The 230686-nt window shown below is 69.9% G+C and carries 181 protein-coding genes, 3 pseudogenes, 3 CRISPR repeat arrays and 1 riboswitch (1 of these 188 cut by a window edge); of the genes and pseudogenes, 101 read left to right on the top strand and 83 right to left on the bottom strand.

Features of this window, described 5'->3' with window-relative positions; genetic code table 11:
- Both HH310_RS10495 and HH310_RS10490 read right to left on the bottom strand, forming a co-directional pair.
- Positions 1-1161: the 5' portion of a polysaccharide lyase family 1 protein gene (locus HH310_RS10495; RefSeq protein WP_248293871.1), read on the bottom strand. Its footprint begins 294 nt before the window's first position; 1161 of the gene's 1455 nt are visible here — the first part of the coding sequence; its start codon is at positions 1159-1161; the stop codon falls past the left edge of the window.
- Positions 1162-2883: 1722 nt separating this feature from the next.
- Positions 2884-3894, bottom strand: coding sequence for a LacI family DNA-binding transcriptional regulator (locus HH310_RS10490; protein WP_169175257.1), 1011 nt, complete (start codon positions 3892-3894; stop codon positions 2884-2886).
- A gap of 952 nt (positions 3895-4846) precedes the next feature.
- Here HH310_RS10490 and HH310_RS10485 point away from each other — a divergent pair.
- From HH310_RS10485 to HH310_RS10470, 4 genes are read left to right on the top strand one after another with little or no spacing between them, the layout of a single operon-like run.
- A complete protein-coding gene (locus HH310_RS10485; protein ID WP_169175256.1) occupies positions 4847-5998 on the top strand; it encodes a Gfo/Idh/MocA family protein in 1152 nt (383 codons plus the stop codon).
- Positions 5995-7089 carry a DUF993 family protein gene (locus HH310_RS10480; protein ID WP_169175255.1) on the top strand — a complete coding sequence of 365 codons (1095 nt, stop codon included), beginning with the start codon at positions 5995-5997 and terminating at the stop codon, positions 7087-7089. Before HH310_RS10485 ends, HH310_RS10480 begins: the two co-directional genes overlap by 4 nt.
- Positions 7086-7895, top strand: a complete 810-nt coding sequence (locus HH310_RS10475) for a sugar phosphate isomerase/epimerase (protein ID WP_169175254.1) — start codon at positions 7086-7088, stop codon at positions 7893-7895. Before HH310_RS10480 ends, HH310_RS10475 begins: the two co-directional genes overlap by 4 nt.
- Positions 7892-8746 carry a PmoA family protein gene (locus tag HH310_RS10470; protein WP_169175253.1) on the top strand — a complete coding sequence of 285 codons (855 nt, stop codon included), beginning with the start codon at positions 7892-7894 and terminating at the stop codon, positions 8744-8746. The genes HH310_RS10475 and HH310_RS10470 overlap by 4 nt, the downstream gene beginning before the upstream one ends.
- Here the strand turns inward: HH310_RS10470 and HH310_RS10465 are convergent.
- From HH310_RS10465 to HH310_RS10455, 3 genes are all read right to left on the bottom strand, one after another.
- Positions 8743-9678, bottom strand: a complete 936-nt coding sequence (locus HH310_RS10465) for an AraC family transcriptional regulator (RefSeq protein ID WP_169175252.1) — start codon at positions 9676-9678, stop codon at positions 8743-8745. The two genes, HH310_RS10470 and HH310_RS10465, sit on opposite strands and share 4 nt — an antisense overlap.
- Before the next feature lie 69 nt (positions 9679-9747).
- A complete protein-coding gene (locus HH310_RS45285; protein ID WP_169175251.1) occupies positions 9748-10695 on the bottom strand; it encodes a helix-turn-helix transcriptional regulator in 948 nt (315 codons plus the stop codon).
- Positions 10696-10752: 57 nt separating this feature from the next.
- The gene (locus HH310_RS10455; protein ID WP_169175250.1) at positions 10753-11295 is read right to left on the bottom strand and encodes a TetR/AcrR family transcriptional regulator; all 543 of its coding nucleotides are present in this window, start codon (positions 11293-11295) and stop codon (positions 10753-10755) included.
- A 71-nt stretch (positions 11296-11366) separates the two neighbouring features.
- On the opposite strand from HH310_RS10455, the gene HH310_RS10450 reads away from it, so the two are divergent.
- Both HH310_RS10450 and HH310_RS10445 read left to right on the top strand, forming a co-directional pair.
- Complete coding sequence (locus HH310_RS10450; protein WP_169175249.1) at positions 11367-12803, top strand: DHA2 family efflux MFS transporter permease subunit; 1437 nt, start codon at positions 11367-11369, stop codon at positions 12801-12803.
- 64 nt (positions 12804-12867) lie between these two features.
- Positions 12868-14508, top strand: a complete 1641-nt coding sequence (locus HH310_RS10445) for a discoidin domain-containing protein (protein ID WP_169175248.1) — start codon at positions 12868-12870, stop codon at positions 14506-14508.
- 186 nt (positions 14509-14694) lie between these two features.
- Here the strand turns inward: HH310_RS10445 and HH310_RS10440 are convergent, their stop codons facing one another.
- Positions 14695-15753: a GNAT family N-acetyltransferase gene (locus tag HH310_RS10440; protein ID WP_169175247.1), complete on the bottom strand. Its 1059-nt coding sequence runs from the start codon at positions 15751-15753 to the stop codon at positions 14695-14697.
- 159 nt (positions 15754-15912) lie between these two features.
- Here HH310_RS10440 and HH310_RS10435 point away from each other — a divergent pair, with 159 nt between their 5' ends.
- The 6 genes from HH310_RS10435 to HH310_RS10410 all read left to right on the top strand — a co-directional run bounded on the left by HH310_RS10435 (position 15913) and on the right by HH310_RS10410 (position 21741).
- Complete coding sequence (locus tag HH310_RS10435) at positions 15913-16374, top strand: MarR family winged helix-turn-helix transcriptional regulator (protein ID WP_169175346.1); 462 nt, start codon at positions 15913-15915, stop codon at positions 16372-16374.
- Between the two features lie 81 nt (positions 16375-16455).
- Entirely contained in the window at positions 16456-17079 is a 624-nt protein-coding gene (locus HH310_RS10430; RefSeq protein WP_169175246.1) for a maleylpyruvate isomerase family mycothiol-dependent enzyme, read from the top strand.
- Between the two features lie 40 nt (positions 17080-17119).
- Positions 17120-17440 (top strand): hypothetical protein, encoded by a 321-nt coding sequence (locus HH310_RS10425; RefSeq protein WP_169175245.1) that lies wholly within the window; start codon positions 17120-17122, stop codon positions 17438-17440.
- On the top strand, positions 17437-19617 hold the full coding sequence (locus HH310_RS10420) for a bifunctional polysaccharide deacetylase/glycosyltransferase family 2 protein (RefSeq protein ID WP_169175244.1): 2181 nt from the start codon (positions 17437-17439) through the stop codon (positions 19615-19617). The genes HH310_RS10425 and HH310_RS10420 overlap by 4 nt, the downstream gene beginning before the upstream one ends.
- Before the next feature lie 10 nt (positions 19618-19627).
- Positions 19628-21073 (top strand): serine/threonine-protein kinase, encoded by a 1446-nt coding sequence (locus HH310_RS10415; protein ID WP_169175243.1) that lies wholly within the window; start codon positions 19628-19630, stop codon positions 21071-21073.
- Positions 21074-21342: 269 nt separating this feature from the next.
- Positions 21343-21741, top strand: coding sequence for a hypothetical protein (locus tag HH310_RS10410; protein WP_169175242.1), 399 nt, complete (start codon positions 21343-21345; stop codon positions 21739-21741).
- Between the two features lie 729 nt (positions 21742-22470).
- Here the strand turns inward: HH310_RS10410 and HH310_RS10405 are convergent.
- Complete coding sequence (locus HH310_RS10405; RefSeq protein WP_248293870.1) at positions 22471-24159, bottom strand: DUF222 domain-containing protein; 1689 nt, start codon at positions 24157-24159, stop codon at positions 22471-22473.
- Positions 24160-24794: 635 nt separating this feature from the next.
- On the opposite strand from HH310_RS10405, the gene HH310_RS10400 reads away from it, so the two are divergent.
- Positions 24795-25637, top strand: coding sequence for an ADP-ribosylglycohydrolase family protein (locus HH310_RS10400; RefSeq protein ID WP_312033949.1), 843 nt, complete (start codon positions 24795-24797; stop codon positions 25635-25637).
- A gap of 199 nt (positions 25638-25836) precedes the next feature.
- Here HH310_RS10400 and HH310_RS10395 read toward each other — a convergent pair whose 3' ends face one another.
- Positions 25837-27150, bottom strand: coding sequence for an MFS transporter (locus tag HH310_RS10395; RefSeq protein WP_169175241.1), 1314 nt, complete (start codon positions 27148-27150; stop codon positions 25837-25839).
- Positions 27147-27713 (bottom strand): helix-turn-helix transcriptional regulator, encoded by a 567-nt coding sequence (locus HH310_RS10390; protein ID WP_169175240.1) that lies wholly within the window; start codon positions 27711-27713, stop codon positions 27147-27149. Before HH310_RS10390 ends, HH310_RS10395 begins: the two co-directional genes overlap by 4 nt.
- Before the next feature lie 79 nt (positions 27714-27792).
- Between HH310_RS10390 and HH310_RS10385 the strand changes: the two genes are divergently transcribed.
- The 3 genes and pseudogenes from HH310_RS10385 to HH310_RS43690 all read left to right on the top strand — a co-directional run bounded on the left by HH310_RS10385 (position 27793) and on the right by HH310_RS43690 (position 29940).
- Positions 27793-28455, top strand: coding sequence for a Type 1 glutamine amidotransferase-like domain-containing protein (locus tag HH310_RS10385; RefSeq protein WP_169175343.1), 663 nt, complete (start codon positions 27793-27795; stop codon positions 28453-28455).
- Positions 28456-28673: 218 nt separating this feature from the next.
- Positions 28674-28853, top strand: a pseudogene (locus HH310_RS43695) (transposase domain-containing protein); the annotation flags it as partial.
- A 352-nt stretch (positions 28854-29205) separates the two neighbouring features.
- Positions 29206-29940, top strand: a complete 735-nt coding sequence (locus HH310_RS43690; RefSeq protein WP_248293869.1) for a transposase — start codon at positions 29206-29208, stop codon at positions 29938-29940.
- Positions 29941-29976: 36 nt separating this feature from the next.
- Here the strand turns inward: HH310_RS43690 and HH310_RS10375 are convergent.
- Positions 29977-30768, bottom strand: a pseudogene (locus HH310_RS10375) (SAM-dependent methyltransferase).
- A gap of 11 nt (positions 30769-30779) precedes the next feature.
- The gene (gene folP, locus HH310_RS10370) at positions 30780-31649 is read right to left on the bottom strand and encodes a dihydropteroate synthase (RefSeq protein WP_312033948.1); all 870 of its coding nucleotides are present in this window, start codon (positions 31647-31649) and stop codon (positions 30780-30782) included.
- A gap of 95 nt (positions 31650-31744) precedes the next feature.
- Between folP and HH310_RS10365 the strand changes: the two genes are divergently transcribed.
- Complete coding sequence (locus HH310_RS10365; RefSeq protein ID WP_169175239.1) at positions 31745-32692, top strand: TIGR03557 family F420-dependent LLM class oxidoreductase; 948 nt, start codon at positions 31745-31747, stop codon at positions 32690-32692.
- Here HH310_RS10365 and HH310_RS10360 read toward each other — a convergent pair.
- Positions 32689-33315 (bottom strand): CG0192-related protein, encoded by a 627-nt coding sequence (locus HH310_RS10360; protein WP_169175238.1) that lies wholly within the window; start codon positions 33313-33315, stop codon positions 32689-32691. The two genes, HH310_RS10365 and HH310_RS10360, sit on opposite strands and share 4 nt — an antisense overlap.
- 52 nt (positions 33316-33367) lie before the next feature.
- Here HH310_RS10360 and HH310_RS10355 point away from each other — a divergent pair, with 52 nt between their 5' ends.
- The 4 genes from HH310_RS10355 to surE all read left to right on the top strand — a co-directional run bounded on the left by HH310_RS10355 (position 33368) and on the right by surE (position 37767).
- Positions 33368-33667, top strand: a complete 300-nt coding sequence (locus HH310_RS10355; RefSeq protein WP_169175237.1) for a hypothetical protein — start codon at positions 33368-33370, stop codon at positions 33665-33667.
- A 39-nt stretch (positions 33668-33706) separates the two neighbouring features.
- Positions 33707-35194 (top strand): CehA/McbA family metallohydrolase, encoded by a 1488-nt coding sequence (locus HH310_RS10350; protein WP_211191979.1) that lies wholly within the window; start codon positions 33707-33709, stop codon positions 35192-35194.
- A gap of 70 nt (positions 35195-35264) precedes the next feature.
- Positions 35265-36962, top strand: a complete 1698-nt coding sequence (locus HH310_RS10345) for an EAL domain-containing protein (protein ID WP_312033946.1) — start codon at positions 35265-35267, stop codon at positions 36960-36962.
- 28 nt (positions 36963-36990) lie between these two features.
- Complete coding sequence (gene surE, locus HH310_RS10340) at positions 36991-37767, top strand: 5'/3'-nucleotidase SurE (protein WP_169175235.1); 777 nt, start codon at positions 36991-36993, stop codon at positions 37765-37767.
- Between the two features lie 999 nt (positions 37768-38766).
- Here surE and HH310_RS10335 read toward each other — a convergent pair.
- The gene (locus tag HH310_RS10335) at positions 38767-39318 is read right to left on the bottom strand and encodes a TetR/AcrR family transcriptional regulator (RefSeq protein WP_169175234.1); all 552 of its coding nucleotides are present in this window, start codon (positions 39316-39318) and stop codon (positions 38767-38769) included.
- Positions 39319-39690: 372 nt separating this feature from the next.
- Between HH310_RS10335 and HH310_RS10330 the strand changes: the two genes are divergently transcribed.
- Both HH310_RS10330 and HH310_RS10325 read left to right on the top strand, forming a co-directional pair.
- Complete coding sequence (locus HH310_RS10330) at positions 39691-40857, top strand: acetyl-CoA C-acyltransferase (RefSeq protein ID WP_169175233.1); 1167 nt, start codon at positions 39691-39693, stop codon at positions 40855-40857.
- A 107-nt stretch (positions 40858-40964) separates the two neighbouring features.
- Positions 40965-41936, top strand: coding sequence for an aldo/keto reductase (locus HH310_RS10325; RefSeq protein WP_248293868.1), 972 nt, complete (start codon positions 40965-40967; stop codon positions 41934-41936).
- Here the strand turns inward: HH310_RS10325 and cydC are convergent.
- The 3 genes from cydC to HH310_RS10310 are packed head-to-tail and all read right to left on the bottom strand — an operon-like array spanning position 41929 to position 47883.
- On the bottom strand, positions 41929-45534 hold the full coding sequence (gene cydC, locus HH310_RS10320; RefSeq protein WP_169175231.1) for a thiol reductant ABC exporter subunit CydC: 3606 nt from the start codon (positions 45532-45534) through the stop codon (positions 41929-41931). The genes HH310_RS10325 and cydC overlap by 8 nt on opposite strands.
- Entirely contained in the window at positions 45531-46511 is a 981-nt protein-coding gene (cydB, locus tag HH310_RS10315; RefSeq protein ID WP_169175230.1) for a cytochrome d ubiquinol oxidase subunit II, read from the bottom strand. The genes cydC and cydB overlap by 4 nt, the downstream gene beginning before the upstream one ends.
- 10 nt (positions 46512-46521) lie before the next feature.
- Complete coding sequence (locus tag HH310_RS10310; RefSeq protein WP_169175229.1) at positions 46522-47883, bottom strand: cytochrome ubiquinol oxidase subunit I; 1362 nt, start codon at positions 47881-47883, stop codon at positions 46522-46524.
- Between the two features lie 78 nt (positions 47884-47961).
- On the opposite strand from HH310_RS10310, the gene HH310_RS10305 reads away from it, so the two are divergent.
- The 3 genes from HH310_RS10305 (at position 47962) to HH310_RS10295 (ending at position 50491) form a co-directional block, all read left to right on the top strand.
- Positions 47962-48312 (top strand): BlaI/MecI/CopY family transcriptional regulator, encoded by a 351-nt coding sequence (locus HH310_RS10305; RefSeq protein ID WP_169175228.1) that lies wholly within the window; start codon positions 47962-47964, stop codon positions 48310-48312.
- Positions 48309-49217 (top strand): M56 family metallopeptidase, encoded by a 909-nt coding sequence (locus tag HH310_RS10300; protein ID WP_169175227.1) that lies wholly within the window; start codon positions 48309-48311, stop codon positions 49215-49217. The genes HH310_RS10305 and HH310_RS10300 overlap by 4 nt, the downstream gene beginning before the upstream one ends.
- A 124-nt stretch (positions 49218-49341) precedes the next feature.
- Positions 49342-49481, top strand: a riboswitch (cyclic di-AMP (ydaO/yuaA leader).
- A gap of 14 nt (positions 49482-49495) precedes the next feature.
- The gene (locus HH310_RS10295; RefSeq protein WP_169175226.1) at positions 49496-50491 is read left to right on the top strand and encodes an NlpC/P60 family protein; all 996 of its coding nucleotides are present in this window, start codon (positions 49496-49498) and stop codon (positions 50489-50491) included.
- Here HH310_RS10295 and HH310_RS10290 read toward each other — a convergent pair.
- Positions 50453-50950 (bottom strand): MarR family transcriptional regulator, encoded by a 498-nt coding sequence (locus tag HH310_RS10290; RefSeq protein ID WP_169175225.1) that lies wholly within the window; start codon positions 50948-50950, stop codon positions 50453-50455. The two genes, HH310_RS10295 and HH310_RS10290, sit on opposite strands and share 39 nt — an antisense overlap.
- 53 nt (positions 50951-51003) lie before the next feature.
- On the opposite strand from HH310_RS10290, the gene HH310_RS10285 reads away from it, so the two are divergent.
- The 3 genes from HH310_RS10285 to HH310_RS10275 all read left to right on the top strand — a co-directional run bounded on the left by HH310_RS10285 (position 51004) and on the right by HH310_RS10275 (position 54639).
- Entirely contained in the window at positions 51004-52077 is a 1074-nt protein-coding gene (locus tag HH310_RS10285; RefSeq protein WP_169175224.1) for an epoxide hydrolase family protein, read from the top strand.
- A gap of 82 nt (positions 52078-52159) precedes the next feature.
- Entirely contained in the window at positions 52160-53515 is a 1356-nt protein-coding gene (locus HH310_RS10280) for an AAA family ATPase (RefSeq protein WP_169175223.1), read from the top strand.
- The gene (locus HH310_RS10275; RefSeq protein WP_169175222.1) at positions 53512-54639 is read left to right on the top strand and encodes a tetratricopeptide repeat protein; all 1128 of its coding nucleotides are present in this window, start codon (positions 53512-53514) and stop codon (positions 54637-54639) included. Before HH310_RS10280 ends, HH310_RS10275 begins: the two co-directional genes overlap by 4 nt.
- An 865-nt stretch (positions 54640-55504) precedes the next feature.
- Here the strand turns inward: HH310_RS10275 and HH310_RS10270 are convergent.
- Complete coding sequence (locus HH310_RS10270; protein ID WP_169175221.1) at positions 55505-55897, bottom strand: SCO5389 family protein; 393 nt, start codon at positions 55895-55897, stop codon at positions 55505-55507.
- Between HH310_RS10270 and HH310_RS10265 the strand changes: the two genes are divergently transcribed.
- Positions 55896-56252, top strand: a complete 357-nt coding sequence (locus HH310_RS10265; protein WP_169175220.1) for a hypothetical protein — start codon at positions 55896-55898, stop codon at positions 56250-56252. The genes HH310_RS10270 and HH310_RS10265 overlap by 2 nt on opposite strands.
- Positions 56253-56285: 33 nt before the next feature.
- On the opposite strand, the gene HH310_RS10260 is transcribed toward HH310_RS10265, so the two are convergent.
- The 5 genes from HH310_RS10260 to HH310_RS10240 all read right to left on the bottom strand — a co-directional run bounded on the left by HH310_RS10260 (position 56286) and on the right by HH310_RS10240 (position 61468).
- A complete protein-coding gene (locus HH310_RS10260; RefSeq protein ID WP_169175219.1) occupies positions 56286-57377 on the bottom strand; it encodes a HoxN/HupN/NixA family nickel/cobalt transporter in 1092 nt (363 codons plus the stop codon).
- Positions 57378-57627: 250 nt separating this feature from the next.
- Positions 57628-58380, bottom strand: coding sequence for a GntR family transcriptional regulator (locus tag HH310_RS10255; RefSeq protein WP_248293867.1), 753 nt, complete (start codon positions 58378-58380; stop codon positions 57628-57630).
- A complete protein-coding gene (gene trpA / locus HH310_RS10250) occupies positions 58316-59110 on the bottom strand; it encodes a tryptophan synthase subunit alpha (RefSeq protein WP_169175218.1) in 795 nt (264 codons plus the stop codon). The genes HH310_RS10255 and trpA overlap by 65 nt, the downstream gene beginning before the upstream one ends.
- On the bottom strand, positions 59107-60270 hold the full coding sequence (gene trpB / locus HH310_RS10245) for a tryptophan synthase subunit beta (protein ID WP_169175217.1): 1164 nt from the start codon (positions 60268-60270) through the stop codon (positions 59107-59109). The genes trpA and trpB overlap by 4 nt, the downstream gene beginning before the upstream one ends.
- A gap of 82 nt (positions 60271-60352) precedes the next feature.
- Entirely contained in the window at positions 60353-61468 is a 1116-nt protein-coding gene (locus HH310_RS10240) for a sigma-E factor regulatory protein RseB domain-containing protein (protein ID WP_169175216.1), read from the bottom strand.
- A gap of 101 nt (positions 61469-61569) precedes the next feature.
- Between HH310_RS10240 and HH310_RS10235 the strand changes: the two genes are divergently transcribed.
- The 4 genes from HH310_RS10235 (at position 61570) to HH310_RS10220 (ending at position 65388) form a co-directional block, all read left to right on the top strand.
- Positions 61570-62244, top strand: coding sequence for a response regulator transcription factor (locus tag HH310_RS10235; protein ID WP_169175215.1), 675 nt, complete (start codon positions 61570-61572; stop codon positions 62242-62244).
- Positions 62244-63644 (top strand): HAMP domain-containing sensor histidine kinase, encoded by a 1401-nt coding sequence (locus tag HH310_RS10230; RefSeq protein WP_248293865.1) that lies wholly within the window; start codon positions 62244-62246, stop codon positions 63642-63644. Before HH310_RS10235 ends, HH310_RS10230 begins: the two co-directional genes overlap by 1 nt.
- 147 nt (positions 63645-63791) lie before the next feature.
- Positions 63792-64538, top strand: coding sequence for a YcnI family protein (locus HH310_RS10225; RefSeq protein WP_169175214.1), 747 nt, complete (start codon positions 63792-63794; stop codon positions 64536-64538).
- A 346-nt stretch (positions 64539-64884) separates the two neighbouring features.
- Entirely contained in the window at positions 64885-65388 is a 504-nt protein-coding gene (locus tag HH310_RS10220; protein ID WP_169175213.1) for a hemerythrin domain-containing protein, read from the top strand.
- A 16-nt stretch (positions 65389-65404) separates the two neighbouring features.
- Here HH310_RS10220 and HH310_RS10215 read toward each other — a convergent pair whose 3' ends face one another.
- Positions 65405-65677: a DUF2277 domain-containing protein gene (locus tag HH310_RS10215; protein WP_169175212.1), complete on the bottom strand. Its 273-nt coding sequence runs from the start codon at positions 65675-65677 to the stop codon at positions 65405-65407.
- Positions 65678-65822: 145 nt separating this feature from the next.
- Here HH310_RS10215 and HH310_RS10210 point away from each other — a divergent pair, with 145 nt between their 5' ends.
- Complete coding sequence (locus HH310_RS10210) at positions 65823-66320, top strand: VOC family protein (RefSeq protein ID WP_169175211.1); 498 nt, start codon at positions 65823-65825, stop codon at positions 66318-66320.
- A gap of 113 nt (positions 66321-66433) precedes the next feature.
- The gene (locus HH310_RS10205; protein ID WP_169175210.1) at positions 66434-66823 is read left to right on the top strand and encodes a DUF1992 domain-containing protein; all 390 of its coding nucleotides are present in this window, start codon (positions 66434-66436) and stop codon (positions 66821-66823) included.
- Positions 66824-66940: 117 nt separating this feature from the next.
- On the opposite strand, the gene HH310_RS10200 is transcribed toward HH310_RS10205, so the two are convergent.
- The gene (locus tag HH310_RS10200; protein ID WP_396027503.1) at positions 66941-69589 is read right to left on the bottom strand and encodes an ATP-binding protein; all 2649 of its coding nucleotides are present in this window, start codon (positions 69587-69589) and stop codon (positions 66941-66943) included.
- Positions 69590-69679: 90 nt separating this feature from the next.
- Between HH310_RS10200 and HH310_RS10195 the strand changes: the two genes are divergently transcribed.
- On the top strand, positions 69680-71104 hold the full coding sequence (locus tag HH310_RS10195) for an FAD-binding oxidoreductase (protein WP_211191978.1): 1425 nt from the start codon (positions 69680-69682) through the stop codon (positions 71102-71104).
- Between the two features lie 2 nt (positions 71105-71106).
- Here the strand turns inward: HH310_RS10195 and HH310_RS10190 are convergent, their stop codons facing one another.
- Together HH310_RS10190 and HH310_RS10185 are read right to left on the bottom strand one after the other, a co-directional pair.
- Positions 71107-72774, bottom strand: coding sequence for a DUF6114 domain-containing protein (locus HH310_RS10190; protein ID WP_169175208.1), 1668 nt, complete (start codon positions 72772-72774; stop codon positions 71107-71109).
- A 67-nt stretch (positions 72775-72841) separates the two neighbouring features.
- A complete protein-coding gene (locus tag HH310_RS10185) occupies positions 72842-73642 on the bottom strand; it encodes a DUF6230 family protein (RefSeq protein ID WP_312033944.1) in 801 nt (266 codons plus the stop codon).
- 243 nt (positions 73643-73885) lie between these two features.
- Here HH310_RS10185 and HH310_RS10180 point away from each other — a divergent pair, with 243 nt between their 5' ends.
- Genes HH310_RS10180 through HH310_RS10170 form a run of 3 tightly spaced genes read left to right on the top strand, consistent with a single transcriptional unit; the run spans position 73886 to position 79184 of the window.
- Positions 73886-75982, top strand: a complete 2097-nt coding sequence (locus tag HH310_RS10180; protein WP_169175207.1) for a transglycosylase domain-containing protein — start codon at positions 73886-73888, stop codon at positions 75980-75982.
- 38 nt (positions 75983-76020) lie between these two features.
- Positions 76021-77301: an ATP-binding protein gene (locus tag HH310_RS10175; protein ID WP_169175206.1), complete on the top strand. Its 1281-nt coding sequence runs from the start codon at positions 76021-76023 to the stop codon at positions 77299-77301.
- Positions 77298-79184 (top strand): ATP-binding protein, encoded by a 1887-nt coding sequence (locus HH310_RS10170; protein ID WP_169175205.1) that lies wholly within the window; start codon positions 77298-77300, stop codon positions 79182-79184. The genes HH310_RS10175 and HH310_RS10170 overlap by 4 nt, the downstream gene beginning before the upstream one ends.
- Here HH310_RS10170 and HH310_RS43685 read toward each other — a convergent pair.
- From HH310_RS43685 to HH310_RS10125, 9 genes are all read right to left on the bottom strand, one after another.
- Positions 79150-82077, bottom strand: a complete 2928-nt coding sequence (locus HH310_RS43685) for a molybdopterin-dependent oxidoreductase (RefSeq protein ID WP_169175204.1) — start codon at positions 82075-82077, stop codon at positions 79150-79152. The genes HH310_RS10170 and HH310_RS43685 overlap by 35 nt on opposite strands.
- Positions 82074-82853, bottom strand: coding sequence for a xanthine dehydrogenase family protein subunit M (locus tag HH310_RS10160; RefSeq protein WP_169175203.1), 780 nt, complete (start codon positions 82851-82853; stop codon positions 82074-82076). Before HH310_RS10160 ends, HH310_RS43685 begins: the two co-directional genes overlap by 4 nt.
- Positions 82854-82873: 20 nt before the next feature.
- Positions 82874-84277, bottom strand: a complete 1404-nt coding sequence (locus HH310_RS10155) for a hypothetical protein (protein ID WP_169175202.1) — start codon at positions 84275-84277, stop codon at positions 82874-82876.
- Positions 84278-84317: 40 nt separating this feature from the next.
- The gene (locus tag HH310_RS10150) at positions 84318-84530 is read right to left on the bottom strand and encodes a DUF2007 domain-containing protein (RefSeq protein ID WP_169175201.1); all 213 of its coding nucleotides are present in this window, start codon (positions 84528-84530) and stop codon (positions 84318-84320) included.
- A gap of 12 nt (positions 84531-84542) precedes the next feature.
- On the bottom strand, positions 84543-85124 hold the full coding sequence (locus HH310_RS10145; RefSeq protein ID WP_248293864.1) for a VOC family protein: 582 nt from the start codon (positions 85122-85124) through the stop codon (positions 84543-84545).
- A 93-nt stretch (positions 85125-85217) separates the two neighbouring features.
- On the bottom strand, positions 85218-86219 hold the full coding sequence (locus tag HH310_RS10140) for an SGNH/GDSL hydrolase family protein (protein WP_169175200.1): 1002 nt from the start codon (positions 86217-86219) through the stop codon (positions 85218-85220).
- A 32-nt stretch (positions 86220-86251) separates the two neighbouring features.
- Positions 86252-86884 (bottom strand): 1-acyl-sn-glycerol-3-phosphate acyltransferase, encoded by a 633-nt coding sequence (locus HH310_RS10135; protein ID WP_248293863.1) that lies wholly within the window; start codon positions 86882-86884, stop codon positions 86252-86254.
- A 23-nt stretch (positions 86885-86907) separates the two neighbouring features.
- Positions 86908-87459, bottom strand: a complete 552-nt coding sequence (locus HH310_RS10130) for a TetR/AcrR family transcriptional regulator (protein ID WP_169175199.1) — start codon at positions 87457-87459, stop codon at positions 86908-86910.
- A gap of 88 nt (positions 87460-87547) precedes the next feature.
- Positions 87548-87931 (bottom strand): nuclear transport factor 2 family protein, encoded by a 384-nt coding sequence (locus HH310_RS10125; protein WP_169175198.1) that lies wholly within the window; start codon positions 87929-87931, stop codon positions 87548-87550.
- A gap of 606 nt (positions 87932-88537) precedes the next feature.
- Here HH310_RS10125 and HH310_RS10120 point away from each other — a divergent pair.
- The gene (locus HH310_RS10120) at positions 88538-90370 is read left to right on the top strand and encodes an immune inhibitor A domain-containing protein (RefSeq protein WP_312033942.1); all 1833 of its coding nucleotides are present in this window, start codon (positions 88538-88540) and stop codon (positions 90368-90370) included.
- Here the strand turns inward: HH310_RS10120 and HH310_RS10115 are convergent.
- Entirely contained in the window at positions 90346-91077 is a 732-nt protein-coding gene (locus HH310_RS10115; RefSeq protein WP_248293862.1) for a cyclase family protein, read from the bottom strand. The two genes, HH310_RS10120 and HH310_RS10115, sit on opposite strands and share 25 nt — an antisense overlap.
- 55 nt (positions 91078-91132) lie before the next feature.
- On the opposite strand from HH310_RS10115, the gene HH310_RS10110 reads away from it, so the two are divergent.
- The 4 genes from HH310_RS10110 to HH310_RS10095 all read left to right on the top strand — a co-directional run bounded on the left by HH310_RS10110 (position 91133) and on the right by HH310_RS10095 (position 96612).
- Positions 91133-91693: a MerR family transcriptional regulator gene (locus tag HH310_RS10110; RefSeq protein ID WP_169175333.1), complete on the top strand. Its 561-nt coding sequence runs from the start codon at positions 91133-91135 to the stop codon at positions 91691-91693.
- The gene (locus HH310_RS10105; protein WP_169175196.1) at positions 91690-94182 is read left to right on the top strand and encodes a VIT domain-containing protein; all 2493 of its coding nucleotides are present in this window, start codon (positions 91690-91692) and stop codon (positions 94180-94182) included. The genes HH310_RS10110 and HH310_RS10105 overlap by 4 nt, the downstream gene beginning before the upstream one ends.
- A 326-nt stretch (positions 94183-94508) precedes the next feature.
- Positions 94509-95447, top strand: coding sequence for an RICIN domain-containing protein (locus HH310_RS45280; RefSeq protein ID WP_169175195.1), 939 nt, complete (start codon positions 94509-94511; stop codon positions 95445-95447).
- Between the two features lie 211 nt (positions 95448-95658).
- Positions 95659-96612, top strand: coding sequence for a phosphotransferase (locus tag HH310_RS10095; protein ID WP_169175194.1), 954 nt, complete (start codon positions 95659-95661; stop codon positions 96610-96612).
- Here HH310_RS10095 and HH310_RS10090 read toward each other — a convergent pair.
- The 4 genes from HH310_RS10090 to HH310_RS10075 form a co-directional block, all read right to left on the bottom strand.
- Positions 96569-98239, bottom strand: coding sequence for an FAD-binding dehydrogenase (locus HH310_RS10090; protein WP_169175193.1), 1671 nt, complete (start codon positions 98237-98239; stop codon positions 96569-96571). The genes HH310_RS10095 and HH310_RS10090 overlap by 44 nt on opposite strands.
- A gap of 82 nt (positions 98240-98321) precedes the next feature.
- The gene (locus HH310_RS10085; protein ID WP_169175192.1) at positions 98322-100487 is read right to left on the bottom strand and encodes an RICIN domain-containing protein; all 2166 of its coding nucleotides are present in this window, start codon (positions 100485-100487) and stop codon (positions 98322-98324) included.
- A 187-nt stretch (positions 100488-100674) separates the two neighbouring features.
- A complete protein-coding gene (locus HH310_RS10080) occupies positions 100675-103203 on the bottom strand; it encodes a bifunctional diguanylate cyclase/phosphodiesterase (RefSeq protein WP_248293861.1) in 2529 nt (842 codons plus the stop codon).
- 121 nt (positions 103204-103324) lie between these two features.
- The gene (locus tag HH310_RS10075; protein ID WP_248293860.1) at positions 103325-104902 is read right to left on the bottom strand and encodes a DNRLRE domain-containing protein; all 1578 of its coding nucleotides are present in this window, start codon (positions 104900-104902) and stop codon (positions 103325-103327) included.
- Between the two features lie 181 nt (positions 104903-105083).
- On the opposite strand from HH310_RS10075, the gene HH310_RS10070 reads away from it, so the two are divergent.
- The 7 genes from HH310_RS10070 to HH310_RS10040 all read left to right on the top strand — a co-directional run bounded on the left by HH310_RS10070 (position 105084) and on the right by HH310_RS10040 (position 112684).
- On the top strand, positions 105084-106268 hold the full coding sequence (locus HH310_RS10070) for a dipeptidase (RefSeq protein ID WP_169175189.1): 1185 nt from the start codon (positions 105084-105086) through the stop codon (positions 106266-106268).
- A gap of 127 nt (positions 106269-106395) precedes the next feature.
- A complete protein-coding gene (locus HH310_RS10065) occupies positions 106396-107295 on the top strand; it encodes an ABC transporter ATP-binding protein (RefSeq protein ID WP_169175188.1) in 900 nt (299 codons plus the stop codon).
- Entirely contained in the window at positions 107292-108074 is a 783-nt protein-coding gene (locus HH310_RS10060; protein ID WP_169175187.1) for an ABC transporter permease, read from the top strand. The genes HH310_RS10065 and HH310_RS10060 overlap by 4 nt, the downstream gene beginning before the upstream one ends.
- A gap of 32 nt (positions 108075-108106) precedes the next feature.
- A complete protein-coding gene (locus tag HH310_RS10055) occupies positions 108107-108376 on the top strand; it encodes a hypothetical protein (RefSeq protein WP_169175186.1) in 270 nt (89 codons plus the stop codon).
- Positions 108377-108524: 148 nt separating this feature from the next.
- Positions 108525-110156: a glucose-6-phosphate isomerase gene (gene pgi / locus HH310_RS10050; RefSeq protein WP_169175185.1), complete on the top strand. Its 1632-nt coding sequence runs from the start codon at positions 108525-108527 to the stop codon at positions 110154-110156.
- 33 nt (positions 110157-110189) lie between these two features.
- Entirely contained in the window at positions 110190-111272 is a 1083-nt protein-coding gene (locus HH310_RS10045; protein WP_169175184.1) for a winged helix DNA-binding domain-containing protein, read from the top strand.
- 65 nt (positions 111273-111337) lie between these two features.
- Complete coding sequence (locus HH310_RS10040) at positions 111338-112684, top strand: carbohydrate-binding protein (protein WP_169175183.1); 1347 nt, start codon at positions 111338-111340, stop codon at positions 112682-112684.
- Between the two features lie 70 nt (positions 112685-112754).
- Here the strand turns inward: HH310_RS10040 and HH310_RS10035 are convergent, their stop codons facing one another.
- On the bottom strand, positions 112755-113726 hold the full coding sequence (locus HH310_RS10035; protein ID WP_169175182.1) for an FAD-dependent oxidoreductase: 972 nt from the start codon (positions 113724-113726) through the stop codon (positions 112755-112757).
- 278 nt (positions 113727-114004) lie between these two features.
- Between HH310_RS10035 and HH310_RS10030 the strand changes: the two genes are divergently transcribed.
- A complete protein-coding gene (locus HH310_RS10030; protein ID WP_169175181.1) occupies positions 114005-114937 on the top strand; it encodes an SCO2521 family protein in 933 nt (310 codons plus the stop codon).
- On the top strand, positions 114934-115938 hold the full coding sequence (locus tag HH310_RS10025) for a DUF6879 family protein (protein WP_169175180.1): 1005 nt from the start codon (positions 114934-114936) through the stop codon (positions 115936-115938). Before HH310_RS10030 ends, HH310_RS10025 begins: the two co-directional genes overlap by 4 nt.
- Here the strand turns inward: HH310_RS10025 and HH310_RS10020 are convergent.
- The 4 genes from HH310_RS10020 to HH310_RS10005 are packed head-to-tail and all read right to left on the bottom strand — an operon-like array spanning position 115923 to position 120441.
- Entirely contained in the window at positions 115923-116867 is a 945-nt protein-coding gene (locus HH310_RS10020) for an SCO2522 family protein (protein ID WP_169175179.1), read from the bottom strand. The genes HH310_RS10025 and HH310_RS10020 overlap by 16 nt on opposite strands.
- Positions 116864-117775: an SCO2523 family variant P-loop protein gene (locus HH310_RS10015; RefSeq protein WP_169175178.1), complete on the bottom strand. Its 912-nt coding sequence runs from the start codon at positions 117773-117775 to the stop codon at positions 116864-116866. Before HH310_RS10015 ends, HH310_RS10020 begins: the two co-directional genes overlap by 4 nt.
- A 1-nt stretch (position 117776) precedes the next feature.
- Positions 117777-119624, bottom strand: a complete 1848-nt coding sequence (locus HH310_RS10010) for an SCO2524 family protein (protein WP_169175177.1) — start codon at positions 119622-119624, stop codon at positions 117777-117779.
- A gap of 34 nt (positions 119625-119658) precedes the next feature.
- A complete protein-coding gene (locus HH310_RS10005) occupies positions 119659-120441 on the bottom strand; it encodes an SCO2525 family SAM-dependent methyltransferase (RefSeq protein ID WP_169175176.1) in 783 nt (260 codons plus the stop codon).
- Between the two features lie 201 nt (positions 120442-120642).
- On the opposite strand from HH310_RS10005, the gene HH310_RS10000 reads away from it, so the two are divergent.
- The 6 genes from HH310_RS10000 to HH310_RS09975 all read left to right on the top strand — a co-directional run bounded on the left by HH310_RS10000 (position 120643) and on the right by HH310_RS09975 (position 127391).
- The gene (locus HH310_RS10000; protein ID WP_169175175.1) at positions 120643-121686 is read left to right on the top strand and encodes an alpha/beta hydrolase family protein; all 1044 of its coding nucleotides are present in this window, start codon (positions 120643-120645) and stop codon (positions 121684-121686) included.
- A gap of 83 nt (positions 121687-121769) precedes the next feature.
- Positions 121770-122858, top strand: coding sequence for an LLM class flavin-dependent oxidoreductase (locus tag HH310_RS09995; RefSeq protein WP_169175174.1), 1089 nt, complete (start codon positions 121770-121772; stop codon positions 122856-122858).
- A complete protein-coding gene (locus HH310_RS09990; RefSeq protein WP_169175173.1) occupies positions 122855-123454 on the top strand; it encodes an FMN reductase in 600 nt (199 codons plus the stop codon). Before HH310_RS09995 ends, HH310_RS09990 begins: the two co-directional genes overlap by 4 nt.
- 210 nt (positions 123455-123664) lie before the next feature.
- A complete protein-coding gene (locus HH310_RS09985) occupies positions 123665-124228 on the top strand; it encodes a histidine phosphatase family protein (protein ID WP_169175172.1) in 564 nt (187 codons plus the stop codon).
- Positions 124229-124278: 50 nt separating this feature from the next.
- Positions 124279-126060 (top strand): LamG-like jellyroll fold domain-containing protein, encoded by a 1782-nt coding sequence (locus HH310_RS09980; protein ID WP_169175171.1) that lies wholly within the window; start codon positions 124279-124281, stop codon positions 126058-126060.
- 119 nt (positions 126061-126179) lie between these two features.
- Positions 126180-127391 (top strand): SpoIIE family protein phosphatase, encoded by a 1212-nt coding sequence (locus tag HH310_RS09975; protein ID WP_312033941.1) that lies wholly within the window; start codon positions 126180-126182, stop codon positions 127389-127391.
- On the opposite strand, the gene HH310_RS09970 is transcribed toward HH310_RS09975, so the two are convergent.
- On the bottom strand, positions 127388-129769 hold the full coding sequence (locus HH310_RS09970) for a beta-glucosidase (protein ID WP_169175170.1): 2382 nt from the start codon (positions 129767-129769) through the stop codon (positions 127388-127390). The two genes, HH310_RS09975 and HH310_RS09970, sit on opposite strands and share 4 nt — an antisense overlap.
- A gap of 85 nt (positions 129770-129854) precedes the next feature.
- On the opposite strand from HH310_RS09970, the gene HH310_RS43675 reads away from it, so the two are divergent.
- From HH310_RS43675 to HH310_RS09950, 3 genes are all read left to right on the top strand, one after another.
- Complete coding sequence (locus HH310_RS43675; protein WP_312033940.1) at positions 129855-131234, top strand: LacI family DNA-binding transcriptional regulator; 1380 nt, start codon at positions 129855-129857, stop codon at positions 131232-131234.
- Between the two features lie 101 nt (positions 131235-131335).
- A complete protein-coding gene (locus HH310_RS09955) occupies positions 131336-131800 on the top strand; it encodes a hypothetical protein (protein ID WP_248293859.1) in 465 nt (154 codons plus the stop codon).
- Positions 131801-131940: 140 nt separating this feature from the next.
- Positions 131941-132384 carry a GNAT family N-acetyltransferase gene (locus HH310_RS09950; protein ID WP_169175169.1) on the top strand — a complete coding sequence of 148 codons (444 nt, stop codon included), beginning with the start codon at positions 131941-131943 and terminating at the stop codon, positions 132382-132384.
- A 1375-nt stretch (positions 132385-133759) separates the two neighbouring features.
- Here HH310_RS09950 and HH310_RS09945 read toward each other — a convergent pair.
- Positions 133760-134353 carry a hypothetical protein gene (locus tag HH310_RS09945; protein WP_169175168.1) on the bottom strand — a complete coding sequence of 198 codons (594 nt, stop codon included), beginning with the start codon at positions 134351-134353 and terminating at the stop codon, positions 133760-133762.
- Positions 134354-134517: 164 nt separating this feature from the next.
- Between HH310_RS09945 and HH310_RS09940 the strand changes: the two genes are divergently transcribed.
- The 9 genes and pseudogenes from HH310_RS09940 to HH310_RS09900 all read left to right on the top strand — a co-directional run bounded on the left by HH310_RS09940 (position 134518) and on the right by HH310_RS09900 (position 145274).
- Positions 134518-135762, top strand: coding sequence for an efflux RND transporter periplasmic adaptor subunit (locus HH310_RS09940; protein WP_169175167.1), 1245 nt, complete (start codon positions 134518-134520; stop codon positions 135760-135762).
- Between the two features lie 63 nt (positions 135763-135825).
- A complete protein-coding gene (locus HH310_RS09935; protein ID WP_312033957.1) occupies positions 135826-136575 on the top strand; it encodes a response regulator transcription factor in 750 nt (249 codons plus the stop codon).
- A 13-nt stretch (positions 136576-136588) separates the two neighbouring features.
- Positions 136589-138126 (top strand): annotated as a pseudogene (locus tag HH310_RS09930) (sensor histidine kinase); the annotation flags it as partial.
- Between the two features lie 21 nt (positions 138127-138147).
- Positions 138148-139428, top strand: coding sequence for an efflux RND transporter periplasmic adaptor subunit (locus tag HH310_RS09925; protein WP_169175166.1), 1281 nt, complete (start codon positions 138148-138150; stop codon positions 139426-139428).
- Positions 139425-140141, top strand: coding sequence for an ABC transporter ATP-binding protein (locus HH310_RS09920; protein WP_169175165.1), 717 nt, complete (start codon positions 139425-139427; stop codon positions 140139-140141). Before HH310_RS09925 ends, HH310_RS09920 begins: the two co-directional genes overlap by 4 nt.
- Positions 140138-141343 carry an ABC transporter permease gene (locus HH310_RS09915; RefSeq protein ID WP_169175164.1) on the top strand — a complete coding sequence of 402 codons (1206 nt, stop codon included), beginning with the start codon at positions 140138-140140 and terminating at the stop codon, positions 141341-141343. The genes HH310_RS09920 and HH310_RS09915 overlap by 4 nt, the downstream gene beginning before the upstream one ends.
- Before the next feature lie 12 nt (positions 141344-141355).
- The gene (locus HH310_RS09910) at positions 141356-142015 is read left to right on the top strand and encodes a hypothetical protein (RefSeq protein ID WP_248293857.1); all 660 of its coding nucleotides are present in this window, start codon (positions 141356-141358) and stop codon (positions 142013-142015) included.
- Between the two features lie 62 nt (positions 142016-142077).
- Positions 142078-144846, top strand: a complete 2769-nt coding sequence (locus HH310_RS09905; RefSeq protein ID WP_169175326.1) for a helix-turn-helix transcriptional regulator — start codon at positions 142078-142080, stop codon at positions 144844-144846.
- A gap of 170 nt (positions 144847-145016) precedes the next feature.
- Positions 145017-145274, top strand: coding sequence for a hypothetical protein (locus tag HH310_RS09900; protein WP_169175163.1), 258 nt, complete (start codon positions 145017-145019; stop codon positions 145272-145274).
- Here HH310_RS09900 and HH310_RS09895 read toward each other — a convergent pair.
- The 3 genes from HH310_RS09895 to HH310_RS09885 form a co-directional block, all read right to left on the bottom strand.
- Entirely contained in the window at positions 145262-146287 is a 1026-nt protein-coding gene (locus tag HH310_RS09895; protein WP_169175162.1) for a TerC/Alx family metal homeostasis membrane protein, read from the bottom strand. The two genes, HH310_RS09900 and HH310_RS09895, sit on opposite strands and share 13 nt — an antisense overlap.
- 79 nt (positions 146288-146366) lie before the next feature.
- On the bottom strand, positions 146367-147137 hold the full coding sequence (locus HH310_RS09890) for a dioxygenase (protein ID WP_169175161.1): 771 nt from the start codon (positions 147135-147137) through the stop codon (positions 146367-146369).
- A gap of 75 nt (positions 147138-147212) precedes the next feature.
- Positions 147213-147524 (bottom strand): MazG-like family protein, encoded by a 312-nt coding sequence (locus HH310_RS09885; protein ID WP_169175160.1) that lies wholly within the window; start codon positions 147522-147524, stop codon positions 147213-147215.
- 608 nt (positions 147525-148132) lie between these two features.
- Here HH310_RS09885 and HH310_RS09880 point away from each other — a divergent pair.
- The 7 genes from HH310_RS09880 (at position 148133) to HH310_RS09850 (ending at position 155747) form a co-directional block, all read left to right on the top strand.
- On the top strand, positions 148133-148969 hold the full coding sequence (locus tag HH310_RS09880) for a nuclear transport factor 2 family protein (protein ID WP_169175159.1): 837 nt from the start codon (positions 148133-148135) through the stop codon (positions 148967-148969).
- Between the two features lie 14 nt (positions 148970-148983).
- Entirely contained in the window at positions 148984-149892 is a 909-nt protein-coding gene (locus HH310_RS09875) for an alpha/beta hydrolase (RefSeq protein WP_169175158.1), read from the top strand.
- Positions 149893-149951: 59 nt separating this feature from the next.
- Positions 149952-150557: a TetR/AcrR family transcriptional regulator gene (locus HH310_RS09870; protein WP_169175157.1), complete on the top strand. Its 606-nt coding sequence runs from the start codon at positions 149952-149954 to the stop codon at positions 150555-150557.
- A gap of 45 nt (positions 150558-150602) precedes the next feature.
- Positions 150603-151220, top strand: a complete 618-nt coding sequence (locus tag HH310_RS09865) for a type II toxin-antitoxin system Phd/YefM family antitoxin (RefSeq protein ID WP_169175156.1) — start codon at positions 150603-150605, stop codon at positions 151218-151220.
- Between the two features lie 1732 nt (positions 151221-152952).
- A complete protein-coding gene (locus HH310_RS09860; RefSeq protein WP_169175155.1) occupies positions 152953-153603 on the top strand; it encodes a GPP34 family phosphoprotein in 651 nt (216 codons plus the stop codon).
- A 30-nt stretch (positions 153604-153633) separates the two neighbouring features.
- Entirely contained in the window at positions 153634-155148 is a 1515-nt protein-coding gene (locus HH310_RS09855; protein ID WP_169175154.1) for an APC family permease, read from the top strand.
- Positions 155145-155747, top strand: a complete 603-nt coding sequence (locus tag HH310_RS09850) for a GNAT family N-acetyltransferase (protein ID WP_169175153.1) — start codon at positions 155145-155147, stop codon at positions 155745-155747. The genes HH310_RS09855 and HH310_RS09850 overlap by 4 nt, the downstream gene beginning before the upstream one ends.
- A gap of 55 nt (positions 155748-155802) precedes the next feature.
- Here the strand turns inward: HH310_RS09850 and HH310_RS09845 are convergent, their stop codons facing one another.
- Entirely contained in the window at positions 155803-157512 is a 1710-nt protein-coding gene (locus HH310_RS09845) for a serine/threonine-protein kinase (protein ID WP_169175152.1), read from the bottom strand.
- A 255-nt stretch (positions 157513-157767) separates the two neighbouring features.
- Between HH310_RS09845 and HH310_RS09840 the strand changes: the two genes are divergently transcribed.
- Complete coding sequence (locus HH310_RS09840; protein WP_169175151.1) at positions 157768-158709, top strand: AraC family transcriptional regulator; 942 nt, start codon at positions 157768-157770, stop codon at positions 158707-158709.
- Between the two features lie 116 nt (positions 158710-158825).
- On the opposite strand, the gene HH310_RS09835 is transcribed toward HH310_RS09840, so the two are convergent.
- Positions 158826-160199: a hypothetical protein gene (locus HH310_RS09835; RefSeq protein WP_211191976.1), complete on the bottom strand. Its 1374-nt coding sequence runs from the start codon at positions 160197-160199 to the stop codon at positions 158826-158828.
- A 155-nt stretch (positions 160200-160354) separates the two neighbouring features.
- On the opposite strand from HH310_RS09835, the gene HH310_RS09830 reads away from it, so the two are divergent.
- The gene (locus HH310_RS09830) at positions 160355-161563 is read left to right on the top strand and encodes an NAD(P)/FAD-dependent oxidoreductase (RefSeq protein WP_169175150.1); all 1209 of its coding nucleotides are present in this window, start codon (positions 160355-160357) and stop codon (positions 161561-161563) included.
- Between the two features lie 4 nt (positions 161564-161567).
- Here HH310_RS09830 and HH310_RS09825 read toward each other — a convergent pair whose 3' ends face one another.
- Positions 161568-162953 carry an FAD-binding oxidoreductase gene (locus HH310_RS09825; RefSeq protein ID WP_169175149.1) on the bottom strand — a complete coding sequence of 462 codons (1386 nt, stop codon included), beginning with the start codon at positions 162951-162953 and terminating at the stop codon, positions 161568-161570.
- A 131-nt stretch (positions 162954-163084) separates the two neighbouring features.
- Between HH310_RS09825 and HH310_RS09820 the strand changes: the two genes are divergently transcribed.
- Positions 163085-163750 (top strand): TetR/AcrR family transcriptional regulator, encoded by a 666-nt coding sequence (locus HH310_RS09820; RefSeq protein ID WP_169175148.1) that lies wholly within the window; start codon positions 163085-163087, stop codon positions 163748-163750.
- Between the two features lie 3 nt (positions 163751-163753).
- Here the strand turns inward: HH310_RS09820 and HH310_RS09815 are convergent, their stop codons facing one another.
- From HH310_RS09815 to HH310_RS09805, 3 genes are all read right to left on the bottom strand, one after another.
- A complete protein-coding gene (locus tag HH310_RS09815; protein WP_169175147.1) occupies positions 163754-164242 on the bottom strand; it encodes a MarR family winged helix-turn-helix transcriptional regulator in 489 nt (162 codons plus the stop codon).
- A gap of 75 nt (positions 164243-164317) precedes the next feature.
- Positions 164318-164704, bottom strand: coding sequence for a nuclear transport factor 2 family protein (locus tag HH310_RS09810; protein WP_169175146.1), 387 nt, complete (start codon positions 164702-164704; stop codon positions 164318-164320).
- A 56-nt stretch (positions 164705-164760) separates the two neighbouring features.
- Entirely contained in the window at positions 164761-165132 is a 372-nt protein-coding gene (locus HH310_RS09805) for a nuclear transport factor 2 family protein (protein ID WP_169175145.1), read from the bottom strand.
- A gap of 210 nt (positions 165133-165342) precedes the next feature.
- Between HH310_RS09805 and HH310_RS09800 the strand changes: the two genes are divergently transcribed.
- Entirely contained in the window at positions 165343-167340 is a 1998-nt protein-coding gene (locus HH310_RS09800) for a GAF domain-containing sensor histidine kinase (RefSeq protein ID WP_169175144.1), read from the top strand.
- Positions 167341-167349: 9 nt separating this feature from the next.
- Here the strand turns inward: HH310_RS09800 and HH310_RS09795 are convergent, their stop codons facing one another.
- Positions 167350-168282, bottom strand: a complete 933-nt coding sequence (locus HH310_RS09795; protein ID WP_169175143.1) for an amidohydrolase family protein — start codon at positions 168280-168282, stop codon at positions 167350-167352.
- 90 nt (positions 168283-168372) lie between these two features.
- Here HH310_RS09795 and HH310_RS09790 point away from each other — a divergent pair, with 90 nt between their 5' ends.
- A complete protein-coding gene (locus HH310_RS09790) occupies positions 168373-169077 on the top strand; it encodes a TetR/AcrR family transcriptional regulator (RefSeq protein ID WP_169175142.1) in 705 nt (234 codons plus the stop codon).
- On the opposite strand, the gene HH310_RS09785 is transcribed toward HH310_RS09790, so the two are convergent.
- Both HH310_RS09785 and HH310_RS09780 read right to left on the bottom strand, forming a co-directional pair.
- Positions 169052-170191 (bottom strand): Fic family protein, encoded by a 1140-nt coding sequence (locus HH310_RS09785; protein ID WP_169175141.1) that lies wholly within the window; start codon positions 170189-170191, stop codon positions 169052-169054. The genes HH310_RS09790 and HH310_RS09785 overlap by 26 nt on opposite strands.
- Positions 170192-170222: 31 nt before the next feature.
- Positions 170223-172121 (bottom strand): glycoside hydrolase family 15 protein, encoded by a 1899-nt coding sequence (locus HH310_RS09780; protein ID WP_169175140.1) that lies wholly within the window; start codon positions 172119-172121, stop codon positions 170223-170225.
- A gap of 229 nt (positions 172122-172350) precedes the next feature.
- Between HH310_RS09780 and HH310_RS09775 the strand changes: the two genes are divergently transcribed.
- The 4 genes from HH310_RS09775 to HH310_RS09760 are packed head-to-tail and all read left to right on the top strand — an operon-like array spanning position 172351 to position 176324.
- Entirely contained in the window at positions 172351-172548 is a 198-nt protein-coding gene (locus HH310_RS09775; RefSeq protein WP_169175139.1) for a hypothetical protein, read from the top strand.
- A 60-nt stretch (positions 172549-172608) separates the two neighbouring features.
- Entirely contained in the window at positions 172609-173538 is a 930-nt protein-coding gene (locus HH310_RS09770) for an RNA polymerase sigma factor (protein ID WP_169175138.1), read from the top strand.
- A 51-nt stretch (positions 173539-173589) separates the two neighbouring features.
- Positions 173590-174342, top strand: coding sequence for an N-acetyltransferase (locus HH310_RS45275; RefSeq protein WP_169175137.1), 753 nt, complete (start codon positions 173590-173592; stop codon positions 174340-174342).
- On the top strand, positions 174339-176324 hold the full coding sequence (locus HH310_RS09760) for an AfsR/SARP family transcriptional regulator (RefSeq protein WP_312033938.1): 1986 nt from the start codon (positions 174339-174341) through the stop codon (positions 176322-176324). The genes HH310_RS45275 and HH310_RS09760 overlap by 4 nt, the downstream gene beginning before the upstream one ends.
- A 72-nt stretch (positions 176325-176396) precedes the next feature.
- Here the strand turns inward: HH310_RS09760 and HH310_RS09755 are convergent, their stop codons facing one another.
- Positions 176397-177710: an FAD-dependent monooxygenase gene (locus HH310_RS09755; protein WP_169175136.1), complete on the bottom strand. Its 1314-nt coding sequence runs from the start codon at positions 177708-177710 to the stop codon at positions 176397-176399.
- Positions 177711-178273: 563 nt separating this feature from the next.
- On the opposite strand from HH310_RS09755, the gene tnpC reads away from it, so the two are divergent.
- A complete protein-coding gene (tnpC, locus tag HH310_RS09750; RefSeq protein WP_169175135.1) occupies positions 178274-179707 on the top strand; it encodes an IS66 family transposase in 1434 nt (477 codons plus the stop codon).
- A 740-nt stretch (positions 179708-180447) separates the two neighbouring features.
- Here the strand turns inward: tnpC and HH310_RS09745 are convergent.
- Positions 180448-183678 (bottom strand): S8 family serine peptidase, encoded by a 3231-nt coding sequence (locus tag HH310_RS09745; protein ID WP_169175134.1) that lies wholly within the window; start codon positions 183676-183678, stop codon positions 180448-180450.
- Between the two features lie 343 nt (positions 183679-184021).
- On the opposite strand from HH310_RS09745, the gene HH310_RS09740 reads away from it, so the two are divergent.
- On the top strand, positions 184022-185992 hold the full coding sequence (locus HH310_RS09740; RefSeq protein ID WP_169175133.1) for a protease pro-enzyme activation domain-containing protein: 1971 nt from the start codon (positions 184022-184024) through the stop codon (positions 185990-185992).
- A gap of 57 nt (positions 185993-186049) precedes the next feature.
- Here HH310_RS09740 and HH310_RS09735 read toward each other — a convergent pair whose 3' ends face one another.
- From HH310_RS09735 to HH310_RS09715, 5 genes are all read right to left on the bottom strand, one after another.
- The gene (locus HH310_RS09735) at positions 186050-186769 is read right to left on the bottom strand and encodes a YcnI family protein (RefSeq protein WP_169175132.1); all 720 of its coding nucleotides are present in this window, start codon (positions 186767-186769) and stop codon (positions 186050-186052) included.
- A 45-nt stretch (positions 186770-186814) separates the two neighbouring features.
- A complete protein-coding gene (locus HH310_RS09730) occupies positions 186815-187390 on the bottom strand; it encodes a copper resistance CopC family protein (RefSeq protein ID WP_248293856.1) in 576 nt (191 codons plus the stop codon).
- A gap of 29 nt (positions 187391-187419) precedes the next feature.
- On the bottom strand, positions 187420-187863 hold the full coding sequence (locus HH310_RS09725; protein ID WP_169175131.1) for a hypothetical protein: 444 nt from the start codon (positions 187861-187863) through the stop codon (positions 187420-187422).
- Between the two features lie 889 nt (positions 187864-188752).
- Positions 188753-190369, bottom strand: a complete 1617-nt coding sequence (locus HH310_RS09720) for a diguanylate cyclase domain-containing protein (protein ID WP_169175130.1) — start codon at positions 190367-190369, stop codon at positions 188753-188755.
- Between the two features lie 79 nt (positions 190370-190448).
- Positions 190449-194993, bottom strand: a complete 4545-nt coding sequence (locus tag HH310_RS09715) for an NPP1 family protein (protein WP_169175129.1) — start codon at positions 194991-194993, stop codon at positions 190449-190451.
- Between the two features lie 800 nt (positions 194994-195793).
- Positions 195794-196740: a CRISPR direct-repeat array (repeat unit 28 nt; unit sequence GGATCACCCCCGCGTGCGCGGGGAGCAG).
- A 568-nt stretch (positions 196741-197308) separates the two neighbouring features.
- Between HH310_RS09715 and HH310_RS09710 the strand changes: the two genes are divergently transcribed.
- Positions 197309-197569 (top strand): hypothetical protein, encoded by a 261-nt coding sequence (locus HH310_RS09710; RefSeq protein WP_169175128.1) that lies wholly within the window; start codon positions 197309-197311, stop codon positions 197567-197569.
- A gap of 63 nt (positions 197570-197632) precedes the next feature.
- Here the strand turns inward: HH310_RS09710 and HH310_RS09705 are convergent, their stop codons facing one another.
- The 4 genes from HH310_RS09705 to HH310_RS09685 form a co-directional block, all read right to left on the bottom strand.
- On the bottom strand, positions 197633-198436 hold the full coding sequence (locus HH310_RS09705; protein ID WP_169175127.1) for a methyltransferase domain-containing protein: 804 nt from the start codon (positions 198434-198436) through the stop codon (positions 197633-197635).
- Positions 198437-198551: 115 nt separating this feature from the next.
- The gene (locus HH310_RS09700; RefSeq protein ID WP_312033937.1) at positions 198552-202088 is read right to left on the bottom strand and encodes a S8 family peptidase; all 3537 of its coding nucleotides are present in this window, start codon (positions 202086-202088) and stop codon (positions 198552-198554) included.
- A 377-nt stretch (positions 202089-202465) separates the two neighbouring features.
- Positions 202466-204074: a CRISPR direct-repeat array (repeat unit 28 nt; unit sequence GGAACACCCCCGCGTGCGCGGGGAGCAG).
- A 173-nt stretch (positions 204075-204247) separates the two neighbouring features.
- Positions 204248-204619 carry a type II toxin-antitoxin system VapC family toxin gene (locus HH310_RS09695; RefSeq protein WP_169175125.1) on the bottom strand — a complete coding sequence of 124 codons (372 nt, stop codon included), beginning with the start codon at positions 204617-204619 and terminating at the stop codon, positions 204248-204250.
- Entirely contained in the window at positions 204616-205116 is a 501-nt protein-coding gene (locus HH310_RS09685; RefSeq protein WP_211192022.1) for a hypothetical protein, read from the bottom strand. Before HH310_RS09685 ends, HH310_RS09695 begins: the two co-directional genes overlap by 4 nt.
- A gap of 559 nt (positions 205117-205675) precedes the next feature.
- On the opposite strand from HH310_RS09685, the gene HH310_RS09680 reads away from it, so the two are divergent.
- Positions 205676-206257 (top strand): NUDIX domain-containing protein, encoded by a 582-nt coding sequence (locus HH310_RS09680; protein ID WP_211191974.1) that lies wholly within the window; start codon positions 205676-205678, stop codon positions 206255-206257.
- Between the two features lie 963 nt (positions 206258-207220).
- Positions 207221-207615: direct repeats of the CRISPR family, unit length 28 nt; unit sequence CTGCTCCCCGCGCACGCGGGGATGATCC.
- A 188-nt stretch (positions 207616-207803) separates the two neighbouring features.
- Here the strand turns inward: HH310_RS09680 and mqnC are convergent.
- The 4 genes from mqnC to HH310_RS09660 all read right to left on the bottom strand — a co-directional run bounded on the left by mqnC (position 207804) and on the right by HH310_RS09660 (position 211999).
- Positions 207804-209009: a cyclic dehypoxanthinyl futalosine synthase gene (gene mqnC, locus HH310_RS09675; protein ID WP_169175124.1), complete on the bottom strand. Its 1206-nt coding sequence runs from the start codon at positions 209007-209009 to the stop codon at positions 207804-207806.
- Positions 209010-209425: 416 nt separating this feature from the next.
- Positions 209426-210301: an alpha/beta fold hydrolase gene (locus HH310_RS09670; RefSeq protein ID WP_169175123.1), complete on the bottom strand. Its 876-nt coding sequence runs from the start codon at positions 210299-210301 to the stop codon at positions 209426-209428.
- 115 nt (positions 210302-210416) lie between these two features.
- Positions 210417-211427 carry a helix-turn-helix domain-containing protein gene (locus HH310_RS09665; protein ID WP_169175122.1) on the bottom strand — a complete coding sequence of 337 codons (1011 nt, stop codon included), beginning with the start codon at positions 211425-211427 and terminating at the stop codon, positions 210417-210419.
- Positions 211373-211999, bottom strand: coding sequence for a TetR family transcriptional regulator (locus HH310_RS09660; RefSeq protein ID WP_169175121.1), 627 nt, complete (start codon positions 211997-211999; stop codon positions 211373-211375). The genes HH310_RS09665 and HH310_RS09660 overlap by 55 nt, the downstream gene beginning before the upstream one ends.
- A gap of 60 nt (positions 212000-212059) precedes the next feature.
- Between HH310_RS09660 and HH310_RS09655 the strand changes: the two genes are divergently transcribed.
- Positions 212060-212869 (top strand): SDR family NAD(P)-dependent oxidoreductase, encoded by an 810-nt coding sequence (locus tag HH310_RS09655; RefSeq protein WP_169175120.1) that lies wholly within the window; start codon positions 212060-212062, stop codon positions 212867-212869.
- An 80-nt stretch (positions 212870-212949) separates the two neighbouring features.
- Complete coding sequence (locus HH310_RS09650) at positions 212950-213948, top strand: SDR family NAD(P)-dependent oxidoreductase (protein ID WP_211191973.1); 999 nt, start codon at positions 212950-212952, stop codon at positions 213946-213948.
- A gap of 81 nt (positions 213949-214029) precedes the next feature.
- Here HH310_RS09650 and HH310_RS09645 read toward each other — a convergent pair whose 3' ends face one another.
- The 7 genes from HH310_RS09645 to HH310_RS09615 all read right to left on the bottom strand — a co-directional run bounded on the left by HH310_RS09645 (position 214030) and on the right by HH310_RS09615 (position 223084).
- A complete protein-coding gene (locus HH310_RS09645; protein WP_169175119.1) occupies positions 214030-215301 on the bottom strand; it encodes a hypothetical protein in 1272 nt (423 codons plus the stop codon).
- A gap of 13 nt (positions 215302-215314) precedes the next feature.
- Complete coding sequence (locus tag HH310_RS09640; protein ID WP_169175118.1) at positions 215315-218686, bottom strand: hypothetical protein; 3372 nt, start codon at positions 218684-218686, stop codon at positions 215315-215317.
- 6 nt (positions 218687-218692) lie between these two features.
- Complete coding sequence (locus HH310_RS09635) at positions 218693-219847, bottom strand: patatin-like phospholipase family protein (protein ID WP_211191972.1); 1155 nt, start codon at positions 219845-219847, stop codon at positions 218693-218695.
- A 934-nt stretch (positions 219848-220781) separates the two neighbouring features.
- Positions 220782-221237, bottom strand: coding sequence for a hypothetical protein (locus tag HH310_RS09630; protein ID WP_169175117.1), 456 nt, complete (start codon positions 221235-221237; stop codon positions 220782-220784).
- A gap of 126 nt (positions 221238-221363) precedes the next feature.
- Positions 221364-221681, bottom strand: a complete 318-nt coding sequence (locus tag HH310_RS09625; protein ID WP_169175116.1) for a hypothetical protein — start codon at positions 221679-221681, stop codon at positions 221364-221366.
- 467 nt (positions 221682-222148) lie between these two features.
- The gene (locus HH310_RS09620; RefSeq protein ID WP_169175115.1) at positions 222149-222400 is read right to left on the bottom strand and encodes a hypothetical protein; all 252 of its coding nucleotides are present in this window, start codon (positions 222398-222400) and stop codon (positions 222149-222151) included.
- Positions 222401-222583: 183 nt separating this feature from the next.
- Positions 222584-223084, bottom strand: coding sequence for a hypothetical protein (locus HH310_RS09615; RefSeq protein ID WP_169175114.1), 501 nt, complete (start codon positions 223082-223084; stop codon positions 222584-222586).
- A 370-nt stretch (positions 223085-223454) separates the two neighbouring features.
- On the opposite strand from HH310_RS09615, the gene HH310_RS09610 reads away from it, so the two are divergent.
- The 5 genes from HH310_RS09610 to HH310_RS09590 all read left to right on the top strand — a co-directional run bounded on the left by HH310_RS09610 (position 223455) and on the right by HH310_RS09590 (position 228315).
- Positions 223455-223832: a hypothetical protein gene (locus HH310_RS09610; protein WP_169175113.1), complete on the top strand. Its 378-nt coding sequence runs from the start codon at positions 223455-223457 to the stop codon at positions 223830-223832.
- Positions 223833-224765: 933 nt separating this feature from the next.
- Positions 224766-224948, top strand: a complete 183-nt coding sequence (locus tag HH310_RS09605) for a hypothetical protein (RefSeq protein ID WP_169175112.1) — start codon at positions 224766-224768, stop codon at positions 224946-224948.
- A 147-nt stretch (positions 224949-225095) separates the two neighbouring features.
- Positions 225096-225707, top strand: a complete 612-nt coding sequence (locus HH310_RS09600; protein WP_169175111.1) for an RNA polymerase sigma factor — start codon at positions 225096-225098, stop codon at positions 225705-225707.
- Complete coding sequence (locus tag HH310_RS09595) at positions 225704-227581, top strand: hypothetical protein (protein ID WP_169175110.1); 1878 nt, start codon at positions 225704-225706, stop codon at positions 227579-227581. Before HH310_RS09600 ends, HH310_RS09595 begins: the two co-directional genes overlap by 4 nt.
- A 245-nt stretch (positions 227582-227826) precedes the next feature.
- Positions 227827-228315, top strand: coding sequence for a hypothetical protein (locus HH310_RS09590; protein WP_169175109.1), 489 nt, complete (start codon positions 227827-227829; stop codon positions 228313-228315).
- Between the two features lie 40 nt (positions 228316-228355).
- Here the strand turns inward: HH310_RS09590 and HH310_RS09585 are convergent, their stop codons facing one another.
- Positions 228356-229591 (bottom strand): helix-turn-helix domain-containing protein, encoded by a 1236-nt coding sequence (locus tag HH310_RS09585; RefSeq protein WP_169175108.1) that lies wholly within the window; start codon positions 229589-229591, stop codon positions 228356-228358.
- Positions 229592-229865: 274 nt separating this feature from the next.
- Between HH310_RS09585 and HH310_RS09580 the strand changes: the two genes are divergently transcribed.
- Positions 229866-230264, top strand: a complete 399-nt coding sequence (locus HH310_RS09580; RefSeq protein ID WP_169175107.1) for a hypothetical protein — start codon at positions 229866-229868, stop codon at positions 230262-230264.
- Entirely contained in the window at positions 230222-230680 is a 459-nt protein-coding gene (locus tag HH310_RS09575) for a hypothetical protein (protein WP_169175106.1), read from the top strand. The genes HH310_RS09580 and HH310_RS09575 overlap by 43 nt, the downstream gene beginning before the upstream one ends.
- Positions 230681-230686: the final 6 nt, after the last annotated feature.

Genomic DNA, 230686 nt, shown 5'->3' with positions numbered 1-230686 from the left:
GAGGGAGTACTGGTACGTGCGTACGTCGGTGGCGATGTAGAGGTTGTTGTACACGTCGACCTGGCCGAACCGGACTCGCGGCGCGCGCTGGACGACGTTGCCGAAACGGTTGTGGTGCACGGTGACGCGCAGCTTGCCCACGTCGGCGCCGGGGGTGTCGGTCGAGCCGATCAGCATGGTCTTGTCGTGGTCGTAGTAGTCGTTGTACGAGACGGTGATCAGGTCGGAGCCCCGGATGAAGTCGGTGGCGCCGTCGTGGACCTGGTACGGGCGGCCGAAGTACAAGGGCTGGTCCGCGTCGTGGTTGGTGCCGTCGCTGAAGGTGTTGTGGTTGATCCAGACGTTGCTGGCGCCGCTGAGCGAAACCAGGTCGTAGAGCGAGTTCCAGTTGCCGGTCTCGCCGTCGGTCGGATCCCAGGCGGGGAAGCAGTCGGCGGCGTCGGTGACCTCCAGGTTGCGCACGATCACGTTGCTGACGTTGGTGAGCACGAGGCTGCCGTGATCGAGGCGGCCCCCGTTGACGCCGACGATCGTGGTGTTGCTGCCGACATTGATTTTGATCTGCTCGCCTTGGAGCTTGGCGGACCGGACGCGCGCGTCTTCGATCGGGCCGGTGGGTTTGGAGGCTCGACCCCAAATTCCCGGGTCGTACGCCGTGCGGAATGCGTCGAGCGAGTAGCCCGGATCGGTGAAGTCCTGGCACGACTTGCCCTCGGCCAGGTCGATGCGGCCGCTGACGAGGACGATCTTCGGGGTGGCGTTCTGGCCGTTGGTGGCGGGGTCGCCGCCCAGGGCACTGATGAGTTCGGACCTGGTGTGGACGACGAAGACGTGGGCGGCGTCGGCGGCGGAGCCACCGGTGGTGCCGGAGCCGGAGGCGGCCCAGCCGTCGTTGGTAGGCAGGGTCTGGCGGGCTAGAAGAGGCGCGGCCGCGTTCGGGCCCGATTGGGCGCCGCCGGCCGAGTTTGTGGCTGCCCACGAGATGTCTGCGGAGTTTGTGGCGGCCCGCGAGATGTCTGCGGAGTTTGTGGCGGCGCCCGGAAGGCTGGCGAAGCTTGCGGCAGCTCGTGCAACACCGGCGGGGCTCGGCGCGGACGGTGTGACGCCGACCGGAAGGCTCAGCATCGCGGCTGCGAGGGCGATGGTTGTCGCTGCAGGCATGGCGCCTCCTTCGGGGAACGCCTTCATGCTGGAGGAAAGCGCTTGCCTGGCAACCGTCACACGGACGTGGATGTCAGTCAATGTCTGGGGCAACGCAGGTTATTTGCAGCCGGCCAGCCAGCCAGCCAGCCAGCCAGCCGGCCAGCCGGCCCGCCCGCCCGCCTGCCAGCCCGGCCCGCCGCCCGCCTGCCAGCCCGGCCCGCCCGCCAGCCCGGCCCCCAGCCCGCCAGCCTGCCAGCCCGCCTTGGGTAGCCGGCCGATCTCGGCACGAGCGCGGGCCGTGCCGGCCGGGGCGGGCCGATGCAGTCCGCGCCATGTGACTGACCTTTACGCGACTGACTTTTTACGCGACTTTTTACGAGACGAGCAAGTCCTAATCCGACTCGGCGGCCATAGGCGATCACTGCTCCGATCGCGCATCGTTCGATCTACCCCGCCCAGCCGCGCATATCCGACTTTTCCGGTGACCGAGAGCTCGGAGGGCGTGTGGCCCCGGATTGTCGCGGTGGTCGACGAGCTTCAGGGTCGACCGGTCGGGCAACTGCACCGCCGGGCTCAGCCCAGCCGACGCATGATCTGCCCTTTCAGCACACTGACCCGCGGCGCTTCCATTTCGTGGGATTCGCGGCCGCATACTGAGACCGGCGACCACATCCTGGACCCGGCATCCGCGATGTGAGACAACCGTCCATCGTGGAGTCACTTTTGCCCGGTAATGCGCCTTTTGCGTGGGCGGATTTGCCAGCCAGAAGTGAACCTTGGAGAGTTGTGGCTCGTATGTGGGCGCAACTCTCCAAGGTTCGCAAAAGTCCACGATGTGGAACTGTTCAGCTGGTTCTCGCGCCGCTCACCCTCCGATGCGGTGGCCTTCCGTGGCGGACCTGAGGGCCGTCGCTGTGGGGAGCGGGGACGTCCCGGCCGTGACGGTTCCCCACACCCGCTGTGGGTCGCCATGGTGTGGGGAACCGCAGCCTCCCCGGCGTCGTGACTGCCCACACGTGGGCGGGGGTGGCCGCGGTGTGGGGAGCCAGGGCCTTCCCGGCGTCGCGATTCCCCACACGTGGGTGGGGGTGGCCGCGGTGTGGGGAGCCACAGCCTCCCCGGCGTCGCTACTGCCCACACCAGGGTGGGGCGCCCATTGTGGGGAGCTGGGACCTGGCCGGGCCTGGCGGCGTCGCCTCGCACGGGGACTCCCGGCGACGGAACCAGCTGAACAGTTACACGATGTGGTTGCGATGTCCCACAAAGCAGGACCGCGCACTGCCGCACGAGATTGCCGCGCGACCATGACGGGTCCCCGTAGCCGCGGCGGTCTCACGTTGCCTATCGGGGCTGGCCGCTGCTGTCCCAGGTTTCCATCGTGGCTGGCCGGGGCGGTCTTATGTTGCCTATCGGGGCTGGCCGCTGCTGTCCCGGTTTTCCATCGTGGCTGGTCGCGGCTGTCTCAGGTTTCCATCGTGGCTGGCCGCAGCGGTCTCACGTTCTCCATCGCGGCAGGCCGCGGTGTCGCCCATGTCGCCCGTCGCGGCACGCCGCAGCCGTCCCAGGTTGCCCGTGGCGGGCGGCCGCAGCCGTCCCAGGTTGCCCAGCGGGTCGGCAGAAGCGCAACCGCATCACGACAGGGCTGCTGCAGGTCGGCGACCCGGCGGGCGCACGGATCGCGTTGCGGCTCGCGCCGAGCGGCGGCACGGCCTCCTCGACCGGCAAACGAGGGTTTATCCGTTAGGCGCCCGGGGTTGGAGGCCAGGTGCTCTCGCGGCGCACCAGCTCGGCGGCCACCTTCTCGACCCGAGGGCCGTCGCTGGGAGTGCCGAGTGCCAGCGACATCGCCCGCTCGCCCAGCTCGGTCAGCGGCAGGCGCACCGAGGTCAGGGCCGGCGTGACGTCGCGGGCGATCGGCATGTCGTCGAAGCCGATCACACTCAGGCGACGGCCCAGCACGCGCAGCGTCGCGAGCGTTCCGACGGCCATCGAGTCGTTCAGGGCGGCGATCGCGGTCAGCGACGGATCGTCGGCGAGCAGGGAGGCCGCGGCCTCGGCGCCGCCGTCGCGGGTGAAGTCGGCGTGCACGATGCGGGTCTTCGGGATTTTCCGGCCGAACTTGCGGGCCGCCCGGCGCAACCCGGCCAGACGGTCGGCCGTGGTGGTCAGGTGCGGCGGGCCGGCGATCACCGCGACCTCGGTGTGCCCGAGCTCGAACAGATGCGCCCCCGCCAGATAGCCGCCCTGCTCGTTGTCCGGCAGCACGGCGTCGCCGGGATGCTCGTGCCGGCCGATCACCGCGATCCGGCCGCCGGTCGACTCGAACGCGCGCAACCGATCGTCCATCCGCGAAGCCGTGTCCGCGTCAAGATATCCGGAACCGGCGATCACGATCGCGGCGACCTGGTGGGCGTGCAGCAGATCGATGTACGCCAGTTCGCGATCGGGCTCCCGGTAGCTGTTGCAGATGATGACGAGACGCCCGTCCGCGGTCGCGACCCGTTGCAGGCCGCGGGTGATCTCGGCGAAGTACGGGTCGGAGACGTCGTGCACGATCACGCCGACCGCGTTGCGATTCGAGCGGGCCAGCATCTGGGCGTGGGCGTTGGGCACGTACTTGAGCTCGTCGACCGCGGCCAGAACGCGCTGGCGCAGGGCGTCGGCCACCGGTTTCGCGCTGCCGTTGATGATCCGGGACGCGGTCGCGGTCGACACCCCGGCGTGCCGCGCGACGTCCGCCAAGGTGGCCATGCAGGGCAGACTACGTCTTCGGTCCCCGTTTGGGTGGCGGGCGCGGCGGTGAAAAATGGCCCCGGGCGGGGGTTACCGCCGATCGCCGGGCTCGGCGGGGCGAGGACGGAATGGTAGCCGAACGGGGTTGCAACCGATCGGCGTTCTCGGCCGAGGCATGGGCGAAAGAGTGGCGGGCGGGGGAGTTGCGTCCGAACGGCACTCTCGGCCGAGGCGAAGGCGGAGTGGTTGTCGGGCGCGGGTCGCGGCCGAAGTGTCTGGTCGGGGCGAGGGCGGCGTGGTTGCCTGGCGGGGGTTGCGGCCGATCAGTGTTCTCGGCCTGGGCGAGGGTGGAGTGGCGGCCGGTCGGGGTCGCGGCCGGTCGGCGGGCTGGGTCGGGGCGAGGGCGGAGTGGTTGTCGGGCGCGGGTCGCGGCCGAAGTGTCTGGTCGGGGCGAGGGTGGAGTGGCGGCCGGTCGGGGTCGCGGCCGGTCGGCGGGCTGGGTCGGGGCGAGGGCGGAGTGGCAGCCGGGCGAGGTTGCGGCCGGTCGGCGGGCTGGGCCGGGGCGAGGGCGAAGTGGCAGCCGGGCGAGGTTGCGGCCGATCGGCGCGCTGAGCCGGGGCGAGGGCGAAGTGGCAGCCGGGCGAGGTTGCGGCCGGTCGGCGGGCTGGGTCGGGGCGAGGGCGAAGTGGCAGCCGGGCGAGGTTGCGGCCGATCGGCGCGCTGAGCCGAGGATGGGGCGCAGTGGTGGCCGGGCGCGGGTCGCGGCCGGACGGCTGGCTCGGCCCCTGCGAGGACGGCGCGTATCCGGCTGACGCGTAACCGGCTGACCCGTAACCGGCCGTTTGTCGCGCAGGCGCATGGACCAGGCGGCTGCGGTTGGTCGGCGTTGGGCTATTGCTCGCTGGATGGCTGGGCCACTAAGGTCCAGGAAAGCGCTTACCTCGGCCCATTTCCCGGAGGATCTGTGACCATGGACCGGACCAGCATCGGCATCGTGCTCAATGGCGTCACCGGGCGGATGGGCCTGCGGCAGCATCTTGTCCGGTCGGTGCTCGCGATCCGCGCGGACGGTGGCCTGCCGCTCGCCGACGGGCGCGTTCTGTGGCCCGAGCCGGTCCTGGTCGGGCGCAGCGAGGCCAAGCTGCGCGCGATCGCCGAGCAGCACGGCCTCGACGACTACACGACCGACCTCGGCGAGGCGCTCGCCCGGCCGGACGTGCACGTCTACTTCGACACCCAGGTCACCTCCGCGCGGGTCAAGGCGCTGCGGCAGGCGATCGAGGCGGGCAAGCACGTCTACACCGAGAAGCCGGTTGCCGAGAGCCTCGACGAAGCGGTCGAGCTGGCCCGCCTCGCCGACGCCGCCGGGGTCAAGCACGGTGTCGTCCAGGACAAGATCTATCTGCCCGGGTTGCGCAAACTGGCGCGGCTCGTGCGCAGCGGATTCTTCGGCCGCATTCTTTCGGTACGCGGTGAGTTCGGTTACTGGGTTTTCGAGGGGGATTGGCAGGCGGCCCAGCGTCCCTCGTGGAACTACCGATCGGCGGACGGCGGGGGCATCACTCTCGACATGTTCCCGCATTGGCACTACGTGCTGGAGCAGATCTTCGGGCCGGTGCGCGCGGTGACGGCGCGGTCGGTGACGCATGTCGAGAAACGCTGGGACGAGGCCGGTGAGCCTTATGCGGCAACCGCGGACGATGCGGCGTACGGGATCTTCGAATTGGACGGGGGCGTGATCGCGCAGATCAATTCGTCCTGGGCGGTCCGCGTCAATCGCGACGAGCTGGTCGAGTTCCAGGTGGACGGCACGCACGGCAGCGCGGTCGCGGGGCTGCACCATTGCCGCATTCAGCCGCGCGCCGCGACGCCGAAACCGGTCTGGGATCCGGACGTCCCGACCACACAGCGCTTCCGGGAACAATGGCAGGAAGTGCCGGACAACCAGACGTTCGAAAACGGCTTCCGCGCGCAATGGGAACAATTTCTGCGGTACGTCTCGGAGGACACCCCGTACACCGGAGACCTCTGGGCTGGGGCCCGTGGCGTGCAGGTCGCCGAACTGGGGCTGCGGTCCTCGCGTGAGGGGCGCCGTTTCGAGGTGCCGGAGCTCGGCAGATGATCACGTTCAGCGGGCGCGGCGAGGCGTACACGAAAGGGCCTCGAGGGTTTTCGTCGCGCCTCGCCTATGCGGCGGCTCCGGTGGTCGCGGATCCGTTCGCGGAAAACGTTCCCGGGGCGCCCGCGGTGCTCGATTGGGAGGCCACGCTACGGTTCCGGCAACACCTTTGGTCGTACGGGTTCGGTGTCGCCGAAGCGATGGACACGGCGCAGCGCGGCGCCGGACTCGACTATGCGGCGACGCGGGAACTGATCCGGCGCAGTGCCGCGGAGGCGAGCGGTCCCATTGTCGCGGGCGTCGCGACGGACCAGCTTCCGGCCGGTTCCGCCACGGTGGACGAGATTGTCAAGGCGTACGGGGAACAACTGCTGGATGTGCAGGAAGCCGGCGCCCAACCGGTGTTGATGTGCAGCCGGCATCTCGCGGCGGCGGCGCGCGGGCCGGAGGATTACCGGCGCGTCTATAGCGAATTGTTGCGGCAGGCCGATGGGCCGGTGCTTTTGCATTGGCTGGGGGAGGCATTCGATCCGGCGCTCGCGGGTTATTGGGGTGGGGGAGCGGAGACCGTTCTCGATATCATTCACGCGCACGCGGACAAGGTCTCCGGGATCAAGATGTCGCTGCTGGACGCGTCGGCCGAGGTGGCGATGCGGCGGCAGCTGCCGGCCGGGGTGCGGATGTTCACCGGCGACGATTTTCACTATCCGGAACTGATCTTGGGTGACGCATCGGGATATTCGGATGCGTTGCTGGGCGTTTTCGCCGTGATTGCCCCACCTGCGGCCGCGGCGTTGCGGGCACTCGATTCGGGCGACGGCGCGACTTATACCGACATCATGGCAGCAACCCTGCCGCTCGCGAGGCACCTGTTCGCCGCCCCGACCTATCACTATAAAACGGGAATTATCTTTCTCAACTGGCTCGCCGGGCACCAAGATTCGCTCGTGATGGTCGGCGGCGCGCAGGTCGGACGATCTCCTCGCCATTTGCTTGAACTCATGCGCCTCGCGGATGACGCCGGCGTGCTTCCCGATGCTGAAATGGCTTCGCACCGGGCGCGGGCCTGGCTGACCACAGTGGGGGGATCATGACCGGCTTCTCGCTCAACCAGGCGACCACGAAGCATTGGCCGCTGCCCGATCTGGTGGCCGGCTGTGTGACGGCCGGGGTGCGGGCGGTCGGGCTCTGGCGGGAGGAGGTGCAGGCGTACGGGGTGGACAAGGCCTCGGGTTTGATGCGTGACGCGGGCTTGACCGTGTCCTCGCTGTGCCGTGGCGGGTTCTTTCACGACGCCGACTGGTATGACGACAATCGGCGCGCCATCGAGGAGGCGGCGGCGCTCGGCACCGACACGCTGATCCTGGTCAGTGGTGGGCTGCCCGGTTCGAGCCGGGACATCGACGGCGCCCGGCGACATGTGGGGGAGGCGATCGGGGCGCTGGTCCCGGACGCCCGCGCGGCCGGGGTGCGGCTCGCGATCGAGCCGTTGCATCCGATGTTCTGCGCGGACCGCTGCGTGGTGGCGACGCTGGGCCAGGCGCTCGAGCTGGCGGCGCCCTATCCGAGCGAGGTGGTCGGCGTCTGCGTCGACACGTACCACCTGTGGTGGGACGACCAGATATGGCCGACGATCGCCGAGGCGGGCGCCGCGGGCCGGATAGCCGCGTTCCAGCTGGCCGACTGGATAACGCCGTTGCCCGAGGGGGTCCTGCTGGGACGGGGCATGCCCGGCACGGGATGCATCGACCTGTGTCGTTTCGCGGGGGCGGTGCGCGCGGCGGGTTATGACGGGTGGACGGAGGTGGAGGTCTTCCACGAGCAGGTGTGGGCACGGCCGGGCGCGGCGGTGCTGGCCGAGGCCTACGAAGGCTACCGGGCCGCCACGGCGGACGTATGACCGAGCTGACCGTCGGGGGTGTCGCTGTCGCCACCTATGTCGTCGAGCCTGCTGTGGACATTCGGCTGGCGCCGCGGCCATACCTGCATCCGGTGCGGACGCTCGGCGGGGTCGTCGTCACGGACGAGTTGTGCTTCGACCATCCGTGGCATCTCGGGGCGTCGCTCACCGTGGCCGACGTCAACGGGGTCAATGTGTGGGGTGGGCGGACGTTTGTGCGCGGGTCGGGCTACGTCTGGCTGCCGGATCACGGGCGGATCCGGCACGACGGGTGGCTGACCCCGGCGGTCGGGCCTGGCACCGGCGATGTGGAACCCCATGGCTCGGCCGGCGGGTCTGGCGGCGGCGGCGCGGATCTGCGGACGTCGGGGCTGGCGGAAACGCTGAGCTGGCTCGACGGGGACGACCGCACGCTCCTGACCGAGCGCCGGGACATCGCCGCGACACCCGCGCCCGGGGGCTGGGAGCTTTCCTTCCGGTACGCGCTCACGGCCCCCGAAACACACCAGGTCGTGCTCGGGAGTCCGGCTACCCACGGGCGTACCGGAGGGGCTGGTTATGGGGGTTTCTTCTGGCGGCTTCCGGCCGGGTCCGCGGTGGCGCGTGCGTCCGACGGCGGCGAGGCGCACGGCAGCGACGCCTCGTGGGTTGCCGTGACGGTGGACGACGCGTACACGCTGGTCTTTGCAGGGTTGGCGGACAAGGATCGCTGGTTCGTGCGGACCGGCGAATACAACGGGGTCTGCGCGGCGCTGGCGTTCGAGACGCCGTTGACGATTCCGCCGGGTACGACGTTGAGACGCCACATTCGTGTCCGGATCGCGGACGGCGGGCGACCGGCACTCGGCTAATGCCCTACCGCGTGCCCCGGGCCGTGGACCGCCGCCCGGTGCAGGCTGCGGTAATGGCGCGGCGACACCCCGGCGGTCCGTGTGAAAGCGTGACTGAACGAGCTTTCCGAGGAATACCCGAACCGGGCCGCCAAGGTCGCTACGGTCGCGTCCGTCTCGCGCAGCGCGACCTCGGCCAAGCGGATGCGGAAATGGTGCAGATAGGTGAGCGGCGGCATTCCGGAAAGGACCCGGAAACGGGTCGCGAAGGCGCTGCGCGACATCGAGACGGCCTGCGCCAGATCCGCGAGGCGCCACGGGTATCCGGGCTGCTCGTGCATGAGGACGAGCGCCGGCCGTAACTCCGCATCGGCGAACACCCGCAGCCACCCCACGGCCGGATGGGCGTCGCGGGCCTCCAGAGCCACCCGCAGCACCTCGACGAGGATGATCTGCGCGTACTTCTCGCCGGCGAACGCCGATCCGGGCGCCGGACTCCCCAGTTCCCGCAGCACGCGGCCGAGCAGGTAACGCAGCGCGGCGGCGGCCGGGTCGGCGGCGCGGATGTGGGTGACGTGGCCGAGCGAGGCCAGGATCGGGTCGACGTCCATCTGGATGTGTCCGGCGATGCCGGCCACCTCGCTGCCGCCCAGCTGCACGATCGGGGCCGGGTCGAGCGCGAAGAGGTCGTCGGCGTCGGCCGGTGGCACCGCGCGGTCGCTGGCCAGGATCCACGGGGCGGTGCCGTGGCATAAGAGCACGTCGCCCTCGTCCAGGCAGATCGGGTCCCGGTCGCCGACGAGCACCCCGCAGTGGCCCCGCACGGCGACGTGCACGCTCAGGGTCTGCTGCCGCGGCGTGAAGCGGACCGCCCATCGGCCGCCCGCGGTGAAACCCCGGGACGTGACCCGGGGGCGGATGATGCCGAGAGCGTCGGAGAAAGGGTCGTACACGACTTCGATTCTGGCGACGGGCCCGGCCGAACCCCACCAATCCCGTGCCATCACGATGACAAATCCGGGTCAGGCGGGGTCGCGCTCCGGCGAGCGGGCGGCCCGGACGTATTCGCTCGGCGCGATCCCGAATTCGTCCTGGAACAGCTTCGCGAAATGGCCGCCGTTCGGGAAACCCCAGCGCACCGCCACATCCCCGATGCTGACCAGCCCGGCGGTGTCGAGCTCGAGGCGTACGCGTCGAAGCCGGGCCGTCCGGATATACGACGCGACGGTCTGATCCTCGTCGGCGAACGACCGATACAACGTACGCCTCGACACGTGCAACGCCGCCGCGACCGTGTCCGGGCTGAGCGCCGGGTCGTCCAAGTGGGAATCGATGAACGCCTTCGCCGTGGCCGGGAAACCGGGGGCGGGCAGAATGCTGTCCTCGAACGTCGCGGCGGCCATCCGGATAACGGATTCGCGCATGGTGACCAACGTGCGGGCGGACACCGCGGATCCGTTCTCGGCGCGCCGCGCGAACGACTCGAAGAGGTCGAAAAGCACGTCCGCGGGACTGCCCGGCGGAGTGGTCGCGTATTGCGGCCGCAACGCCGCCTCGGCCAGGCCCAGCCGTCTCAGGTGTGCGCGTGGCACCTTGATGATGCTGACGCTTTGATAGGCGACCGTATGGCAGGTGAAATCGTCCTCGAGCGTCGAGACGTAGACGTCGCCGGCCGCGATGGCCATGGTGCCGCTCGGCAGGTCGACGAACCCGCCGCCCTCGTTGACCCGCGTGATGGCGACGACGTCATCCGGAATGCCGCCCTGCCACACCGTGGACGAGGTCTCCCGCGCGTTCATGAATTGGATGTCGCCGACCTGGCACGCCAGCAATCCGAGCGTGAAATCCTTGGCCTCGAGCCAGTTGTGGCGGATCTCTCGCCAGCCGAGGACGGAACCCAGGGTCACGAGTTCTTCCGGACCCCGCAGGGCCTGGAAATCGCGACTGTAGGTGGATATGTCCGGGGACACAAAAACAAGCTAGCCCCAGCCTGGGCGCTACTCCAGCGGGAGTGACGCAGCGGACGCTCAGTCGAAAGTCCCCATCAACTCGGTGACCCAGTCGGCCGCGGGCGCCGGCGCGTCCGGTCCGACGGCTCGCATCGCGGCCAGCACGGTCAGCAGCATGCCCGCCGAGAAGAAGTCACGCGTCTCGACCGGGGTCGCCCCGGTCAGCTCCTGCACCAGCCGGTAGAGCCGGCCGAAGTTGCCGCGCACCTGCTCACCGATCACCGGGTCGGAGCCGGCGCTGAAGCCCTGCAGCAACACGGTGAACATGTCGGTCTCGGCGAAGAGCTCCCGGTACGCCCGTCCGAGGTTCGCCAGCGTCGGCTCCTCGGCGGCCGCGGCTCGCCACGCGTCCTCGATGCGGTCGGTCGCCCGCTGGCAGGCCGCGAGGAACAGCTCCTGCTTCGTCCGGAAGATGCGGATCACGTACGGCTGGGAGACCCCCGCCAGCCGGGCCACCTGATCGGTCGTCGTGCCGGCGTATCCGCCCTGGCTGAAGGCGGTGATGGCGGCCGCTACCAGTTGCTCCTGGCGCTCCTGCGCGGTGAGCCGTGTCCTAGGCATGGTTGACATGTTATCAGTCAATAACTACGTTCCTAGTTATCAGTCGATAACAACTGAGCGGGGAGACGAGAATGACCACCGCTGCGCTGGAGAAGCCGGCCACTCACAACAAAACGGGCAAACCGCTTGCGGCGATCCTCGCTGCGGTCGGGATCCCGATCTTCATGGTCACACTGGACAACCTGGTGGTGAGCACGGCGCTGCCGGTCATCCGCACCGACCTGAACGCCTCCATCCAGGACCTGCAATGGTTCGTCAACGCGTACACGCTGCCGTTCGCCGCCTTCCTGCTCACCGCGGCCGCGCTCGGCGACCGCATCGGCCGCCGCCGGATGTTCCTGATCGGGCTGGTCGTCTTCACGCTGGCCTCGGCCGCCGCCGCGCTCGCGACCGCGCCGTGGGAGCTCACCGCGGCGCGCGCGATTCAAGGACTCGGTGGTGCGGCCGTCGCGCCCCTCTCGCTCACGCTGCTGGCCCAGGCCGTGCCGGATCGCTTGCGTACGGCCGCGGTCGGCATCTGGGGCGGCATCAGCGGACTCGGCGTCGCGGTCGGGCCGGTCGTCGGGGGAGCGGTGGTCGACGGCATGGACTGGCACTGGATCTTCTGGCTCAACGTCCCGGTCGGCATCGTCGCGGTGATCCTGGCCGCCACCGTGCTGCGCGAGTCGCGCGGCGGCGCGCGGCGTCTCGACCCGTTCGGCCTGGTGCTGTCCGCGGCCGGCCTGCTGCTCGTGGTGTGGGGCGTGGTGGACGGTCCGGACCACGGCTGGTCCTCGGCCCGGATCGTGTCGATGCTGGCCGGCGGCGGGTTGCTGCTGCTCGCGTTCTTCGCCTGGCAGGCCCGCAACCGCACGCCGATGCTGCCGCTGTCGCTGTTCCGGTCGCGCGGCTTCAGCGTCGTCAACATCATGACGCTGACCTTCACCGTCGGCGCGTTCGGCTCGGTCTTCCTGCTCTCCCAGTTCTTCCAGGTGGTGTCGGGGCTCAGCCCGTTCGAGGCCGGCCTGCGGACGTTGCCGTGGACCGCGGCGCCGATGGTGGTGGCACCGCTGGCCGGGTTGTTCGGCGACCGCATCGGACAACGCAACCTGATCTTCGCGGGTCAGGTGCTGCTGGCGGCCGCACTCGCGTGGACCGCCGTGACCAGCACACCCGACTTGGCGTACGGGAACCTGGTCGTCGCCTTTGTGATGGCCGGCGTCGGGATGGGCCTGACCTTCGCGCCGATCAGCACGATGGCGCTCGGCAGCGTCACCGAGGGGGAGCGCGGCGTCGCCTCCGGCGCCAACAACACGATCCGCGAGGTGGGCGTGGCGGCCGGGGTGGCCACGCTGGCGTCGATCTTCAGCTCCTTCGGGGGGTACGCCTCCGGCCAGAACTTCGTCGACGGCCTGCGCCCGGCCGTGCTGGTCGGTGCCGCGGTGGTGGCCGTGGGTGCGATCATCGCGCTCTTGCTGCCGAAGCGTCCTGTTCTTTCATCGAGCAGTTCAACTATTGCATCTTCGTGACGGGTCTGTAACGATGACTGTCGATCCCGTCCCCCCTGGATCCTTGGATCGGCAGGAGTCCCCGATGTCCGTCTCACGACGAGCACTTCTGTCCACCGTGGCTGCCGGTGGTGCCGCGAGCTTGCTGCTCGACGGCGCCCCGGCTGCCGCTTCGTCTGCGCCCGGCGACGTCGTCGGCAAGGTGACCGTCGGTTATCAGGGCTGGTTCGCCTGCCCCGGCGACGGCGCCCCGATCGGCGGCTGGTGGCATTGGAGCCGCGACCGTTTCCAGCCGCCGTCGCCGTCGAATACCACGATCGTGTCCTGGCCGGACATGCGCGACTTCGCCCACGCCTACCCCACGGCGTACGGAAATCTGGGTAATGGTGCGGCCGCGACGCTCTTTTCCTCGTACGACCAGCAGACCGTCGACACGCATTTCCAATGGATGCGCACGTACGGCGTGGACACCGCGGCGTTACAGCGATTCAACCCGGTCGGCGACGAAGGGCCGACCCGCGACGCGATGGCTGCGAAGGTGCGCGGCGCTGCGGAAGCGACCGGCCGAAAGTTCTACATCATGTACGACGTGACCGGCTGGACGGCGATGCAGTCGCAGATCACGGCGGATTGGCAGAACAAGATGGCGGCGTTGACGGCGTCCCCGGCGTACGCGAAGCAGAACGGAAAACCGGTCGTCTGCATCTGGGGTTTCGGCTTCAACGACGACGGCCGGCCGTTCACCCCGGCCGCCTGCCTCGACGTGGTCAATTGGTTCAAGGCGCACGGATGCTATGTCATCGGCGGGGTGCCCACGTATTGGCGGCAGGGCATCAACGACAGCCGTCCCGGATTCGGCGACGTCTATCACGCGTTCCACATGATTTCGCCGTGGATGGTGGGGCGGACCGGGACGTTGGAAGGGCTCGACCAGTTTTACGCCGACGTCAATACGCCTGATCTGGCGGATTGTGTGGCGCACGGCATCGATTACCAGCCGTGCGTGCTGCCCGGTGACCTGTCGGTGGGAGCGCGCCGGCATGGTGACTACTACTGGCGCAGCCTCTACAACATGATTCGGCTGGGGGCTCAAGGGCTCTACGTGTCCATGTTCGACGAATTCAACGAAGGTAATCAGATCGCTAAGACGGCCGAGACCGCTGGGTCCGTTCCGGTGGGGTCGGGGGTTCGCGCGCTTGACGAGGATGGCACGTTCTGTTCGTCCGATTACTATCTGCGGATTACTGGTGACGGCGGGCGGATGCTCAAAGGGCAGATTCCGTTGACGGCGAGCCGGCCTACGCAGCCCTCGCTTGTGCCGGTGGTCAGCGATCTGGCGCGCGGGCGGGCGACCAGTGAGAGCAGCCATACGCAGGTCTACGCGTCGGGGAACGTCGCGGACGGTAATCAGGCCTCGTATTGGGAAAGTGCGAACAACAGCTTTCCGCAGTGGGTGCAGGTTGATCTGGGTGCGTCGGTGACGGTGGGGCGGGTGGTGCTGAAGCTGCCGCCGTCGTGGGAGGCGCGGCGGCAGACGCTTGCGCTTTCCGATGGCGGGTCGCGTACGCTTGTGCCGCCTGCTGCGTACACCTTCGATCCTGCCTCGGGTAATACGGTTGCGGTTTCGTTTGCGGGCACGCCTGTGCGGTTTCTGCGGGTGACCGTGATGGCGAATACCGGGTGGCCTGCTGGACAGGTGGCGTCGCTCGAGGCGTATGGGAATTGAGGCTTTTCTCCGGGGCCGACACGCGCGGCTCTCCGAGGCCGCCGTGCGCGGCTCTCCGAGGCCGCCGTGCGCGGCTCTCCGAGGCCGCCGTGCGCGGCTCTCCGAGGCCGCCATGCGCGGCTCGGCAAGGCCGCCGTGCGCGGCGTGTGATGCTCGATCGCGGGGGCGGGGCCGGAGCGCCGTCGGCTACGAGACCGAGACTGTCTCCTTGGCGAGCGACACCGTCCCCTCCGGGCTTCCACCCGCGAGCCGGACATACCCCTCGCTCTCGTACAGGGCCACATTGCGCGCGCTCTTGGCCCCGGTCACGAGCACCATCCGCGTGCTCTCCGCCGGCGCTCCCGCTCCGGCGGCCCGTAACAGCCAGCGCCCCAACCCCCGTCCACGCAGGTCAGGCACGACGGCGAGGCGACCCACGTGCCACTCCGACCCGACCAGGCGCGTCCGGACCATCCCCAGCAGCCGTCCGTCGAGCCACACCCCGGTGGCGTTCCACGACCCGAGCCACGCGCGCACGTCGTCGAGCGACTCGTGCAGCGCCGGAATGTCCAGGGTGTCGTTGACCAGCGCCTCCTCCACCCAGCAGCACCGCTGCAGCACCGCGACCTCGGCGGCGTCGTCCGGTGTGAGCGGGCGGACGTACGACCCCGCCAACGGGCCGGCCGGATGGGCAGCTTGCTCCCGCATGGGGCGCAACGCCTGCGCCACGCGCACCGCCTCGTCCAGAGGATGCACCGCGGCGGCGTCCCGGGCCGGCGACGGCCGTAATCGTCCATCTGCCACCGAATCGGCGATGCGGATCGCCACGGTCGCGCCCAGCGGCATCATCCGCAACGTCGTCACCACCTGTTTGCTGTGCTGGACGGATCGTGTGCCGGCCGACGTGTTCCCGTAGCTCACGAACCCGATGGGCTTCCACGCCCACTCGCGGCCCAGGTAGTCGAGCGCGTTCTTCAGCACCGCCGGCATTCCGTAGTTGTATTCCGGCGTCACCGCGATGAACCCGTCCGCGGCGGCGACCAGGGCGCTCCACTTGCGGGTGTGCGCGTTGCGGTAGACGCCCGACGACGGTTCCTCCTCCTCGTCCAGGAACGGCAGGCCGAGGTCGGCGAGCGACACCGGCACGAGTTCCACTGACAACTCGTCGGCGCGGCGCCCCAGCGCATCGAGCAGCCACCGCGTCACCACCGGGCCGAGCGCGTGGGGCCGCGTACTCACGGTCAGGACAAGCAATCTCGTTGACATGGAAACGAGGTTAGATGCTAAGTTGATTACATGTCAACGAAGCCGGAGGCGAAGCCTTCGACGATGCGGGAGGCGAAGCCGTCGACGATGCGGGAGACGAAGCCGTCGACGATGCCAGAGACGAAGCCAGTGGCGAAGCCGGAGACGAGGCCAGAGACGATGCGGGAGACACGGGCGGAGACGAACTGGCTCAGCCCGGACGAGGAGAGCGCCTGGCGCGCCTTCCGCCGCGTCCTGGTCGCCGTGGAAACGGGCACCGCCCGCGACCTGGCCGCGATCGGCCTCTCCGAAGCCGACTACGAAGTGCTCAGCACCCTCTCGGAACGCCCCGGCAACACCAGCACGCTGGGCGAGCAGGCCGACAAGATGGGCTGGTCGCGCAGCCGGCTCTCCCGGCACGCGACCCGGATGGAGGCGCGCGGCCTGCTCCGGCGCGCCCCGGACCCGGACGACGGCCGGGGCTGTTTTCTCACGCTCACCCGGCAGGGCCTGGACACCCTGGCGGACGCCGCACCGAAGCATCTCGAGTCGGTGCGCCGCCACTTCATCGATCTGCTGGGCGCCGAGGACCTCGCCGCGATCGAGCGGATCGCGTCCAAAGTGAGACCTGCGCCACAATAGGTCCATCAGATGGGACCCGGCCGATGAGTTCCGGCGATGTGGCTCGTATCACCTCCGACGCTCACCGCCGGAGGGAAAACCATGAACGACGACGTCATCCGTTCCGCCGTCATCGGCGAACGGGCCGACCTGGCCACGCTGCTCGCCGACCTGACCCCGGAGCAATGGGCGCAGCAATCACTGTGCGTGGGCTGGCGAACACGTGAAGTAGTAGCCCACATGACGATGCCGTTCCGCCTGCCCAAGGCGCGGTTCGTCAGCGGCATGATCCGGGCCCGCGGCGACTTCAACCGCTTCGCCGACCGGCAGGCCAAGCAAGACACCAAGACCATGTCCGACCAGGAACTTCTTGCTCAGATGCGGGACAACATCGAGCACCCGTGGCGGCCCCCGGGCGGCGGCAGCGCCGGCGCGCTCTCGCACGACGTCATCCACGGCATGGACATCACGGTCGCTCTCGGACTGCCGCGCGCGGTACCCACGGAACGGGTCTCGATCATTTTGAAAGAGACGCGCGGTCAGAACATCAAATATTTCGGAACGGATCTGTCGAATGTCCGACTGGAAGCGACGGACATCGATTGGACGTTCGGCGCCGGGAAAGCGCTTCACGGCCGAGGGCAGGACCTTCTTCTCGTCATAGCCGGGCGACGACTGCCGGAGGGCATGCTGGTCGGCGAGGCCGCTGGCAGATACACACAATGACCGAGTGCGCTTTCCTCCCGAATCTTTTAGCTTCGATGGTGTGGGAGATGAACCCCAGCACATGGGCCGCGCAACGGTCCGGCCGCCGTCGCGTGGCCGGGCCCGGGTGGGTCATGCCGTCGGCAAGGCGCCGCTGCCGGAGAACGCGGTAACAAATGTCATCCGTACCGACGCGCCGGCGAAGGCACCCGTCTTCGTGGACCCCAGCGGGCGGCGGCGACGGCGGGTGCGCCGGATCGCGTACGGGATCGGGGTTGCTCTGCTCTTGGTTCTGCTCGCGGTGTGGGTCAGTCAGCTCGGCGGCTCGGCGAAGCCGCCGGCGCCGCCGCCGACGCCGGCGAACAGCAGCGTGCCCCGATGACGATTTATCGCGCTACTCCGCCATCTATTCCGGATGATCCGGAATCGACCGGTCGGATTCCCTCGGTACGCCGGCGCCGCCGTGCCTATTGGGCGATGCTCGCGATCATCACGTTTGTCCTGCTCGGCACCGTGGTGATCGTCGAGGTCTACACCGACGCCGGCTTCAGCCCGGACGGCACCACCCCCAGGTCCGAGGTCGACGACGCGGTGCCGGAGCGGGTCAAGGACGGCGGCCCGGTGATCGACATGCGCGAGGGAGGCCAGCCCGAGTCGTACCGGATGCCGAAGAACACGATCGCGCTCACCTTCGACGACGGCCCGGACCCGAAATGGACGCCGAAGATCCTCGACATCCTGGCCAAATACCACGCTCCGTCGACGTTCTTCGTGGTCGGCACGCAGGTCGCGCGTAATCCCGAGCTGACCGAGCGCATCGTCCGCGAGGGACACGAGGTGGGCGCGCACACCTTCACCCACCCGGACCTCGCCCGGTTGCCGGAGTGGCGGCGCGACCTGGAGAACTCGCAGACCCAGCTGTCCATCGCGTACGCCACCGGGCGCTCGACGGTGATGCTCCGCCCGCCGTACTCGTCGTTTCCGGACGCTCTCACCGACGACGACTATTCCACCGTCGAGCAGGTCGGCCAGGAAGGCTACCTGACCGTGCTCGACGACATGGACAGCGAGGACTGGCAGCGCCCGGGTGTCAACCAGATCGTCAAGAACGCCACGCCCTCGAACGACGACGGCGAGATCATCCTGTTCCACGACGCCGGCGGTGACCGTCAGGAGTCGATCGACGCGCTGGACAAGCTGATCCCGCAGTTGCAGGCGCGCGGCTTCAAGTTCACCACCGTCGGCGGTGCGATGAACCTCGACGTCAACCCGCAGGCGAGCACGGCCGACGTGTGGCGCGGCACGGCGCTGGCGTGGACCGTGCGCGGCGCCGACGGCGTACTGCGAATTCTGTGGTGGTTGATGATCACCGCGGGGGCGCTGATCGCCGTGCGCACCCTCATCCTCTTCGTGTTCGCGTGGGCGCACGCCCGGCAGCGCCGCCGCACGCCGTGGGGACCGCCGATGAACGAGCCGGTCACCATCGTCGTGCCGGCCTACAACGAGGAGAAGAACATCGGCGCGGCGGTGAAATCGCTGGCGCGGTCCCGGCATGAGGGCGGCGTCGAGGTCGTGGTGGTCGACGACGGCTCGACCGACAAAACCGCGGAAATCATCAAAAATCTAGGACTTCCCAACGTACGCCTCATCGAGGTGCCCAACAGCGGCAAGGCGTCGGCGCTGAACACCGGCGTGGCCTTCGCGCGCACCGAGATGATCGTCATGGTGGACGCCGACACCGTGGTCGAGCCGGACTCGATCCACCGGCTCATCCAGCCGTTCGCCGACGAGACGGTCGGCGCCGTGGCCGGCAACGTCAAGGTCGCCAACCGGCGCGGCCTGATCGGCAAATGGCAGCACATCGAATACGTCATCGGCTTCAACCTGGACCGCCGCCTGTACGACACGATGGGGTGCATCCCGACCATCCCGGGCGCGCTCGGCGGCTTCCGGCGCACGGCCCTGTCGCAGGTCGGCGGTCTGAGCGAAGACACGCTGGCGGAGGACACCGACCTCACCATGGCGATCCACCGGGCCGGCTGGCGGGTTGTGTACGAGGAGTCCGCGCGCTCGTACACCGAGGCCCCGGCCACCCTGCGCATGCTGTGGAAGCAGCGCTACCGGTGGAGCTACGGAACGATGCAGGCGATGTGGAAACACCGCCACGCCGTACGGGAAAAGACTCGTTTCGGTCGTGGCGGCCTCCCCCTGATCGCCCTGTTCAGCGTGGCGTTACCGCTGCTCGCACCGCTGATCGACATCATGGCCGTGTATGGCTTCCTGTTCCTCGACCGGCTGGTCACGCTGATCGGCTGGGGCGCCATGATGGTGGTCCAGGTGATCACCGCGGTGCTCGCGTTCCGCCTGGACCGCGAACGCTTGCGCCCGTTGTGGACACTGCCTTTGCAACAGGTGGTGTATCGCCAGGTGATGTACGTGGTCCTGCTGCACTCGGCGTTCACCGCGCTGACCGGGCGCCGGCTGCACTGGCAGCGTGTGCACCGCACCGGCGAGCTGGCGTCCGCACCCGGGCGGATAGCGCGCGACGTCGTGGGGTAGAGAGGGCCGTATGCCAATCGCCGGTGAGCTGCTCGGAAACCGCTATCGACTCGACGACCGCATCGCGGCCGGCGGCATGGGCGAGGTGTGGAAGGCCACCGACACGGTGCTCGCCCGCGAGGTCGCGGTGAAGACGCTGCGGGCGGGCCGGGCCGGTGACCCCGGCTTCGAGGAGCGGTTCCGGCACGAGGCACGGGCGATGGCCGCACTGCATCATCCCGGCATCGCCGACGTGTACGACTTCGGCGAGGACGACTCCGACGCGTACATCGTGATGGAGTATGTGGAAGGCACCGCGCTCAACCAGCTCATCGCGGAGCGCGGCCGCCTCACCCCCGACGAGACGATGTCGATCGTCGCGCAGGCCGGCCGCGCCCTGGACACGGCCCACCAGGCCGGCATCGTGCACCGCGACGTCAAGCCCGGCAACCTGATCATCGAAGCCGACGGCACCGTGATGCTGGTCGACTTCGGCGTGGCCCGCTCGGCCGAGTCCGCGGCCCTGACCGGCGCGAAGGAGGTCGTCGGCACCGCCCTCTACATAGCGCCCGAGCAGGTGTCGAAGGAGGAGACCGGCCCGCTCGCCGACGTGTACGCGCTCGGCGCCGTCGCCTACCACTGCCTCGCCGGGCATCCGCCCTTCGAAGGCGAAAGCCCCATCGCCGTGGCGATCCAGCACGTGCAGGAGGAGCCACCGCCGCTGCCCCCCGACGTTCCCCAGCCGGTACGCGCGTTGGTCGCCCGCGCCATGGCCAAGAACCCGGCCGACCGCTTCCCGTCCGCTGCCGCGATGGCGGCCGCCGCGGCACAGCTGGCCTCGGGCGACGCGACGACGGTACTGCTCGCCGCGGTCTCCAGCACCGCCCGCACCCAGCCGGTCGCCGCGCCGGTCCCGGCAGATTCCCCCGGTACGCTTCCGGACCCGTCCGACCCGCACCACCACCGTCGCCGTACGCTGCTGGCCACCGCGGCCGCGGTGATCGGCTTAGGCGTGGCCGCGACGCTGCTGGTGTGGGCCAACCCCGGCGGGATCTTCCCCGGCGGCGACCCGTCGACGACCCCGACGGTGACGGTGAGCAACGCCCCCGCTTCACACGACAGCGGCACCGGCAAAGGCGGCGCCCCGACGACGACGGGCAGGCCGCGAACCTCACCGACGAAGGCCCCCGCGAACCCGGCCCCGACGACGAGGCCGTCGTCGACCCCAACGTCCTCACCGACCAGCCAGCCACCGTCGGAGCCGGACCAGGACCCGTCCCAGTCGGCGTCCGAGAAGCCGTCCGAGCCGGGAGACGACAACGGCGGCGACACCGGCGGCACCGGCGGCACCGGCGACGGTGGCGGTGGTGGCGGTGGTGGCGGTGGTGGCGGTGGTGGCGGTGGTGGTTACGACAACAGCGGCCCGGGTGGCGGTGGTGGCGGCGACGGCGCGGTCGGCGGCTCGGACCAGGGCTGACGCGGCGCGGAAGGCTCGACGCGGACACGGCAGGACGGCCGGTCCGCCTTCTTCTGCGGCCAGCCCGGCACCCCGCTGTCGCTGACCGAGACGCGAAAGCGCAGGCGGAACCGAGCGTCGCCGTGGCATCACCCGGTCCGGGCGGTAGCGCAGGTGAAGCATCCGGCCGCCCGGGCGTGCCCCTCTTACCCTCATCTGATCCGAGCCCGAGGGAGCGGATCACCGCAAGTCAATCACCCCAGCGTGACGGCGGGCGGTATGGTCCGGGCGTGGACGGCATTCAGGTAAGCCGCTGGTTCGCCGAATATCTGGACGCTTTCGCGGCCTGCGGCCGCGGCGAGAGCGACACCATCACCTTGCTCGATTTCTACGCCGTCCCGTTGCTGGTCACGACCGACGACGGGTCCTACGCCCTGACCACCGCCGATCGGGTGGTGGCGACGATCCAGCAGCAGGTCGACGAGATGCGCGCCACCTCGTACGGCCGCAGCGAGATCAAAGCCGAGAAGGTCACCGTGCTGAACGCGACCTCCGCGTTCTACGAGGCGACAATCGCGCGCCAGCGCGCCGACGGCCGCGAGATCGCCCGGCTCACCGCAACATACCTGGTGACCGACGGCAAGGACGGACGCCGCATCGCGTTGCTGGCAGTGCACGGCCGCCCCTGACACCCGTTTGGCATCCACCGACGTCGCGCCGGCATGTCGTGCACAGCGCTGACCGGAGTGGATCGCCCGAATCGCGGAGGCGCTGGTGCGCGCGGTCTCGGGTTTCGTCGAGGGCTGCCGGTTCGGCTGGTTGGGGAGGCGCTGGTGCGTGTGGTCTTGGGTTTCGTCGAGGGCTGCCGGTTTGGCTGGTTGGGGAGGCGCTGGTGCGTGTGGTTTCGGGTTTCGTCGAGGGCTGCCGGTTTGGCTGGTTGGGGAGGCGCTGGTGCGTGTGGTCTCGGGTTTCGTCGAAGGCTGCCGGTTCGGCTGATTGCTACGCGCGGTCTCCGGCTTGGTCGAAGGCTGCCAGCCCGTCTTGCGCCGGCGTCGACGCGTTGCCGCTGGCGCCGCGTCCGACCGGGCGTGACACGACGAACACCTCCCTGGCCGAGTCCTGGTGCTTGCGGGTGTCCACCTCAGAACACCGAGGCCGAGACGGACCAGCCACGTTGCTGCCTCCGAAGGCGTCGCGCGGCAGGGTATGCCGATGCTGACCCGTGCCGAAGTGGCTCGGCTACGGCGGGCGGGTGCTGCGTCCGCCCGCGGCAGCCCCGGAACGTGGACGCGCGGCAGCCAGACTGAACCGAAACGCGCCACCCACCCGGACCGCCCCACATGGACGGCGGTCCACTGGGCGTGGGGCGTTGGAGCCTCGAGCCTCGGTGTCCACTCAGGTGAACCGGAAACGCATCACTAGGAGTGCCCATCTGTCCGCGGCCTTGCGTTGCCCACTTCGGCCTCCCGGTCGGCGTGTCGATTGGCGGCGTGGCGACGCCTCGGGGGCGAGCCTGTCCCGGTTGGTGATCGGGGCCGGCCCGGAGGGGGTTGGTGGTGAAGTCGGGGCTGGTCCGGAGGCGGTTGATGGTGGGGCCGGTACAGGTTGCGGCGGGGGCGCCGGTGGGGGTCGAGGCTGCGCGGCGGAATGAAGTCAGGAAGCTGGTCGGCGCCGAGGCGGATCTGCCAGCCGGTGCCGGGGTCGTGGATGAGTCGGTGGTGGCGGCGGCACAGGAGCACCAAGTTGTGCAGACTCGTCTGGCCGCCGTCGGCCCACGCGGCGATGTGGTGGGCGTCGGTGAAACGGGGCGGACGGTCGCAGTCGGGGAACGCGCAGCCACGATCACGCAGGTGGAGCGCACGGCGCAGCGGGCCGGTGGCCAGCCGGCGGGCGCGGCCGGTGTCCAGGATCTGGCCGGCGCCGCCGAGCACGACCGGCAAGATCCGCGCATCGCAGGCCAGTCGCCGCGCCGTCGCCGCCGACAACCGCTGACCGGTGTCCGTGACGGCCGTGCCCAGCGTGCGGGCAAGCGGATCGTAGGCGATGGTGACCGCCAGCTGCGCCGGCTCGCCTCCGTCGTCGGGTAGCTCGGACGTGCGTAGCGCCAGCCGGCACACCTCGACCAGCGCGTCAGCGCGCCGCTGGGCGGGCGTGCGCTCATCATCCGGGCGTGGGTGGCACAGCGGGTGCAGGGCCGCGTGCACGGTGGCGGCGTCCTCGGCACCCAACGCACCGGAGACCCGCACGAGACCATCGACCGGCAGCGACAAGGTCAGACCGCGCCGGGGGTGGGCGCGGGCCTCCTCGCGGGCCAGGGCGGCTTCGTCGGCCCGCTCGGCCACCTCCGGCGCGACATGGGCGAGGATGCGTTCGCCCACGCGGCGTAGCTGGTAGGCGGGCAGCCGGTCAGCCATGGCGATCATCGTGCGCTCAGCCTCACCGACGATCCGCGAAAGGTCTCCCTCAGGAACGAGACCGCCCGCGTCGGCGCATTGGCCCGCGTTGGCGCGCCCGCCTGACTCCCCGCACTCGCCTGCGTCGGCGCACCTGCCCGACTCCCCGCACTCGCCTGCGTCGGCGCACCGGCCCGACTCCCCGCAACCGCCTGCGTCGGCGCACCGGCCCGACTCCCCGCAACCGCCTGCGTCGGCGCACCGGCCCGACTCCGCGCACCGGCCCGACTCCGCACCCTCGCACGGCCCTGCACACTCTTCCGGTTGGGCGAGCCCGGCGAGGTCGGTGGGGATGGCATCGAGGGCCGCGGCGATCACCGCAGCCTGGCGTGCGTTGATGTGGCCGTCGTGCATGGCCTGCTCGATGGCCGGGCGGCGCAGCGCGTCGGCCGTCTCGGTGAGCTCGCGGGCCGGCTGCGGATCCAGCATCAGCAGGGCGCGCAGCCACCGGACGGTGGAGCGATGACCCTGCTCGGCGGGCAGGCCGCGGCGGCTGGCCTCCGCCACCAGCCGCGCCTGCAAGACCACCGCGGTCTGCTGCAGCCGATGCGCGGCCCGGAGCAGGTCGATGAGCTCGGCATCGCCGACCGGCCACATCGGGGCGACGGCCAACGTCGCCGCGTCCTTACTTACCTGCTCCAGTTCCACCAGCATGTCGAGCATTTTGGAACACACGTACGACACTTTCGGCGGCCGGGAGATCGCCTAGAAGATCCACATCCACCATCTGAAACTTGCCCTCGAGGTTATGGGCCGTGGCGCCGGCTTCGTCAGGCGAGTCGTCGAGGTGCGAAGATCGAGCTAGCGATCGCCGACCGACGACGTTGTCGAACGCCGCGCCGGGCAGCGGCGACGGAGCGTCCTCGCCGGCAAGGAGCAAGCTGCGCCCTCGCCGGCAAGGAGCAAGCCGCGGCCTCGCCGGCAAAGGCCGGTCAACCCGATCTCAGTGCGGGTCCTGCATCGACACGTGAACGTGTCAGGATGGCTCCACCGGCGTGTCAGGTCGAGGAGGACCGCCGGCTGATTCGGCACGGGGTCGGTGGTCTCCCAATGGACCGTCGTCTCGTAGAGGCGCCAGCCGTGCCGATGGGTGTCTATCGGGGGTTCCAGCTCGTTGACGAAACCGTGACCGCGGTGTCCGGCGCCGCCCGGTCAACGGTTCCGCCGGCGTCGCCGATGCGGCCGTCCAGCTAGGTCAGTGCGGTACGGATCAGCCTGCACCTCGGAAGAACGCGGCGGGCTGGCAATTGGGTGGCCCCAAGCCTGGCGGGTCCGCGAGGATAGCTTGGGTGATCAACAAAGCGGCCGCGGACGCCGCGCTGCGAGGGCTCGCGATGGGGGACTGTTTCGGGGGCACCTGGTTTCGGCGCCGGTTCGTGCCTGGGGAGCTCAAGGTGGGGCCGTGGCGCCGGACGGACGACACGGCGATGGCGGTTGTGCTGCTAGGGATGCTTGAGGGGCGCGGCGAGGTCGACCAGGATGCGCTCGCCGTGGGCTTTGCCGAGGCTTATGCGCGTGACCCCTACCGGCAGTACGGGGCGGGCATGCACGACGTGCTTCCGGCCTTGGGCGACGGTGAGGCCTGGGCCGAGGTCACCGCGCGGCAGTTCGGCGGGCAAGGGTCGTGGGGCAACGGTGCGGCTATGCGGGTGGCGCCGCTCGGTGCGTGGTTCGCGGGCGATCTCAATCGGTGTGCCTACGAAGCTGCCCGTTCCGCTCAGGTGACCCACGCTCACCCGGAGGCCGCCGCGGGTGCGGTGGCGGTGGCTCTGGCCGCTGCGCTCAACGTGGAGTCGGCGTTGTCGCTGCACGCCATCGCCGAGCGGGTGACCGAGGGGGACATCGGCCGGCGGCTGCGCGTGGTCGCCGAGCTGGGGGCCGACGTCCGCCCGATCGAGGTGGTGGGCGAGGTCGGGTCGGGCCGGCGCATGTCGGCAGCCGACACCGTGCCGTTCGCGTTGTGGTGCGCGGCCCGGCATCCCGACGACCTGGAGGCCGCGTTGTGGGCCACCGCCAGTGGCCGCGGCGACGTCGACACCACGTGTGCGATCACTGGCGGTGTTGTCGGCGCCCGCACCGGCGTCGCCGGCCTACCCGCGTTCTGGTTGGCCGCCGCCGAGCCGGCGCGCTGACTGCGCGAGCCGGCGCTGACTGCGCGAGCCGGCGCTGACTGCGCGAGCCGGCGCTGATCGCGCAGGCCGGCGCGCTGACCGCGCGAGCCAGGCGCTGACCGCGCAGGCCGGTGCGTTGGCCACGCAGGCCGGTGCGCTAACCGCGCGAGCTGGCTCGCTGACCAAGCCAACCGGCGTGCTCAAGGGACAAGGCGGCGACTCAGGCCGTGGCCACTCCGGTCCCTTCGGGCACCGGCGATTCGGCGCTAGGCGGTTCGGTGGGGAGGCGGGTTCGGGCCAGCATCGCGGCGGCCACCAGCAGGCCTAGTGTTTCGCTGATCAGCACGACGCGGTAGTCGACGAAGGCGATGACGGCGGCGCCCAAGGCGAGGCCCGCGGTTTGCGGTCCGGTCGCGCAGACCTCGAACGCCGCGTACACCCGGCCCTGCAAGTGGGCCGCGGCCTGCCGCTGCAGCAGCGTGATGATGGCGATGACGATCCACGGCAGAGCCGCGCCGACGCCCAGCTTTCCGGCCAGGACCGTGGGCAGCCACGGTGTGGCCAGGCACAGCGCGGTAACGGCGAGGATCATCAGGCCGACGACCACGGTGCGAATCTCGCCGAGGCGGCGGATCGCCGGGGCCGCTGTCAGGCCGCCGAGGATCGCGCCGACGCCGTGGATCACCTGGGTGACGGCGATGAACTCGGGTGCCCGGTGCAGGCCTTGGCCGATGACCGCGTAGCTGGTCGCGTCCCCGGCGCCGACGAACAGGGTGGTGACGGCGCTCGCCAACGTGAGGCGCCGCAGCGCCGGAACATCGGCCAGGAAGCGGAAACCGGCCCCGATCTGCCCGGCGATCCGGCGCATCGGAGCAGTGCGCGATCCGGTAACCGGGCGCAACGGCGGCGAGGTGACCGGACGCGACGGCGGCGAGGTGACCCGGCGCAACCGCGACGGTCGCGGCTCGACGACCCGAATCCGGGCGGTCAAGGCGGCCGCCCCCACGAAACTCGCCATGTCCAGCGCCACCACGGCCTGCCCACCCACGAACGCGAACAAGCCCGCCCCCGCCAGCGGTGCCACAATCCGAATTCCCTCCTGTACGGTGCGCAGCGTGGCATTGGCGTCGGCCAGCAAATTCGCCGGCAGCAACACCGTCAGCAGGGCCGACTGCGCGGGCGCGATGCTCACGTTGAGCAGGCCGTACAGCGTCATCACCCCGTAGATCACCCAAACATCCCCGCGGTCGCGCACCAGCAGCAACGGCGCGAGGACGACGGCCCCGGCCAGGTTCGCCGCGATCAGCAGCGGGCGCCGGCGCACCCGGTCGGCGAGCAGGCCGGCCAGCGGCGCCAGCAACGCGGGCGCGGTGAAGAACAAGAAGGTCAACGCCGCCGCGGTGTCGCTGCCGGTCAGCGTCTTCACCCAGATTCCGCAGGCGAGCCAGAGCGCGCTGTCCCCGAGCAGCGACAACGTCTGGCCGGTCAAGTAGCTACGGGCATCCGGGTGTGCCCAGAGCGCGCGGGCGCTCATCGGTCGATCGGGTAGACGCCGACGAACACCTCGACCGGCAGCGTGCCCTCCGGCGGGTTCTCGTGGCGGGTCGCCCAGCGGTCCCGGAACCGGGTCGCGACCTCGCGGTAGGCCGCCGCCATCTCGGCCGCCTCGGCCGCGGTCACGTGCAGGAGCGAGGTGTGCCCGAGGGCGGCCGCCTGCCACTCGGCGGGGTAGGTGGGTGCGGCCTCGACATACCGGCGCATCCGGGCCACCAGCCGGTCGAGCAGCACCTGGTCGAGGGCCTGCACCGCGCGGGTGAACTCGGGATTGTCCGGTTGCGGGGGTGCGGTCCAGCCGGTGTGGGTGAGCCGCCAGGGGCGGGCCCGGCCGCGCCCGCCGCCGGCCTCCTCGACGAAGTCGTAGCGGGCCAGTTGCCGCAGGTGGAACGAGCACGTGGTCGCGGATTCGCCGATCACCTCGCCGGCCTCGGTGGCGGTCAGCGGTCCACTGAGGAGGGCTTCCAGCAGCGCCAGGCGCACCGGATGGCTGAGCGCGCGGAGGGTGCGCGCGTCAGAAAGAGTGCGTGAGTCGTCGGACATGGCATCGAGAGTATTCTCTCGATAGAAGAGTGTCGAGAGTAAACTCTTGAGAACCTGGCTGCTAGCCTCCGGAGCCGTGATGAAGCTTCTGCTCACCGATTCCGGTGTCCGCAACGCGAGTATCCGAGCGGCGCTGATCGATCTCCTGGGCAAGCCGATCGCCGAGGCGAACGCCCTCTGCATCCCCACCGCGGGGTACGGCGGGCCGTGGGGTGATCCGGGTGGGCCGTGGCGTTTCGTCGCCGGCAAGACGCCGAGCCCGATGACCGAGCTGGGCTGGAAATCGGTGGGCCTGCTGGAGCTGACCGCGTTGGACAGCATCGGCCGCGACGTCTGGCACGAGTGGGTCCACCAGGCGGACGTCCTGCTGGTGAACGGCGGCGACGCGTTATATCTGGCGCACTGGATGCGCGAGTCCGGGCTGGCCGACCTCTTCCCGTCCCTGCACGACAAGGTCTACGTCGGGCTCAGCGCCGGCAGCGTCGCGCTGACTCCCCGCGTCGGCGAGTACTTCGTCGGCTGGCGACCGCCCACCGGCGGCGACAGCGCGCTCGGAGTCGTCGATTTCTCGATATTCGCGCACCTCAACGGCCCGGACAATCCGGAGAGCACGATGGCCGAGGCGGAACGATGGGCCGCCGACATCAACGGCCCGGCGTACGCCATCGACGCTCAGACGGCCATCAAGGTGACCGGCGACGGGGTCGAGGTGATCTCCGAGGGCACCTGGAAGCGGTTCTAGACGCAACGCCGTTCAGTTAGGCGATGTAGGCGGGTGTCAAGCGTGTCGCGGAGACGAAGCAGCGGAGCTCCGGTATAGAGGGTGGTCACTCTAAGACTTCCCTGACACCTGGAGCTCCGCTGGCTGATCAGATTGCCATAACTCGCACGGTGAAGGTAGCCGCAGGGGTGTTCGCGCCGGGACATCTGGGTGAGCTGACCCGGCTCGTGCCGTTCGAGATGGTCGATGATGTCCTTGCCGCCACCGGCCGTGTGCAGTCACGGGTGCGGCTGCTCCCGGCCCGGGTGAGCGTGTATCTGCTGCTCGCGGGATGCCTGTTCGCCGAGTTGGGCTACCGGCAGGTGTGGCAGCGGCTGACCGCCGGGCTCGGCCCGTTGGCCTTGGCCACCCCGACGGTCAGCGCGTTGCGCCAAGCCCGGCAACGACTCGGGACAGCACCACTTCGGGCCCTGTTCGACCTGCTACGCGGGCCGGCCGCCACCAGCGCCGGTGGTGCGGTGCGCTGGCACGGCCTGCTCACCTGCGTGATCGACGGAACCCAGCTGAAGGTCGCGGACAGCCCGGCGAACCTAGGCCGCTACCGCAAAGCACGTGGTAACCACGGCGGATCCGGTTACCCGGTGCTGCGGCTGTCCGCTCTGCTGAGCTGCGGCACCCGCTCGGTGATCGACGCCGTGTTCGACGTTCGACCCCCAAGCCACCGGCGAACTCGACCAGGCCCGCCGGCTGGCCCGCAGCCTGCACACCGGAATGCTGCTACTGGCCGACCGCAACTACGCCGCCGCCGAACTGTTCAACACTCTCGCCGCGACCGGCGCCCACCTGCTGATCCGCTGCAAAGCCAACCGGAAACTCCCTTTGATCGGCCGTCACCACGACGGATCCTGGCAAACGATCATCGCCGGGCGGCCTATCCGGGTGATCGAGGCCCGCATCGCCGTCAAAACCAGCAACGGCGTCACCACCAGCGACTACCGGCTGCTGACCACCCTGCTCAACCCCCACACCCACCCCGCCGCACAGCTGATCACCCTCTACCACCAGCGCTGGGAAATCGAGACCGCCTACCTCGAACTCAAATCCAGCATCCTCGGCGGACGCGTCCTACGCGCCCGCACCCCACAAGGCATCGACCAGGAAATCCACGCCCTATTGGTGACCTACCAGCTGCTACGCACCGCGATGGTCGACGCCACCGACAGCCGGCCCGGCCTCGACCCCGACCGGGCCAGCTTCACCACCGCCCTGAACACCGCCCGCGATCAACTCATCCACGCCGCCGGGATCATCACCGACACCGCCATCGACCTGATCGGCACCATCGGCGCCAACATCCTGAACAACCTGCTACCCGAACGCCGGATCCGGATCAAAACCCGCATGATCAAACGCTCCAACAGCAAATACCAAGCCCGCGGCCCCAACATCGACCGGCGCAGCTACCAAGCCACCACCCGCATCGACATCATCAGCCCCGACCCTTGACAACCCCCACAGCGGCCTAACTGAACGGCGTTGGTTCTAGACGACGCGGGACACCGCCGCGTACATCGCGGTCTCCTCGGCGGCCGGGCGCGGCCTGGTCTCGGCCTCGTCGCGCCATTCGGACAGCGGCACCACGCCGGGCTCGACCAGCGACGTGCCGTCGAAGAAGCGCGCGAACTCGGCCCGCGTCCGCAGCCGGCCCTGGCCGTGCTTGCCGCCGTTCAGGTCGGCGACCACGGCCGGCGGCAGGTAGTCGCTGGTGGCGTGCGAGATCGCCAGGAAGCTGCCGGGCGGCAGGGCGGACACCAGGGCACGGACCACGGCGTACGGGTCGTCCTCCTCACCGACGAAGTGCAGCACCGCGATCAGCATCAACGCGACCGGCCGGGTGAGATCGAGCGTCGACACCAGCGCGGGATCGCGCAGGATCGCCGACGGGTCGCGCAGGTCCGCGGAGACGTACGCGGTGGCGCCCGACGGGTTGCCGGTCAGTAATGCCCGCGCGTGCACCAGCACCAGCGGGTCATTGTCCACATAGACCACCCGCGACGACGGGGCGATCCGCTGCGCCACCTCGTGCGTGTTGTCGGCGGTCGGCAGGCCGGTGCCGATGTCCAGGAACTGCCGTATCCCGGCGGTCCCGGCCAGATACGTGACGGCGCGTCGCAGAAAACGCCGGTTCTCCAGCACGGCCGTACGGATGGCGGGGAATTGCGCGGCGATGGCGTCGCCGGACTAACGGTCGGCGGCGAAGTTGTCCTTGCCGCCCAGCCAGTAGTCGTAACGCCGGGCGGGATGCGCGACCGACACATCGATGGGCAGGTCCATGGACCGAGACTCTATTCGATGTTGTGCCGGGTGTAGACCGGCTCCCGCCATCCCAGGATCGCCTCGGTCATCCGCACCGCGTCGACCACCGCGCGCACGTCGTGCACCCGGACGATGCGCGCGCCGTGCAGCACGCAATAGACCACCGTCGCGATCGTGCCGGCCAGCCGGTCGTGCTGGGCCGCGTTCAGGGTCTCGCCGATGAAGTCCTTGTTGCTCACCGCCGCGAGCATCGGGTAACCGACCGCGGCGATCTCGTCGAGCCGCCGCGTCACCTCGAGCGACTGGTACGTGTTCTTGTTCAGGTCGTGCCCGGGATCAATGATCAACTGCTCCGGCCGTACGCCTCGGGACAGCGCCACTTCGACGCGGGCGCGCAAAAAGCCGGCGACCTCGGCGGTCACGTCGTCGTACTGGGGGCGGGGCCAGGGCGTACGCGGGGGAGCAAGGCTGTGGGTGATGACGAGCTGGGCGTCGGTGCCCGCCACCGCGTCCGCCATCGCCGGGTCACGCAGCCCGGACGTGTCGTTGATGACCCCGGCGCCGGCCCGGATCACCTCGCGCGCGACCTCGGGGCGGAACGTGTCCACCGAGACCACGGCGTGCTGCTTCGCCGCGGTGACCACCGGCAGCACCCGGTCGAGCTCCTCGGCGGCGCTGACCTCCGGGCCCGGGGCGAACGGCACCCCGCCGACGTCGATCCAGTCGGCACCGGCGTCGACCGCCGCGGACACCGCGTCCAGGGCCTTCTCCAGGGCGAACGTGCTGCCGCGGTCGTGAAACGAGTCGGGCGTGCGGTTCACGATCGCCATCACCGCGACTTGCCGCGAGAAATCAAAGGTGCGGCCGCCGATGATCCGCCTGCCGTTCTGCTCGCCCACGGTCGGGAGAGTAACAGGACGCGGCGCGAGTCCAGGCCAGGTCTCGACCCCCCGGCCAGGGGTTTGTGCGGTCCGCGACCGGGAACGCAAGAGACATGAGAATCGGGTTCAAGCTGATGGCCGAGGCGTACGGCCCCAAGGAACTGATCCGGCAGGCGGTCAAGGCGGAGCAGGCCGGATTCGACTTCGTGGAGATCAGTGACCACTATCATCCGTGGCTGGATGTGCAGGGCCACTCACCGTTCGCCTGGAACGTGCTCAGCGCCATCGCGATGCGGACCGACACGCTCGGGCTCGCCACCGGCGTCACCTGCCCCACCGTGCGCTACCACCCCGCGATCATCGCGCAGGCGGCCGCGACCCTGGCGATCATCTCGGACGACCGGTTCACGCTGGGCATCGGCGCCGGGGAGCGGCTCAACGAACACGTGGTGGGCCAGGGCTTTCCCAGCGTGCGAGGCCGGCACGAACGCCTGGTCGAGGCCCTCGAAATCATCAGTCTGTTGTGGCAGGGCGGATACCAGTCGTACGAGGGCCGGCATCTGCAGCTCGAGGACGCCCGGGTGTTCGACCTGCCGGACAAGCTGCCGGTGATCGCGGTGGCGGCCGGCGGCGAGCGGGCGGCCACGCTGGCGGCGACCCACGGCAGCGGCCTGTTCGTGACCGAGCCGAACACGGAACTGGCTCAGGCGTACGCGAAGGCGGGCGGCACCGGGCCCCGCTACGCCGAGGTGGCGACCGCGTGGGCGCCCAGCGCCGAGACCGCGGTGCAGGCGGCGCTGCGCACCGCACGCTGGTCGGTGGCCGGCTGGAAGGTGATGTCGGAACTGCCCAACCCGGCGAACTTCGAAGCGGCGTCGACGACCGTGCGGGCCGAGGACATCCGGGACACCTTCGTGGTCGGGCCGGATCCACAGGCGTACGGGGAAGCCGTCGGTAAATACACCGCCGCGGGCTACGACCACATCGCGCTGATGAACGCCGGGCCCGACCAGGACGGCTTCCTCGACTTCTTCGCGAAGGAGTTAAGGCACCAGCTTTAGATCAGTGTCGCCAGGATGCGGGGCCGGTCCTGACCGTCCCAGGTGGCGGTCAGGGTCAGCTCCTCGTCGGCCGGGTGATGGGTGAGCACGCGGCGGATCGACAGCCGTACCCGGTCGGTCACCACCACGGCCGGGTCGCCGTCCTCCACCCGCACCAACGGGCCCACCGGTGTCCCGGCCTTCGCCTTGCCGCTGCCCTCCACCATCATCAGCGGGGTGCGCTTCTTCGGGCCGGACTCGGTCTCGACGAACTCCTCGGCCTCGCGCCCACCGGTGCGGATCGCCTCGACCAGGGTTTCGATGTAGACCGGGTCGCCGACGCCGTCGTACACGTAGCGGGTGCCCAGCACGGAATGCTCCAGCGTGCCGACCAGCCAGTGCTCGGCGTCCTCCATGGCCGCGCCGCGGTATGTCAGCGGAATGTGCACCAGCGGTCCGTCGTCGCCCTGGCGCACCACGAGCATCTCGACGCCGACGGCACCGGCCGGGTCGTCGAAGCGGCAGGCGGCCACCCGCTGCAGGTCCGCCGCGGAGTCCTCCGGGAACCAGGCGCGGCCGGGCAGCCACTGGGTGAGAAGTTCGAGCTTGGTCGGGGTCAGGGTGGCTTCGTGGATGATCGCCATGGCCGGATGGTAAGCGATGCGCGGATCGACGGCGGATGGAACCATCGAGGGTATGACGGTCATCGCAACCCTGCGGGTGGAACGGCCCGGCGCGACCGGGATCGACCGCGCCCGGGCGTACGAGATCATCGTCGATGGCGAACCCAAGGGCGTCGTCCGCTCCGGGCACGAGTTGTCGCTGGCCCTGCAGCCCGGCCGGCACGTGGTGCGGGCCCGGCTGGACTGGACCGGAAGCGCGGAGGTGCCGGTGCATCTCGGGCCGGGGGCGACCGTGCGGCTGGTGGTGCGGTCCCGGGGCGTACGCCATGTGATCGGCAAGCGCTACCTCTCGCTCACCCCGATCGACGACTGACGCAACGCTCCCTTCACGTGCATTGGTCAGCATATGGCGATGATCAATCGACGCAACCTTTTGATCGGCGCGGCCGTCGCCGGCGCCACCAGCGTCACGCTCGACCCGGTGAGCTTCGCCGAGGCGGCGCCCGGCGGCACCGAGACGCGCACGCTGAGCGGCACGATCAAGTACGGTGCCCCGGACTGGGTGTACATCCCGCTGCAGATCCCGCGCGGCGTGAACCGGGTGACCGTGGCCTACACCTATGACAAGCCGCCGGTCCCGGCCGGCACCAACGGCAACGCGCTGGACATCGGCTACTTCGACGAGAGCGGCATCGAGCTGGGCAACGACCGGGGTTTCCGGGGCTGGTCCGGCGGCGCCAAGACCTCGTTCACGCTGAGTAACTCGGACGCCTCGACGGGCTACCTACCCGGGCCGATCAAGGCGGGCACCCACCACATCATCGTCGGGCCTTACACGGTCGCGCCGCAGGGCCTGAACTGGAACGTCACGGTCACGCTGACGTACGGCGCGGACGGGCCGGCCTTCGTGCCGAACCACGCGCCGCGCCGGGCGACCGGGCGCGGCAAGGCCTGGTACCGCGGCGACATGCACCTGCACACCGTGCACTCGGACGGCAAGCGGCTGCCCTCGGAGGTCGCGGCCGGGGCGCGCGCGGCCGGACTGGACTACATCGTCTCCACCGAGCACAACACGTCCAGCGCTTCCGGCGTGTGGGGCGAGTTCGCCGGTCCGGACCTGCTGATCATCGACGGTGAGGAGGTCACCACCCGCAACGGCCACTACACGGTGCTCGGCCTGCCGGCCGGCACCTGGATCGACTGGCGATACCGCTCGATCGACCGGGAGCTGCCCAAGTTCGTCTCCGAGATCCACCAGACCGGGGCGCTCGCGGTGGCGGCACACCCCCAGGACACGTGCGTCGGCTGCGGCTGGAAGTTCGGGTACGCCGGGCTGGACGCGATCGAGGTCTGGAACTCGACGTGGAACGCCCAGGACGAGGCCGTGCTCGCCATGTGGGACGCGATGATCGCGGCCGGCCAGTTCGTGCCCGCGGTCGGCGACAGCGACGCGCACAGCGAGCCCGCGGTCATCGGCCTGCCGCACACCGTCGTGTACGCCGACGACCTCGAGAAGAAGTCGATCCTGGCGGCCGTGCGGGCGGGCCGGTCGTGGATCGCCGAGTCGGCCAAGGTGAACCTGACCTTCACGGCGTCGACCTTGCGTCGCCAAGCAGGTATCGGTGAGCGGCTCGACGCGGCGCCGGACGAGCAGCTGCGCGTCGACGTCACCGTCACCGGCGAGCCGGGTGCCACTGTGCGTTTGGTCACCGACGCCGGCATGCGGGTGAACGTGCCGCTGCCCGCCGACGGCAAGGTCACCTGGACCACTACACCCCAAAATGCCGCTTACGTACGCCTCGAGGTGCGCCGCCCGGTGGCCACCACGACCACCCCGGACACCATGGTCGCCTTCACCAACCCGATTTTCCTCGGCGCGACGAGGCACGGGGGCAAATGAATTCTTGGTACGGGAGTTCGTTGGCGGACGGGAGGCTGACGTAGGCTGGCCGCTCAGCTCGACTGATCACGTGGCGGCGGACAGGGAGGTGCTGATGCCGGACACCCGCGTCCTCGGCGACCTTGCCGTGGAAGTCGCGGTGGTCGGCGCAGCAACCGGCGTCGGCGACATCGAGGCGATGATCCGTGCCGACCCCGAGTCACCGGGCCTGATCGCCTCCGACGGCGACCACCTGTACGTGCTCGATCGCCCGTACCTGGAAATGATCCTCGCGGGCCGGCTCGGCTACGGCCGGGCCGTGCTCTCGCGCCGGCCGGCCAAGCAGATCCTGCGCGAGCCGGCGCTGGTCCTGCCCGCCGGCACCGCGTGGGACGACGCCGCCCGCGCCGGGCTGTCCCGCCCCGACGTCTGCCGCGGCGCGCCGATCGTGGTCACGCTCGGCGACGGCCGTCTCGGGCTGGCCCCGATCGGGCCGCTGGTCGAATACCTCAGCAGCGGGTACGAGACGCTCGCCTTCACCGACGGGCTCACCGGCCTGGGCAACCGCCGCAAGCTCACCGAGGTGGCCGAGTCGCTGCTCGACGCCGACAAGCAGGTGGCGCTGATCCTCATCGACCTGGACAGGTTCAAGGAGATCAACGACTCGCTCGGCCACGGGCGCGGCGACGAACTGCTGCGCCAGGTCGCCGCGGCGCTGTCCGGGCACACCGCGTTCCGCTTCGGCGGCGACGAGTTCGTGGTCCTGCTCGACGATCTCGGCGACGGCTCCGACGAGCACCTCGAGCAGGTCGCCCGCGATCTGCTGGACGCCATCCAGGGCCCGTTCACGATCGCCGGGGTGCCGATCACGGTGGAGGCGTCGGCCGGGGTCGCGCGCACCGCGGCCGGCCGTCGTTCGCTGACCGCGTTGCTCGCCCGCGCCGACACGGCGATGTACGTGGCGAAGCGGCACCGCACGGCGGTGGAGGTGTGGCGCACCGAGCTGGCCGCCGGGCAGGGCATCGACCTGCTGCTGCAGTCCGAGCTGCGCCCGGCCATCGAGCAGGGGCAGCTCGTGCTGCACTACCAGCCGCTGGTCGAGGCCGGCACCGGCCGGATCACCTCGGTGGAGGCGCTGGTCCGCTGGCAGCACCCGCGGCACGGCCTGCTGCCACCGGCCGCCTTCATCCCGGACGCGGAACGCTCCGACGTGATCGTGGCGCTGACCGACCGGGTGCTGACCGACGCGATCGCGCAGGCCGCGCACTGGCATCGCCGCGGTCTCCAGATCCCGGTCGCGGTGAACCTGCCGGCCCCGGTGCTCGCCCAGGACCGCATCGTCACGGTGATCGCCGGGCTGCTCGCCGAGCACGGCCTGCCGGCCGAGTCGCTGATCGTGGAGATCACCGAGAGCGCCGTGATGACCCGGCCCGACTACAGCGCCGAGCTGCTGCGTCAGGTCCGATCCTTGGGCGTACGCGTCGCGATGGACGATTTCGGCACCGGCAACACGTCGCTGGCGTTGCTGACCCGGCTGCCGCTGGACGAGCTGAAACTGGACCGCGCGTTCGTGCACCGCATCCACCACGTCCGCGAACGCACCATCGTCGAGGCGGTCGCCCGGATGGCCAAGGGCCTGCGGCTGACCCTGGTGGCCGAGGGCGTCGAGGACGAGTCGACGGCGGCCATCCTCACCGCGGCCGGCTTCGACGTGCTGCAGGGCTACCACTTCGGCCGCCCGGTCCCGCCGGACACGCTTCCGTTCTCGGAAGCCGCGGCGGTGGCCTGAACACGCTTTGACGGGTATCACTGGACCCATGACCCGGGTTCTGGTGACAAACGACGACGGGGTGGACGCGCCCGGTCTCGCAGCGCTGGCGTCGGCGGCCTCCGACGCCGGCTTCGATGTGGTGGTGGCGGCCCCGCGCGAGGAACAGAGCGGGATGAGCGCCTCGTTCACCGCGGTCACGGTGGACGGCCGCGTCGACGTCCAACGGCGAAAATCCGACAAATTTCCCGTGTACGCGGTCGCGGGGTCCCCGGCGTACATCGTTGTCCTGGGGGGTCTCGGGGTTTTCGGCCCGCCGCCCGCGCTGGTGCTCTCCGGCATCAACCGGGGCGCGAACGCCGGCAACGCGGTGCTGCACTCGGGCACCGTCGGGGCCGCGCTGACCGCCGCGTACCAGGGGCTACGGGCGCTCGCGGTGTCGCTGGACGTGCTCGCGGCCGACGGCAGTCTTACCGTGCCGGACGATTCGGTGCTGCACTGGGACGCCGCCGCGGAGCAGGCGGTCGCGCTGCTGGACTGGCTGGCCGCGGCGCCGCCCGCGACGGTGCTGAATCTGAACGTGCCGGACCGTCTGCCGGTGCGCGGGTTGCGGCAGGCGACGCTGGCCGAGTTCGGCCAGGCCCAGATGGCGGTGGCCGAGCAGGGTGAGGGCTTTGTCCGGATGACCGCCGAGCGGGTGGGCGAGCCGTTGATCCCTGGTACGGACCTGGCGCTGCTGGCCGAGGGCTATGCGACGGTGACGGCGCTGCGCCCGCCGGCCGAGGCGCCGTCCGTGCGGATTCCGGAGCAGCGCTCGCCGGCCTAGAGACGTTTCGGGCTCGCGCTTGGGGCCGGGGTCCGGCCGCGTCGTTGCCGTCGGCGAGGCAGGGCACGGTCGAGACTCGGATGCCGCGCGGGTCGAGCCCCCGCAGTCCGCAGCTTCGACGAGCAACACGCGATCCGCATCCGCGATCCGCAACACGCGATCTGCGATCCGCATCCTCGACCGCTGGCTCGGCGTTGGCGGTCGTTGGCTCCGCACGCTCGGCCGTTGACTCGGCATTGGCGACCCGCGGCCGGCGACCCGCCGACATCGGCTGCCGGGATGAGAAACGAGCCGTACACGTCTGCAGGTCGACGTGTGCCTCGTCCATCGGTCCCACTATGTGGCGATCCCGTCCACATTCTGGGTTTCTGGAGACCTTGGAGAGTTGCACCCACCGCCCATATGCGAGCCGTAATCTCCAAGGTCCACGAAACAGCGGGAAAAGCGTCGGAGCAAAAGCCGCAAAAGTGTAGGAAAGACGCTCCATTGTGGGCCCTCGTCTCACATTGCGGACCCCGTGACCACAATGTGGCCGCGAGTGCCGTACAGCGTAAGTGTTCAGCTGTTTCTCGCGCCGCTCACCCTGCGATGAGTCAGCCTTGCGCGGCGGACCTGCGCGGACCGTCGCTGTGGGGAGCCGGGACCTTCCGGTGCTGGCGGGTGCCCACGCCTGGGTGGGGGTGGCTGTGGTGTGGGGAACCGCGGCCTTCCCGGCGTCGCGAGTGCCCACGCCTGGGTGGGGGTGGCTGCGGTGTGGGGAACCGCGGCCTTCCCGGCGTCGCGAGTGCCCACGCCTGGGTGGGGGTGGCTGCGGTGTGGGGAACCGCGGCCTCCCCGGCGTCGCGACTCCCCACACCCGGGCAGGGCGGCCACTGTGGGGAGCTGGGACCTGTCCGGGTCTGGCGGCGTCGCCTCGCACGGGGACCTCCCGGCCGACCGAACCAGCTGAACAGTCATGGCGCCGGCGGCAAGTCGATCTGCGCCGTTGCCTCTGATTCATCAGGTCTCTGGGGCGCGGTCCGGCCGGCCGGCTAGCTCGCGGGCCCAGGCGACGGCGACCTGCGGGTCGGTGTGGGTCTTGCCGTAGAGGGCGTCGATCAGCAGCCAGATCCGGTCGGACAGCGGTGGGTCGGCCAGGGCGTCCACCTGGGCCCGGTTGTCGCGGATGAAGGTGCGGGCCACGCGAGCCGGGGCGTCGTCGTCGAGGGGGAACTCGGTCAAGTAGTTGCGGAAGGCGCAACCCCGGTAGTCGGCGTCGCTGACTCGGGCGGCCACCTCGGCGACCAGCGCCACCAGGCGGTCCTTCGGGTTGTCCGGGGCGGCCGCCAGCGCGGACGCGACTTCGCGCTCGCGGCGCTCGCGGGTGGCGGTCAGGTAGGCGGCGGCCAGGTCGGCCTTGCTGGGGAAGTGGCGGTACAGCATGTTCTTGCCGCAGCCCGCGGCCTCGATGATCTGCGCCATCCCGACGGCTCGGACGCCGTCGAGGTAGAAGAGGCGGCTCGCGGTGCGCAGGATGCGGTCGCGGCCGGAGATGTCGGGCGGGCGTGCCATGGGTGAGAAGTTTAACGGACCGAGCGGTCCGCCAGCCATTGACCGCGATGCCGTGCGGCAGGCAGTATCGGACCGAGCGGTCCGAAAGCGTCGGTACGCGGGTGTCACGTCAGATGCGACCACGGCATGCCCCGGTGTCGATCCCGGTCGCTCACGCGGCCCAGCCACACGGCCAGGACCAGGAACGGCAGCGGGCACAGTTCGGTCGCTCACGCGGCCCAGCCACACGGCCAGGACCAGGAACGGCAGCGCGCACAGTTCGGTCGCTCACGCGGCACAGTTCGGTCGCTCACGCGGCACAGTTCGGTCGCTCACGCGGCATATTTTCGGCGCGGCGAGAAGCGGACAAAACCCCCAGAAGGAGACATCACCATGCGGGACGCGGTCATCGTCGACGCCGTGCGTACGCCGGTCGCCAAGGGCAAGCCCAACGGCGCCTACCACGGGATCCACCCCGTCGACCTGCACGCACACGTGCTGCGTGCGCTGGCCGAGCGCACCGGGCTGGACCCGGCCGAGGTCGACGACGTCATCGGCGGGACCGTCACCGCGATCGGTGAGCAGAGCACCAACGCCACCCGGCTCGCCGTGCTGACCGCCGGCTTTCCCGAGGCGGTGCCCGGCACCACCGTGGACCGGCAGTGCGGTAGCAGCCAGCAGGCGATCAGCTTTGCCGCGCAGGGTGTCGTGGCCGGGGCGTACGAGATCGTGATCGCCTCCGGTGCCGAGTCGATGTCGCGCGTGCCGATCGGCAGTGCCCGGCAGGAGGCGTTCGTCGGCGGACCGGGGCTGGAGAACAGGTATCCGGGCGGGCTGATCCCGCAGGGTGTGGCGGCCGAGCTGATCGCCCGTAAGTGGGGGTTCAGCCGTGCCGAACTCGACGAATTCGCGGCGCACAGCCATGCGAAGGCGGCCGGGGCGTGGCGGCAGGGCTTCTTCGACGGGCAGATCACCCGGGTCACCGACCTGCGGACGGACGAGTCGATCCGGCCGGGGACCAGCGTCCAGGCCCTGTCCGGGTTACGTACCGCCTTCGAGGATCAGCGGTGGGACCTGCGCTTCGGTCTGATCGACTGGAAGATCACGGCGGGTAACTCCAGTCCGGTCAACGACGGCGCCGCGGCGGTGCTGATCACGACGAGCGAGACCGCCGCGCGGCACGGCTGGCGGCCGAGGGCTCGCATCCACACCGCCACCGCGGTCGGCGACGATCCGATCATGATGCTCACCGGCATCATTCCGGCGACCGCGAAAGTCCTGGCCCGGGCCGGTCTGTCCGTCGGCGACATCGACGCGTTCGAGGTGAACGAAGCCTTCGCCCCGGTCGTGCTGGCCTGGCAGGCGGAGACCGGCGCCGACCCGGCGAAGGTCAACGTGGACGGCGGCGCGCTCGCGATCGGGCACCCGCTGGGAGCGAGCGGGGCGCGGCTGGCCACGACGTTACTGTCCGTGCTCGAACGTACCGGCGGACGTTACGGTCTTCAGGTGATGTGTGAGGCAGGCGGCACCGCGAACGCCACCGTCATCGAAAGGCTCTGATACTGCAGCGAACCTCACATTACGAATGCCTCCAGGGCGGTTAGCTTGGCTAACGAGCGTCGGCGGGAGTCGACGATGATCTTGGGGGCTTTATGGAGTTTCGTTCGATGGGGGCCGACGGGCCGCGCGTGTCCGCGCTCGGCCTCGGACTGATGGGCATGGCCGACCTGTACGGGACGGCCGACGAGGCCGAGTCGGTTCTCACCGTGCAAGCCGCGGTCGACGCCGGGGTGACCCTGCTGGACACCGCCGACTTCTACAGCGCCGGCGGCAACGAGATGCTGGTCCGCGACGCGCTCCGCGGCCGGCACCGGGAGAACGTCGTCCTCGACGTGAAGTTCGGCAACGTGCGCGACGTGGACGGCGCGTGGATCGGCCACGACGCCCGGCCGGCCTCGGTCAAGAACTTCCTGGCCTACAGCCTGCGGCGGCTCGGCACCGACTACATCGACGTGTACCGGCCGTCCCGGCTCGATCCGCAGGTGCCGATCGAGGACACCGTGGGCGCGATGGCCGAGATGGTGAAGGCCGGCCACGTGCGGCACATCGGCCTGTCCGAAGTGGGGCCGGCCGTGCTGCGCCGGGCCCACGCGGTGCACCCGATCACCAACCTGCAGGTGGAGTATTCGCTGTTCACCCGCGACATCGAGGCGGAACTGCTGCCGCTGGCGCGCGAGCTGGGCATCGGTGTCACGGCGTACGCGGTGCTGGGCCGGGGTTTGCTGTCCGGGCAGTGGCAGGCGGACCGCCCGCTGGAGGCGGACGATATGCGCGCGCGCATCCCGCGGTTCCAGGGCGAGAACGTGCGCCACAACCTGGAGCTGGTCGAGGCGCTGCGGGTCGTCGCGGAAAAGCTGGGCGTCACGGTGGCGCAGGCCGCCATCGCCTGGGTCCTCAGCCGCGGCGACGACATCGTGCCGGTGGTCGGCGCCCGCCGCCGCGAGCTGCTCACCGAGGCGCTGGGCACGCTCCGCACCGAGCTGAGCGCCGAGGACCTGGCCGCCATCGAAGGCGCGGTGCCGGCCGGCTCGGTGCGCGGCGAGCGTTACCCGGCCGGGCGCGTCCCCGACATCAGCTGACACCCACCGCGTCGAGGGTCAGGATCCGGTCGACCCGGTCCAGGCCCTCGCTGCGGTGCGTCAGCATCAGCACCGTACGCCCGTCCGCGGCGTCGAGCAGGTCGGCCATCAGCGCCTCGGCCACGTCGGCGTCGAGTCCCTCGGTCGGCTCGTCCAGGATCAGCAGTCCCGGATCGGCGAGCAGGGCCCGGGCCACCGCGAAGCGGCGCGCCTGACCGCCGGACATGGTGGTGCCGCCACTGCCCAGCCACGTGTCCAGGCCGTGCGGGAGGGCGGTGAGCCAGGAGCCGAGGCGTACGCGGGAAAGGGTTTTGATCAGTTCCTCGTCGGTCGCGGTGGGGTGGGCGAGGCGCAGGTTCTCCCGGACGGTCGACGCGAAGATGTGGCCGGTGTCGTCGCCGACCAGGACGACGCGGCCGCGGATGGTGGCTTCCGGCAGCAGCGTGATGTCGGCGCCGTCGATCTCGACAGTGCCCTTGAGCGGGTCGAGGAGGCGGGCGGCGACGGCGGCCAGGGTGGACTTGCCCGAGCCGGAGCGGCCGGTGACGGCGACCTTGGAGCCTTTCGGAAGGTCGAGGTCGAAGCCGGTGAGCACCGGTCGGGCCCAGCCGGCGTCGAGGTCCTTGATGCGCAGGTCCACGCCGTTCGTCGGTGCGAGCCCGTACGTCGGGAACGTCGATGTGGGGCTGTCGACCGGGAACGTCGCGGACGGCGGGTCGGCGGTCAACGCGTCGATGCGGTTGTCGGCCCCGGCGGCGCGCTGCCTCGCCACGGCCGCGTCCGGCAGCGCCAGGATCGGCTCACCCAGCGCGACCACCGCCAGCAGCAGCACGGCCGCCCACTCCGGAGCCGGTCCGTGCAGCGCCAGCGCGGTCCCGGCCACCGCGACACCCCAGCCGAGATGCGCGAGCGCGATGGCCCGTCCGGCAGCCGAGGCGGCTTTCGCTTCGCGAGCCTCCAGGTCTTGGCTTCGCCTTGCCGGTACGCCGTCGGCCCGCCCCGCCAAATCCTCGAGCCCGTCGATAGTTTCCACCACGGCGTCGCGCAACCGGGCGCGGGCGGCACCGGTGGCTTCGTCCGCGCGGGCTGCTTGCCGGGCGGCGAGCGCGGGCGCGACGACCGCCGACAGCAGGAGCCCGACGGCAAGGGCGGGAGCGGCCGTGGGCGAGATCGCAAGGGCGGCGGCGGTGGCGACGATGACGGTGACGACGGTGGCGAGCCGTGGGAGGCGTCCCCGCAGCAGCCCGTCGACCTGGGCGTCCACGTCGTCCACCACGCGGGTCAGCAGGTCGCCGCGCCGGTGCAGCCGGGGGCCGGGGACGCGGGGGACGAGCGCGCTGTAGATCCGCGCCCGGCGGGCCCCGAGCTTGGCAAACGCGACGTCGTGCGAAATGAGGCGTTCGACGTAGCGCAGGAGCGGGCGGGCGACGGCACTGCCCCGCACCACGACGACCGCGATGGAGAGCGTGAGGACGGGCGGCATGGCGGAAGCGCGCACGAGGAGCCAGGCCGCCGCGCCGGTGAGGACGAGGCCCGCGAGAGACGAGGAGCTGCCGAGGGCGACGGCGGCCCAGGGGTGCGGGCGGTGTCCGGTCAGCCGAGACGTGGCGGCTGGTGTTTCGGTCAGCCGAGACGTGGCGGCTGGTGTTTCGGTCAGCCGAGACGTGGCGGCTGGTGCTTCGGTCAGCCGAGACGTGGCGGCCGGTTTGTCGAGCTCGGGTCCGCCGTTGAGCGGCCGGGTCTCATCCGGGCCGGGCGCCATAGTGATCCCTGCTTCCGGACCACCTCCCGGCGGGACAACCTGGACAATTCGGTCGGCGGCCTGGAGGAGGGCCGGCCGGTGAGCAACGACGAGGATCGCGCTGCCCGCCGTCGCGGCGGCCCGCAGGCGCTCGATGACGAGTTCCTCGGTGGCCGCGTCGAGGTGAGCGGTCGGTTCGTCGAGCAGGAGGGTCGTGGGCGCGTGCCCGGCCCGGTGCAGCAGAGCGGCGAGCGCCAGCCGGTGCCGCTGCCCGGCGGACACACCCGCGCCGTGCTCGCCGAGGGCGGTGCCGGCCGTGACGTCCGCCCCGGCGCGATCGGCTGTGGTTTCGGCCCTGGCGCGGCTGGCTGCGGTTCCGGCGCCGGAGAGCCCGACCGCCGTCAGCGCAGCGTCGATCTCGCTGTCGGGCGTCCCGGGTTCGAAGAGGTCGGCGACCTTCCGCGCGTGCGGCAGCGTGGGCTGCTGCGGCAGATAGAGAGGCGCCTCCACCGCGAAGGTGCCCTCGTCGGCGGGCTGGATCCCGGCGAGCACGCGAAGCGCCGTCGTCTTGCCCGCCCCCGACGGCCCACGCAGCGCCACGATCTCGCCACCACGCACCACGAGCTCGGAAAGCCGCAGCGCGTCGACGCCGGCGCCGGCGTAACGCACCCGAATCCCGGACGCCACGATCCCCGGCTGCGCCGGCCCGGCCAAGGTTCCACGCTGCAGGGCGGTGGCTTGGTCTCCGCGTTCGCCGCGAGCTGGCTGCCCAGGGGTTCCGCCCGACATTTCCGAAATGTCGGGCGGGTTGATCGGGGGTTGAGCCGGGCGCGAGGTGGGCTGTGGCCGGGCGGGCGGCTGTGACCAGGTGGGCGAGGCGGCGGGCGGCGCGGGCGGCTGGGGGGACGGCGCCGTAAGCGTGGCGACGCTTGCGGTGAGGATTTCGTCTACGTCGGCTATTACCGCGTTGGCGTTTGCCGAGGCGTGGTAGCGCGCCGCCATCTCGCGCAACGGCCGATACGCCTCCGGCGCCAGCAGGATCACCAGCAGCGCCGGGGCCAGCGCCAGGTGCCCGGCCGCCACCCTCAGACCCACCTCGACCGCGATCAAGCCGACCGAGAGCGTCCCCACCAGGTCCAGCGCCGTCGACGACAGGAAGGCCACGCGCAGGACGCGCAGGGTTGCCGAGCGGTGCTGGTCGGTCAGGTCGGCTATCACCTCGGTCTGGCGCGACGCGCGGCCGAACACGCGCAGCGTCGGGAGGCCGCGGACCACGTCGAGGAAGTGGCCCGCCAGCCGGGCGTCGGCCTGCCAGCGCTGGCGCGCCCGCGCCTGGGTGGCCCAGCCGATCAGCGCGCCCATCACCGGGATCAGCGGCAGCGTGATCAGGGCGATCAAACCGGAGCCGGGGTCGACCAGCGCGATCGCCACGATCACCAAGGGTGGCAGCGCGACCCCGAGGATGAGCGACGGCAGGAAGCTGCCGAACCACGGGCGCAGCGCGTCCAGCCCGGACGTCAGGGTCGCGGCGAGGCGTCCGGTGCCGTACGCGGAAGCCCATGCCGGGCCGCGCCGCAGCACCGCCCGGAGCATCTTGCCGCGCAGCTCCCCGGTGACCTTGGCAGCCGTGCGCTGGGCGACGACCTCGGAGGCCCAGGACAGCAAAGCCCGCACGACGAACGCACCACCGACCAGCGCGACCGCCCACCCGTGCCGCCCCACCACGATCGCGGTCAGCGCGACCGCCACGGCCAGCGTCGCCAGCGCCTGCCCGCCACCGAGGACCGCCAGCAACGCGATGCCGGGCCGGCTGCTGCGCGCGTGCCGGAGCAACCGGGGGTCGAGCGGACCCTTCACGACGACACCCGCTCACTGGCGACCCGGCGGCGGAAGACCCAGTAGGAGAAGACCTGGTACGCCACGACGCCGGGCAGCACGACCACCCCGACGGCGGTGATCAGGCCCAGCGACGAGGAGGACGCCGCCGCGCCGGACATCGTCAGGGACCAGGCCGGGTTCAGGGTGCTGGGCAGCACCACCGAGCCGTGGGCGGTGAAGACCGCGACCACCGAGCCGGCGACGCCGAGCCCGGTCAGCGCGAACGCCAGCCCCTCACGGCCGACCCGGGCGAGGGTGGCGACCACGAAGGCGACCAGGGCCGCGATCAGCGCGTACTTCGACAGCACGGCGACGCCGACGACCAGCAGGGCGATCGCGCCGACCGTTCCGGACCAGCGGGCCAGCGACCGCGCCCGGCGCCGGACCGGGCCGCTCGTGCGCAGCGACAGGAAAGTGGACCCGAGCAGCACCGCGGCGAGCAACGCCCCCAGCGCGCCGAGCAGCGAGGATGTCGTCCAGAGTGGGGAGAGGCTGCGGGAGAGCCCGTGTCCCATCACCGAGCCGGTCGAGTCCAGCGCCAGCCCGCGGACGAACACCGCGAGCAGTGCGCCCCACAACGCCACGATCCCGGCCGAGCTCACCGCGGTCGCCACCTCGGCGCCCCGCCGCCACCGCCGGCTGTCGCGCTTGCCGCGGAATTCGAGTGCTACGCCGCGTACGGCAAGCAGGAGAAGGAGGGCCGCGACCGGGAGGTAAAGGCCGGAGAGCAAGGCGGCGTACCAGGCGGGGAAGGCCGCGAAGGTGGCGCCGATCGCGGCGACCAGCCACACCTCGTTGCCGTCCCAGAACGGGCCGATCGTGGTGAGGGCGGCGCCGCGCTCGTGGTCGTCGCGGCCGAGCAGCGGGCCGAGGATGCCGACGCCGAAGTCGAAGCCCTCGAGGACGAAGAACAGCACCCAGGCGAGCACGACGATCGAGAACCAGAAGTTGATCATGAGCAACCCCTCAGTAGACCGGTACGGGTTCCGGCGCGGCGACCGGCGCTGCGGTGGGAGTCAGCGGCTGGTTCGACGTGTGGCGCACCAGCTTGAGCCAGAGGACGGCGAGCACCCCGTACACCACGGCGAACCCGATCAGCGACGCGATCACCTCGGCGCTGGTCAGCCCGGGGGAGATGCCGTCCGCGGTCTTGACCAGGCCGAACGCGAGCCACGGCTGGCGCGCGGTCTCGGTGAAGACCCAGCCGAACGTGTTCGCGGCGGCGGGCAGCAGCGGGATCAGCGGCAGCCACCGGGTCAGCCAGCGCGGGGCGGTGCGGCCCTTGCGCGTACGCCAGAGATAGAGGACGGCGACCAGGGCCGCCAGCGTGCCGATGCCGATCATCAGGCGGAAGGTCCAGAAGGCGACCGGGACCATCGGGATGTACGAGCCGGGACCGTACGTCGCCGCGTACTGCTGCTGGAGATTGTCGATGCCCTGGACCGTGGCGGTGGGCGAGCCGGTGGCCAGGAAGGACAGCAGCCACGGGATCTTGATCGCGAACGACGGTAGCGGCGGGCCACTGGCGACGATCGAGAACGGCGCGCTCGCGGTGGTGTGGTAGAGCGCCTCGGCCGCGGCGATCTTCATCGGGTTGACCTCGGTGATGGTCTTGCCGAGCGTGTCGCCGGTGATCGCGACGGCCGCGCCGCCCACCGCGGTGATCCAGGCGCCGAGGCGGGCGAGCACGCGGAACCCGTCGTCGGCCCGCAGCCGCCACACGCCGATGCCCATCAGCAGCGCCCCGCCGACCATCGCGGCCCCGGCGAGCGTGTGCGGGAACGCGGCCATGTTCACCTTGTTCAGCAGCAGATCGGTGAACGACGTGAGCCGGGCGCGGCCGGTCGACGGATCCATGGCGTACGCGACCGGGTTTTGCATGAAGGAGTTGCCGGCCAGGATCACGAACGCCGAGATCGTGGTGCCGATCGCGACGATCACGATGGTCGCGGTGTGGACCAGGCGCGGAAGGCGGTCCCACCCGAAATACCACAATGCCAGAAATGTCGCTTCCAGGAAGAACGCGAGCATGCCTTCGACCGCGAGCGTGGGGCCGAACACGTCGCCGTAGAACTTGGCGAAAGCGCTCCACCCCATCCCGAACTGGAACTCCTGCACCAGCCCGGTGACCACGCCGACCGCGAACGTGATGATCAGTAACTTGCCGACGAACTTGGTCAGGTGGAGGTATTGGTCCTTCTTCGTGCGCAGCCAGGCGATCTGCAGGCCGGCGGCGGTGGCCGCGAGGCTGATCGACAGCGGCACGAAGAAGTAGTGATAGATGGTCACCACCGCGAACTGCAGGCGGGTCAGGTCGAGCACATCCATGCCATCGCCCCTCGTCTACGACACTTCGTAGTAGATACTACGACGCGTAGTACGACGCCGTGCAGTAGACTGTGTCGCATGGCACTGGGCGACCTGGAACGCGAGGTCATGACGCAGTTATGGGAGTCGGCGGAACCGCTGACCGTGCGCCAGGTGCACGAGCGGCTCAACCGTGACCGCGACCTGGCGTACACGACGGTGATGACCGTCCTCGACCGCCTGGCGAAGAAGGGCGTCGTGACGCGTTCCAAGGAGGAGCGTGCTTACCGGTACGCCCCGGCGCAGTCCCGCGAGGAGATGACCGCCGCCCTGATGCTCGACGCCCTGAGTGCCAGCCCGGACCAGGACGCCGCCCTGGCGTACTTCGTCGGGCAGTTGTCCCCGGCCGCGCTGGCCGCCGCCATCGAAGCATCGCGCAAGGCGCCGTGACCGCGCTGTACCTCGGCCTGCTGGGGTTGCTGCTCTCGCTGGTGGTGCCGGGTCCGCTCGCGGCGGCGCGCTGGCCCGACCGGGCGCCCGCCGGCGCCATCGTGCTGTGGCAGGCGATCACGCTGGCCGCGGTGCTCTCGGCGCTCGGCGTGGTCTTCGCGGCGCCGCAGGAATTCACCCAGGCCATCGGCTCCGGCAAGCTGGTCATGGCGGCCGCGCTCAGTGGATCCCTGGCGGTGGCCGCGCTGATCGTCGCGCGTCTGCTCATTTCCCTGTACGGCGTGAGCAAGCGCTCCCGGGTTCGCCGCCAACGCCACCGTACGCTCGTGGACCTGCTCGACCGGGTGGAGGCGAGCCGGGCGCTGGGCGGCTCGGATCAGCTTCGCGTGCTGGACGGCGCGTTGCCGCTGGCCTATTGCGTGCCCGGCCGCGAACCGCGGGTGGTACTCAGCGACGGTGCGCTGAAGGTGCTCGACCGGGGGCAGGTCGATGCGGTTGTCGCGCACGAACAGGTCCACTTGCGACACCGGCACGACGTGGTGATGGAGTCGTTCACCGCCTTCTATCAAGCGGTGCCGCGTCCGTTGCGCAGCCGGCGACCGCTCGACGCCGTACGGCTGATGCTGGAAATGGTGTCCGACGACGGGGCACGGCGACGCTGCGGGGCCGGTCCGTTGCGGACGGCCATCGAGCGCCTCACCGACGCCGTGCCGCTGACCGAGGAGGTGGCGGTTTCCGAGGGCGAGGACCGCCGTCGCCGGCTTGATCGGCTCGCCGTGTCGCACACACCGTCCGTCACCTTGACGGTCGTCTCTGTGATCATCGCGGGAGCCATCCTGGTGCTACCGACAGTAGTCCTCGTGGTGCCCTGGCTCGATGAGGCCCTCAACTACTGGCCATTTTAGTGACGCTCCGTGAAAGCGGGTAAGCGGGTAGTTTTCCGTCCGCGTCTGGCTTCAGTTATGACGTTGATCGGGAGTACGGTGTCTTCCGGTCCGGCAGCCCCCCATCGTCCAACCCGGCCGTACCTGGCGGACCACGCCTAATCGCCGTGCCAGCGGCGTACCGGGGATCCGTGTAACTGGGGTGAAGCCGTGCGTAACCACGGCCGGACGCGCTTCCCGTCCGAACCCGTCAGCTAACCCGGTCGGCGGCCTGACGGAAGAAAGGACAACGCACCTACGTGAAAAGGATTGGGGCGCGACGCGCCACAGTTCTGCGCAGCCTCCTCTGCGCAATCGCCGCGGTCGGGATCGTTGTCACCGGACCCACCGTTGCGTACGCGGTTCCCTCGCCATCCAGTGTCGAGGCGCAGATCGACAAGCAGTGGAACGAACTCGAGCCGGTCATCGAGCAGTACAACGACACGCACAACAAGCTGATCAAGAACCAGGCTCAGCAGAAGAAACTGAACGCGCAGATCACGCCGCTGCAGGTACAGGTGGATGTCGCCCTGTCGCAGGTGCGTGGCCTGGCCACCGACGCGTACATGCAGGGCGCGCCGAACGCGTTCAACGCCATGCTGGTGAGCGGTTCGCCCACCGGGCTGACCGACAAGCTGATGTACCTCGATCAGCTGGCCAAGCACCAGCAGCTCCAGATCGCCGGAGTCGCCGCGCTTCGTGACAAGTACGCCGCTACCAAGGCCGACCTTGACACCCTGACCCAGTCCATCGCAGCCCGCGACAAGGATCTGGCGACGAAGAAGACGGCGATCCAGAAAAAGATCGACGCGCTCCAGAAGCTCCGGATCCAGGCGTACGGCGCATCGGGTGTGGACGATGGGCCGTTGAAGACCGGACCGTGCCCGGTCACGTACACCAACGACCCGGGCGGCCGGGCCGCGCAGAAGGCCTGCTCGCTGGTCGGCAAGCCCTATGTCTTCGGTGCCGTGGGACCGAGAAGTTACGACTGCTCGGGTCTGACCGCGGCGGCGTGGGCCCCGGAAGGTGTTCATCTCGAGCACTTCACCGGTGACCAGATCAATGAGGGCAGGAGAGTGAGCCGGGCCGACATCAAACCCGGTGACCTCATCTTCTACGAACCCGGCAACCTCCATCACGTCGCCATCGCCATCGGCGGCGGGATGATGGTGCACGCGCCGCACACGGGCGATCACGTCCGGATGGCCCCGATCGACTCACCGGGCGCCATCTCGGCCATCGTCCGGCCAGGCTGATCGGCTGATCGCGGAAGGCCGCCGGGGTTCATCCCCGGCGGCCTTTTCGTTGTGGTGCCTCAGCAGCTTGCGCAGGGTCGCGGCCAGTTGCTCGCGCTCGTCCGTCGTGAGTGGCTCGAGCAGCTCGTCCTGGATCCGTGTCGCGGTCGTCGCCAGGTCGTCGCGGCGTTGACGGCCCTCGGTGGTGACCGTGATGACGTTGCGCCGGCGGTCCGCCGGATCCGGCGCGCGGGCCACGTAGCCGTCCGCCTCGAGCTCGTTGAGGGCGGCGACCATGTCGCTCAGGTGGATGCCGGTGCGGCGCCCCAGATCCGCCTGGCTGGCCGGGCCTTGCTCGGCGAGCGAGTCGAGCAGGCGCAAGTGGTAGCCCCGGGCGCCGGCCTCGGCGAAGCCCGCCGAGACCAGGCGGTGCGCGTGCGCGGCGGTCTGGGTCAGCAGCCAGCTCGGAAGTCGATCCACGCGGCCATCCTAACATTTGCGCGACTAACGTTAGTGCGGCTAACGTTAGTCGCATGAACGAATTCACCGTACGTGTGCCGCAGGCGTTGCTTGATGACCTCCGCCGCCGGTTGGGGTCCACCCGATGGCCGTCCGAGCTGCCCGACGCCGGGTGGGACTACGGGATTCCGCTGGCGCGGGTGAAGTCGCTCGCCTCGATGTGGGCGGAGTTCGACTGGCGCGGGGCGGAGGCCGCGCTGAACGCCTACCCGCAGTTCGTGACCCGGATCGACGGGCAGGACGTCCACTTCGTGCATGTGCGGTCGTCGTCCCCGTCCGCGCTGCCGTTGCTCCTCACCCATGGCTGGCCCGGGTCCGTCGTGGAGTTTCAGCAGGTCATCCCGTTACTGTCGGAGCATTTTCATCTGGTCGTCCCGTCGATACCCGGGTTCGGCTTCTCCGGTCCCACGTCGGCGGCCGGGTGGAGCGTCCCGCGGGTCGCCCAGGCTTGGGCGGCGTTGATGGAGTCGCTCGGATACACCCGCTACGGCGCGCAGGGCGGCGACTTCGGGTCCGGGATCTCGCGGCTGCTCGCGTCGGTGGCCCCGGAGGCGGTGCTGGGCGTGCACGTGAACTACCTGCCCAGCATGGGGACGCCCCGCTCGCCGCTCTCGCCCACCGACCAGGAACGCCTCGAACAGACCCGGCGGCTCGCAGCCCATCGGCATCCGCACCAGGTTTTGTTCGCTTCCACCCCACAGACGCTTGCGTACGCCATGAACGACTCACCCGCCGGAATGCTGGCTTTCCTCGCGGAGAAGTTCACGATGTGGGCGGATCCGTCGACGCCGGTCCCCGACGAGGCGATCCTCACCGACGTGATGGTGTATTGGGCGACCCAGACGTTCGGATCGGCGGCCCGGCTGGTCAAGGAGACCGGATTGGGCAGCGGGCCGTTGCCGTGCCCGGCGCCGCTCGGGGTGGCGGTGCTGCCGTGCGACATCACCCAGTCGATCCGGCCGTTCGTCGAGGAGCGCCACGACATCCGCCGGTGGAGCGAGTTTCCGCGGGGTGGGCACTTCGCGGCGCTGGAGGTGCCGGGGCTGCTGGCCGACGATGTGACGGCGTTCTTCGCGGGGTTGAGCTGATTCGGCTGGCTTCGCTGGGGTGGGCCGGCTTCGCCGGGCTGCGCTGAACGGGGCTCGCGTGGCGCGGGCATAATTTCCTTCCATGAGCGACTCGCCGCTGATCGACAGCTTGACCGCCGCGGTTGAGGCCCGGCCCGATGATCTGCCGCTGCGGCTGCACCTGGCCGAGCTGCTGGTCGGAGCCGGGCGCGGGGGTGAGGCGGTCGGGCATGCGGCGCAGGTGCTGGCGCGCGAGCCGTCGAACGAGGCGGCGCGGCAGTTGATGACGGCTGCGCTTAGCCCTGGTGACTCTGCTGCGGGTGCGGCCGGCTCGACTGCGCCTGGCTCGTCTGCGCCTGGCTCGTCTGCGCCTGGCTCGTCTGCGCCTGGCTCGCCTGCCGGGCCGGGCTCGCCTGCCGGGCCGGGCTCGCCTGCCGGGCCGCCGTCGCCTGGGGCGTCCACCCCCGACGGCCCCTCGTTCGACTGGGCTGCCCTCGAGGAGGATCTCGGGGACATCGTGCCGCCGCGGTTTGCGAAGGCGGGTGACGAACCTGACCGCGTACGGGGAAATGACGATCGTGCCTTTGATGTCGAGACGTCCACGGTGACGCTGGCCGACGTCGGTGGCATGGACGAGGTCAAAAAACGGCTCGAGATCTCCTTTCTGGGGCCGCTGCGCAACCCCCAATTGCGTACGCTGTTCGGCAAGAGCCTGCGGGGTGGCCTGCTCCTGTACGGACCGCCCGGATGCGGCAAGACGTTCCTGGCGCGCGCCGTCGCGGGGGAGATGGGCGCGTCGTTCATCTCGCTGTCCATCACCGACGTGCTCAACATGTGGGTGGGCAGCTCCGAGCGCAACCTGCACGACCTGTTCGAGTCGGCCCGCGGCCACGCGCCGTGCGTGCTGTTCCTCGACGAGATCGACGCGCTCGGTCACAAGCGCAGCCAGCTCAACTCGTCCTCCATGCGTACGGTCGTGAACCAGCTGCTCACCGAGCTCGACGGGGTCGACGGCAACAACGACGGCGTCTTCGTGCTGGCCGCCACCAACGCGCCGTGGGATATCGACGCGGCGCTGCGGCGTCCGGGCCGGCTCGACCGCACCGTGCTGGTCCTGCCGCCGGACAAGCCCGCCCGGGCCGCGATCCTCGAATACCACCTGCGGGACCGCCCGGTCGCCGGCATCGACCTCGGTAAGATCGCCGACGCCACCGACAATTACTCGGGTGCCGATCTCGCGCACGTCTGCGAGACTGCCGCGGAGTTCGCGATGCGTGACTCGATCGCCACCGGTGAGGTGCGCATGATCTCACAGCAGGACATGCTTTCCGCCGTACGCGACGTACGCCCCTCCACGGACGGCTGGTTCGCGACGGCCCGCAACGTCGCGATGTTCGCCAACGAGAGCGGCGAGTACGACGACCTCGCCGCGTACCTGAAGAAGCGCAAGATGCGATGAACCCGGCCGAGCGGCTGCTCGAGGTCGGCCGCTACGAGGAGGCGGAACGCAGCGTCCGGGAGTCGCTGGCCGCCTATCCTTCGGACGCGGCTCTGCTGGCCTTGCTGGCGTCGATTTTGCGCGCCCGGCACGACTATCCGGCGGCGTTGGCGGCGGCATCGGCTGCGGTGGCGGCGAACCCGCGACGATCCGCCGGTCACGTCGAGCGGGCCGAGAGCCTGATCCTGCTGATCCGCTCGCGCGAGGCGGTGGACGCGGCGACGACGGCGGTGACGTTGGACCCGTCGTGGCCGGGCGGCCATCTCGTCCTGGCCCGGGCCCTCGTCGCGGCCCGTTCGTTGCCGGCCGCCCGGGACGCCGCCCGGCAGGGTTTGTCGCTGGCGCCGCGCTCGGTCGCGGTCTTGCTCACGGTCGCCGACGTGGAACGCGCGGCCGGCCATCGCGAGGCCGCCCTGGAAGCTGTCCAGGCCGCGTTGGCGCTGGACCCCGGCAACGCGTACGGCCGCTGGTTGCTCGCCATGCTCGACGCCGAGCGTCTGCGGGTCCGCAAGTCGATGCGGGCGTTGCGGGAGGTGGCCCGCGACCGTCCCGCGGCCCCGGACATCATCGCGATGACCTGGCCGATCCGCGGCGTGCTGAGCGGCCTGCGACGCGGCTTGGCCGTCGGGGCGGTGGCCGTGTGTTTCCTGCTGGCGGTGGGCCATTGGTGGTGGCCGCAGGTGGATACGTTCGCGCGGTACGTGTCGGCAGTGCTCGCCGCCGTGATGATCGGCTTCGCCGCGCGGGTGCTGGTCCCCGCTGGGAGGCTTCCGTGGCGATGCCTGCGCCTGCTGCCGCGGTTGATGCGCAGCGCGTCGGTGGCGTCGCTCGTGTTGGTGATCGTGGCGGTGGGGGCGCTGATCGCGTTTGCGTCATCGGGGTGGTGGGTGCTGGCCGTGGTGGCGCTGGGCGCGGTGCCGGTGCTGTGGGCGTTGGGGCTGGTCGAGATGGTGGGCGCGGGCTTGGACGATCCCGGGATGAGGCCCGCTTTGCTCGGCTTGGCGGGCGAGCTCCGCGAGTGGTGGCGCACCACGAAGCGGGAGTTACGCGAGGCCTGGACGGCCGACGGGCGCCGGGGCGAATAGGGGGACGCCGGTCCGTGGGCGCCAGCACGGTGGTGGCGGGCGCTGCCGCGGACGCCGATGCAGTTCGCGGCGGGGGAGACCCGAAGCCCGACCCAGACTGGGGCGGCGCGGATTGGTGCCCGCGCGGACTGGGGCGCGTGCGGATTGGTGCCCGTGCGGATTGGTGCGTGTGCGGATTGGTGCGTGTGCGGATTGGTGCGTGTGCGGATTGGTGCCCGCGCGGACTGGAGCGCGTGCGGATTGGAGCCTGCGCCGATCGGGTCGGGCGGTCGGTGTCTGTTGCCCGGTCCGCATCTGTGGTGCGGTCGGCGCAGCGGCAAGAAACCGCCATGCCCTCGACTCCCGCCGCACATATCCGACATTTCAGTTTATCAGGGTGGATCGGCTTGGTCGCTGAGCCGCTGGAGTCGGCGAGTGACCCGCGCCGGTTCCATTTCGTGGGACTCGCGGCCGCATACTGAGACCGGCGACCACGTCCTGGACCCGGCGTCCGCGATGTGGGATTCCCGTCCATTGTGGAGTAATTTTTGCCCGGTAATGCGGCTTTCGCACCGCTGGTTTTCCCGGCCAGATGTGAACCTTGGAGAGTTATGGCTCGTATGTGGGCGCAACTCTCCAAGGTTCGCAAAAAGTCCACGATGTGGCCACGTTGTCCCACAAGGCGGGAATGCCCCCCGATGCCCGCTGGTAGGCGCAGTGCCTGCCGGTGCCTGCCGGTGCCTGCTGGTGCCTGCTGGTGCCTGCCGGTGCCCGCCGGTGCCCGCCGGCGCCGGCAATCGCCGGCGGGCACACTTAGGCCTGCGCGATTCCGAGCCGCCTTGCCGGGCCACAGACCGGAGGCCTCGACGGCGGCGATGACGCGGGTTCAGCAGTTGCGCAGTTCCGGCGACTGGTTCAGCAGCTGCCCGCGCGGCGAGACGAAACGCTGGTACCGCTCGCCGCCGACCGCGCCGAAGTCGAACGCCGCCACCCGGTGGCAGTTCTGGAATGCGAGCTTGGCCCCGAAGTGCCGCTCCAGCCCGCCCCGGATCGCGTCGCTGGCGAGCGCGCGCAGGAGTTGCCCGCGTTCCACCTCGGACGGCGGTGGCACCTCGTGATCAGCGAAGTCGCCGGCGGACGCGTGCAGCGAGGTCATCACGGTGCTGACGACGTCCCAGGCGTACGGGAGAGATTCCCGCACGCAGGCGACGAACTCTTCATCGGTGACATCGCCCCGCTCGGCGATGGCCAGCAGGTCAGACGAGACGTTCAGAGACATGCGTTTCCTTCCAACAGGAGCGACCGGCTGTCGGCGACACCCGGCTGTAAGCGACAACTGGGCTGTCGGCGACACCCAGCCGTCAGCGACAACTCGGCGTCGGCGACAGCTGGGCTGTCCGCAACGCCCGGCTGCCGGTGACAACTCGGCCGTCCGCGACAACCTGGCCGTCCGTGACAACCTGGCCGTCCGCGACAACCTGGCCGTTACCGACAACCGGGCTGTTACCGACAACCGGGCTGTTACCGACAACCCGGCCGCCGCCGACAACCTGGCCGCCGCCGACAACCCGGTCGTTACCGACAAACTGATTCGTTTCGACGCGGTTCATCCTGTTGGAAATGATTTTCGTTAGCAAGTGACGTCACCCGTCAGAGGGCGCGTACGACTACTTGGCGAGCTCCTCGGCCGGCCGGGCAAGGCCCGCGTTCCACTTCTCTTCGATTCGCCCGTAACGCCACACCAGCAGCGCGACCACCCACGTCGCGATGAAGAGGCCGACGATCACGAAGCCCACGTAGTTGAGGTCGAGCCCACCGATCGCGGCCAGCGGGCCACGCGTGATGCCGAGCTGGTCGGTGAGGATCGAGACGAGTTCGATGGTCCCGATGATCAGCGCGACCGCCACGGACAGCCCGGTGATCGTCAGGTTGTAGTAGACCTTGCGCACCGGCTTCGCGAACGCCCACCCGTACGCGTAATTCATGAACGCCCCGTCGATCGTGTCGAGCAGGCTCATCCCGGCGGCGAACAGCACCGGCAACGTCAAAATCGCGTACCAGGGAAGGCTGAAGGCGGCGGCACCGCCTGCCAGCACCAGCAGCGAGATCTCGGTGGCGGTGTCGAACCCGAGTCCGAACAGCAGCCCGATCGGATACATCTGCCACGGCTTCGTGATCGCCTTCGTGGTGCGCGACAGAAGTCGATTAATCAGACCGCGTTTGTCCAGGTGGCGCTCCAGCTCGGCCTCGTCGAACGCGCCCTGCCGCATCCGCCGGAACACCTTCACGATGCCGAACAGCAGCACCAGGTTGACGATGCCGATCAGGTAGAGGAAGACGCCGGAGACGCTGACGCCGATCAGCCCGGTGACGCTCTGCAGGGTCGAGGACTCGCTTTCGACCTGCCCGGCGAGCGACCGCACCCCGAACCCGAGCAGCAGACACAGCCCGAACACGATGCTGGAGTGCCCGAGCGAGAACCAGAACCCCACCGACATCGGCCGCCGCTGCGACCCCATCAGCTTCCGCGTGGTGTTGTCGATCGCGGCGATGTGGTCGGCGTCGAACGCATGGCGCATTCCCAGCGTGTACGCCGTGACCCCGAGCCCCACTCCGTAAATCCCCGTGGCGCCGACCTGATAGTGGGCCGGCACGATGACGAACAACAGCAGTCCCCACCCGACAACGTGCAGCAACAGCACAAACGCGGTCATCCCACCAAGGGATGTCCACTCCCGCCGCCCCAGCGGTTGCGTCATCGGAGGCCACCTTCTCTCGTGTCTCACGCTATTGCCCTGAGTTTGCAACAGCGAGGCATGCGAGAGAAGTGAGCACTCTCACGATCTTGGGTTAAATATTGGTGCCGCCCCGCCCCGCCCCGCTCCCCGTCGACCCGTATTCGGCGCAGCACACCCACCCGGATGGGTCGCGCGGTCAGCCAGCCGCGCCGGGTCGGCAGCTCGGCTGCGCGGCCGAGGGCCGGTCGGGGGTTGGCCGGTCGAGTCTTGGCTACAGGCGGCTCCACTGCATTGACAGGCCGCCGACCGTGCGTTCTGTGCGGATCTCCATCGCGCTCCCGAGGATCGTGGCCCGGTCGACCACCAGGGGTGTGTCGTCCAGGCCGAAGGTGATGCGGTCGGAGATGAACGCGGGTGTCCCCTCCGGCTGGCGCAGCAGGTCGGCGAGCGTGGCGTCGAGCGCCCCGGGGCGGATCACCTCCGCTGCCCGGTGCACCACGACGCCGAGGTCGGCCAGCGTCGCGTAGAGCGAGTTGCCGCTCAGGTCGGCCGCGGCCACCGCCGACTCGCGAATCCAGGACAGCTGATGCACGGCGGGCCGGCCTGCGACGAACCGCAGCCTCTCCAGCCGCACGGCGTGCACCGGCCCGCCGAACACCGCGGCCACCTCGGACGGCGGCCACGCGGCCTGCTGGTCCAGGATCTGCGTGCTCACCGTCTGGCCTTGAGCGCGCAGATCCTCGGCGAAGCCGCGCAGCGAGTCCAGCCGGTACGCCGCCCGCGGCTCGGCCACGAACGTGCCCCGACCGGGCTGCTGCGACAACAGCCCGTCCTCCTCCAACTGGCGCAACGCCTGGCGCAAGGTCGCCAGCGTCACCCCGTACGAGGCACTGAGCTCCTTCTGCGGCGGCAGCGCCGAACCGGGTGGCAGCTCGCCGTCCCGAATCTTCGTACTCAGGTCACGTGCGATGACCCGATACTTCGGCGTACGCGGTGCGGTCAGCGGAAACCTCCAGGGCGTCAAGGGCGGCTCGCAACGCCGCGACCTCGTGCCGCAGGTCCTCCGGCGTGGCTCCCCAGTCCAGCACCCTACGCATAAGCGCGGAGGCGACCACCACGCCGTCACCGGCGCGTCCCGCTTCGGCCGCCTGCGCGGGCCCGGAGATTCCGAAGCCGAGCGTTACCGGCAGCGAGGTGAACGCCCGGACCCGTGCCACGAGGGGCGCGGCGGCCTCGGCCAAGGTCGCCCGCTCGCCGGTCGTGTCCATCCGGCTGATCGCGTAGATGAACCGGCTGCTGTGTGCGGCGATCTCGCGGAGCCGGTCGTCCGGCGTGGCCGGAGCGACCAGCAGGATGAGGTCGACCCCGGCGTCGGCGGCCGCGGCCCGGACCGCGGCCGCCTCGTCGATCGGAAGGTCCGGCACGATGAGACCGCTGATCCCGGCGTCGGCGAGCAACCGGCAGAACGCCGCCGGCCCGCGCCGGAAGACCAGGTTGGCGTAGGTGAACGCGATCAGCGGAACGCGCACCTGCTCCCGCACCCGAGCAAGGTCGTCCATAATCGACGCGACCGTGACACCGCGCGCGAGTGCCTGGTCGGACGCCCGCTGAATCGTGACCCCGTCGAGCATCGGATCGGAGAACGGCAGCCCGACCTCGATCGCGTCGGCTCCGCCCTCCTGCAGCGCGAGCAGATGATCGGTCCAGTTGTCGGTGACGCCGCCCGTCACGTACGGGATAAGCATTTTCCTCATGCCGCACCTCCGGCCAGCGTCGCCATGTCTTTGTCGCCGCGCCCGGACAGTGTGAGCACCACTGTTGATCCGCTCGGAAGATCCGGGGTGCCGGCCGCGCGGAGCACCCAGGCCACCGCGTGCGCGGACTCCAGCGCGCAGATGATCCCCTCGGAGCGGGCGAGCCGGCCGACGGCCGCGACCACCTCGTCGTCGGTGACCGTGCGGTAGTCCGCGCGGCCGATCGAGGCGAGATGCGCGTGCTCCGGGCCGACGCCGGGATAGTCGAGACCGGCCGCTATCGACTCGGCCTCGGCGATCTGGCCGTCGTCATCCTGCAGCACCAGCGAGCGGGTCCCGTGCACGACGCCGGGTGAACCGCGGTTGATCGCCGCGCCCCCGTACGCCTCCACGCCCACCAGCCGCGCACCCGTATCGGCGAATCCGGCGAACGTGCCGGCCGCGTTCGACCCGCCGCCCACACAGGCCACCACGACGTCGGGGACCGCGGGGCTCTGCCGTCGAGCCTCGTCGCCGATCACCCGCTGGAACTCCCGGACCATCCACGGATAGGGATGCGGGCCACCGACCGAACCGAGCAGGAAGTGCGAGCCCTCGACGTCGGCGACCCAGGCGCGCATCGCCTCGTTGGTGGCGTCCTTGAGCGTCCGGCTGCCGCTGGTGACCGGGACGACCTCGGCGCCCAGCGTGGTCATCCGGAAGACGTTGAGGCGTTGCCGCTCGATGTCCCGCTCGCCCATGTAGATCGTCGCGCGAAGCCCGAGCAGTGCGGCCGCCGTTGCCGTCGCGACGCCGTGCTGGCCGGCGCCGGTCTCGGCGATCAGTCGCGTGCGGCCCATGCGGCGGGCGAGCAGCGCCTGCCCCAGCACGTTGTTTATCTTGTGCGAGCCGGTGTGGGCCAGATCCTCGCGCTTGAGCAGCAGCGTGATCCCCAGTTGGACCGACAGGTTGCGAGCCGGCGTGAGCGGGGTGGGCCGGCCGGCGTACACGGTCAAAAGCTCGTCCAGCTCGCTGCGGAAGAGGGGATCGGACCAGGCGTCCCGAAAGCCCTCCTCGACCTCGGCGCAAGCCGGGACCAGCGACTCGGGAACGAACCGCCCGCCGAACTCGCCGAAGCGACCCCGGACGGGCTCGGTCATCGTCGTGACGCTTAGGCTCATCACGCCCTCCAAAGCTCTAGAACTCTTCGCCACAGTGTTGCATATCGCGGCGAAGAGTTCTAGAACTATTGGGGTGACGAACTTACTTGTTTCCCGCCGCCTGGTAGAGCGTCTCCGGCGTCACCGCGCCGGCGAAGACGCGCCCGTCGTCGGTCACCAGCACGCTGAAGAGCGAACCGGAGAGCAGATGCCCGCTGCCCCAGCTCCCGCTGACCTTCGGCAAGCTGTCGATGATGCCCTGGAGCTGCGCGGCGTCCTTGCCGGCACCGGTCTGCTTCGGCAGCTGCGCCTCGATCACCGACGTCCAGCCCTTGCCGGTCACCTTCGGCTCGCCGGCCATCGCCGTCTTGCGCTCGTCCGCGTTCTTCTCGATCTCGTCGTGCTTCTTCTCGACGTCCGCCGCCGAGGGCTCGTTCACCTTCGTGCCCGGCGGGGGGTTGAAGACGAACTGCTGCGCGTCCGGCGTGGTGAAGCTGATCTGCTGGAACGCGACCCGCACGGCCGGGCTGTTGGCGTCCTTGGCATAGACGTCGACCCGCAGCGGGATGTGCTCCTTGGCGTCGATCGCCACGCGCACCTGCCCGATCTTCGACGCCGTGTCCCGCGGGCTCAGCACCAGCTCGTAGGCGTCACGACCGGCCACCTTCGCCGCGCCGGTCGTGCTGACCACGGTCGTCGGGTCGATCGCGGCCAGCGCCTTGTCGGCCGCTTCCTGCGGGGTCTGCGGCACGCCGCTGGGCAGCGCTTCCGGCTGCTTACCGCTGCCGGCCGGGAGGGTCAGATGCGTCGCCTCTTTCTCCTTGCTGCTCCACAGCCAGACGTCCTGGCCGTTGCGGATCACGTCGGTCTCGCCGAGCGTGCCCACCAGCGCGAGCCGCACCTTGTCCTCACCCGCGTACCAGACGCGGGCCGTGTTGCTGCCCGCGACGAGGCGGGTCAGATCGGCGTCGCCCTGACCACCGGTGACCCCCGCGATCGCCGGCAAACCAAGATCCGCGGTCTGCACCACGGTTCCGGACAACCCGTCGACCTTCGCGTTCTGAATGTCGACCAGCAGCTGAGCGGCGCTGCGGTCGGGCAGCGACGGGTCCGCGCTCGCGACGATCGTGCCGGCCGCGGCGCCACCCCCGATGATGACGACCGCCGCGGCGGACGGGACGAGCCAGCGAAGAGCCGGCCTGGACCTGAACACGGACACGATGTCCACCTCCGTTTCTGGTCCCCAGCTTGCGGCACGGGCGCTGTGACCGGGCTGAGAGGGTCCCCTAGGGGAGGCCCCTTCCGTGACAAGGTAATGAGGTGCGGTTGCTGGTGGTGGAAGACGAGGCACGCCTGTCGGCGGCGCTTCAGCGTGGGCTGCAGGCCGAGGGGTTCGCCGTGGACGTGGCCGGCGACGGCCAGGACGGGCTCGAGATGGCGCGCCACGGTGGCTACGACGCGATGATCCTCGATGTGATGCTGCCCCGGCTCAGCGGCTATCGCGTGGTGCGGCAGCTGCGAGCCGAGCGCAACTGGGTCCCGGTGCTCATGCTGTCCGCCAAGGACGGCGAGTACGACCAGGCCGACGGCCTCGACTGCGGTGCCGACGACTATCTGACCAAGCCTTTCTCGTACGTCGTACTGCTGGCTCGCCTGCGTGCTCTGCTCCGCCGCGGCGCCCACGAGCGTCCCACCGTGCTCGCGTTCGGCGACCTCGAGCTCGACCCGGCCGAGCGGCGCGTCACGGTCAGCCGCGAGGAGGTGGTGTTGACGGCCCGCGAGTTCGCCCTGCTCGAATACCTGATGCGTCGTCCCGGCGAGGTGGTCAGCAAGATCGAGTTACTCGACCATGTCTGGGATGCCGCGGTCGAGACGGCGCCCAACGCGGTCGAGGTCTACGTCGGGTACCTCCGCCGCAAGATCGGGCGGGACCGGCTCGAAACCGTACGCGGCGCGGGTTACCGCCTGGCCGCGGTGACCCCGGCAGCGCCGTAATGCCCCGCCGGAGCCGTCTCGGTCTGCGCGCACGGCTGCTGCTCGTCTCCGTGCTGGCCCTGACCCTCGGGCTCGCCGCCGGCGGCGTACTGCTGGTCGCCACGCTGAACTACGCGCTGCTGAGAGCGGTCAACGCGGAGGCCTTGAACACCGCGCGCAGCATCGCCAACCTGATCGACCAGCGTTCGCTGAGCACTCCGATCCCGGTCGCCGCGTCCATGCAGGCGCAGGTCATCGACGGGCAGAACCGGGTCACGGCGATCTCCTCCGGCGCCGACCGGCTCGTTCCGATGCTCTACGCCGACGAACTGCGCGGCATGACCAGCGGCAGCTTCCGCGAGATCCCCGGCAGCCGGATCGGCATGGACGGCCCGGCCCGGGTGGCGATGGTGACGGCCGGACCCCCCACCCAGCCCGTACGCGTCCTGGTCGCCCGCTCCACCAGCGACATCAACCAAGGCGTGCACATTCTGCGGCTTACCTTGCTGACCGCGTTCCCGCTGCTGGTGGCGTTGCTCGGGGTGGTGCTGTGGCGCGTGCTCGGTGCCGCGATGCAACCGGTCGAGGCGCTGCGGGCGGGCGCCGAGGAGATCACCGGGGGCACCCGCGAGGGCCGCCTCCCGGTGCCCGAGTCCAGCGACGAGATACACCGCCTCGCCGTCACGCTGAACGGGATGCTGCACCGGCTGGAGTCCGCCCGGATGCGGCAACGCGCGTTCGTGGCCGACGCGGCTCATGAGCTGCGCAGCCCGCTGACCAACATGCGCACCGAGCTCGAGGTGGCCCAACGCATCCCCGACACGGACTGGCCGGCCCTTTCGCATGACCTGCTGACCGACGTCGACCGCCTGAGCCGTCTGGTTGACGACCTGTTGCTGCTGGCCCGCGCCGACGACGCCGCCCACTCGCGCGCGCTGGGCGCCCCGTTCCAGGAATTCGATCTCGGTGCCATGGTCGCCGACGTCGTCTCGCGCTATCCGGACATCGATTACGTACGCCCGTCCGAGCCGATCCTCGTCGCCGGCGAACCCGACGCGCTGGGCCGCGTGGTCGCGAACCTGCTGGACAACGCGGTGCGGCACGCCCGGTCGCGGGTCGTCGCCCGGGTCGGCGTGGAGCCCGGCCAACGCGTGATCACGGTGACCGACGACGGGCCCGGCATCCCGGAAAAGGACCGACATCGCGTTTTCGACCGTTTCACCCGCCTGGACGACGCCCGCGCGCGTGATGCCGGCGGCTCGGGCCTGGGGCTGGCGATCGTGCTCGAGTTGGTCCGGCGCCACGGCGGCACGGTGACGCTGGGCGATGCCGATCCGGGTCTACGGGTCGAGGTGCGCCTGCCGGCACCCGCCTCGCGGGGAGTGCTGCTGCCGGGTGCCGCCCCGTCCGCCGTCGGTTGAAGCGGCCGCCCGGTCATCTCGCGTCGCCGCAATTCATACGTCCGACTTATCCGTCATTTGGATGACTGCGGAACTAACCGCCCACAACCCGCGACCATAGGAGCGTGCCCGGCACCGGGCGATCCCCACGCGGAAGGTTCGACAAGGATGCTCCAGCTCAAGCGCACGGCCCTGGTGGCCGCGACCGTCGCCGGCCTCACCCTCGCCGTCGCCGCACCCGCCGCCGCCCACGTCACCGTCAACCCGAGCACCGCCGCCCCCGGCGGTTTCACGAAGGCAACCTTCCGCGTCCCGAACGAGTCGGACACGGCCAGCACCACCAAGCTCGAGCTCAACCTCCCGCCGATCGCCTTCGTGTCGCTCAAGCCGGTGGCCGGCTGGGCCGCGACCCCGGTGAAGACCAAGCTGGACAAGCCGCTCGAGGCGCACGGCTCCCAGATCACCGAGGCGATCACGAAGATCACCTGGACCGCGCAGCCGGGCTCCGAGATCAAACCGGGCACCTTCCAGGAGTTCGACGTGTCGCTCGGCCCGCTGCCCGAATCCGGCCAGCTGGTCTTCAAGGCTCTCCAGACCTACTCGGACGGCGCCGTCGTCCGCTGGATCGACGAGCCGACCACCGACGGCACCGAGCCGGAGCACCCCGCGCCGGTCCTGAAGCTCGCCGCGGCACCTGCCGCGGACGCGCCGGCCGCTGTGCAACCTGCCGCCGCCCCCGCCGCGGACGACTCCGGCAGCAGCTCGAACGGTCTGGGCATCGCCGGCCTGGCCGCCGGCATCCTCGCCCTGTTGATCGCCGCCGCGGCGTACGCCCGCGCCGGCCGTCGTCCCGCAGCGGTCACCGGAGCTTCGGCAGCCGAGGAGGCCGAGAAGGAGTCAGCCACGCGCTCCTGAAACGAGTTCACACAGCGCGGCCGGCGGCGGGATTTCCGCTCCCGGCCGCGTTTTCGTCAGACAGACTCTCGTTCCCGGCGTTCCGCGTTCCCGGCGTTCCTCGTTCCCGGCGTTCCGCGTTCCCGGCGTTCCGCGTTCCCGGCGTTCCGCGTTCCCGGCGTTCCTCGTTCCCGGCGTTCCTCGTTCCCGGCGTTCCGCGCTCTCGGCGTTCCTCGTTCCCGGCGCGCCGGTCGCGGCGCTCCGCGGATAGTGGTGGCGCGCCGGTCGTGGCGCTCCGGGGGTCGTGTCGCTTCGCGGGTGGTGGCGGTCCGCCGGCGGGGGCTGGGCTTCGGCGTACGGTGCTGGCATGGACGACATCACCGCCCTCATCCTCGAGGATCACCATCGGTTTCGGGTCGGGTTCGCGCGGCTGGACGACGCGCGCACGCCGGAAGAGCTCGCGGCGATCTGGGGCCCCCTCGCGCTGCACCTCGACATTCACGCGGACGCCGAGGAAGAGATCCTCTATCCGCACCTGCTGACCGACGCGGGTGGCGGCGAAGCCGAGGAAGAGACCGACGACGCCATTCGCGACCACAACAAGATCCGGGACGGCATCGAAGAGGCGAACCGGCACCCCGTCGGATCCGACGAATGGTGGCGCGGCGTGTGGACGGCGCGCACCGAGAACAGCGATCATCTGCGCGAGGAGGAAGACGAGGTCCTCCCGGATTTCCGCAAGCACGCCAGCCTCGAATTGCGCCGCGAACTCGGCACGCGCTGGCTGACCTTCTTCGGCGAGCACCCGCAAGGCCAGGGATTGTCGTTCGCCGACAAGGACCCGCGGAAATACATCGACGAGAACAGCTGACGCGCCGCGGGCCGGCTCAGCTGGACGCGTATCGTTTCTCCGCCCTGGCCCGCGCCTTGGCCGCCTCCACCTCGCGATTTCGCGGCGCCGCCGTCGTCACCAGCTCGCCCAGCAGGTCGGCGGTGGCCGCCGCGACCGCCGCCACGGCACGGTCGAACACCTCCTGATTCGCCTGCGACGGCCGCGTCGACCCGGCCACCTTCCGCACATACTGCAAAGCGGCCGCGTGGATCTCGTCATGAGTCGCGGGCGGTTCGAAATTGTGCAGCTGATGAATGTTGCGGCACATCCTTCTCGTCCTCTCCTCGATCAAAAGCTTTCCCCAACGTACGCCTGGGGTACGACAAATACGGGTCCGCCGCCGAGCCGCGAAAAGTGTCGTACCCCGATGGCATGCTGACGGTCAGACCCCATTCGACCGTCAGGAGATCCCGATGAGCGAGACCGTTCAGACGTGGCTGGTGTCCCGCGACACGAGACGCCTGCTCGACTTCATCAGCACCGTGTTCCGAGGTGAGCGGCTGGCTTGCATCGAAACCAAGGACGGCGGCGTGGGCCATGCCGAGATCCGGGTCGGCGAGTCCACGCTGCTGGCCTTCGACGCCCAGCCGGACTGGCCCGACACGTTCAGCATGCTGCGCGTCTTCGTCGACGACGTCGAGGCGACGTTCGTGCGCGCGGTCGAGGCCGGCGCGAAGGTCGTGACGCCGATGAGCGACAGCGCCTGGGGCGACCGCGGCGGCCGGGTGCGCGACCCGCTCGGCAACATCTGGTGGGTGGTCCAGCACGTGGAGGACGTCGAGCCCGACGTGATGGCCGCCCGGATGAGCGAGCCGCGCTACGAGGACATGATGCGGATGGCCCAGGAGACATTGGACAGCGAGCTGGGTCACGGCGGCCACAAGTGGTCGAGCCCACCGGTGATGAGCTGACCAGGAGCACAAAAGTCACTGGGTGGGACGCGTCCGGTTCGGGCCCGCGTGGGCCTCACGGATCGATGGGCGTCGAGGTGGGAGAGGAGGGGTGCCGCTCTTAGAATTGGCTCATGGTGCATTGGTACGAGTCCTCGATCGATCGGCAGCTTCGTGAGGCGGCCGAGCGTGGCGAGTTCGACAACCTCGCCGGCACCGGCAAACCGCTTCCCGATCAGGGCAGGGAGTACGAGGACGACTGGTGGGTGAAGGACTGGCTTCAGCGTGAGGGGGCCACGTCCGGGGTGATCCCGCCCAGCCTGGCGTTGCGGCGCGAGGTCGAGGACCTCGACGCGATCGTCGACCGGCTGCGCAGCGAGAGCGAGGTCCGTGATCGGGTTGCCGAGCTGAACGCCCGGATCCACCAGGCGCGCGTCGGCCTGATGGACGGGCCGCCGGTGCTGCTCCCGCCGATCGACGCCGACACCGTCCTGGCCGAATGGCGAGGGCGCCGCGCGAGCTGACCGGTGGGCATTGTTGTGGCGGGTGGCGAGGGCGCCGCGCGAGCTGACCGGTGGGCATCGTCGTGGCGGGTGGCGAGGGCGCCGCGCGGCCTGACGGGCCGGCACCCCGCCGCGACATCACTCGCGCCCGTCCGCGACCCACGCGGCGAGCGCGTCCCTGAGCTGGGCGCGCGACGTGATGCCGAGCTTCGGGAACAGCCGGTACAGGTGCGAGCCCACCGTCCGGTGCGACACGTAGAGGCGCTGGCCGATCTCGCGGTTCGACAGGCCCTCGGCCGCCATGGTCGCGATCTGCAGCTCCTGCGGTGAGAGTCGCTGCCACGCGCCACGCTCGGGCTGCTGGCTGCTCTCGCCGGTGGCGCGCAGTTCCTGGCGGGCGCGTTCGCTCCAGCCGGGGGCGTCGATGCGGTCGAAGAGGTCGCGGGCCGTACGCAAGGGGTCTCGTGACTCGGCGATCCGGCGTTGGCGGCGCAGCCACGTGCCGAAGGCCAGCTCGAGCCGGGCGCGCTGGAACGGCCAGTGCGGCGGGTGCTGGTCAAGGGCCTCGCGGTAGAGCTTCTCGTCGTCGGCGAGCACCGCACGGGCGTACCGGAGGGAGATCTGCAAGGCCGGCGACGAGGTGATGCCGGCCAGGGTGCTCAGGTCGGCCACCACCTGCCGGGCGTCGTCGGCGCGGCGGCAATGAACCGCCGCCTCGGCCAGATAGCCGACCAGCCAGCAGCGCAGCGCGCGGTGATAGGCCGGATGCGACGAGTCGAAGATCGGCCGCAATTCCCGGTACGCCTCGGCGTAGTCACCGGCAGCCAAGGCGGCCAGCCCGCGCGACTGATGCGCGGCCGACGGCACCACGCCCGACATCTCGTCCTCGCCGACGATCAGCGCGAGCTGCTCACCGGCCCGGACCGCGTCGCCCCGCAGCCCGGCCATCGCGGCATCGACGTGCCGGGCCGCCACGGTCCAGACCGGCTGGCCCGTCTCGACGCCAAGCCGCACCGCCTCGGCAGCCGTCGTCGCCGCGCGTGACCAGGCACCCATGTGCATGGCCGCGCTGGCCGCGAGCGTCAGCACCTGCACCAGAAGCGCGAGCCGGGCCTGCGCACGCAAGCCGTCCGCGGCGGGCCCGGCCAGCCGTACGCAGCGCTCGAAGTCGCCCACGATGTACGCGGCGATCACCCGCAGGGCCGGTTCGGCTTGGTCGCGATGATCGGTGAGCGCGGCGATGATCCGGCTGCCCTGCTCGATCGGTTCGGTCAGGGCCAGGACCACGAGGCGTTCGTCGGTCGGCAGGTCGTCGGCCCACGCGGCGATCAGGTGCCGGTCGGCCGGGCCGGGATCGGTCCACCAGCAGCGCCGTGCCGCGGCGATCAGCAGCCGGCGAGCCAGGCCGGGGTCGCCGTCCGCCCGCATGCGCCGCACCTGCTCGACCATCGTCCGGATGCCGGCCACGTCGCCGGGCCGCCCGTCGTCCAGAATGTCGCGCAACTGCAGGTGACGGGCCCGTTCCCGGGGTTCGGCCAGCAGCGGGCCGGCCTCCTCGACCAGGCCCCGGACCAGGCGGTGCCGGCCCAGCTCGAAGGCCAGATCGGCGGCGTCCAGCAGGCGGCCGGCACGGCGTCCGGACGGCGGCGTGAGCCGGGCCGCGCGGTCCATGATCTCGATCGCGCCGGCCAGGGCGCCCCGGCCGCGCTCCTGCTCGGCCCGCCGTTCCAGCGCGTCGGCGATCGCGTCGTCGGGGCCGGTCGCGGCGGCGGCCCGGTGCCAGAGCTGCCGCTCCGGCCGGTCGGTCACCACGTCGGCCCACGCCGCGTGGGCGCCACGACGGTCCGCCTCGCCCGCACGGTGATAGACGGCGGTCCGGACGAGGGGGTGCCGGAACCGGACCCGCCCGCCGGTCAGGCTGATCAGTCCGGCGGCCTCGGCAGGCTGGAACGACGCCTCGGTGGTCCGGGCCGCGGCCAGGATCTCGGACGACGTGCCGCAGCCGTCGTCCAGGGCCACCGCCAGCAGCAACGCGTTCGTCGCGTCGGGCAGCTCGGCCAGCCGGCCGGCGAACGCGGCCTCCAGCCGGTCGGTCAGCGGCAGCATCGCGGGCGCGACGGCGACGTCGTCGAGCCGCCGGGCGCGGGCCGCCACGGGCAGCTCGATCAGCGCCAGGGGGTTGCCGGCCGCCTCGGTCAGCAGCCGTTCCCGGGTGGTCGCGGTCAGTCCGCCGGCGTGCCGGTCGAGCAGCCGCCGGGCGGTGTCGTCGTCCAGTCCGGACACGGTGAGCTCGGGGACTTTCCAAGGGACCGGGTCGCCGGTGCGGGTGGCGGCCCACAGGGTGATCGGTTCCGCGGCGATCCGGCGGGCGACGAACGCGAGCACCTCGACGGTGGCCTGGTCCAGCCAGTGCACGTCGTCGGCCACCACCACGACGGGGGTGCGGGCGGCGGCGTCGGCCAGCAGCTCGAGGGTCGCCAGCGCGACGAAGAAGAACGTCTGCGGGCCGGCCGTCATCCCGAACGCGGCTAGCAGCGCCGCGCGGTGCGGTTCGGGCAGATCCCGTACGCACGGGAGCAGTGGACGCAGGAGCTGATGCAGACCGGCGAACGGCAGGTGCGCCTCGGAGGGCACGCCGGTCGCCGACAGCACCTGGGCGCCGCGGGAGCGGGCGTCGTCGGCCGCCGCGGCCAGCAGATGAGACTTGCCGATGCCGGGCTCACCCCGCAGGAGCAGCACCTTCGCCTCGGCGAGGGCCGTCATCTCCGGTGTTCTTCCGGGAACCATCGTCACCTTCCGTACATGTCGCGTTCGCTCCGCGTCGATGCAGTCGCGATACCGATGGAGAACCCGCGCGGGCAACGAATGCTGGCTCCCGTGACAAGCACTTCGCACAACCAGACGCCGGCGCTGGACCGAGCCGACCGTACCTGGCTCGACACCCACATCGACGGGCCCGTCCTGATCCCGGTCGACCATGACTACGCCTCGGAGACCGCCACCTTCAATCTCACTCTCGCGCACCGCCCGCTGGTCGTCGTCGGGGCCACGAGCACCGCGGACGTCCAGAACGCGGTCCGGTTCGCCGGCCGTCGCGGGCTCCCGGTGTCGATCAACGCGACCGGTCACGGCGCGGTCGTCTCGGCCACCGGCAGCCTGATGATCAACACGAGTCGGATGTCCGACATCAAGATCAACTCCGTTGCCCCGTACGCCCGTATCCAGGCGGGAGTCCGTGCGAACCAGCTCATTCCGGCCGCCGGCGAGCACGGGCTGGCCGCCATCTCGGGATCGTCACCGCTGGTCGGGTCGGTCGGGTTCACGCTCGGCGGAGGACTCAGCCCGGTCTTCGGCCGCAGCAAGGGCTTCGCCGCCGATCACGTCCGCGCCTTCAAGATCGTCACCGCGGACGGGCAGCTACGCCACGTCACCGCCGACCGCGAGCCCGAGCTGTTCTGGGCGGTCCGCGGCGGCAAGGGCAACTTCGGCGTGGTCACCGAGCTGGAGTCCGGCCTGTTCCCGGCGTCCCGCCTGTACGGGGGAGGGCTCTACTTCGGCGGCGAGCACGCGCCGGCCGTGCTGGAGACCTGGCGCGGGTGGGTGGAGCATCTGCCGGAGTCGCTCTCCACGTCGTTCTGCCTGCTGCGGCTGCCCGACCTGCCGTTCGTCCCGGAGCCGATGCGGGGCCGGCTCACCCTGCACCTGCGGATCGCCTACCTCGGCAGCGCGGACGAGGGGGCCGCGCTGGTCGAGCCGTTGCGCGCCGCCGCGCCGGCCTTCCTGGACACGGTGGCCGAGATGCCCTACGCGAACGTCGCGTCCATCCACAACGACCCGACCGAGCCGGGCGTGGCGGTGGACCGGACGGCGCTGCTGCGGGAGCTGTCGCCGCAGGCGCTGGACACGCTGCTGTCGCTGGCCGGTCCGGACACGCCGCCCGAGAACCATCTGATGATGACCGAGGTCCGCCTGCTGGGCGGTGCGCTGAGCCGCCCGCCGGCCCTGCCGAACGCGGTCGGCAACCGCGGCGACGCCGAGTTCTGCCTGTTCATCGCCAGCATCCCGGCGCCGGTCGAGGGCGACATCGAGCGTATCCGCGCGGTCGAGGAACGGTTCCTGGACCGGATGGCGCCGTGGGGGACCGGTGGCATGTACGCGAACTTCATGTCCACCGAGGACACGTCGGCGGCCTCGGTGCGGATGGCGTACGACGCCGTGGCGTACGAAAGGCTCGTGGGAATCAAGAAAACCTACGACCCGTCGAACATGTTCCGGATCAATCACAACATCCGGGCCGCGTGATGTCAGCCGGTCGCGGTGATGCTCAGGGGGGTGCTTGTGAGGGTGTCGCAGTACACGTGGGCCAGGTCGATGGACACGTCGGTGAAGACCATCTTGGGCAGCATCAGCGGTGGTGGTTGTTCGGGCGTGAAGGTCATCGGGATCAGGCCGCCGAACTTGCCCTCGAACCTCGGGGTGTAGAAACGCACGTTCTGGTCGGTGATCAGCTGGTTGGCCTTGAACAGGGTCCGGCCGCCGCCCACCTCGTCGATCGTCAGGCGGAAGTTGTCGTTGATGGCCTTCGACATGTTGAACTGCAGCGCCTTCATGGTGCCGCCGTCGCGGGTCGGGACGTCGGCCACGCCCTCGTAGGTCGCGTCGATCAGGGTCAGCTTGGTGTCCTGCATGAGGCCGGGCTTGATGGCGTTGAGCCCGATTCCGCCGCCGTCGGACACCTTGCCGAAGATGCGTGGGCCCAGGCAGGGGAGCTCGGAACCGCTCGGATCGGGCTCGGGCGCCGAACTCGGAGCGGTGACCTGGGTCGATGCTGACGCGGCTGGGCCAGCGGTTTTCGACGGCTCGCCGCTCGGATCGGCCGTTTTCGTCGGCTGAGCGGTCGAACCGGTGGGGTCCGGCGCGGTCGAGCCCGGCCCGGACGTGTCGCGTGACGCGGTGGGCTCCGTCGGCGGCGTCGGCGACACGCTCGGCTCGGGTGACGCGGATTCGTCGCCCTTGATGCCGAGCAGATCGCCCACGCCGTCGGCGACGCCCTTGACCCCGTCCACGACCGGGTGACCGTCCTCGTCAGCCGCGGCCGGGGGCGCCTGCGAGGGGGATGCGGCTGCCCCGGACGACTCCGGGGCAGCTCCCGACGGCCCGGGGCCCGCCGCCGACGAGCGCCCGGCCACCGGCAACACCAGCGAGGCAGACGGCGTTGCCGAATCCGAGGGCGCCGGCGCTGACGGGGACGCCGACGAGGCCGACGCTGACGAGGCCGGCGCCGACGGTGACGTGGACCGGGACGGCAAACCCTCGGGACACTCGACCTCGGCCCGGGCCGGGCGCGAGCCTCCCGCAACCAGGAAACTCGCCGCCAGGCCCGCTGCCGCCAGTCCCACCACCAGCGCCTTGCCGCGGAACACACCCCGTGGCGGTTCCTCCGGCTCCATCCCCGGAATGAACGCCGGCCGGACATCCTCGGTCGGCCGGTCGTCATGGCCCGCTGTCTCGATCCGCTCGGTGACCGCCTCCGGCGACGACGGCTCCGGCACCGCGTCGTCTCCGGAATGCCCGGTCGGCGGCGGGGGAGTCGCCGCTCCCGGCTTGATCCGTGGCGGACCCCACGCGATCAGCAACGCCCCACCGGCGAAGCCGACGAACATGCTCAGGCCCCACCCGCCGAAGTTCAGGCTGACCAGCGAGTACAGGCAGGTGACCAGCGCGATGACCCCGTAGAAGATCCGCTGTGCCGGGGTGAACCAGCCGAGCAGCCCGCACATCAGAATCACCACGGGGATCACGTACGAGAGGAATCCGGCCGGGCCCAGGTTGATCTGGATGTTGCCGAACGGGTGCAGATTGGCGCTCAGAAAGAAAAGGATCGACGCCAGCACCAGGAACAGGCCGCCCCAGAACGGGCGCGTCCGCCGCCAACGGCGGAACCGGTCCCAGAAATCGCTGTCGGTCGCCACAAACCCTCCAATAAGAAAGCACGAACGAGGCTCGCGAGAGTTTTCCCCGCGAGCCTCGCCGATCAGGTCAGAAACACTCTTCGCCGTCGCCGATGTGCAGCTTCAGGCTCATGCCGGGCAGCCGGAAACTGCTCGCGGACGTCGAGTACGCGACCTGCTGGAGATTGTCGATAGTCACGCCATCGGCTTCCTGGCCGAAGCCGCCGGAAGTCCCGTGCGATCCGGCGCCGTCCTTCTTGAGCGACGCCGCGTCGCTGCCGATGTCGATGTGATCGAATGTCGCGTCACCGCCCAGGTCCCGCATACCGATGAGCAGGTCTTCGGCGGTTGCCGGGTCGTCCGGATCCTTGCCGGCCTCGATGCGCAGGACGATGGGGCCGACCGCGACGGTCTGGCAAAGGTTGTAGATCTTGGCGTCGTGGATTCCGGAGATGGCCAGAATCTTCTGAGCGGGGACATCGCCGTGGGCCGGGATGTCAGCGTTCGACGCCGTGGCCACCTGTCCGCTGTATTGCGTGAAGCCGTTGCCCTCCAGCCTGTCGGCGCTGAGCTTGAACGTGGTGCCGGAGATGACGATGTTCGTCGGAATGGCGCCCTGCGCGACCCCGACCATGACACCGACGACGGCGGCGGTCGGAATGACCGCCGCTATGGCGAACCGGCGCCAATTGGTGCGCCCGTACGCCGGAGCGTCTTGCGCATCCTTCACGGATCCTCCTCTGTGGTGGAACTGTGGGGTGGAAGACGGCTCGCAGGCCACACCGCCATCGGGCTTGCATCGACGGGCGACCCTGTCGAACGCGAAGTCAGCAGTGGGGTCCGTCGATGCCGTCGTTAATGTGCGGGAAATGTTGCCGCTGCCGATCACCGGTTACAAGAGGCTTGGCTACCAGTCAGTAACCCAGCTCACGTGATCTAGATAACGCCGCGTGACGACCGGGGCATCGACGACGGGCGAATTAGGACACTTCACTATCGAGACTCGGTGTGGCGGTGACCACACGTATAACTCGCGAACAAAGTTACGGATCGGTAACAGATCTCAGGAATCTCCCAGAAATCGGTGTTAACGACTGAAGGACGGTCAGCGAACGACAGGAAAGGACCGCGGATGATCTACGGGACTCCGACCGAGAAACCACGACGGCGCGGCGCCCTCGGCCGGCTCAGTGGGGTGCTGGTGCTGGTCGGTGTCCTGGTGGGAGTCGCGGCCATCCCGGTCGGCGCGGTGCTCACCTCCGGCGCCCACTGGACCACCAAGCAGCAGGCGCAACTGCCCGGCCAGCTGCTCAGCCAGCCGGCCCAGCAGGTTACCCGGATCTACGCGAGCGACGGCAAGACGCTGATCACCACGTTCTTCGACGAGGACCGGCACGACGTCACCCTGGCCGACATCGCGCCGGCGATGCAGAACGCGCTGGTCGCGGCCGAGGACGTGCGGTTCTACCAGCACGGCGGGGTCGATCTCAAGGGTGCGGCCCGGGCGCTGGTCACCGACGCCAAGTCGGGCGACCCCGCGCAGGGCGCCTCGACCCTGACCATGCAGCTGGTGCGCAACGACCTCAAGGAAGACCCGAACCTGACGCCGGCCGAGCGCGCCGACGCCACCGCCGACACCGCGGCGCGCAAGCTGCACGAGGTGGAGTACGCGATCGAGCTCGAGCAGCGCCTCAGCAAGCAGCAGATCCTGCAGAACTACGCCAACATCGTGTACTTCGGTGACGGCGCGTACGGGGTGGAGGCCGCCGCCAGGCGCATCTTCGGCACCACGCCGGCCAATCTCGATCTGGCTCAGGCCGCCCTGATCGCGGGCATCATCCAGAACCCGGACGGCGACAATCCGATCAGCGGCGACAAGGCGAAGGCCCGGGTCCGCCAGATCTACGTGCTGGACGCGATGCTCAAGGCCAAGATGATCACCCAGCAGCAGCATGACCAGGCGGCCGCCGAGAAGCTCACCTTCGACGGTCAGACCCAGCCCAACGGTTGTGTCGACTCCGCCGACCCGTCGGCGGGCTGGGGCTTCTTCTGCGACTACCTGCAGCGCTGGTGGATGCAGCAGCCGCAGTTCGGTGCCACCGCGCAGGACCGCCAGCAGGCACTGGACACCGGTGGCTACACCGTGATCACCTCGCTCAGCCCGGACGTGCAGAAGGAAGCCGCCGCGCAGTCCCGCTCGGTCTACTCGCTGACCAGCAAGAAGACCCTGCCGATCGCGGTGGTCCAGCCCGGCACCGGCAAGGTGCTGGCCCTGGCCGTCAACCGGCACTTCGCCGGCGGCAACTCGATCGAGGACACCGAGAATCCTCTGGTCAGCGGCGGTCCGGGCGCGTACGGGTATCCGACGGGCTCGACGTACAAGCTGTTCACGATGATCGCGGCACTGCAGGACGGCATGCCCCTGGACTCGACGTTCGACGCGCCCGCACAACTGGTCACCCGATTCCCGGACAACGGACCGCAGAACTGCGGTGGCCAATACTGTCCGCGCAACGCCACGCCGAGCTTCATGGACGGCGAACGCACCATGTGGGACGCGTACGGCCGGTCCGTGAACACGTACTTCGTGCACCTGGAGGAGCAGGTCGGCGTGCCGGCCGCCATCGCCGTGGCGCAGAAGCTGGGCGTGAGCTTCGCCGCCCCCAGCGACCACAAGCAGATCACCAGCAACGCCAAGAACTTCGGCTCCTTCACCCTCGGCGTCACCGACACCACGCCGCTCGAGCTGGCTTCCGCGTACGCCACGGTGGCGTCCGGCGGCACGTACTGCGCTCCGACGCCGATCCAGTCGATCACCGATGCGAACGGGAACCCGGTCTCCGTGCCGGCCCAGTGCAAGCAGGTGCTCCAGCCCGACGTCGCGCACGCCGCGGCGGACGCGGCCCGGTGCCCGGTGGGTCAGCAGAGCGCCGAGAACACGTGCGACGGCGGCACCGCGGAGCAGGCCGGTCAGATCTTCGCCGGTCACCCGGTGGCCGGCAAGACCGGCAGCAGCGAGGACAACTCGACCGAGAGCTTCGTCGGCTTCACCCCGACCATGGCGGCGGCCGGTACCGCCGTCGACCCCGCCAACCCCACCGACCACGTGGGTAGCGCGGTCGAGGGCAAGGTGGTGGTCGCGGTGGCCCACACGTTGCGCACGGCGGTGGGCAACACCCCGTACCCGGACTTCCAGCCGCCCAGCGCCGCCCTGGCGTTTGGGAACTAAAGCTCAAGTGGCCCTGGCGGAAGCCGAAATGCAGGCCCGTGACCACCGCCTACGAGCAGCAGCGCCTGGCCGCGCTGCACCAGTACCGCCTTCTCGACAAGGCGGAACCCGGCGATGATCTCGACGGCGACCTCCGGCCCGTGGTCCGCCTGGCCGCGATGGTGGCCGGCGTCCCCGCCGCCGCCGTCCACATCATCGACGAGCATGTGCAGCGCCCGCTCGTCGCCACCGGCTTCGAGGCCGCCGTCGTCCGGCGTACGGAATCTCTGTGTGCCGTACGCCTCGGCGAGTTCGTGCATCGCCACGACGCGCGCCTCGACCCCGCGTACGCCGTCAAGCCGCCGGTCACCAGCGGCACGGTCACCTTCTACGCCGCGGCACCGCTGGTCACCCGGGACGGGTACGCCCTCGGCTCGCTGTGTGTGTTCCACGACGAGCCCCGCGAGCTCACCGAGGACCAGGTCGCCCGGCTGAACGACCTGGCCGCCGTGGTGATGGGCCTGCTCGAGCGCCGCCGGCAGGCCCGCTTCAACGCCGAACTGGTCACCGAGCTGCGCGAGAAGCACGAGGAACTGCGCCGCGCGCACGCGGACCGGGCCGCCACGATCGCCGAGCTCCGCCGCTCCAACTCCGAGCTGGAACAGTTCGCCGTCGTGGTCAGCCACGACCTGGCCGCCCCGCTCACCGTGGTCAAGGGCTACCTCGAGGTCCTCGGCGACGACGTCGGCGAGCACGACCCGCGGGCCACCGCGTGTATCGCCGCGTCGACCCGCGCGGTGGACCGCATGCAACGCCTGATCAGCTCGCTGCTCTCCTACGCCCAGGCCGGTAACGCGCCGTGCCGCCGTGAGCCGGCCGCCCTCGGTGAGCTGGTCGAGCAGGCGATCACCGACCTGCGCGGTCAGCTCGACGACGCGACCATCGTGGTCGCGCCCGATCTGCCGGTGCTCGACGCCGACCCGATCCTGATCCGCCAGCTCCTGCAGAATCTGATCGGCAACGCGCTCAAATACCGTCGCGCGGACCGGGCCGGTCGCATCGAGATCGGCGCCGAACGAGGCGCCGGCGAATGGCGGATCACGATCGCCGACAACGGTGTGGGCATCCCGGCCGCCCAACGCCGGCGCGTCTTCGACATGTTCACCCAGGTGGACCCGTCCGCGCGTACGGGCCATGGGGTGGGATTGTCGACCTGCCAGCGGATCGTGGACCGGCACGGCGGCCGGATCGGCGTCCTGGAGACCCCGGGCGGCGGCACCACCATGATCTTCACGCTGCCCGCCACCGTCGCGGCGGCGGACCTGGCGGTGCCGCGATGAAGGTCCGCCAACGCGTGACGGGCGGCTTCGCCGTGCTGCTCACGCTCTTCGTCACGCTCGTGATCGTGCAACTCGTCACCGGCGACCGCCTGCGCGCCAGCCACGTCACCACGGCCCGCGACATCGCCCGCGTCCGCGAGCTCAACCGCGACGCGCTGCAGAACATGACCGACGCGGAGACCGCTGTGCGCGGCTTCCAGCTCACCGGCGACAAGAGCTTCCTTGCCCCGTACGCCGGTGGGCGGGCCGGCGCGTACGCGGCGTTCGAGCAGCTCTGGACCGACGCGACCGACGACGAGGTCCGCCGGCTGCTGTCGGTCGAACGTTCGAAGACCGCGGACTGGCTCTACTCGTACGCGATCCCGATCGTGAGTAGCGGCAAGCCGGACACCAACGCCGCGCGGGTGGCGCGCGGCCGCGAGATGTTCGACGAGATCCGCACGGCCAACGCCGCCGTGAGCGCGGCGATCGAGGCGCAGCAGCGGCTCGCGGACGCGCGCGCGACCCGTGACGCCCGCGTGGCCGACCTGGTCTTCGCGGTGCTGGCCGGGCTGATCCTGGTCACCGGCCTGGTCACCGCGATGCTGCACGAGAAGCATGTGATGGCACCGCTCGAGCACATCCGGGGCACCCTGCGCCGGCTCAGCGGCGGCGACCTGTCCGCGCGGGTGGCGCCGTCCGGCCCGGCCGAGATGCGCGCGGTCGCGGACAGCGTCAACGACCTGGCCGAACGCACCGAACACCTGATCGCCGCGGAACAGGCCCGGGCGGCCGGCAGCGAACTGGTCCAGGCCGTCGCCGCCGAACTGAAGGCCGAGCGGGAACTCGCCGTGACCGGTGCGAAGATCGCCGAGCTGGCCGGACTCGCGTTCGGCGCCGAGACCGCGCACGTGCGGATCGTCGCCGACGCGGACGCCGAGGCCGCGATCTCCTGGCCGGCCACCGCGCTGTGGCTGGCCGGCGGCACGGTCCGCGAGATCGGCGCGGCCCGGCCCGGTGCCGCCTTCACGCTGCCGGAATCGGACGCGGTCGCGGTGTCGCTGGGCGACGCGGGCCTGATCTGCCTGGTGCGCCGCGACCGTCCGGAATGGACCGAGGAGGAGCAGCGGCTGCTGGTCGCGCTGGCCGGCGAGATCGACCACGCGGTCCGGCAGGAGCGGCTGCGCCGCCAGCAGGACCGCCTCATCGGTGACCTGCGGGTACTCGACCAGCAGAAGGACGTGTTCGTCTCCACCGTGACGCACGAGCTGCGGACCCCGCTGACCAGCATTCTCGGCTACACCGAGATGGTACTCGACGAGGACGACGTGCCGGACGCGCACCGCCGCAGCCTGGCCGTGGTGCTGCGCAACGCCCACCGGCTCCAGGCCACGGTCGGCGACCTGCTGCTGCTGGACCGCTCGGCGGTACGCGACGCCGAGGCGCTCCCGGTCGACCTGGCCGAGCTGGCCAGTGGGCTGCACCACGACCTCGACGCGGCGGCGCGCGCCAAGGATCTGCGCAGCCACCTGGACTGCGAGCCGGCCTGGGTGCGTGGCGACGGCCCGCAGCTCAAGCGGGCGATCCGTTACCTGATGGAGAACGCGATCAAGTTCACCCCGTCCGGCGGTCGCCTCGAATGCCGGCTGACCGCGACCGACCGGCACGTGACCGTGGCGATCACCGACACCGGCATCGGGATTCCCGAGGCGGACGTGCCCGGGCTGTTCACGCCGTTCCACCGCGCGGCGAACGCGATGGACCAGGCCGTGCAGGGCCCGGGCCTGGGCCTGGCGATCGTCCGGGACATCGTCACCGGGCACGGGGGGACGGTGGCGGCGCGCTCTGAGCTGGGGCGGGGGAGCACGTTCACGATGACGCTTCCGGCCCTGGCCGGTCAGTAGCCGGCGGGTCAGTAGCCGGCGGGTCGGTGGCCGGCGGGTCGCTGGCCGGCTGGGCAATGGCCGCCGGCGCCGCAGTAGCCGACTGCGCGGCACCGGCTCGCAAGCCCTTCCAGATCCGGTCGCGGGTCAGCGGCAGCTCGGTGAAGCGCACCCCGGTCGCGTCGCGCAGCGCGTTGGCCAGGGCCGGGGCGACCGGGTTGAACGGGCTCTCGCTCATCGACTTGGCGCCCAGCGGCCCGATCGGGTCGTCGACAGCGGCGAAGCGGACCTCGGTGCGGGGCACATCGGCGAATGTGGGAAGGTGGTACTGGCGGAAGCCGGTCGTGGTGACCCGGCCCTCCGCATCGATGTCGACATGCTCGGCCAGCGTCGCGCCGAGCGCCTGCGCGACACCCCCTTCGATCTGTCCGCGGCACTGCAGCGGGTTCATCACCGTGCCCGCGTCGGCGCTGTGCAGGCTGCGCAGGATCCGCAGCTCGCCGGTCTGCGGGTCGACCGCGACCCGGAACCGGTGACAGTTGAACGCCACCGACCGCGGGCTGCCACCCCAGTGCCCGTCGGCGCGCACCGGCCCGTCCGCGCGCGCGGCGATCTCCTTGAGCGCCTGCTCATCGATGACACGGCCGCCGGCGAGCTCGACGATGGCCGCGCGGAGGTTCGTCGCGGCGTGCAGCACGGCCTTGCCGGCCACGACGACGCCGGTCGACCCGAACGCGCCGGTGTCGTGCCGCACCAGGTCGGTGTCCGACTGCCGGAGCACGATCCGGTCCACAGTGGTGTGCAGCGCGTCCGCCGCGATCTGCGTGTGCACGGTGGTGCTGCCGTTGCCAAACTCGGCCGTCCCGACCGCGACCTCAAACCGCCCGTCGGCCAGCAGCGTCGCGCTCGCGTCAGCGAAGTGCCCACCGGGCGGCCCGGCCGCGATCATCGACACCGCCATGCCCTCACCCACCAGCCACCCCTCCGGCGCAGCCACCCCCATCTCGTCCGCGGGCCCGTTCCCTGCCGCGCGCTCGCCGTCTGCTTCGCGCCCGTTCCCTGCCGCGCGCTCGCCGTCTGCTTCGCGCCCGTTCCCTGCCGCGCGGCCGCCCTCTGCCTCGCGCCCGTTCCCTGCCTCGCGCTCGCCCTTCACCTCGCGCCCACCACCAGCCGCGAGCCCGCCCCCCTCTCCACCCGAAAAATCATCAAATTTCCGGATTTGGTCGAGGCACTGATCGAGCCCGTAGCTCGCAATCGTCAAGTCGGTCGCGTGATCGCCCGGCGCGACCAGCTCCTCGCCAGCCCGGACGATGTTGCGTTCGCGCAGGTCAACCGGGTCGATGCCGAGACGCCGCGCCAGCTCGTCCAGCACCGACTCGACCGCGAAGATCACCTGCCCCAGCCCGTACCCACGAAACGCGCCCGCAGGCACGGTATTCGTGTAGACCGAGTACCCCTCGGTGCGTTTGTTGGGGCACCGATACACGGCGAGGGACTCGTGGCAGCCGTGGTACATCACCGAGGGGCCGTGATTCCCGTACGCCCCGGTGTCCGACACGACGCGCAACTGCATCGCGGTCAAGACACCGTCCGAGCGCGCCCCCGCCTTCATCGTCACGGTGAACGGATGCCGGGTGGTGGCCGACGTGAACTGTTCGGCCCGCGTGTATTCGAGCCGCACCGGCCGGCGCAACCGCAGCACGGCCAGCGCCACCAGGTCCTCGACCAGCATCTCCTGCTTGCCACCGAAGCCGCCGCCGACCCGCCCCGCGATCACCCGCACCTTGTCCATCGGCAGGTCGTACAAATCGGCCAGCTCGCGGCGCACCAGGAACGGCGTCTGCGTGCTCGACCGTACGACCAGACGCTCGTCCTCGTCGATCCAGCCCACCGCGCCGTGCGTCTCCAGGCTGGCGTGCTGCACGCGCGCCGTCCGAAATGTCTCCTCGTAGACCTCGTCCGCCGAGTCGAACCCGCCCGCCACGTCCCCGATCGACGCCTTCAGCGAAGCCACCACATTGGACGATTTATCCGCATGAACCAGCGGCGCGTCCACCCGCAGCGCATCGGCCGCGTCGAACACGGCCGGTAACTCCTCATACTCGACGGCCAGCGCCCGGCACCCCTCCTCCGCCGCCGTCTCCGAGGTCGCGACGACGGCCGCCACCCGCTGACCGTGATAGCGGACCACGTCGTCGAGCACCTTCGTGTCCGCCGGATCCTCGTCGACCAGCTCATGCATCGCGGTCGAGAACAGCTTGTCCGGCACGTCCGCGTGGGTGAACACCGCCGCCACCCCGGGCACCGAGAGCGCCGCCTCCGTCCGGATCGTGGTGATCCGAGCATGCGCGAACGGCGACCGCAGCACCTTCATGTGCAGCACGCCCGGCACGTCCACATCGAACGTGTACCGCGCCGTCCCGGTCACCACCTGCGGTCCGGCCGGCGCGCCCAGGTCGGCCCCCACCGCCCGGGACGGTTCGGTCACGGTGTTGACCACGCCGTCCAGCGCGTCGGCGATCGACCGGTACCCCGTACAGCGGCAGAGGTTGCCTTTGAAACTGCGCGGCAGGTCGGCGCGCTGCTCCTTGGTCAGCGCGGCCGTCGTCATGATCAGACCGGCGGTGCAGAACCCGCACTGAAAGCCCTGCGCGTCGAGAAACGCCTGCTGAGCCGGGTGCAGTCCGTCCGGTCCGGCCAGCCCCTCGACCGTGGTGATCTCGCGGTCGCGCGCCCGGAACGCCGGATACACACACGAATGCACCGGTACGCCGTCCACATGCACCGTGCACGCGCCGCAGTCCCCGGTGTCACACCCTTTCTTCACCCCGAAGAACCCGAGTTCCCGCAGGTACGTCCGGAGGCACTGCCCGGCACGCGGCGGCTCGTCGAAGGCGGCACCGTTGACCCTCATGCGCTCAGCTCCCGCCGGATCCGCTCGGCGGATAGCCGCGTCATGTGCCGTCGCCAGGCCGGCGATCCGTGCACGTCGTCCACGTAGGCCTCGTCCGGGATCCGCTCGGCCAGCGCCACCTGCACCATCTCCGACGAAGGCAGAACCGAGAACCTCAGCACGTACGGCGTACGGGTGGACGCGGTGACCGTCAGCGTGAATCCGTCGTCGTCGAGCCGGCCGATCACCAGGGCCGCCGACCGTCCGTACGGGTGCAGCGACGACTGCCGCAACGCGGTCCGCGCCCGCAACGCCCCGGCCGGCAGGTGCACCGACCGCAGCAGCTCACCCTCACCCAGCACGGTGGTGCCGTCCCCGGTGACGAACTCCGCGACCGGCACCCGCCGCTCACCGTCCGGCCCGATGAGCAGGCACGTTCCGCCGAGCGCGGCGCCCAGCGCGATCATCGGCCCGGCCGGCAGCGCGGCGCACAGATTGCCCCCGACCGTGGCCACGTTCCAGACCTTGAACGAGGCCAGGAACGCGTCGCAGCACTGCCGGGCGATCTCGTAGCCGCTGCCGGCGAGCTCGGCGATCGTGCAGGTCGCCGCGATCTCCAGGCCGTCGTCGCGTACGGTCAAGGCCGGCCAGCCCGCCGCGGTCAGATCGAGCAGCCTGGTCAGGTGTGGCCGCGGCTCGCCGAACAGGAACGTTCCGCCGCCGAGCCACGCGTCGCCCGGGCGCCACTGACCCACCTCGGCGGGGCTGATCACCTCGGCGACCGTGTTCAGGTCCACGTCCGTACGTTACGCGGGTATCAATGCACTATCAGGGTGGTCGCGACGACCGAGAGTGCCCAGGCGAGCAGCAGGGCGACCGGCCGGTGCGGCACGTCGATCTCCGGGGGCGGCGGCACCGGGCTGATCGCGAAGGACTGCTGCCGCGCGTCGCGCAGGGCCGCCACCAGCTGATCCGCGCTGCGCTGCGCCTGCGGCGACGGCCAGGGCGCGGGCACCGGCACGGTCAGCACCGACGCGCCCGCGGTGAGCACGATCGTGCCGTCGTCGTCGTACACCACCGCGCTGTCGGTCGCCCACGGCTGCCGGTCGCGGCCGCGAAACCCGACCGATGCCACCCCGCCCACGTGCCAGCGCAGGCGCGGCCGGAGCTGACTGCGCCACCCGAACTCGTATCCGGCGGCCCCGGCCCCCGCGCTCACCAAGATCATGACGGTGAGCGGTACCCCGGCCAGCACGGCCAGCTCCCCGGCGGCGAGGGCCGAACCCAGACCGATCGCGATCGTCGCCGCCCAGGCCCGCTGCGGGGCGATCCGATGTTCACGAGCCGTCACCGCGTCCACACAGTGATCGGCGGGTCGCAGCGCGGCCGGGTCGACGAGCTGCTCCTCGTCGTCCTCGATCTCGCGGGGCAGCCCCTGCACCACGTCGTAGGGCACCACGATCACCTCGCCGACCGGGCCCACCGGCACGTGGACGCGCCCCTCGGCCTCGACCGCGCACCAGCTCCCCGCCGTCGGCGAGCCGTAGAGGGTGCCCGCCACCGTGTGCGGTTCGTCCTCGTCGGGCGGCACGTCCGGCTCGGCGACCGGGAAGCCGAATTCCCGGGCGGTCTGCCCGTCCGGGGCCGCGAGCAGGACATGGACGTAGCCGAGCTGTTCCACGACGCGTACCGCATGAACGGGTTGCGGGGTGCCGAACAGCCGCCGCAGTGACCGCTGGTGCCGCAGCGCGCGGGCGAGAAGCGCGCAGCCGAGCCCGAACCCGGCCATGGCGCTCGGGTTGATCAGCACCGCCACCAGCGCGGACACCACCAGCAGCGCGAACCCGGTCACCTCGGTCGGGACGGCCACGTGCGGCAGACCGTGCGGGGCCGGCGGCGGGCGGTGCGGCACGACCTCCGGACTCCCGGCCCGCTCCCGCCGGGCGATCACCAAGGCGACCAGCGCGTACGCCCAGACGACCGCGACCGTGGCGGGGGAGGCGGCGAGGGACGACCAGACGATCGCGCCGAGCACCGCCGCCCACGCCGCGGACCACCGATGGGCGTACGCCATCAAAGCGGGAGCCAGCAGCACGCCGAGACCGAGCCAGCGGGCCGCGGGCGCGGGGTCCGCGACGCCGCCGAACCGGCCGAAGACGAGCAGGAACGCGACCACACCGGCGACCGGCACCAGAGCCTCGCCGCGCAGCACCCGACGCATGCCCCTATGGTGGGCGAAGTTGACCCGCTTATGGGCCTTCTTACGGCTTTTGGGCCTCCGCGAGGATCTCCCGGGCCGCGTCCGCGTCGGCCGGGTCGACCAGCACGCGCACGCCGTCCTGCTGCAGTTGCGGCTCCTGCTGGCCGGCGTCGTCGGCGGACACCGCGACCTTGATGCCGTTGCTGCGCAGGAGGCCGGCGATCAGTTCGGCCTCGATGCGGTTGTTGACGACCGCTACGGATACGACGTCCATGGGGCTCCTGTCTCAGAGGGGAAGTTCGGTCCCACTCTGCTCCGCCACCATGTACTCCGCGTACCAGGTAGGCCAATCCGGATCCTCGGCGCCGATGCGCTTCTCGTGCTCGCCGTGCGCCACCGACGCCCGGCGCATGGCCGCGGCCAGGTCGGTGGCCGAGGCGTACGCGGTCGGACCTGGATCGATGCGGCCCGGCAGGCGGGTGGTGACCTCCTGGAGCAGCCAGGTGTTGCCGTCCGGGTCGTTGAACGTGGCGCGGGACAGGTAGCTGCGCCGCTCCGGATCCGGTCCGCTCGCCGGGCCCTGCGGCGTGGCGTGGAAGATCTCGTCCACCTCGACGCCGGCCGCGACCAACTCGTCGCGGGTGGCCACGATGTCGTTGACGATCAGGTACTCCTTGGCCGAGCCGGGCGCCGCCGTGGTCAGCGACGCGCCGAACTGCACCGAGCAGGAGGACCCGGGCGGGGTCAGCTGGACGATCCCGGGCGGCGTGACGTCGAGGCGCCAGCCCAGGCTCTGGTAGAACTTCGTCGATCGGTCGACGTCCGATACGGCGATGACGACGACTTCGAGTTTCATGTCGGTGCTCATGCGGCCCTCCCGGTGGCGTTTTCTCGCCCCTGGACCGTCTCGCGGATCCGCCGCCGGTCGAGCCAGGGACTCACCCTGGCCCGACCCCGTGCGTCACGGTGCGGTGTACCAACGCCCCTTGCCGTTGACGGTGACGCGCATCTGCCATACCCGCGTGTTGATCGCTCCGGGCGCGCGCTTGTGGAGCCAGCGGTGACATCCCCGGGCGTACGCGGGAAGGGAGGTCTTGTCGCCGAGGCAGAGCAGCGCGCTCGGCAACTGGTTCGGGTCATTGGTGGCGGGCCAGTCGCGGCCGGTGTTGTTCAGCGTCGGCTCCAGCGCGCGGTACCAGGTCCAGGCCATTCGCTGGAAGCCGTACGCGTTCGGGTGCACCCGGTCGACGATGGCCACGCCGCGGGTCCGGCTGTGATCGACCAGGTGGAACGGCAGCCCGCGGGCGGCGACGAGACGCTCGACGCCGTTGTTGAAGGCGCGGGTGCGGGCGGCCTGCGCGGCGATGCCGTTCAGGACGCCGAGGCCGGTCACCTTGGCCACGAAGATCTGCGCGTCCGGGAGCCGGCGGTGGATCCGGTCGAGGAGGGTGGCCATGTGGCCGGTGGGGTCCGGGAGTCCCCTGGTCATGTCGTTGGTGCCGATGTGCAGCAAGATCACATCCGGCGTGTACGCGTCGAGCCAGTGATCGATGTTGGCGGAGATCTGGGTGATGGTCCAGCCCGGGTGGCCCTCGTTGTCGCGGTCGGCGCCGGTGCCGGAGTGCTGCGAGCCGACGAAGTCGACGTTGAGTCCGGCGGCGGTGAGGCGGCGGTAGAGGTCGGTGCGGTAGGAGTCGTGAGCCGGGGTGCCGACACCCCAGGTGATCGAGTCGCCGAGGGGCATGATCTTGATGCTTTGGGGCGCTTCCCCGCCTGTTGCCGGCGTGTCTTCGGTCGGCGCGTTCTGTGCCGGCACGTCTTGGGTCGGCGCGTTCTGTGCCGGCGTGTCTTGGGTCGGCGCGTTCTGCGTCGGGGCTTCTTCTGCCGACGCGGGTGCCGGGGCGGACACGAGCAGGCCGAGGGCGAGGGTGGCGCCGAGCGCGCGGCGGGCGAAGCGGATCATGCCTCAAATTTCGGCGCGCGCGGTGGCGGTTCCTATGTCGTTCCGGTTGACAGTTCGTTGTAAACGCCGGCCTCCTCCTGCCCGGACAGCGCCCCGATCGCCGCCATGATCTCGTCGGTGGCTTTCCGGCGGGCGGGCCCTTGACGCCCGTCGGCCGGCGGAGCGAAGAACATCTGCTCACCGAACTTCACGACCACCTTGCCCGGCTTGGGATAGGGCTGCCCGATCGGCTGGATCCGCTCGGTGCCGCATAACGCGACCGGAACCACGGGCGCGCCGGACGCGATGGCAAGCCAGGCCACGCCCGTACGCCCCCGGTAGATCCGCCCGTCGCGGGATCGGCTGCCCTCCGGATGAATGCCGAAAGCTCCACCGAGCCGCAGCACCCCGAGCGCGGTTTCCAGCGACTCCTGCGCCGCGCGATAAGTGCCCCGCGGCACCGGAATGGCATCGATCCCGCTGAAAAAGGCGCGCGAGAAGAAACTGCGCTCGAAATACTCCTGCTTCGCCAGGAAGGACACCCGCCGCGGCGTCACCAGCGGAATGAGGAAGCTGTCCACGACCGACAAATGATTGGCGGCGAGGATGACCGGCCCGCGCCGCGGCACGTTGCGGGCGCCTTGCACATCCGGCCGGAAGGCCACGCGACTCAGCGGCACGAGCATCGGCCGTAGCATCGAGGGCAGCATCATCGCCCCAGGTGAGCGTCGACGGTGGTGGTCAGGACGGCGTCCGGGTCGCTGGAGCCGGTGACGACCTCGAGCGTGCCCCACTGGGAGAGCTGGGCGACCCCGTGCAGTGCCGCCCAGAGCGCCGCCGCGGTCACCCGCGGTTCGGGCACGTCGGCCCGGTCGAGTTGTTCCACCAGCACACCGAACAGCGGCGTACTGGTCTCGCGCAGCCCGATCCCGTTACCCGTGAGCAGATCGTGCCGGAACATGAGCGCGAACATCCCCTGCTCGTCACGCGCGAACGCGAGATACCGATGCGCGAACGACAGCACCGCGTCGCGCGGATCCCCGTCGTCCCGCCCGATCGTCTCGTCCACCACGTCGCCCAGCTTGCGATAGCCCTCGCGGGCGATCGCGGCCAGCAAGGCCTGATGCGTGGGGAAGTAGCGCCGGGGCGCCCCGTGCGAAACCCCGGCCCGCCGCGCGATCTCCCGCACCGAAAGCGCTTCCGGCCCGGCCTCGGCAAGCAACTCGACGCCGGCGGCGACAAGGCGTCGCTCAAGCTCCATGAGCAGTTTCTACCAGCAGGTGTAGACAGTGTCTACCGCTTCACACGTTCTCTCCCCGGACGCGGTCTCGGGTGTGGCGCCGGGGCCCCTACCGCAGATAGCGGTTGAGTTGTTCGACGTCGCTGACGTTGGCCGTAATGCGAGCGATCCGGCGCCCGCGCAGCTCAACCACCGAAGCAACAATCACGTCGAGCGTCTTGCCGTCTTTGCTTCCCGTCTCGTGCAGCATGGCGACCATGCTGTCCCGCCCGTAGAGCACTTGCTGAATCTCGGCCGTGACGCCCGCGTCGTGAAGAACCCGCTGGACCGCAAGGAGCCCCGCGACGCCGAAGCTGGTCCCGGAAACACGACTGGAGCCCGGAATCGACCAGGTGACATCCTCCGTGCACACTTCGCGAAGCCCCTCTTCGTTCATCTCGGCCAGCGCAACCCCAAAGCGCATCCCCAGCTCAAGCCGTTCCGAACTCGCCACAAAAAGCTCCGTTCCCGTGTCCGTGCCGCGCCCGTGCTGTGCCGTGCCCGTGGTCGTGGTCGAGGCGCGGCACCGAGGTCGCGCCCACTCCCGTGAGCACGTCGAAAAGGCGCAGCCGTTCGCCAGGCGCGGCCACAAATCGGCCTCCGTGACCGAGGTCGCAACGAGCGCCAGCAGCTCCGACCGCCGCGCCCCGCCACGCGTGCGGGTCAGAGCGCAGGGCTCAGGGCGCGGGGCAGCGGGTGGGGGAGAGGCCGCCGCTTCGCGCGTGCGGCGTTCCCGGGGTCGGTAGCGTCTCGTTTCATGGAGCGTGCCCGGTTTGTGGTTTTTGCGGCTATCACCTCGCTTGCTGCGGCTCTGATGCCGGGTGCGACGATGCCCGCACACGGATCGGGTGGATCGGTGGCGGCCGCCAGTGACGTCGGGGCCGCCAGTGACGTCCGGGCTGGCAGCGATGTCCGGGCTGGCAGTGACGGCCGGGCCGGCAGTGACGTCCGCGAGCTGGATCGCGCGCGGTTCACGTTCGCCGGGCGGGCGCTTCCTGAGCATCCGAGGTATCGGCCCGCCCCGGGGTCACGGGCCGCGCGCACGCCGGCGGTGGGAGCGGTGCGTGACTGGCCCGCTTTGGACAGCACCACGAACAAGTACTACCCGAAGCGGTTCACGCTGCGCGCGGTCGGGACGCACGTCGAGGTGTGGGTGGCCCAGGACCTCGCGTTTCCGGAAAACGACTGCCGGCGCGGCTCGCTGGAGGTGACCGACGCCCAGATCGCGGGGCTGGTGTCCGAGTTCGACGGCACGATCTATCCAAAGGAGACGCAAGCGTTCCGCGTGCCGCCGGACCGGGCCGGGTCGAACGCGACCGCCCCAGGCGACTTCACCGGCGACGGCGGCAAGACGGTCACCCTCGTCGACAACATCCGCGACGAGAACTATCTGCGCTTCCCGGAGGTGATCACCTACACCGCCGGTTTCTTCTCGCGCGCGATGAACGAGCTGGTCGACCGCAACGTGATAACCCTCGACGCGTACGACTGGTTGCACCGGCTCGGGGCGAACCCGCCGAACGACCCGAGCGACGACCCGTGCACGAACCGTCTGGCGAAGCCGCGCCTGTACGAGGCGACCTTCGCGCACGAGTGGCAGCACCTGCTCGAGTACTACAGCGACCCGGCGGAGCCGCTCTGGGTGAACGAAGGGCTGTCCGATTACGCCCAGACCCTCACCGGATATGTCGACGGCCGCACGACAGTACGGGACCAGGGCAACGATCCCCATCTGATCTGCTACCAGGGTTTCGGGCCGGTGAAGACCAAGTACAACAGGAACCCGCGGGCGTGCGGCGGACCGCAGAACTCGCTGAACCTCTGGAGCGAGGACCCGCCGAACGGCATCCTCGCCGATTACGGGATCGCCTTTCAATTCATGCTCTACCTGCGAGACCGTTTCGGCCCCGGCGTCATCACGGCGCTGCACCGCGACGGCGAGCGGCAGGGACTCGCGGGCGTACAGGCCGCGTTGCCCGCCGGCACGTCGGTCTACGACGTGCTGCACGACTTCCAGGCCATGACCCTGGTGGACAAGGTCGGGGGCGATCCGGGCGCCGTGATCGAAGGAGTTCCGGCCCGGCGGATCACCGCCGCGAGCCTGCGCTCCACGGTGAACCTGGACAACAAGTCCGCATACGACACGCCCGGCGCGGCACCGAACGGCGCCGATTACGTTCCCCTTCCGACGCCCCTGAGGTCGGTGGTCTTCGAGGGCGCGGAGACGTTGCCGCCGTTGCCGTCCGGCTGGACGGTCGCCGGCGGGACCCTCTTCTCCGGCAACCGGGCGGACCTTGACTCGTACGCCGTACGCCGGGTCACGGTGCCGGCTGCGGATCCGACGCTCACGCTGGAAACCGCGTGGGGCCTCGAACCCGGGAACGACTGGGCCTATGTGACAGTGTCGACCGACGGCGGTAAGACCTATCGGGCCGTCGCCGGTGACCGCACCCAGCCCGGTCCGTGGGGACCCGCGCTGACGGATGCGAGCGGTCCGACGGTCACGGTGAAATACGACCTCCGGGCGTACGGGGGAAGCAAGATCTTGATTGGTCTTCGCTATGTCAGTGATGACGCCGTGAACAAGGGCGGATGGCGGATCGGCAGGATCACGCTGGGCGGATCGTTGCTGTCCGACGGGTCCGATCTGCGTGGCTGGACGTCGCCGACCGCCATCGTGCCGACGCGCGTGCATGCCTGGCACGTGACGCTGGCCGGGCTGGGAAGCCACCGCGCCAAGGTCGTGCCACTGTCGAAGTTCAAGGAGCTCAAGCACTATCCGAAGGTGGTCGCGATCGTCTCCTACGACGAGCCGACCGAGCTGATGAAGCAATATGCCCCCTATCGGTTGACGGCGAACGGCGTGCTTCAGCCGGGCGGAAGTACGCCGTAGATCAGCGCCGTGGAGCCGGACCCGGCCCTGTTGATCTGGCCCCCGCAGAGGATGTGGGCGCCGGTCGGTGGCAGGGCGGCGAGATTGGCGAGGATCTCCAGGCTGATCCGATGTCGCTGGTAGACGAGCCGGGAAACCGCGTACGTCGTGTCGCGCCCCGGGTCCGGGCCGAACGTGTCGGTGCCGGTGCCGCCGCGATGCCCCAGCCGGCCCGTGCTGATCAGCCAGTCAATCGTCTCTGCCGCGAAGCCAGGCTGGTGGATACCGCCGTCGGGGGCGCGGGCGAGATATCGCTCGGTGCCCCATTTGGCGTCCCAGCCCGTCCAGATGATCACGATCGACTCGTCCGGGATGCGCCCGTGCCGGGCCTCCCACGTCTCGATGTCGCCGACGCTGACCTCGTAATCCGGGTCGTGGGCGCATTGCGCCCGCACGTCGATCCGCACCGCCGGCCGGAAGAGATCGTCGACGTCCAGCTCGTCGGCAAGTGGCTCGCCCGGGTTGAAGTGGCCGGGCGCCCCCCAGTGCGTGCCGGTGTGCTCGCCCTGGCGGACATAGCGCAGGTAGTAGCCGTCCTTCTCGATCGTGGCGACGGTCTCGAGCTCGAACGGTGGGTCGCCGGGGTACAGATTGGTGGTGGCCGGGTCGTTGACGTGGGACAGGGAGATCAGCCGCATCGGTCGTCCGTTCGCATCGCCGTCGTTCATGCCAGTCATTTGACACTGTCATGATGACAGTGTCAAACTCGTCGGCGTGTGGACGATGGATGAGCTGGTGGAGAAGGTGCGCGAGGCCTTGGCGGCCGAGTATCCGGGCGCACCCAATGGCCGTGTCCGCGACGTGCCCGACCGCCGGGCCATCCGGTGGTATACGACGATCGGCCTGGTGGACAAGCCGCTCGGCATGCGCGGGCGCACGGCCCTGTACGGGCCACGACACCTCCAGCAACTGGTCGCGATCAAGCGGTTGCAGGCCGAGGGTCGCAGCCTCGCGCAGATCCAGGCCGACTTCACGTGGCTGTCCCCGGAGGGACTCGGCGAGGTGTCCCAGGTGCCGCAGGCGTTGATGGCGGATACCGGCGCGCTCGGGCCCGAGCTGTCCGGGCGGCACGCCCGCTTCTGGGCCGACGCGCCAGCGCCGGGGGTCACGGCTGTTTCGCCTGCTGGAGCCCGCGCGGTCACGGCCGTTCCGCTCGACGGCGGTGTGATCCTGCTTGTCCCGCAGACCCTGAACGACCGCGACCGAGCCGACGTCACCGCGGCCGCCGCACCCTTGATCGCTCTGCTCGCCGCTCGTGGCCTCACCGATGGGAGTTCGTCATGACCATTTCCGTCACCCCGATGGGGCCGGAGGAGCTCGGCCGCATCCGCGTTTTCCCCGATTCCGGCTTCGGCCGGTTGCACACCGACCGAGGCAACCTGCCGCTGGACCGTCTCGATGTGCGCACCCGCATCAGTGGCCTCACCGCGCGCACGGTCGTGGTGACCGAGTTCCTGAACGCTCACGACGTCGCGCTCGAGGCGACATACATCTTTCCGCTGCCCGACCGGGCCGCTGTCACCGGCATGACCATGACCGCCGACCAGCACACGGTCGAGGCCGAGCTGCAGGAGCGTGGTGCGGCGCGCGAGGCGTACGACCAAGCCATCGCGGCCGGCCAGCGGGCCTCGATCGCCGAGGAGGAACGGCCCGACGTCTTCACCATGCGGGTCGGCAACATCCTTCCGGGGGAGCGTGTCGTCGTCGAGCTCAGCCTGGTCGGGCCGCTGCCCTTCGAGGACGGCTCCGCCACCTTCCGGTTCCCGCTGGTCGTCGCCCCTCGCTACATTCCCGGTGCGCCGTTGCCCGGCGCCACGGTCGGCGACGGTCAGTCGCTCGACACCGACGCGGTGCCGGACGCGTCGCGCATCTCGCCGCCGGTGCTGCTGCCCGGCTTCCCCAATCCGCTGCGGCTCTCCATCGGCGTCGACATCGACCCGGCCGGGCTGACGCTCGGTGATGTCCGGTCCAGTCTGCACACCGTGACCGACCAGGGTGGCACGCTGACGATCGCGCCCGGTGAGCGAGCCGACCGCGACTTCGTGCTGCGCATCGGTTATGCGGGTGGTGCCCAGACCGCGATCGCCGTGCCGGACGAGAGCGGTGACGAGACCCAGGGCGTGTATCACCTGGTCGTGCTGCCACCGGACGAAGCCGCGGCACCCCGGCCGAAGGACGTGGTGCTCCTGCTGGACCGTTCCGGCAGCATGGGCGGCTGGAAGATGGTGGCCGCACGCCGGGCCGCGGCCCGCATCGTCGACACGCTGACACCCGCGGACCGTTTCGCGGTGCTCACCTTCGACCACCAGATCGACCACCCCGCAGATCTCGGTGGGCAGCTGACCGAGGCGAGCGACCGGCATCGCTTCCGCGCCGTCGAGCACCTCGCCCGTGCCGAGGCGCGCGGCGGCACCGAGATTCTCGCGCCGCTCACCGAGGGGCTCGGCCTGCTTCGGGCCAGTGAGGGTCGCGATCGGGTGCTCGTGCTGGTCACCGACGGCCAGGTCGGCAACGAAGATCAGATCGTGCACGACATCGCGCCGCTGATCGGGACGACCCGCATCCACACCATCGGGATCGACCGAGCCGTCAACGCCGGGTTCCTGGGCCGGCTCGCCGCGCTGGGCGCCGGCCGGGCCGAGCTGGTCGAGAGCGAGGACCGGCTGGACGACGCGATGGACAAGATCCATCGCCGGATCGGCGCGCCCGTCGTGACCGACGTGCGAGTGACCGCCACCGGTGGCATGCGCCTGCACGACGACGAGCGCACCCCGGCACGCCTTCCCGGCCTCTATCCCGGCGTGCCGCTGGTGATCAGCGGGCGGTATTCGGGGGCGGCGACCGGTTCCTTCACGGTCACCGGGCGCACCCGCGACGACGAGGAGTTCCGCACGACCGTCGAGGTGCGGGAGCGCCACGAGCCCGCCCTGACAGCCCAGTGGGCCCGGGCCCGCCTGCGAGACCTTGAGGACGCGTACGCGGCCGGCGACCGCAGCCTCGAGCAGCGGATCGTCGGCACGTCGCTGCGGTACGGCGTGCTGTGCCGCTTCACCGCGTTCGTCGCGATCGACAACCGGGTGGTCAACCAGAACGGTGAGAGCCGGCGTGTCATCCAGCCGGTCGAGCTCCCGTCCGGGTGGGAGGTGACAGCGGAATCAGCGACGCCGATGATGTTCAACCTCGCGGCCTCGTCGTCGGCCATGGTCGTCCCGCCGTCGCCACCCGCGCCGGGTGCGCCGCCGCAGTTCGCGCCGGCCCGCGCCGACGCCGCGCCGCGCGCCCGCATGACCAGGCCGGTGGGCTCGGTGGGCGGCGCGGTCCTGCGGGCGGCGTCCAAGGCGATCGGCATGGACTCCCCGGCGGTGTCGCTCGACGAGATGCGGACGCTGGCCGGCACCGAGGCCGAGCGCTTGCGAGATGCCGCCGACCAGCCTCGCCGCGAACGGCGCGACCTGCTGGACGACCTGGCAAGCCGCCTGCGCGTCCTGATCGGCCAGACCCCCGACGAGGCCTACGCCCCGCTGCGCGAGCTGATCACACGGCTGGAGGCGGGCGACACGTCGCTGGCCGCCAAATGGAAGGCGGCTGTGGACACGTTGACCGCCTTCGCGGGCGGCAGCTCAGCACGCACGCCAGGCTCCCCGGCAGCCACCGGCGCGGGCGGCAGCTCAGCAGGCACGACAGCACCTAGCGGCGCTGGTGACAGCGCGTCTGATGGCCCGCGTCCGAGCGCCACCCCGACCGCGGCGAGGAAGGATTTCTGGAAGCGATAGGCGCCTAGGGGCCGGGCCGGTGCGGGGCCCTGAAGGGCAGCGGCCGGGCCGGTCGGCCCTGGCTGGCATCCGGGCGGGTTCTGGGCGGTTGGCCCTGCTGGCGTGTGGCGGGTCCGGGGCTGTAGGTTCGGCAAGATCATTTGCGGCGGCAAGCGGCGAGTGTCCGGCTCGGACTCCGGGGACGGCGTGTGGTGTCGGTAACTCGACTTGACCCGAATTCGCAGGTCCGTGCCGGGGCGCGCGGAAAGTCGGATGTTCGGCGGGCGGTCTGCGCCGCCGCGTACGGGTAAGTTGGCCTCGATCAACTTTGACGCGACAGGTGAGTGGTGAAGGACGACAACCTCGGCGAGGATCGGGACCCTCTGCTCGTTCGGCCGTACCTTCTGCATGACACCGGCACCGCCCCGGCCGACGACGACGAGTCGACCCAGACGTGGCCGGCGGCGGGCACGCGGGAGGTTCCGGCTCAGCGTGCGCTCGGGAGCCTCGACGAGCCGACCACCGTGCTGGCTCTCCCGGCCGCGCCGGAAGGACGGCACACGCGTCCGGTCCCGCGCCGGCTTGTGCTTCTGTCCGTCGTGGGTGCCGTCGCGCTTCTCATCCTCGGGGTCGCCGGACTGACGACGCTGCGCACGGGCGGGGCTCCTACGTCGGCGCTTCCGGCCGGTCCGCTGCCCGCGGCCACCGGCCCGCAGCCGACCAGTGCCAAGCCGTCGACCGAGACGGGTGCGGCCACCACGACCACCGAGAGCACACCGGACGCGGGCGGCCCCGGCAGGACCGCGCCGGCCACCCGGGCGGCCGGCACCGGGCAGCCGACGAAAGTGAACCCGCCCGTCGCGAGTGGTCAGCCGACGGTCAAGCCCACGGCTTCCGACGGGCAGCAGGCGGCGGTGCCGGCGAGTGGCCGCACCGGCGCGATCCGCGGCCAGAACGGCTTGTGCCTCGACAGCAGCGAATCGTTCGGCGGCGACCACATCGAGGTGGCGCGCTGCGACGGTTCCGGAACGCAGAACTTCACGCTGGCGACCGACGGCACGCTTCGGGTGAACGGAAGGTGCGCCGAGGTGTCGTTCGATGCGAGCCTTCACACCGACTCGTGCGACAGCCGGGGCACGACGAAGTGGCGGACCTCGGGTCAGTTGCTGATCAACACGGCGAACAGCTTCTGCCTGACCGATCCGTCCGGCGGCGGTCACGGCGGCACGCGCGTGATGGTGCTGCCGTGCGGCGGTTCCGCAAGGCAACGCTGGTCGCTGCCGTAGCCGAACCGCGCGGAGCCGGCCCGAGCCGAGCGGAGCCGAACGGAGCGGAGCCGAACGGAGCCGAGCCGAGCCGAGCGGAGCCGAACCGAGCCGAGCCGAGCGGAGCCGAGCCGAACGGAGCCGAACGGAGCCGACCCAAGCCGACGAGGGGACTCGCGTCGACTTTCTCGGAGCGCCGAGCCTGGACGATCCACGGAAGGAACCCGGCAACGTGGAGCTGAAACCGCGAATCCGTCACTGGATCGAAACCCTTGCCCTCCCCGGGCGGAAGGTCGCCACGACCCGCCCGCTCACCGGCGGATTCAGCAACGACAATGCGCTGGTCACCCTCGCAGACGGCGGCGAATACGTGCTGCGACGCTATCTGCGCAAAAATTCCGCGGCGGTCGAGGCCGCCCTCGCCGCGCGGCTGAGCGGGGTGGTCCCGGTGCCCGAGGTGATCGCGGCCGATCCGTCCGGCGGGGCAGCCGGTGAACCGGCGCTCCTGTCCACCTTCATGCCCGGACAGCTGCTCGGCCATGTGCTGACCGACCCGCCACCCGCGTCAGCGCAGCTCGGCCACGCGGTCGGTGCGACGCTCGCTGCCCTCGGGTCGATCACCTTCGCTTCAGCGGGGTTCTTCTCCGACGGCCGCCTGACGCCGGACGGGATCGAGCCCACCAGCGACCTCGACGTATTCGTCGAACGCTGTCTGACCGACGGCAACGCCCAAGGCCACCTGAGCGACGAGGACCAGCGCAAACTCCTGCGCGTCGCCGAGCGGGCCACCGATGACCTGCGGGTCCTGCGCGGCTCCCGGCAGCTGGTGCATTCCGACTTCAACCCGAAGAACCTGCTGGTCGCCCGGCCCGACGGGACGACATGGCAGGTCACCGCCGTCCTGGACTGGGAGTTCGCGTTCAGCAGCTCCCCGCTCGTCGACATCGGCAACATGCTCCGCGACCCCCGGCCGCCCGCGTTCGAGCAGGGCTTCGTGGACGGCTTCCGCGAATCCGGCGGCGACCTGCCCGCCGACTGGCGACGGCTCAGCCAAGCCCTCGACCTCTTCGCCCTCGCCGACTTCCTCACCCGACCGCCGGATCACCGATACTTCCGGCGCGCGGTCCGGCGCATCCGGGAACTCAGACCGCCCGAGCCGCCGCCCGGCCCGCCTCCCGCCCGCTGAACAGGCAACCCCCGAGGAAGGTTCCCTCCAAAGCGTTGTACCCGTGCACCCCGCCCCCTCCGAAGCCCGCGACCTCGCCCGCCGCGTACAGGCCGGGAATGGGGGAGCCGTCGTGCCGCAAGGCGCGCGATGACAGATCGGTCTGAATTCCGCCCAGCGTCTTGCGGGTCAAAATGTGCAGCTTGATGCCGATCAGCGGGCCAGCCGCCGGATCCAGGATCCGATGTGGCGTCACCGTCCGGCCGAGTTTGTCGCCAAGGTAACGCCGCGAGTTGTGAATCCCCTGGACCTGGGCATCCTTGCTGTAGGGGTTGGCGATCTGCAGGTCGCGCGCCTCGATCTGCTCGCGAATCACCGAGAGTTCCAGCAACGGCGACGACGTCAGCTTGTTCATTCCGGCGACCAGTTCGTCCAGCGTCGAGGCGACCACGAAATCGGCACCACGCGATTTGAACGCCTCGACCGGCCCCGGCGCCGCCTTGCCTAGAATCCGCTCTTTCAAAAAGGCGCGACGGTCTTTCGCGGTGATGTCCGGGTTCTGTTCGGAGCCGGACAACGCGAACTCTTTCTTGATGATTTTCTGGGTGAGGATGAACCACGAATGCGAATACGAAGCGATGTCCGGTGTGGTCCGCAGGTAACGCAACGTGCTCATCGTGTCGTAACCGGGCAGGCACGGCAGCGGCAGCCGGCGACCCAGCGCGTCGAACCACATCGAGGACGGCGCGGGCAGGATCCGGATGCCGTGCCCCGGCCAGATCGGCTGAAAGTTCTGGATGCCCTCGGTGTAGTGCCACATGCGATCCCGGTTCACCAGCCGCACGCCCGACTTGTCGGCGATATCCAGCATGCGCCCGTCCACGTACGCCGGAACGCCCGTCACCATCGACGACGGCGCCGTGCCTAATCGGGCCGGCCAGTACCGGCGTACGAGATCGTGGTTTGCTCCGATGCCACCGGTGGTGACGATGACCGCCGCCGCGTTCAGTGTGAACTCACCGATCTCCGACCGGTTCGACGGCACCCCCCGGGCGGTGTCCGACGGCGCCAGCAATTTCCCCCGTACGCCCGTGACGGTCTCGCCGTCGAAAATGAGCTCGTCCACGCGATGCCGATGGTGGAATGTCACCAGCCCATCGTCGGCGGCGCGCAGAATCGACTGCACGAACGGCGCCACGACACCGGTACCGGTACCCCAGGTGACGTGGAAACGCGGCACCGAATTGCCGTGCCCGTCCGCGCGCAGACTCCCGCGTTCCGCCCACCCGACCGTCGGCAACCAGCTCAATCCCAGCGAGGAAAGCCAGCTGCGTTTTTCCCCACCGGCGAATTCCACGTACGCCCGGGCCCAGCGCACCGCCCAGGAATCCTCGTCGTCGAGCCGGTCGAACGCGGCGCTGCCCTGCCAGTCGTTCCAGGCCAGCTCGACCGAGTCCTTGACCCCGAGCCGCCGCTGCTCCGGCGTGTTCACCAGGAACAGTCCGCCGAACGACCAGAAGGCCTGCCCACCGAGGTTGGCGGCGTTCTCCTGATCGACCAGGGCGACCTTCTTGCCGGCGCGGGTCAGTTCATGGGCGGCGGCGAGCCCGGCCAGGCCGGCGCCGACAACGATGGCGTCTGCGTTCACGACCAGGAATTTATACGAAAAAGTTTCGTATGCAATCGATCGGCCCGGCCGCGAGTGGTCGCGGCCGGGCCGAAAACGACCGCTATGGGCCGGTGACGATGCTGGTCACCTGGTGTCCACTGTTGACCGTGTCGCCCGTGTTGTTGATGACGTGCGTGATCGTGCCGGTGCCGCCCAGCGAGACGGTCACCATGTCGCGGAACTTGACCCCGGACTTCACCGGGACCTCGAACGCGCGGGCGTTGACCACCGCCTTGTTCACGTTGAAGAAGCAATAACTGCCCAGCCCGTACGCCTCGTGCGTGGTCACCGAGTCGGCTACCTTGTACGCCGCCCAGCCTTGCGTCGAGCCGTTCATGTACGCGGCCTGGTTCGGCGGGTCGTACGGCATCTCGTTCTGGTAGAAGTAGGTGCGCCCGCGATCGCCGTTCCAGATCGTCTGATACTGCTGGTAGTGCTCGACGAACAGGCCGTAGAAGGTCACGTCGTTGCCGTTGACCACGAGCCCGTTGCGCCCGGGGTTGAGCGTCCATCCCCATGTGCCGTTGTTGCCGTGGTCGGCGCGCCAGATCCAGGCGTGGTCGCCGATCACGTTGTTGCTGTTGATCTGCATGCTGACCGTGGCCTTACCGGCGACCGCGCCGCCGAGCCGCACGAAGACGTCGGACAGGACCGTCGGGTTCGCCGCGTGGCTCGCCGTCGACCCGGTGGGACCGACCTGCAGCAGGACGTTCGAGTTGGTGGTGCCGGCGTCGAACAGCACGCCCGCCAGCTTGACCCCGTCGACGTCCGCGATGTGCATGGCGTCGACGCCGCCGTCCGGCATGAACGTGGCCAGGCCCAGACCGAGGATCACGGTGTTCGCCCGGGTCACGTTCAATGTCTGGTTCAGGTGGTAGACGCCGGGCGTGACCAGCAGGTTCTTGCCGGCGGCCAGGGCCGCGTTGATCGTCGTGGCGGTGTCGCCGCTCTTGACGATGTAGAACGTGCTGATCGGCAGCGACGAGCCGGCCGGGTTGCCGTTCTGCCAGCTCGTCCCGCTCGCGTTGGTGCGTACGGCGGGAACGAAGACCTGGTACGCGCCGGCGCTGTCCACGTACAGGTAGGGCTTCTCGGCGATCACCGGCGCGCTGCCGATCGTGGTGAACGGCGGGCTCGGGAAGCTCTGCGCCGGAGCGCCCGGGCTGCCCACGAAGACCTGGTTCCAGTTCGAGCCGTTCCAGCTGCCCATCTGCGAGTTACGGGTGAGGAACTGCTGCTGCGACCCGGACTGGATCTGCCCGTCGATCTTCGAGTCGGCGATGAAACCACCGGACGACCAGCCACCGTCGGACAACGCCAGATTTCCCCGTACGTGCATACGGCGGTACGGCGCGGCCTGCGACACCGACCAGCGGTCGAGCCCGTCGCCCGGCGTCACGGACAGTCCCTCGGCCGACCGCCAGAAGTTCTGCGTCGCGTTCTGCGTGCCGTCCGGCCACCAGTCGGCCTCGACGTGCACGTGGCCGTTGATGTTCACCTGGTCCGGGGTGAGGCCGAGCCCGGCGACCTGGGTGAAGAAGCCGACGTTCGCGTCCACGTTGTACGAGCCCGGCTTGAACAGCAGCGCGTACCGGGCGTTGCCGAACTGGTTGGTCTGCTGCTGGCTGAAGACGCTGTTCAGCTTGCTCTGGATGGTCGCCGACGACATCGACGGGTCGAAGATCGTGACGTTCGGACCGAGATCCGGGTCGTTCGGGTTGGTGGGCGGCGGTGTCGTGGTCCCTCCCGAGAACGTCCACTTCTGGTTGGCGCCGCCCGAGCAGTCCCAGAGCTGCAGCTTGGCGCCGTTGGCGAGGTTGTTGTCCTTGATGTCGAGGCACTTGTTCGCGGCGAAGTTGACCAGGTCCTTCGACGCGCTCAGCGTCCACTTCTGGGTGGCCACCGTGTCGAAGCAGTCCCACAGGTGCACGACGGCACCGTTGGCGGTCGAGTTGTTCGCGACGTCCAGGCACTTGCCGCGTGCCTGGACCGAACCGTTGTCGGCGAGGGTCCACACCTGGTTCTGGTTGCCGCTCGTGCAGTCCCACATCTGCGGCTGGTTACCGTTGGCGGTCGAGCCGTTCGTGACGTCGAGGCATTTGCCGTTGGCGGAACTGACGATCGTGCCGGACGACGCCGCGGAGGCGCTCGTGACTCCGACGAAGCCGACGGCGGCAACGCAGGCGATGATCGCCGCAAAAGCCGCCGTCAAGGCGCGTTTTCGCATGGGGGATCTCCCGGTGGGGATGGGGGATGGGGAACCGGAAAGTCCCTTAACAGTTCCGCCGCGACGCGTCGATGGTCAAGCGGGCATCGACCGACTTAAGTTTCCCTTAAGGGTTCCGGAACCGGGAGGGCGTCTTCGCCGACCCGGCCGGCCTGCCTGATCCCGCGGCCGGGCTGGGCCCCGCCGGTCAGCTGACGGGCACCGGGAGGCCGCTCTCCAGCAGACGCCCGGCCTCGGCGGCGGGCAGCGGCCGCGACAGGAAGTAGCCCTGGGCGAAGTCGCAGCCCATCTCGCGCAGGATGTCCAGTTGGCGGGCGTCCTCGATACCCTCCGCCACCGTCTGCATGCCGAACCGCTGGCCCAGCCGCACGATGGTGTTGACCAGCACCTCGTCCTCGCTCGCGCCGCCCAGCCGGTCCACGAACGAGCGGTCGATCTTGAGCACGTCCATCGGGAAGCGGCGCAGATACGCCAGCGACGAGTAGCCCGTCCCGAAGTCGTCCATCGCCAGCATCACGCCGAGCGCCTTCAGCCGTACGATCCGGGCCAGGTTCTCGTCGGTGTCGGTGAGCAGGACGCTCTCGGTCATCTCCAGGCAGAGGCGGTCGGCGGGCATGCCGGTCTCGCTGAGCACCTCGGCCACCGTGGCGGCCAGGTCCTCGTCGTCGAACTGGCGCACCGACACGTTGACCGCCATCTTCAGCGGGCGGTCCCACGCGACCGCCTGGCGGCAGGCCTCGGCCAGCACCCACCGGCCGAGCGGCACGATCAGCCCGGTCGACTCGGCCACGCCGATGAAGTCGAGCGGCGGCACCATGCCACGGGCCGGGTGCATCCAGCGCACCAGCGCCTCGAACCCGACGATCTCGCCGGTCCGCAGGTCGACGGTCGGCTGGTAGTGCAGCACCAGCTCGTCGCGCTGCAACGCGAGCCGCAGGTCGGCGGCCAGCTCCAGCCGGTGCACCAGGTCGTCGTGCATGCGCGGGTCGTACGTCGCGTAGACGCCCCCGCCGGCGTCCTTCGCCCGGTACATCGCCAGGTCCGCGTTGCGCTGCAACTGCTCGATGTCCCCGGCGTCGGCGGCGGTCGCCACCCCGATGCCGGCGCCGACCTGCACGTCACGGCCGTCCACCGGGAAGGGCTGGTCGAGCATCGCCAGGATGTGCGCGGCGATCCTCTCGGCCTCCGACCGCGCGTCGTCGGCCTCGACGATGACCGCGAACTCGTCGCCGCCGAGCCGGGCCACCATGTGCGGCTCGCCCACACCGTCGCGCAGCCGCCCGGCGACCTGGACCAGCAGATGGTCGCCGGCGATGTGGCCGAGGCTGTCGTTGACCTCCTTGAACCCGTCCAGGTCCAGGAACAGGATCGCCACCTTCTCGCCGCACTCCCGGCGCTCGACCGCGCCGGCCAGCCGTTCGCGGAAGAGCGATCGGTTCGCCAGCCCGGTCAGCGAGTCGTGGTACGCCTCATGGCGCAGTTGTTCCTGCAGGTCGCGGGCGTCGCTCACGTCGCGGGTGTTGAACACCAGGCCGCGTACGTGGGGATCGTCCATGAGGTTGGTGATGGTCATCTCGGCCAGCCGGGGCCGGCCGTCGGCGTGCGCGAGCGTGATCTCGAAGACGGTGGTCGCGCCGGGCCGGTCCAGCACCTCGTCGATGCCGGCCTGGATCCGCTCGCCACTGCCGGCCACGTCGACGGCCTTGCGGCCGACGACGTCCGACGCGGCGTAGCCGAAGATGCGTTTGACGGATTCGCTCTGGTACCGGATCGTCGAGTCCGCCTCGACGATCGCCAGGCAGTCGCTGCTCTGCTCGACCAGCGCGCGGAAACGCTGCTCGCGCGCCTGCAACTCGGCGGTGCGCTCGGCGACCCGGTCCTCCAGGCGACGTGCCAGGCGGCGGTTCTCCAGGAGCAGCAGCACCTGACGGATCGCCACCATGAAGATCAGGACGAATCGGGACCAGATACCGAAGCCGCTGGGCGCGCCCGTCGCCGCGAGCCAGACGACACCCATGACGAAGGTGAGCAGGACCAGCGCGTACGGGAGAAGGATCGCGAGCGTCCGGGTCTCGGACTCGACGACGCGTCGCCGGCCGCCCGGCGGCAGCGGCTCGCGAAGGGCGAAGATCGTGCCGCCCAGGATCAGCGCGAAGCCCGCCAGGCTCCCGGCGGCCGTCCCGGACGGGTGATGCCCCTCCGCCATCATGCGCTGCGCGACCGAGTCGGCGATCGCGACGACGAGCAGGCCGAGGCCGAAGAGCAGGATCGTGCGCCGCGAGCGCAGGTGGCGGTTCCAATACCCCAGCACGGTGAGCCCGGCCGTGGCGAGCAGGACGTCGGCGATCGGGTAGGTCAGCGTGCCGCCCGCGGCCAGCACCGGGGCGATCACCGGACCCCAGCCGATCGTGAGCAGGGTGCTCGCGACGAGGACCGCGTCGAAGAGGGCGCGCACCCGGCTGATCCGGGACGACGCGGGGCCGGGCATGAGGCAGACCGCCGCGGCGGCGAGCACCACCATGCCGAGATGACCCGCTCCCGGCGGGCCGTCCGGACCGGCCGGCCCGGCGAGCGCTCCGCTGATCAGGGCGAGGGCGAGCGCCACCCAGGACGCCCGGTTGCGGCCGCGGCGCCGCCAGGCCTGGACCAGGCAGGCGATGGCCGCGGCGAGCGCTGTCCCGGTGGCGGCGAGGGCGAAGAAAGCGGCGAGCGTCATCCTGCCTTCCTCCCCGAGCGAAACCACACCCCGTCGCTCAGCAGAATCGGGCGTGCGGCGCCCCATCTGAGGAAAATCAGACGGGGCGCCGGTGATCGCCCGGCATCACGCCGTCGACGGGTCAGCCCAGCTTCACCTGGAAGATCGGGTCGGCCGCGAGCTTCTTGAACGCCGACAGCGCGGTCGCGGTGCTGTCGATGCTGATGTCCCGGTCGCCCTGGTCGTCCTTCTTCGTGTCGAAGTACACGATCGCCTTGATCGCCGGCCGCTTCAGGAGCTCGGCCTTGACGCTGTCGTAGACCGGCGCCTTGTCCGCGATCTTGCCGACCCGGTGGTAGGCACCCCACTCGGCGACCATGATCGGCTTGCTCGCGTGCTTGGTCGTCGCCCACTCGTAGAAGCCGAGGCCGCCACCGGTCGGGGCACGGTCCAGCAGGTCCGCGAACTTGCCGAAGTGGTAGTAGCCCTTCTCCGCCGACACGTACGAGTCCAGACCCATCCAGTCGACGACGTCGTCGCCCGGGTACAGGTCCTTCCACCAGCTCTGGGCCATCCACTTCTCGTTGCCCATGTACGCCATCACGTTGATCACGTTGGTCACGCCCTTGGCACGCAGACGCTGGATCGTGTGCCGGTACATCGCCGCGAAGTCCTTGGCCTCCCAGCCCGACCCGGCGCGCGCGACCACATCGTTCTCCGGCTCGTGGTTCAGGACCAGGAAGAACTTCTTGCCGTACGCCTTGGCACGCTCGGCGAACGTGTCGATGCGCTTGTCCTGCTCGCCCTTGGCAACCTTGGCCCAGGTCGACCCGTAGGCGATCTTCCAGTTGGTGAGCAGCACCCGCGGGTGCGCGGCGTCGCCGGTCATGGCGATCTCCGGCTTGGTCGGGAAGACCTCGTCGCCCTTGTGGTAGGTGTGGAAGATGCTCGCGGTGCGGCCGCTGAGCTTCTCCCAGTCCTTGAGGGCCTGGTCGCGCGGCGCGTCGGTGAAGCCACCGGCGGCGGCGCCCCAGAGGACCCCACAGGTCGGCACGAGGTTCGCACCCGTCACGCAGTTCCCGCCGTTGGCGGCCTGGGCGGGGGCGGGCTTGGTGGCGGGGGTGGCCGCCGGGGCCGGCGTGGTCGCCGCGGGCTTCGAGGCCGCCGGCGGCGACGTGTCGCCCTCGGTGGTGACCTCCAGGTCCGGGGCGGCCGTCTTCGACTCCGAGGAGCCGACGCGCACCGGGGCACCGGTCGAGGTCAGCGCGAACGAGTACGTCCCCGGGCCGGTGATCGCGGAGCCCAGGTCGAAGGTCAGCTCGCCCGCCGCGGTGCCGAGAACGGCACCCAGCGCGGGGGCCTTGGCCGAGGTCAGCGCGGACTCGGTCCAGCCGTTGTCGGCGACCTTGCGCAGGGTGAGCTTGCCGGTCGAGGCGGCCAGCGGGGTCAGGCTCAGGCGGGCGCCGGCGACCTTGGTGCCGGCCGGGACCACGAACTTCAGGAAGGCGGTCTTCACGTCGTTGCCGAGCACGCCCGCGACGAGCTTGTCCTCGGTGCCGAAGGTCGTCGACGTGCGCGCGCTCGAGGCGTACGTGTCCTCGGTCGCGTTGAGGGTGAGCGAGCCACCGGCGGCGTAGGCCGGGCCGGAAACGATGGCGCTCGCCCCCGCGAGCGCTGCGGTCAGGACGGAGCTGTAGCCGAGCAGCTTCGAGCGACGCAAAATCTGATCTCCCCCGCGTTGTCCGGCCGCCGTTCGGCCGGGCATGCGAAAGAGATTGCTGGTCCGATGGTGCACGCCCAGTGAGCGCACGGGTGCCACCCGGTTGCCTGTTTCCGGGCGCGGAAAGGTCGGAGCGGACGCCTAGTTGCGCACGCGCACACTTTCCGGGTAGCCAGTGACCATGATGCCGATCATCGACGGACACAACGACCTGCCCATGCAGTTGCGGGCCCGCTTCGCCTCCCGGGTCGACGGCCTGGACGAGACGCGCCCCGGACTGCACACCGACATCCCGCGGCTGCGGGCGGGCGGCGTCGGCGGCCAGTTCTGGTCGGTCTTCGTCCCCGCCGACCTGGGCGAGCCGGAGTCGGTGGTGGCGACCATGGAGCAGATCGACGCCGTCTACCGGATGGTCGCGGCGCACCCCGGCGACCTCGCTATCGCCTACAGCGCGGACGACGTCGAGCGGGCCATCGCCGCGGGACGGATCGCCTCGCTGATCGGCATCGAGGGCGGCCACAGCCTGGCGAACTCGCTGGGCGTGCTGCGGGCGTTCGCGCGCCTCGGCGTGCGCTATGTGACCCTCACGCACAACGAGAACACGTCCTGGGCCGACTGCGCCGTGCGGGAGCCCACGGTGGGCGGCCTCAACGACGACGGCCGCGCGATCGTGCGCGAGATGCAGCGCATCGGCGTGCTGGTCGATCTGTCTCATGTGGCACCCGCGACGATGCATGCCGCGCTGGACACGGCTTTCGCTCCGGTCATCTTCAGTCACTCCAGTGTGCGTGCGTTGACCGACCATCCGCGCAACGTGCCCGACGACGTGCTGACCCGCCTGCGCGGCAACGGCGGCGTGATCCAGCTGACCTTCGTCGAGCCGTTCATCTCGGCGGCCGTGCTGGACTGGAACCGGGCCGCGCAGGCCGAGTGGCAGCGCCTCGGGCTCCGGCCGCTGCCCGAGCAGCCGTGGCAGCGGGCGCCGCGCCCGGCCGAGGACCCGGTGGCCGCACCGGACGTCGAGGGGGCGCCGGACCCGATGCACGCGCCGGCGTTCCGCGCGTGGCTCGCGGCGCACCCGCGCCCGTCCACGTCGGCGGCGGAGGTCGCCGACCATGTGGACCATGCGCGTGACGTGGCCGGGATCGATCATGTGGGCCTGGGCGGCGATTACGACGGCACGGTCGAGATGCCGACCGGCATGACGGACGTGAGCGGTTATCCGCGGCTGATGGCGGAACTGTCGGCACGGGGCTGGTCATCGGGGGACCTCGACAAACTGGCGGGCGGCAATATCCTTCGTGTGCTGCGTGAGTCGGAGCGGGCGGCCCAGGAACCCCTGTGGCCGTCGGTGCCGGCTCGCTGAGAAAAGGTACGGCTCAGGGCCGTCGCGCCGATACCGACCAAAGTCGATGAAATGAATGGACCAAAGTTTGCGGCCATCGACTCATGGCCGACGCGCGCGGCCACCCGGCCCCGGCACGCTGAACGGCATGATTGCGGTCGAACATCTCAGCAAGAGATACGGACGGCACCCGGCCGTCGACGACGTGTCGTTCACGTGCGAGCCCGGCACGGTGACCGGCTTCCTCGGCCCGAACGGGGCCGGCAAGTCCACCACCATGCGCATGATCTGCGGACTCACCCGGCCCACCGCGGGCCACGCCACGATCAGCGGCGTCCCCTACCAGCGCCTGGGCAATCCGGGCCGGCACGTCGGCGTGCTGCTCGACGCCTCGGCCCAGCATGCCGGGCGCACCGGCCGCGAGGTGCTCAGTGTCGCGGCGCTGACCATGGGCGTGGACCGCAGCGAGGCGGGCCGCGCGCTCGGCCGGGTGGGCCTCAACGCGGCCGCCGCCAAGCGCCGCGTCCGGGCCTATTCGCTGGGCATGCGCCAGCGGCTCGGGCTGGCGCACGCGCTGCTCGGCGACCCGTCGGTGCTGATCCTCGACGAGCCGGCGAACGGCCTCGACCCGGAGGGCATCTTCTGGATGCGCGGGCTGCTGCGCGACTTCGCCGACAAGGGCGGCACGGTGCTGCTCTCCTCGCATCTGCTGCGCGAGGTGGAGGCGGTCGCCGACCGCCTGGTGGTGATCGGCGCGGGCCGGGTCGTCGCGCAGGGCGACAAGGACGAGCTGCTGGCCACCTCCGGCACGCTGGTGCGCGCGCTCGATCCGGAGGCGCTCGACGCGGCGCTGCGGCGGGCCGGCCTGGCCGGGACGAGGGCGACCGACGGGGGCGTCATCGTGCAGGCGGGCGCGGAATCGGTGGGCCGGGCCGCCGCCGCGGCCGGCGTCGTGCTGCTGGAGCTGCGTCCGGCCGGCTCCGGCGGCCTCGAGCAGATGTTCCTGTCCCTGACCGCCGGCGAGTCCGTGCAGGAGGCCGTCCGATGACCGCCGTCGCGACCGCCGGCGTGCGGCAGCTCAGTGGGCCGGTCAAGCCCGTCCCGATGACCCGGCTCACGGTCGTCGAGCTGCGCAAACTCGGCGACACCCGGGCCGGGCTCTGGCTGCTGATCGTGATCGGCCTGGCCACCGCCGGCACGTCCGCGGTGATTCTCGGCTGGGCTCCCGGCAACGAGCAGACCTTCTCGAACTTTTTCGAGTTCGGGCTGGTGCCGGGCTTCTTCCTGCTGCCCGTGCTGGGCATCCTCTCGATGACCAGCGAATGGTCGCAGCGCACCGCGGTCACCACGTTTGCCCTGGTCCCGGCGCGCGGCCGGGTGTTCGTCGCCAAGATCCTCGCCGGCTGCCTGGTCGCGCTCGCGTCGGTGCTGGCCACGGCGGCCCTCAGCGCGGCGGCCAACCTGCTCGGCATGGCGCTCGGCGGCGACGGCGGCTGGCGGGCCGACGGCAGCCTCCTCTGGCAGGGGCTCCTGGGGCAGGTGATCTTCGTGTTGATGGGCATGGGGTTCGGTGCCCTCCTGCTGAATTCTCCGCTGGCCATCGTCACGTACGCGGCGCTGCCCACGCTCTGGTCGGTGCTCGGCGAGACGATCACGGCGCTGAAGACGGCGGCCGGGTGGCTGGATCTCAACGCGACCGGGAACCAGCTCACCGAGCCGTCGATGACCTCGGGTGAGTACGCACGTCTGGGCGTCTCCGCGGCGGTCTGGGTGCTGCTGCCGCTGCTGGCCGGGGCGTGGCGTACGACGCGACGGGAGGTGTCTTAGTTTCGGCGGGCCGGGCGGGGGTACGGTGCGGCATGCCCATCGGTCCACAGCCGCCCGGCCGCCGCGGAACCGTCGGCGAGCCCTACAGCCCGCTGAACCTGCGGCTGATCCTGGCCGCGTTCGGTTTCGTGGTGTGCACGGTGCTGGGGATCTGGTTGTTCACCATCGACCAGATCCTTCCCGGGTGGCTGCTGCTCGCGTGGGCGGCCATCGCGGTCGTCGACATGATCGTGGTGCAGATGCGGCGGCGAGCGCGGCGCCGCAGTGAGGGCGACGGAAAGGACCATTCGCTTTTCGAATGACTCGCGGCATGCTCCCGGGCCGGGGGCCGAGCCGTCGCGTACGGGGAATGTGGCTTGTGCCTCGCCTGTCCGGCGTCTCTCACGCTGAGCCCACCGGTTCGTGCCAGGATGAGGACGAGAGTCCGGGTTCGATCGAGAGACAAGGCCAATGAGCGAACACGTTTCCGACAGTGCCGAATGGCAGGCCCTTCAAGCGCACGCGGAGAAGTTCTCGGCCGTGCACCTGCGCGACCTCTTCGGCAGCGACCCGGGGCGCGGCGAGCGCCTCACCACGAAGGTCGCCGACCTGACGGTCGACTACAGCAAGAATCTGGTCACCGACGAGGTGATGAGCGCGCTGATCGCGCTGGCCGAACGCGCCAGGCTGCGGGAGCGTACGGCGGCCATGTTCGCCGGTGAGCACATCAACGTGACCGAGGACCGCGCGGTGCTGCACACCGCCCTGCGCCTGCCGCGCGACGCCCAGCTCGTCGTCGACGGGCAGAACGTGGTCGCCGACGTGCACGAGGTGCTCGACCGGATGGGCCAGTTCAGCGACCGGGTGCGCTCCGGCGACTGGAAGGGTCACACCGGCCAGCGCATCAAGACCGTGGTGAACATCGGCATCGGCGGTTCCGACCTGGGGCCGGTCATGGCGTACGAGGCGCTGAAGGCCTTCAAGTCGGACGACATCGAGTGCCGTTTCATCTCGAACATCGACCCCACCGACCTGCACGACAAGACGCACGACCTGGACCCGGCGACCACGCTGTTCGTGATCGTGTCCAAGACGTTCGGCACGCAGGAGACGCTGACCAACGCGACCGAGGCCCGCAACTGGCTGCTCGCCGGCCTCGGCAACGAGCAGGCCGCCGTCGCCAAGCACTTCGTCGCGGTCAGCACGAACGCCCAGCGGGTCAGCGACTTCGGTATCGACACCGCCAACATGTTCGGCTTCTGGGACTGGGTCGGCGGGCGTTACTCGTTGCCCTCCGCGGTCGGCCTGTCCGTCATGATCGCGATCGGCAAGGAGCAGTTCGCCGACATGCTCGCCGGCTACCACGCCGTCGACGAGCACTTCCGCAGCCAGCCGGTGGAGAGCAACGTCCCGGCGCTGCTCGGCCTGATCAACGTCTGGTACGACACGTTCCTCGGCGCGCAGTCGCACGCCATCCTGCCGTATTCACAATATCTGCACCGTTTCCCGGCCTACCTGCAGCAGCTCACCATGGAGAGCAACGGCAAGTCGGTGCGCCTGGACGGCAGCCCGGTCACGTACCAGACCGGCGAGGTCTACTGGGGTGAGCCCGGCACCAACGGCCAGCACGCCTTCTACCAGCTCATCCACCAGGGCACGAAGACGATCCCGGCGGACTTCATCGGGTTCGGCCAGCCCAACCACGACATCGACGGCATGCACGACCTGTTCATGTCGAACTTCTTCGCGCAGACCGGGGCGCTCGCCTTCGGCCGCACGCTGGAGCAGGTCGAGGCCGAGGGCACGTCGGCGAGCGTGGCGCCGCACCGCGTCATGCAGGGCAACCACCCGACCACGACGATCATCGCGCCGAAGCTGACGCCGTCGGTGCTGGGCCAGCTCATCGCCCTGTACGAGCACATCACGTTCACCGAGGGCACCATCTGGGAGATCAACTCCTTCGACCAGTGGGGTGTCGAGCTCGGCAAGGTGATGGCGAACCAGCTGGCGCCGAAACTGACCGCGTCGTCGGATCCGGCCGCCGACGGGGACTCCTCGACGAACAACCTGATCAAGCTGTACCGGTCGCTTCGCCGCGGCTGAAAATGTGTCGTACCCCGGGCCTAGGGTCTGTCCATGGATGCGAGGACGGCCCTGGGCCTGCGGATGACAAGCCTGCTGCTGCGCCGCAGCGAAAGCGGAAGCGGCGGCCCGTCGACCGTCGCGGGCGTCGTCGAGTGGTTCGGCGCGATGCAGGCGCAGGATGTGAACAGCGCGCTCTGGTCGCTCGGCTGCCGATTACCGGGGTCGTCACTCGACGACGTCAACGCGGCGCTGGAGAAACGGACCGTGCTACGCACGTGGCCGATGCGCGGGACGGTCCACTTCGTCCCCGCCGCCGACGCGCACTGGATGCTCGATCTGATGGGCGTGCGCACCCTCGCCGGGGCCGCCAAGCGCCGCGAGACGCTGGGCCTCGACGAGAAGACGGTCGAGCGCGCCGTCGAGATCCTCGGCTCCGCCCTCGCCGGCGGCGGACGGATGACGCGAGCCGAGTGCCTGGCCACCCTCACCGACGGCGGCGTCGAGGTCACCGGCCAGCGCGGTTACCACCTGCTGTGGTATGCGTCGCAGCGTGCCGTGACGGCGATAGCGCCGCACGTCGGCAAAGACCAGACGTTCGTGCTGCTCGACGACTGGGTCCCGGCGCCGAATCGTCCGTCGCGCGAGGAGGCGCTGGGCATCATGGCGCTGCGCTTCTTCCGAAGTCACGGCCCGGCCACCCGCAAGGACTTCGCCGGCTGGACGGGCCTGCCGATGACCGACTGCAAGGCCGGCATCGCCGAGGCGGGCGACACGCTGACCCCGGTCGACGTCGACGGGGTCGAGATGATCATGGCGGCCGACGCGGAGCCGAGCGTTTTCCGGGGCTGGCGCGCGCTTCCCGGCTTCGACGAATACATGCTGGGCTACAAGGACCGCTCGCTGATGGCCACTCCCGAGCAGCTCGCCGCGATCATCCCGGGCGGCAACGGCGTCTTCCAGTCGACCATCGTGCGCGACGGTCGCGTGATGGCCACCTGGAAGCGGACGCTGACCCGCAAGGGCGTGACGGTCACCGTGCTGCCGCTGGCCGAGTTCGATCTCGCATTCGCCGAAAAGGCCCTGAAACCGTTCGCCGCCTATCTGGGAGTGCCGCTCACTGTTAACAACCCTTGATATTTATGAACGTGAGTTTCATGATGTGGGTGCCGCACATCACGTTCGTGTCGAGGGGGTAGGCCATGAGAGTCCGACGTCGATTGTTTGCGCTGGTCGCGGGGGCGGTGCTGGCGCTCGGCTCGGCGGTGGCGTTCGCGCCCGCGGGCGTGGCAGCGGTCGCCTGTGCCGCGGTCACCTGGACCGAGGGCCCCACGTATACCGTCGGGCAGCAGGTCACCTACCAAGGTCACAACTACCAGGCGCTGGTGACGCACACGGCGTGGGCCGGGGCCGGCTGGACGCCGTCGAGCACGCCGACGCTGTGGCGCGACCTCGGCGCGTGCACCGGGGGCGGCGGCACGACAACACCCCCGACGACACCACCGACCACGCCACCCACGACACCACCGACCACGCCACCCACGACACCGCCGACCACTCCACCCACGACACCGCCGACGAGCCCGCCCGGCGGCACCACCTGCGCCGTCAAGTCGCGGCCCACGGGCAAGGTGCTGCAGGGCTACTGGGAGAACTGGGACGGCTCCTCCAACGGCGTGCACCCCGGCCTCGGCTGGATCCCGATCAACGACAGCCGGATGGCCCAGCACGGCTACAACGTGCTGATGGCAGCGTTCCCGGTGATCCGCTCGGACGGGACGGTCCTCTGGGAGAACGGCATGGACGCCGGGGTGAAGGTGTCCACACCCGCCGAGATGTGCGCGGCCAAGGCGTCCGGCGCCACCATCCTGATGTCGATCGGCGGGGCCGCGGCCGGGATCGACCTGAGCTCCAGCGCGGTCGCCGACAAGTTCGTCAGCACGATCGTGCCGATCCTGAAGCAGTACAACTTCGACGGCATCGACATCGACATCGAGACCGGGCTGACCGGCAGCGGCAGCATCGGCACGCTGTCCACGTCGCAGGCCAACCTCATCCGGATCATCGACGGGGTGCTCGCGCGGATGCCGTCGAACTTCGGCCTGACCATGGCGCCCGAGACGGCGTACGTGACGGGTGGCAGTGTCACCTACGGGTCGATCTGGGGCTCGTACCTGCCGATCATCAAGAAGTACCTGGACAACGGCCGGCTGTGGTGGCTGAACATGCAGTACTACAACGGCAGCATGTACGGCTGCTCGGGTGACTCGTATTCGGCCGGGACCGTGCAGGGCTTCACCGTCCAGACGCAGTGCCTCAACAACGGGCTGACGATCCAGGGCACCACGATCCGGATCCCGTACGACAAGCAGGTCCCGGGTCTGCCGGCCCAGTCCGGCGCGGGCGGCGGCTACATGACCCCGTCGCTGGTGACCCAGGCGTACAACAGCGTCAGCTCGATCAAGGGCCTGATGACCTGGTCGATCAACTGGGACGGCTCGAAGGGCTGGACGTTCGGCGACAACGTGAAACGCCTGCAGGGCCGCTGACCGAAAGCGGGGCCGCTCGCCAAGGGGCGGCCCCGCCGCCTTAAAAGGGGCGGCCCCAACCGGGGCGCCCCTAATCGCCGAGGATGTCGCGGACCAGCGCGGTCACGTCCTCCGCGCAGCCCCACGACAGGCTCACCCCGGCGCCGCTGTGGCCGTAGTTGTGCACGATGTGCCGCCCGCCGCCCAGATCCTCGTGCTCGAGGCGCACCTCGGGCCGCGACGGCCGGATCCCCGTACGGTGGCCGAGGATCTCCGCGTCCGCCAGCTCCGGGAAGATCTCGCTGCACCGGGCCACGATCGCCGCTGCCACGTCCGCGACCGGCACCGGCTCGGCCTCGCCCTTCTCCGCGCTGCCGCCGAGCAGCAGCACCTCGCCCTGCGGCAGCAGGTACGTCATCTCGCCCAGCTCGTCGGTGTGCTCGGCGAAGAACTCCTGCAGACCGGGGTTGCGCACGGCCACCAGCTGCCCCCGGATCGGCTGCACCTCCGGATCGGGCACCAGGTCGCGCGCGCCCACCCCGCTGCAGTTCACCACCACGTCGGCGTCGGCCAGCGCCTCGCCCAGCGACTGCAGCTGCGAGCCGAACAACAGCTCGCCCCCGGCCGCCAGCAACCGGTCGGACAGCGTGCGCAGGTAGGGCGGCATGTCGATGATGGGCGCCGTGTAGTGCCAGCCGCTCGCGAACCCGGCCGGAAGGTCGTCCGGGCCGCACTCGCGGAAGCCGGGCAGCACGGACGCCCAGGAGGGGGAGGGGATCGGCGTGCGGGACGCCTCGACGCCGTCGACCATCCGCACCCCGGGCAGCCCGGCCAGGGCCAGCGCCTCGAACACCTGATAGCTGCGGGCGGCCCAGAACTCGACCCGCGGATGCTTGGCGTAGATCGGGTCCCAGATCGCCCCGGCCGCCGCCGAGCTGGTCTCGGCCGGCTCCTTGAGGGCCCGGATCCGCACCCGCAGATCGCTTTCGGCGAGACGCACGCCGGTGGTCAGGCCGGAGACACCGGCGCCGACGACGAGCACATCGGGTCGGTGGGAGGTCATCTTTCGACGCTAACGGTGATCGATGGGGGATCGCCCGGCGGAAGGTAAATATACGACCGGTGCGGACTTGGGCGCATGGAGGTTGTCGTCCGCGTCCGAAGGATGCTACGGACACTCACCGACCACAAGCGATCACCGACGGTTGCAATCCTCCGTCCTTTGCGTTCCAATCGACAGGCTGGCGGGAACGCGCCGCTGGGGCGTTACGGTCAACGCGGACCAGCACTGCGGTGCGTCCGCCCCAGGTTCCCCGCCTCGTCGAGGATAGGGGGCCCGACGTGCTCGTCGTGGGTGAGGTGGACACCGGTCTTTTACGGGGGCGGGACCTGGCGTCCGGCGATGATGGACGACGCCTCGTCGATCTCGTCGCCGGTGAACGGGTGCTGGTCTCCACCCGGCCGCGAGCATACGTGCGATCGCCACAACGACCGGTCGGTGTGGACTGTGAGCTCGACGGCCTGCGCCGGCACACCCGGGGCATCGGCACCGTGATGCAGCGCGCCGCGATCGTCGACGGCGCGGTGGTGCAGGGCTCGGCGTACGCGACGGTGGTGCGCGCCGACGGCAGCTCGCGACGCCCGTGGTCGCATTACCTGAGCCGGCCGGGTGTCGTCGAGACGATCGGCAAGGTCAACCCGGACACGCTGGCCGACTCGCTGGCCAACCCGGACCGCAAGCCGGACACGCTCGATCTCGGCGCGGTCGCCCGGCGGATCACCGGCGAGGTCCAGGCGTCCGCGCGCGGCGGCGGCACCGACACGTTACGGGCGGCCCGTTCCCAGCTGCGGTGGGTCGCCCGGATCGACGACCGGGTCGAGCTCGCGCAGGTGCGGTTCACGCTGCACGACCGGCGGTTGCGTCTGTTGCGCCTGACCACCTCGTACGCCATCGCCCCGCGCCTCGCCGCGGTCTGCGAGGATGTCGCGTTGCACGACTGGCTGGTGTCCACGCTCATCGAGAACGTCCGCAAGGCCTCGATCGGCATCGCGTCGCGGGCCGAGACGCTGGACCGCCTGCGGCCCGCGATCGACCACATCCTGCATCTGTGGATGCCGGCGACCGGCGGCGACGAGCTCGGCGAGAAGCTGTGGGCGGTGCTGGAACGGCACGCCGGGTTCAGCCGCCAGTGGGAGGCGCTGTCGCACCGCATCCGCGACCAGCTCTCCGTCGGCCTGGCCACGGCCGCCCTGTCCACGGCGATGCCGCGGTGAACGCCGAACCGCTGCGGACGCCCGCCAACGGCTCCAGCGTGATCCGCACCGTGCTGCTCACCGTCGTCAGCGGCGGCCTGACCTACCTGGTCACCAACGCGCTCAACCAGGAGCCGGTGATGTCGATAATGCTGTCGATCCTGATCGGCGGCATCATTCTCATGGTCCGCTTCCTGCGCGACTTCGAGAACCGGCTGGCCGCCGTGGAGCGGCTCGAGCGCGACTCCACCGATGAGATGCACAAGCTGGTCGGCGACGCCCTGCACGACGTCAACCAGCTGGTCGGTGGCGCGTTCAAGGAGATGAGCGAGGCGACCGAGCTGTTCGGGCTGGTCGAGGCGTCGGCGTTGCAGACGGATCTGGTCACCCAGTTCGTGCGCAACTCCACCCAGATCCAGGCGACGTCGCCGCCGATCGTCTACAACTTCGCGCAGTCCCGGATCAAGGAGATGTCCGACTTCCTCAAGCAGCTCGGCGAGGCCGGCACGGTCACCTACTACGGCGAGGACCGGGACTGGCTGCTCGGCCTCACCCGCACCGCCACCGTCAGCGTGGACGCGATCAGCATGGCCGCCGTCGACCACGACCTGTGGACGAGCGAGATCGGCCAGCGATACCTGGACGCCCAGCGCCGGGCCGCGAACGCCGGGCGCCGCGTCCGGCGGATCTTCGTGCTGGACTCGCCCGACATGGAGTACGACCTGGACCTGCGGCGCGCGTACGAGGAACAGCAGAAGATGGGCATCACCGTACGCCTGCTCGACCGCACCTCGGTGCCGCCGCCGCTGCAGGTCCAGGTGCGCGACCTGATCCTGTTCGACCAGATCCTGGTGTACGAGACCGTCCCGACCATCGGCGACCTGAAATCCACCCAGGTCGCCGAGACCCGCCTGGTCCTCACCGAGAGCCGGGTCCTGGAGTGCTGGCAGCTCTACGAGGAGCTGTGGGACGTCTCCCGCGAGCTGCGCACGGCGGTGCCGGAGAGTCAGACGAAGGCGTAACCGACCCGATCGACCGTCTCCCGGGCGAACGCGACACCCTCGTTCCCGGCCCGGGCCGCGATGTCGTCGAGCACGAGCGGGTCGATCGCGACCTGCGTGAGGATCGTGCGCACGGCGAGCTCGACCGGCAGGAACCGGCCGTCCAGCGGGGAGAACGTGCGGTACGCCCGCATCGGCGCCGCGGACGGGCTGAGCTGCACGATCGGGGGCATCGCGTCCCAGTCCGACGGCATCTCGCCGACCGTGGCCGGCTCGGCGATCGGGTCACCCTGGTGGCGCAGCAGGCCGAGCCGCTGCAGCTGCCAGACCGCGGCCAGGAACGGGCAGGACCACAGCCGGCCCTCCGGTCCGTCGCTCCACAGCTCGATGTCCACGAAGATCGAGTGGTGCCGGACCGCACTCTGCCGCGGCGGCCGCCACTGACTGCGCGCCTCCATGGCGGCGGCGGTGGTCACCGGGGTGCGCTCGCCGTTGGACAGCCACCCGGTCACGCTGGTCGGCGGCCGCCGGCCGGTGCTGCCCTCCGGCGGCTCCTCGGCCAGGTGCTGCTGCACCAGCGTGGCCAGGTCGATCCCGTCGGCGCGCGCGCAGCCCGACTCCCGTGCCACGTAGTCGATGGTCAGGCCCGCCTCGGCGGCCGCGCTCACCAGCGACGCCACCACCTCGCGCGGGGTGGAGAACTTGGTGAAGTAGTCGTCGATGAGAAAGCACGTGCTGACCCGGGGACGCCGCCCCGCGGGCAGCTCGGCGGCGACCTCCCGGCGCACGGCCTCGGCCCAGGGCGCGACCTTGCGGAAGTGCTCGCGCAGCCGGGCCTCGCCGAGGTCGAAATCCTCCACGTAGAGGTGGCCCAGCTCCAGCGAGAGGTGCGACAACGCCACCGAGCGCACCCCCGGCAGTGCGCTCTCCTCGGTGAAGACGTCGGTCACAGCCCCTCCCAGGAGCTCTCGTCCACGATCTTCTTGGCCAGCTCCTCGAACGCGTTCACGGTCCGCTCGTTGGCCGTGCGGTGCAGCCACACGTCGTCGTTGGAGATCAGTTGCTCCTGCCACTGCAGGACCGGGTCGAGGGGCACCTCACCCAGCAGGTAGGCGCGGCCGACCTTGGACCGGCTGGCCAGCTCCTGCAGCCGCCGGTTGCAGACGTCGAGCCAGGCGAGCTGTTCGGGGCGCAGGCCGGCCTGCTCGGGCGCGGACGGGTCGAGCACCGCGGTGCGCACGAACCGGATCCGGTCCTGCATCAGCACCGGGTCGTGACCCTTGCGCGCGGCCGTGTCCAGGATGCCCTGCGGGCCGCGCACCAGGTTGCTCGCCGCGATGATGTGCTGCCTGGTCCAGCGGTGGAAGACCACCCAGCGCGCGATCACGCTGGCCGGCAGGCTCGCGGTGGCCTCCAGCACGATCTCCGCGGCGTACGAGCGGCCGGCGCTGAGGTCGACCAGCACCAGGTCGTACTCTTCGTCGGCGCGCAGCAGCAGCTCGGCGCAGCGGCGCACGATGTCGGCGGAGGAGGCGAACTCGCCCCGGCCGCGGTCGCCCGGCATCAGGCTGAGCTGACCCGCGCCGCCGGGCCGCACCCGCAACGCCTCGCGCTGCGACGTGCCCCAGATCGCGATCTCGACCGGCTCGGCGCCCTCGATCAGGAAGCTGTGCAGGCCGCCCCGGTCGACGCCGGCCTGCACCTCGGGCAGGTCGAAGATGGCGCCCGAGGTCGGCGAGCCGAAGTCGAAGTCCAGATAGCACGCGTCCTTGCCCTGCAGCGCGTACCGGTACGCCAGGTTGCTGCTGGTCACCGAACGGCCGGTGCCGCCCTTGTCGGACGTCGCGAAGATGATCATGTCAGGTGACTCCGCTGTCGGCGCGGCGAGCCGCGGAGAGCCGGTCGAGCCGTCGCAGGACCTCCTCGACCAGGGCCACCGCCACGCCCGGCCGCTCCCGGCGCACGGTGCGGGCCCGGCCCAGCTCGGTGCCGATCCGCTCCAGCTCCACGCGCAGCCGTTCGCCGCGGGTCGTGGTGCCGTTGAGCAGCTCCCGGTCGTACAGGTGGTCGGCCTCGTTGAGCAGATCGGCGGCGATCCGGCCGAGCAGGTCGCTGGCCGGTGGCGTCTCGCTGGTCACCTGCGCGGCGGTGACCAGGCAGTCGACCACCCGCTTGGTGTAGTACCAGGACACCTCGTGGAAGTCGTCGGCCAGATACTCGAACGCTCCGGACGGGCGGTCCCACAGGCCGCGGTCGTCGTCGACCAGGATCATCCGCTCGCGCAGGTGCTCCCAGATCGTGTCGGAGAGCTCGAGCAGGCGGCTGCGCGCGGCGCCGTCCGAGACCATCCGGGCGAGGTTGAGCGTGCGCTTGCAGAGCAGCGGCGAGATGTCGCCGACCGTCCACGCCAGCGTCGGCCCGCCCACGTCCTCGCTGCCCTCGAGCGGGAAATGCAGGCCCGGGTGGTGGACGTCGACGGCGGCCTCGGGTTCGGTGGAGCGACGGGTGATCCGGCTGCGGTTCGCCAACTCCTCCAGCACGCCGCCGACCCGGCGCAGGTCCGAGGTGGAGGCCCGGACGGACTGCATGTTCTGCATGACCATGCCGGCGATCAGCAGGCTGAAGTAGTCGAACTCGATGCCGTCGGTGGCCCGCCACGGGAGGTCCTCCAGCGGCCAGCGCCCGGAGCCGAACGTGCCGATCGTGGCCCAGTAGGACCGGGTCAGCTCGAAGCGCAGCTGCAACGACTGCGCCAGACGCGACTGTTCGGAGTCGAGCAGGCCGAGCAGCCGGGTGCGTTCCGAGGACAGCGCCTGGATCGCGTCCAGCGCCACGGTCGTGAAGTACAGATAGGGGGCGTTCTGCGCGGTGCCCGGTTTCTGCACGCCGACCTCGGCGCTCGTCTCGACCTCGGGCGCGTCCCGCACGATGCCCCAGGACCAGCCGCACTCGAACAGCCGGTTCGGGTTGTCCAGCTCGCTGCCCTCGGCGGCGCCGGAACCGATCTGGACGTCGTCGCGGAGTCTGGCGTTGATCTCCAGCAGCGCCTCCCGGACCTCCTCCACCACCTGGTGGGCGGGCCGGCGTTCCTGGTTGACGGTGCGGATGAGCTCGCGGCCGTACTTGCTGTCCGCATTGAACACGTTGACCGCGAAGCTGCGCAGCAGCCCGAGCATGGCCGCGGTCAGCCGCCGGTTGGCCTTGCGTTCCAGCGCGTCGACCTGCTCGACCAGCGTGGCCCGGGTGACCACCTGCCGGAAGATTTTCGTGAAGCCCACGATCGCCAGCATCAACGTGATCGAGATCGAGAAGGAGTCGACGACGTCCAGGTCGCGCTGCGCCTGTTTGATCTCCTCACCCTCGACATCGGACCGGAAGTAGCTGCCGCCGGAGAACATCGGGGTGCCGTCCGGCGCCGTGTACCGGTCGATGTAGGCGCTCAGGGCCCGCATCAGGCGCTGCGGGATCTGCAGGTTGTCGCCGAGGTCGCTGAGCTTTTCCAGCACGTCGTTCGCGACCGCGTCCGGGCGGTCCAGCCGGAACAGCAGGATCTCGGTGGCCGGGGCCATGATGCAGAGCAGTTGTTCGGCGTCGCTGATCGAGTTGCTGCCGTCTCGTCCGCCGGGGAGCCAGGCACCGTCGCGATAGGACACCCGCGCGGTCGCCTGCCAGATGTCGAGGAGTTGCTGGCGCGGCTGGATCTGCATCGGTGGTCCGTCACCTACCCGTCCGTGGGCTGTGCTACCTCTTCCATCCCGTGGCCACGATCATCCCGCAGTAACCGTCGCGGAGGTCGTTACTGTCCACCGTCTCAATTTGCTCGATGCGAGCCACCGGGGCAAGGCTTGCTTCGACATCCTTTTGGTCGACCGAGCACGCGGGGAAGTATTGATCGGCCACCAGGTAGCCCGCGGAGTTGCACATGAAGGCGGCGGCGAAGGGCGCGCCGGACACCAGCGAGCCGACGAAGCTGCGGGTCGCACGCTGGAACTCGTCGGTGCGTGAGGTGATCGACTCGGCCACGAAGAACATCGTGCCGAGCCCGTACTGGCCGGGCGCGAGGTTGAAGACGTTGCCCTTCACGATCTGGGCCAGCCCGGCGAGCGTGTCGATCGGCTTGCCGATTCTCTCGTACGCGTCGCGGCCCCGCGAGATCGCCGCCCAGAACTCCCGTTCCCACGAAACCTGCGGCTGTTTCAAGGAGTGGGACAACCACTCCCGATTGGAGAACGCGCGCTCGAAAAGGGTGATCTCCGAGGCGTACGGGAGCATGGTCAGTGCGGGGTAGAGGTTGGTGCCGCTGCCGACGTCGATCGCCCGGGCCAGCTGCTGCGAGCGACCGTATCGGCGGTCCGCGCGCTGGAAGAAGTCGGCGACGAGGGTGATGATCTGCTTGTCGTCCGCGCGCAGGTGGCCGTAGTTGTGGCTGTAGTAGGCGTCGGAGTCGAACGAGTCCCATGGGGCGTCAGCGTTCCGGTCGGCGACAAGTTTCGTCGCCGTGCCGGTGGTATCGCCTTTGGCCACGGACTCCTCCTGCTTCACGAGCTGACACGTGCATCAACGAGACGGCGAGTTGGACCGTTGCACATTAGGACATCGTCCCCCGAATGGCGATCAGCCACACGCTGGATTGCCCGAATTCTCCGACGGCGGTATTAGAGTACGTGCCCAGGGTGCGCGTCACCCGCAACCCATTTCGCCCCGACGAGTGATTGACTGTTCCGCATGTCGATCTGGGAACCCGAACTGGCCGGCCGCGTGGACCACGAGACCATCGACTCGCGACTACTGCGGGACAACCCCCTGGGCGATCCCCACGTACGCCCGTTGTGGATCTACACCCCGCCCGGTTACGACGCGTCCGGCGACCGGCGGTACCCGGTGATCTACGTGATCCAGGGATATACGGGGCACGTCGCGATGTGGGCCAACCGCACCGCGTACCGCCGCACCCCCTTGGAGACCGCCGACGCCGTCTTCGCCGGGGAGCAGGCCCCGCCCTGCATCATCGTCTACGTCGACGCCTGGACGTCGTACGGCGGCTCGCAGTTCGTCGACTCGCCCGGCACCGGGAAGTACCACTCCTACCTCTGTGACGAGGTCGTCCCGTGGGTCGACGCCCACTACCGCACGATCGCCGCCCGCGACTCGCGCGCGATCGCCGGCAAGTCGTCCGGCGGGTTCGGCGCGATGATCACGCCGATGCTGCGGCCCGACCTGTTCGGCGCGCTGGCCACGCACGCCGGCGACACCCTGTACGAGTACTGCTACCTGACCGAGTTCAGCAAGGCGGCCCGGGCGCTGCGCGACTTCGACCACGACGTGCAGAAGTGGTGGGCCGACTTCCGGTCGCGGACCGCGTTCACCAACAAGCACGACACCACGCTGCTGATCACGCTCGGTGTCGCGGCCTGCTTCTCCGCCGACCCGGACGGCACGCCGCGGCTGCCCTTCGACCCGCGCACCGGGCAGCTCATTCCCGAGCTCTGGGACCGCTGGCTGGCCTGGGACCCGGTGCGGATGGTCGATCGATACCGGGACGCGCTACTTTCACAGCGCGCGATCTGGATCGACGCCGGCACCCACGACGAGTGGTTCCTCGATCTCGGTGCCGACGCGTTCCGGCAGGGCCTCGAGCGCGTCGGGGTGCCGCCCGAGAAGATCCACTTCGAGTTGTTCGACGCGGGGCACGGCGCGATCGACTACCGGTACCCGCTGGCGATCAAGTGGCTCGCCGAGCGACTGAGTGTGACCGCCGCCGCAGCCTAAGTCCTACAATTTTGAAATACTCGGCCGATACCACGTGTTGTTGCGGGCAGAGTCAGTCAGGCCGAGAGTCTCAGGAGCGGGTCATGCAGTTCGGAATCTTCAGCGTCAGTGACATCACCACGGACCCGACGAACGGGACCACGCCCACCGAGGCAGAACGCATCAAGAACATCATCGCGATCGCCAAGAAGGCGGACGAGGTCGGCCTGGACGTGTTCGCGCTGGGTGAGCACCACAACCCGCCGTTCTTCTCGTCCTCGCCGACCACCACGCTCGCCTTCATCGCCGCGCAGACGAAGAAGATCTTGCTGAGCACCGCAACCACTCTGATCACCACGAACGACCCGGTGAAGATCGCCGAGGACTTCGCGATGCTGCAGCACGTCGCGGACGGCCGCGTCGACCTGATGCTGGGCCGCGGCAACACCGGCCCGGTCTACCCCTGGTTCGGCCAGGACATCCGCGCCGGCATCCCGCTGGCGATCGAGCACTACGCGCTGCTGCACCAGCTGTGGCGCGAGGACGTCGTCGACTGGGAGGGCAAGTTCCGCACCCCGCTGCAGTCGTTCACCTCGACGCCGCGCCCGCTCGACGACGTCCCGCCGTTCGTCTGGCACGGCTCGATCCGCAGCCCCGAGATCGCCGAGCAGGCCGCCTACTACGGTGACGGCTTCTTCGCGAACCACATCTTCTGGCCGGCGTCGCACACCCAGCGCATGGTCGGGCTGTACCGGGAGCGGTTCGCGCACTACGGCCACGGTGACGCGGACCAGGCGTACGTGGGCCTCGGTGGGCAGATCTTCATGCGCAAGAACAGCCAGGACGCCGTCAAGGAGTTCCGGCCGTACTTCGACAACGCCCCGGTCTACGGCCACGGCCCGACGCTGGAGGACTTCACCCGCGAGACCCCGCTGACCGTCGGCAGCCCGCAGCAGGTCATCGACCGTACGCTGGGCTTCCGCGACTACGTCGGCGACTACCAGCGCCAGCTGTTCCTGATCGACCACGCGGGCCTGCCGCTGAAGACGGTCCTGGAGCAGCTCGACATCCTCGGCGAGGAGGTCGTGCCGGTGCTGCGCAAGGAGTTCGAGTCGCTCAAGCCGGCGCACGTCCCGGACGCACCCACCCACGCCTCGCTGCTGGCCGCGAAGAAGGAGACCCAGAAGGCATGAAACAGCGCAAACTGGTCGTCGTCTCCGCCGGCCTGAGCCAGCCGTCGTCGACCCGTCTGCTCGCGGACCAGCTCTACACGGCGACGGTCCAGGCGGCGGCCGAGCACGGCATCGAACTCGACGTGCAGGTGATCGAGCTGCGTGATCTCGCGCACGACATCGTGAACCACATGCTCACCGGCTTCCCGCCGGGCGCGCTCAAGGACGCTCTGGACGCCGTCGAGGCGGCGGACGGCCTGATCGCGGTGAGCCCGATCTTCACGGCGAGTTACAGCGGCCTGTTCAAGTCGTTCTTCGACGTGGTCGACAAGGACGCGCTGGCCGACAAGCCGGTGCTGATCGGCGCCACCGCGGGCACCGCCCGGCACTCGCTGACCACCGATCACGCCCTGCGGCCGCTGTTCACCTACCTGCGTGCGGTGGTCGTCCCCACGGCGGTCTTCGCCGCGACAGACGACTTCGGCGCCGACGCCACGCTCAGCACCCGCGTCAAGCGTGGCGCCGAGGAGCTGGTCCGCGAGATCGACCGCCGCGAGCCGGTCTCGGTGCCGGACCCTTTCGCCCTCACCGCGAGCTTTGAGGACCTTTTGCATTAACCGGTACGAGCGTCGGCGGCGTCCCCGGCTCTGGAGAGCGATCTGAGCGTCCCCTCCAGGCCGTTGGGCGCCGCCGGGCGTTGCCGCACCCCTGCGCCTCCTCTTTGTGATCTTGACCTGTGGTTGACGGCACCTGTGAGAAAGGCATGAGCAGGGCCTGATTCGACGTTTTTCGGGGTACAAAAAGAGGCGACGAGGAGGTCGACGACCATGGGCGAGATCGTGCTCATTCGGCACGGGCAGACGGAATGGAGTGCGACGGGCAGGCACACGTCGTACACCGATCTGGATCTGACGGTCGAGGGCGAGCAGCAGGCACTCGAAGCCGGCAAGCGACTGGCCGGCCGGCAGTTCGCGGCGGTCATCGCCAGCCCGCGCAAGCGGGCGCTACGCACCGCCGAACTGGCCGGGCTCACCGTGACCGAGACCACCGAAGACCTCGCCGAGTGGAACTACGGCGAATACGAGGGCATCACCACCGCCACGATCCACGAGACCGACCCGGCCTGGTGGCTGTTCAGCGACGGCGCGCCCGGCGGCGAGATGCCCGACGAGGTCGGCGAACGGATCGACAGGGTGCTGACCCGGGCCCGTTCCCTGCTGTACGAGGGCGACGTGGCGCTGGTCGGGCACGGGCATTCGCTGCGCGTGGTCGGCGCACGCTGGGTGGGCCAGCCCGCGGGCTTCGCCGGCCGCCTCAAGCTGGGCACGGCGACGCTGTCGACGCTCGGCTTCGAACACGGGCGCGGCGCGATAGACGCCTGGAACGCATAGAGCTGATCTAGGACTGAACCGCGGCGGCATCTGCGGCAGTATTGCCGATCGTGGAACGACGGAATCTGCTCCGGGCGGCGCTCGCCGCGCCCGCGGTGCCGCTCATCGGGTCGCCCGGCCAGGACGCCGCGGCCGACCCGGCGAGCCAGCGGTTCACCCTGGCGGTGCTGCCCGACGTGCAGTATCTCTTCGACGCCGGCAACGCCGACCCGGCGCCGCTGCGGGCCACGTTCGCGCATCTGCTGGAGCGCCGCGGCCCGGAGAACATCGTCTTCCTCGCCCAGCTCGGCGACCTCACCGAGCACGGCACCGCCGACGAGATGACCCTGGTCGGGGATGCCTTTCGGGCGGTCGACGGGAAACTGCCGTACAGCGTGCTCACCGGCAACCACGACGTGGACTACACCACCGACGACGGGCGCGGCCCCACGCCGTACCTGGGAATCTTCGGTCCTGATCGGTTCCGGAGCGCGGCGAGCTTCGTCGGGGCCAGCGCCGACGGCTACAACAGCGCCCACCGGTTCACCGCGGCCGGGCGCCCATGGCTGGTGCTCGCCCTCGACTGGCGTACCTCCGACGGCGGCCTGGCCTGGGCTCGCGGCGTGCTCGCCCAGCACCGCGACGTGCCGACCGTCGTCACCACCCACGACCTGGCGTTTTCCGACGACGACGGGCGCGCCTTCCTGTCCCGTAACGGGCAGCGGCTGTGGCAGCAGCTCATCCGCGACCACGACCAGGTCTTCCTGACCCTGAACGGGCACGACTGGCCGCCCGGCCGGGTGGTGCTGACCAACGCGGCCGGGCACGACGTGCACGTGCACAGCACCAACTACCAGGACCGCTACTACGGCGGCGCGGCGATGATCCGGCTCTACCGCTTCGACCTGATGCGCGACGCGATCGACGTCGAGACGTATTCACCCTGGCTGCGCTCGCGGCCCGACCCGACCCCGATGGAGGCGGAGAACGTCGAGCTCAGCACCGACGTCGACCGGTTCAGCATCGCGGTGGACTTCGAGCGGCGCTTCCCGGCGGCCCCGCTGCCGCCGCCCCGGCCGGCGAGCGCGCTGATCGACCGGGACACGGTCGCCTACTGGCGGTTCGACACCCCCGGCCAGTCGGTCGCCGACGGCGCCGGGGTGCGCGATCAGACCGGCCACGGCAACGATCTCTTCGTCCGCCGGTTACCCGGCAGCTCGCCGGCGGTGCTGGCGCTGACCACCGACCATCACGTGGGTGCCCCGGCGCACGCCAGCCTGCGCTTCGACGGCGGGCTCGCCCCGGGCCGCGGCGGCATGCTGGCCACCGGCGCGAACGCGGCGCTGAACAGCATGACGTTCCGCGACGGGTACACGATCGAGGCGTTCGTGAAGCTGCCCGAGCCGTTCGTCGGCGAGCACGCCTGGATGGGCGTGTTCAGCTGGGAGAGCCGCAGCGGCGACGCGGGCAAGCACAGCGGCTGGACCACGCTCGAACCGACCTGCAGCATGAACCTCGCGCCGGACCGGTTCCTGCAGTTCGTGCTCTACCCGGCGGACGGCGACACCAACACCACCGCGTGGAGCCACGCCATCCCGACCGGCGAGTGGCAGCACCTGGCCGTGGTCGGCGACGGCAAGCACTCCGTGGTGTGGGTGAACGGCTCCCGGATCGCCCGCAACCCCCGGCAGCCGTCGCGCGGGATCGCCACCACCGGGCGCCCGTTCGTGCTCGGCGCCACCTCGTTCGACTTCGCGTACGGCCAGGGGTTCTACGGCTGGATCGGGGACGTGCGGATCACCGCGCGGGCGCTGCCGCCGTCCGCGTTCCTGCCCGCGGGACGGTTCCGGTAGTCCGGTCGGCGTACCCGCCGTCACCCGATCATCCAGTTCCGATCCGCGCCGGGCGGTCCGACACAGAGTAGGTGACCACCCTGGCTCCACGACCGGCCCCCACCACATAGGCTGCACCCGTGGCCGAGGAGCAGATCAGCGGGGACGGTGAGCGGTTGCGCCGCCTCGAGTCGGTCACCGACGCCACGCTGTCCCGGCTCGACGCCTCCGACATGCTCGACGAGCTGCTCGACCGGGTCCGCGACCTGCTGGACGCCGACACCGCCGCGATCCTGTTGCTGGACGCGCACTCGCGCCAGCTCGTCGCCACCGCCGCCAAGGGCCTCGAGGACGAGGTGCGCCAGGGCTTCCGGGTCTCGGTCGGCGAGGGCTTCGCCGGGCGGGTGGCCGCTACCCGCGGCCCGATCGTGATCCCCGAGGTCACCCCGGACGTCGTGGTCAACCCGATCCTGCTGGAAAAGGGCATCCGGTCGCTGCTGGGCGTGCCGATCTTCGCGGCCGGGGACGTGGTCGGGGTGCTGCACATCGGCACGCTGTCGCCGCGCGACTTCACCCCCGACGACGTCCAGCTGCTGCAGCTCGCCGCCGACCGGGCCGGGGTGGCCGGCCGGATCCGCACCCAGAAGCTGGAACAGGCCACCGCCCTGGCCCTGCAGCGCAGCCTGCTGCCCACCCGGCTGCCCGCGGTGCCCGGCGTCGAGCTGGCCGCCCGCTACGTCCCGGGCCACGACTTCGGCATCGGCGGCGACTGGTACGACGTGATCCCGCTGCCCTCCGGCTGGCTAGGGGTGGTGATCGGGGACGTCTCCGGGCACGGCCTGGCGTCCGCCGTGGTGATGGGCCGGGTCCGCAGCGCCCTCCGGGCGTACACGCTGGTCACCGATGATCCGGCGGAGGCGCTCGCGCTGCTCGACCGCAAGGTCCACCACTTCGAGTTCGGGAACCTGACCACGGCGATCTACGCGATGATCTCGCCGGACCACGCGACAGTGATGCTGTCGTCGGCCGGCCATCTGCAACCGGTGCTGGCCGTGCCCGGCCGCCCGGCCGCGCTGGTGGACCTGCCGATCGACCCGCCGCTGGGGGTGGGCCGGCACACCGCGCCGCGCCGGACCACGACGATCGAGCTGCCGCCCGGGGCGGTGCTGGTCTGCTACACCGACGGCCTGGTCGAGCGGCGCGACCGCGTCATCGACGAAGGCATGGAACGGCTGACATCGATGGTGACGCCGGCGCCCGCCGAGGCGTTGTGCAACCTCATCATGGCGGGCGTCGCCACCGAACAGCCGACCGACGACGTGGCCGTGCTGGCCGTCCGCCGGCTCGCTTAAGAGACGCGGGCGCGGATGTCGCCCAGCCCGCGGGCCACCAGGAACTCGCCGCCCTGAGCGATCCGCGTCCAGCCGCCGTCCGTCCACTTGCGCCACAACCGCCGGTCGGTTCGGACGGTCACCCGCGCCGACTGCCCGGGCGGCACCGTGACGGCCGTCCAGCCCACCAGCCGCACCGGCTCGTCCCGCTCGACCGGGCGCAGGTAGACCTGGACCACCTCGCGGCTGGTCCGTTTGCTCTTGTTGGTGACGGTCGCGGTGATCGACGGGGCGTCGCCCAGCACCAGCCGCACGTCGGAGTACTCCCACCGGCCGTAGCCGAGCCCGTGCCCGAACCAGAAGGCCGGCTCCGGCGCCCGCCCGGCGAAGTGCCCGCGGTAGCCGATGAACGTGCCCTCGTCGTAGCGCAGCTCGCCGTCGACCGGGGTGACCGACCAGGCCGGTGCCTTCTCGTCCGCGCTGGGGAAGGTGGACACCAGCCGGCCGGCCGGCTCGATGTCGCCGAGCAGGGCCGCGGCCACGGCGTGCCCGCCCTCCTGACCGGGCAGCCCGGCCCAGAGCACCGCGTCCACCCGGGACAGCCACGGCATCACCACCGGGGTCGCGGCGTTCACCACCACGACCGTGCGGCGGGCGGCCCCGGCGACGGCCTCGACCAGCGCGTTCTGCGCGCCCGGCAGGTGGATCGTGGACTTGTCGACCGACTCGGTCTCCTGCTCCTCGGTGAGCCCCACCACGACCACCGCGACGTCGGCCTCGGCGGCCGCGCGGACCGCGTCGTCGATGACGTCCACGGTCTCCCGGGAGGCGACCCGGCCGATCAGTCCGAACAGGCCGGGCCCCGGTTCCAGGGCCACGGTGGCCTCGAAGATGTCGCCCTCGATCGCCATGTACGTGTCGGTGCGGTACGGCGGGGTGAGCACCTCCTCGCCGAAGTTGCCGCCCGCGACCCGGAGCGAGAACTCGTGCATGCTGTCGCCCAGCGTGACCCGCCAGTCGCCGACGCCGAACACACCGAGGTCGACCGGCCCGGTGTACGCCACCCGGCCGCACAGCCGCGCAGTGGCGACCGTGCCCTCGAAGTCGTCGTCCATCCCGATCATCGTCTTGGACTGCGCCGCGTGCCGTCGCTCCAGCTCGTTGCCGGCCGCGTCGAACAGGGTGACCTCGATACCCGCGTCGCCCGACGACGGCGCGGACAGGAAACCGCCGCGCGCCGGGACCGGGCGGGTGCGCACCTCGACGCCGTCGACCACGGTCACCTTGTCGCCGAGCAGTTCGGCCAGGCCCTCGGCGACACTGACCTGGTACGGCGGGTTCACCTGCGCGGAGCCGCCGCCCATGTCGATCGTCTCCACGGCGTGCCGGCCGATCAGCGCGAGCGTCTTCGAACGGTCCAGCGGGAGGACGTCACCGTCGTTCTTCAGCACGGTGATGCCACCGGCGGCGAGGCGGGTGAGTTGCTCACGGCGTACGTGGGAGGAAGGGGTGGGAAGGTCCTGGGGATAATCGCGCGGGGTGCCGAGCGCGCCCACCCGATCGGCGAGCCGCAGCAGACGGTCCAGGTGGTCGTCGATCACCGACTCGTCGACGGCGCCGTCGCGTACCGCCGCAACCAGAGCGTCGCCCCACGGACCGTCCGGGCCCGGCATGACCAGATCCAGACCGGCGTTGGCGGCGTCGGCCGCGGTCTTCGCCGCGAACCAGTCCGACATGACCAGGCCGTCGTACGCCCATTCGCCCTTGACGACCTCATTGATCACGTGCTCGTGCTCGGTCGCGGGCACACCGTTGACGTCGTTGTAGGCCGCCATGATCGACCAGGCCCGGCCCTCCTCGACGGCGATCTCGAACGGCAGCAGGTACAGCTCGCGCAGCGTGGCCTCGTCGACGACGCTGCTCATCGTGTTGCGCTCGGTCTCCGACTCGTTGGCCACCAGGTGCTTCAGGCAGGCGGCGACGGCCAGATCCTGCAGACCCCGCGTGTACGCCGCGGCGAGCTTGCCGGTCAGCAGCGGATCCTCCGAGTACGCCTCGAAGAGCCGGCCGCCCAGCACCGAGCGATGCAGGTTGATGGTCGGGCCCAGGACGACGTGGATGCGCTGCGCCATCGCCTCCTCGGCCAGCATCCGGCCGACCTCGTACGCCGTGCGCTCGTCCCACGCCGAGGCGAGCAGCGTGGCGTTCGGGAAGAGGGTGGTGACGGCGCCGCCGACGAACTTCAGCCCGCGTACGCCCGTAGGGCCGTCGGAGAAGTTCATCGCGGCCAGAGCGATCGATGGCTCCGCGTGCAGGCTGAACGCCGACGCGCCGGTGAGCAGCCTCACCTTGGCCGGCAGATCGAGGGACTTGATGAGATCGGCGTGCTCGGACGTCATGCCCTTCATGGTTACACGTGTAAGTTAGGATGTCACTCGCGAGTGACGTCGTGCGGGGGTGATGGCGGTGACCGGTGGCCGGCGGGTGACCTCTGCCGACGTCGCACGCCTGGCCGGAGTCTCCCGGGCGACCGTCAGCTATGTGCTGAACGACACTCCCCGCCAGTCCATCTCGGCGCTCACCCGCGGCCGGGTGCTGGACGCGGCCGCCGAGCTCGGCTACGCCCCGTCGGCCGCGGCGCGCACGTTGCGCACCGGGCGTTCCGACGTGGTGTTGTGCCTGCTGCCGGACTGGCCGATCGGCAGCGAGGTGGGCGCGCTCCTCGGCAGCCTGTCGACGGCGCTGGCCCGGGAGGGTCTGACGTTCGTGGTGCACCCCGGTAACCGGGAGGACCGCCCGATCAGCGAGATCTGGAAGGCGATCACACCGGCGGCGGTGATCGCCTTCGACGACTTCTCGGACGCCGAGATGACCGCGATGCGGGCTGCCGGGGTGGCGCCGGTGGTGGCGCTGTTCGGCGGGGCACCGAGTGGTGTCCGTGCGGCTGGTGTTGTCGGCGTCCCCCAGAATGCCGTCGCCATGCCGGGCGCCGCTCTGTCCGCCGCCGGCGGCGCCTCGACCGCTGCCGGGGTTCTGGGCCGCGAGGGTGCCGCCGCCGGTGCCGCCTCGACCGCTGCCGGGGTTCTAGGCCGCGAGCGTGCCGCCGCCGGTGCCGCCTCGACCACTGCCGGGGTTCCAGGCCGCGAGGGTGCCGCTGCCGGTGTATCGGGTGTTGCCGTGACCTCGGCGTATCAGGATGTGGCCGGGTCCGGACGGGTGGGCCTGGACGTGCTGGCGCGGGCGGGCGTCCCGGACCTGAGCAGGGGGAGTGCTTTCCGCGTACGCGCGGGGCGATCGCTTGACATGCCGCAGCAGCTGATCGGCCGCCGCCAGGCCGAGCATCTCGCCGCCGCCGGTCACACCCGAATCGGCTATGCCGCGCCCGACGACGCCCGGCTGCGGATCTTCGCGGAGCCGCGGCTGGCGGGCGTGCGGGCGGTCTGTCACGCCGAGGGCCTGGCCGCTCCGGCGATCGAGACCGTCGCGCTGGACGCCGCCCAGGCCGCCGACGCCGTACGCCGCTGGCGCGCCCAGGGCGTCACGGCCATCTGCGCCTACAACGACGAGGTCGCCTTGGCGGTCCTGGCCGGCATCCGCGTCGCCGGCGTGGCGAATCCGGCTTCGGCCGGCGCTTGCCAGGAATCAACCCAGGCCGGTCTTGTGGGCGGCGTTCTTGCGGTGATCGGGGTGGACGACATCCCGGCCGCGCGCCTGGCCACGCCCGCGCTGACCACGGTGACCACCGACCAGATCGCGCTCGCCGCGCACCTGGCCGCGAGCGTGGTCGCCGCCGTGAGTGGTCAGCCCGCCCCCGCGCTGCCGGTCGCCGACCTCGTGCGGGTGATCGTCCGCGAATCCGCGTAGTGATGGTCTTACATGAAACCCACAGCTAGGACACACCCGTGATTCAGGCCACGGGACGAGTGTGAGGGGTGTACAAGAGTTCCCGAAGGGGGATGCACCCCATGCTCGTGAAGCTGAACAGCAAGACCGCCGACCACGTCTTCACCGCCACCGCGACCGACCTGCCGATAAACCAGGAGACCCTGTCCGGCGGCCCGTCCGCGGTCGTGGCCGTGTTCGGTCACCTGAACCGGGTGGCCGCCCTGCAACAGCATTTGCCCGCCGGCTGGACGATGCGGCAGGCGCCCGATTTGGCCGACCTCCGCGCCGACGAGCTGGTCCTGCTGTCCGGCGCGACGGTCGACCAGGTCGCCGCCGCGCGGTCCGTGTTGCCCACGCGCACGCTGGTCGTCGCGGTGGTCGACGAGCAGGCGCCGGGCGACTTGGTCGCCGGGGTCCTGACCGCCGGCGCCGACGTCTGCGTCCGAGGCGGCCAGCCCGCGATCCTGGCCGGCCACCTGATAGCCGGCCGCCGCCGGCAGCGGGCGGGCCACTGGGCCCGCCTGGACAGGCAGCGCCCTCGGTAGACGGCTGGCAGCAAACGCGGTCGCCGGCGGGTGGCTACGAGTCAGCGGCCCGCCACCCGAGGCTCGTCGACTACGCCAAGCTCGGATCCGGCCACCGCACCCGCCGGACGAAACGTTGCGGGGGATGGCAGGATCCCGGCATGTCAGTGAAGCTTCGACCGGTTCGGCGGCAGGATGTTCCCGGGCTCACCGGTCTGCTGGGCCAACTCGGATATCCGACCACCGAGGCGGCCGTGCACGAACGACTCGACTACTGGTTGGACGACCCGTCGACCTGGCTCATCGGCGCCGACGACGATGGCGATCTCGTCGGCGTCGCGGCGCTGGGCGTCCTCCCGATGCTCGAGTTGACCGGCAAGCTCGGGCGCCTGCTCGTGCTGGTCGTCGACGAGCGCTACCGCGGCCGGGGCGTAGGCCAGTCACTGGTCGAGGCCACGGAAGAGCAGGCCCGCACCGCCGGCTGCGTAAAGATGGAGGTCACGAGCAGCCGCCACCGAACGAGAACCCACGAGTTCTACCAGCAGCTTGGCTATGAGGACATATGCGCGTCCTCGGCCCGCTTCGTCAAGAGCCTCGGTGTTTAGCTTCGGTCGATATCTCGTCGAGCTTGCGTCGTCCGTGGAGTCGCTGGTAACCGAGCGCGGGTGCGTTCGGCCGCGCGAGTGGTGGAGCTTGGGTGCGTGTGATCCGCTCGAGTCGTGAGCTTGGGATGCCGTTGGCGCCCGAGTCGTGGGCTCGGGGCGTTTCTTCGCTCGAGTCGTGAGTTTCGAGTGCGTTTGCGAGCGATTCCCAAGGTCGGGTGCGTCTGACTATCCGAGTCGCCGGCGAGGAGTGAGCTCTGCCCATTCAGTTCCGAGCGGCCCGCCCGAAGTTGTCTACGAGACGCCCGGGTTCGTCCGGCGGGGCGGGCTGACGTTGATCTCGATCAATCCCGCCATGTGGGCATCGCGGACCGCATCGTGTAACTGTTCAGCTGGTTCCGCCGGCCGGGAGTCCCCCTGCGAGGCGGCGCCGCCAGGCCCGGGCAGGTCCGAGCTCCCCACAGTGGGCGCCCCACTCGGGTGTGGGAAGTCGCGACGCCTGGGGGGCTGTGGTTGCCCACACCGCGGCTACCCTCACCCCCGTGTGGGGAGTCGCGACGGCGGGGAGTGTGCGGTTCCCCACGCCGCGGCCAGTCCCACCCCCGTGTGGGGAGTCGCGACGGCGGGGAGTGTGCGGTTCCCCACGCCGCGGCCAGTCCCACCCCCGTGTGGGGAGTCGCGACGGCGGGGAGGCTGTGGCTCCCCACGCCGCGGCCAGTCCCACCCCCGTGTGGGGAGTCGCGACGGCGGGGAGTGTGCGGTTCCCCACGCCGCGGCCAGTCCCACCCCCGTGTGGGGAGTCGCGACGGCGGGGAGGCTGCGGTTCCCCACACCGCGGCGACCCACAGCAGGTGTGCGGACCTGTCACGGCCGGAACGTCCCAGCTCCCCACAGCGGCGGCCCTCACAGGTCCGCCACGGAAGGCCAACGCATCGGAGGGTGAGCGGCGCGAGAACCAGCTGAACAGTTCCGCATCGTGGGCTTCCTGGAGACCTTGGAGAGTTGCGCCCACATATCGACACCCACATATCGACCACAACTCTCCAAGGTTCACTCTTGGCCGGGAATGCGCGGCGGACAAAAGCCGTATGGCTGGGCTAATCGACGTCTACAGTAGACTCGGGTTCCGCATTTTGGGCGTGGATTCACGATGTGGTCGCTGGTCCCAGGATGCGGGCGCCGGTCCCAGATAGTGGGCCGGCTTCGCGGTCGGCGCGGTCTGGCGTTCCGGGGCGGCGCTGCTGGCTGAACGTGCCGGTGCCGCGTGGTCGACGGCGTCGAGGTGCGGACCCGCCCGGTGCGCCTTCGCGGGGTGGCGCTGCCGGCGGAACGTACCGGTGCCGCCTTCGCGGGGGCCGAGGCGGCACCGGTACGAGAACTAAGCGGCCGGTGTGGCGCTCGGCCGGGCCTGCCGCAGCACCATGCAGACGTCCAGGGCCTTCTTCACCGTCGGGTCCGCGGTCGAGAGGTTCTGCAGGTCGGTGACGCCGTGGTCCTTCATGCAGTTCTGGAAGGCCGCGTTCTGCGCGCCACCGCCACCCGGCCGGTTACCGCCGGGGCCGAAGCTCGGCCGCACCGACGCGCACGCGTCCTGGGCCTTCTGCCATGTCGCGTCGTCGACGTCGGCCGGCTTCTGGAAGAAGCCACCGGCGAAGCCACGGCCGCCGCCGAAGCTGCCGGACGGGCGGGGGCGCGGCATCCCGGACGGGCGCGCGCCGCCGGACGGACGGTTCCGCGGGCCGCCGGACGGCCGGCCGCCGCGCTGGCCGGGACCACCGGATGGGAGGCTGATCGTGACGCCGTTCTTGTTCAGACAGTCCACGTAGGCGGCGAAGGCGTTGTTGCCGCCACCGCCGTTTCCGCCGCTCGGGGACGCGGAGTCCGAACCGCTGCTGCCGCCACACGCGGCGACGAGCAAGACCGCGGCGGTCGCCACGACCAGACCCGCCGCCTTCCAACTGAGTCTCGGCACGATGCCCCTCTTCCTCGACGGTGTCGCATCACCCAAGCGGGCGAACCTCGCCGCCACATCGGTCTCACCTCGGAATCACCTCGGAGCGGGGGAGCGGCCGCTCCTAGGCAACTCCCAGGCAGGACCGAGGCTCCGGCGAGGACCAGCCGCAACACTTCCGGGCCATGGGTGAAGCACTGGCCGGTCGCCGGCGCTGGATTTGGCTTGCCGCGGCCGTGGTCGTGCTCGTGCTGATCGTTTTCGGGGTGATACGCGCCACCGGCGCGGGTGCCGAGGCCAAGCCGGCCGCGCAAGCTACCGCAATGGTTGACCGTGGCGACGTGTCCACACAGGTGGCGACCACCGGAACGGTCCAGCCGGCGCAGACGCGCAGCCTGTCGTTCGCGGTGGCGGGCACGGTCGAGAGCGTGTCGGTGCGGGCGGGCACGACCGTCAAGGAGGATCAGGTACTCGCGAAGGTGGACGACGCCGACGCGGCCGAGGCGGTCGACAACGCGCGGAGCGCCCTCGACGACGCCGAGACGGCGCTCGACAAGGCGCAGTCCGACGCCTCGAAGCCGCCCACCACCGCGCCGTCGAACTGCGGACGCAACGTTCCCGCGGCGTACGTGAGCAGCAGCAAAACGCCGTCGCCGAGCGCGAGCAGGCCGAGTGGGTCGCCGACCGCAAGCCCGAGCCCGTCGGCCACGAAGGCGCGTCCGAGCACCACGAGCCGGCCCACGCAGACGAAGGCCGGCGGCCAGGAGACGTGCGACACCACCGGCAGCCGGCAGAACGCGCAAGGCGGGCAGAACCCGCAAGGTGGGCAGGACTCGATCCTGAGTGCCCAGCAGCGCCTCACGCAGGCCAACACCACCCTGCAGAACGCCGAGGATGCCCTGGACGGCGCCACCATCAAGGCCCCGATCGCCGGCAAGATCCTCAGCGTCGGCGGCAACGTCGGCAGCCAGGTCGGTGCCGGGGCGACCTTCATCACCCTGGCCGACACGTATGACATGCAGATCAGCGCGCAGTTCCCGGAGGCCGACGCGGATCACCTCGCGGTCGCCCAGAAGGCCGTGGTCAGCCTCGCCGACCAGCCGGGCACCGAGTTCAAGGCGACCGTGGTGCAGGTGGACCCGACCGGGACCAGCGACGGCACGATGGTTCGCTACGGTGTCGTGCTTGCCTTCGTCGACGCCCCGAAAGACCTGCTCGTCGGCCAGAGCGCGGCGGTGAAGGTGACCACCGGCGACAAGGCCGGCGTGCTGCGGGTGCCGAGCACGGCGGTGCATGACGTGGCGGGGGACACCGGGACCGTCCTCAAGGACGACACCCCGGTGAAAGTCGGCATCGGGCTGCGCGGTGACCAGTACACCGAGATCACGAATGGTCTCAACTCCGGCGAAACCGTCGCGCAGAGCTGGTGAGGGTCCAGGCGATTCACGCGGAACTCATAGGGAATTCCTAGGCTCCGTTGATATTCCTTCGTGGTGCTTTCTGAACCCCGTTCCTCCGTCGCCCTGAGTGAGCCCCCGGCGCGGGCCGCCAGGATCCTCGTCGTCGACGACGAGCCGAACATCTCCGCGCTGCTCAGCGCCACTTTGCGTCTCGTCGAGTTCGATGTGCGGGTGGCCGAGACCGGTCATTCCGCGCTCGCCGTGATCGAGGAGTTCGATCCCGATCTGGTGGTGCTCGACGTGATGTTGCCCGATCTGGACGGTTTCGACGTGGCCAAACGGCTGCGCAGCACCGGCCGCCGGGTGCCGGTGCTGTTCCTGACCGCGCGCGACACGGTGGAGGACCGCATCTCCGGGTTGTCGGCCGGCGCCGACGACTACGTGACCAAGCCGTTCAGCCTGGAAGAGGTGGTGTTGCGGATCCGGGCGATCCTGCGGCGCACGCAGCCCGATCTGGAGGGCTCGGCGGACAGCGGCGTGCTGCGCTACGCCGACCTGGAGATGAACGAGGACGCCCACGAGGTCCGCCGGTCGGGCCGTCTGATCGACCTGTCCCCGACCGAGTTCAACCTGCTGAAGTACCTGTTGATCAACGCGGGCCGAGTGGTCAGCAAGGCACAGATCCTGGACCGGGTCTGGCGCTACGACTTCGGTGGCGACGGCCGCATCGTCGAGTCGTACGTCTATTACCTGCGCCGCAAGATCGACAAGACCGACCCGCCGCTGATCCACACGGTCCGAGGTGTCGGCTACGCGCTGCGAATGCCGCGCGGCGACGAGTAAAGCACGACGAATGATGAAGGCCTGGCGCCACTGGACGCTGCGATCGCGCCTGGTGCTCGTCGTCGGGGCCCTGGCCGCGATCGCTCTGATCATCGCGAACACCACCGGGCTCGTGCTCATCCGCAGCTACCTGCGCGACCGCATCGACCAGCAGCTGCTGGGCATGACCAGGCCGTTCGCGACCGCACGCCCCGACGTGAACACGGCGTTCCGCTTCCGCCTGCCCCGGCTCGGTCCGGACCAGGTCGCCTACTTGCTGAACGCGGACGGCTCACTCGACCCGCGCAGCTCGGAACGCGACGCGACCAGGCCGGACGTGCCACGCCTCAACGACGTCGTCGCTCGTGTGCAAGCCGGCAAGCCGTACACGGTCAGTTCGCATGACGGTAGCGCCTCCTGGCGCCTGATCGCCGTGCCGGACGCGCAGACCGGTGGTGCCGCCGTGATCGGCCTGTCACTCTCCGAGGTGGAGCAAACCACCGATCAGCTGATGCTGATCGACGCCGGCGTCTCGGTCCTGGTGCTCGCGCTTCTGCTGGGCGGCGCCGCTTTTGTCGTACGCCTCGGCTTGCGCCCGCTCACCGAGATGGAAAGCCTCGCCACCGACATCTCGGCCGGTAACCTGTCCGGCCGGGTGGCCGCCGCCGATCCGCACACCGAACCGGGCCGGCTGGGTCTGGCGCTCAACTCGATGCTCACCCGGATCGAGACCGAGGTCGACGCCCGCACCGCCTCCGAGCAGCGGCTGCGGCAGTTCGTCGCGGACGCCTCGCACGAGCTGCGCACCCCGCTCACCTCGATCCGCGGGTTCGCCGAGCTGTACCGCCGCGGTGGCGCCACCCCCGGCCCGGCCCTGGACGAGACGATGAGCCGGATCGAGGCCGAGGCCGGCCGGATGGGCGTGCTGGTCGAGGATCTGCTGATGCTCGCCCGGCTGGACCGGCAGCGCCCGCCCGCGCTGCGCCCGGTCGACCTGCTGGAGATCGCCGCCGACACCATCCGGGACGCGCACGCCCGGGTGCCCGGCCGCCCGGTACGCCTCGCCGGTCTACGCGACGACACCGACACGTTCGAACCGGCCACCGTCCTCGGCGACGAGCACGGGCTGCGCCAGGTCGCGACGAACCTGGTCTCGAACGCGCTGCAGCACACCCCGGCCGAGGCCACCGTCACCGTCCGGGTGGGCCGGCTGCCCGCGCGGGCGCCCCGGTCGGCAAGTGTCGTCTCCGGTCCGCCGGCCGCGCACGGCGAACCCGGCGCGCTCGCTGTGCTGGAGGTGACCGACGACGGCCCGGGCGTGCCGGCGTTGCACGCGCCCCGCGTCTTCGAACGGCTCTACCGCGCCGACTCCAGCCGCACCCGGGGCAAGGGCGGCGGTTCCGGTCTCGGCCTGTCCATCGTGGCGGCGATCGTGCACGGTCACGGAGGGTGGGTGGAACTGGACGCTCCGCGCGGGGGAGGAGCCACTTTCCGGGTGTTGCTTCCCACCGACGGTGACGCCGAGTAGAGCTTCCTAGCTGGCTCCGAGCTTGCCCCGAAGGTCCTCCGAGCCGGTCCGGCCACAGTGTCCGCATGCCAGCGCGCCTCTCCCTGCGAAGTCCCTCGGTGGCCGTCAACGCCGTCCTCGTCATCGCCATCGCCGCCGGGGGTTTCTGGGCCTATCGGTCGTTGTCCGGACCGCACGCCGCCGAGGCCGCGGCCACCGATTCCCGCGTCACCCCGGTCGAGCAAGGCCAGGTCATCAAGACGGTGACCGCGGCGGGGTCGGTGGCGAGCACCAGCACGGCGAGCGCGAGTTTCGTCACCGGCGGCACGGTCACCGCGATCAACGTGAAGGTCGGCCAGAAGGTCACCAAGGGCCAGACGCTCGCCAAGGTCGATCCGGCGGCGGCGGAGCGGACCCTGAACGCCGCCAACGCCGACCTCGACGCCGCGCGCGACTCCTTGACCCGGGCGCAGGACGCGAACGCCGACACCTCCACCGCGGAGAACGACGTCGAGCAGGCCGAGCTTTCGGTGGACGAGGCGCAGGCGGGCGTCGACGGCACGACGCTGACGGCGCCGATGTCGGGCACGGTGACCGCCGTCAACGGGACGCTGGGCAGCAGCTCGTCCGGCTCGGGCTCGGGTTCGAGCTCGTCCTCGGGCTCAGGCTCAGGCTCCGGCAGCAGCTCGGGGCAAAGCGGGCAAAACCGCCAAGGCGGCGGCTCAGGCTCCGGCTCATCGAGCTCCAGCGCGAGTTCGACCTCCAGCACCAGCGACGGTTTCATCGACCTCGCGGATCTCTCCAAGCTCCAGGTCACCGCGGCCTTCGCCGAGGCCGACGCCACCAAGATCAAGGACAAGCAGACCGCCGAGATCACCTGGAACGCGCTCAGCGGCACCACCGCGACCGGCAAGGTCACCGCGATCGACCCGTCGGCCACGACCTCGAACAACGTCGTGACGTACGGGGTGACGGTGAGCATGGACAAGGTGCCGTCCGGGGCGAAGGTGGGCCAGACCGTCAACGTCGTGGTCACCACCGGAAGCGTCGCGAACGCCCTGTTCGTGAACTCGGCCGCGGTGACCACGGTCGGCCCTCAGCATTTCGTCACGGTGATGACCAACGGTCAGGCCGTGCGAACCCCGGTGCAGATCGGCCTGCAGGGCGACTCGACCACCCAGATCACCTCCGGGCTGCAGGCGGGCCAGCAGGTCCAGGTGGTGGCGGCCGCGACCAGCACGGGCAATGGCGCGACCGGCGGCTTCCCCGGCGGTGGCGGCTTCCCGGGCGGTGGCGGTTTCGCCGGCGGAGGCGCCCGCGGTGCCGGTGCGGGCGGCTTCCGCGGCGCCGGCGGGGGCGGCCGATGAACCGCCCGGTCCTCGAGGTGCGCGATCTGACCAAGGTGTACGGGACGGGGGAGGCGACGGTGCACGCCCTGCGTGGCGTGTCGCTGACCGTCCAGCGCGGCGACTACGTGGCGATCATGGGCTCGTCCGGCTCCGGCAAGTCGACGCTGATGAACATCCTCGGCGCGCTCGACGTGCCCAGCGACGGGACGTACCTGCTGGACGGCGTCGACGTGAGCCGCCTCGCGGACCGTCAGCTGGCGCTGGCCCGGAACCGGCTCATCGGGTTCATCTTCCAGGCGTTCAACCTCATTCCCCGTACGTCCGCGGTGGCGAATGTGGAACTCCCACTGGCGTACGCGGGAGTGAAGCCCAAGGAACGTCGCCGCCGTGCCCTCGCCGCTCTCGACGTGGTGGGGCTCGCGGATCGCGCCCGCCACGAACCCAACCAGCTCTCCGGCGGCCAGCAGCAGCGGGTCGCGGTGGCGCGGGCGTTGGTCACCGAGCCGGCGCTGCTGCTCGCCGACGAACCGACCGGAAACCTCGACAGCCGCTCCACCGAGGATGTGCTGAACGTGTTCGACCAGCTCAACGCGTCCGGCCGGACGATCGTCCTGATCACCCACGAAACCGAGGTGGGGGACCGGGCCAAGCGCCTGATCCGCCTGGTCGACGGCCGGGTCATCCAGGACCTCCGGCAGTCCCCGATCCTGGCCGGAAGGCACTCCCGGTGAGTTTTTACGAAGTTGTGCGATTTGCTCTGCGGGGGCTGTCGGCGAACAAGCTGCGCTCGTCGCTGACCATGCTGGGCATCCTGATCGGTGTCGCGGCGGTGATCCTGCTGGTCGCGGTCGGCAACGGCTCGGCCAAGGCGATCAGCGACCGCATCGAGGCACTGGGCACCAACACGATCACGGTGATGAGCGCCGGCCGTGGCGGTTCGACGAACACGGCGCTCACCGAGGACATGGCCACCGGCCTCACCGACACAACCCTTGCTCCGGATGTGAAGTCGGTGTCGCCGGTGGTCAGCACCTCGACGACGCTCACCTACGGCGGAACCGACCACGACGTGAACGCGTTCGTGGGCACCACGCCGGGCTGGTTCGCCGCGTCCAACACCCCGGTCGGCTCCGGCGCCGCCTTCACCGCCGACGACGAGGCGCAGGGCCGCCGGGTGGTGGTGATCGGCCAGACCGTGGCCCAGGAGCTGTTCCCGGGTCTGAGCCCGCTGAACAAGCAGATCACCGTCGGCGGCGCCCTGTTCACCGTGGTCGGCGTGCTGCAGGAGAAGAGCTCGACCGGCTTCCAGGATTCCAACGACACCGCGATCGCCCCGCTGACCGCCGTGCGGCAGGTGCTCACCGGGTACGGCGCGCTGAACTCGATCCTGGTCGAGGCGAAGAACCCGGACAAAGTGGATGCGGTCCAGTCCGAGGTGGCGACCGTGCTGAACGAGAAGATGGGCCTGGCGCCGACCACCAGCTCGGCGAACGCCCCGTACCGGATTCAGAACGCGTCGCAGCTGCTCCAGACGCAGACGCAGACCGCCGACACGTTCACCACGCTGCTCGGTGCGGTCGCCGCGATCAGCCTGCTGGTCGGCGGCATCGGCATCACCAACATCATGCTGGTCACGGTGACCGAGCGGACTCGCGAGATCGGCATCCGCAAGGCGCTCGGCGCACCCCGCCGGGTGATCCTGACCCAGTTCCTGATCGAGGCCACGCTGCTCAGCGTGATCGGCGGCGCCCTCGGGGTGGCCGCCGCGCTGATCGGCAGCCGGTTCTCGATCGTCGGGGTCAAACCGGTGATCGTGCCCAGTTCGATCGCGCTCGCCCTGGGCGTCTCGATCGCCATCGGGCTGTTCTTCGGCGGCCTGCCGGCCAGCCGGGCCGCCCGGCTGCGCCCCATCGACGCGCTGCGTTACGAGTAAGGGACTCCCACGATGACGATGAACGACGAAACCGCTGTGCTGCCGGTGACCCCGGATCCGGCCCCCGGGGACGGTCCCGGTGACGGGCTGGCGCGCGAGCTCGCCAAGGCCGCGCCACGCCGCTGGTGGAACAAGGGCACGGTGGGTCTGGCCGGGGCGGTGCTGCTGGTCGGCGGCTTCGCGGGCGGCCTGCAGGCGCAGAAGAGCTGGGGTCCGCAGCAGTCCGGACGCGCGGGCTTCGCCAACGGCGCATTCGCGGGCGGCGGCTTCGGCGGCGGCCAGGGTCGGGCCGGCGGCGGCGCTCAAGGCGGCGCGCAAGGCGGCCGTGCTCAGGGCGGCGGTGCTCAGGGCGGCGGTGCTCAGGGCGGCGGTGCTCAGGGCGGCGGTGCTCAGGGCGGCTTCCAGCGCGGCGGCGCCGGTCCGGGCGCCACCGGTGCCGCGGCGGGCGGCGCCACCACCGGAACGGTCAAGCTGGTCGACGGCAGCACGATCTACGTGCAGACCACGGACGGCAACGTGGTGACCGTCAAGACCGACGGCAAGACCACCGTCTCCACCGCCACCGCGAGCAAGCTCTCCGCCGTCAAGGCCGGCCAGCCGGTGACCGTGCAGGGCGCGGCCGGCGCCGACGGAACCGTCACGGCGACCTCGGTGACCACCCAGCGAAAATAGTTGTCAGATGCGAACCCATTGATGAGTGCCTCTGCGATTCCTAGGCTGACCGCGTGGAGGCCATGCTCCTGGGGCGCGGAAGGCTTCTCGCGGCGATCGAGGACCGGCTAGGCACGGGCGGCGGTGTCGCGCTGCACGGCCCGGCCGGCATCGGTAAGACCGCGATCTGCGATGCCGTCGCGCTGCGGGCGGCGAGTCGCGGTGATCTGGTCGTCCGGTTGCGTCCGGTACGCGTCGAGCGGTCCCTGCCGTACGCGGGGATCGCCGATCTCGTGACGCAACTGCCCGACGTCGGCGCGCTGCCCCGGGCCCAGCGTGCCGCGCTGGCTGCCCTCCGCCAGGGTCTGCCGCCCCGGGCCGGTTCGCCGGCACTCGCCCGCCGTTTGGTGCTGCCGCTGGTGCTCGCCCGCTGCGCCCGCACCCGGCCCGTGCTGCTGGTGCTCGACGACTGCCAGTGGCTGGACCCGGCCTCGGCGGAGCTGATCGCCTTCGCCATGCGCCGCCGCCCCGGCCCGCGGGTGCGGGTGCTCGCCGCACAGCGCCGCCCCGATCCGTCCAGCTCGCGCGCCGACCCGCCGGCGCGACGTGGCTCCGGCGCGGCCGAACGTGGCTCCGACGCGGCCGGAATCCGTCGGGCCGCTCGGCTGTGCCCCGCGCCCGTGCTCGAGCTGGCCGTGCCGCCGATGGACGCCGACGACCTGACCGCGCTGCTCGAGGCACGCGGCCTGCCGTGCCGCACGGCGAGCCGGATGCACGAGGCCAGCGCCGGCAACCCGTTCCTCGCGCTTGCGCTGGGCGGCGCCGTCGCCCCCGGCCCGGCGTGGCGGCCCGCCCCGATCCCGCAGGCGGTCCGGGAACTGCTGCGCGAACGACTCGCCGCGCTGCCCGCCGATGTCCAGCGCACCCTGCTGACCGCGGCGCTGGGCACCGAGGCGACGACCACGTTGCTGATCCGCGCGGGCCGCCGGGACGCCGTACGGGATCTGCGCCTTGCCGCCGCGGCCGGGGTGATCGGCCTGGACGGTGACGCGATCCGTTTCGTGCCGCCGCTGCTGGCCCGGGTGATCGCCGAGGACGCGGGCGCCACCGAACGGTCCGCGGTACACGCCGCGCTGGCCACCGGAGCGGTCGACCCGGTGCGGGCGCTGCGGCACCGGGCCCTGCGCAGCGGCCGTCCGGATGCGACGGTCGCCCGGTCGCTGGCACTCGCGGCGCGACGGCACTCCGGGCGCGCGGCCGCCGAGCTCTATCTGCTCGCCGCCGACCGCTGCCCGCACACGCTCGCGCCGCTGCGGCTGGACTGGCTGGTCGAGGCGGCCCGGACCGCGATCACCGGCGGCGCGGCGGAACTGGCCGGGCGGGCCGCCGAGGCGGTCATCGCGGCGGACGCGCCCGCCGGTCATCGCGTACGGGCAAGGCTTGTTCTCCTGGATCTTGCCGGGCAGGGCCTGGCCGAGATGGGCGAGACGTTCGCGGCCGCGCTGGCCGAGGCGGGTGACGATCCGGCGTTGCTGGCACCGATCCGGTTGCGGCTGACGTGGGCGGCGTTCCTGGCCGGGGACCTCGACGAGGCGTCCGCGGAGGCCGGCCGGGCCGCGTCGGCCGCGCGATTGGCCGGTGATCCGACCGCCGAGGCGATGGCGCTCTGCGTGCTCGCTCAGGTGCAACGGCTGCGCGGGCTGTCCTGGTCGGACACCCTCGCGCAGGCGCTCGCGCTGCCCGCCACCCCGTCGCCGGACTGGCTGCACTACGGCCCCCGCTACATGGCCGCGCGGTTCGCGATGGTCGACGACCGGCTCGACGAGGCGCGCGCCGAGTTGCTCACGCTGCTCGCGATCGCCGAGGACGACCGGATCGGCGAGGCCCGGGTCGAGGTGCTGCGCAGCCTCTCCGAGGTGGCCACCCGGGCGGGCCGGTGCCGGGAGGCCCTCCAGTACGCCCACCGGGCCGTCGACGCCGCGCAGGACGCCGGATTGTCGCCGGGCCCGACCTGGTACACGGCCGCGATCGCCGAACTCGCCGGCGGCAGTCTCACCGCCGCGGCCGGGTTCGCCCGCCGGGGCGTACGAGCGTCCGAACAGGAGGGTGACCGGCTCTATCTGCGCCGCAACCTGCACGCGCTGGGTCAGGCGTCGTTGCGGGCCGGGGAGACCCGGGCGGGCGTCGAGGCGCTGCGCCGGCTGCGCGACCTCGAGGCCGGGACCGGTGCCGCCGATCCGATGATCGTGCGCTGGCACGGCGACCTGGCCGGGGGACTTGCCGTGCTGGGTGAGCACGACGCGGCCGCCGCGGTGCTCGCCGAGGCTCGGGTGGCCGTCGGCGGGGCCGTCTCGGCCTATCTCGACCGGGCCACCGCCGTCGTCTTGTCGGAACGCGGCGAGGCCGACTCCGCCGTCGTGCTGTCCGCCGCGGCGGCCCGCCGGTTCGAAGAGCTGCGCCAGCCGATCGAGCAGGCACACTCGCTGCTGGTGCAGGGCGGCGCCGAGCGGCGGCGGCGACGCTACGCGGCGGCCCGGGTGGCGATCGGCGCGGCGCTGGCGATCTTCCTGGCCGCCGACGCGAAACCGTGGGCCGAGCAGACGTCGCTGGCGCTGGCCCGGACGTCGGCCGCCGGGTTCCTGCCGGGCTTCACACCGACCGAGCTGAAGATCGCCACACTGGTCCGCGACGGCGCCACCAATCGAGAGATCGCGAGCCGCCTCTACCTCAGCGTGAAGACCGTCGAGGCGACGTTGACGCGGGTATATCGCAAGTTGGGCGTGCGTTCACGAACCCAGCTCTCGTCACGGCTCAGTGACTCTGTGGTGTCCGAATTCACACCAGGCCCCTGACCAGCACGTTGGCGACAGAGAGTGACCGTGATTACCGCGTTACAGTGGCCGACGTCACTTCGATAACGAGGCTTTTACCTGCGTGATTTCGGTATGACACCCGGGACCTGGATCGTTGTACCCGAAGGCGACGAAGCCTTTCGCCATTACGATCCGTTAAGGAGAAGGACATGATGATCAAGTCCAAGCTCCGCGACGTCCGTACGGGGCTGGCGAACCGGCGGACGATGCGCGTCGCGCACCGCAAGCTCACCGACGAGCTCGCGTCCTTCCGCACAACCGCAGAGCGAGCCGAGATCGACGAGCTCCTGAGCCGCCACACGGCCGAGGAGACCGAGCAGATCCGGGACATCCTGTACCGCCACGACGCCTACCGGCTGGCCGCCGGCGGTCGTCCGACCGCCGGAATGGGCGGTTATCTGGGCTGACGACGTTCCTCGTCGGCCGTGGCAGGAGTTTGAGCACGGGCCCGGATGCTGCCCGCATGGGCTTTGGCATCCGGGTCCTTGCGTACCTTGGCCAGGCTGGCCACCGTGGTGATCGTCAGGACCACGACGATGACGACCAGCGAGAGCGAGGTCGGAATCTCCGGTACCGAGTCGCTGATGTCGGTGTGCAGCCAGTGCAGCACGAGCTTGGCGCCGATGAACGCGAGGATCACCGCGAGCCCGGTCGAGAGATAGACCAGGCGGTCCAGCAGGCCCTTCACCAGGAAGAACAGGGCGCGGAGCCCGAGCAGGGCGAACGCGTTCGCGATGAAGACGATGTACGCCTCGTCGGTCACGCCGAACACGGCCGGGATCGAGTCGAGGGCGAACAGCAGGTCGGAACTGCCGATCGCGATCAGCACGATGAGCATCGGGGTGACGACCTTGCGACCGTCCACCCGCGCGATCATCTTGCCGTCGATGTACTCGTCGCTGACCGGCAGCAGCCGTTTGCTGACGCGCACCAGCGCGTTGTCCTCGATGTCCGGGTCCTCGTCGCGGTGCCGGAACAGCTGCACCGCCGTGAAGATCAGCAGCAGGCCGAAGATCAGGAACATGAACGAGAACAGGCTCAGCAACGTCGCGCCGAGGGCGATGAAGACGACCCGGAAGATCAGCGCGATGATGATGCCGAAGGTCAGCACCTCCTGCTGATACTTCTCCGGTACGGCGAACGTGCTCATGATGATCACGAAGACGAAGAGGTTGTCGACGGACAGACTCTTCTCCACGATGTAGCCGGCGAAATACTGAGCGCCGAAATCCCAGCCGGCCACCGTGCCGAACACGACGCCGAAGGCGACCGCGATCGCGATGTAGAAGACCGACCAGGCGGCGGCCTCGCGGAAGCCGACGGCGTGCGGGCGCAGCACACCCAAGGTCAGGTCGAGGGCGAGCAGGGCGACAATGACACCGATGGTCAGCGTCCAGCCGAGCGCGGTGACCTCAAGCATGTGTGCGGAACCTCCGGTAAGCGGGGGCATTCGTTTGGAATTGTCCCCGCATACCCTGGGAGAATGCTGAAGATCACACTTACTGGGTGCTGAATGACCGTTTTGCCAGGCCCATCCAGAAGCCGTCGATGGGTTGATCCGGCGCCCGTTCCGGGTCTTCCGAGGCGCCCAAAGTGAGGAACATCGGGGCGAAATGCTCGATCGTCGGGTGCGCGTACGGCATGCCCGGCGCCCTGGTCCGGAACTCGGCCAGCTCGTCGACCGCACCCCGGGCGAGCGTCTCGGCGGCCCAGGCGTCGAACTCGACCGACCAGCCCGGCGCGACCGCCTCCGGCCGCCAGTCCCGCAGGAACGGCAGGCCGTGCGTGGTGAAGCCGGAGCCGACGATCAGCACTCCCTCGTCGCGCAGCGGCGCCAGCCTTTTGCCCAGCTCGAGCAGCCGGTCCGGGTCCAGCGTCGGCAGCGACATCTGCAGCACCGGGATGTCCGCCTCCGGAAACATCACGGTCAATGGCACGTACGCGCCGTGGTCGAGCCCGCGGTGGGTCCGCGCGACCGGCTCGGCGTCCGGCATCAGCTTCTCGATGCGGGTGGCGAGCTCCGGTGCGCCCGGCGCCGGGTAGGTGACCTCGTAGTACTTGCGCGCGAAGCCCCCGAAGTCGTAGACGAGCGGCACGGTCTCGGTGGCGCCCAGCATGAGCGGCGCGGACTCCCAGTGGGCCGAGGCCATCAGGATCGCTTTGGGCCGGGGGAGGGTCTTCGCCAGCTCCTTGAGCTGCCCGACCCAGGTCGCGTCGTCGGCGAGCGGCGGCGCGCCGTGACTGAGGAAGAGGGCAGGCGTCCGGCTCATGTTCACGACCTCCGTCTCCATTGAAACTTCAACTTTCCGAAGTCTACGGGAGGCTTAGTTGCGTCGTCAACGAAGTTATTGCGGCAGGCGTTTTGCGACCTTCTGGGCGCAGCGGGCGAGGGTGTCCTCCGGCGAGAAGCCGAGGCTGGCTATCGCGACCAGGGCCGTGAACGCGACGTCGGCCAGCTCGTCGGCCACGTCTTCATAGGTGTGGGTCACGCCCTTGCGGGGGTTCTGGCCATTCGCGCCGATCCAGGCGGCGGCGGCCTCGCCCGCTTCCTCGGTCAGCTTGAGGATGCGGTGGGTGAGCTCCAAAGGGGACGTTCCGTTGGACGCGTCCAGCCAAGCGCGGGCGGCGGCCACGGCGTCCCAGGTGCTGTCAGTCACGACAGCAATCTTCCCCGGCCGGCCGCGGCGCCCCGCTATGTGGACTTTCGCAGCGTATCTGTTCGGCTGGTTCCGTCGGCCGGGAGTCCCGGTGCGAGGCGGCGCCGCCAGGCCCGGGCAGGTCCCAGCTCCCCACAGTGGGCGCGCCCCACCCGGGTGTGGGCAGTCGCGACGCCGAGGAGGCTGTGGTTGCCCACACCGCGGCCACCTTCACCCACGTGTGGGGGGTCGCGACGGCGGGGAGGCTGTGGTTCCCCACACCGTGGCGACCCACAGCGGGCGTGGGGACCCGCCACGGCCGGAACGTCCCAGCTCCCCACGGCGACGGCCCTCAGGTCAGCCGCGGAAGGCCGCCGCATCGGAGGGTGAGCGGCGCGAGAACCAGCTGAACGGTTACGCATAGCGGACGCTGCGTCCAGGATGTGGTCGCCAGTCTCAGTAGGCGGCCGCCCGTCCCATGAAATGGGAGTGCGCGCTACCGGCCGGGCCGGCCAGCCCAGAGGATGCCGGCCCGACCACCGAAAAATATCGCGAGAGCCAGAATTCATCGTTGTGGGTTCTATAACATACGATCGTTCGTACGCGAAAACTCCACTAGCGTCGCCGCCATGAACGCACTCGCCACGCCGGAACTCCGGCAGCTCATGGACGGCCTGTTCGAGGCCAAGTCCCAAGGTGTGTCCGGCGCCAACGACTTCGTCGGGTACTTCGCGCCGGAGAAGGCCAACTACCTCGACGCCACGATGGGCTGGCGGCTCGGCGCGGACCCGGCGCGCGCCCGGGAGCTCTTCGCGACCTGGAAGGAAGGCGCTCACTCGTACGCGACGCGGACTCTCGGCGACACCGACGGCGCGATCGTCTTCATGGTCGACTCGGCGGAGATGTTCGGCGCGGAGATCCGGACCATCTCGTCGGTGGACTTCGAGGACGGCAAGATCGTGCGCTGGGTGGACTACTGGAGTGGCCGCACCTGGCCGGCCGGCCTGCTGAAAGACCTGTCCGTGCCGGCTGACCAGTGGCCCGCCGACCTGGCGGAGGCCACCGTCGAGGAACGCGCCGACCCGGCGATGCGCCAGATCGTGACCGAGCTCGCCGCCGCGCTCGCCGACGGGGACGCGGATCGCGCGGCCACGTTGATGTCCGGCGACGTCGAGTTCGACGACCTGGCCCTGAACGTGCACCTGACCGGCCGGCAACCGGTCCACAGTTTCCTGCACAAGGCGTTGCCGCTGATCCCGTACGGGCGTGGTCTGAGCATCCGTCACGTGGTCGGGGGGCGTCGCGGCGGCGGCTTCGAATGGACGGCGGCCGGCCGCGCGCTGCCCGGCATCACGGCGCTGGAGCTGGACGACGACGGCCGGATCGCCCGGATGACCTCGACCTGGGACGGCGGCGCCCGCGACACCGACGCCCTCGTCACCCTGTACCGGCTCACGCTCGTCTGACGGCAAGGAAAGCAATGACACGCGAAGACATCACCTTCGACTCGGACGGCGTGCCGCTGCGGGGCTGGTTCTATCCGGCCGCCGGAAACACCTCGGCGGCCCCCTGCGTCGTACTCGCCCACGGATGGGCCGCCACCAAGGAAATGCACATGGACGACTTCGCCGAGGTGTTCGCTGCGGCGGGTCTCGCGGTCGTCGTGTTCGACTACCGCGGCTGGGGCACCTCCGGCGTCGCACCGGGGCACGTCCGGCAGGAGATCGACCCGTGGGAACAGATCCGCGACTATCAGAACGCGATCACGTACGCCCAGGCCCGCTCCGAGGTGCACCCGGCCCGGATCGGCGTCTGGGGAACCAGCTACTCGGCCGGTCACGCGTTCGTGCTGGGTGCCATCGATTCCCGGGTGAAGGCGGTCGTCGGTCAGGCGCCGGTGGTCAGCGGCCGCGCCCAGGTGGAAGGACTGATCCGGATCGACCAGGTGGGCCCGACGCTCGCGCTGCTGGCGCAGGACCGTCTCGCCCGGGCCCGGGGTGCGGCCGCCGGCATGTTGCCGATCACGTCGGCCGACCCGGCCGCGGTGTCGTCGCTGCCGATCGCCGCGTCGCACGAGTATTTCGAGGAACTGCTGCGCACCCGGGACATCCCCGCGTGGTCCAACGAGCTCAGCCTGCGCAGCATGGAGTTCGTCTACGGCTACGAGCCCGGCCTGTACCTGCCGAAGATCGCGCCGACGCCGCTGCTCATGATCGTGGCGAGCGACGACGTGGTGGCGTCCACCGTCAAGACCCTCGCAGCCTACGAGACCGCGGCCGCCCCGAAAGAGCTCGTGCTCGTCACCGGTGGGCATTATTCCCTGTACGCCGGTGCCGGTTTCCGGACCGCATCGAGCTCGGCCCGCGACTTCTTCCGACGGCATCTCTAGGTGTTAACACACGTACGTTCGCTTGTTATCCGTGTCGGCCCGGGGCAGTCTGATCCACCATGAGCCCTCGAAACACGATGACCGGAGCGGCAGCGGCGCGGCGGCACATCCTGGACCGCGGTGTCGCCGTCGCTTCGGTCGAGGGGCTGCGGGCGATGTCGATCGCGCGTCTCGCCGACGAGGTCGGGATGAGCAAGGCCGGTCTGATCGGTCCGTTCAAGAGCAAGGAGACGCTCCAGCTTTCGATCCTCCAGCGAGCCGCCGAACTGATCACCGAGATCATGCTGGAACCGGCCTCCGCGGCGGCTCCCGGCCGGGCCCGGCTGCGCGCGCTGACCGAGGGCTGGATCCGCTACATCGCGGCGGAGCCCGAGCGCTTTCCCGGCGGCTGCCTGTTCACCACGGCGACGTTCGAATACGACGCACTCGACGGCCCGGTCCACGACGCGATCCTCAACGGAATGACGTTGTGGCGCACCTATCTGGCCGATGCGACGAGGGAGGCCGCGGAGTTGGGCGAGCTCCCCGAGGGCGCCGACCCCGGCCAACTGGCCTTCGAATTGATGGGCCTGTTCACCGGCTTCAACATGGCGGTCCACCTGTTCCGCGACGGCGACGCCGAGGAGCGACTCTGGCGCGGCGTCGAGAGACTGCTCGGCGTGTAGAAACCGCCGGCCGAAATTGTCATACCCGGCCGTCATGCTGAGCGCATGGTAGCCCCAGCCAGGACTCCCGCGCCCAGCCACCTCGAACTCCCGGTCAACGAAGCCCGTACGCGCTTTCTACAACTTGTGCGGCAGATCCGGGCGACCCGGCAGACCGTCCTCATCGTCGACCAGGGACGACCCGTCGCGGCGATCGGTCCCCCGGACCTGATCGCCGCCCGGCACCCCGACGTCGCGGCTCGGCACCCCGACGTCGCGGCCCGGCACCCCGACGTCGCGGCTCGGCACCCCGACGTCGCGGCTCGGCACCCCGACGTCGCGGCCCGGCACCCCGACGTCACTGCCCTGGACGCGGACGTCACTGCCCTGGACGCGGACGTCATCGCCCGGCGCGGCGACGCCACCGCTCGGCGCGGCGACGCCAGTGCCCGGCACGCGGACGCCGCCACCGCCCGGCTTCCGGACGCCACCGCCGCTGGCTGGGCGCAGCGGCTGGAGACGGTCCGGCACGACATGCGCCGCCAGCACGCCGCGCACACGGCAGAGCTGCTGCAGGCGCTCGTCGAGGCATGGAACGTCATCGACACCCTGCGGTCACCCGGCCCCGACCGCCACATCGACGCGCTGCGCACGAGCCACAAACGGTTACGACGCCGAGAGTGATACCCGGCGGCATCAGGCCAGCGTCTAGACGAGAGTCCTAGAGGTAGTCACTGAACGCAGCCGGCCACCATGCTTCGCATACCCGACATTTCCGGTGACCTGCCGGATCGGTGGGGCCGCCGGGCCGTTGACCTGCCGGATCGCCGGATCGCCGGATCGCCGGATCGCCGGATCGCCGGATCGCCGGATCGCCGGATCGCCGGGCGGCCGGGCCGCTGGGTGCGGCGCGCGGCGCGCCCACACTGTGGAACTGTTCAGCTCCGTCTCGCCGCTCACCCTGCGATGCGTCGGCCTTCCGTGGCGGACCTGCTAGGCCGGTCGCTGTGGGGAGCTGGGAGGTTCCGGCCGTGACAGGTGCCCACACCCGCTGTGGGTCGCCACGGTTGAGGGAACCACAGCCTCCCCGCCGTCGCGACTCTCCGCACGTGAGTGAGGGTGGCCGCGGTGTGGGCAACCGCAACCTCCCAGCCGTCGCGACTCTCCACACGCGGGTGAGCGTGGCCGCGGTGTGGACAACCATAACCTCCCAGCCGTCGCGACTCCCCGCACGTGGGTGAGGGTGGCCGCGGTGTGGGCAACCACAACCTCCCCGGCGTCGCTACTGCCCACACCCGGGTGGGGCTCCCACTGTGGGGAGCTGGGACCTGCCCGGGCCTGGCAGCCCCGCCTCGCACGGGGACTCCCGGCCGACGGAAGCAGCTGAACAGTTACACACTGTGGAACGGGCGACCGCCTGCTGAGACCCGCGTCCACGTTATGGGTGCACCGTCCGCGATGTGGGACCATCCTCCATTGTGGAGGGTATATCTATCGTGAAATAGGGGTTTTATCCGGCAGGATTTTCTGGGCGAATGTGAACCTTGGAGAGTTGTGGTTCGTATGTGGGCGCAACTCTCCAAGGTTGACAAAAATCCATGATGCGGTTGGGGTGTCCCACATAGTGGACGGCCCGGCCACGAGCGATCGCCGCGCGACCAGGACGATCTTCGCGGCCGTAGCCAAGTCGGTCGCAGCCAAGTCGGTCGCTGGCATTGTTGGTCGTCAGGCAGGGCCGGTCGCAGGCAGGGTTGGCCGCACGCCGGGTCGGTCGCAGCCAAGTCGTCGCAGGCAGGCCGGTCGCAGGGAGGGTTGGCCGCTGGCGGGGTCGGCCGCAGCCAAGTCGGCCGCGGGCAGGGCCGGTCGTCGCAGGCAGGCCGGTCGCGGGGAGGGTTGGCCGCGGGCAGGGTCGGTCGTCGCAGGCGGGTCGGTCGCGGGCAAGGTCAACCGCCCCAGCGGATCGTCATGGGGCGGCTGACGATCGCGAAGGGGAGCGAGCGCCGCGGCCCGGGGCCAAGTCCGTCGCTGCCGCCCGAATCGCCGACGGTGACTGTCACTGGGTGTGAGTGGCTGTGGAGATCGCAACGGACCGTCATGGCGGCGGACCGCATGCACAGCGCCGGCAACACATATCGACGAGGACTGAAACGTATACCCGAGGCGATCTCCCTGAAAATAGACGGTCTTGCATTTGATGAACGAAATACCAGGTAAGAGAGATACTGCAGAATGCATTCTCATTCTGACCACTTCGGACGGTAAGTCGATCTTGTAAGGGCGTTGCGCGTGACTACCTCCGCTGGCATGCTACGCGGGGTTGTGCGCCAGAACGCACAACGTAACGGGTTTCGCACGTCTGCGGCATTCACTGTGAGTAGCCATCACGGCGAGTCGCCGCGCGGAGAGGAGTGCCGCAGTGGTTTCGACGCCGCAGCTTCCCCTCGCGGACGATCTCTTCCTGACCGCCCACGACACCGTCAAGGGCAAGTCCCTGCTGACGCCGGCCACCATGGGCCTCGGACTGGCCGGGGCGCTGCTGGGTGAGCTCGTCCTCTGGCGACGCCTGGACGTCGCCGACGGGAAGATCGTTCTCATCGACGACCGGCCGACCGGTGACCCGGCCGCGACCGCCGTCCTCGACCAGCTCCTGCGCGAAGGGCACCACCGCGCCGTACGCGACTGGATCTCCTTTCTCGCCACCGGTATCGCCATCGACCTGGTCGAACGCCGGCTCTCCCGGGCCGGCCTGGTGCAACGCCAGGAGAAACGCGGCCTGCTGAGCAGCAAGGTCTACTTCGTACCCACCGACTCGATGGTCGCCGGCTGGCCCGCGACACGCGTCCGCACCCTGATCGGGCGCGGCGAGATGCTCGACATCCCCGACCTGGTCCTGGCCGGCCTCATCCTCGCCACCGGCCTCGACCAGCACGTCTTCGTCACCCTCGACGCCCGCGGCCGCGGGTTGCTGTTCGACCAGTTGAAGCGCCGTCTCCCCGCGATGCTTCAGGAGCTGGTCGGACATACCGAGGCCGCGGTGGGCGACGCCGTCATGGCACGGCGCGCCTGACTTCACCCCAACACCCCTCTGGAGAATCGCGTGTCCGCGACCGCAACCAAACCCCCCGAACCAAGCCAGTTATCCAACGCATTGGCGCGCGACCGTCTCGGCGTCGCGGCCGTCGTCTTCTTCGTCATGTCCGCGGCCGCGCCGCTGACCGTCGTCGCCGGCGTCGTCCCCACCGGCCTCGCGGTCACCGGGCTGACCGGCATCTCGATCGCGTTCCTCGCGGTGGCCGTCGTGCTCGCGATCTTCGCGGTCGGGTACGTCGCGATGGCCCGGCACATCGCCAACGCCGGCGCCTTCTACGCGTACATCTCGCGCGGCATCGGCAAACCGCTCGGCGTCGGCGCGGCCTGGGTGGCCCTGGTGGCGTACAACATGTTCCAGATCGCCGCGTACGGCGGTTTCGGCGCCATCGCGCAGCCGTTGTTCAAGGACTGGTTCGGCCTCGACGTCAAATGGTGGGTCCTGGCCCTCGTGGTGTGGGCCATCACCGCGGTGCTCGGCGTGCTCGACGTCTCGGTCAACGGCAAGGTGCTCGCCACCCTGCTGGTCGCCGAGATCGTGCTGGTCGTCGTGTTCAGCTTCTCGAACGTGTTCTCGTCGGACTTCTCCGCGTCCTCGGCGCCGCTCGACCTGGGCAGCCTGGTCGGATCGGGTTCCGGCGCGTTGCTCGCGATGGCGGTCACCGGCTTCGTCGGCTTCGAGCAGTCCGTGGTGTTCAGCGAGGAGTCACGCGACCCTCGCCGCACGGTCCCGCGGGCCACCTACATCGCGATCGCGTTGATTGCCATCCTGTACGCCTTCGCGTCCTGGTCGATGATCTCGGCGGCCGGCGGTGACGTCGTCGCCCGCGCCGGCCAGGAGGGTCCGGAGCTGTTCTTCAACGTCGCCTCGGACCGGCTCGGCTCGGCCGCCCTGCACCTCGGGCACGCGCTGTTCCTGACCTCGCTGATCGCCGCGATGATCTCGTTCCACAACATCATCGCCCGGTACACGTTCTCGCTCGGCCGCGAAGGTGTGCTGCCGCGGGCGTTCGGCCGGACCGTGCCCGGCACCGGCGCCCCCAAGAACGGCTCGCTGCTGCAGTCGGCGCTCGGCCTGGTCGTCATCGTGCTGTTCGCGGTCGCCGGCTGGGACCCGCTGGTCAACATGTTCTTCTGGGGCGGCACCGGCGGCGGCATCGGCGTGCTGCTGCTGATCACGCTCACCTCGATCGCGGTCATCAGCTACTTCGCGAAGAACTCCGAGGGCGAGGACGTCTGGCACCGGGTCGGCGCCCCGGTGATCGGCACGATCCTGCTGCTCGTCATGTGCTACCTGGCGATCACCAACATCGCCACCCTGTTCGGCGTGGCGCCGGGCAGCGCTCCCACCTGGGTCGTTCCGCTCGCCTTCGGCGTCGTCGCGGTCGCCGGCATCCTCTGGGCGCTCATCCTGCGCTCCAGCCAGCCCCAGGTGTACGCCGGGATCGGGCTCGGCGCCCGCAGCAACACCACGAGCGGCGGCTTCTCCGCGGCCATGTCGTCGAACGAGGGGGACGCCAAGTGAGCACACAGCACGAGATCCGGCCCGCCCGCGAGGACGAGATCCCCGCCGTCGGCCACCTGATCAGCTACTCGTTCAACGACTTACCCCAGAACGCGTACCTGGTGCCGCCGCTGGACGACCGCGTCCGGGTGATGGCCGACTTCTTCACGCTCTACACCGAGCACGCCTTCAAATACGGCCGGGTCGACGTCATCGACAACCCGGACGGCGAGGGCCTGATCGGCACCGCGGTCTGGTTCGACAACACCAGGGACGCACCCGAGCCGGAGCGGTACGGCGAGCGCCTCGCCGAGCTGGCCCAGCAGTATCTGGACCGTTTTGTCGCGCTGGACGTGCTGTTCGAGAAGAACCACCCGACCGACCCGCACTGGCACCTGGCGTTCCTGGCGATCCACCCGGAGCACCAGCACCACGGTCTGGGCAGCCACCTGATGAAGGTCGTCCACGACGAGCTGGACCGCGACGGCGTGGCGGCGTACCTGGAAGCGACGAACGAGAACAACGTCCGGCTGTACCGGCGCACCGGCTACGCCGACATGGATCCCTTCGAGATGCTGCTCCCGGACGGAACACCCTTCTTCCGGATGTGGCGCGCCTGATTCTGTCAGGCGCACGGCGAGGGGCGTGGCCACCGTCCGGCCACGCCCCTTTCCGTCACCAGTCGAACGCCGGGCCGCGCGCGACCCCGCCGGGCAGCAGCGGCCGCTGCGTGTACTCCCAGGACTCGGCCACCACGTACCGCCCGCCGTGCGGCACATCCATGTCCACCGGGCCGCAGTTGTGCTTCAGCGCGAAGTCGGTGAACATCAACTCCTTGCAGACGAACGGGCCGGCGACGATCTGATCGCTGCTCGCGTCCCGCACGGTCAGCGAGACGTCGGCCTGGATGCCCGGGAACGCCTCCATCTGCCCCAGGACCCGGACGGTCGGGCCGAGCGCGTGACACGGCCGGGCCAGCACCGGATGCCCGAGGTCCCATGTGTACTCGTCGCCGCAGCGCCACGGCCCGAACGTCACCTCGGTGTCACCGCCGGTCGGGCCCGCGGTCGCCCCGGCCTTGGCGCCCTTGCGAGCCTGGCCCGCCGGGCCGGTCGGTGCCACCAGGCCGCCACCCGCCGCGCCGGACGGCGGCGCCCCGGCCAGCGCGGGCAGCCCGGCGGCCGGTCCGGACGGAAGCCCGGTCGGCCGCACCCCCGCGGCCTGCGAGGCGGTGCCCGCCGACGCCGGGGCGCCGCCGATGAACTGCGGCTGCGGAGCCGCCGACGCGGGCTCGTCGCCGTCGCCGATCATGTGCCACGCGTTGTACCCGCCCAGGCCGGACAGCATCACCGCGGCGGCGGCCAGGGTGACCATCAGCCACGGGCGGCGCCACACCCACGAGCGCGGGCCGTTACGGGGCCGGCGGCGCGACGGGGTGCGCCGCACCGACGGGTGCCGCACACCGATCACGCTGGCGACCGAACCGCCGATGACCTCGGTCGCCTCGCCGATCGGGGCGAGGGCGGGCACCCCGGCGGTCTCCTTGGCCAGGCGGCGTAACGCGTCCCCGAGTTCGGCGGCGTCCGGCCGGTCGTCCGGGTCCTTCGCCATGCACCACTCGATCACCGAGCGCACATCGTGGGGCATGCCCGGTGGGTATTGCGGTGCCTCGTCCAAGTGCTGGCGCAGCACGGCGATCGGCTCCCCGGCGTACGGGGGAAGGCCTGTTATCAGTTCGAAAAGGACGACACCGACCGCGTAGACGTCGGACGCGATGACCGCCTCGCCGGAGATCGCCTCCGGGGCCATGTAGTGCGGGGTGCCGACGATGGCCTGCGGCGTGGTCAGGCCCGCGGTGTCGAGGACGCGCGCGATGCCGAAGTCGGTGAGGCGTACGTCGAGACGGCCCTCGTTGTCCTGCAGCAGAATGTTGTCGGGTTTGACGTCGCGGTGCACCACGCCCAGCTCGTGCGCCTGGGCGAGCGCGGCGGCCACCTGGGCCAGCAGATCGGCGGCGTCGGCCGGGGCGAGAGTGCCGAGCGACTGCAGGTGACCGCGCAGGCTGCCGCCGGAGACGTAGTCCATCACCAGCGCGAGTGAGCCGCCGACGCTGAACAGGTCGCGGACGCCGACGATGTTCTCGTGCCGCATCATCATCAGGATCGTGCGTTCCTGCACGAAGCGGATGACCAGCTTCGGTTGTTTCAGCAGTCCTTCGTGCAACAGCTTCACGGCGACGTATTCGCCGGTGGAACGGTCGATGCCGCGCCAGACGGTGCCGGTCGCACCGTGCCCGACCGGGCAGACGAGAACGTACGAGTTGCCCACGCACCGGCCACTGAGATCGGCGGTGGCGGCGGCCTCGCCGCGAACACTGCCGGTCATTGAGGGGGATGACTGCACGTGATGTCCGGTCCTTCCTCTGCATCGTCGGGATCGTTCGGCTTCGCCGATGTTCCGGATCCGACGGGAGGGGAGCAACCTTCGACGCCCGTTCTCTCATGCACGGCGAGTCACGATATTCGAGCGTCACCTGTGCGCTCGGTGACTCGTTCGTCTCTCATCGACAGGTGCGCTTGGGTGACCCTGAGATGGTCACCTCGGCGCTGAACCCGGCCGCCGGCCAAGCGTTGTGTTCGCGTGGATCCCGAAGAGTGGCCGGCCGCGCTCGGCAAATCCTTCCACCTGGAGCCCGCGGCGATCAGCGACGAACGGCCGAGCGGCATGCTGGCCCGCGCGTCGCTCGGCCGGCTGGCGGCGTACCAGTTGAGCGGCACGCCACAGATGATTCGCGGTGGCGGCCGGGGCAAGTCCGCGGATCTGCTGCTGGTGGCCGTCCCGCTGCGGGGGTCCGGCCTGCTGTGTCAGGTGGACTCCCAGGTCCGGGTGTCGCCCGGCCAGCTCGTGATGGGCGACGGCGGCGGGCTGCTGGAGGCGGTATTGGCGCAGCCGTGGACGTTCACGATGCTCGCCTTCGAACGCGCGGCCATCTCGCTGCCGGACCGGTTTCTGCGCGGGTCGATGCGCCGGGTGGTCACCCTCGATGACGGCCCGGGTGCGGTGCTGCCGGGCTTCATCGCCTCGGCGATCCGCCAGGGCCCCTCGATGGGCTCGGCGGCCGAGCGCATCGGCGAGGCGGTGCTGCATCTCATCGCCGGAACGCTGGGCGCGGCCGGGCTGCCGGACAACGACGCGGCGGCGGACGCCCAGCGGATCCGGGTCATCGGGTACGCGCGCCGGCACCTGACCGAAGCCGACCTGACGCATGACCGTGTCGCGGCCGCGCTGCACATGTCACCGCGGACGCTGCACCGGCTGTTCGAGGACGAGCCGTACACGGTCACCGAATACATTCGTGTCCAGCGTCTGGCGGCGGCCCGGCGCGACCTGGCCGACCCGCTGTTCCGCCATCGCAGCATCGCCGGTGTCGCGGCCCACTGGGGCTTCGCCAGCCAGGCGCATTTCACCAGAGCGTTCCAGGCCCAGTACGGGGTGACCCCGTCCGCGGCCCGGCACGGCGAAACGGGACAAACCGTGGCACCCGGCAGTGCTCGAGGCGACTCCGGGGTTCCCTGGGCCTAGTTTTGTCAGCGCTGGTCAAAGGCCCTGGCAGGATCGGTCAAATCGCGGCGTGCCCGGCGCGGGAGCCTCAGTCTCCGGGGGGCAGGCCGCCTCCGGCTAGCACCGGAGGCGGTCTCTCACATGCGGGACAGCTCGGCCATCCGGCTCATCCCCGCGCCGACGTGCCGGCGGAAGCGGTCCACCGCGGTGCTCACGTCGGCGGCGCCCGCCATGTCCGGGGGGATGCGCGCCGGGTTCAGCGAGACCCGGTCGGCCCACGCCTTGATGTCCGGGTCGGCCCCGAACGACATCGAGGCCTGATTGCCCAGCACCTGCATCAGCGCCCAGTCGGCGGGTGTGTTCGAGTACGGCGACGGCGGGCACAACGCGTTCTTCGCGTCGTCGCCGCCGACGGTGGCTTCGACATAGCCGGCGAGCGCGGCGCCGAAGCAGGGGAACCCGGTCCGGATCGGCTGCAGGGTGATCGCCGCAGAGCCCCAGATCGGCACCAGGGGCCGGTACTGCAATCCGGACGCGGCGCAGTGCACGACGACCGCGTCGGGCGCGATGGTGGCGTTGCCGTCGCGCAGCACCATCCGGCCCGGCTCGACGTGGTGCAGGTGCCCGAGGCGTACGACGTCGCCGATCGTGCGTAACCGGTCGAGCTCCCACCGCGCGAGCGTCGGGGTCTTCGCCATCGTCGGGGTCACCGCCGGGTCGATGCGCAGCATCACCTCGATGTCCTCCAGGCGGGCGAACATGTCGTCCGGTGACTTCGCCGCGGCCGCCGCCTGCAGGATGTCCGCCGCCATGCCGATGAACACGGCGGGGTCCGGCTGCACGACCGCGCGGTTGAGCATCCACGGGTCGCGGGCCCGGACCCAGCGGATCGCACCCGGGTCGACCCCGTTCCCGAGAAGCCAGACGCACGCGTCGGTCGCCGTCTTCCCGGAGCCGACGATCACGTACTGCGACGGCGCCTCGGCCACGTTGACCAGGTCGTTGGCCGCGATGACGCGCACCCCCTCGGCGATCCCGAAGGGTGGCGGCGTCCGGGACGGGATCTGCGGGCCGAGGTAGCGAGCGTCGACGACCCGGGTCCGGCCGCGCACCTCGTACCGCGTGCCGGACAGCCGCGACACGAACCGGCCCTCGCCCAGATACTCGCAGTTCGGGTGGAAGGAGACCTTGCCCGAGGGGATCATCCGTTCGCGCAGCACCCGCTCGTAGTACGCGCAGACCTCCGGCGCCGTCGCCCGCTCGTGCAGCCCGGCCTCGGGCCCGTCGCGCTGGACGCGGCCGCCGCCGAGCAGCGTCGAGGCCACGCCGTAGAACGCGGACGCCTGGTGCAGCCGGACGAACGGGTACGCGTCCAGCCAATGACCGCCGACGGCGTACCGGCGGTCGACCATGACCACGCGCACGTCCGCGTGGTCGATCAGCGCGTCGGTGAACGCCATCCCGGCCGCCCCGGCGCCGACCACGAGATAGTCGGCCTCCAACACCTCCACAGACGGATGCTCACCCGGGTCCCGTACCAGGTCAATAGGCCTTTGAGTCCGGGAACACACGTCGCGGGGCCGGATCGGGTGAAGCAATCGCCTGGTCATACGTTCCCCCCATGAGGTCGGGCTGGACGGGCCCGGCGTCATGAAGGGAGATCCCGATGGCCTTTCCGAACGTGGACGCCGTCGTTGTCGGTGCCGGCCCGGCCGGCCTGGCGACCAGTCAGTACCTGTCGGCACGCGGTATCGAGCACGTCGTGCTGGAACGCGACGTGGTCGGCTCCACCTGGCGCGCCGAGCGGTGGGACAGCTTCACGCTGGTGTCGCCGACCTGGGGGATCCGCCTTCCGGAGGTGGACCTCTCCGGGTTGGACCCGGACGGGTTCCTCCCGCTGGAGGCGGTCGTCGAGCTGTTCGAGTCGTATGCCCGGTCGATCAACGCTCCGGTACGGGCCGGGGTCGAGGTCACCAAGCTGCGCCGCGAGGACGGGGGTTACGTGCTGAGCACCTCCGAGGGCGACTGGCACACCCGCGCGGTCGTGGTGGCCAGCGGCGGGCTCCGGCGCCCGCACATCCCGGACGTCGAGGTGCCCGCCGGGGTGACGGCGTTGCACGCCATCGACTACCGCCGGCCGGACCAGCTGCCGCCCGGCGCCGTGCTCGTGGTGGGCAGCGGTCAGTCCGGCAGCCAGATCGCCGAGGAGCTGCGCGCGGCGGGTCGCACGGTCTACCTCTCGACCAGCCCGGTCGGCCGCGCGCCCCGCCGGTATCGGGGAAAGGACTTCTTCTACTGGATGAGCCGGAGCGGCAACCTCGACCAGAAGACGGACCAGACACCCGAGATGATCAGGCGTTCCGGCCAGGCCATGCTCAGCGGCGGGCACGGCGGTCACACCATCGCCCTGCAGCAGCTGGCCCGCGACGGGGTGAACCTGCTGGGCCATCTGAACGGCACCGCCGGCGGACGGTTCCTGTTCGCCGACGATCTCGCGCAGAACATGAAGTTCGCGGACGATTTCGCGGCCCGGATACGCGGCCAGATCGACAAATACCTCGAAAGCCAGCCCGGCGAGTTCCCGCCGCCCGACACGGACCCGGTCGAGCGTCCCCTCGACGTCGCCCCGGACGCCCCCACCGAGCTGGACGCGTCCGCCGTCGCCACCGTGCTGTGGTGCACCGGCATGCGGCCGGACACCGGCTGGCTGCCCGACGACATGCTCGACGCGTCCGGCGTTCCGCAGCCGGAGGACGGCTCGCTGCACGTCGTCGGGTTCCCCTGGCTGACCCATCGCGCCTCCGGCGTGCTCTACGGCATGGCAACCGACGCCGCCGGCGCCGCCGACCGGATCAAGGCCCACCTGTCCGCGTGAACCCCTACTCGGGCCGGATGTTGTGGTTGACGCGAAACACGTTGCCCGGGTCGACGCGGCGCTTGAGCTCGGCGAGCCGGTCGTAGCGCGCCGCGCCGTAGGCGAGCCGCACCTGCTCCGGCGTGGTGGCTTCCTCTTTGGACAGGAAGTTGACCATGCGGCGCCCGTCGACCGCCCACGGCTCGAACACCCGCGTCATGCGGTCGAGCCAGCCGCGCAGCGGATCGCCCTGGTCCGGGCCGCCCACTCCGAAGCCGAACACGACGTACGGGATACCGCGGGTCGGTACCGCGTTCGGCACCGCGGGCTCCCGGTCGAGAGCACCGCCGAGCGCGCGGATCTCGATGCTGAGCAGCGGGTTGCCCGAGTCCGGTCCGGCGAAGTCGAGCAGCGCGTCGAGCGCCTCCGGGGTGAACTCCCGCAGCGTCGTGGTGCGGTCGTAGTAGGGGATCGGCTCCGGCGGGTCCAGATGGATCAGCGGGCTGTCCGCGAACGGCAGCATCCGGACCCCGTCGATCAGTGCCGGGGCGGCCGCGCGGATCGGTTCGAGCAGCCGTTCGCCGTCCTCCGCCGTACCCAGGTACGCGAAGCGAACGTGCAGCACGAACGCCCCGCGCAGCGGCTCCGGCAGGTCGGGCAGCGGGGGCAGCCGCTGCACGGCGACCGAGGTGGTCGCCTGCTCCGGCAGCGAGGGCGCCCACGTGCGCCACACCCGCAGCACGTCGGCCATCCGCTCGCCGGCGAAGTGCAGGCCGCCGCCGTAGAACTCGGTGACCTCGAACAGCTCGAACTCGATGGCGGTCACCACGCCGAAGTTGCCCTTGCCGCCGCGCAGTCCCCAGAACAGGTCGGGGTCGCTGTCGGCGGTGACCTGCACCAGCTCGCCGTCGGCGGTGACGAGCTCGAGGCGCGTGACGTGGTCCGCGGCGTACCCCTGCGAGCGGCCGAACACCGGGCTCTGCCCGCCGCCGAGCGTGTAGCCGATGACGCTGACCGTCGGCGAGGACCCGCTCATCGGCGCGAGCCCAAGCTTGGCCGCCGCCGCCACCGCGGTCGCCCAGCGCACGCCGGCCTCGACCCGGGCGGTGCGGGTGCCGGCGTCGACGCGTACGGCCTGCATCCTCGATGTGTTGATCAGGACGGCCCCCCGCGCGTCCTGGGCGACCTGATGTCCGGTGGCCCGCACCGCCACCGGCAGGCCGTGGCGCACGGCGAAACGGACCGCGGCCTGGACGTCCGCCGCGCTCGTGGCCCCCACCACGACGGCCGGCTCCATCGGATTGTTCAGGTTGAACGAGGCCACCTCGTCGGCGTAACCGTCGTCGCCCGGCAGCAGCACCGGCCCGGCGACCGCGCCGCGGAGTTCCTCGGAGTTCTCCCGCACAGCCATTCCCCCAATTCAATCTTGCAGAAACGGAATTTAAGATTCCGGATCGGGCTGAAGACTAACTTGACCGAGCGCGCGGAGGCTTCTCCTGCGAGCGGCATCACAGCGCCGTCACGTACAGTGCAGGCGGAACGATGGGACGGGACGGAACGTTGCGGAAGGACGCCGAGCGCAACCGCGAGCGCATCATCGCCGCGGCCACGAAGGTCTTCGCCGAGGTCGGCGTGCACGCCCCCGTGGACGAGATCGCCAAGGAGGCCGGCGTGGGCGTCGGCACGATCTACCGGCGCTTCCCCGACCGTACGGAATTGGTCGAAGCGGTCTTCGTCGGCCGGGTCGAGCGGTACCTGACGATCGCGCGCGAGTGCATGCGGATCCCGGACGCGGGCGAGGCGTTCCGCACGTACGTGCAGCGGATGTGCGCGATGCAGGCCGAGGACCAGCTCGTCACCGACGTCCTGACGTTGAACCTGCCGGTCTATCCGCGGCTGCCGCAGCTGCAGATGCGCCTGCACGCCATGCAGAACCGGCTGATCCGCGGGGCCAAGCGCGCGGGCCGGCTGCGCGCGGACTTCACCCCGGAGGACATGGCTCTCGTGCTGATCGCCAACGCCGCGATCGTGAAGGCGCTCGGCCGCGACCTCCCGCAGGGCTCACCGCGCTTCGTCGGGCTCACCCTCGACGGGCTCGGCACCGACCGGCCCAGCGAGTTGCCCCCGTCGGTGCCGGCCGCGCCGCTGGTCCTCGCGATGCAGCGGCCCCCGGTGCACCGTCGGCCGACCCGCGGCCGGCCGCTGTAGCTCTCAGTCCGTGTCGACGTGCTCGATCACGTGGTTGCTGAGGCGGGTGAGGGTCGCGACGTCCTCGTCGGACAGCGACCCGAGCACCGGGTCACGCAGTGCGCTCCGCTGGCTGCGCAGAACCTTGGTGACCAGCTTGCGTCCCTCCGGCGTGAGGGTGGCCTCCTGCGCGCGCCGGCCACCGACGACGGGGTAGCGGACGACGAGGCCCTGGCGTTCGAGGGTGCCCAGCGCGTGGCTGAGCCTGCTGAGTGAGTAGCGCAGGATGTCCGCGACGTCCTTGAGCCCGAGGGTGACGCGCGGGGTGCCGGCGAGCAGCACGAGGATCTTGAACTGGCCGTGCGAGATGCCGCCGTCGCGTTGTGCCTGCCGTTCGAGTGCGGCGTCGAGCACGTGCGCGGCGAGGATGAGCGATTCCCACGCGGTGACCCGGGCGGCGTCGTCCGCGTCGTCGACACGGGCGTGCGACGCGTCGTGCTGCTGCGGCTCCATCGCGACCCCCTCGACATGCCGATCCGGTGCCCGCGGCGATCGCGCCCCGGGCACCCCCCGTACCGGTAAAGGATCTCAGACCATCGCGTTGCCGTTCGCCGAGGCGTCGGCGGTGACCTCCTCCTGGACGACGTCCCAGTGCTCGACGATCTTCCCCTTCTCGAGGCGGAAGATGTCGACGATCACCACCGGGCCCGGTGCCCAGCCCAGGACCCGGCTGTGCGTGAACACGAGGTCTCCGGAAGCGGCGATCCGCTGCGGTTCCCAGGAGAAGCCCTCCAGGGTGGGCACGATGGTGCGCAGCGTGTCCAGCCCGTTGGGCATCTGCGGGCTGTGCTGGGTGTAGGGCTCGGCCCAGTAGCGATCGAGCGCGGTGACGTCCTTGTCGGCGAAAAGCTCGCGCATGGCGGTCAGGACGATTTCGATGTTGCGCTGCGACTCGTCGTCATCGGTCGTGCTCATGCTTCGTGAATCCTTCTTCGCGCTCGGTGAGTTGAACATTCAAGTCAAGGGCAAAATCAGGTCAGCATCGGATGGCCGCTCACGGTTCGATCATCCGGGACGTACGCCTGGACGACGTCCCAGTGCTCGGCGATGCGGCCGTCCTCGAACCGGAAGACGTCGACCACCGCGGCATCGCCGTCGGGGAGATAGCCACCGATCCGGGCGAGTGCGATGACGTGATCGCCGTCCTCGAACGCTCGCAGCATGGTGTACCGGAAGTCCTCGGGAAGCGTCGGCAGAAGTTCGATCAGGCCGTCGCGACCGTCGGCGATCATCGGGTTGTGCTGTATGTAGTCGTCGGCGAAGTACCGCTCCACGGCCGTGATGTCGCGCTGATTGAACAGCTCGTCCATGGCCTTGCGCGCGGTTGACTTGTTGCCCGGCATGGCGGGCCTCCTCGGTTTCCTGGGCTGGCAGCGGCAGGCGTGCGCCGCTGAGTTGAACATTAAACTCAGCGGGCTGCGCTTTCCAATGCCGCACGAGAAGCGTCACAACGGTGAACGTTGCCGTCCACAGTGCGTATCACGGCCGACCCTCCACCCTCGGTTATGACCTTCGTCACTCCGAAGAATTCCGTTCGGGAAGGTGGCAACGTCATGAACGTGCAGCTCAGCTATCGGCGTCCGGGGCCCTGGGGCGAGGTGGTGCTGGCGGTGCTCGCCGCGATCGCCGGGTTCGCGGTGGCGAGCCTCGTCTGCGTCGCCGCGCGGCACCTGCACGTGCCCGCCGTGGTCCTGGGCCTGATCCTGCTCGCCGCCGTGCTGGTGCTCGCCCGGATGACCGGCATCCTGTACGCGTTGCCGGTCGGTGTGGCGGCCGTGCAGGCGTACGACTGGTTCTTCCTGCCGCCGCTGCGCGACCTCAATGCCGCCGCCCTGTCCGTGCTCGGCCTGCTCATCGCGATGACGGTGATCGTCGGCCGGGTCACCACGACGGCGGCCCGCAACGCCGTGGCCTCCGAACGAGCCCGCGGACTCCTGGCCGACGACCAGGCCGCGTTACGACGGGTGGCGACCCTGGTGGCCGGCGGTGCCCGCCCGGCCGAGGTGTTCCAGGCGGTCGCCGACGAGCTCGCCGGCCTGATCGGCGCCGACTCCAGCTGCGTGGCCCGCCTCGACGACGGCGACCCCGGCAGCGACCCGTGGGTCACCATCGTCGGCTCGTACGGCCGGCTGCGCGAGGTCATGCCGGTCGGGATGAGGGTGCGGCTCAAACCGGGCATGATGATGCGCGCCGCCGTCGACACCCGGGAATCGGCCTCGCTGTCGAACGCGGGCATGCACCGCGGCCCGTTCGGTGGCCTGGCCGACGACCTCGAGATTCGCACCGGGGTCTCCACGCCGGTGCTGGTGGGTTCCCGGCCGTGGGGCGTGGTCGTGGTGGCGACCCGCGGCGACTTCCAGCCCGGTTACCAGGCCCGCATCGCCGGTTTCACCGAGCTGGCCGCCATGGCGATCGCCAACACCGAGGCCGACGAGCAGCTCAGTGAACTGGCGGACGTTCAGGCCTCGCTGCGCCGCCTGGCACTGCTCATCGCGCAGGGCAAACCCCCGGAACTGATCTTCTCGGCGATCAACAAGGAGGTGCTCCGCCATTTCGGCGACGGCGGCGGCACCGCCCGGCTGGTCCGTTTCGAGCTGGACGGCACGGTGACCTTCGTGGCCCAGGAGGGCAGCGCCGGCCCGTACCGGCAAGGCGACCCGCACGAGGCGGTGCCGCGCGAGGGAATCCTGGAGACGGTACGCCGCACCGGCCGCCCCGCCCGCGTCAACGACTACCGCACGCTGGCCGGCGGCGAGTATTACGAGCGGGGCGGAGTGGTGTCCGCGGTGGCCGTGCCGGTCCTGGTCAACGCGCGGCTCTGGGGCATGATCGTGGTCGGCGCCGACCACGGGCGACTGCCCGCCGACCTGGAGGTACGCCTGTCCGAGTTCACCGAGCTGGTCGCCACCGCCGTGGCCGACGCGCAGAGCCGCGCCGAACTCACCAGCTCGCGAGCCCGCATCGTGGCCGCCGCCGACGAGACCCGCCGCCGCATCGAACGCGACCTGCACGACGGCGTACAGCAGAGTCTTGTCACCATGGCCCTGCGTTTACGCTCGTCGGCCGCCGCCGGCCGCGGCGAGGTGCTGGAGGACGCCGCCGAGAGCCTGCTGACCGTCATCGACGAGCTGCGGGAGCTCTCGCACGGCATCCACCCGGCGATCCTGTCCGACTCCGGATTGCAGGCCGCGTTGCGAGCGCTCGCCAGGCGAGCCCCGGTGCCGATGGAGATCGAGGTCGACCTGCACGGCCGGCTCCCGGCGCCGGTGGAGGTGGGTGCCTACTACGTGGTCTCGGAAATGCTGACGAACGCCGTCAAACACGCCAATGCCGCAGCCGTACGCGTCGAGCTGGAGGCGTCCGGGAACCTGCTGACGCTGCGGGTCCACGACGACGGCGTGGGTGGGGCCGACCCGGATCGCGGCACCGGCCTGCTCGGCCTGAAGGACCGGATCGAGGCGCTGGGCGGCACCTTCGACGTGCACAGCCCGGCCGGCAGCGGCACGACGGTGACCTGCCGCATTCCGTTAGAGCCGCCGGCGCACCTTTAGGGCCGGCGCTCAGAAGCCGAGCAGTCGCGCGGCGTTGCGGTCCAGGACGTCCGCGCCCGCGGAGCCGAGGCCCTCGCCCACATAGCTGACGGCGCGGCGGAACAGATCCCCGTCCTCGTACGGGAAATCGGTGCCCAGCACGAGCCGGTCCGCACCGAACGTCTCGGCGGCCGCCCGCACCGCCGGCAGGTGGGTGTGCCCGACCGTGTCGTACCAGAGCCGGCGTGCCGCGTCGCTCGGCTTCTCCGGGGCGCCGGGGGCTTCCCAGACGGACTGGTTGTCGATCCGCTGCAGCAGCATGGGCAACGCGCCGCCCAGATGCGAGATAATGATCTTCACGTTCGGGTAGCGGCTCGGGATGCCCGCGAGCAGCAGCTGGGTCACCGCGATCGTGTCCTCGACGGGCGCGCCCACCATCCAGGTCATGTGGTGCTCGGCGATCAGCGGGGTGCGAGCGGACTCGCCCGCCGGGTGCACATAGAGGACGGTGCCGCGCCGGTCGAGTTCCTCCCACAGCGGTGTCAGGACGGGATCGGCCAGCGACTTGCCCAGGACGTCGGTGGTCACGGCCGCGCCGAGCATGCCGAGGTCGTCCAGAGCGCGGGCCAGCTCCGTCAGCGCGGCGTCCAGGTGGGGCAGCGGCAGGGCGGCGAAGGCGGAGAACCGCTCCGGATAATGTGCGGTGAATTCGGCGTACGTGTCGTTGGCCAGCCGTGCCGCCTGCACGGCTTCCCGCTCGTCGACCAGATGCGGGACCCGGGGCGAGACCGACAGCACCTGCCGGTCGACGCCCGCGGAATCCATCAGCCGGAATCGGGCGTCCAGCTCCGCGGCGCTGCCACCCGCGCCGAGACCCCGATGAACAGAGGCGTTCTGCCCGTACGCCTCCACCAGGTCCAGATACTCGTCGGTCCACAGGTGGGCGTGCACATCGATACGCATAATCACTCCTTCACTCGCCTTCAACCGCCGAACCAAACTACACCGTTCAGTAAAATCACACCACACGGTTTAGTTTGCTAGGCTCGCTCCGTGGCGGACGACACAGACACCGACGAGCTGGGCATTCCCGTTTTGGCAAAGCCGCTGAGCGCCTCCGGGCGGAAACGCGCCTCGATCACCGAGGCCGCCATCGCCGAGTTCGTCCAGCGCGGCTACACCGGAGCGTCGGTCGATTCCATCGCCACGCGGGCGGGCGTCTCGAAGCCGACGATCTACAGCCACTTCGGCAACAAACAGCGGCTCTTCCTCGCCGTCATCGGCGGCTACCTCCGGGACAGCTACACCGATCTCGGACCTCGCGCCGACGGGATCGCCGACGCGCCCGACCTGCGAACCGCGCTCGTCGACTTCCTCGGCGCCTGGGTCGAGGTGGTGCTGCGCGAGGACATCATGACGCTGCGCCGCCTGGTGATCGGCGAGGTGGAGCGCTTCCCGCAGCTCGGCGAGGTGTGGGCGCGGATCAACATCGTGCACGACGACGCCCTGGTGCGCGCCTTCACCGCCCTCGACCAGCGCGGCACGCTCCAGGTCCCGGACCCCCGCGCCGCCGTCCGGCAGCTGATCGCGATGACGATCGGCGCCGCCCAGCTCATCCGCACGTTCCGCCCGGCCTACCGCTTCGACGACGGCGAACTGGACGCGCTGGTCACCTCCGGCGTCGACGTGTTCCTCAGCGCGTACGCAGGCTTCGTCGTCCCGGCTGCCGTCGTCAGTCGCCGGCGTAGGGCTGGGTGAGCGAGAACGGCGTGCGGGCCAGCTCCAACGCCGCCGCGGGGAACCCGGATCCTTCGGTGTAGTAGCGAGCGCGGGTGCGGCCGACGGTGGCGAGCACGCCGGCCGCGGCCAGGTCGCGCAGATCGCGTTGGGCCTGCTGCAGGGTGAGGCCCTCGGCCTGCTCGTAGCGCGAGCGCCGGACCCGGCCGGCGAGGGCGACGTCGTGCAGCGCCGACACGACTCGTTCATCCCATCCGGCGGTGCCGGCGAACGTGGTGAGCAGCTCCCACACGGCCGCGGACCGGTCCAGCCGATGCCGCACGGTCTGCGCCTGCTGGTGGTACGCCACCAGGTTGAACCGGATCCAGTCGGAGACGTCCTGATCGGGTTGATAGGTGGCGCCCCGGCTCTGGAGCACCCGGTAGTAGTCCCACGTGTTGCCCGGCCGCCCAAGCCACGCCTCGATCGAGGAGAACTCCGGGGCGAGGACTCCTTCGCGGGCGATCATGAGGGTCTGCAGCGATCGGGACATCCGGCCGTTGCCGTCCGCCCACGGGTGGATGGACACCAGGTGCAGATGGGCCATGGCCGCGCGGATGAGCGGGTGCACGTCGTCGTCGGTGTTGAGCCAGGCGACGAGCTCGGCCATCAGAGCGGGGACCGCCGCCGCGGCGGGCGCGGTGTATGCCGCGACCGACGGGTCTCGGGGATCGGTGACATAGACCTGGCCGGCCCGCCATTGCCCGGCCGGCTTGTTGCGTGTGTGGCGATGCCCTTGCAGCATCCAGTGCAGGGCGTTCAGCAGGCCTTTGCTGTATTCGAAGTCGGCGACGTCGTGCAGCGACCGCACGTGGCTCATCATGCGCTCGTACGCGAGAGTTTCCGCGCGGTTCTCGTCGGACACTTCGACGTCCTTCTCGCCGGCCATCAAGTCCTGGACGTCCTGCGTGCTGACGCGGAAGCCTTCGATGGAGTTGGAGGCGGCGACAGCGTCGGCCGTCAGGAACCTGCGCAGCCCGGACGTCCACGTGCCGGGGCAACCCTGTAGCTGGCGACGAAGCCCGTCGCGCATCGCGTCGACGCCGGCCAGAACTCTCCGGTCAGCGGGGGTCAGGAGCGGAGTAGGGAACAGCACGACCACATGAGAGAGTGACGCAATCGTCATGTCAAGCGGGGTTGGCGGGGGTGAACTGGCCCGGGGCCTGGCTCTGCTCGGCTCGGATGACGTGCATGACCGCGTTGATCAGGGCCAAGTGGGTGAAGGCCTGCGGGAAATTGCCCAGGTGCCGGCCGCTGTACGTGTCGATCTCCTCGGCGTACAGCTCGAGCGGGCTCGCGTACGCCAGCAGCCGCTCGCACAGCTTGCGGGCCTGGTCCACCTCGCCGATCTCCACCAGGGCGGCGGCCAGCCAGAACGAGCAGATCGTGAACGTGCCCTCCTCGCCGGAGAGGCCGTCGTCGGTCTCGTCGACGCGATAGCGCAGCACCAGGCCGTCCACGGTCAGCTCCGCCGCGATCGCCAGCACGGTGGCGCGGATCCGTGGGTCGGCGGGCGGCAGGAACCGCATCAGTGGCAGGAGCAGCAGGGAGGCGTCCAACGCGGACGACCCGTAGCGCTGCACGAACACCCCGCGGTCGTCCACGCCGTTGGCGCACACCTGCGCGTGGATCTGGTCGGCGAGCGTCTGCCATTTGTCCGCGTACTCCGGCTCGTCGTACAGGCGGGCCAGGCGCGCACCGCGGTCCAGCGCCACCCAGCACATCACCTTGCTGGACACGAAATGCTGGGGCTCGCCGCGGACCTCCCAGATGCCGCGGTCGGGTTCCTCCCAATGCGCGGCCGCCTGTTCCACCTGTTGTTTGAGCACCGGCCACAAGGACTCCGGCAGTTGCTCCCGGGAACGCGCGTGCAAATAGACCGAATCGAGTACGGCGCCCCACACGTCGTGCTGCCGCTGTTTATAGGCCGCGTTGCCGACGCGTACGGGAAATGCGCTCTCATAGCCGGACAGGTGCGGCAGGGATTCCTCCTCGATCTCCCGTTCCCCGCCGACGCGATACATCACCTGCAGCGGGTGGCCGTCGCGGCAGGCGTCCTGAATGAAGTAGAAGAAGTCGTTGGCCTCGCGGTCGAAGCCGAGCGTGTAGAGGCCCCACAGCGCGAACGTCGAATCCCGCACCCAGGCGTAGCGGTAGTCCCAGTTGCGTTCGCCGTGCGGGGTCTCCGGCAGCGCCATCGTCGCCGCGGCCAGCAACGCCCCGGTCGGCGCGTACGTGAGGCCCTTGAGCGTGAGCGCGCTGCGCTGCAGGTAGCTGCGCCACGGATGGTCCGGGAAGTTACCCAGCGTGATCCACTGCCGCCAGTACTCCGAGGTGCGTTCCATCCGCTCGCGGGCCTCGTCCAGGGTGCGCGGCGGCGGCAGCGGCGACCACGACAACGCCACGAAATGCCAGTCACCTTCGACCATTCTCGTACGCGCGTGCAGGCCCCGCCCCTCGATGCCAGGCCGTAGGTCGGTGGTCAGCCGCAGCGTGACATCGCCCTCGGCCACCAGTTCGCCGTAGCCGGGGCCCTCGTATCGCCAGCTGGCCTCGCGCCGCCCGTAGTCGAACACCGGCTCGCAGGTCATCGACAGGTCGACCGACCCGCTCACGCACCGGACCGTGCGTAACAGGCAGTGCTCGGCGTCGTAGTCGGTCGGCGAGCGGCGGTGCGTGTGCGAGCGTTCGTCCAAGTTGTGCCACGGTCCCATGCACAGCGCGTCGCGGACGATCAGCCAGCCGGTGCGGGTCTGCCAGGTGGTCTCCACCATCAGGCTGCCCGGCATGTAGCGGCGCGCGGCCGGCACCATCTCGTCGTACGGGCCCAGCCGGAACGAGCCAGCGCTGCGATCCAGCATCGTGGTGAACACGCTGGGGGAGTCCGGCCGGGGCAGGCACATCCACTCGACCGCGCCGTTCGGGGCGACCAGGCAGGTCGCCTCGCAGTCGGACAGGAAGGCATAGTCGGCGATCGGGGGGAAGGGGCTGCGGGCCCACGGCTGCGACGTCAACGCCTCGCTCATGCTTGCGATGCTCGTCCGCTTCGGCCGCCCGCGCCAGAGTGAGACCGGCAAATGTTTCCGGTTTTCGAAGCGCGCCCATTGTGGTGCGCGTTGATTTTCCGCCGCGTCGGTCAAGTGACCGCACTTTGATCGTTCGTTGTGCCAGGCGCCACTGACGGTTATTTGCCCGAACCGTTTCCGGCCGATATCCGTTTGTGGATAGTCAACGGCGGAAAAGGAGGACGATCTCATGGCCCGTCTCATCGTCGTCAGCGCGACGCATCCCTATCAGACCATCACCGATATCGCGTGCTCCATCGAGGAGGGAAACGCGATGGCCGCCACGATCAACCGCCAGCACTCCGTGGTCGGGCGGCCCGCGATGGCCACCTGCATTCCGGACACGATGGAAGAGGACGAGCAGTCGGGCCGGCGCGAGGACCGCTGACCGCGGCGAGTTGACGGCGACTGGATCGGCGGTTCAGAGCGCGGCGCTACCGTTGGGGGAATGCAACCCGTCGATACCGAGATCGTCCGTGCCGCCCAGCAAGGAGATCGCCCCAGTTTCGCCCTGCTGTACGAAATGCACTACGCCGGCATGCTCGCGGTCGCGACCTCGATCCTCGGTGCCGTTCCGGAGGCCGAGGACGCCTGCCAGGACGCGGCGATCACCGCGCTCAGCCGGATCGGCGAGCTGCGCGACCCCGCCGCCTTGCGCTCCTGGCTGCACGCCATCGTCCGGAACAACTGCCGCCGGGCGCTCGGGGCGCGTACGCCCGTGCCGGTCGGGGTGGCCGGCGAGAACCTGCTCGCCGACGATCTGGACGACCCGATCGTCCGCATCGAGAACAGCGCGATGCGGGACTGGATCTGGCATGCGCTCGGACAATTGACCCCGGCCGTGCAGCCGGTGGCGATGCTGCGCTACTTCTCCGGGAACAACTCGTACGAGCACATCGCGCAGCTTTGCGGCATTCCGGTCGGAACGGTCCGCAGCCGGTTGAGCGAGGCCCGCCGGCAGCTCGCCGAGATCCTCCCGCGGGTGCGCGACGACCGGCACGACGACGTCGCGGCGCGGACCACCGAGCGGCGCGAGGAGGCGATCGCGATCCTGTCGGCCGCCGCCAGCGGCATGCCGTCGGGCCGGATTGTCGACCGCTGGCACAAGGACGTGGCCATGTTCTGGCCGGAGGGCGTGCAGACCGTCGGGCTGGAGTCGATCTTCGAGGTGATGGCTCGCGATCACCGTGACGGCGTGACCTACCGGCTGAACGCGGTGACCGCGGGGCCCGGCATCACGGTCTGGGAGATGGGCTTCGTCAACCCGCCGCACGACCCGCATCATTGCCCGCCCGGCGCGACGTGGCTGCTGAGCGACAAAAAGGGCCGCGTCCGTCAAACCCGCCTTTTCCGTACGCCTCGACCGGCGCTCGGATAAAAATCCGGCCGGAACTCGAACTTTCCCGCGGGCGTACGGACTCCTGATGGTGTGAACACACAAACCATCCACGATGTAGAGCCGCAGCTCGCCGCCAACCGCACGTTCTGGTGCGGCTGGTCCGGCACCGAGCCCGGCGTTGACCTGCCGATTTATCGCAGCGGCATCGCGCACCCGCTGCTCAACGGCGTGCTACGGGTGCGTAGCCGGCCGATCGGCGACGCTATCGACGAAGCCCGGCGGGAGCTGTCCGGCCTGCCGTGGGGCTGGTGGGTCGGCGCCGACAGCGATCCGGGGACCGAGGCTTTGCTGCTCGCTCGCGGTGCCACGCTGTTCGCCGACATGCCGGTGATGGCGGTGGACACCTCGAAATATCAGGACTTTTCCGCGCCACCTTCGCTCAAGATCGTTCCAGCCACGACTCGGGACGAAATGACGGATCTCGTACGCGCGTACGCGGGGCCCCTCGGTCATGACGTCACCAACCTGAACCCGGTCGTGGCGGCGGAGATGAACTACGCCTCGCTCGACGTCCTGCGCCTGGCCGGGATCGTGGACGGCACCACGGTCGCGACCTGCACGCTGTCGCTCGGCACCGAGGTCGCCGCGCTGTACTGCATCGCGACCGACCCGGCCTACCGCAGGCGCGGGATCGCGACCGCCCTCACCGTCGAGGCCGTGCGCATCGCCGCCGAGTCCGGCCGCCGCGTCGTCACGCTGCAGGCCAGCAGCGAGGGCGAGCCCGTCTACCGGCGGATCGGATTCGAGACGGTGTCGCGCTATCACTGCTACCAGCTCACGTGAGGACTGTTGTGCGCATCCAGCTTCTCGGCCCGCTGCGGCTGTGGCGCGACGGCGCCGAGCTCGACGCCGGGCCCCGGCAGCAGTGTCACCTGCTGGCGCTGCTGCTCGCCGCGGACGGCCGCCCGATCAGCACGACTGATCTCGTCGACCTCATCTGGGGGGTCGAGGCTCCGGCGAGTGCCGTCAACGTCATCCACAAGTACGTGGGTGCGTTGCGCCGCCTGCTCGAACCCGAGCTGTCGTTCCGGGAGAGCGGCTCGTACCTGCTGCGGCACGGCAACGGCTATCTGTTCCAAGCCGCGCCCGGCATGCTCGACCTGGCCGAGTTCCGCAAACTGGTGCGGGCGGCCGGCGCGGACGACCTGCTCGACGGGTACCTGAAGGCGCTCGAGATGTGGCGCAGCCCGGCCGCGGCGGGCGACCTGCCGTCCAGTCCGCGCGCGATTGCCATGTTCGCGGCGCTGGACGGGGAGTTCTACGACGCCTGCCGCGCGGCGGCCGAGTTGGCCGTCGGCACCGGGCGGGCCGAGGACGTGCTGGGTGCGCTGCGTCTGGCCGTTTCGATGGCGCCGCTGCACGAACCGGTGCTGGCCAGCTTCATCACGACGCTGGCGGCGGCGGGGCACCAGGCCGAGGCGCTCGGGACGTTCCGGGCGGTGCGGGGGCGGCTCGCCGAGGAGCTCGGCATCGAACCCGGTGCGGCGTTGCAGGAGGCGCATCGGCGGGTGCTGAGTCAGACGGTGGCGCCGGGCGTCGGGGCCGCGCCCGCGCGTGTCGATGTGGCCGCGCCCGCGCGTGTTGACGTGGCTGCGCCCGCGCGTGTAGATGCGGCCGCGCCCGTGCGTGTCGATGTGGCCGCGCCCGCCGGTGTCGACCCGGCTGCTCTCGCGCGTTTTGACAGGGCCGCGCCCGCGCGTGTCGACGCCGCCGCTCTCGCGCGTTTTGACCCGGCCGGGCTTGCCGCTGCGCCCGCGCCTGCCCTTGTTGCTCCAGTCACCCCGCCCGCGCAGCTACCGCCCGACCTGCCGTTCTTCGCCGGCCGGGAGAGCGAACTGGCGGCGCTCGGCGACCTGATTCGCGAGCCGCGTACGAGCCCGCTGGTCGTGGCCTTGGACGGGATCGGCGGCGCCGGAAAGTCCACCCTGGCCGTTCACTTCGCGCACTCGGTCGCGGATCAATTCCCGGACGGCCAGTTCGTCGTCGACCTGCGCGGCGGCGGCGGTGTTTCGGACGAGCCGTTGCGGTCGCTGCTGGACTCGCTCGGGATGCGCGTTCTGCCGGCGACCTTCGACGCCCGGGTGGGTGCATACCGCAGCCTGACCGCCGGCAAGCGGGCGCTGGTGCTGCTCGACAACGCCCGCGACGCCGAACAGGTGCGGTCGCTGCTCCCGAACGCGCCCGGCAGCCTGGTGCTGGTGACCAGCCGGGAGCCGCTGACCGGGCTGGCCGCGTTCGCCGGCGCACACCTGTTGCACGTCGGCCTGCCGGATGCGAGGTCCGCGCGGGACCTTCTACGGCGCCGTCTGGAAAGGACCCACCTCGTCGACGAGGGCGCCCTGGCGGAGATCGTCGAGCTGTGCGGCCGGCTGCCGCTGGCTCTCGCTCTTCTGGCCGGGCGGCTCGGCTCCCATCCGCACCTGCCGTTGGAGACGGTCGTCGCCCGGCTCCGCGAACACGGCGGCCTCGACGTGGCGGCCGGCGAATCCGGAAGCCGGGCCACCGTGTTCCGGGCGTCGATCCGGCTGGCCGACGTCATGCTGGCCACCGGCGACTTGTCCGGCTCATGCCGCGCGTGGCGCACGGCCTGCGACGTCATGTACACCATGCGGCCCGGCGGCACGAGCGTGATGCGCGAGGCGGTCGACGAGATTGGTGGCCGGATCGCCGAGATCTCTTACGCCGGGGCACAGCGCTGGCCACCCCGGCAAGCCGTGACTCCTCAACCCTCGCAGGCCGTGACTCCTCACCGTGGCAAGCCGTGACGCCTCACTCCGGCAGGCGTGACTCCCCACCCCGGCAGGCGTGACTCCTCACCTCGGCACGCGTGACGCGGGTCAGCGCGGCCGGCCGCCCCGGCTCAGCACGCGCGCCACGAACCCCGGCCGGAAGAACGCGCTCGGCGGGGTCAGCAGCTGCTGCACCGCGACGAAGGTGCGGTTGACCTCCGCGTCGACCTGGGCGGCCCGCATGACCCTCCCGGCGTACCAATTGGTGATTTTGATGCCGGCGGGTCGTGGCCCGGTCGTCTCCGGGTAGTTGAAGTCGTTGCCGACCGCGAACTGCCACGGCGTCTGGATGACCTTCGCGACCGCCGCGTAGAACGCCCTGGCCATGGCCGCGTCCGTACGCGCGTGGTGCGAGTCCAGAACCCGGCCGAGGGTGGCGGCTTCCTGCAGCGCACAGGTCATGCCCTGCCCGTACACCGGGTTGAAGCTGCACAGCGCGTCCCCGAGCGCGACATAACCCGCGGGAAGCCGGCCGAGCTTCTCGAAGAGCCGCCGCCGGTTGGACGGGAACCGGGCGATCGTCACGTCGGAGACCGGCTCGGCCCGGCTCACCAGCTCGCTGATCATCGGGTCGGGCAGGTCCTTCACGGCCCGCGCGAACTGTTCCCCGTCCTCGGGCGGGTCGGTGCTGCGCCACCCGCCGAGCTCGATCACCCAGCGGTCGTCCTCGACGGGCAGCGCCACGCCGTACATCTTCTGGTGCGGCGGCTCCGGCTGGATGAGCGCGGCCTGCCAGTCCGGCAGGTCACCGGGCCGGCGGCGGAAGTACCGGGTGGAGAAGGTCATGCCCACCTTGATCTCCACCTGGGCGGGCGCCGGGAAGCCGAGCGCCGCCAGCCACCGGTCGGACCGCGACCCGCGCCCGGTACAGTCGACCACCAGGTCCGCGGCGATCGTCTCGCCGTTGTCGAGAACCACGCCGGTCACCGCGTCCCCGGATCCGGTCAGCCCGGACACCGCCACCTCGTCGCGGATCGTCACCTCGCGCAGTTCGGCGACCCGGTTCCGGACGGCCGTCTCCAGCCCAGGCCGGCTCACCGAGACCAGCGCCATGCCGGTCGGTACCGGCCGCGACCGGCGACCGGACCGGAACCAAGCCAGCCCGGTCCCGGTGTCGAACGTGGCGCCGCCGCCGGCCAGCAACTCCGCCTCGAACCCGGGAAACAGCTCGTTGAGCTCGTTCAGCCCGGAGATCAGCAGGATGTGCGCGTGCCCGCTCTGCGGCACACCCCGCCGGGGCACGGCCCGCTCCGGCAGGCTGTCCCGGTCGAGAACGGTGACGCTCGAGTACCGGGTGCTCAGCACCCGCGCCGCGGCAAGCCCGGCGATCCCCGCCCCGATGACTACAGCAGTGTTGTCCACACTGGGACGTTAGCCGCGAAAGCGTTTGCTTGGCGCAGCACAAATCCGTTCGTTCTCCGCGTCGTCGGCACGGACGCGAGCCTGGGTGTACCGGGAACGAGCGTTCGTTTTTCCGACGCTGTCTGCTCTCGGCGCGGGCCGGATGTCCAAGAAACGAGCGTTCGTTTTTCCGAGGCCGTCTGCTCTCGGCGCGAGCCGGATGTCCAAGAACGAGCGTTCGTTTTGAGGCTCATCGACGTGAACGCGAGCCGCAGTGCCCGAGAACGAGCGTTCGTTTCCGTGGCCCCGGGCGCGTCAAGTAAACACTCGTCGCCTTTATAGTGATTTAACGCCCCGCGTTCCGCGGAGTCAGGGCGGGTTTTCGAGACCTTGGAGAGTTATGGCTCATATGGGCGCAACTCTCCAAGGTCTCGAAATCGGGCGGAAAATGGCGGCGGTAAAAAGGGCGATACAGCCAAATCAATCGTCCTCTTCGGACGATCGTCCACGATGCGTAACTGTTCAGCTGGTTCCTGAGCTGGGGTACTTGATCTTGGTGGGTGGCTTGGGGCATCCTGGGTGTTGTGTCCGGTTCCCCGTCGGTTGAGCAGCTGCTCGGGCGGCTGGCCCGGCTGGAGACGGCACTGGCCGGCAAGGATGCGCTGATCGCCGAGCGTGATGCCCGGATCGAGGTGTTGACCGCTCGGGTGGCCGAGTTGGAAGCGTTGCTGCGTAAGGACTCGCGGACCTCGTCGAAGCCGCCGTCATCGGACGGGTTGCGCAAACCGCCGCCGCGTTCGCGGCGGGAGGTCTCGGGTCGTTCGCCGGGTAAACAGCCGGGCGAACCCGGGGTGACGTTGCGGCAGGTCGACAACCCGGACCGGGTGATCGTGCACCGGCCGCGGGCCTGTCGCGGCTGCGGGGCGTCGTTGCGGCGGGCGCCGGTGACCTCGGTCGAGACACGGCAGGTGTTCGACCTGCCGCAGGTGCGCCTGGACGTCACCGAGCATCGGCTGCAGCACCGGGCCTGCCGGTGCGGGACCGTCACCATGGCGCAAGCTCCGGCTAGCACCGGCGCGCCGGTGCAGTACGGGCCGCGGGTCCGCGCGATCGCCAGTTATCTGGTCGGCTACCAGCATCTGCCGTATCAACGCGCCGGTGAGACCCTCGCGGATCTGCTCGGCGTGAGCATGTCGGCCGGTACCCTTTCCACGATCGTGACGCAGACCGGCGAGGGTCTCGACGAATTCCTGGCGATCGTGCGGGACCTGATCGCCGCCGCCCCGGTCGCGCATTTCGACGAGACCGGACTACGCGTCGACGGCAAGCTGGCCTGGGTCAACGCCGCCGCCACCGAGAACCTCGCCCTGTTCAGCGTGCACCCGAACCGTGGCCACGAAGGTATGAAAGCCGCCGGCATCCTGCCCGTTTTCACCGGCATCGCCGTGCACGACGGGTTCAGCCCGTATCGCGCCTACGGCACCGCCCACCAACTATGCAACGCCCACCACCTGCGCGAACTCGCCGCGATCCTGGACACCCAACCCACCCAAACCTGGGCAGCGGACCTCTCACGGCTGCTCGCCGAGATCAACACCATGGCCCGCTACGCCCGCACCCACGGCGCCGACACGATCAGCCCCCGGCTACTGGCCGGCTACCGCAAACGCTACGACAGCCTGCTCGCCTACGCCCACGCCCTGCACCCACCACCGGCCGGGCGCGAAGCCCGCTCATCGATCGTGCGGCTGCTCGCCCGCCTACGCGAACACGCCGACGACGTACTGCGCTTCGCCTACAACCTCGCCGTCCCGTTCGACAACAACCTCGTCGAACGCGACATCCGCATGGTCAAACTCCGCCAAAAAATCAGCGGCGGCCTCCGCACCTGGACCGGCGCCCACACCTTCTGCGCCATCCGCTCCTACCTAACCACCACCCGCAAACACGGCATCAACGCCCTCGACGCCCTCACCCAACTCCACACCGGACACACCTGGCTCCCCCAAACCAGCTGAACAGTCACACGATGCGGGTGCCTGTGACCGAATAGTGGAACTGTTCAGCTGGTTCTCGCGCCGCTCACCCTCCGATGCGTTGGCCTGGCGTGGCTGAGCTGAGGGCCGTCGCTGTGGGGAGCTGGGACGTTCCGGCCGTGGCGGGTGCCCACACCCGCTGTGGGTCGCCGCGGTGTGGCGAACCGCAGCCTTCCCGGCGTCGCGATTCCCCACACGTGGGTGGGGGTGGCCGCGGTGTGGGGAGCTGCAGCCTTCCCGGCGTCGCGATTCCCCACACGTGGGTGGGGGTGGCCGCGGTGTGGGGAGCTGCAGCCTTCCCGGCGTCGCGATTCCCCACACGTGGGTGAGGGTGGCCGCGGTGTGGGCAGCCACAGCCTCCCCGGCGTCGCGACTGCCCACACCCGCGTGGGGGGCGCCCATTGGGGGGAGCTGGGACCTGCCCGGGCCTGGCGGCGTCGTCTCGCACGGGGACTCCCGACCGACGGAACCAGCTGAACAGTTCCGAATAGTGGAACTGTTCAGCTGGTTCTCGCGCCGCCTACCCTCTGACATGTTGGACCCGCTTATGGGCAGCTGGGACCTTCCGGCCGTGGCGACTCCCCACAGCGCCCCGCGGGCCGGTCGTTGCTGAAACGGCCCGAGCTGAACGCACTGGACCGCGGCTCATCTTCGGCCACTGGCCGGCCGAGACCGTGCTCCCGGTTCTCGCCGCGGCCCATCAACTCGGCGTCGAGCATTTCTCAGCGGGTTGCGGTCAGGTACGCGCGCTGCACCGTGACGGTCGCGCTGGTCGTCGCGGTGGCGGCCGTCGCGCGCAACGCGACGAACCCGGGCGTGGCCGGGTGGGTCACCCTCGCCTGAAACGTGGAGCCGGCTCCGCGCGTGACCGCGGCCGGCTGCCACGTCTCGCCTTCGTCGAACGACGCCTCGACCCGCACCGACGTCACCGGCTGCACCACGCTGCCGGGCTGTTGCCGCACCTCCAGCGGAATCGTGAACACGGCACCCGCCGGGGCCGTGTTCGTCGCGTCCAGCGAAGGCCGGAAGCGCACGACCGACAGCGGCACCGTAAGCGGCTTGCCGGCGTCGGCCGCGGTGATGCTGAACGACCAGTCGGCGGTAGTCCGGGTGGACAGGTCGAACGAGGGCCTCGAAGCGTCCGCGGTGAGCCGGTACCGCCCGGCCTTCGGTGCCGCGATGACGGTGGCCCGGCCGCCACGGTCGCCGTCGGCGATCAGGGCACCGTCGCGGGTCAGCGTGGTCGTCCCGGTCGTGAAGTCGACGCGGCTCGTGTGGCCGGCCGCGTCGCAGAACATCGGCACGTCGAGGGTCAGCGCGCTCGCCGTCCAATCCGCGGTGGACAGACACGGGCCGAGCACCCCGTCACCAAAGCTTTCCCGGTACGCCTCGCCGGCCTCGTACGTCGTCTCGCCGCCGTCGAGGTACGCGACGCTGTAGTTCGGGTCGTACGCCTCCTCGCTCACGGTCGTACGCCAGGTGGTGCCGGGGTCGTTGTTGTATCGCACCGTCGGCGTGAACGGGGCGTACACGGTGGCCATGGTCAGCGGGAAGCCGGCGAAGCCGTTGCCGGTCTCGAGGGCCGGGTCGGCGGCGGACGCCTGCCGCCGGTAGGTGCGGTTCACGGTGGCGAGGTCGGTCGCCGGCACGTTCCGGACCAGGCCGCTCGGCAGCCGGCCCGGCCAGTGCCAGGCCAGCTGGTAGCCGGGGTATGCCGCCCGGATCGCCGACACGAAACCGGTGGCCGAGCCGTTCTTGCCGAGCTGCGCGGTGTAGAGCGAGGCGCCGTCACCCACCGCCATGTCCACTGTGGTCCAGTCGGCCGGCCCGCGCACCCCGACGGTGACGTCCGTGACGCTGTTGACCACGCCGGTGTCGGGTGGCGCGATGGTGACCGCTCCCGCTTGGCGGCCGTCGAGGCGTACGGTCTGGTCGGCATTGACGTCGAGGACCGGCTGGGTGATGGCGACGCCGTTGAACGCGGCGTCGTACATGGCGGTGACCACCGCGTAGCGGCCGGACGGGACCCGCAGCGTCAACGCGGTGCTACCGGCCTGGTAGTGGTCGACCGAGTCGATGACGAGCTGGCTGTCCAGGCCGATGACCTTGGTGTAGAAGTTCTCGGTCGGCTGGCCGTCGCGGTCGATGTGCTCGAGGGTGAGCGTGTGCTGTTCCGGCTCCCGGTTCAGCCCGACCGGGGTGGTCACGTGCAGGTCGCCGCTCGTGGCGGTCACCCGCCCGGAGTAGTAGCCGTCGGGGGCGGAGGCCAACGGGCGTACCGAAATGGTGGTTTTGGCGACGCCACCGGCCGGCACCGTCAGCGTCTGCGAACCCAGGCCGAAGAGTCCGGCCGGGGCGGGCTTCGCGTCGGGACCCGTCACGTCGAGCCGCAGCGCGAGCGTGACCGGGCGGGTGCCGGTGTTGCGATAGGTGAGAGCCTTGGCGATCGGGGTGTCGTCGGTGTGCGGCCAGGTCTGGCCGAGGCTGAACGTGGGCGGATCGGCATACACCGGCGCGTGCACCGCCGTGCCGACGTCGACGCGTCCGGCGCCCTGCTCGTACACGTCGAGGTCCGCGGCGGGGGTGGCCGATCCCATCAGCGCGGACTTCAGCGCCGGCTGCGTCCAGCCCGGATGCTGCTGGGCCAGGATGGCGGCGGCACCAGCGGCGTGCGGCGCGGCCAGCGACGTCCCGTACTCGGTGGTGTAAAGCTGCCCCGGATCGGGAAAGCTGTCGCCGCTCTTCGCGCCGGTCACGTCCACGCCGGGAGCGGTCACGTCCGGCTTGACGGCGCCGTCGCCCAGCCGGGGACCGCGGCTCGACCCCGCCCACAGGTGCTCGTCGTGGTCGACGGCTCCGACGGTCAGCGCGGCGTCGGCGTCGCCCGGCGAGGTGACGCCGCGGGCGCCGTCGTTGCCGGACGCGATGACGAACAGTGAGCCGTTGGCGGCGGTCAGCCGGTTCACCGCGGTGTCGAGCGGGTCGTCGCCGGGCGAGTCCGGGAAACCGATGCTGATGTTGATGACGCGGGCGTGCTTCTCGCCCGAGGCCCACTCCATCGCCGCGATGAGCGACGACTCCATGATGTCGCCGTCGCCGACCTTGCCGGAGATCAGCCGCGCGTCCGGTGCGACGCCGCGATACCGTCCGCCGGAGGCCGCTCCGGTGCCGGCGATGACCGAGGCGACGACCGTGCCGTGCCCGCTGACGTCGTGGATGTCGTCCCGGGTCGGTGCGCCGCCGTCGGCGACCGGCGTGAAGTCGACCTGGTCGTCGACCTTGCCGGCCAGGTCGGGGTGGGTGGTGTCGATGCCGGTGTCGAGCACGGCCACCGTGACACCGGCCCCGGTCAGACCGGCCTGCCAGGCCGCCGGCGCGCCGATCTGCTGCACGCCTTCCGCGCCGGTGACATGGCCGACCGCGTCGAGCCAGACCTTCCCGGTGGCAGCGGGGGTGGTCAGGGCATGCCAGAACCTGCCGGCGGCACTCTTGGGCGTACGGATGACGTCGGCTCCCACGGTGGGCAGCCGCCGGGTGGTCCGGCTGGACGACGCCTTGGCCGCGGCGGTGGCGGCGGGCGACTCGGCGACGATGAGCGGGAGGTCGCCGCGGGTGTCGCCGTACCCGGAGCTGAGCAGTTCGGTGACGTCGAAGAGGCGCCGGTCCACGCGGTCCGCGTTCAGCATCGGCAACGCGTCGGCCGGGATGACGCTGACGTGCCCGCCGGTCGTGCTGGTGAGCATCGGGATCTTCGCACGACCGGGTCCATGATGGACGCTGACCGCGTTGCCGGGAAGCAGCGTCACCGTGTCACCGGTGATCAGCGTGACCGCGCGCGAGGCCTCCGGGTGGTCCGCGGGCCGGGCGGCTTGCGCGGTGCCGCTCCCGGCCAGGCCGAGAGTCAGGATGACGGTGGCCGCAGCCCCGGCCGCCATCCGGTGTGATCGATACATACCTCCTGGACGCCGCCGGGTTGCCCGCCGCTGCCTCACGTCACAGTGATGAATATCCCTGGGCTCGCCATGAATTCCGTGCAATTCGACAAGCTTTTATCCGTACGCCTGTGCTCGATCCGTTGCGGGCACGCGGGATAAACGCTTTTGTTCAACGTGGTGGTATCCATCACGGTGAACATTTACGTGGTGACGCAAAGACCGCAGAAAGGTGTCGTGTGAAAGGGGACTTCGTCCGTCCTGTGAGGAGCGGAACGTTTTTGTTCGAGATCTTGACCGGGTTGTTCGGACCGGGTTCTGCTGGACGCCGTTCAATTCTCTCCATGCACTTTGGAGGCACCGTATGGGCGGGTTTTCTCTGCGCGGACGCGCTTTCGCCCCAGCCGTGGCGGGGGCCGTGGCGCTGGCGATCACCGCATCCGCAGCACCCGCGTCCGCAGCACCGCCGAGCCCCTCACCCAGCCGCCACACCCTGTCCAGCAGCAAGCCGCAATGGCTGCCCCGGGCCCGGAACCTGGGCGCCACGCCGAGCGCCAGCCGCATCGACTTCGGCCTGCTTCTGGGTCTGCGTAACACCGACGACGCCGTCGCCACGTTGCAGCGGATCTCGGACCCGGCCGATCCCGGCTTCGGCAAGGCGCTCACGCCGGAGCAGTTCCGCAGCCGGTACGCGCCGAGCCCGTCGGACGTCACCGCCGCCCGCACCTGGTTGACCTCACAAGGCTTCCAGGTCGAGAAGACCCTGCCGAGCGGCAGCTACATCGAGGTCAGCGGAACCGCCGCGCAGATCAACAAGACCTTCGGCACCACCGTCAACAACTACTCCTACCAGGGCCGCACCGTGCACGCGAACGCGGACACGCTGACGTTGCCGGCCGACACGCCGGCGCCGGTCGTCAGCGCGGTCAGCGGCGTGCTGGGCATCGACCAGGGCGCCCAGCCGTTCAAGCCGGCCGACCGTGAGCCGGGCCCCGGGCCGGGATTCCGGGCCGCCGAGCCGTGCTCCGACTACTTCGGACAGAAGACCGCCACCGACCAACCCCCGTTCAACGGCCAGAAGCAGCCGTACGTCGTCTGCGGTTACACGCCACAGCAACTCCAATCGGCGTACGGGGAAAGCTCTTTGCTTCGTTCCGGGTTTGACGGGCGCGGGACGACGGTGGCCGTGGTCGATGCCTACGCGTCGCCGACCATGCCGGCCGACGCGCAGAAGTACAACCAGCTGCACCACCAGCCGGCCTTCCGTCCCGGGCAGTACCGGCAGATCACGCCCGCGCCGGACGGCTACGGCCTGCTCGACGAGTGCGACCCGCAGGGCTGGTACGTCGAGCAGTCCATCGACATCGAGGCGGTGCACGCGACAGCTCCGGGGGCCGATGTCGTCTACGTCGGCGGCGCCGACTGCGACACCGGGCTGAGCAACGCGTGGGCCGAGACCATCGACTCGCACGTCGCGGACATCATCACCAACTCGTGGGGCTTCGGCACCGACGACATCACGCTGATGGGCGCGGACTTCGTGCGGTTCTTCGAGCAGTTCTCGCTGGAGGCGGCGCTGACCGGCATTACCGTCACGTTCAGCAGCGGCGACGCCGGGGACCACACGGCCGGCACCGACCCGGCCGCCAAGACCGCCGAGTTCCCCGCCGACCTGCCGTTCGTGACCGGCGTGGGCGGCACCACCGTCGGCATCGACCGGGACGGCCGGCGCCAGTTCGAATACGGCTGGCAGACCGCGTACGCCATGCCGGACGGCAAGGGCGGCTGGGGTCAGCCGGAATGGGTCGCGGGCGGCGGCGGTGGCCCGAGCGCCATCTACGCGCAGCCGTTCTACCAGAAGGGCAGGGTCGCCAAGGCGGACGCGACGGTCGGCGGCAAGGCCATGCGCACGGTGCCGGACATCGCGGCCACCGGCGACTCGAACTCGGGCATGCTCGTCGGCGCGACGCAGGTCCTGCCCGAGGGCACCACGTTCAACCAGTTCCGGATCGGGGGCACGAGTCTTTCCTCGCCGCTGATCGCCGGCATGCTCGCGGTCGCCAGCCAGAAGGAGCACCGCCGGCTCGGGTTCGTCAATCCGGCCCTCTACCGGCTGCTGAACACGTCGGCGCTCTTCGACGTCAGCGCGCCGAAGAAGCCGGCGACCCAGGTGCGCGACGACTACGTCAACCAGGTCGACCCCAGCGGTGGCACGACGTTCAAGCTGGAGACGATCGACTCGCAGGTAACGACGCTGCACGACCACCCGGGTTACGACACCGAAACCGGTGTGGGCACGCCGAACGGCCCGCAGTTCTTCAGCGCGCTGCACTGAACCGTTACGCCCGAGACCCGGAGGCCGTCACCGCTGCGGTGACGGCCTCCGGGCTTTTCAGGCGCTTTTCTGGCCCGACCGGCGGTACGCCAGGAGGCCGAGGACCAGCGCGATCACGCCGGCGGCCAGGCCGGCGATGCCCCAGGCCATGCCGCCGTTGCCGTCGTCGCTGTCCTTGGTCGCCGCGACCGTGGTGACGGTGGGCGCGGACCCCGAACCGGCGGCGGTGTCCGCTCCGGCCGCGGTCAGCTTGAGCACCGGGGCCGGCTTCTCCGGCTCGCTGCCGTCGGTGGTCGGCTCGTCGATCCAGCGGATGATGGTGCCGTCCGAGTAGGTCTGCAGGGCCTTGAAGACGATCTGGTTGGTCTTCGGCAGCGGCCCGAGCGAGACGTCGAACTCCTGGAACTGGCCGGGCTTGATCTCCGAGCCCTTGGCCGCCGTCCAGGTGATCTTCGAAACCGCCTCGCTGATCTCGCCGTCGTCGGTCTTGACCGGGGTGGCCAGCTTGGTGGTCACGGTCGCGGCGGTCCAGCCCGGCACCGGCTTGAGCGAGACCGACGCGATCGGGGCGTCGGTGGGGATGTTGACCTCGAGCTTGGTGGTCGAGGCGGTGTCGCTTTCGGTCGGCACCCGGAACGACACCTTGGTGTAGGCGCCCTGCGTCGCCGAGTTCGGGTTGACCGTGACGTGTGCCGACGCGGGCCCGGCCACGGCGAACACGGCGGCAGCGGCCACGGCGGCGACCACACCGGCGCGGCCGAGCAGCGAGCGTTTCATCAGTAAGAGCCTTTCTGATCTTTACCTGGGTCCTTGCTGAACAGCTCAGTGGTCGGCGGCCGGTGGCGAAAAGTTCCGCCGGGACCGCAGATACACGACCGCGCCGGCGCCCACGAGAAGAACGGCGAGCACGACGACGCCGATCACCAGCGGTGCGGACGTACCGCCGCCGCCGACCGACGCGGCCGCCGGCTGAGGCACCTGAGCTGCCGGTTTGGTCGGGTCGGCCACGGTGAACGGGAACGACCCCTCGACCACGTGACCGTCGATGGACAGGGTGCGGTAGTTCACCGTGTACGTGCCGTTGGCCAGCCCGGGGGAGAAGGTGACGGTTCCCGTGTTGCGGACGAACGCCGGCCCGGTGGTCGAGACGAGCCGCCTCGATACGTCGGAGACGGTGATCTGCGTGTGCTCGGTGTTGAGCGTCTGCAGAAAGCGAAGCGTCACGGTCTTCGGCGCGGTCGTCAACCGGGCCCCGGCCGCCGGGTCGGAGCCGATCATCAGGTTGTGCGCCCAGGCCGGGGCGCTCGGCAGCAGGACGGCGATGACGACCGCGAGCCCGACCAGTAGTCGCTTGCCCGTTCGCGTTCGCGTTCGCGCTCGCCGGAATTTTCGCATCATTGTTCTCTTTCCGGGCTTAAGTTCCCGTATCAGTAGTCGTTCGCCGCGGCGGTTTGGTTCCCGCGCCGCCGCAGGACGGCAATGAGCACGCACCCGGTGATCGCGACGACGTGTGTGGCGAGCCGGGCGATGCCGACGCCGTCGTCGAGCGCGTCGCTGACGGTGACCAGCGTGAGCACACCGACGAACGCGACCAGCATGATCAGCACACCGGGCGGGCACCGGCCGGCCCGCGCCACCCAGATCAGGCCGGTCCCGATGGCGATGTTCCAGGCCGCCGATTCGTTGTCGAGGTGCCCGCCGTCCACGATGTCGACCAGCGAGAACCCGGCCAGCTGCGCGACGGCCAGCGACAACTGCACGAACCCGACGAGCGCGATGGCGATGCGTAGGCGCAGGCGTACGGGACGTGGTGGGGGTGTGGTGTCGTCGGCGGTGACCAGGCGCAGTGGCGGGCGCGTCTCCCTTGCCATGATCGGGCAGTCGGCGCGGCGGCGTCCGTGGTTCCCGGGGGCGCGGTGATTCACATCCGGGAACCTTTATCCTAATTGGGCGATGGGCACCGGCGGGGTGTGGTCGGCCGCCCGCGCCGTGGCCTCATGAGCGTACCGGCGATCGCGCATTTCACCGTAACCTGACTACGGACTGAGGTGGCCTCCCCGGCCAGGAGTCTTTTACGCATTCGATACTTCTTTCGGGCGCCCAAGCGATCGGCCGCGCCGGAGGGGGCGGTCGGTCGATAAGGCGATAATGCGCTGCGTCGTCAGCTCAATCGCGAAAGGATAGGTCGGTCGGCAAGAAATAGCCACGTCGAAACTGTAGGACTCAGTAATTGAACGTCCCGAGATTGTCGGAACAAGCAATTGTCCGATGTGTTTCGCGCCACGATCACTAGGTGGACCCATGAGTCCGGATATTATGGGAAGCGCCGACCGTGGCCCCGCGTGAGCTGGCGTAACTTCAGGCGCACGTAGTGCTGCCGGTCATCCAGGGCGAGTGCGCCCCGGATGACCGGCAGCGGCGTGCCGGGTCGCCAGGTGGGGGACACGGGCGGCGCCCCCGGCACATTTATTGAGGAATGACTTCGGCGGCTTCCCGCTTATCGGCTGCCGATGCTACCGCGCTGCGGCGGTGCGACAGGAAAGCGTTGCCAACATACTCGTCAAACGGAGAGGAGCACGGGAAATTCATCAGTGAAATGTTTTCCATGCCACATCGAGCCGTCCTGCGGAAACGGCCGCGGAAGGCGAAAGCGCCAGTTTTGATGCTCACCGGTGCGGGGCGGCGCCAAGGCGAGACCGGCGAATGTTCATCCACTTTGTCCGGGCGATCGTCGGTCAGCGGGGCCGTCTCCGGTTTCGTTCAGGGTGCGGCGCTGAGGACGTAGCGGTTCTTGCCGCCAGCTTTGGCGGCGTACATCGCGGCGTCCGCGTCGCGCAGCAGGTCGTCGGCGGTGTCGCTGGTGCCGGGCAGGTGCAGGGCGATGCCGACGCTGGCCGTGACGGTGGCCGCGACACCGGTGATGTCGATCGGCGCGTGCACATCGGCGACGATGCGCTGCGCGGCGGTCCGGGCGTCGGCGGGCTCGGCCAGTGATTCGAGCAGCACAGCGAACTCGTCGCCGCCGAAACGAGCCGCGGTGTCGCCGATCCGCACACCGGCGTGCAGCCGTTCCGCCACGGTTTTGAGCACGATGTCGCCGGCGTGGTGGCCGCGGGCGTCGTTGACCTGCTTGAATCCGTCGAGGTCGATGAACAGGACGCCGATGACGTGCTGGTTCCGTGTGGTCAGGGCGTGGGTGAGCCGTTCGTAGAACAGCTGCCGGTTCGCCAAACCGGTCAACGGGTCGTGAAACGCCAGGTGATGCAGTTCGTGTTCACGTTCCCGCAGCCGCGCCTCCACGCTCTCGCGGCGCTCGATGTCGCGGCGCAGCGCCGTGGTGGCCTGCTCGACCTGGTGCAAGGCCCGGCGGCGACCGCTGGCCAGAACGCCGGTGACCACGGCCAGCATGATCGTCAACGCGAGGGCGGCGGCGCCGGTGAGGCGGCTGATTCCGCGGTCGGTGATGGTCAGCAGCCGGCGGGTCGGCCACATGTCGATGCGCCAGGGGCGCTGGCCCACCTGGAGCACGCGTTCGCGGTCGAGCTGCTCTTCGTGCAGCCGGGTGCCGGGGCGGGAGGCGGCGATCACCGTGCCGGACGCGCCCGGATCCGACAGCGAGACCTGCATGGCCCCCTGCGCGCGATTGATCAGGGTTTGCGACAGGAAGTCCTGCCCGCGTACCGCCATGACGATCCAGCCCTCAAAGGTGGAGGTGCCGGTGCGGTCCGGCGCGGTGTGCACCGGGGCGGCGAACACGACCGAGGTCTGCCGTACGGCGGGATCCACCCTGCGGTCGCGGATCAGCTGATAGGCGGCGCTGACCGCCAGCTCGCCGCTGCGCCGGGCCATCGCCAGCACCACGGCCGACTGCGGGCTCTGCGCCATATCCAGGCCGAGCACGCTGGGCCCGGTGTCGAACATCCGATCGAACACGGCGAAGTAGTGCTCGGCCAGCCCGGCCGCCGGCGTCAGCCGCAGCCCGGCGGCCCCGAGCGAGCGCCATTTCTGCTGCACCGCGCTGGTCTGACCGGTCGACGCGGCGACGACGAACGCGACGCTGGCGGCGCCGGGCAACCGGGCCCCGTTCAACTCGGCGGTCAGACTGTCGTACTCGTCGCGGTCGGGCAGCCCGCGTGTGCCGACCGCCGCGGCAAGATCGTCGAGGGTGTCGGTGTACTGATCCACCCGGTCACTGATCGCTTCGCTGACCTCTTCGGCGTAGCGGTCCATCAACTGCCCGGCGTAGCGGTCCTCGTTGTGCAACTGCCCGTCGTAGACCGCGCCCGACACGAGCGCTCCGATCGTGAGTACGGCGGTCACCAGGGCGGCGACACCCCACCGCCCGCCCGGCCCCAGCCGGCCCCCGCGATCACGCACATCCTTTTGATCGGCCGTCCACGTGGCCCGCTTAGTCCTACCGCGGTCGGGGCCGGCCAACAGGCCGGCCCCGGGGTGGTCAGCCGCGTTTCATGGCGAAAACGTGCAGTGCGGCTTTGTTGGGCACGGCGGTGCTGCTGACGTTGGGAAGCTGGACCCGGACGGGTGTCTTGCCGGATTGCAGGGACACTCCGGCGTAGTAGACGTACGCGGGTAGCGGGTAAGCCTTCGTGCCGTGGCGGTTCTGGTAGGCGGTGCTGATCGCCGCGTCACCGGTCCCGCCGAACCAGTCGGGGCTGCTCAGGCTGAACTGCTGGCTGGTTCCGTCGGAGTAGAAGACGGTCCCGTTCCCGCCGGCAGTTCCGTAGCTGGCCGCGACCAGGAATCCCAGGGTTTTGCCTTGCGTGCCGTCGACGGCGATGCTCTGGCCGGAGGCGACGGCGTTGTCGGGCCGGCCGAACGTCCCGTTGCCGCTGGTCTGCGTTACCCCGGCGGTGGCGGGCCAGGTGAAGCCGAGACCTGCCTTGGTGAGGGTGGCACCGGGCTTGACGCCGGCCGCGGCGAGCGCCTGCGCGGAGAAGCTGCCGCCCCGTCCGTCGAAGTCGCCCACGTCGGTGGCGCCGTCCTGGGTGACAGCGACGTTGTTGAACGCCGATTCCAGGCTGGCCGCGCCCTTGCCGAGGCCCATCGCGTAGACGTGCAGCGTGGGCGTTCCCGCGGTGGCCGCGGCGCTGACCGCGGGCAGCTGGACGCTGACCGGTGTCTTGCCGCGCCGCAGCGGCACCCCGCTGTAGTAGACGTTCGCAGCCACCTGGGCCTTCTGATTGCCCTGCCGGTTGACGAAGGCGGTGGAGATGGCCTTGTCCGCTCCGTCGCCGGACCAGTCCGGGCTGTTCAGGCTGAACTGCTGACTGGTCTTGTCGGAGTAGAACACCGTGCCGGTCCCGCCCGCGGGACCGTAGCTGGCCGAGACGAGGAAGCCGAGAGTGTCGCCGGTACCGCCCAGCGCGATGGTCTGACCGTTGGCGACGGTGTTGTCCGCCTTGCCGCTACCGGCCGTGGATGGCCAGGTCAGGGCCACACCGCCACGAGACACGGCGGAACCGGGAGTCACGCCCGTCGCGGCGAGTTGCTGCGCCGAGAAGCTGGCGCCGTTGCCGTCCATGTTGCCGGCCTTCGTGGCGCTTTCCTGCGTGACCGAGACGTTGTTGAAGGTGGCGGCCAGCGACGACGCGGCCGTCCCCGGGGTGGCCGCCGGCACCTGCTGGGCGATGCCGTCGAGGTAACGCACGGCCTTGGTGACGGTGAGGCCCACCAGGTGCTGCGCGTCGATTCTCCCCCATTCGACCGGGAGCATCTGGGCCAGCTTGGGCTTGCCCTGCTCGTTGGCCGCGGTGGTCATCGCGGTGACGAAGGCGCCGGCCGAGTCGATCTGGCTCTGGGTCAGGACGACCGTGTCGGCCTTGGCCGTGCCCACCGCCTGCAGCACCGGCGCCCAAGCCTGGACCGTCGTCACGAACTGCGTGAGGAGCGGGCCCTCCAGATGCAAGGTGGCGTCGATGTCGTCCCGGTTGTCGAGGAAGAGCTTGTCGTAGTAGGCGACGGCCGGGGACTTGGTGACGGTGCCGAGCTCGTACATGTGGATCAGCGAGCCGGCGACATCCTCGACGGGAGCGCCGCCGGCCGCCAGCGCACCGGCGTTGCCGTACACCTGCTCCAGGGTCGAGCACACGATGGTGATACCGCCGCAGCCGTCCGGCCGCGGGTCCGGGGTGAACTCGGTGACCCCGACCTCGTTCTCCCAGACGGTGACGGTGACCGAGGCCTCCCGTGACGCCGGGCCGTAGAGGTCGGACGCCGCGGTCACCATGGCCGTTCGAGCGTCGGCGAACGTCGAGGTCGGCGACAGGTACTGCGTCAGGGCCCGCCACAGGATATCGGTGGTGGTGTCGGCGCTCAGCAGCGAGGACATGCGATAAAACGCGTAGTTCGGAATTCCGCTGTTGGTGTGGACCCCGCCGTTGTCGAAACAGGTCTCGACGTACGCGCTCATGTGTCTCGGCTGGTCGTACGCGGTGGGGTCGGCCATGGACCGGATGGGCCCCATGGCCTTCATGTCAGAACCCACGAGCCAGTCGTTCGCGCCCTTGGCCGCCCGCTCCGTCATCTCACCGAAGAAGTCGGAGATGCTCTCGTTCAGCGATCCGGATTCGAACTGATACTGCAGGCCGGCCGTTTTCTCGGTGACGCCGTGCGTCATCTCGTGGCCGGAGACGTCCTGCGACAGCATGCCGTCGCCGTACGTCATGGTCGAGCCGTTCCAGAACGCGTTCTGGTAGTTGTTGTCGTAGTGCACGTACGACTGCAGGGGCATGCCGTTGCCGTCGATGCTGTTGCGCCCGAACTTGGTCTTGTAAAAGTTGTAGACCACGCCGCTCTGGTTGTAGGCGTCGTTCGTGTCGGCGTCGCTGGTGGCCGTGCCACCCTCCGCTCGCACCTGCACGGCGAGCGCCGCGTTCGTCTGGTGCTTCATGTCGAAGATCTTGCGGTTCAGGCCCGAGGCGCCGCTGTCCGGGTTGCCCGGGGAGCCCTCGTCAAGGTTGTAGACGAACGGGAAGGCCGGAAGCGGATCGTCGCAGAGCTGACCGGCGTCATGGGGCAGGTCGTGGCACTCCGGCGGAAGCTTCGGGATGGCCTTCTTGATGTCGTCCGCGAACTGCGCGTCCCGGGTCGCCATGGACGGCCCGTTCCAGTTCGCGTTGTGCAGCTTGTCACCGAGCCCGCTGGGGAAGCCGTTGTACGACACGAGCGCCGGACGCCGCCAGGTGTGGTAGAAGTTCTCCGGCGGTTCGTCGCCCGCGTTGGCGATGCGGAACCGGTGCGTCGAGCCCCCGTCCTTGTGGTAGACGACCTTCGGATGAGTGCCGTCCCAGCGAACCGCGCTCGCCGGTTGAATGTCGTACTCGCCGTGCCCGGAGGCGGCGACGTACTGCGCCTGGTCGTCCTTCACCCAGACGGCGATGTGCTCCCAGTCGTGAACGTGCCCGCCCACGTCGGCGACGTTCTGGACCGCCACATCCTTCTCGAAGTAGTAGTCGTAGATGTAGACGCACCATCCGGAGTTGCACCGCTGCCGCGAGTAGGCGTTGGTGTTGTCCAGATCGGACTGATCCCGGCAGTCCTGCGAGGCTGTCACATTGTCGTGCGGCAGGCCCTGCGACAGGGTGCCGTCCGGCCCGATCGCGGGCACGTTGTAGCAGCTGTCGGTGTCGTAGTCGACGTCCGGCGCCCACTTCAGGTCGTTGACCGTGGCGTTCTGCGGCAGCGCCTTGGGCGGATTGACAGCGGCGGCAGCGGCCGTCTCGGTGAGCGGCTGGACCGCGACGATGACACCCTTGTGCAGAGCATCGACGAAAACCCGCTCGCTGAAACCGCTCGTGTCCATCAGATCGATCTGCCAGGCCAGCGCCGATGGGCTCGTCAATCCCTGCCGCGCCCGGCCGGCGTAGACCACCAACGACGGAGCCGCGGTCGTCCTGGCCTGCTGCATCGTCTTGCCGGCAACATCAACAGCCTCATTTCCCCGTACGGTCGGGACCGTCGACGCCGGCGCGATGAGATCGGGGCGCAGGCCGTTGGTGACGGCGGTCACCGTGGTGCCGGCGGCGTCCAGGTGCACGCCGAGCCGGGCGTTGTACACCGGCACGCCGTGGATGGACTGGTCGTACCAGACATGGCGGGCGCCGCTCGGATCCGGTAACTGGACGCGGCCGGTGACCTTCGACAGCATGCCGTTCGTGTCCGCGACGCCGAACACCTTCGCGTGCGCGTGGAGCCACCCCGCGACGTCGCGCCCCGCCAGCGGGCTACGCAAGCCACCCAGCGTCGACGGGGTGCCCGTCAGCGGATTCCGGGCCACGTTGAGCTGGTGGCCGGTTTCCCGCTGGATCTGCGCCAGGGCGTCGCCGACACCGGGAGCCTGCCACGTCGGCTGCGGCTTCGGCGGCGCCGCCGAGGCGGCACTCGCGGGCAGCAACGACGCGGCCACCGCCACCGCGGCTACGACCGCCGTCGCACGCACGGTCCGTTGTCGTGCGGCCCACGCGCTGCTCGCCGGACGCAGCCGCGCCGCGGGGAAGAAGCGGACGACCACGCCGCCGACCGCCAGTGCCCAGCCGGCCGCCGCGGCGACCGTCCAAACGCCGGACATGGACAGTCGCATCGACGCGGCGGCACCCGGGTCATGCGTCGCCGCCTGCGCGATACCCGCGAACGAGGCGTACAAGAACGCCGAGGCGACGAGCAACGGCCGCTTCGGAAGCGCGAGAACGCGGGCCGCGCCGGCAGCGAACAACCCGAGCACCGCGGAACCGAGCAGCGGGCCGACGGCCACCAGAGCCAACGCGGAACGCTGCTCGAGCACCCAGGAAGCGGTGATGTGGCCGGAGAACGGCGCCATCCGCCACCCGACCGGCACCCCGGAACCGGCGACCAGCCCGGCCACGGTGCCCGATAAGCCGGGGGAGAGTTGCTTCGCCACCAGAACGTCGAAGTAGGCGGCACCGTGAGCCGCCACCACGCGCAGGGCGACCTGCACAGCGGCCAGCGCCGAGACCAGCCCCACCAAACCGGCACCTAGCGCAGCGACGGCGGTATGCCAGCCCCTGCGTAAGAACTCTTGTCGCACCGAACCTCCCTGAACTGGCTCCGACCAACTCGGAGCACCCTGAACAGGGCGCGGCCCGTCAACCTGCGGAAGACGGGCAAAGCGCCTTCGCTTAGCGAAGTGGCGCGGCGCGGCCGGAATGTGACCACCGTCATGCGCGCGATCAAATATTCACGGGCATGGAAGTGATCTCCATCGCTCCGGCGAATGACCGAGATGCGGCCGCAACGGAAACGGCGACGTGCTCCCCCCGGCGACCGGGGTCACATTGGAGAGTCTTCGTCCGCCGCCAGCGTGTATGGGCAACACGCCGAACGGAAGTGTCCAGAAAGCGTCGGTTGCCGGGCCGGACCCGGGCCTGGGGCATGACGGCTGGCCTCGGCATCAACGACAACGGCTTCGTCACGGTCGGCACCCCCGCCGGCGGCGTCTTCGCCGGGCGCCGAAGACATCAAGACCCCATCCGAACAGGCCTTGTTCGGCGGCATCGCAGGCGTCGCCCACGACATCCGCTGCACATCAACGCGACCGCGTGGACGTCAACGCCGACTCGGTGGCCCGATTCACCTTCAACACCACAACCATCCCCTGACAACCCCGGCCCACGTACGCCTCCGGTCCTGAAGCGGGATGTCCCAGTACCCGCTTCACCACCGGAAGCCCACGACCAGTTCGGCCATTCGTGCTGCGGATCGGCAGTGGGCGTACGGGGAATTAGCGGAGCAGGGCCTTCCGGCCCAGCGCGAGGTGACGACACTCGGATCAGCCCGCGCGCGCGGGGAGCAGGTCATCGCCAACGTGCTGACCGGTCCGTGGCTGGGATCACCCTCCGCGTCCGCGGGGAGCAGCCCCCGGTCGGCGTACGGGCTGGTCTTGAACCACGATCACCCCCGCGTGCGCGGGGAGCAGACATACAAATCGGTGAGCGCCTTGGCTACCGAGGGATCACCCCCGCGTGCGCGGGGAGCAGGTTCGAGAAAAAGCGCGTGGATGCTCGATTCTGGGATCACCTCCGCGTGCGCGGGGAGCAGGGCGGCCGAGACCGCGGCCAGCGCGATGACCCAGGGATCACCCCCGCGTGCGCGGGGAGCAGTTGTCGGTCTCGGCCTTGTTCAGGCCGACCCGCGGATCACCCCCGCGTGCGCGGGGAGCAGCGAGAGCACTCCCGTCGGATAGGTCGTGTGATGGGATCACCCCCGCGCGCGCGGGGAGCAGAAGGTTCGCGCCGCGGGCGAGCCGGTCGGGGCGGGATCACCCCCGCGTGCGCGGGGAGCAGCCGACGGTTTCGCCGTCGTTGCCGACGATCGCCGGATCACCCCCGCGTGCGCGGGGAGCAGGACTGCCGAGGGATGGGCGGGGCAGGGTAGTCACGGATCACCCCCGCGTGCGCGGGGAGCAGCGCGTGTGGGAGCGCCACCGGCAGGGCCTGCACGGATCACCCCCCGCGTGCGCGGGGAGCAGATCTCCGCGCGGTGCAAGGGCAGCGCCTCAGGCGGATCACCCCCGCGTGCGCGGGGAGCAGAGAACCGCCGCCCCGGCGTTCATCGCCCGCCAGGGATCACCCCCGCGTGCGCGGGGAGCAGTCGATGGCGGCTGCCGCGGGCAGGGCGTACGGAGGATCACCCCCGCGTGCGCGGGGAGCAGTCGCCGTCGGTGAGCGAGCGGTCGGCCTGGTGTGGATCACCCCCGCGTGCGCGGGGAGCAGGCTTGTTGACCTGCGGGGTTGAAGATCAACATCCTGGTTCTTGTTCACTCGGACTGGCAGCGCATGGTTGCTTTCCAGCCGGCCGGACCGACGACGCGTGGCGGCCTTGCAGCACGTGGCGCTCGGCGGGGCCGGACCGACCCGCCCGCGCGGCGGGTTGCCATCGCTTGGAATCGTCCGCCCCACGCCCTTGCTTTGTGGAGAGATCGAGATCTAGCACCACTCTCGGCATTCTCACACTCCTAAGTGGTGGCCAGCGACCCCAGCGTAGCCTGTCGTTGATCTAATTTCCGGTCGAGGGCTTCGCCTGTTACTGCGGCGTCGCGAAGGCTATCCTTGAACTCGGTAAATTGGGGCGACAACATCGCGCGAATGAACGCCGGCCACAACGGCTACGAGACCGCGCCGCCGGGCGCCTTCAACTGGGGCGGAGGCGGTGGCATCAGCCAGGTGTGCCCGCAGCCGACATATCAGAAGGGGACGGTGCCGGCCGCCCTGTCGAGCACCGCTCGGGTGATCCCGGACATCTCGGCCGACGCGGGCTTTCGCCGTCCTCGAGGCCGACGCCATGCAAGGCGCCGGGCACGCCTTCGGCTTCGCCAACCCGCTGCTCTACCGCACCGGCACCGCGATCCACGATCTCACCCCCGTGAACCCGGCCAACCCGCCGATCGTGGTGGGTGACCAGGCGAGCGGCGCGGCGTCCGACCCGGACGCGCTGATCAAGCTGGGCGAGAACAGCACACTGGCCTCGCGCAGCGGCTACGACGATGCCACTGGACTCGGCGCGGCCGGGCCTTCCTTCGTCGGGGCGCTGATGCGTCCGTAACGCAGTTCATCGCTCGGGTCCGCCGGTGTTTGCCGGCGGACCCGCGAGGTGCTCGGCCGAGGATCAGGGCCGATACCCGATGGAACTGAACATCAGGTAGGTGTAGAGCAGCGTTTCAGGGTCGGTCATCGCCGTGCGGACGGCGGCGAGTTCCGCACCGGACAGGCCGCGGCCGAGGAGTGAGTACTCGAGCTGGTACGTGTTGTTGTGTTGCAGCATCGCGCCCGCCTCGCCACCCGCGTACAGCTGGTTCCATGCCGTTGTGGTGATGCCGGTCAGGCCGGCTTTCCGCATCGCCGCGGGGGCACGACGCGCCCACGCGAGATCGGCTCCGTTCGACTCCATCAGACCGAGCATGATGCCCTGCATCTTCAGAAATGCCGCCGCGGCGTCCGGGTCCGCACCGTGGACCAGCCAATCCTGCCAGGTGCAATCCCAGTCGGAGATGACGAGCGCGCCGCCGGGACGCAGCGCCTCGACGAGCCGATCCAACACCTTGTCGCGAGTTTCCAGGTGCATGAGAACCAGGCGGGCGTGAATCAGATCGTAGTGTGCCGGCGGCAGCGCCGCATCGCGGATATCGGCCCGATAGATCTCGACGGCCCGGCCGGTATCCAGATGGCGTGAGTCCACGTCCATTGCCGTCACCGAACCGGAAGGGCCGACGCGTTCGGACAACAAGCGACTGACACTTCCGGACCCGGAACCGACATCAAGCACGCGCCAGCCCGGCCGTACGGGTAACGAGTCCAGAACGTGCAGCGAGTGTCCGTCGAGAATCTCCGCGAGGAGGTTGAGTTGCTGACGGGCGCTCCCGCTCTCGTTGTCATAGGTGTAGCGGTTCTTGTCATGTCTTCGCTGCGCCACGTCTATTCAACGTTTCGGATGCGGCACCCTTCAGTCGAGGCCGGTGAGATCTTCAACCGTCACCGACTCGGCCGGTGGCGGCCCTCGTAAGAGCCGCCACCGGCGCCGTCTTCTGCTACCGAAGGCCGAACGCCCGCGTGATGCGCTGGTCGACAGAATTGCCTCGGGTGTCGCGCGCGGTCGTGCGCAGGGTCACGAACTGAGCGTCGCGGGGTGCCTTGATCTCGGCCCTCCAGCCTCCGGTGCCCGGGCGCAGCGGCACGCGGTGCCAGGCTCCGCCGTCGTCATAGGAAACGTCGAGAGTCACTGCGTGAATAGGCCCGGCGCCGGTGGCCGATCGCAAGGTGGAGGCGCCGATCGTCAGGTCGAAGTTTCGCTTCGCCTTGCCGTCCGGATCGGTGTCCACCGCGTAGTCCAGTTGGATCAGCGGCGGGGACTCCACCGTTCCGAGCGGCACGTCGCCGGAGGTGAAAGCCCATTCGGTACGAGTGCTGGTCGAGTACGGGCCGGCCCATGTGTCCCGGTTGTTCTCCGATACGAGCCGGTACGGCAGATGCTCCGCCGGCAACTGTCCGACCGCCAGCAGCGGGTTGTACCGGTCGTTGGCGCCCATGAGTTTGTCGCCCTGGTAGAGCTTCAGCGCATTGTCGGCGGCGACGTTGTCATTGGTGCTGCCTTCGTGCGCGGTTCCCGAGTCACCCCAGCCGGGAATGTTGGCGAAGAACCACCCGCCCTCCTGCCGGAACACGTTGAGTCCGGCCGGGTCGTCGAGCAGCCGGGGTCGCTGTACCGGGCCGAACCAATGCTCGGCATGGGCCGAACCCACGGCGTACGAGGTCGGCGCGGTTCGCTGCGTCTGCTCTCCCGGGATCGTGGCCACGGAGACCCATTTCGCACCGGCCGTCACCCAGTCGGTGCGGTCGCCACGCGCCGGCGCCTCGGCGTACTCCAGATAGGCGGTGGATCCGAGCGGGTCGGTGTCGGCGCGCTGTTCAAGGACGCGCCCGGGACGCCAGTTTCGGAACGAGACGTCAGCCCGCGCCAGGTTACGGGGCGTCGCCCGATAGGTGAGGTCCGCGGGAATCGCGCCTTCGTAGTCGGTCACCAGGTCATAGGCGTACCGGGTGATCGGATTTGAAGTGATGTCGAGGCGCACCCGGCGCTCGTGCTGGATCCGACCGATCAGCTTCTCGCCCTCGTCCTTGGTCAGCGTGACGACAGTGAGCGGTGGCGGGCCGGCCGGCGCCCACACCGATCCGGGCCAGGGCGCCAGGCGTCCCACGCCGTCATTCACCACGATCAGCAGCCGAGCGCCGGCCGATGCCGCAGCCGCAGCCTGGTCCTCGATCGCCACGGCGTCCGTCCTCTTCACCACAAGAGCCTTCCCCCGTACGTCACCACCCAGCACCGCTTCGACACTGTGCACGCTGGCCGGCAGTGGAGTCGGCGGCTGCTCGGCGAGAAGGTCGTCGTACCCGCGTAAAGTCAGGGCCGGCTGCGTAAGACGCCAGCGGGCATGCACCGTGAAAGCGCCATCCGTGACCTCGCGCGTCGGCAGCACCCAGACGCTGTCGTACTCCGGCCCCGGATACCAGGCGTCCAGCCACGGGCTCCCGCCGACGTCACGGATCAGCTCGAGCCTGGTGGCGCTCACGGTCGCGGGCTGCGGCGTGGTCGCTTTCGACTCGCGGGCCTTGGTGGCGTCGAAAACGACGGTGCGGTCCTGATTCAACGCGATGTCCGGGACCGGAAGCACGGCCAGGCCCTTGGAGTTCGGGCCGTGAGTGCCTTCGACATCGGTGCTGAACCAGGCCGTGTACGTGTCGTCGGGCAGGCGCAGCTCTAGCGTGCCGGTGCCATCGATCTGCTGGGTGATCGTGTTGTCCTTGCCCAGCAGCACGAGTTGCCCCGCGACCGGCTTGCCAGCACGGTCCTTCGTCCGGAGCGTGAGCTGATGACGTACGCCCTCGCGACCCACCGCCACCGAGGTGCGCAGTCCGACGTTGCCGCCGGTCGCCGTCACGTAGCCGGAGAGGGCCTGGTCGGCGGGCACCTTGTCAAACGACGTCGTCGCCGTCACCGAGGCGGTGCCGTGCGCGGGCACGGTGACCTGCGTGGCCGACAGCGTGGTCACGTTCAGCGAGGTGGACAAGGCGAGCGTGACCGGAACGTCACCAACGTTGGTATAGGTGATCTCGCGGTTCACCGGACCGGCGGGAGCGGTGGGATATAGCGGATAACCGAAGTTCAGCGACCCGGTCGCGAACACCGTCGCGGACGTGGCGGCCGCGGCGTCCAGGCGTCCGGTACCGCCCTGGTAGGCGGTGACGTCGGGGGTAGCTTTGGTGGTGCTGACGAGCGCGTCCTTGAGTTGCTGGCCGGTGAGCCCGGGACGCTCGGCGGCCAGCAGCGCCGCCGCGCCGGTGACGTGCGGCGCCGCCATCGAGGTGCCGCTCATCGTCAGGTACGGGCCGTCACCCTCGTCGATGTACTGCGAGCGTGCCGCGAGAATGTCGACTCCGGGCGCGGTCAGGTCGGGCTTGAGCGCACGGTCGTCGAGTCGCGGCCCCACGCTGGAGAAGAACGCGACCAGGTCCTTGCTGTCGACCGCGCCCACCGTGAGCGCCGCGTCCGCCGTACCGGGAGTCCCCACCGTGTAGGAACCCGGGCCGGCGTTGCCCGCGGAGATCACGAACAAGGCGCCGGTCTCCGCGCTGAGCTGGTTGACGGCCATGCTCATCGGGTCGGTACCGTCGGTGGGATCCGCGCCCAGGCTCATGTTGACGATGCGGGCATGCTGGTCGCGCACCGCCCACTCCATCCCGCTGATGATCCACGAGTCCTGGCCGTTGCCGTCGTCGCCGAGCACCTTGCCGATGTGCAGCCGGGCTCCGGGCGCTACGCCTTGCTCCTTACCACCGGATGCGGCACCGGTGCCCGCGATGATGGACGCCACGTGGGTGCCGTGACCCTTGCCGTCCTGAACGGACTGGCCGGGGACGAACGACTCGGCGGCCGCCACTTGACCGGCCAGGTCGGGGTGGGCGGCGTCGATCCCGGTGTCCAGCACCGCGACGTCGACGCCCTCGCCGGTGTCGCCCGTCTGCCACACCTGCGGGGCGGAGATCTGGGCGGTGCTCTCGGCCAGAGTGCTCTTGGCCTTGCCATCCAGCCAGATCTTCTTCACGCCCGCGGCGACCAAATTAGACCGTACGGCATTGGGCTTTGGGCCGACGATCGACGCGAGGAACGTGCCCGAGTGGTCGACCGTCAGGGCGGCGCCCCCGATGCTGTCCAACGGCCGGACGTCGGCGGCGCCGGTCCACGCCACGCGGGCCTTGGCCGCCGTCGCGCTCGTGTAGGTGACGATCAGCGGGATCCGGTTGCTGTGTGCGTCGTCGTAGCCGTCTTCGACCAGCTCGGTGACGTCGAACAGCCGGTCATCGAGCAGGCCAGAGGCGAGGTAGGGCAGAACGTCATGGGGGTAGACGTAGGTGTCGCCGTCCTTGCGCTTGGAGAGGAACCCGGTGAGCCCGCCCTGAGAATCACGGACCTGGACGCCCCCGTCGGCGGTGGTGGTCACCTTGTCCCCGGTGATCAGGGTGACCGAGGCCCCGGGGTCGCCGGGTGATGGGGGAGTGGCTGCGGCCACGGTGGTGGCCGGGCTGGCAGCGGCCGGGGTGGTGGTCGGGACTGATATGAAGGACGCTGCTGCGGCGAGCGCAACCAGCCCCAGTGCGCGGAGGCGCGAGAGTAACAATGGAACCTCACGGTGATCGATGGATCGTCCGCACACTATGAACGCCATTTATTACATGTTGATCTCGCATGGCCGTCGCCGTGCCTGTGCGGGCTCGGCTACCTGCTCAAGAATCGGGTAGGGCAGGTGGGCGATTTCCTGGACAGTGTCACGCGAGTTACGGACGCCGACATCGTCGTCGATCCCGAGGTGGTTTGGCATCTGCGTGGCACCCGCGCCGACGGTCCACTAGCGAGTCATTTCGATCGGCCGACAGGGCGGCCTGGCGCGGAACACCCCCGCGTGCGGGGAGCAGTCCTTGACTAGGTGGTAAGCGCCGTGACCTGCGGAACACCCCCGCGTGCGCGGGGAGCAGACTCGCGATGCGATCCGCGCGGTCCGCGAAGGGAACACCCCCGCGTGCGCGGGGAGCAGGGCCGTGGAACGCCTCGGATCCCAGACCGCCGGGGAACACCCCGCGTGCGCGGGGAGCAGAACGCTACCCTCGTCGTTGGCGCGGGTAACTACGGAACACCCCCGCGTGCGCGGGGAGCAGTCCACACGGGTCGAGCTGCTCTCCGGCGATCCGCTGGAACACCCCCGCGTGCGCGGGGAGCAGGACTCACGCATGTTGCGGCCCCAGCGTGACCACGGATCACCCCCGCGTGCGCGGGGAGCAGGTGCTTGAGCACCATGGACACGTCCCCGACGCGGGAACACCCCCGCGTGCGCGAGGAGCAGCTCCATGCGCACGGCCCGCGCCCGCTACCGCCGGGAACACCCCCGCGTGCGCGGGGAGCAGGCCGTCACCGGCGGCGCCAGCAGCGCCGAGTAAGGAACACCCCCGCGTGCGCGGGGAGCAGCCGAGTAGATCGCCGGACACGGGCGAGCCTCCGGGAACACCCCCGCGTGCGCGGGGAGCAGGAAGAGGTAAGGTAGATGGTTGAATTCCAGTCCGGAACACCCCCGCGTGCGCGGGGAGCAGGTGACCTCGCGGCGTACCTGCTGCTGGAACTGGGGAACACCCCCGCGCGCGGGGAGCAGATTCACGTGGGAGTGCAAGATCGAAGGGTCCGAGGAACACCCCCGCGTGCGCGGGGAGCAGAGAGTCGTGGACCGCCTGGCACATGACCTGCATGGAACACCCCCGCGTGCGCGGGGAGCAGTTAAGTCATATGACGGCATCATCTGGTGGCGGTGGAACACCCCCGCGTGCGCGGGGAGCAGTGCCTCTCACGCTCCAAAAGGACGACGCACAGATGGAACATCCCCGCGTGCGCGGGGAGCAGCTTCACGCCCACCCCTTCGACGGCATGGTCGCGGGAACACCCCCGCGTGTGCGGGGAGCAGAGCGGCAGTCACCACGGGTGGCCCGCTGGTCTAGGAACACCCCGCGTGCGCGGGGAGCAGCAGCCGGGGCGTCCGGTGCAGTAGCAGGTGCTGAGGAACACCCCCGCGTGCGCGGGGAGCAGCACCTCCTCCTCCGGGTTGACTAGGTCTTCGCGGGAACACCCCCGCGTGCGCGGGGAGCAGCGCGCCGAGCGTCTAGAGCGCTACTGGCCCGCGGGAACACCCCCGCGTGCGCGGGGAGCAGACCGATCGGTATCAGCCACACCGGCCCAACCTTGGAACACCCCCGCGTGCGCGGGGAGCAGCCGGTCGGGCTGGGCACGCGACGCCAGGGCACCGGAACACCCCCGCGTGCGCGGGGAGCAGGACGACCGGTAGACCTCCCCGGTCGCGTGGTGCGGAACACCCCCGCGTGCGCGGGGAGCAGGATCCGCTCCGACAGTTCGAGAAACAGCGATGCGGAACACCCCCGCGTGCGCGGGGAGCAGCTCGTCGAACGGGCCCGGCGACGAGAGGACCCGGGAACACCCCCGCGTGCGCGGGGAGCAGGCTTGTTGACCTGGCGGTATGAAGATCAACAACCTCGATTTCGTTCACTCGAATTTCGCCTATGTAGTCGACGTGTCTGAAAGCCGTTGGAAACTGCTCTCGGTGTTGGCATCGGATACCCGTGGAAGAAGCCGGCGCTCGTGGAAACGCGCGGCCGTGCCGACGCGGTGCCGTCAAGCCGTCAGTACGTCGATGTCGTATTTCGGGATGTGGGCGTCGCGGGTTACCAGCGTCAGGCCTTCAAGGCGTGCTTGGGCGATCAGCATGCGGTCGAAGGGATCGCGGTGGTGCATTGGCAATCGCCCTGCTGCTATCCCGTGCTCGGCGGTGATGTTTAGAAGGCGGAAGCCGCTGTCTCGTATTTGTTCCGGGAGATCGGGCGGGTCGAGCTTGCCGAGAGCCTGTTTGACGGCGACCTCCCAGACGCTCGCCGCGCTGATGTAGACGTCAGCTTCCTGGTCGAGGCGATCTTTGATTTCGTCGGCCAGGGTGGGATCGTCCGCAAGCCACCACAACACGACGTGGGTGTCGATGAGAAGGCTCACGGTGCCTGCCCGAAGTCTCGGGCGATACTCTCGTTCACCTCGTCGGAGTCCCAATCGTCAGAGGCGACGAGGCGACCGCGCAGTGAGCCCCGTCCAGCCCTTAGGGCGCCGGGTCGTATTGATTGCAAAGATCTGCGTGCGCCGGTTGCGTTGTCGAGCTGCCAGAAGGACCAGCCGTTGCGATTGTCGTTGATGTCGGGATTGAAATGCCGGATGACGGCCCGCGCAGCCCCGGTGGGCGTCTTGAACGATTGGCCTGCGAGCGGACCGTCGATAATCTCGATTCGGGCGGGCTCGATGAAACGGGCACGTACTCGATGGCCCTCGTAATCCGCGTAAATCGCCACGCCCTCGGTTGCTGGTTGCAGGCGTTGGCTCTCCGCCCACGCGCTTGTTGCGATCAGCCGGCGGATGATTGCGCCTTCGCTGAGACTTGCCATCTTCGCTGCGAACGACACGGTGCGTTTCGTGTCCTCGTCCACCTCGATCGTCGCCATGCTCATCACCTCGACGGCGAATTTAGCGCACGCAGAGACAGTAAAGCAAGGATTCGCAGCATGATCATCGTGTTGCGGCATGGGGAGCGGCCGTCGACTACGTGGATGTTCGCGTGACACGAGAATCACCCCGTGTGCGCGGGGAGCAGATCAGCGCCACACTCGCGTACCCGACGGACTTCGGATCACCCCTGCGTGCGCGGGGGTGATCCGCAGACCGTCGACAGCGTCTTGGCGACCTGGCGCTGCTCCCCGCGCATGCGGGGGTGATCCCGAGCACGTCGCGCCCTCAGTCGCCACACTCGGCTGCTCCCCGCGCATGTGGGGGTGATCCTGTGTACTCCGATGCCGGCCAGGCCGGGCGGGACGTCTAACGTTTGCCAGGTATTCGTTGCGTTGGGCGACGCCTTGTCACGGGTTCGGGTGACGTCGTTGACCACCAACTGCGCTCGTCAGATTTCCGGCATCTGGGGAACGAGTGTCAGGCTGGCTCTCCTTCGCGAGCGAAGACTAGGGTCGGCCACATCTTCCGAACATCCGCTCGTCCGGAGGGGCGTCAGTGACCGTCAAGTCGAGTCAAGTCCATCACCAGATCATCTGCGCCAACGTCTTTATTAGGCGTGGCGGGCGTCTTCTTGTGCTGCGACGGTCGCCGACAAGGCGATACGCAGCGAATGTCGTTCATCCGGTGGGCGGCAAGGTGGAACCGGACGAGAATCCCTTTGCGGCCGCGGCCCGGGAGGTGAAGGAGGAGACTGGGCTCAAGGTCACCAACATGCGCCTCGAGGCGGTGCTGCTGGATCTCGCACCGGTCCCCGGTGAGCCGCACAACTGGCTGATCTACCACTTCTCCGCGGACTGGGCTGCGGGCGAGCCACACGAGACGGATGAGGGCGAACTCGTGTGGATGTCTCCTGCCGAGTTCGTACAGCAGCCGCTTCACCCTTCCTTGCAGGGAATCGCGGAACACATCCTGGACCCCCGCAAAGGAACGCTCTTCGTCACCCATACCTACAACGCCGACGGAGGGATCAACGGCCGGTTCAAGAACGAGTGTGTGAACGGGCGCCCGCTCTGGGCGCCAGTGTGGCCACTCGCGCGCCGCTGGTCCTGGCGGCGTCCCTTCGTCACTGCGGAATGACGTTCACGACCTGCCTGCTGACCGGTTTATCAAGAAGGAGCGTGTCCAGGCCGTTGCCGTGGCGACGGCGTCGGTCAGGCCTCGATGCGGGGTGGCGCTCAACGTGGCCGCCAAGGCGCCGGCGAAGGCGTTTCCCGCTCCGGTAACGTCATCCACCTCGGCGAGGGCGACGCGCTCCTCAGCCCATGCGCCGCCATGGCTGTACCGGACCGGGGCCGGTTCCATCCGTTAACACCACCGCTCCGCGCAGCGCGTTCAGGGAACCGACGAACTCGGCCTCGGTAGCGGTCATCACGACCACGTCCGCGCGGGCAGCGAGGCGAGCGACGAGCGGAGGTGGGAAGCAACCCGGGTCGGCCTTACGACCCGCAGTATCCGCGTCCGGTGATCAATGGCATTGAGCACGGCAGTCGCCAAGTCCGGCGATCCAGCGGTCACGCAGATCCACCGTGCACCGTCCAAAGCCCTCGTCAGGTAGGGGTTCGAAGGGTTTACGATTCGGGCATAGCGGCAGTTTCCGATCCGGCAGTTGATACCGTCGGAGCGTGCTGACAAGGGCTGTTCGACCGGAGGTGGAGGCCGAGATGGCACGGGCTTCATGCATCGTCACTCCTCTGAGGAAGGACGGTTCGGCCTCCTCAGTCTCAGGTCGCGACTAAGAAAACCCAAGGCCTCGGTCGCCGAGAGTCACATAGGGAGCGATCGCTGGCCTGCCCATCACTTGGGTCCGCGCGCCGGTGCTGCACTGCAGTCTTGCCAGCGCCCGTAACTAATTGCGAATGACGGAGATGGCTGGACCTAATAGGGCGCTCATGGCGTATTAACCCTGCGAGCGAGAGCTTACGTTCGCGGAGCATCCATCGTCAGGAACTGATTGATTTGGACGGTGTAACCTGACTAACCAGGCCAACGCGAGTGAACAAAAACTAGGCTGTTGATCTTCGAACCCGCAGGTCAATAAGCCTGCTCCCCGCGCACGCGGGGATGATCCCTGCTCGCCGCAGAAGTCGAACGTGTCCGGCTCCTGCTCCCCGCGCACGCGGGGATGATCCGTCGGAGTCGTCGGATTTCAGGTAGGCGACCAGTTGCTCCCCGCGCACACGGGGATGATCCGGGCCCGGCGCCGGGGTTGTGCGCCCGGTGCCCCTGCTCCCCGCGCACGCGGGGATGATCCGCACGAGCGAGTGTGCCTGGGCGAAGTGAGCGACTGCTCCCCGCGCACGCGGGGATGATCCGAACAGGTCCTCGAGGACCTGGGCGATCGCGACCTGCTCCCCGCGCACGCGGGGATGATCCAGACGGCCGGGACGCAACCTCGGTGGCGAATGCGCTGCTCCCCGCGTACGCGGATCGGCTCGTCGGCACCGACTTCGACGGGCGCTTCGACTACGGCTCGTTCATCGCGATGGGCATCCCCGCGGCGGGCATCTTCACCGGTGCCGAGGCATCGAGACCCCAGCAGAAGTCCAGTGCCCACTTCACCACCGGAGGCCACGGCCAGCTCGGTCATTGTTGCTGCGGATCGGCGGGTGGGCGTACGGGGAAATTATTTGTTGTCGAGGATCGCGATGGTGGAGACGTGTGAGTGGACGCGCTCGTCGGTCGGGTCCTCGTCCGGGGTGCGGTGGACGGCCAAGTGCCGGTACAGGGTGTCGCGCTTGGCCGGGATCCGGTCGGCGTCGCGGATCATCGAGATCAGTTCCTGCAGGTTGGAGCGGTGCCGGGCACCGGCCGAGGAGATCACGTTCTCCTCCAGCATGATCGAGCCGAGGTCGTCCACGCCGAGGTTCAGCGCGGTTCGCCCGGCCTTCTTGCCGGTGGTGAGCCACGATGCCTGCAGGTGCGCGAAGTTGTCCAGGAACAGCCGGGACACGGCGACGAAGCGCAGGTATTCCTCCACGGTGGCCTGCGTGCTGCCCTTGAGGTGGTTGTTCTCCGGCTGGTAGGTCCACGGGATGAACGAGCGGAAGCCGCCCACCTCGTGCCGGGTCTCGATGGCGTCGTCGACGTAGCCGTTGGCGACCGCCATGTCCTGCACGTCGCGGATCATGCGAATGTGCTCGATGCGTTCCTCGTTCGTCTCGCCGGTGCCCATCATCATGGTCGCCGTCGACGAGAGTCCGAGGCGGTGCGCGATCGCCATGACCTCGAGCCAGCGCTCGCCGCTCTCCTTGAGCGGGGCGATCGCCTTGCGTGGCCGCTCGGGCAGCATCTCCGCTCCGGCGCCCGCGATCGAGTCCAGCCCGGCGCCCTTGATCCGCAGCAGCGCGTCCTCGATCGACACGCCGGAGACGGTGGACATGTGCACGATCTCGCTCGGCCCGATCGAGTGAATGACCAGGTCCGGGTACGCCTGCTTGACCGTCGAGAAGAGCTCCTCGTAGTACTCGACGCCGTAGTCCGGGTGGTGACCGCCCTGCAGCATCACCTGGGTGGCACCGAGTTCGATCGCCTCCCCGCACCGCCGCAGGATCTCCTCCATCGGATGTGACCAGCCCTCGGCATTGTTGGGCGCACGGTAGAAGGCGCAGAACTTGCACGCCGTCACGCAGACGTTCGTGTAGTTGATGTTGCGATCGATCAGGTACGTGACGATGCCGTCCGGGTAGCGCCGGCGGCGAACCGCGTCTGCCGCCGCACCGAGCGATGCGAAGGGCGCGTCCGTGTAGAGGAGCAGCGCTTCGTCCGGGGTGATCCGCCCACCGTCGGCGCCACGGGCGAGGATTTCGTTGATGTGTTGGTTCACAGCCACGTTCCGAGCGTAGGTTTGGCGGCGCTCCGTTCGGTACGAGGCGATTCTCACGGCAGCCCCGATGAATTTCGCTCGTTAGTGGAATCGGCCCGCGGTCGGCGAGGTCATCGAGGTCCGCGCACCGCACGGCAAGTCGCTGGCTTCAAACATCGTGAGCAATGGGCAGGTCTTCCACTACTTCCCGGGCGGGAAAGATGCGTTGCGCCGGGCGGCAACCGGGCAGCAGGTCCAACGTATCGTCGCTCACGCTGGTCATCGCCGCTCTTGAGGGCGGCGCCGTTCTGGACAGAGCGACAGCGTCGACCGCACATCTGGCGAACGCACTGAACCAAATGCTCGGCCGATGGATCAGGCGCACCGAGTTTGCCGTTGCTACTGTTTAGCATGCGGAATGGGCTCGCAGGTCCAAAATGTTGCTACCCGCCGATCGAGCTCAGCCGGGCGCAGATCTCATCGAAGTGCCGCAGGATGGAGATGTGTCCCTCGCCGGGCAGGAACTCGGCGTGTGCGGAGGGCACGTGGTCGGCGAGCCATCGGCCGTGTGACGGCGCGAGGAGCTGGTCCTGCTCGCCGTGCCAGATCGTCGCCGGCGCGTGCACAGCTTTGAGTTCGAAGCCCCATCCCTGAACGAATGCCAGGTCGTCGTCGCGCCACCCGGCTACCTGGGCCGTGACCGTCTGGTGAGTTCCGGCGGCTATCCAGTCGGCGAAGTCGCCGGCGAGAGCCAGCCGGTCGGGCTCGGACAGGCGCGCGGCGAGGCTCGCGGTCAACGCGGCCGGATCGGCGGTGCGCATGAACTCGGCGGCGGTCTGCAGCATGGGGGTCAGCGTTGCCTCACCCTGCGCGGCAGCTCGGTATTCGGCCAGGCCGGCCCCGACGAATCCGCCGAACCAGTCGAGTCCTTCGGCGTCGAAGGGGGCGACCCCCGCGATGGTGGCGACTCCGTGACACAGGTCGGGCAGGGCGGCTGCGAGGGCCAGGGCGTACGGTCCGCCACCGGAATGGCCGATCGTGACGAATGGTCCGTCGAGCAGGTACGCCACGTCGTCGGCGAAGGATGCGACAGTACGGCCCGGTGTCGCTGTCGATGCGCCGTAGCCGGGCCGTATCGGCATGATCAGCCGGAATCCGTGCTTGATCGCGGCTTCCGCGAATGCGGGGTGGTTCACCGCTGTCAAGGGTGTTCTGTGGTGCAGAACGAGGGGAAGCCCGTCGGCGGCGCCCGCGGTGAGGTATTCGAGTACACGACCGTCCGGCAGCTGGGCGCGCTGTGCGGGGTTGGGTGATGCCACGCTTACTCCTTCAAGGCGGGATGTGACGGGTCAATCCCACCACTGCGCCCTGTCGAAGGGTCAGGCGTTTCCCGCGTCACGGAGGCGGCATCTCTTGCTCTCATTTCCCTGGTTCTCAGGGTCGGTGCGGCGTTTTCGCCTTGATCCGTGCGGCGTTTCCCGCGCTGTCTCGTCGCCAAGCACCGGGGGTTGCCCCGAACTGTCGCTGGAACGCTCGCTCGAAGGTCCGCACATCGGTGAACCCCACCCGTGCGGCGATTTTCCCGACGGCGAGGTCGGCGTTCTTCGGGTTGGCGAGCATGCTCCGGGCCGCGTTCAGCCGCTGTTGGCGGATGTACATGCTGGGCGTCGAGTCGGTGGCGGCGAAAAGGGTGTAGACGTGGCGGGCGGAGATGTGGTGATGGCGAGCCAGTCCGTCAACCGTCAGCCCGGGGTCGGCGAGGTGATCCTGTACGTAGGTGCGCAGCATCTCGAGCAGCACGTGCTCGGCCCCGTCGGGTACGGCCGGTGCGGCACCGCGCAAGGTCATGTGAAGCAGCTCGATTGCGGCGCGGGCGGCGTTCTCCTGCTGCGCGGAGTTCAGTTCGGGCGCGAGCCAGTCGAGTCGTTCGAGATAGCCACTCAGCAGGACCGCCGCCGGCGAGGGGGCCAGCCCCCGGGCGGTGATGTCGCTGATCTGGCTCATCCGCAGCGGCAGCAGGTCGCGTGAAAACTGCAACCCCAGGCTGAGACTGTCGTGGGTGGACAGATCCCACGGGCGTTGCGCCTCGTAGAGCACGATGGTCCCCGGCGTGAGCTCGGCGTGCCGCCCGTTCTGGGTGACTCGTCCCCGGCCGTTGACGTGCAGGCAGAGCATCAGCAGATCGCTGCCGGTCGGTTGAGCCGCCATACGATCGGTGCGGAACAGCCGGAAAGTACCCGTGGATCGCACGCGCATGAGCGTGGCCATATCGCCGAGTGCTTCCAAGGTTGCCTCGCCGCGGAAGCCGGGATCCGTACGGACCCGGACGGGCAAGTAGCTTTCCCGCGAAAGCTCCTCCATCTGGTCGCCGGCAAGGATGTCGAGCTGCATCAGTTCCGGTGCCTCATTCCATCGATCATGGTGGCGATGATGCGGGAAAGCCACGGCCCCACCTCGACACCCGCGCGGAGTTCGGGATGCGCTGTGTACAGCTCGGCGAGCATGGTTCCGGGCTTGACGGACATCTGCCAGAGCGCCCCGGCCATGCTCGTGGCGGTGCTGGCCAGGTCGAGGGCTTGCTGTTCGGTGATGTCGAGCACATTCTCCAGGTGATGGGTGATCAGGCCGACCTGTTCCAGGATGGCGACCTTGCTCTCGTACACCGATTTGAGCGAGACGTTGCGCTCGAGGTTCATCGGCGCTTGGGCCAGCAGGTCGCAGAAGAGCGGACGGGCGGCCAGTGACTGCGCGATGACGGCGGCCGCATCGTGGTCCGAGGTCAGATTCGGGCGCAGCCAGGCCGACCACTCGACCCATCCTTCGACCGTCAGCGCCAGGAAGATCTGCTCTCTGGTCTCGAAATATCGCAGCATGGCGGACGTGTGCATGCCGACCACGGCGGCGACGTCGGTGAGTGTGACCTCGCGAACAGATCGAGCGACCGCCAGCTCCCGCGCCGCGGCCAGGATCGCCTGCTCACGCTGCTGTTTTGCCTCTGCACTACGAGCCCTCTGCACACCTCAGAGGTTAACACAAAGGGCTTGCGTTAATAACGCAACTGCTTTTTACTAAGTTCCATGATTTGGTTCATCACGGGTACGTCACGCGGCCTGGGCCGCGCCCTGGCCATCGCCGCCCTCGAGGCGGGCGATCAAGTAGTTGCCTCCGCTCGGACGCCGTCGCAGGATCTCGTTGCCCGCTTCGGCGACCGGGTCCTTCCGCTCGAGGTCGACGTGACTCGCACCGACCAGGTGGACAAGGCCGTGTCCGCCGCGGTCGAGCGTTTCGGCCGCCTCGACGTGGTGGTCAACAACGCCGGCTACGCGAGCTTCGGTCCGATCGAGACGATGGGCGACTTCCGGGCGCAGTTCGAAACGAACTTCTGGGGCTACTACAACGTCACGATGGCCGCTCTACCGATCCTGAAGGAGCAAGGCTCGGGCACGATCGTCCAGGTCTCCGCGATCGGCGGCCGCGTCGGCGCCGGCCCGGGCCTCGGTGCCTACTCGACGTCGAAGTTCGCCATTGACGGTTTCACCCGCACGCTCGCCGCGGAAACGAAGCCGTTAGGCATCCGCACCATGGTGGTCGAGCCGGGCCCATTCGAAACCGAGTTCGGCTCGACGATGCGCAGGAACGACATTCCGCCGGAGTACGACTCGACGGTGGGCGCGCGGGCGCGGCTCATCAGCGACCCGAACTCGACGTCGCCGGGGTCCGACCCGAAATGGGGAGCCGACGTCATCGTACGCATCGTGAAGTCGGAAAACCTGCCGTCCCACCTGCCGCTGGGCCCGCTCGCGGTGCAGATGGCGGTGGATTTCGAACGCCGGCGGCTCAACGAGGCAATCGAGTGGTCTGAGGTCGGTGGCTCGGCCGTGCACTGAGCGATTCGCCGTATCCGCTGTTCGTGGCCACGATGCGGTGGGAGCACCGGCTCCCCGGAGCCGGTGCTGGATCTACCGGGGTGGCGATCTTCGGGTCCCTCTTCCTCGACTCCCGAACGACCCTGGCCGGGTATGCGAGCAACACTCGCGATTTCCTCTTCATGGTCCTGGCCTGCGTCCTCGCCGCCGCTTTGCTTTGCACGTTCGATCTAACCCGATCTTGGAAGAGGATCATCATGGACACCTGGTTTCTCACCGGCGCGTCCAGCGGGCTCGGTGCCTACTGGGCCAAAGCCATCCTGGAGCGCGGCGACAACCTCGTCGCCGCCGCCCGCAACACCGAGGCGCTAGTACCGCTGACCCACCGCTACGGCGACCGCGTGCTCACGCTCGAACTGGATGTCACCGATCGCGTTGCTGTCAATGCGGCGATCAAAGCCGCCGAGCAGCGATTCCACGGCATCGATCTGTTGGTCAACAACGCCGGGCACATGCTGATCGGCGCGGTAGAAGAAGTCAGCGCCGAGCATGCCCGCGCACAGATGGACGTCAACTTCTTCGGTGCGCTGTGGACCACCCGCGCGGTGCTGCCCGGCATGCGCCGTCGCCGCCGCGGCCGGATCATGCAGGTCTCCGGATTCGATGGTCTCATCGCATATCCGACGATGGGTATCTACCACGCGTCGAAATGGGCACTCGAAGCCATGAGCCAGTCGCTGGCGGCCGAGGTCATCGCCCACGGAATCCACGTCACCTTGATCGAACCGATCGCCTTCCCCACCGAGCTGGGCACCAACTCACCTCATGTCACCCCGGAGCCCGCGTACACCCATGCCCGAGAAGCTTGCAAGATGACAAAAGCCTCCGTCGGTTTCACCCCTGGAGATCCTGCGGCCACCGCTCGAGCGATCCTCGCCATCGCCGATACCCCGGATCCGCCCCTGCGGGTGTTGTTCGGCATCAACGGACTCGACGCGCTTCGAACCGAGTACGCCGGCCGCCTCGCCGGCCTCGAACGGTGGGACCACATCTCCCGGTTCGCTCAAGGCAACCCAGCTGAGGGATCGCAACGATGGTGACCGGGAGCTTTCGTGGTGTACCAAACCTTTTACTCACTGGTGACGCGCGACGCGGAAACCGGCCGTCAACGAAAGCCGCCCTCACCAATCCAGCTCGTAGTCGACCCAGCGGGGCGCGACGGCGGTTCGAGCCAGGAACCGTTCCCAGTCGGCCCGGCTCAACGCCTCCGGTCTGACCTCGGGCCGGCCTAACTGTGCGTCCAGAATCCGTCCTCGGGTTTTCTCCTCCAGCCGCCGCAGCAGCGAGGGCAGCGGCATGTTCCACCGCTGCCTCTGCGCCATCACCCGGTCGACCGGGATCATCGCCACCAGGTCCGGACTGGTCATCTGCTCCAGGCCCTTAGCGCGCAGCGTCGCGTTGTGGCTTCCGTGGTGGCCGACTTTGTAGAGGACCGTGCGCGCGAGCAGATCGGCCGACCGCACCGGGCCCGGCCATTCGAGCATTTCCCAGGACAGCCAGCTGCCGACCTGCGCGTCACCGGGGAAGAGCAGGATCGGACCGCCGGGGCCGAGTTCGATGGCGAGCACCACGCTCGTGTTGTTCGTGTCGGAATCCAGCCGCAGGGCGAGGATCTCGGCCGCGCCGGCCCAGTCGGTGTCGATCCGGCGCCACCGCTGCGCGGCCTCCCGGTAGCGTTCGATGATCGGTGTGGCCTCGGCGCCGACGGCGAAGAAGCTGTCGAACGGCGGGCTCGAGGTGAGCAGGTCGGATCCGGCATCGAGGGTGTAGACCTCGGGGTGGGCGCGGCTAGGATCGCTCTTCTTGATCATCTTCGGGTCGCGGGGCGGGCCCAGCACATGGATTCCCAAGCCGAGGGCGTCGAAGCGGTCGCCCGGTTCCAGGTATCGGATCGCCGTCGCGTTGTCCTTGACCCATTGCATCGCCGACGCCGTGGTCGCACCCTTGCCGGCCGCGGCCAGGTCACCGTAGAAGCCGAGCAGCCCGTGCAGCCGTTCGGCGCGGCGGATGTCGGTAGCGGCGCAGGCCTGCGCCGCGGCGGCGATGCGGCGCCGCGCGTTGTCGTGGCGCTCGCGCAGGGCCTCGGCCTGCGGATCGTGGGGGATCTCGGTCCAGGCCAGCCAGGCCTCGTCGATGACCAGGCCGGCCAGCACGTCGCGGGCTTGCTGGAATCCGGAGATGTGGTCCCAGTGCTCGTGCGTCGCCACCACGGCGTCCAGGTGCCCGCCGGTGACGTCGACGATGTCCGAGGCGACCGTCCGCATCACGGCCGTGGCATCGCGGGTGCCGAGCAGGACGCCGAAGTCGATCAGCAAGTGGTGCTCGGCGTTGTCGTCGGTGACGGTCAGCAGGAAACAGTCGCCCAGTCCCTGCCGAAACATTCGTACGCGCACCCGGGGCACCTGCTCACCCCCGGTGCAGCAGGGCGAACGGCTCGCCCGCCGGCTCGGTGAAGTAGGTCGCGGCCAGGCCGCCGGGCTCGCTCAGGTAGGCCAGCTGACGCTCACGGCGGTCCGGGTCCAGCCGCTTGTGGATGGTGTAGCGAACCCGTCCGGTGCGCCCGTCGACGATCAGCGTGCATCCGCCGAGCAGTGTCGCACCACCCGGCTGCGGGACCGCCTGGATCAGTTCGATGATCCAGTGCAGGTCGGGCCGGCCGGCCACATCGCTGCCGGTCGACGGTCGCAGGGAATGCACCTCGAAGGGTAGCGCCGGGTCGATGTCGCGCAACGCCCAGCCACCGGCCTTGGCCACGCCGCTCAGATAGCGATGCAGTCCACGCCGGTGGCCCCGGGTCAGGTCGAACAGCTCCCGGCGGTCGCGGGTCAGATGCCACGACGGGATGTCCACCGCCCATTTGCGTACCGGTTCCAGCACGACCGCGTCATTCTCGTCCGGCGCGGCCGCGGTCGGGCGCCACAGCAGGCCGTCCGGGGACAGGGTACGCACGTCCTCCGGCACGATCCCGTGGCGGCGGAAGGCTTCGACGAACGCCACTCGGTCGTGGGTCTCGGCACCGTGCTCGACGTCCGCGGTGATCAGCGCGCGCAGGTAGTCGCCGAAGGTGATGTCCACCGGCGGGCAGTAGTCCAGCGCGCGGATACACATGCGCAGCACCCGCCCCGCGGCCGCGGCGGCCTCGTCGGCCAGCCGGCGGACGAGGTCCGGATGCAGCCGGCCCTTCGGCAGGACGCCGGTGCCCTGAGTCGCGATACGCAGCAGGTCGGCGACCCGCGCCCGGTAGATGGTCAGGAACGCGTCGAAGACCGCGGCGACCAGGATCGCCCCGCGCTCGTGCGGCTCGCTCACCCGCCGGTACGCCGTCGGGTCGGCCTTACCGATCGCCGTGCGCAGCGCACCGCGCCGCCCGGTGGCCCGGCCGAACTGCCGGGCCAGCTCACCCAGCCGGTTCTGCGCGGTGAGATCGCCGCGGGTCTCGGCGATCTGCTGGACCAGCACGTCAGGTACGGAGAAATGCTCGAACAGCGCCACCAGATCGGCGAACGCCTCGTGGAACGCGAGCACGTCCGGATTGGTCGGTTCGTCGAAACGACGGTGGATGCCGTCGAGGATGGCGTGCGTGACCTCGTGCGCCACGATGTCGTGCGACAGACAGGTGAACACGGTGAGCTGCGGGCCGTCCTCGACACTCGGCGCGGTGAAGTAGCCGAACAGCAGCGCCTTGCGCGCCGGGCTGTAATAAGCGTTCGCCTCGCGCAGCGCGTGCGGATGGATCCGCAGCCGCCGCACGTACTCCTCGCGCCCGCTCGAACGTCGCCGCGGCGACCACAACACCAGCCGGCCCAGCGCCGACTCGAAATCCCGGATGATCCGCATCGCCACCGCGTAGGTCATCTGCTGATGGAACTGCGGGTTGCTCTCCGAGGGCGTCAGGCCGTGCTGGGCGACGATCGCCGGCCGGTTGAGATCCACCGGCGCGTAGTAGGCGCCGCTCGCCGGATCGTGGTCGATCACCTCGAGATACTCACCGGCGGGTCCCGGCTGGAGGATGTCGGCACCGCCGGGCCCGCGCTCCCACGGCACGGCCAGGGTCACCTCGTTGATGCCCGCCGAGGCGAGCTCAATGCCCAGATCAGGATCGACCGCGTACGCCCGGAGCAGCCGCCGCGCAGGCACCGGCTGCACCAACTGCGAGCTGCGCTCGAGCAGGCTCAGCCGCTCGCCGGGCCCGGATCCCGTCGTGATCAGGTAGTTCAGCCGCCCGCTGTCGGCGTCGACGAGCAGCGTGACACCCCGCCCGTCCTGGACAATCTTGATCACCCATTCCAGGGACAGGCTGCCCGCCGAGCCGGCCCGGCGGCGCAGATCGCACGAGCTCACCTCCAGCGCCTCGGCGCCGTTGACCGGTCCCACCCGCGCCTTCGCCGAACGCAACGCCGCGGCCAGGTCCCGCTTCCAACCCTCGCGCAGCTCCCACAGCCGCGCCCGGTCGGTCGGCAGCGTCCAATATGTGGTGCGGCGGGCCAAATCCCGTACGAAATCGGTGATGGTCTGGATTTGGTCGGCGGAGGAAGCGCCGGGCCATGCCATGGTGTCGGCGGAGACCGTCAGAACGCCCGAGGGCAGCATCCCGTAACCGCGGAAGGCCTCCAGCACGGCCACCCTGCGGTGCTCGGCGTCTTCGGGATCGACGTCGCGATCCGCCGTGACCATGGCCTGGAGAAAGTCACCGAACGTGACACCGACCGGCGGCAGATAGTCCAGCGCTCGAATGCACATCTGCTGCACCTCGCCGGCGGTGGCGGCAGCGGCGACGCTCATCCGGTGCACCAGATCGGGATGCGCCTCACCGGCCGGCAGCACCCCGGTGCCTCCGGTCGCGATGCGGCGCAGATCGGCCACCCGCGCGGTGTAGATCGCGCGGAACGCGTCGAAAACCGCCGCCACCAGGATGTCACCGCGTTCGTGATCCTCCTTGGCGTTCTGGTACGCGTGCGGATCCGGCCGCCGGGGCCGCCACACCCCGTCCGGACCGCTGCTGCCGAGAGCGTTGCGCAGGCCGTCCGGCAGGCCGAGGGCCTCACCCATCTGCATACCTACCGCACCGAGCTGGCTGCGCCGCTCCAGGTCACCGCCGATCGCCCGGATCTGCTCGCGCAGCACCTCACTGTCGTCGAAGTGCTGAAACAACGCGACCATGTCGGCGAACGCCTCGTGCACCGGGCCCGCGTCCTGGAAACCGACGTTCATGCCCTTGAGCAGTGCGTGCGTGAGCTCGTGCGCGACGACGTCCTGGGACAGGCAGGTGAACACGACCGTACCGGCCAGCGGAGTCTCCGCCATTCCGGCGAAGTAGCCGAAGCACAGTCCGGCCTCCGGGTCGTAGTGCGCGTTGGCCATCTCCTGATAGTGCGGGAACAGCACGAGCCGGCGCCGGTGGGTCGAGCCGCTCACGTCCGGTTCGGGCAGCGGCGCCCACTGAGCCGGCCGGCCGAGCCCCTGCTCGAAGCGGCTGATCGTGGTCATCGCGACCGCGTAGACCATTTGCTGCCGGAACCACGGATTGCCGTCCGACGGGGACAGCCCGTACTGCGCGAGCAACTCCGGACGGTCCAGGTCGATCGGCGGAAAGAGCCGGCGCCGATCCTTGTCCTCGTCGCGGATCTCGAGGTATTCGCCGACCGGACCCGGTTCCAGCGGTTCCCATCGGATCCGGGCGATCCGCTCGTTGAGCACGGCGGTGGCGAAGCGGGCCGTCATTCCCGGGTCGACCGCGAACACCCGCAGCTCGCGGAAGGCCGGCTCCGGTGCCGTCACGTCCCGCTACCCGACGCCGGCCGACGGATACGGAAACCCCGCGGGCGCGGGCGCATCGAGGACGACCCAGCGGCGCATCGCCTCGTCGGCGGCCGCGTAACCCCAGTTGATCAGCCGCTGCTGCCGGACCGGCTCCATGCGCGACAGCCGCGTTGCCACCGCGGCGAGCGCGGAGGTCTGCTCACGCGGACAGGGCAGGGCACCCGGCAACGGCTCGACTTCGGCGATGTTGCCCCGGATGCCCCAGTAGGCGCCGCTCCGGTCCCCGGCCAGGAACGCGGCCGCCACCTGGCGCTTACGCAGACTCCGCACCTGGTTGTCGACAACCGAACCAACCCGGATCGACGCGCGCACCCAGTCGCCCGGGATCTCACCCGCCGGTTCCATGTGGCCGCCGCCGTCGCTGACCAGGACGGTGAGGTAACGCTTCCAGGCCGTCTCCAACCCGAGGTTGTCGTACACGCCGCCGTCGCTGAGCACCGCCTCCTCGGTGAACGGCGGCCGGAACAGCTCGCCGCGCCCGTCCGCCGCGAACGCCTCCCGCCGCAGACTCAACCGCAGCGGCGACAGCACCGGCGGAAAAGCCGCCGACGCCGCGACCGCCACCGCCAACGCGACGTCCGGATTCTGGATCATGCCGATCTGGTAGTCGGCCATGTAGGGCTTCGAGAACCGCCACAGGGTTCCGGTCTGCAGGTTCGTCGCGTTGATCACGAACCGGGGCCGGTCCGGCAACCGCTGCAGGGTGGCCGCGCCGAACAGATGCTTGCGATACGCGGCGGCGGCCCGGCTGGCCACAGTGCCGCGGCCGAGCAGTCCACGAATCACCGACGGCACGTCGATTGTCCAGCCAGCGAGCGCACGCACCGGCGCGACCACGACCTCATCGAGATTGCCCGCGACTCCACCGGCGTCGAAGACCAGCCGCGACCACCCGAATCCGAGCACCCCGGCGGTGATCGACCCACCCGACACACTGGACACCCGGTCCAGCCGCGGCAGCCACCCCAGCTCGTTGAGCCGCCACAACGCCCCGACGTGGAACAACATCGCCCGGTAGCCGCCGCCGGACAGGCACAGCGCGGTGCCTGCCTCAAGCCGCTCCGCACCACCCGGCGTGACCGGCGACCGAGCATCCGTCACTTGTGACTGGTCGGACACCGGCACACCATAGCCATGTCCGCGACTGCATGTCACTGTCCGATTACGGATCGTGCGGGTTTTCGCTTCTCGGCACCTACCCCCGGACGTCAACCGTTGATGAGCTGATACCGAGCGAGACCGGCCGATGTCTCACTCGCTGCCGTACGCAGCGTTCCTGGTGCGCATGCCGGCCAGTCCCAGCAGGACGGTGGGTTCGAGGTTGTTGGCCTGCCGGGTGTGCGCGGCGACCGTCTATCTCGGCCCGTCCCGGCTGCTGGTTAATATCTGACTCGCCTGTCCCTGAGCTAATCCCCGCTGACGACCCCGCATCATCCGGATGGCGGCGGGGCCGGTGCGGTCGTGCGGCGGGATGCAGGAGAGGTCGACCTTGATGGGGCGACCGCGGCAGCTGGCCGCATCGATCGTCGTCTCCTACCGGACGGAGTCGCCCGCGAGGACGGCCCGGATCAGCGGCCGCAGCCGATCGGTGGGCAAGCCGATGTCGACGGTGAGGAAGTGCTGGTCGATCACCTCGTCCTGACGCAGCCCCCAAAGATCTTCCGCGCCGGGGATTCCAGGCCCGGACCTGCATGCCGCCGTCGAGCACGACCACACCCAGCGGGAGGCTGGTCAGTGCGAGCCACCGGCCCGACGCTGGCCGAATTGGCGCAGGGTGGCAAGCTGCTACGCCGATGAGGCGCGCCTGAGCCCGCTGGTCAACAGCGATTCAGCGACGGCTTCGGCGTCGATTCCGTGCTCGTGATCGGTCAGCATGTAGACGGCCAAGTCACGTGTGGTGTTGCGCCATGCTGTGTGATCACCGAGCAGGCCCGCGAGTAACGAGGCCGACCGCAGATGCAGCCAGGCTTCGTCAACTGATATCAACGCTATGGCACTGTCGCGACTCCATGCGCGGAACGACTTGTTGACCTGTTCGGATAGTCCCCACCCGCTAATCTGGTGGCGCTGTCCTGCACCGGGTTTGATGGAGACAGGACCCAGTGGTGTCAGAGGCTGACATCGTGCTGGCGAAGTCCTGCGCATCCCAGTCGGAGACGGCCATTACGGTGCTCGCGGCCGCGCCGCCGATCGCGGCGGCGGTGACGTCGTAGGCGGCCAGGTGACCCAGACCGATCAGGCTTAGCGCTTCGTCGCGTGCCTCCTGCCGTCGGCCCAATTCGCTGAGTGCTCTGGCGTGCTGAAGCTGCACCCAAGCATGATCAACCAGATCCAGTTCGTCGCGAACGAGGAGTGCCTCTAGTTCCTGAACTGCCATGTCGGGGCACCCGTCCTCAAGCAACGCAGCGGCATAAGCGACAGCGGCCGCGGCCTGCTCATGAGGTGGCCGGCTGGTGTCCGCGAGGCCGCGCAGGACATCGGCGTCGCCGGTCGTAATGTATTTCAACATTGCTGTGGCGAACGTCCAGTCCCAGGCCGCGCTGGTGTTCAGGCTGGCGAGGTGCGAGCTCGAACGCCGTCCGATGTTCGTGATGACGGCGACCTTTCCGCAGGTGGGGCCGGCGGCGCACTGGGGCTACTTCGAGCTCGAGAAGAACAGGTTGGCCGCGAGGCCGGCGAGCGTCATGAGCGCGGCGAAAACGCCGGCGGTCGTGCTGCCGAACAGGATGATCAGCGCGCCGCCAGTCATGCCGGCGAAAGCCCCCGCCCAGACGGCGATTCCCGCGATGATCGGAGACAACGTCAACGCGGCCAGTGCCGAAAGAATGAAGAACAGAATCTTGTCAAGCATCGAAAACTCCAGAACGTCGATACGGCATTGCTCGGCCGCGCTTTTGGTGGCACATACTTGCCGGTTTCGCTTATGACACGATTCCCGCAGTAGTTTCTGCACGCTCGATTTCTGGGTTTCAAAGATAGGCATGGACGAGAAACAGGGGCCCGCGGTTACCGCCGCGGGCCCCTATCTAACTTGACTACCTACGCATCACCAAACCCGGCAGCAGTGCTGCGGTCATCCCCTGCAGCCAACGTCGCCCCGCCAGGCGACCGTCAGCCACGAGGATTAGAACCAGCTGCACCGGGAGCGCGATCACCAAGACCAAGAATCTGGTAAGTGAACCGCCCCAGGGCTTAGCAGCGTTGCGTTGCTCAGTCACTCGTCGACACCTCCTTTCTCATCGTTGATTGAGTGGACTGGTTGCGGTTCCTCCCCCTGGATGAGGTTGCCGCGAGTGCGCCACGCGCTTCTCCTGGCTGCTATCAAGCCCGGCTGCTGAGTTGCTTCCCTTCGCTCAGCAGAGCGGTGGACCACCGATCAGCGCAAGGCAAGCCTTGACGCTCCTACGGATCGCCGGTCGCTCACGACCGGCAGTCGAACATCTTCGCTTCTGTCCTTTCTCCGACCAGCCGGTCGGTGTCGCGTCCTTCACGAAGACCGCCCCTGGAGGGGCCGACCCCAGTGGGGTCGGCACCTCCAGGGGTTCCGGTCTTACTCGGCACGGTCAGCCCCAAACGATCAAGAACCTGTGCCGTGAACGCGTCCAGATCTTCCTTAGACGCGTGTTCCGCGAAGGAGTTGGTCATATTCAGCAAACGCTTTTCAACGTCCACTTGACCCTCCTACTCCAGAAGAGCGCGCAGCTCCCCCATGGCGGACTCATGAATCCTGTCTGCCTGACGGCGGGTGATACCCATAGCCTCTGCGGCCTTCACCCGGCTCATGCGCAGCCAGTAAACGAGGAAGATCAGCTCACTTTTCTCGTCGCCGAGAGAATTGACTGCGAACCTAACTTCTCAGTCGGGATCAGCCTCATCGCCGTCAGCCTTGTCCCAGACCGTCCCGGTCGAACCCTCCTCGGGGGAGAGGTGTCCCGGCAGCCCCGCGCGAATCTCATTGCGGTTATAGCTGGTCTTGTTCTGGTCGAGGAACAGGTTCCGGACGACCTGGTAGCAATACCGAGGGCTTCCCTTGAACAGTTCCCGCTTACGCAGGTCGGGCCACTGCTCATAACACTTGACGGCCGCATCCGCGCCGAGCTCGTTTCCCCCGCGGCCAGCGATGCTGTGACCGGCGGCGAGGAGAATGCGGTTGCCGTCGGTCGTGAACCAGTGGACAAAGTCATCCTTCAGGATCTTCGACTGCCCTTCGTCAAGATCCATCCAGGTCGGCGTCGATAGCTCGACGCGCCGCCGCCCAAGACCGAGGTCCGGGGCTTCGACCGAATTGCCTGCCGGGCCCGTCTTGCCCCGGTCCTGTTCGAGGGGCTGACAGCTTCCCCTCGGGAAGGCGCTCATCTTCGAGTGCCTCTCCTTCTGGCTCGCGCCGCTCCAGCTCCAGGGGCTGGAGCTGAGAAAACGCGACCCCCTACGGACATGACACGAGACGCGGAGCGGTTTCTGCACTGGCCATCGTCAAGATTTTCGGAAGAATCTCGTCGGTCCCCTCTGACCAGCGGAAACGCAACAGAGTACGCCAGCCGATTGGCGACCATCGTCCGCTTCTCAACCCGCCGCTGAGCTCATCGGGAGTAGTTCGGAAAAGATCCCGAGGACCACGACGATTGCCCCCGAGGTCTGGCCTCGGATCGGCGCACAGTGCGTGAGTTATCCACAGGTGGCGGGAACGGGGTGGACGGGCGTCGCTGGCTGCAGCAGGCTGCCCGGCATGGACATGGAGTACAGCGCAGCGGTCTGGGCGGTGACCGCCAGCCTCGCCGGCGGCGAGGATGACGACGCAGCGCCAGGCGGGATCTGGCTGGCCTTGCAGGCGTGGAAGCACCTGGGAGGCTCCGATCCGGTGTGGGACCGCATCGGCCCGGACCTGCTCGAGGTGCGTGACCGGCTCTATCCCGACCAGGACGTGCAGGTGCAGGCGGGCTCGCCGAGCGATAACCGCGAGGCCCGGACTGCAGTCGCGGCACTGCTGGAGCAGTTGGCGGTCTACCACCTGTCCCGGTCGGCCGCCGATAGCCCGTTGCTGATGAGGATGGCCCACGACGCTAGCGTCGAGCAGCTGCGTGATGCCGCGGCGGCATTGGCATGACCTCGATCGGCTTCTGGCAGGTCGAGACCATCAACGCGCTGCACGCGTCGGCGGCCGCGAGCGTAACCAACGGCTGGTGTCCACGAGCGACGGGTATGCGGTTGCGCTGGCTCGGTCAGCGGTCTATACCCAGCTGGCGCGGGTGACAGGGTTGCTCGCTGGGGGCCGACCGGTCTACGAGGTGGCGGATCGTGCGACGGCGACAGACTTGCTGCGGCGAGCCGGAAAGGACTCGACCAGGTTGTTTGCCGGCTTGCAAGGTGCTGCACAGGTGGGCCGGGAGTACCCAGAGCCGATGGCGGAGCCAGGCGAGGCTCCCCTGCGGATGCGGCGGGCCGCCGACGCGATCGGCGTCATTGGCGACATCCTGGCCAGCCACGTCTTGCCACACCAACGCCCCCGCACGCAGGAAGGGCGCCAGATTCGCGCCCGCGGCGGCGTGGCGGGCGCGTTCGCCGATGTGGCGCAGCTGACGGCCGCGGCGATCGCCGTCGACGAGCAGTTGCCGACCTGGCTCGATGGTGGGGGCCGGCCCTCTCGCTGGTCTATCAGACCACGCGGAGTTGGCGGCCTGCGGTACGGACCGACGAGGTCATGCGTGATCTCAGCCGCAAGTTGTGGCGCCTGGCCAATCCGGACGGCAGGCCCCGGTCAGCGGCCCCGCGGCGGCGCAGACCGAAGCGCGCTCCCGGGCCGGCTCCCTGCCCCCACGCGGCCCGCACCACGCCCGAATCGCTGACCGGTCGCCCGGCTCGCCTAGACGCGCCCGCCGGGCGACCGTTCGTATTCCCTGACACCTGGCGATCCAAGCGGCTCGTATGTCACTCGATGGTGTAAGAGCTGACCTGCGGTTTTCACGCGGGTGGGACGAACCGGTCCTCGTTGGCAGAGCGTGCTGAACGGGCACAGCGGATCAACGAAGGGCGGTGCGGCATGGTCCGCAGCGGACAAGGGCGGGACGGCACCGGGCACCGGAAAGTGTTGTGGCTGGTCAATGGGGTGCTGGCAGGAGTCGGTGGGGTCTTCTTGACCACCGCCTCGGTGCTGGTCACCGCGATCGCCGCGGCGGCCGCGGTGGCGATCGCGGTGACGGTGATCGCGGTGACCGGCCGATAGCAAAAAATCTTGTGCGCGGACTTCACACGGTGGCGATCGACGGGTCCTACCAGATAGAGGCCCTGTCGAGCACGGCCCTCGCTGACGGCCCGGTCTCCGGTCCGGCAGGCTGTCAGACGAGAACACGACGAGATCGGAGGGCCGTCGGTGGTCCAACTGAACAAGGAGCTGGCCGCCACAGCGTCGGATGCGGACGACGCCCCGGACCCTGATGCGCCGCCGTCCTCGGTCGACGAGCAGTTCACGGCGTTCTTCAACATCCACTATAAGCCGCTGCTGGTCTTCGCCACCGTGTGGGGAAAGAGCTACCACGACGCGGACGAGGCGGTCGGCACCGTCATGGCGTACATCTACGACAACTGGACCAAGATCCGTAATCCGGTCGCGTACGCACGTGCGGCCGTCCCCCGGACCATCATCAAGATCCGTCGTGATCGCCACGATGACCGCTACGTCCCCGTGCCGAACGCCTCGCTCCCGGATCAGGTTGACCGATGCTTCGAGCTCGACCTGATGCAGGACGAGCAGTGGACCGAGGAACTTCTCGACGAGTTGCCGCCCACCCAGCGGGCCGTCCTGATCCGATTTCTGGACGGGCTGTCGATGACCGAGATCGCCGCCGAACTGCGCAAGAGCGAGTCGACGATCAGGCAGAACCTCAAACTTGCCCGCGACCGATTACGGCCGCTGGTCGACGAGTACGACCGAAATAGACCCTGCCCGTCCCACGAGGACCTGACGAGGGAGGACAACCGATGAACCGCGACGACTTCAACCGCGACCCGGTGGACAACGACGAGTTCTTCGGCGAACTGGCCGACATGATCGAGCTGGCAGACAGCATGACCCAGGAGCGGCTGAGCGGTGGAGAACTCGACCGCCGCCGCGAGGAGATCATGAGCCGGGTACGCCGCAATGCCGGAGCCAAACCGGCCGACGACATCCCGCCCGTGTCTGCCGCCCGGCCGACGGCCACCGCCGATGCCCGCCGCCTGTTGGATGGCGACAACAGGTTGACCGTGCGGATCACGGGTGCGTCCTCGCGGCCGCATGCCCGGCCGGGCCCGGCACTTGACGCCGCTATGCTCGGCCGCCTGAGCCCGGTGATGGCGGCCGCCCTGGCCGACGCCGAGCGCTACCGCGACAGCGCGCTGCGCAAGGCCGCCGACATCGTCAAGCAGGCGCAGCTGGAGGCCGACGGACTTCGCGCTGAAGCTCAGCGGATCCTGGATGACGCGCATCGATCCGCGGCGGCGGTGGCAGTAGTCGATCTCCCCGGCCTCGGAGCCAGCCCCGACGCTGCGCCGGCGGCGACGTGGAGCACCGGCTCGGTGTCGCGGGGAACCGTAGTTGACCAATCCCACGACATGGAACACGGTATCTCTCTGGTTGGTCTTGGATCGGTAGGGCGGGCTCATGCCGCTCTCGGGTTGCTGGCACCTCTCGACAGCGGATGTGATGAGCGGTGGCCGGCCGACCCGTCAGTTCCGATGTGGGGTTCGCTCCTGCGCCACACCCCGCTTGCGTCGGGTCCAGGTGACGTAGCCGCCGATTTCCTAGCGGCCGCAGACCACCTCACCGCCGACGGTTCCGTGTGGCAGGTGAAGTACGCGGCCCGGCCGGATGACCTGCGAGACCAATGGCGCCAGGTGTTGCGGGCTACCGATCGCCTGTGGTGGTTATGGCGGCCGCAGGAACGCCCCGAGGCGATCCAGCGGGTGCTGGTGTGCTGCGAGCGGCTGCCGGCCAAGCGCCGTGAGGAGCTCGGGCGGCTGCTGGTGGAGAGCTCCTGCGGAGGGGCGGGCCGGGACGGTCAAGAGCGCAACCAGCTTGCCGGATTGGTGAGTTCCTGGTCCGCGCTGCGATCGACCCTGATGATCTCCAGGATGCGCTACGTCCTGCCCGAGTCATACAGGTCAGCGACGGCGTTTCCCCGCGGTGCAACGCTGCCCATTCTCTCGCCTGTGCGGCGCGTGCTGCTCGCCTGCGATGTTGCGGGCTTTGGCCAGGCGGATGCCGGGCTACGTTCGCGGTGGCAACGAGCGGTCCAGCAGGTTCTCGATGACGCTGCCCGGCAGGTCGGTCTGGACAGTGGTCGCTGGCAGCGCCACGCCGCCGACGGCGGTGAGTTGGCGGTCCTGCCGATCGGAACGCCATGGAGGACTGTGTTCGACCAGCTGCTCGGGGCGGTGGACCGGGAATTGCGCGAGTACAACCTCTACGCCACCGACGAGGCGCGGCTTCGGCTGCGTGTGGCGGTGCACGAAGGCGTCGTTACGACGGCCGCCGGCGTCGCCGGGCAGGCGGCGACTACGGTGACCCGCCTGGTCGACGCGGCACCGCTGAAGCAAGCCCTCGACGCACATCCGACGGCCAGCATGGCGGTGGCAGTGTCGGACCTGGTGTATCAAGATGTGACGCACGGTCGGCTCTACGACGGTGACCGGTACCTGAGGGTCACCGTCCCGCAGGCGATGACGGCACCGGGTGAGGCCGCCTGGGTGTTTGTGCCCGACGAGAACATGCGTTTCCCGGACTGGACCGCTCCCAGTCCAACTGAGACAGAAACCTCCCCCAGGTCAGAGCGAACAGAACGGCACCGGAGGCAAGACGAGGCGCAGTTGACGAGATAGCCAGGCATCGGGGCTGGCCACCAGGAGACAAACGGGCGGTGGACTCTGCGGCTGCGGCGGGTTCGGGTGTGTGCGGCGTACGGTGACACGTGTGGCCGCCCACCCGACGCCCTGCCCACGAAGTCGCCGATTTGCTGCCCGCGGGCTGAGGCAGCGCCGGTGAAGGTCGCGGCCGCGCTGGCCGGCGTGCTTGACGTGTGGGTGGCCGGCGCCGAACCGGGGAACGTAGCCCGTACACCCGGCTTGTGCTGACCGAGTCGGCCGGGGCCGTGCTGACCAGTCACGAGCTGACCTACCGGCAGGCCGCCGAGCTAACCGCGATGATCGCCGACACTGCTCCAGGCGCGGGCGTGGCACAGCTGGCATCGGAACTGCGTCACTTCGCCGGACCGGCGGACTCGACCGCCGTACGGCTGACCGTCGACGGTCCGGAGCCGTCGGTAACCGTAGCGTTCAGCGCTCGCGCGGCCGGGCATCTGCACGAACTGCTCGAGTACGGGCTGGCGCAGCGCGGCGCCGCACGGCGACTGATCGAGACCCAGTCGCCCCTGCAGGCTGGGCAGCGGATCCGGCTGCGCGATGGCGGTGCGCACGGCACGGTCGCCTACCTGACAGTAACCTGGCCCCGCGATCCGGTCGGGCAGGCGACCCTGTGGTGCCACACGCACCTCGACACGGCCGACGAGGACCATCCGGCGGTGTACCCGTTGTCGGCGCTCGGGCCGGCGCTATGACCCCCTGCCCGTGCTGCTGGGGTCTACACCGGCCGGACCGTCAGCGAAACGGCCCGGCTGGTTGACCGAAACCGCCGGCAATCTCGGCCAGCCGAGCCGGCATCGTGCTGGCGCCGCGGCGTAGATAGAACTCCGGCTTCTCCCGGTTGTAGGCGTACCAGCCGGCCCCTGCGCGGACCTCGATCACCAGCACCGTCTTACCGTCAATCGGCACCGCCCGAACGGTGACCGCCGGGTCCGGGTCGATCATGCTGCGGATCATGCCGCGCACGGCGAGGGTGAGCTCGTCGAGGTTCGTCGCGTCGACGCCGGTGATCTGCCCGTCGTCGCTCACCCCGATCAGCACGGTTCCGCCCTCGCCGGAGGCGAACGCCGCGACCGTTTTGAGCATCTTCCTGCGGTGCTTGTGGACGGGTAGCTGGTCCTTGAACTCGACGTACTGGGTTTCGCCGCCGGCGATCAGTACGCTGACGTCGGCGCCGGGCAGGTCCCAGGTCACCGACCGGTCGCCGGTATCCGGGGATCCGGGTGCCGGGAAGTAGCGGAAGTCCATCCAGTCGTTGTCGCTGCGCAGCATCAGCAGGGTGCCGGGGGTCAGGCCGTGCGGCGTGTCGAACTGGACCTGCCCGCTCGTGCCGAGCGGGTGTAGCCGCTGGCCCTCTGGGCTGCTCAGTTCCAGCATGGCGCCGGTGAGCTGGTCGCCTTGGACGAGCACGGTCAAGGTGTCGGGGGCGATGGTGACCTGGTGGATGCGGCCGCGAGGGTCGAGCCGGACGATGCGCCACAGCATGTGCGGCGGGCGAGGGCCGGTTTCGGTGGCGGCCGCGTAGAAGAAGGCGTTGAACGCTGCCTCGGCGTGCAGGTAGCTCGGCCCGTCTCCGACCAGCACGCTGCGCGGCCGCGTCGAGGCCTGCGTCGCGGGGTTGAGGTGCCATTCGGTGCGGGGCCACGGCAGCGTCGTGTTGTTGTAGCGCACGTTGGCGGCGAGCCGCTGGAAGTTGCCGGCGTCCTGCGCGGCCGGTGCGGTCACCGTCAGCCCGGCGAGCTGCTGCGGCTTTTCGCGAACGAGCTCGGCGACCAGCGGTCCGGGCAGACGACGCTCGACGAAGGCGTCCTGGCTGTAGCGCCAGGTGCGCTCGCGGATCGCGCCCTCGGCGCCGACCAGCACTTCGCCGTAATTGATCTGCCAGCCGTCCGTGCTATGGCACAGGCTCAGCCGCACGTCGACGGTGGCGCGCTGTTCGATCATGGCGGTCAGTTCGTCGACCGAGGTCATGCCGTTTTCCACGGCCGATGCCACCCTCCGCGTCGCTCCGCCTGGGCGCGGGCGCCACCCGCCACGCTGTTCACCGCTCGGCAACCGGCCATGAGCGTACGCCGGACCGGCTGCATGGCGAGCCGTCCCACCCCCTGGGTTCACCGTAGTCATCGGCGACCTATTCGGAACCCGCGTTGGCACGACGGCGGCCTTCCTCGGCGTCAGCGCGGTCGTCCTCAGTTCGCTCGGCGTGTGGCTGTTCGGCCTTCTCACCGGTCCGGTACTGGGGACCATGACGGCTGGCGGCTGGATCGTGCTGGTGTTGCTGTCACTTGGCACCTACTACGTCACTGCGTACCTGATCGCCACCATCGGCGTCCTACCCGGTCTCGCCACCGTGCCGCCGCTGCTGCTGCTGCCACCGTCGCCGTTCGTGCTGCAGCCGTCGGCGCTGGAGATGCTGGCCCGCGGCTTCCTGATCGGGCTCACCGCGGCGTTGAACTTCGGGATCTGGTCAGTGGTGCCGGCGGCGGTCGGCGTACCCCTCGACACCGGGCTGCTGATCACCGGCCTGCTGGCGGTTTTCCCGGCGCTGACCGCACGATCGTCTTCCAGGCGATCCTGGGCTGGACCAGCTGGGTACGCCCGATGTCCTGGTTCGCGACCGCGTTCGGACTGCTGCTGTTCCTGATCAACCTGCCGTTCGCGCTGGCCGCGGGCGGACTCACGGCTGTGCGGTTCGACCCGCTCACGGCAACCGTGGAGTCGACTGGTGGGGCCCTCGTGGCGGTCACCGGGTTTTCCGGCGGGTTCAACCTCGGCAACTTCACCTTCATCACCGGGGCGCCCGGCTCCTCGGGCAGTTTCGGGCCGTCGGCCCGGGGCGCGCTCGCGTCGCACGAGACGGGACACACGCTCTCCGTCGCGGTGTTCGGCGGGCTCTACACCTGGGTCAACGCCCTTGACGAGAACCCGCCCACGTACCGGCACTCCTTCGCGGTCGGCGAGCTGATCGCCGAGAGCCACTTCCCGCGCAACGACACTGCGTGGGACTCGGGCCCGGCCCGGCCGACCGTCGCCCGGTCGCACGTACGCGTCTGGAGCTGATTGGCT

Origin of the sequence: Actinoplanes sp. TBRC 11911 (genome assembly GCF_012933445.1) — a bacterium.
Lineage (GTDB): Bacteria > Actinomycetota > Actinomycetes > Mycobacteriales > Micromonosporaceae > Actinoplanes.
This window is presented reverse-complemented; position numbering and strand designations above follow the sequence as displayed.

Coding starts and splice junctions, on each gene's coding strand:
- HH310_RS09655 (WP_169175120.1), top strand. CDS start 212,060: ATGATTTGGTTCATCACGGGTACGTCACGCGGCCTGGGCCGCGCCCTG.
- HH310_RS10140 (WP_169175200.1), bottom strand. CDS start 86,219: ATGATCCGCTTCGCCCGCCGCGCGCTCGGCGCCACCCTCGCCCTCGGC.
- HH310_RS10105 (WP_169175196.1), top strand. CDS start 91,690: ATGACCATTTCCGTCACCCCGATGGGGCCGGAGGAGCTCGGCCGCATC.
- HH310_RS10265 (WP_169175220.1), top strand. CDS start 55,896: ATGCGTTTCCTTCCAACAGGAGCGACCGGCTGTCGGCGACACCCGGCT.
- HH310_RS09745 (WP_169175134.1), bottom strand. CDS start 183,678: ATGTATCGATCACACCGGATGGCGGCCGGGGCTGCGGCCACCGTCATC.
- HH310_RS10215 (WP_169175212.1), bottom strand. CDS start 65,677: ATGTGCCGCAACATTCATCAGCTGCACAATTTCGAACCGCCCGCGACT.
- HH310_RS10180 (WP_169175207.1), top strand. CDS start 73,886: ATGATCTACGGGACTCCGACCGAGAAACCACGACGGCGCGGCGCCCTC.
- HH310_RS09845 (WP_169175152.1), bottom strand. CDS start 157,512: ATGACCGGCAGTGTTCGCGGCGAGGCCGCCGCCACCGCCGATCTCAGT.
- HH310_RS10480 (WP_169175255.1), top strand. CDS start 5,995: ATGATCACGTTCAGCGGGCGCGGCGAGGCGTACACGAAAGGGCCTCGA.
- HH310_RS09770 (WP_169175138.1), top strand. CDS start 172,609: ATGCAACCCGTCGATACCGAGATCGTCCGTGCCGCCCAGCAAGGAGAT.
- HH310_RS09995 (WP_169175174.1), top strand. CDS start 121,770: ATGCAGTTCGGAATCTTCAGCGTCAGTGACATCACCACGGACCCGACG.
- HH310_RS10065 (WP_169175188.1), top strand. CDS start 106,396: ATGATTGCGGTCGAACATCTCAGCAAGAGATACGGACGGCACCCGGCC.
- HH310_RS10270 (WP_169175221.1), bottom strand. CDS start 55,897: ATGTCTCTGAACGTCTCGTCTGACCTGCTGGCCATCGCCGAGCGGGGC.
- HH310_RS10325 (WP_248293868.1), top strand. CDS start 40,965: ATGGGGGCCGACGGGCCGCGCGTGTCCGCGCTCGGCCTCGGACTGATG.
- HH310_RS10210 (WP_169175211.1), top strand. CDS start 65,823: ATGAGCGAGACCGTTCAGACGTGGCTGGTGTCCCGCGACACGAGACGC.
- HH310_RS09830 (WP_169175150.1), top strand. CDS start 160,355: ATGGCCTTTCCGAACGTGGACGCCGTCGTTGTCGGTGCCGGCCCGGCC.
- HH310_RS09615 (WP_169175114.1), bottom strand. CDS start 223,084: ATGAGCGCCTTCCCGAGGGGAAGCTGTCAGCCCCTCGAACAGGACCGG.
- HH310_RS09740 (WP_169175133.1), top strand. CDS start 184,022: ATGGGCGGGTTTTCTCTGCGCGGACGCGCTTTCGCCCCAGCCGTGGCG.
- HH310_RS10440 (WP_169175247.1), bottom strand. CDS start 15,753: ATGTCAACGAGATTGCTTGTCCTGACCGTGAGTACGCGGCCCCACGCG.
- HH310_RS10045 (WP_169175184.1), top strand. CDS start 110,190: ATGGATGCGAGGACGGCCCTGGGCCTGCGGATGACAAGCCTGCTGCTG.
- HH310_RS09940 (WP_169175167.1), top strand. CDS start 134,518: ATGGGTGAAGCACTGGCCGGTCGCCGGCGCTGGATTTGGCTTGCCGCG.
- HH310_RS10330 (WP_169175233.1), top strand. CDS start 39,691: ATGCGGGACGCGGTCATCGTCGACGCCGTGCGTACGCCGGTCGCCAAG.
- HH310_RS10475 (WP_169175254.1), top strand. CDS start 7,086: ATGACCGGCTTCTCGCTCAACCAGGCGACCACGAAGCATTGGCCGCTG.
- HH310_RS10000 (WP_169175175.1), top strand. CDS start 120,643: ATGTCGATCTGGGAACCCGAACTGGCCGGCCGCGTGGACCACGAGACC.
- HH310_RS43685 (WP_169175204.1), bottom strand. CDS start 82,077: ATGAGGGTCAACGGTGCCGCCTTCGACGAGCCGCCGCGTGCCGGGCAG.
- HH310_RS09575 (WP_169175106.1), top strand. CDS start 230,222: ATGTCCTGGTTCGCGACCGCGTTCGGACTGCTGCTGTTCCTGATCAAC.
- HH310_RS10155 (WP_169175202.1), bottom strand. CDS start 84,277: ATGCGTCGGGTGCTGCGCGGCGAGGCTCTGGTGCCGGTCGCCGGTGTG.
- HH310_RS10285 (WP_169175224.1), top strand. CDS start 51,004: ATGAACGAATTCACCGTACGTGTGCCGCAGGCGTTGCTTGATGACCTC.
- HH310_RS10335 (WP_169175234.1), bottom strand. CDS start 39,318: ATGGCACGCCCGCCCGACATCTCCGGCCGCGACCGCATCCTGCGCACC.
- HH310_RS10085 (WP_169175192.1), bottom strand. CDS start 100,487: ATGCGAAAACGCGCCTTGACGGCGGCTTTTGCGGCGATCATCGCCTGC.
- HH310_RS10130 (WP_169175199.1), bottom strand. CDS start 87,459: ATGGAGCTTGAGCGACGCCTTGTCGCCGCCGGCGTCGAGTTGCTTGCC.
- trpA (WP_169175218.1), bottom strand. CDS start 59,110: ATGAGGAAAATGCTTATCCCGTACGTGACGGGCGGCGTCACCGACAAC.
- HH310_RS10200 (WP_396027503.1), bottom strand. CDS start 69,589: ATGGTTCCCGGAAGAACACCGGAGATGACGGCCCTCGCCGAGGCGAAG.
- HH310_RS09580 (WP_169175107.1), top strand. CDS start 229,866: ATGACGGCTGGCGGCTGGATCGTGCTGGTGTTGCTGTCACTTGGCACC.
- HH310_RS10135 (WP_248293863.1), bottom strand. CDS start 86,884: ATGCTCGTGCCGCTGAGTCGCGTGGCCTTCCGGCCGGATGTGCAAGGC.
- HH310_RS09950 (WP_169175169.1), top strand. CDS start 131,941: ATGTCAGTGAAGCTTCGACCGGTTCGGCGGCAGGATGTTCCCGGGCTC.
- HH310_RS10110 (WP_169175333.1), top strand. CDS start 91,133: ATGGATGAGCTGGTGGAGAAGGTGCGCGAGGCCTTGGCGGCCGAGTAT.
- HH310_RS09985 (WP_169175172.1), top strand. CDS start 123,665: ATGGGCGAGATCGTGCTCATTCGGCACGGGCAGACGGAATGGAGTGCG.
- HH310_RS10010 (WP_169175177.1), bottom strand. CDS start 119,624: ATGCAGATCCAGCCGCGCCAGCAACTCCTCGACATCTGGCAGGCGACC.
- HH310_RS10205 (WP_169175210.1), top strand. CDS start 66,434: ATGGTGCATTGGTACGAGTCCTCGATCGATCGGCAGCTTCGTGAGGCG.
- HH310_RS10390 (WP_169175240.1), bottom strand. CDS start 27,713: ATGTCCGACGACTCACGCACTCTTTCTGACGCGCGCACCCTCCGCGCG.
- HH310_RS10385 (WP_169175343.1), top strand. CDS start 27,793: ATGAAGCTTCTGCTCACCGATTCCGGTGTCCGCAACGCGAGTATCCGA.
- HH310_RS09610 (WP_169175113.1), top strand. CDS start 223,455: ATGGACATGGAGTACAGCGCAGCGGTCTGGGCGGTGACCGCCAGCCTC.
- cydB (WP_169175230.1), bottom strand. CDS start 46,511: ATGATCAACTTCTGGTTCTCGATCGTCGTGCTCGCCTGGGTGCTGTTC.
- HH310_RS10455 (WP_169175250.1), bottom strand. CDS start 11,295: ATGCCTAGGACACGGCTCACCGCGCAGGAGCGCCAGGAGCAACTGGTA.
- HH310_RS09605 (WP_169175112.1), top strand. CDS start 224,766: ATGGTCCGCAGCGGACAAGGGCGGGACGGCACCGGGCACCGGAAAGTG.
- HH310_RS09595 (WP_169175110.1), top strand. CDS start 225,704: ATGAACCGCGACGACTTCAACCGCGACCCGGTGGACAACGACGAGTTC.
- HH310_RS10310 (WP_169175229.1), bottom strand. CDS start 47,883: ATGGATGTGCTCGACCTGACCCGCCTGCAGTTCGCGGTGGTGACCATC.
- trpB (WP_169175217.1), bottom strand. CDS start 60,270: ATGAGCCTAAGCGTCACGACGATGACCGAGCCCGTCCGGGGTCGCTTC.
- HH310_RS10420 (WP_169175244.1), top strand. CDS start 17,437: ATGACGATTTATCGCGCTACTCCGCCATCTATTCCGGATGATCCGGAA.
- HH310_RS10445 (WP_169175248.1), top strand. CDS start 12,868: ATGTCCGTCTCACGACGAGCACTTCTGTCCACCGTGGCTGCCGGTGGT.
- HH310_RS09955 (WP_248293859.1), top strand. CDS start 131,336: ATGCTCGTGAAGCTGAACAGCAAGACCGCCGACCACGTCTTCACCGCC.
- HH310_RS10145 (WP_248293864.1), bottom strand. CDS start 85,124: ATGAGCACCGACATGAAACTCGAAGTCGTCGTCATCGCCGTATCGGAC.
- HH310_RS10395 (WP_169175241.1), bottom strand. CDS start 27,150: ATGAGCGCCCGCGCGCTCTGGGCACACCCGGATGCCCGTAGCTACTTG.
- HH310_RS09900 (WP_169175163.1), top strand. CDS start 145,017: ATGATGATCAAGTCCAAGCTCCGCGACGTCCGTACGGGGCTGGCGAAC.
- HH310_RS10040 (WP_169175183.1), top strand. CDS start 111,338: ATGAGAGTCCGACGTCGATTGTTTGCGCTGGTCGCGGGGGCGGTGCTG.
- HH310_RS10405 (WP_248293870.1), bottom strand. CDS start 24,159: ATGCTGGTGGAACTGGAGCAGGTAAGTAAGGACGCGGCGACGTTGGCC.
- pgi (WP_169175185.1), top strand. CDS start 108,525: ATGAGCGAACACGTTTCCGACAGTGCCGAATGGCAGGCCCTTCAAGCG.
- HH310_RS09730 (WP_248293856.1), bottom strand. CDS start 187,390: ATGATGCGAAAATTCCGGCGAGCGCGAACGCGAACGCGAACGGGCAAG.
- HH310_RS10060 (WP_169175187.1), top strand. CDS start 107,292: ATGACCGCCGTCGCGACCGCCGGCGTGCGGCAGCTCAGTGGGCCGGTC.
- HH310_RS09905 (WP_169175326.1), top strand. CDS start 142,078: ATGCTCCTGGGGCGCGGAAGGCTTCTCGCGGCGATCGAGGACCGGCTA.
- HH310_RS10430 (WP_169175246.1), top strand. CDS start 16,456: ATGAACGACGACGTCATCCGTTCCGCCGTCATCGGCGAACGGGCCGAC.
- HH310_RS09880 (WP_169175159.1), top strand. CDS start 148,133: ATGAACGCACTCGCCACGCCGGAACTCCGGCAGCTCATGGACGGCCTG.
- HH310_RS09990 (WP_169175173.1), top strand. CDS start 122,855: ATGAAACAGCGCAAACTGGTCGTCGTCTCCGCCGGCCTGAGCCAGCCG.
- HH310_RS10225 (WP_169175214.1), top strand. CDS start 63,792: ATGCTCCAGCTCAAGCGCACGGCCCTGGTGGCCGCGACCGTCGCCGGC.
- HH310_RS10485 (WP_169175256.1), top strand. CDS start 4,847: ATGGACCGGACCAGCATCGGCATCGTGCTCAATGGCGTCACCGGGCGG.
- HH310_RS10055 (WP_169175186.1), top strand. CDS start 108,107: ATGCCCATCGGTCCACAGCCGCCCGGCCGCCGCGGAACCGTCGGCGAG.
- HH310_RS10015 (WP_169175178.1), bottom strand. CDS start 117,775: ATGATCATCTTCGCGACGTCCGACAAGGGCGGCACCGGCCGTTCGGTG.
- HH310_RS09685 (WP_211192022.1), bottom strand. CDS start 205,116: ATGGCGACGATCGAGGTGGACGAGGACACGAAACGCACCGTGTCGTTC.
- HH310_RS09820 (WP_169175148.1), top strand. CDS start 163,085: ATGGGACGGGACGGAACGTTGCGGAAGGACGCCGAGCGCAACCGCGAG.
- HH310_RS10305 (WP_169175228.1), top strand. CDS start 47,962: ATGGCACTGGGCGACCTGGAACGCGAGGTCATGACGCAGTTATGGGAG.
- HH310_RS09810 (WP_169175146.1), bottom strand. CDS start 164,704: ATGAGCACGACCGATGACGACGAGTCGCAGCGCAACATCGAAATCGTC.
- HH310_RS09895 (WP_169175162.1), bottom strand. CDS start 146,287: ATGCTTGAGGTCACCGCGCTCGGCTGGACGCTGACCATCGGTGTCATT.
- HH310_RS09805 (WP_169175145.1), bottom strand. CDS start 165,132: ATGCCGGGCAACAAGTCAACCGCGCGCAAGGCCATGGACGAGCTGTTC.
- HH310_RS09780 (WP_169175140.1), bottom strand. CDS start 172,121: ATGAGCGAGGCGTTGACGTCGCAGCCGTGGGCCCGCAGCCCCTTCCCC.
- HH310_RS10470 (WP_169175253.1), top strand. CDS start 7,892: ATGACCGAGCTGACCGTCGGGGGTGTCGCTGTCGCCACCTATGTCGTC.
- HH310_RS10115 (WP_248293862.1), bottom strand. CDS start 91,077: ATGAACGACGGCGATGCGAACGGACGACCGATGCGGCTGATCTCCCTG.
- HH310_RS09815 (WP_169175147.1), bottom strand. CDS start 164,242: ATGGAGCCGCAGCAGCACGACGCGTCGCACGCCCGTGTCGACGACGCG.
- HH310_RS09775 (WP_169175139.1), top strand. CDS start 172,351: ATGGCCCGTCTCATCGTCGTCAGCGCGACGCATCCCTATCAGACCATC.
- HH310_RS10220 (WP_169175213.1), top strand. CDS start 64,885: ATGGACGACATCACCGCCCTCATCCTCGAGGATCACCATCGGTTTCGG.
- HH310_RS09890 (WP_169175161.1), bottom strand. CDS start 147,137: ATGAGCCGGACGCCTGCCCTCTTCCTCAGTCACGGCGCGCCGCCGCTC.
- HH310_RS43690 (WP_248293869.1), top strand. CDS start 29,206: ATGCTGCTACTGGCCGACCGCAACTACGCCGCCGCCGAACTGTTCAAC.
- HH310_RS10450 (WP_169175249.1), top strand. CDS start 11,367: ATGACCACCGCTGCGCTGGAGAAGCCGGCCACTCACAACAAAACGGGC.
- HH310_RS09630 (WP_169175117.1), bottom strand. CDS start 221,237: ATGTTGAAATACATTACGACCGGCGACGCCGATGTCCTGCGCGGCCTC.
- HH310_RS09795 (WP_169175143.1), bottom strand. CDS start 168,282: ATGCGTATCGATGTGCACGCCCACCTGTGGACCGACGAGTATCTGGAC.
- HH310_RS09800 (WP_169175144.1), top strand. CDS start 165,343: ATGAACGTGCAGCTCAGCTATCGGCGTCCGGGGCCCTGGGGCGAGGTG.
- HH310_RS10070 (WP_169175189.1), top strand. CDS start 105,084: ATGATGCCGATCATCGACGGACACAACGACCTGCCCATGCAGTTGCGG.
- HH310_RS09865 (WP_169175156.1), top strand. CDS start 150,603: ATGGTAGCCCCAGCCAGGACTCCCGCGCCCAGCCACCTCGAACTCCCG.
- HH310_RS10230 (WP_248293865.1), top strand. CDS start 62,244: ATGCCCCGCCGGAGCCGTCTCGGTCTGCGCGCACGGCTGCTGCTCGTC.
- HH310_RS10280 (WP_169175223.1), top strand. CDS start 52,160: ATGAGCGACTCGCCGCTGATCGACAGCTTGACCGCCGCGGTTGAGGCC.
- HH310_RS09910 (WP_248293857.1), top strand. CDS start 141,356: ATGACGATGAACGACGAAACCGCTGTGCTGCCGGTGACCCCGGATCCG.
- HH310_RS09735 (WP_169175132.1), bottom strand. CDS start 186,769: ATGAAACGCTCGCTGCTCGGCCGCGCCGGTGTGGTCGCCGCCGTGGCC.
- HH310_RS09925 (WP_169175166.1), top strand. CDS start 138,148: ATGCCAGCGCGCCTCTCCCTGCGAAGTCCCTCGGTGGCCGTCAACGCC.
- HH310_RS10490 (WP_169175257.1), bottom strand. CDS start 3,894: ATGGCCACCTTGGCGGACGTCGCGCGGCACGCCGGGGTGTCGACCGCG.
- HH310_RS10365 (WP_169175239.1), top strand. CDS start 31,745: ATGAGAATCGGGTTCAAGCTGATGGCCGAGGCGTACGGCCCCAAGGAA.
- HH310_RS10150 (WP_169175201.1), bottom strand. CDS start 84,530: ATGGACGTCGTATCCGTAGCGGTCGTCAACAACCGCATCGAGGCCGAA.
- HH310_RS10355 (WP_169175237.1), top strand. CDS start 33,368: ATGACGGTCATCGCAACCCTGCGGGTGGAACGGCCCGGCGCGACCGGG.
- HH310_RS09970 (WP_169175170.1), bottom strand. CDS start 129,769: ATGACGTCCGAGCACGCCGATCTCATCAAGTCCCTCGATCTGCCGGCC.
- HH310_RS10360 (WP_169175238.1), bottom strand. CDS start 33,315: ATGGCGATCATCCACGAAGCCACCCTGACCCCGACCAAGCTCGAACTT.
- HH310_RS10415 (WP_169175243.1), top strand. CDS start 19,628: ATGCCAATCGCCGGTGAGCTGCTCGGAAACCGCTATCGACTCGACGAC.
- HH310_RS10435 (WP_169175346.1), top strand. CDS start 15,913: ATGCGGGAGACACGGGCGGAGACGAACTGGCTCAGCCCGGACGAGGAG.
- HH310_RS10080 (WP_248293861.1), bottom strand. CDS start 103,203: ATGACGCTCGCCGCTTTCTTCGCCCTCGCCGCCACCGGGACAGCGCTC.
- HH310_RS09825 (WP_169175149.1), bottom strand. CDS start 162,953: ATGGCTGTGCGGGAGAACTCCGAGGAACTCCGCGGCGCGGTCGCCGGG.
- HH310_RS10275 (WP_169175222.1), top strand. CDS start 53,512: ATGAACCCGGCCGAGCGGCTGCTCGAGGTCGGCCGCTACGAGGAGGCG.
- surE (WP_169175235.1), top strand. CDS start 36,991: ATGACCCGGGTTCTGGTGACAAACGACGACGGGGTGGACGCGCCCGGT.
- HH310_RS09710 (WP_169175128.1), top strand. CDS start 197,309: ATGCAAGGCGCCGGGCACGCCTTCGGCTTCGCCAACCCGCTGCTCTAC.
- HH310_RS09875 (WP_169175158.1), top strand. CDS start 148,984: ATGACACGCGAAGACATCACCTTCGACTCGGACGGCGTGCCGCTGCGG.
- HH310_RS10035 (WP_169175182.1), bottom strand. CDS start 113,726: ATGACCTCCCACCGACCCGATGTGCTCGTCGTCGGCGCCGGTGTCTCC.
- HH310_RS10260 (WP_169175219.1), bottom strand. CDS start 57,377: ATGACGCAACCGCTGGGGCGGCGGGAGTGGACATCCCTTGGTGGGATG.
- HH310_RS09870 (WP_169175157.1), top strand. CDS start 149,952: ATGAGCCCTCGAAACACGATGACCGGAGCGGCAGCGGCGCGGCGGCAC.
- HH310_RS09725 (WP_169175131.1), bottom strand. CDS start 187,863: ATGGCAAGGGAGACGCGCCCGCCACTGCGCCTGGTCACCGCCGACGAC.
- HH310_RS09585 (WP_169175108.1), bottom strand. CDS start 229,591: ATGACCTCGGTCGACGAACTGACCGCCATGATCGAACAGCGCGCCACC.
- HH310_RS09920 (WP_169175165.1), top strand. CDS start 139,425: ATGAACCGCCCGGTCCTCGAGGTGCGCGATCTGACCAAGGTGTACGGG.
- HH310_RS10170 (WP_169175205.1), top strand. CDS start 77,298: ATGAAGGTCCGCCAACGCGTGACGGGCGGCTTCGCCGTGCTGCTCACG.
- HH310_RS10350 (WP_211191979.1), top strand. CDS start 33,707: ATGATCAATCGACGCAACCTTTTGATCGGCGCGGCCGTCGCCGGCGCC.